Genomic DNA, 227,348 nt, shown 5'->3' on the forward strand with positions numbered 1-227,348 from the left:
GTCCAGCCGGGCGGCACACCTCTGTCCACCGGCCCCCGCTCGACGGCGACCGCCGCGCGGACGGCAGCCGGGGGCGATGCCGCGTGGCGGGCCGACGGCGCGGCGGGTGACCTCGGTCGCCCCGTGCCTGCCGGTGCCGCCCCGGCAGCCCCCGGCGGCACCCCCGCCGCGCGGACGGGAGTCCCCGCCGGCCTCCCGCGCCCCGCCTACCAGACCCCGGCCCAGCGGCTCGACGGGGGGCTCCGGCTGCTGAGCGGTATCGATCTGGCTCCGGCCGTCGAGGCGCACCCCGGCCCCCTGCTGCACATCGTCGGAGGGCGTTCGCAGCTCGTCACACGGCGGCACACCGCCGCCGGCCCGCACCACAGGGTGCATGCCGTAGCCGAGGCCGGCATGCGCCCCCACTTCGATCAGCCCGCTGAAGTGTCCGCCCTTGTCGGCGCCTTCCTGCGGGAGAAGGGACTGACATGAAGCCGACCCCGAAGAAGAGCGTCGCCGTCCTCCCGGGCGACGGCATCGGCCCGGAGGTCGTCTCCGCCGCGCTCGACGCCGTCGAAAAGCTGGACCTGCCCCTGGAGTTCCGGTTCGGAGACATCGGCTGGGACTGCTGGCGCGAGGAGGGCGACCCCGTCCCGCAGCGCACCTGGAAGCTGCTCGAGGAGACCGACACCTGCCTCCTGGGTGCCATCACCAGCAAGCCCGTGCGGGAGACGGAGGCCGAACTCGCCCCGTCCCTGCGCGGCACCGGCCTCCGGTACGTCTCACCGGTCCTCCAACTCCGCCAGCGCCTCGGTCTGTACGCCAACATCCGTCCGGTCACCGACCTGGACGGCGGCCGGTTCGACTTCACCGTGATCCGCGAGAACACGGAGGGCCTGTACGCCGGCATCGACGTCCACGGCCTCGACGAGCCGCTCTGGAACGCCGTACGACACCACCCGAACGCGGCGGCATCGGGCCCGGAGGACACCAGCCTCACCCTGCGCCTGCAGACCCGCCACGGCATCGACCGGCTGCTCCGCTTCGGCTTCGCCCACGCCGAGGCGCACGGCAAGCGCCTGCTCACGGTCGCGGACAAGCCGATGGTCCTGCGCAACAGCGGCAACCTGCTGCGCGAGCGCCTCGAACTGATCGCCCGGGAGCACCCGGACGTCGAGACGGAGATCCTCAACGTCGACGCCGTCGCCCTGTGGCTGGTCCGCAGGCCGGAACGGTTCGGCGTCCTGGTCGCCGAGAACATGTTCGGCGACATCCTCTCCGACCTCGGTGCCGGTGTCATGGGCGGACTCGGTCTCGCCCCGAGCGGCAACATCGGCGACCACGGCAGCTACTTCGAGCCGGTGCACGGCAGCGCCCCCGGCATGGTCGGCAAGGACCGGGCCAACCCGATGGCGATGCTCCTCACGATCGGTCAGATGCTCGGCCACCTCGGCCTCGACGTGCCGGGCGAGGAACTGCGCAACGCCGTACGCACCGTCGCCCGCGCCCGCAAGACCGTCACGTACGACCTGGGCGGCACGTCGGGGACCAGGGAGGTGGCGCGGGCCGTCGCCGGCCGGCTGGCGGAGGGAGCAGCTGCCTCGGCGGAGAGCACCCTCGTCCCCCAGGAAGTCGTCGACCGGCTCGCCCGTCTCGACACCGCCTCCGTCTCCGACGCCCTGGACAGCCTCGGCATCGGCGGTGTGCTCGCGGGCCTGAGCGCCCGGGTGCCCGGAGCCCGTACGGCCGGCCTGGCGTACACCGTCACCTACCGGCCGGTGGACGGCGACGGCCAGGGCTTCCGGAACGCGGCGAACTATCTGGACGACGTACCCGAGGGCGCGTTCGTCGTCGTCGACAACGCCGGCAGCACGGACTGCACCAACTGGGGGTCGCTGCTCACCTCCGTGGCCCGCGGCCGCGGCGTGCGCGGCACCGCGGTGCACGGCTCTGCCCGTGACATCGCCGAGATCCGGGCCGCCGGATACCCCCTGTTCAGCACCGGCGCCACGATGGTCAGCGGCAAGAACCGCGTCGAACTCGCCGCGACCGGACGGGAGATCACCGTCGGCGGCGTGACCGTGCGTCCCGGCGACGTCGTGGTCGCCGACGACAACGGCGTACTCGTCGTGCCCGCGGCGCACGCCGCCGAGGTCGCCGGCCGGGCCGAACGCGTCGAGCGGACCGAGACGGCGATCGCCGAGGCGGTGGGCACCGGCCTGCGGCTGGACGAGGCCCGCAAGAGGTTCGGCTACGCGAGGCCGTGGGAGGGCCCGGCGCGGCGGACCGCCGATGCGTGACCTCGCGCGGCGGGTGGTGGACGTCCACTACCACGCGGGCCCCGACCTGTACCGGCGCCGTCTCACCACCGGCGGCGCCGGCCGGGCCTACGCCGGGATCGACGGCTGGGTGGTCATCAAGAGCCACCTGGGCTGCACCGCGGCGAGCGCGTGGGAGGCCCGTCAGGAGGGGCTGCCCGTCTCAGGCACCGTCGTCCTCAACGATCTCGCCGGAGGCGTGCACCCCCGGGTGGTGGAACAGGCCGTCTACACCCACGGCCAGGACAGTCCAGCCCGGCTGGTCGTGCACCTGCCCACCCTCGTCGGCCCGGCCCATCCCTCCCGGCTGCACCGGCAGGCCTTCCACCCGCTGCTGGACACCGAACGATGGCGCGGCGAGCGGGTCCTGGACGGCACCGGACAGCTCCGGCGTCCTGTGCGCGAGGTGCTCCGGGCGGCCCGGGACCTCCCGGTCGTCCTGGCGACGGGCCACTGCGACCGGGAGGAGACCCTGCGCGTGGTCGACGAGGCGGCCCGGCTGGACCTGCCCCGGGTGCTGCTGACCCACGCCACGCATCCGATGACCGGCCTCACCCCCGCCGACCTCACCCGGCTCGCCGACGTGCCGGGGGTGTACGTCGAGATCACCGCCCTGACGCTGCTCCTGGGGCACCGTGACGCCGGGCATCTGGGAGACGTCGTACGGGCCCACCCCCGGGTGGTGTTCAGCTCCGACCTCGGGCAGCCGGACCAGCCGGACCCCGCCACATGGCTGTCGCTCGGCGAAAGCTGGTTCGAGCAGGCGCAGCTGACGCCCCGCCAGGTACGTGCCGTCACCGCACTCAACCCGGCAGCGTTGCTGGCGCCCTGACCGCCGTAACAGGAAAGGCTCATGACCGACCCTCGTCCCCCCGGTATCTCCCGTCGCGCGCTCCTGCGCGGCACGGCGGTCGCGGCTGCGTGCGCCGCGTCCTCGGAAAGCGTCCACGCAGCTACGGGCCACCCCGTCTCCAGCAGCCCCGGTGCGCTGAACGACCAGTCGGCGGTCCGTACCCTCACCGTCGGAGACACCCGGCTCACCTATGTCGTCGACGGCGCGATGGAGCTGGACCCCACGGGCTTCCTCCCGGCCGTCCCTGCCGCCTACTGGCGGGACCACCCCGAGGCGCTGACCCGGTCCGGCCGGATCGCTGCCTCCGCGGGCGGGCTGCTCGTCGAACGGGGCGGGCGGCGGCTGCTGATCGACACGGGACTCGGCGCCAACGTGCTCTCCCCGTCCCTCGGCGTCTCCCGAGCGGGCGCGTTGCCGCACACCCTGCGCCGGCTCCGGGTGCCCCCGGAGTCCGTCGACACCGTGGCCTTCACCCACCTGCACACCGACCACACCGGCCTGGGCTTCCGCACGGACGGCGAGCGGGCACCGCGCAAGGCCTTCCCGTGCGCCGACTACCTGGTGGCCGCCGCCGAATGGGAGCCCTTCTGGCGGCGCGAGATCGAGACCGGTGCCCCCTCCTGGGACGGATTCATGGTGCCGATGTCGAGGGTGCTGCGGACGTTCGGCGACGGCGCGGAGATCTGGCCCGGCGTCATCGCGCTGGTCACTCCGGGCCACAGCCCCGGACACACCACCTACGTGATCGCCGCCTCCGGCGGACGGCAGGTCCTGGTCTTCGGCGACGCGTTCCACACTCCCGCCCAGCTGGCCCACCCGCAGTGGCCCTCAGGCCCCGACACGGACACCGGCGCGGTCCTGAAGGCCCGCCGGACCCTCCTGGCCCGCCTCCTGCTGCCGCACACCCACGCGTTCGCCTTCCACTTCGGCGACCAGGCCTTCGGGCGCGTCCTGCGGGACGGCACGGGTGCGGCCCGGTGGCATCCGGCTCCCGCCCGGAAACTCCTGCCGCCACCGGTCAGGATCTCCGAATCCCCCGGGTGACGAGGGCGGCGAGATCCGGTGGTCACAGCGGTTAGGGTGAATCCCGTGGAGCTCCTGCACCTGCGCTATTTCCTCGCTGTCGCCCAAGAGCTGAACTTCTCCACCGCCGCCCGCAAACTGCACATGGCGGCCTCCCCGTTGAGCCGGCGGATCAAGGATCTCGAGAACGAGGTCGGGCACCGGCTGTTCGACCGGGACACCCACCACGTACGGCTCACCGCGGCCGGCAGCGCGCTGCTGCCGATCGCCCGTGGGGTGCTGGAGCAGGTCGACTCCATCAAATGGCGGCTGGACGAGACGGCCCGGCCGCAGCGCACCACCGTGCTGCTCGGCGTGCCCACCGGCGTCCATCCCGACCTGCGGGAACGGATGGACGCCCTGGCCGAGCGGGTCGGGGACCGGTTCGAGATCAAACGCTGGCCCGGCGGCACCGACCGGCTCGTCGACGCCGTGTGCGACGGCAGGCTGGCGCTGACCCTGGCCCGGCTCCCGGCCGGGGGCGACCCGGCGCTGGAGCAGATGCCGGTGATGTCCGAGCGGCTCGGCGCGGTCGTGCCCCGGGACCGGTTCGCCGGGCGCGAGTCCGTCGCCCTCGCGGAACTGGCGGAACTCGCCTACGCGGGCTCCCCGACGGCGGTGACGAACGCCTACTTCCGCGGCCTCGACCAGCAGCTCGCCGAACTCGGCATCAAGAAGCGCATCGAACTGGGCAGCGCCACCTTCGAGGGGATCTCCGAAATAGTCTCCAGCGGTCTGGCGTTCTCCATTTCCATGCTGGATTCCAGAAGTCCCGTGCAGAATTACCGTCTCGACAATGTCACTGTCCTTCCCTTCTCTGATTTCCATCCTCGTCTGGAGACCGGGCTGATCTGGCGCAAGGACCGGGCGAACGGCGGTGAACTGCAAGAAGTCGTGGCGGCGGCCCGCGAGGTCTTCGCCGAGCCGCTCCACTCATAATCGCCATAAAATCTCCACGCAAAGCGGTATGACCACTGCGGTCATACCGCTTTGCGTTATTCAGTCACACCATTCGTTTCCATTCGGAGAATCTCCGCGCTAACTTAGTTTCCAGATACACACATATGGCGAGCGAAGGAGTGAAGAAACCGATGACGGACAGCACCGACACCGTCGCCGGCCCGCTGGAGGGCGTCCGCGTGATCGACCTCTCGACCGTGGTGATGGGCCCCTACGCCGCCCAGATCCTCGGCGACCTGGGCGCGGACGTGATCAAGATCGAGTCGCCGTCCGACACCGTGCGCAACGGCCACTACCGCACGACCCCGGGCATGACCCCGCTGAACCTCAACGTCAACCGCAACAAGCGCAGCGTCGCCCTCAACCTCAAGGACGACACCGACCGCGAGCGCGCACTGCGGCTGATCGACACCGCGGACGTCCTGATCACCAACATGCGCCCCGGCGCCCTGCACCGCCTCGGCCTGTCCTACGACGACATCGCCGCCCGCAACCCCGGCCTCGTCTACGCGCACGCCCAGGGCTTTCGCAGCGACTCGGACCGGGCCGGGAACGCCGCGTACGACGAGACCGTGCAGGCCGCCTCCGGCCTGGTCGACATCGCCGACCGGGCCCTCGGCGAGCCCGTCTACCTGCCGACGATCATCGGCGACAAGGTCTCCTCGCTGACCATCGCCTACAGCGTGCTGGCCGCCCTGCTGCACCGGAACAACACCGGCCAGGGCCAGCTCATCGAGATCCCGATGACGGACACCCTGATCGCGTTCAACCTGGTCGAGCACCTCGCGGGCCACACCCACGTGCCCGAGACCGGCCCCACCGGCTTCTCGCTGTCGATGCTGAAGGGCCACAAGGCCGTGCGCACCAAGGACGGCCTGGCGTGTGTCATGCCGTACAACCCGCACAACTACCGGGACTTCTTCACCGCCGCCGGACGCCCGGACCTCGCCGAGGACCCACGTGTGAACGGCGACGCCATCGACAGCGCCGACCACGAGGACCTGGCCGCGCTCCTGGAGACCTGCGCCCCGGCGCTGACCACCGAGGAGTGGGCGGAGGTATGCGCCAAGCACAGCATCCCGATGGCCCCGGTGCTGGAACTCGACCGCGCCCACGACGACCCCTACGTCCGGGACGGCCGCCTGCTCGACACCGCCGAGCACCCCACCGAGGGCACGGTCCGCACCATCGGCATCCCGCTGCGCTTCTCCGCCACCCCAGGCTCGATCCGCCGTCTCGCGCCGATCGCCGGCCAGGACACCGAGGACGTCCTCGCCGAACTCGACGCCACCACCCGCTGATCACCACAGGAGGACCGTCATGAGCAACCCCACCCCTCCCGTCGTACGCACCGAACGCATCGGCTCCACCCTGCTGATCACCCTGGACCGTCCCGAGGCCCGCAACGCCGTGAACGCGGCGACCGCCACCGCGCTGGCCGCCGCCCTCGACGAGCTGGAGGCCGACCCCGCCCTGCGGGCCGGCGTCCTGACCGGCGAGGGCGGCACGTTCAGCGCCGGCATGGACCTCAAGGCCGCCCTGCGCGGCGAGTCGCCCGAGATCGAGGGCCGCGGCTTCGGCGGCCTGACCGAGTCCCGGCCGGACAAGCCCCTCATCGCCGCCGTGGAGGGCTTCGCCATGGGCGGCGGCTTCGAACTGGCCCTGGCCTGCGACCTGATCGTCGCCGCCGAGGACGCCCGGTTCGGCCTGCCCGAGGTCAAGCGCGGCCTGATCGCCGCGGGCGGCGGCGTGATCCGGCTGCCCGGACGCATCCCGCACCACCTCGCGATGGAGTTCCTGCTGACCGGCGAGCCCGTCGACGGCCGCCGGGCCGGCGAACTGGGCCTGGCCAACCGGGTCAGCGCGAAGGGGCAGGCCGTCGCCGAGGCGCTCCGGCTGGCCGAACGGGTCGCGGAGAACGCCCCGTTGGCCCTCGCGGCCGTCAAGCACGTCGTCCGCGCCGCCGAAGGAGCGTCCGACCAGGAGGCCTTCGCGTTCCAGCGCAGCGAGATGAAGACCCTGATGGCCTCGGACGACGTCCGCGAGGGCATGACCGCCTTCGCCGAGCGCCGCCCCGCGCGCTGGACCGGGCGGTGAGCCGGACATGAAGGCCGCGGACGTACGGCAGCACGTCACCACCCCCCTCACCGGCCCGGCGTACCCGCCGATGGTGCCGCGGTTCACCGACCGCGAGTACCTCAACGTCGTCTACCGCACCGACCCGGACGCCCTGCGGGCCGTCGTCCCCGAACCCCTGAGGATCGACGAGCCGCTGGTCCGGTTCGAGGTCATGAAGATGGGCGACGTCAGCGGATACGGCCCCTACACCGAGGCCGGCCAGGCGATCCCCGTCGGCTTCGAGGGCGAGCGGGGCGAGTACCTGCACACGATGCACCTGGACAACTTCCCGGCGACCGCCTCCGGGCGCGAGGTCTCCGCCTACCCGAAGGTCATCGGCTCCCCGGCGCTGTACGTCGACTCCGGCGCGCTCGTCGGCACCCTCGACCACGGCAGCCTGCGGGTCGCCACCGCGACCATGGGCTACAAGCAGCACGAGCTGGACCGGACCGAGGCCGAGGCACAGATCACCGTGCCGACCTTCATGCTCAAGACGATCCCCGGCTACGACGGGCTGCCGCGCGTGCAGGAACTCGTCCGCACCCGCATCACCGACGTCACCGTCAAGGAGGCCTGGACCGGCCCCGCCCGGCTCCAGCTGTTCCAGCACGTGCTCGCCCCGCTGGCCGACCTGCCGGTGCTGGAGGTCGTCTCCGCCAGCCACATCCTCACCGACCTGACGCTGGCAGGCGTCGAGCCGGTCCACGACTACCTGAAGGGAGCCGCGTCATGACCCGCGCCTTCCGCACCGCCGCGGTGATCGGCGCCGGGACCATCGGACTGTCCTGGGCGACGCTGTTCGCCACGCACGGTCTGACCGTCCGGGTGACCGACCCGCGCCCCGACCTCGCCGAGGCCGTGGACGAGGCCCTGGCGACGTACGCCCCGCATCTGGCCGCCCGCGGCCTGGACGTGACCGGCCTCGCCGACCGCGTGCACCTCGCCGCCGACGTCACCGAGGCCGTCCGGGACGCCGACGTCGTCCAGGAGAACGGCCCCGAGCGGGTGGAGTTCAAGAAGGACCTGTTCGCCACCCTCGCCCGCGAGGCCCCGGACCACACCCTGCTGCTCAGCTCCTCCTCCGCGATCCCGTCGAGCGCCTTCACCGGGGAGCTGTCCGACGAGGACGCCGCCCGGGTGCTGATCGGCCACCCCTTCAACCCGCCGCACCTGGTCCCGCTCGTCGAGGTCGTCCCCGGGATACGCACCGGCGAGGACGCCGTGCTGAACGCGGTGGACTTCTACACCTCGGTCGGCCGCACCCCGGTCGTCGAGCGCAAGGAGATCCCCGGCTTCGTCGGCAACCGCCTGCAGAACGCCCTCAGCCGCGAAGCCGCGTACCTCGTCCAGGAGGGTGTGGTCACTCCTGAGGACCTCGACAAGGTCGTGATCAACTCGCTGGGCCTGCGCTGGGCCACCGTCGGGCCGTTCCTCGGCGCGCACCTGGGCGGCGGCCCCGGCGGCTACCGGCACCTGGTCGAGCACATCGGCACGTCGATGCGGCGGACGGACGCGGGCCTCGGCACCCCGTCGCAGAACGAGGAAGAAGAGCAAGCACAGGAACGGCTCATCGAAGCCGTGGAAAAGGCCTACGGCTCCTCCACGTACTCGGAACTCACCGGGACGCGCGACCGCAGGCAACTCGCTGTCCTGGCCGCCCTGGACAGCGCGGACAAGGAGGAGAACTGAGATGACCACCACCATGGAACCGCTTCAGGACCAGCTGACCGCCGACTTCTACGCCTACGAGGCCCTGCTGCCGGACGACGAGCGGGGGCTCCTCCTCAAGGCCCGCGCCTTCATGCGCGACGAGGTCAAGCCGCTGGTCAACGACAACTGGGCCAAGGGCGAGTTCCCGACGGAGCTCATCGGCCTGTTCCGCGAGAGCGGCCTCGCCGGCCTGCCCTACGAGGGCTACGGCGAGCACCGGCCCGCCGTCAGCAACCTGCTCAGCGGCACGATGGCCATGGAGATGGCCCGCACCGACGCATCGGTGTCCACCTTCTTCGGCGTCCACAACGGCCTGGCGATGTACTCCGTCGAGTCCGGCGGCGACCAGGAGCAGCGCGACCGCTGGCTCCCGGCGATGGCCGCGATGGACAAGATCGGCGCGTTCGCCATGACCGAGCCGCTCGGCGGCTCCGACGTAGCGGGCGGCATGCGCACCACCGCCCGGCGGGAGGGCGACACGTGGGTTCTGAACGGCGCCAAGAAGTGGATCGGCAACGCCACCTTCGCCGACTACGTCGTGGTGTGGGCGCGGGACGTCGACGACAACCACGTCAAGGGCTTCGTCGTCGAGAAGGGCACGCCCGGCTTCGACCCCGTGAAGATCGAGAACAAGATCGCCTTCCGGGTCGTGGAGAACGCCGAGATCACCCTGACCGACGTCCGGGTGCCGGAGGCCGACCGGCTGCAGAACATCAACTCCTTCCGCGATGTCGCCGAGATCCTGCGCGCCACCCGTGCGGGTGTGGCCTGGCAGGCGCTCGGTGTCATGATCGGCGCCTACGAACTGGCCCTGGACTACGCCCGGGAGCGCCGCCAGTTCGGCCGCCCGATCGGCGGCTTTCAGCTGGTGCAGGACCTGCTGGTCAAGAGCCTCGGCAACATCACCGCCTCCTGGGGGATGCTGGTGCAGCTCGCCCGGCTCCAGGACGCCGGCATCTTCCGCGACGAACACTCCTCCCTGGCCAAGGCGTTCGTCACCTCCCGGATGCGGGAGGTCGTGGCCTGGAGCCGCGAGATCTTCGGCGGCAACGGCATCCTGCTGGACCACGACATCGCCCGCTTCTTCGCCGACGCCGAGGCGATCTACTCCTTCGAGGGCACCCGCGAGATGAACACCCTGATCGTCGGCAAGTCGATCACCGGTGAGAGCGCCTTCGTCTGATCACCGGCACACGGCGGAACGAACCAACCGTTCCTGAGGACTGAGCGGGAGTGAGTCCTGTTTCCAGGACTCATGCTCAGCCGGACGTCCCGAACGGTGTTGGGTGTCCTGGTTGCCCGCTTTCACTCCGCGTCCGGCGTGCACGGATCGTGTCGTGGCTGCGCGACCTGAAGGCCACCGCCGAAGCGCACTCCGGCGGCCGTCCTCACTGAGACACGAGCTTCTCGAAGAAGAACTCGTGCTTGAGGAACGACGTCGCGTGCTCCGCCCCCGGATACGGCGGCACGAGCTGCGCCGCCTGGAAGAGCCGCCAGCCGTCCTCCAGGGCGCCGACCCCCGTCTCGTACGGGGGTTCGTCGCTGTCGCCGGTCGTCGGACGGGTCGAGGCCGTGCCGTCGTAGCGGGCCCATCCGACGACCTTGGAGTCGAGGGCGGAGGTGTCGAGGTAGAGGACGAGGACCTGCTGCCGGGTGGTGGTCATGCGGTGCTCCTCGGTGCGGCGTGCGCGGCGGGCCGGTTGGAGATGCGGGTCGCCCAGTGGTCGATGTCGAAGCCGGGGTCGGCGGTCAGGGAGCGCCACAGCAGGATCCGGTTGTGGATCTCCAGCCGGGCGGTGGCCTGCTCGTACCAGGGGAAGGTGCGCCGCAACTCCTCGCGGACGGCTGGGAAGTCCACGTCCCGCGTGTCCCACAGCCGCACCTGCGGCACGGTCGGATTGAAGCGGATCTTGTACATGTGGCGGACGGTGTCGCTGTCGTTGCGCCGTCCGCCGTGCCAGATGCCGTGGTGCAGCAGCAGCACGGTGCCGGCCGGGCAGGTCAGCCGGGTCTGGCCGCGCAGGTTCTGGTAGCGGCCGGTGTCGGACTCGTTGGTGCGGCGCAGATGGCTGCCCGGGACGACGAGCGTGCCGCCCATGCCGGCGGTGACCTCCTGCGGGTAGTACATGAGCTGCACGTCGAAGGCGTCGGCCCGCACATCGATGAGGGCGTCGGCGTGCAACGGCTGCGCGCTGCCCTCATGGGGCGGGCGGGTGTGGACGAAGTGGTGGTCGACGGCCGGGTCCGGACCCACCAGGCTCTCCAACGCGCCTGCCACGGCAGGCAGTTCGAGGAGCCGTCGGGTGAAGGAACCCTCCGGGAAGGCCGCCGGCACCGGAGTTCCGTACGGCACGGCGGGCAGCGCCCCGGCGGTGAAGACACCGAGCGCCTCCTCGTTCATCTCCCGGGGCACGACGCCGTCGAGGCGCAGGAAACCGTGGGCGGTGAACCGCGCCACCTCGACGGAGCTCAACAGCTGTTTCGTGGTTGGCATGACGCAACCGTAGGAGCGCGGAGGCTTGCTGTCGTGGGGTGTAATCGGCAACCACTGGTAATTTTCCACCATGCCGACCCTCGTGGAACTGCCCCTCGACCTGCCGCCGGACCTGGTCCACGCGGGCGTGGGCGTGCACGGCTCCGCCGGCCCGCACGAGGTCTTCCGCCTCCCGCACCTGTGGCAGCTCCACCTCTACGGCTACTCCGGCACCCTGGAGTTCGGCGGCGCGCGGCACCCGATCCGCCCCGGCCACCTCAGCCTCGTGCCGCCCGGCACGGAGGTGCATTTCCACTACGACGCCCCGCGCTGCGAGCACCTGTACGCACACTTCCGGCTGCCGGGTGACGGGGAGCGGCGCCGGCTCCCGGCGATGCAGGACGCCGGCGCGGAGGCGGCGGCGCTGAGCGCGCTGCTGCGCCAGACGATCGCGGCGTGCGCGCAGTCCCCGGCCCGGGCCTCCGCGGAACTGTGGACGGCGCTGTGGCGCACGACCGGTCTGGCCGAGGCCGCCGAGACGCCCTCCGGGTCCCGGCACCCGGCGCTGCGGGCGGCCATGGCCCATATCGAGGAGCACCTGGCCGACTCGCTGAGCGTCCCCGGGATCGCCCGGGCCGCCGGGGTGTCGCACACGCACCTGACCCGGCTGTTCCGCGAGGACACCGGGCACACGGTCGTCGGCTGGGTCCGGCGCCGCCGCATGGAGCGCGCCCGCCACCTGCTCATCGCCTCGACGCTGGCGATCCCGGCCGTCGCGGCGACGGTCGGGATCCCCGACCTCCAGGCGTTCAACAAGACCTGCCGCAAGGAACTCGGCGCGTCCCCGCGCGCCGTGCGGCAGGCAGCGGGCGCGCAGCCCTTCTGAACTCCCCTGCGATCACGCACGGTTGACGTGCGCTACGATCCTTTACCGAGCTCTTACGCTCGGTTGAGCGGTGCCGCGCACAGGCGCGTCGGCCGCTCGGTTCGTCGACAGGGGCCGCCCGGCTTTCCGGGCCGGCGTGAGGGGGGCGTGACATGGGGCGAGTAGTGCCTGTCCGCGTCCACAACGCCGCCCGTGACGGCGTCCCTGATATCGACCGCTCCGCGTGAGCGGTCTCCTCTCTTTCTGACGCGCGACGCGTGCTGCCTGAGGCGTGCTGCCTGAGGCGTGACGGCCGATGCCCGGCGCCTCCCGCCTGTCTCCTCACGCTTGTCTCCTCACGCCTGTCTCCTGATGTGCGGGGGCGGAGGCGCGTCCCGCGTGTGGACACACGAGCTCACGCACCGTTCCACCGCTCACCGAGCCGCACCCAGGGCGTTCACGCCCGCCGGCACAGACGCCGCAGACCCGATCAACGGAGGTCAGACGCCCGTGCACGACACCACCGCCATGCTCATCGAACTCGGGGCGATCATCCTCGCCCTGGGGCTCCTGGGACGCTTCGCCGGACGCGTGGGCTTCTCGCCCATACCCCTGTACCTGCTGGCCGGACTCGCCTTCGGCCAGGGCGGCATCCTGCCGCTGCGGGCCAGCGAGGAGTTCGTCGCCACCGGCGCCGAGATAGGCGTCATACTCCTGCTGCTCCTGCTCGGCCTGGAGTACAGCGCCTCCGAACTCGTCACCACACTGAAGACCCAATACCCCTCCGGAGCAGTGGACTTCGTCCTCAACGCAGCCCCCGGAGCCGCCATGGCGCTCCTGCTGGGCTGGGGGCCGGTCGCCGCCGTCGCCCTGGCCGGGGTCACCTGGATCTCCTCGTCCGGGGTCATCGCGAAGGTGCTCGGTGATCTGCGCCGGCTCGGCAACCGCGAGACGCCGGTCATCCTCGGCGTGCTGGTCCTGGAGGACCTGGCCATGGCGGTCTACCTGCCGATCCTCACCGCCCTGCTGGCCGGGGCGGGGCTCGCGGGCGGCGCGGTCACGCTGCTGATCTCCCTCGGCACCGTGGGGGCCGTCCTCTACGTGGCGCTGCGGCACGGCCGCCTGGTCAGCCGGGCCGTGTCCTCGGACAACGCCGAGATGCTCCTGCTGGCCGTCCTCGGTCTGACCCTGCTCGTCGCCGGGCTCGCGCAGCAGCTGCACGTCTCCGCGGCCGTCGGCGCGTTCCTCGTCGGCATCGCCCTGTCCGGCGAGGTCGCCGAGGGGGCCAGCAGCCTCCTCACCCCGCTGCGGGACCTGTTCGCCGCGGTGTTCTTCGTCTTCTTCGGGCTGCACACCGACCCGGCCGCCATCCCGCCCGTACTGCTGCCCGCGCTCGCCCTGGCCGCCGTCACCACCCTGACGAAGATCGCCACCGGCTACTGGGCGTCCCGCCGGGCCGGGATCTCGCCCCGGGGCCGCTGGCGCGCGGGCGGCACGCTGGTCGCACGCGGCGAGTTCTCCATCGTCATCGCCGGTCTCGCGGTCGGCGCCGAACCCCGCATCGGACCGCTGGCCACCGCCTACGTCCTGATCCTGGTCATCCTCGGCCCCCTGGCGGCCCGCTGGACCGAACCCCTGGCCCGCCGCGCCACCCACCGCCGCCCCCGCCCGGCCCCGGTGCCCGCCAAGTGCGGCAGTCCGGTCAGCCGAACGGGGTGATCGTCTCGGTAACCTCGTCGACCGCGGCTGTCCGGATCGGCTGTTTCCCGAAGGGGGCCGTGGTGGGACCCTGACGAGCACCCCGGGGACCGGCGGGGGAGACCGGGGGAGAATTCCGTCCAGGTGGACCGGAAGGAAGCGCCAGCATGATCGAGTGGAAGCCCTTGGGCACCGGAGCCAGGCCCGTCCCCCAGCCCGTGGCCACGCCGCTGGTCTGGGCGGGGGCCGGCGTCGGGGCACTGGTGCTGGTGGCGCTCCTCAACACCGTCGTCGGGCCGGACCGGACCGAACTGGCCCTGCCCGCACTGTCCTTGCTGGCCGCCCTGCTGGGCCTGTGCGCCCGCTTCACAGCCGCCCCCGGCACGGCCCTGCTGTGCTGGCTGTTCCTCAACGGCTTCGCCATACCGCCCGCCGGCGTCCTCACCTGGGCAGGCCACCGCGACACCACCTGGCTGGCCTGCCTCCTCACCGCCACCCTCATCGGCACGGCCCTGGCCCGTCTCGTCCACGCCCGGGCCGCCTACCGCCGCCTGGCCCCCGGCCACGTCCGGCCCGACGCCGCGACCGGCGACGGACCGTACGACTCCTGACGGGGCACTGCGAGAGGTGGTCAGCCGGCCACGGCCGTGACGGTGACCGGGATGTCACCGCGCGTGGCCTGGAGTAGGGGATCGGGATCGGTGGCGCCACCGGCACCGCCCAGCTTCTTCGGACTGCTCTCCCTTGTCGTGCGTCACCTGTTCAAGCGGTGGCTGACCGTGCCGCAGGGCACGTCCCCCGCGGCCCCCGCGGCGGCCGTACCCGCCGCCCCCGCTACCGTCACCGCCCCCGGCGCAGCCGCCCCGTTCCCGCCGGTCAAGCAGATCAGGGCCGGGGTCCTGGATGTCGGCTACGCCGAACTCGGCCCCGCCTGGTAGCAGTACTACTTCGCCACCGAGCGGGGCCGGCTCGCCATGGAGGACAAGACCCTGCGCCACGACCTGACCCGGCTCGTCCGGGACACCGTCTCCCGACCTGGGACTTCGACGACGCGACGTTCGAGCGCACCGCCGAGGCCTTCGACAACCCCGACTACGCGGCCATCGTGGTCCACAACTACCGCTGACGGCTGAGCCTCGCGCACCGCACTCTGCCCGGCATCGGCCACAACGTGCCCCAGGAGGCCCCGGCGGCCTTCGCGCAGGCCGTCGTCGACGCCGGTCACCTCTGAGGCTTGCCGAGGGTGTGGTCACCGGTCAGAATGGTGACGTGAACCTCGACCACGTCTTCGTCTGCGGAAACCCGGCGCTCGACTTCGCCGCCACGCTCCGGGCCCGCCGTTCGGTGCGCTTCGAGATGTTCGTGACGCCGGACCGGCTGAACGCCTGGTACGTGGAGTCCGGCCTGGTCGACGCTGTCTCCCCGGGCCAGGAGGCCGACGTCGAGCGGGCGAGGGCCGTGCGGGAGGCGGTCTACCTGCTGGTCACCGCCCGCCGGCTCGGTGAGGGGTACGACGGGGCGGCGCTGACCGTCGTGAACAACGCCGCCCGCACGCCGCCCGCCGTGCCCCAGCTCACCCCGTCCGGGCGCTGGACGCAGGCGACTCCGGACGAGGCCCTCTCCCTGGTGGCGCGGCACGCCGTCGAGCTCCTGAGCGGCCCGGACGTGCCTCTGCTCAAGGAGTGCGAGAACCCGGAGTGCACCCGCACCTACATCGACCGCTCGCGGGGCATGCGGCGCCAGTGGTGCGGGATGGACTCCTGCGGCAACAAGATCAAGGCCGCCGCCTACCGCGCCCGCAAGAGGACCGCGACGGACGCTAGCCGCCGACGTACCAGCTGAAGCCGCCGTTGCTGCTGGCTATGGCCAGGAGCACGAGCCACAGGACCACGTCGACGACGCCGAGGATGATGCCGGCCTTCGCCATTCCGGCACCGTTCTTGACCGACGCCTGCCGGCGGGCGACGGCACCGAAGACGATGGCCAGCGGGCCCAGGATGATGTTCAGGAAGAACAGGCCGATGATGCCGCAGCACAGGCTCGCGATCGCCAGGCCGTTGGTGCGCGAACCGGAGGACGCGGCAGAGGAACCGCCGTAACTCGCCATGGAAAACTCCCAGTTGTCGATGGCACGGACCGAACGGGCCGCACTCTCCTCACTTTCGACTTGTTTTGTTCGAATGCCCCTCAGGGCCGTTCCCATGACAACGAATTCGGGGGAGGATCCCGTCAGTTCTCCTGCACCAGCCCGGCGACGTGCGCGGTGACCGTGTCGAGGACGGCCGTCCAGGCCGCGTCGTCGCCGAGCACGAGGTAGTTGAGCGTCAGCCCGTCGGTCATGGCCGCCAGGTAACGGGCCAGCACGGGGACGGGCACGCGCAGCCGCAGCCCCATGGTCCCGCGCAGCTGGTCGATGAGCTCGGTGTACGTCTCGGCGTACAGCTCGTACTGACGGCGTGCCAGGTGTTCGAAACCGGGGCTGCGCAGTGCGTACTGCGTGAGCTCGTAGGTGAGCATGTGCTCGTCGGGGTGGGTGCGGACGTGGTCCCAGTACGCCTGGAAGCCGGCCCGGACGGTCTCCTCCAGGGTGGCCCGGGGCCGGATGGCCTCCTTCACCACCGCCACGTAGTGCCCGGTGATGGTGGTGATGACGGACTCGACCAGCTGCTGCTTGGAGTCGAAGCAGTAGTGGAAGACGCTCAGCGAGACGCCCGCTTCCGCGGCGATGGACCGGGTCGTCGTCCTGGGGACGCCGTCCCGGGCCATCGCCCGGATCGCCGCTTCGGTGAGCTGTCGCCGCCGCTCGGCGGACGGCAACCGTGCCATGGAGCCCCTCTCGTGGGTGTCAGCGGCTGTGGACGCCGACCTCGTGGAGGGAGTAGCCCCAGTCGGTGCCGCGTTCCAGGCCGTGGACGCGGACGTACCTGGCCGGGGTGCCGGCGAAGCGCGCGGTGTCCAGGCCGCCGTCTCCGGCGGTCGTGGACCATGCGGTCCGCCAGGTCGTGCCGTCGCCGGAGAGCTCGATCCGGTACGCCTTCGCGTACGCGCGCTCCCAGTCGAGGGTGACCCGCCCCACGGTCCGGGCGGAGCCGAGGTCGACCTGGAGCCACTGGTCGTCGCTCCAGTCGCTGGCCCAGCGGGTGCCGCGGTCGCCGTCGACGGCCCGGTGCGGCTTGTAGCTCGTGAACAGGCTCCACTCCGAGGAACTGGCCGACGCGGCGGAACCGGCCGCCAGGTTGACCCCCGCCTCGTGGTTCTCTGACGCCGCCCAGGTGTCGAGGTAGGACTCCGCGCCCCGGAACAGGTCGTCGACCGTGTCCTGCCCGCCGACGCGGCGGATGTCCTCGATCCAGTCCGGGACGAGGCCGTAGTGGGCGGCGCCGTCGGTGTTCAGGTCCCAGGTGCGCTCGCCGGTGGTCTGCCGGTCGATGACCGAGCCGCCGTCGACGCTCTTGAACGGGTAGGTGACCTTGTTCGGCGCGTCCGCCCCGCGCGGTCCCGGCCAGCCGCCGACGCCGTTCATGTCGGTGCCGTAGCCGTAGCCCACGCCGTACTTGTCGCGCAGCGCCTCGGTGCGCTCCGCCTCCGCGATGAACCCCTCGGAGCCGTGCATGTACTGGGCGATGAAGCCGCCGAGGCCGTAGACCCGCTCGGTCCAGTCCATGTCCATCCAGCTGTGCGAGGACAGCACGCCGGGGTAGGACTCGGCCTCGAAGATGTCGAGCACCCGGCCGGTGGCCTTGACGCTCATGTGGTCGATCTCCAGCATCATGCCGCGCTTCATCATGCCGCGCACGGCGTACTCGCCGAGATCGGTGAGCCCCCGCACGTTGCACTGCGCGTCGGCGCTGTACGTGGGGACCTCCTCACCCGCCGGGAGCTTCTTCTCGGCCGCCGGCGCCGCCGCGTTGCCGATGGGGTTGTCGTGCTGCGGGCCCTTGCACGTCTCGGTCTTCCAGTAGGTGCCGGTCGACAGGAACTGTCCGACGTTGATGGCCGTGCCGAGCGTGCCCGAGTCGAACCGCACCCCGCACAGGGCGTTGTCGAACTTGTGGCACAGGAACATGCTGCGCACGCCCAGCGCGTGGAGCTCGTCGAGCCCCTTGTCGATGTCCGCCTTGCTGCACTGCGCGATGTCGAGGACCTGCTTGCAGCCGAACGGCTCGGAGGTCTCGACGCCCATGACGACGGCCAGCTTGCCCTGCTCGATGACCTCGCGGGCCTGCGCGCTGTCGGTGACGACCCGGAACCAGCCCTTGCCGGGCCCGCCGTACATCTTGTCGACGTAGGCCTGCATGTCGTACGTCAGCCTGGCCTGGAGCCGGATGGACGTCATCTCGTCGCAGGAGCGGTCCTTGAAGAAGTAGACGGAGCAGATCACGCCGTTGGTGACGAGGTCGTTGACGAGCACCCGCTGGCCGCCGCGCCAGGCCCGCTCGATCCAGGCGTAGTAGTTCTGCTGGTGGGTCAGCGAGTCGTGCGCGGGCCAGTCCTTGAAGGTGGGCCAGCCGTTCGGGTCGTGCTTGCCGTCGCCGCCGTTGGTGATGAAGTCGAAGATCGCGAGCGAGCCGTCGGGGTAGTGCTCCGGGCAGTCCTTGAGCGCGTCGGCCACGCCCTGCTCGGAGAACGGCTTCCCGCAGATCAGACGGCCGCCGAAGGCCTCGTTGGAGAAGATGTGGTCGTGTGCGTCGACGAAGCCGCGCACCTCGCCCTGCGCGTTCGTGCCGGTGAAGGGCTCGCCCGTGACGTTGATCCGGGAGTCCGGCGCAGGCCGTGCGGTCGGCTCCCACCAGTCGCTTCCGGCCGCCGCGCTCGGGGTGGGGCCGAGCGTGATCGACAGCACGAGCAGGAGGAGCGACACAACGGTGAGGTTCTTGCGTCGGCGGTACGGGCGTCCGGAACTGGTCACAGCCCACGTCCCTCGGTCGGCGGGTCGCTCGGTCGTGTTGTCATGACCTCGCAAAGTGTGCGACGAGAATCGCCACTACCGCTTGATGAGTCAAGGGTCCGGGACGGTTGACCTGGTCAACGGGGGCCGGTCCCCCCCGTATGGGCCCCGGACCGGCCCGGGCCCGGTCGCTCGGCCGGGGCAGCAGCAAACCCCAGGTCGCCGACCTGGGGTCTCATGGCGCGGGTCACGGACCCGCCGGCGTTCAGCCGTTCAGCTCGGTCCGCGATCCGTCACGCCGGACGCCTCCTGCGCGGCGCGGCGGTACTCCGCGTTGATGCGCTGGGCCTCCTCCAGCTGGTCCTCCAGGATGACGATGCGGCAGGCGGCCTCGATCGGGGTTCCCCGGTCGACGAGCTCGCGGGCGCGCGCCGCGATCCGCAGCTGATAGCGGGAATACCGGCGGTGTCCGCCCTCCGAGCGCAGCGGAGTGATCAGACGGGCCTCCCCGATGGCACGCAGGAAGCCGGGGGTCGTGCCGAGCATCTCGGCGGCCCGGCCCATGGTGTAGGCGGGGTAGTCGTCGTCGTCCAGACGATCGCTGAGCGGAGTATCAGCTGGCATGTCACCTCGTAGTGCAACGCGTCGAGGGGCCCTGGTGCCGTACGGCACCAGGGCCCCGAAGGAAATTCAACACCATCTGTCGGCCCTCATGCTGCGCCGACCTTCTGTTTCCGCTACCCGGCCCGCTTGCGGGAGGGGTGCGGGGATCGCGGCTGCGTGACCGGGGACCACCATCCAATCCGGGGTCTTGCGGTACCCGGACCGAGAGCTTCCCGGCCGGGCGATCCTGATGGCGTCTGCTCCTCCGTCCTTCCTCGGTTCTCCTCTGACCATGTCTACGAGAAGAAGGCTAACCCCAGCAAGGATCGAATGTCTACTCTGACAAAGACAGATTTTGCAGTCCGTCGGTAGCAGGCATCCTGCTGCCTCCGGCCACGGGCCACCCTGCCCCGGATGCAGCAGTGAGGGCCCTGCCGACGCGCGTCGGCAGGGCCCTCACTGGGCTTCGGTGGCGGTCGCCCGCCTGTGGGTCAGCTCTCCGGGACGTCCCGGAGGCGGACCTGGTCCGTGTAGGTGGGGGCGTCCCGGAGCACGGTGAGCCGGGCCAGCGTGACCACGCCCGTGCTCTGGTCGTCCCCGTCGCAGAGGACGAGGTGATCCACCCTGGCACCGGCCATGAGGGACAGCGCCACCTCGACCGTCATGTCGTCACGGATGTGCGGCGCGTGGGGCGTGGCGGGGTGCTGCGTCAGGACCGGTGTCATGGGTGTCTCCTGCCGAGAGGTGGGGGGCGGGTGGGCGCCGGGTGCTACGCGGCGGAGCCGGAGCCGGTCCGCCGCTGCGCCCTCGGGCGTGCCGCCTCGCCGGCGGGACGGCCCTGACCGGTGGGGCGGCGGCCCCGTCGGCCCCGGGACGGGGCGGACGCGCCGCGGGGGCGTTCCGGGCGCGGGGCGGTGACGACGACCGGGACGCCGGAAGGGGCCTGGGCACCGGTGATGCGGCTCAGCTCCGCCTCGCCGGACCGCACCTGGGCGATCTGCGGCGTGATGCCCGCCGACGACATCAGCCGGCTCATGCCGCGACGCTGGCCCGGGGTCACCAGCGTGACCACGCTGCCGGACTCACCGGCGCGTGCGGTACGGCCGCCGCGGTGCAGGTAGTCCTTGTGATCACTGGGCGGGTCCACGTTGACGACGAGGTCGAGGTTGTCGACGTGGATGCCGCGCGCCGCGACGTTGGTCGCCACCAGGACCGTCACGTGGCCGCTCTTGAACTGGGCCAGCGTCCGGGTCCGCTGGGGCTGCGACTTGCCGCCGTGCAGGGCCGCGGCGCGGACACCGCTCCTCAGCAGGTGCGTCGTCAGTGCGTCCACCGCGTGCTTGGTGTCGAGGAACATGATCACCCGGCCGTCCCGCGCCGCGATCTCGGTGGTGGTCCGGTGCTTGTCCGCGTCGTGCACATGGAGGACGTGGTGCTCCATCGTGGTGACGGCGCCCGCGGACGGGTCGACGGAGTGGACCACCGGGTCGTGCAGGTAGGTGCGGACCAGCCGGTCGACGTTGCGGTCCGGCCTGCCTGCCGATGGACATCCCGCCGACGACCGTGGCGAGCCGCAGGCTCACGGAACGGGCGTAGGGGGTGAGCGCGTCGGTGACCTGCTGGGCGAGCTCGCGGGTGGGGACGAGGACGAGCGCGAGCGGCTGCCGCGGCTCGGCGCGCCGCCCGGCGGTCCGGGCCAGAACGGCGAGACCGAAGGCGAGGGTCTTGCCCGAGCCGGTGCGGCCACGGCCGAGGACGTCCCGGCCGGCCAGGGTGTTCGGCAGGGTGGCCGCCTGGATCGGGAACGGCGCGGTCACCCCTTCATGGCCGAGCGTGGCCAACAGCCGGGCGGGCAGGGCGAGATCGGCGAACGACTCGACGGCGGGCAGCGGGGGTGTGATCGTTTTCGGCGGTGCGAACTCGCCCTGGGGAGCGGGGCGGTTTCGGTAGCCCGTGGAGCGGCGCGGACCGCCGGAGCGGCGGCCGGTGCCGTCGCCTCCTCCGAAGCGGTCGTAGGTGCGGGACGTGCGGGCACGCTTCATGCGGGACCTTCCTCGATGGGCGCGTGGCAAGGAAAATCCGCAGCAGGAGAGCGGCGCAGAGAATCTCGAGACGAGCCGAAGTCGTTGCGGCCGGGCCAGGTCGGGCCGGGCCGGCGGGAAAAACAAGCGAGCTGGGGCCCGCACCCTTCAGGTGCGGGCCCCAGCTGCGAAATATGCGCGAGCGCCGTTGTCAGGCGGGCACGATGTTCTCGGCCGTCGGGCCCTTCTGGCCCTGAGCGATGTCGAACGACACCTTCTGGCCTTCCAGCAGCTCGCGGAAGCCCTGGGCGGCGATGTTCGAGTAGTGGGCGAAGACGTCGGCGCCGCCGCCGTCCTGCTCGATGAAGCCGAAGCCCTTTTCAGAGTTGAACCACTTCACAGTGCCAGTAGCCATTTTGTTTCTCCTTCGGAGGCGGTTTCAGGAATTCACCGTCTGTGAATTCCGTGTCGCCGTGATGATTACCCCGTAGGAAATGAACCTTCTGGCAACCACACCTGCAACTGAGATCGACAGTAGCACGGTGGGTTCGGCGCCGTGCGGTTCAAAAAGTCTGTCCCGGCGGGCGATCGGGGAATATTCGGCGGGCCCCGCTTCTATTTCTCATTTTGCGGGCACAGATATTGCCCTCCGCGGGCGCGGATCTTCCTGTCGCCCCCTCCCGCACCGGCCCCGTGACCTCCGCCGATGCACGGCACGGCGGCGATGGCACCGGAACGCCGCTGCCGCGACGAAGGTCACATCACCCGTTCGGCCCCGCCGGGCCGCGACCGCGTGCACATGTCACCGATCGGTGACAGCGCTGTGCGGGAACGGCGACGACGGGATCCCCCCGGCTTCCGGCGCCCTCCTAGTGACCGAGAAACACCGGGAGGCCGAACCGACCACGGTCTCAACCAGCCGATGAACAAGGGGATTTCATGTCCGGCAACCGTCGCAAGGCCTTCCTCGTCTCCGTAGCCCTCGTGAGCGGCACCCTGCTGATGACCGCGTGCCAGGACTCGGACAAGGCCGCGGACACCGGCGCCGCGCGGGGTTCTTCGTCCGCCACCACGTCCGGCGACGCGGCCACCCCGTCCGGCGCGTCGGCCGCGGGCACCGGCAAGGGCACCGGCGCGGCGGGCAAGACCTCCGGTGCGGCGGGCCGGGGAAGCGAGGACGGGGCCGGCTCGGGCGCCGACACCGGCAACGGCAAGCGGGAGCCGGTCGGGCAGAGCTGCGGCGCCAACGACCTCTCCTGGAACGCCCGGTCCGAGACCCAGGCAGGCGGCTACATCCTCATCTCCGCGAAGGCGAAGCCGGGAATCACCTGTGTCCTGCCTGCCGCGCTGCCGACCGTGGCGTTCGGATCCGACGGCACCGAGGCGGGCCCCGCGGAGCAGGCCGTGGGCGAGCAGATCACCCTGAGCGGCAGCACCACCGCCTACGCCGGGGTCAACCCCAAGAGCACCCAGGGTGACGGCGGCAAGGAGCTGGACAGCATCATCGTCGCCGTCGGTGACGACGACCCGAACCCGGTCTCCCTGAAGGTCGGCACCGTCACCGTCGACCAGCCGGTCGTCACCAACTGGCACACCTCCGCGACGGACGCCGTCCCCTTCGGCTGAACCGGCCCGCGGCCCCCGGCGGGGCTACCACGGCACCTCGCCCTCGTCGTCGAAGAAGCCGCCGCTCGGGCCGCCGTCGGGCAGCGTCGCGAGCCGGATCGCGACCGCCGCGCCCTGCTCCGGGGTGCGGACCCCGCGGAACCCGTTGAGGTCGGTCGCGCAGTAGCCGGGGCACGCGGCGTTGATGAGGATGCCGGTGTCCCGCAGCTCCTTGGCGTACTGGACGGTGACGGCGTTGAGGAAGGTCTTGGACGGTGAGTAGGCGGCGGCGATGGGGCCCGTGTCGCTGCCCGGAGTGGTCTGCCGGGTCAGTGAGCCCACGCCGCTGGACATGTTCACGATCCGGGGCGACGGCGAGCGGCGCAGCAGCGGCAGCATCGCGTTGGTGACGCGGATGACGCCGATCACGTTGGTCTCCACGACCGTCCGTACCGTCGCCGGGTCCACCTCGGTGGGCAGCTGCGGCGCGCTGCCGGTGATCCCGGCGTTGTTGACCAGCACGTCGAGACGCCCGGCGCTCTCCTCGACCAGTCCGGCGGCCCCGGCCACGCTCGCGTCGTCGGTCACGTCGAGCGGTACGCCGAACGCGTCGGCACCGCCCGCCCGCAGTTTCGCCACGGCGCTCTCGCGCCGCTCCCGGTCCCGGGCGCCGACCCCGACCCTCCAGCCGAGGGCGCCCAGGCCCGCCGCGATCTCGTATCCGATGCCCTTGTTCGCGCCGGTCACCAGCGCGATCGTCTGTTCGCTCATGCCGCGATCCTGTCCGCGCCCGGTCGCCGCGGGCCAACACCGATCGGGTGGGCGGCGATACCGCACGGGTATCGGCCCAGCTCGGAGCGGATCGGCCCAGCCCGGAGCAGGTGGGAGCAGTACCATCACGGCGTGGAGACAAGGGAGTTGCGGTACTTCGTCGCCGTCGCCGAGGAGCTTCACTTCGGCAGGGCCGCCCAGCGGCTCGGGATCGCGCAACCCCCGCTGTCACGGGCGATCGGCCGGCTCGAACGGCGCCTGAAGGCGGTCCTGCTGGAACGCAGCAGCCGCGCGGTCACCCTGACGGAGGCCGGAGCCGTGCTCCTGAGAGAGGCCCGGGCGGCGCTCGAAGCGGTCGAGGCCGCCGAACGCCGCACCCGCCGCGCGGCGCACGCCCCGGCCGGCCAGGCCGGCGTGGTGCTCGTCACGAAGGCCGGCGCGTCCAGTGAGCTGCTGGCGAAACTGCTCGACGCCCACGCCGCCGAGCCCGACGCCGCCGGCGTCGACCTGCTCCTGTGCGGCATGGGCGAGCAGGGACCGATGCTGCGCGACGGCCGGGCCGACGTGGCGCTGCTGCACCTGCCGTTCGACACCACGGCCGGCCTCGACACCGAAGAGCTCTGCACGGAGGGCCAGGTCGCGATCCTCCCGGCCGGGCACCCCCTCGCCGGCCGGCCCCACCTCCGTACGGCCGACGTCACCGGCCTCCCCGGCCTGCCGATGCCCCGCTGGCCCGGTCCCGACGGCACCTACCCGGCCGGCCCCGGCCCCCGGGCCCGCGACCACGCCCAGCTCCTCCAGCTGATCGCCCTCGGCCGCGCCTGCTGGATCGCGCCGGAGTCCTGCCGGACCCAACTGCGCGCCGGGCTGGCCGCCGTGCCGGTGCCGGACGCGCCGACAGTCACCACGGTGATCGCCTGGCCACCCCACAGCCGGTCCCGGGCGGTCGCGGACCTGGTGCGGACGGCGATACGGGTGACTTCGTGAGAGGGCGGAGCCGCCTCCGCCGGTCAGGACCGGCACCCTCCGATAGCATGTTCGAGCTCGCGATGGTCCCTCCATCGCTCTCCATCTGCCCAGCCATTCGGAAGAATCGGCCAAAAGATTGAAAGCCAGATCATCGCGGGTGTTTTCGCGAATAGGCGACATGAGTTCGTGGGGTGCGGAGCACCGCCGGCGCGTGCTGCTGTGGGGCGCGGCGGGTGTGGTCACGCTCGGATTCCTCATCGCGCTGGAGATCGCCGCACGCCGCTACGGCGAACCGGGGCCGATCACCAACCAGGTGAAGGGCCTGGTCCTCGCCCCCAAGCCGGGGCCGCTGTACGGCGGTCTGGGGCTGATGATGGTCGTACTCACCTGGCGGCAGCGGTTCATCGCGGCCGGCGCCGCGCTCGGCATCGACGCCGTTCTCCTGCCGGTGCGGTGGGCGGCGGACGCCGACATGACGGGCGGCCACGTCTTCGGCACGGGCGCGTTGTGGGTGATGCTGGGCACCGCGGTCATCGCCGTCACCCGCCGCACCGGCCCGGACCGCGTCCTGCTGCTGAAAGGCGTCGGGCTGGGACTGCTGCTGGTCGCCGCCCGCAAGGTCGGCGACACGTGGCTGTTCATCACGGCGAAGACCCGCCCGACGGTGCTCGACCAGTACGTGGCGACCGCCGACCATGCGCTGGGCAACCCCTCCTGGCTGGCCGGCCGGATCGTCGAGGCCACCGACCCCTACAGCAGCCATCTGCTCCAACTGGTCTACGGCCAGCTCGCGGTGGCCGCGGTCGTCGTCGCCTTCTACCAGCTGCGCAACGTCACGGTCGAGCGCCGCTTCCCCAGCCACCACCTGGTGCGCACGTTCCTGGTGATCGGCCTCCTCGGACCGGCCTTCTACATGATCTTCCCGGTGGTCGGCCCGGTCTTCGCCTACGGTCCGGGCGCCTCCGGTACCGGCGGCGTTGAGTGGGCGGCGGCCAACCTGTGGCCGCACACGCCACTGCCGGTGACCACCCCGCATCCGATGACGTACGACGGGATCACCCCCCGCAACTGCATGCCCAGCCTGCACACCGCGTGGGCTGTCGCGATCTTCGTCCACACCCGCAGGGCGCCGCGGGCGCTGCGGTTCGCCGGTACGTTCTGGCTGGTCGTCACCCTCGCCGCGACCCTGGGATTCGGCTACCACTACGGCGTGGACCTCATCGCCGGTGTGGTGTTCGCCCTCACCATCGAGGCGGCCCTGCGCTCCCTCGACCGCGGCTGGGACCGGCCGGGCGTCCTGCTGGTCGCCTACGGCACCGCGGTCTTCACCGCGCTCCTGGTGTCGTACCGCTATCTGCCGACGGAGATGGCCGCACGTCCCCAGGTGTCCGGACCTCTGCTCATCCTGGCCATGACCTCGGTGATCTACGGCTACGTACGCACCACCCCGAGGCCCGGACCGCGGTTGCCGGCACCCAGGACCCCGGTGGCGGAGGCCGCGCGGGACGACGCCATGACCGCGGCGCACGAGGGCACCGCTCCCGCGCCCGCCCGCTCCCCGGAGCCGCGCTGACCCCGACGTGCGAGGGAGAACCACGGCTGCCGTGTCTGTTCTGCCCGGCGTGTCCGGGCGGTAACTTGGTGGAGAAAGCCCCAAAAGAAGGGCGAATCGATGCCGTGGTTCCTGTGGCTGCTCGCTGCCGCGGCGCTGGGTGCCGCGGAGTTCTTCACTCTGACCCTGGTCTTCGGGCTGCTGGCGGGCGCCGCGCTGGTCGCGGCCGTCGTCGCCGGTGTCGGCATCGGCCTGCTCGGCCAGCTCCTGGCCCTGGGGGCAGCGGCTGCGGCCGGCCTCGTCCTCGTCCGTCCCGTCGCCCTGCGGCACATGCAGCAGCAGCCCCTCATCCGCGACGGCAGCGACGCGCTGATCGGCAAGCGGGCCGAGGTCATGCAGGAGGTCACCGCGACCCGCGGCCTGATCAAACTCTCCGGCGAGGAATGGTCCGCGCGCGCCCTCGACGAGAGCCATGTGATCCCGGTGGGAGCGCTGGTCGACGTCATGGAGATCGAGGGGGCCACCGCCATCGTCTACCCCCGAGAGCTCCTTCCCTGAACGGCTGAACACACGGCTACGGAGGCACTGTGGATCCAGTTGTCATCCCCATTCTCGTGGCGGCCCTCGTCATCGTCTTCCTCGTGGCCTCCACCGTGCGGATCGTCCCGCAGGCCCGCCGCTACAACATCGAGCGGTTCGGCCGGTACCGCCGGACGCTCCAGCCCGGCCTGAACCTGGTCCTGCCGGTGGCCGACCGCATCAACACCAAACTCGACGTGCGCGAGCAGGTCTATTCGTCCGACCCCAGGCCGGTGATCACCGAGGACAACCTCGTGGTGAACATCGACACGGTGCTCTACTACCAGATCACGGACCCGCGGGCGGCGGCGTACGAGGTCGCCGACTACCTCCAGGCGATCGACCAGCTCACCGTGACCACGCTGCGCAACGTCATCGGCAGCATGGACCTGGAGGAGACGCTCACCTCGCGCGAGGAGATCAACTCCCGGCTGCGCGCCGTCCTCGACGACGCCACCGGCAAGTGGGGCATCCGCGTCAACCGCGTCGAGATCAAGGCCATCGATCCACCGCACACCATCAAGGAGGCCATGGAGAAGCAGATGCGGGCGGAGCGGGACAAGCGGGCGGCCATCCTGCACGCCGAGGGGGAGCGGCAAGCCAAGATCCTCACCGCGGAAGGCACCAAGCAGAAGGACATCCTGGAGGCGCAGGGCACCCAGCAGGCCATGATCCTGCGGGCGGACGGCGAGGCCAAGGCGGTGGAGCTCGTCTTCCAGGCCGTCCACCGCAACAACGCCGACCCCAAGATCCTGGCCTACAAATACCTGGAGACCCTCCCGCACCTGGCCAGGAGCGACAACAACACCTTCTGGGTCATCCCCGGGGAGCTGACCGAGGCGGTCCGGACCGTCACCCGCGCCTTCGGCGACGAGGCGGCGGCAGGCGCTCCCCGCCCCGCGCACCCCGAGCAACCGGCCACGGCCGGCGACGAGGCCGCGCCCGAGCCCTCCGTCCCGCAGCTCGACGCGCCCTCGACGGTCTCCCTCGACGCCGCCGCGGCCGCCGACGAGGCCGGAAAGCAGGCCGCCGCCGCGGTGAGCGACGCCAAGGCGGAGGCGGAGGCGGCGAAGTCCCCGCAGGTGCCGCGCCTGGGGCGGACGTCCGACGACTGAATCCTTCATCGGCTGGGGCCGGGGGAGGACCAAGTCCTCCCCACAGACACGGGCACGCACCCGGCACGGTCCGGCACACGCTGCCCAGGGGGGCCTCGCGGACGCCGGGTGACGTCTGAGCACGCGGATGCGCTGGACAACTGCGGCAGGGACGCCATTGCCCACTCCGCACCGCCCGCCCGGCGGTTCCCACTCACCACTCCGTGAAGGAGACACATGCGCAAGCGCGCTGCCCTTGCCGTACTCACCGCCGTCGCCGCAGCGGCAGGGCTCGCCGTTCCCGGTGCCTACGCCGACGACAACGTGGGGGACGTCCAGGTCGACGGCGTCGTCGTCAACGGCGGCAAGAACATAGTGATCGACACGGCCGACAAGACGATCACGGTCTCGGTGACCGCCACCGACCCGTCGGGCATCTGGGACGCCGACTTCAGCCTGTGGCGGGGCCCGGACGGCAGCGACCCCTACTACAGCGCCGAGGGCCGCATCGATCCCGACGAGAACACCACGCCGGCGGACTGCGTCGCCTCCAGCAGTACGACGTCGACCTGCTCGAAGACCTTCACCTTCGAGCCGGACTGGTGGCTCACGAACGCCGATGCCGGCACCTGGAAGGTCCAGGCCCAGGTGTCGGCCAACGACGGCAGCTCCACCGACCGGTGGGCCTCCACCACCACCCGCCTCCAGCGGCACTCCAAGCTGACCGTCAACGCGAGTCCCGAGCCGATCGCCAAGGGCAAGACCCTCACCATCACCGGCAAGCTCAGCCGCGCCAACTGGGACACGCTCGACTACCGGGGCTACACCAACCAGCCGGTCAAGCTCCAGTTCCGCAAGGCCGGCACCACGACCTACACCACGGTCAAGACCGTGTACACCAACAGCACCGGCAACCTGACGACCACGGCCCCCGCGTCCGAAGACGGCTACTGGCGCTGGAACTTCGCAGGCAACACGACGACCCCGGCCGCCGTGGCGACCGGCGACTTCGTGGACGTGCAGTAGCCCGAACGGCACACCTGGGGGCGGTTGACCGTACTGGTCGGCAACAGGTTCGCCCGTCCGGGTCGGCCGAGAGGTCGACCCGGACGTCGTGGCGGACGTCCCGGTAATTCTCGCGCCGTAACTTGCTCGCATGACCTCATCGATCCACGCGGAAACAAGAATTCAGCCCGCGGGTTCGCCGTCGATTGCATCGGATGCATCGAAGACCGGTCGTCTCGACGGGGTGGATCTGGCGCGGGCACTGGCTGTTCTGGGAATGTTCGTCTCGCACACCGGTCCGGCCCTGGTCCTGTCCGAACTCGGACGGAAAGCAGGCGCCCCTGCCCACTTCCTGGAAGCCGTCAGCGACGGGCACGCGTCGATCCTGTTCGCCACGCTGGCCGGGGTGTCACTGGCCCTGCTGACCGGGGGCAGCCGGCCGCACAACGGAGTGGCACGGCGAAGGGACCGAGCCCGGATCGCCGTGCGCGCGGCGATCCTTTTCGTCCTCGGCATGGCACTGGCTCAGATCAGCACCGAAGTCATCGTCATCCTTTCCTTCTACGCCCTCTATTTCCTGCTGGCGCTGCCGCTCCTCCGCGTGCCGCCCCGCATTCTCGCGGTGCTCGCCGCTGCCTGGGCGGTGGCCGGGCCGGTGGTGTCGTTCTTCCTGCGGCGCGAGGTGGAAGGGAGCGAGGGCACCGGCGGGGGCGCACTGATGTTCAGGGACCTCACCTCGTTGTCGGACGCCGGACCGGGGCTCCTCCGTCTCCTGCTGGACGGCACCTATCCGGTCATGACCTGGATGCCGTTCGTGCTCGCAGGGCTCGCCGTCGGACGTCTCGACCTCCGGTCGACCACGATCCGTCTTCGGCTGCTCGCCGCAGGTGTCGCTCTCACCGTCGTCGGCAGCGGCGGCTCCTGGCTTGCGCTGCACGCCTTCGGAGGCCTGGAGGCCCTTCAGCCGAAGCTGGACTTCATGCGTCCGGTGGCCGCCGGACTCGCCATGGAGCCGCTGGACCTGATGCAGAGGTCGAACCTCGGGACCGTCCCCACCGATACCCCGGCGAACCTGCTGCTCGACGGCCCGCACTGCGGAACCCCGTTCGAGATCGTCGGCTCGGGCGGCTGTGCCCTGGCGGTTCTCGCGCTCTGCCTGCTCGTCGGCGACCGCTTCCGCACGCTGCTCGCGCCGCTCACGGCGGTCGGGGCGCTGTCCCTGACCGCGTACGCGGCCCAGGTCGTGGCGTTGAGGTTCCTGCCCCCCGAGGAGGCCATGGCCGCGCACCCGTGGGTGCCGCTGCTCGGCTTCGTCCTCGGTGCCGTGGTGTTCTGCGGCCTGTGGCGCCGCTTCCTGGGCCGCGGGCCGCTGGAGCGCCTGATGCACTGGGCCTCCACGCGGGCGTCCGCCGCCCTCGCCGGATCCGGCGCCGCAACCCCGACCACGCCCGACCCGGCTCCGGACCGGTCGTGACGGCGGGCTCCCTGCGCCGGAGGCGAGATCGGTGGTCCTGACTTGGGCGCCGTCGTCCCGGGCTGTGCGCCGATCACGGGCAGTTCGATGCCCAGCACATCGCACAGCCGCGTCCGGAGCATCGTCGCCTCCTACGTCCGGCCTCCGGCGAGCGCCCAGACCAGGCTCAGTCGGGGAGCGTCCGGGACCGGGGGCGGAGCCTGTGAGGTCGGCTCGGGGAGTCCCCGTCCACGGGGACATGGGGACCTGCACGGATACATCAATCCGGTACATGGACTACCCTTGGTACATGTCCATGAAGCGCACCAACGTCTACGCCGACCCCGAGGACCTGGCGATCATCAAGGAGGCCGCCAAGCGCCGGGGGATAAGCGAGGCCGAGATCATCCGCCAGGGCATCCACCTCGCGGCCATGGCGAACAGGGTCTGGGACGAGCCGCTGTTCTCGCGCACGTTCGAAGGGTCGGGGCGCACGCTGTCCAAGGCGGAGGTCCGTGACACGGTCGCCGAGGCCGTCCGGCGTGAGACCGGCTCGGGTTCCGGATCCGCTGCGTGATCATTGTCATCGCCGATACGTCCGGACTTCTGGCGGCCCTGGACGAGACGCATCAGGACCACGCGGCGGCCAACGAGGCGATCATGGCGGCCGGTCTGTTGGTCATGTCCCCGCTTCTGCTGGCCGAACTGGATCACGTGGCGACGCGTGAGCTCGGCAGGGAGGCCGCCCTCAGCGCGGTCGACGACCTGCGGCGCTGGATGGGCCGGGGTCGTGTCGTCATGCCGGAGATCACGGAGAGCCACCTGGGCGCCGCCCAGTCCGTCCGTGTCCGCTACCGTGCGTTGGATCTCGACCTCGCCGACGCGGTGAACGTGGCGCTTGCCGCCGACTACGACACGGACGCGATTCTCACCCTCGACCGACGAGACTTCCGAGCTGTACGTCCGCTGGGCCGCTACAAGGCGTTCCGGGTACTTCCCGATGACCTCCCGCTCTGACACAGGACCCTCGGCGGTCAAGTGCCCACTGCGCAACGGGCTTGTGCACCGCACACGACGAAGCCCGCGCAGGACGGGTACCGTCATCGCCCGGGAACGGCGGGCTGAGGGCTGCCCTCCGGCTCATCTGCGTGGGAGTGCAGGTCAGTACCACGGCTCTCCGTCTCCCCAAGCGCCGTCGCTTCCCAAGCTGAGAAGGAACCGTCACTGCCGGCTCCATGTGTGTGGAGTAGCCGGCTGCGAACGTCTCCGCCACTGAGGACGAGGAAGGCCCCGACCACAACCGGTCGGGGCCTTCCTCGTCCTCTCACGACGCGGATCAGAAGAGTGCCTTGTAGCCCTGCCATCCGGTGGCGATCTTCACCCGGCCGGAGAACGAGCCGCTGCCGTTGCCGCTGTTGCGCCACAGGTTGCCGGAGGTGTCCCGGGAGACGAGGTCCGCCTTCCCGTCACGGGTGATGTCCCCGACGCCGACGACGACGTTGTACGCCGCACCCCAGTCGTCGAACACCTTCGTCCGGGATGCGAACTTCCCTGTGCCCGTGCCGTTGTAGCGCCACAGCTCGTTCGAGGCATCCTGCGCCACCAGATCCCCGTGGCCGTCGCCGTTCAGATCCCCGACCCCGACGATCTTCTTGTAGCTCCGCCAGCCGTCGTACAGCTTCACCCGCGTCGCCAGCTTCCCGTCGCTGGTGCCCTTGTGCAGGTACACCGCCCCGGTCGAGGAGTTACGGGTGATCAGATCCGTCCGCCCGTCACCGGTGATGTCCCCCGGCGAGGTCAGCACGCTGTACTGGTTCCAGCCCGTGCCCAGCGACACGTACGACGTCGACGGCGTGACCGCCTTCCCGCAGCCCGGCCGGTACGCCCGCAGGGAGCCGTCGGCCATCCGCACCAGCACGTCGTTGCACCGGTCGCCGTTCACGTCCCCGAACGGGACCGCCCTGACCGATGTCGACCAGCGCGAGCCGCTGGTCTTGCCCGAGAAGACACCCGCACCGGAACCATGCTGGAAGGTGAGCGAGCCGCTGGAGTTCAGCGTCAGCAGATCCCCGACGCCGTCCGGCACCGAACCGGTACCCGCGTGGTCCCTGGGCGCCGCCGTGATGACGCGTGCGGAGGACTCGGCAGTCGTGCTCTCCCAGCCGCTCTTGCGTGCGGTGACGGCCACGGTCACCTTCTTGCCGCGCAGCGAGGCGGGTACCAGGTACGTGGAGGCGGTGGCCCCCGAGATCACCTGGCCGTCGGCCTTCCACTGGTAGGTGTACGAGTCCGGGGCCGGCGTCCAGGAACCGGGCGCGGCAGTGAGCTTGGAGCCGACCCGGGCGGTGCCGGTGACGGCCGGGGCCGTGGTGTTCTTCAGCGGCGCCGGGCTGACCGTGAAGGAGCCACGCGGGTACTCCCAGCCGTTGTGGGTGATGACGCCGAGGTTCCAGTCGCCCGGGGTGAGTCCGGTCAGGTCCAGAACGGCCGTCAGGGACTTCCGGTCGGCGGCCACCGAAGTGGTGGTGGACTCGACCGTCTTGCCGGACTTGCCGATCCGTACCTTGTCGTCCTTGTGCAGGGCGGTGCCCGTCACGGTCACCGTGGTCTTGGTGCCGCTGACGCCGCTGGCCGGAGTGACCGTGCCGACGGTGATCTTCTCGGTGCCGCAGAGCGAGGACGTACAGACGAGTTCCGCCTTGTAGGCGGTCTGCGAGGCCTTCTCGGGCAGCCCGACGACCAGGATGCTCGGGGTGACCTTCGTCGTGTACGGCTCATTCACCGAGCACTTGTAGCCGGTCGGGATGTACAGCGTGCAGGTGTTGTCCAGACTGGCGTCGTACAGCGCGGGTACGGCCGTCTGGGTGCGGCCCGCGGTGTCGCCGACCACGAAGTCGAAGCGGTCGCTGTACGCGGTGGGCAGCGCCGCACAGACCGCGGTGTGCTGCTCGTCCAGGGTGCCGGTGACCGGCCCGTACCCGTAGCTGACGTTCGGAACCTTGGCGCACTCGGTGGCCGGTCCGGCGGGGGTCGCGATGCGCAGCGCGTCGAACCGGTAGGACTCGGCGGCCTTCAGGTTCGCCGGGACGGTGACGAGGACCTGGTAGCTGGTGGAGCCGGTGACCGCGCACGCCTTGTTGCGGTACGAGCAGACGGCGTCGCCCTTCGCGTCGTACACCAGGATGTTGGCGGTGCCCAGCGGGTCGCGGACATCGAGGTGCAGGGTGTCGCCGACGTCGGCGGTGGTCACCTGACGGCAGAGCAGCAGGCCGGGTGCGGCCGGAGTGCCGCCCGTGGACGGGCCGTCCACCGCGGTCGCCGGGTTTGCCGCGCAGCCCTTGGCGGTGGCGGTGACGTCACGCCGGGCGAGGGTGTACTCGGCGGCGGTGTCGCGGCCGGTGACCAGCACCGTGTGCGCGACGCCCGGGGCGAGGGCACAGGTGGTCCAGGTGGACAGGGAGGGCCAGACGTCACAGACCCGCTTGCCGTCGGCGTCCAGCACCGAGAACTCGGCGGTGGAGCCACCGGAGACGGCCCGCAGCTGGAGGTTCTCCATCGCGCTGTGGTCGTCCGCCGGGATGGACAGGCAGTGTGAGAAGACGCCGCCGCCGGTGCCGAACCGGGCCGCGGCGCCGTCGGCGGTGAAGTCGCCCGCCGGGATGGCCGGGCAGCCGTTCGCCGCGTCGGTGCGGTGCAGGGCGAGGCGGTACGAGCCGGTCGCCGTGTTGTCGTCGTCGGTGGACACCAGGGCGCGGAACGGGGCGGAGCCGGTCAGCGCGCAGGTGCCCGTGCCGAGGGACTCCCCGTTGCATCGCTGGACGCCGTCGGCGTCGACGACCACGACCTCCGGCTGGGGAGCAGGACCGCTCAGGGGCGTCAGCGCGGCCATCCGGGCGCCCTCGGGCAGTGGCAGTGTCAGGCAGTCGGTCTCGCCCGCCGTGGCGAAGGTGCCCTGGTGGGTGCCGAGTTCGACGGGCTCGCAGCCGGCGGTGCCGACGCGGTCGAGGATGAGGGTGGGGTGGTCGGTGAGGACGGTGTAGTCACCGGCCGGGATGCCGCAGCCGGCGCACACGGTCTTCCCCCCACGGTCGTACACGGGGAGGGAGGAACGGGCCCCGTCCGTCACCTCGTACACGCTGTACCGTCCCGCCGCCGTGGTGGTGAAGACCTTGCAGCCGGTGGCCGGATCCGCCGTGGTGGGCGCGGAGTTGTACGCGTTCACCGGGACACGCGCACAACCCGCGGGGTCGGACAACCGGCGGATCTTCAGGGTGTACGGGGCGGGGAAACCACGCTCGGCCTGGCTGACGTGCCCCAGCACCCGGTAGGGCCCGTCGCCGGGCAGCACACACCCGTCGCTGTCGTCCTCGTTGAAGTGCGGGCAGATATGGGCACCGGTCTCATCGGTGATCCAGTTGACGCTCTCGCCGTACGTGTCGGTGCCGAAGTCGACCGTGATCCGCTCGCCGGGCTTTCCCGTGAACGGATGGCACACGAGGCCGTACGGAGAGACTGCGGAGCCGGTGACCGGGGGCAGGTCCCACGAGGTGCCGGTCTCCTGCGCACAGCCCGCGGTGGCCGCCAGCGGGGTGACGGTCACGGGGATCTCGCGGCTCCCGGTCCCCCAGCTGGTGTTGGTCAGCTTCAGGGTGAAGGCGCCGGCGCGCGGCAGCGCGCACCAGCCGCTGCCCCACGTGACGTCGTAGCAGTCCAGCTGGGTCTCACCGTCGAAGACCTCGGCGGTCGTCGCGCTCCTCTGTGTCAACACGCGGTGCAGGCCGGGCTGTTCGGCGGTGAAGGTGAAGCAGGCGCTGCCGTCGGCGGCGACCGTCGCCTTGCCCACCGCGGAACCCGGGTCGCCGAAGGGAGCGAGCGGAAGGGTGGCGCAGTCGTCGGCGGCGGTGGCGGCCGGGGCGGACGACGCGGTACTGCCGGCCATGGTGGCGGATGTGGTGGCATCGGACGCGGCCGTGGTCATGGTGCCGTCGGACGCCTGTGCCGCGCCGACCGGGAGAAGGGCCGTCAGCAGGACCGACAGCGTGAGTGTGAACAGGAGCGCGGTGTACGCCGCGGGTCTCTCGCGGACACACAGGCGGTAGGGCATTGCGTTCCCCCCAGGACGGCGTCGAGCGACGCAGGTGATGCCGGGGCCCAGGTGACCGCGGGTCGAGGGCGGCGCACGGCGAAATCAGCGAATGATCGCACAGGTGTGCCTCTTGCGGCATCCGTTGTCGGGTGTCTCGGAGCGACCCGCCGAACGGGGAACACGACACCGCCGCGAAGAAGAATGCCGACGAACCTTGCGGCACGAATCTGGCACACGGCGAGCGATCGCTGAGCTGGACGCGGCGCTCCGCCGAGACGGGGCCGCGTCCGCTTGCCAAGCGACGGTGCTCGGGCGGCCGGATGGCCACTGAGCTGCAGGGATTCGTCTTGCTGACCGGCATGCGTCCGACCTGACCGAGCACAACGTCCACGCTCCTTTCACTTCTGGCCGTGGGTGAGGGGCTGGCCCGATCCGAGGACTGCGCCCGGCTGCCCGCTCTGCGCACGCACCTCCGCTCGGCCCGAGCGACCGGCATGTGAACCGGCACCGAAGACCAGAGTGTCGTCGAAGCGTTGCTGGGTGGTGCAGCCGGAGAGGGCGGCGATCATCACCTTCGACCGACGGGGGACGGGACTTCCGGGCCGTACGCCGACAAGCCGCGTCGACCGCCCGCACTTGGGCCACGCCACCGCACTGGACTGGAAAATGAACAAACCCCAGGCCACTGACCTGGGGCTTCATCGTGGAGTGGGCTTATGGGCACGCTATGGGCACGGTGTCGTGGATCGGCTGGATAGGGGTGAGCACGATGTCGATGCCTCGGGTTCGGCCTGCTCTGCTGTCTGCTCCAGCAGGCGCGTCGTGAGAGCACGCACCGGATGCGTGAGGGGTTCACGCTAAGTGGCTCCGGAAGTCGATTCGAGAGGCGGACGGTCGAGTGCGTGCCGCTGAGTTCCTGGTCCCTTGCCTGCGTGAAGACCGGCGGCTGTCCCGCAATGGTGGTCATGATCATCGGAGCCGGTGGGCCCGACAGGGCGACGTCGACAGCGTGATCGTCGTCATCGCGGATACGTCCGGTCTCCTGGCTCTCTCGACTCGACGCATCCGGAGCACGGGGCGGCGAATGAGGCGATCAGGGCGGCCGGTCTCCTGGTCATGTCCCCGCTCCTGCTGGCGGAACTCGATCACGTGGCCACGCGCGAGCTGGGACGCGAGGCCGCCGTCGGCGCGGTCGACAACCTGCGGCGCTGGATGAGCCGGGGCCGGGTCGTCATGCCCGAGATCACGGAGGACCACTTGGGCGCCGCCCAGCCGGTCCGAGTCCGCTACGGCGCGCTGGACCTGGATCTCGCCGACGTGGTGAACGTGGCGCTCGCGGCCGACTACGACACCGACGCTATTCTCACCCTCGACCGACGGGACTTCCGTGCCGTGCCGCCCTTGGGCCGCCACAAGGCGTTCCGGGTAGTGCCCGACGACCTCCCGCTTTGACATGAGGTCCTTTGTGGTCAAGTGCCCGGAGCTGCAGGCGACTTGATCGGACTCGCGGGTGCAAGTGAGCAGGTCGCTCCTGGCCCGGGACTGACCCGATGGGGCCCGGGGTTCGCGGAGGTCGACGGTTGCCTCACGCCCGACACCGTCCCGGAGTGGCTCTGCGACGCGGTCGGGAAACCCGACCTCAGTCCCAAAATGGGTCTAGACAACAAACAAACCCCAGGTCAATGACCTGGGGTTTCATCATGGAGCGGGTGACGAGAATCGAACTCGCGCTCTCAGCTTGGGAAGCGACGGCGCTTGGGCGGGCTCTAGGTCTCTGACCTGGGCAGATGTCCTCTCCTCGGCGTGTCGTGAGGGTCGGTTCGCACCGCTGTTGACCGTGGTTGTCCGCTCTTATGGGCACGCTATGGGCACGGCGTCGTGGATCGGCCGGATACTGCGCGAGCACGATGGTCGATACGTCGGGTCCGGCCTGCTCTGCTGACTGCTCCAGCAGTTTCGTCGCGAGTGCACACACCGGACGGGTGAGGGGTTCTCGCTGAGGCAGGCGTGGCCCGGCTCCGCCAGTAGGGTCAGGACAGCGGCCGCTTGCACCGGGTAGTCCTCGGCCCCGTCCAGCATCGGGCCGGATGACGGCAACGTCATTCGGCAACCAGCACGTCTGCAAGTTCCCGCAGGTTCTGCGCGCTGTACCTGGGCGGGGTCATCGCCCGCGGGTACACCGACGCTCCGCGTTGCAGCCACGCACCGTCCAGTCCGGCTCGCCGTGCTCCGTCGATGTCCCAAGGATGCACGGCGACCATCATCGCCTGGTCGGGCCGGACGCCCACCCGCTCGACGGCGTAGTGGTAGGCGGCCGGCGCTGGTTTCCAGCAGCGCGGGCCACGTACGTCCGACAGGACCTCGAAGCGGTCCAGCACTCCGGCCTTGTCCAACAGTCGCTCGGTCATTGCGACGCTGCCGTTGGTCATCGCCGTCAGGCGATACCCTGCCTCACCCAACCTCCGTACGCCGTCCGGCACATCGGGGTGTACGTCCAGGTGGGCGAAGCCGTCGAGAATGTGCTGGGCTGCCGCTTCACCGTCTCCCGTCCAGCCCTCCAGCCCGGACAGCAGTGCCCGAACTCCATCGTGGGCGATGGACGCGAAGTCCGCATACGCGCCGACGGCTGTCAGCGCGAAGCCGTCCCGCAGCACCCCGGCGAACCAGGTGGGCAGCAGCTCCCTGGGGGCGCCTATGTCCTCGAAGCGGGCGCTCAGCGGTGTGAGGTCGCTGAGTGTCTCGTTGACGTCGAAGACGAGGACCTGGGGCCGGTCGGCGGGCATGCTCTCCTCCTCTTGGCGTCCGAACGTCCGAACGTCCGATGTCGGATGGAAGGCCCATCAGGCTGCGAGTACCCGCCCTGCGCGCAAGCGCTGCGGCAGCCTGGTCTCTCCGCCGGCTTCGGAGTGCTGCCGAGGCATGGGCAGCCGGAATCCGCGGATGGTCCGAGTCTCCAGTCGTACGGCGGCATTGCGACTGCGGCCGTGTTCCAGCAGGCGACCCAGGGCCTCGCGGATACGGCTCGCCGGTTCGTCGATGCAGATACGTTCCTCCGCGTAGGCGTGGACGAGGGGGTGGAGTCGGAAGCGGCCGAGGGCGGTGCGCTCGATAAGGTGTGCTGCCGTCAGGGCGGCGAGGTGATGCTCGGCCGCGGCGGGCGGTTCGCCCAGGAGTGCGGCGGCCGTGGCGGCGTCGGTCTCCTGCAGCGGCTGGAGGGCCAGCAGGCGCAGTAGCCGTCGCGAGCCCGTCGGCAGGCTCGCGTCGGAAGCGAACAGTGCACTCCGTACGCCGTCCTCCAGGGCCAAGGTGATCAGGGGCTCGCGGTAATAGTCGCTGAGCGCCCAGGTGGGGTGGTTCCGCATATGGCGGCCGATAACCGACAGCGCCAGCGGGAGGTGGCCCAGCATGTCCGCGATCTGCTGGACGGCCGTGATGTCCGGGGCGATGCGGTCGGCTCCCGCCGTTGCCCGCAGCAGTTCGACGCAGTCGTCCGACGCCAGGAGCGGCACCGGCAGACGGGTGGCTCCGCCGAGGCCGGTGAGTGCGCGCCGACTGGTGATCACAGTGCGGCATCCTGGAGCCCCGGGCACCAGGGGACGCAGCTGTTCCGCATCTGCCGCATCGTCCAGGACGACCAGCGCGCCGGTTCCCGCCAGCCGTTGGCGGTAGAGAGCCGCGCGTGCGTCGAGGTCGTACGGGATGCGGTCGCCGGTGGCGCCGAGCAGGCGAAGGAAGGTTTCGAGTACGGCTGCCGGGTCGGCGGGCGGGTCCTGCGGGGCGGAGCCGCGCAGGTTTGCGAACAGGACGGGCGCGCCGGTGCGTTCCTTGGCGAGCAGCTGGTGTGCGATGTGCACGGCCACTGACGTCTTGCCCACCCCGGGCATGCCCTCCAGCGCCAGCGTCGTGACGTCCTGGTCGCAGGCGAGTAAGACTTCCGCCCGGGCCAACAGGTCGGTCCTGCCGACGAACACGGAGAGCCCTGCGGGCAGCCGGTCGTAGGCGCTGACCCGTGTGGCGGCCTCGGCCTCGCCGAGCACGGCTCGAAGCGACTGCCGCCACACGGAGAGGATGGCTTCGTCGGCGCCGACGAGAGCCTGCACCACAGCCAGTAGCAGGTCGGAGTTGGGGCGGCGGCGGCCCATCTGGAAGCAGTTGCCGACGGTCGAGCGGGCCGGCCATTCGCCGCGCGGGCGTCCAGCCCGCTGCCAGTCCCGGTGGATGCGCCGCGTGATCTCGGTGATCGACGGGTTGCCCGCCCACGCTTTCAGCAGTCTCAGTTCCGCGATGAATTCGTCCATTGTTCGGGCTTTTCCCGGATCCAGTACCTGCGGCACGAACATCCTCCCCCATGGGACACCTGGGCCACGATTAACTTGGAACGGACGTTTCAAGTTAGCTGTCATGGGGCTGTACCTGTCAACTGGTTTCCATCTGTTGAGCTCCGGCCACGGAGCGCATCCAGGATCATCCACGATCCGTCCGGAAGCCCGTATTCCGTCCTGATGCTGAGGCCCGTTCCCGCTCACCGGCGCCCCCGGGAATCCCGCCCAGTCCCGCGTGCCCCGTTCCAGGACAGGAGTCCGTGCATCGCCATGCCCGAAATCGGTGTGTCCCTACGTCCCGCCGGCGGCAGCGTCGTCGTGGGTCAGGCCAGAGACCACACGGTCACCATCGACCGGCCCAAGGAGAAGGAGGGTACCGACGCCGGCCCCATGGGCGGTGAGCTGCTGCTTCTGGCTCTCGGCGGTTGCTTTGTGAGCACCTTCCTCGCGGCGCTGAAGGCCGAGGCCCCGGAGGCCGATGCCTCCGAGATCAGCTTCCAGGTCGACGGAACCCTCGTGAGCGCGCCGACCCCGCTTCTCCGAGATCACCGTGCAGGTGTCGGCGCCGGCCGCCATCCAGGACCTGATCTCCAAGCCACTGCTCAAGGCCGAGCGGGGCTGCATCGTCCACAACTCGATCCGTGACGCCGTGACAGTCCGCTTCACCCACGAGTGGCGCTGACTCTTCCCCCACTGAAGGAGACAAGACCGTGGAAACGCAGCACAGCACGATCCAGGACAGCCACAGCCAGGACCGCGGCATGGCGGACATGGCGATGCACGCGAGCAGCATGCAGCACGACCCCATGGGCAGTGCGGCTCCCGGCATCCGGCGCGTCACGATCGTCGGCGCCGGGTTCTCCGGCACGCTCACCGCCATCCGGCTGCTCCACTTCGCCGATTCACCCCTGGAGATATGCCTGATTGAGCGGGAGGAGGGCTACCGCTACGGCGGTATCGCCTTCGGCTGGGCGTCCACCAACTGGGAGCACATGCTCAACATCCAGGCCGGCCGTATCACCCTGCGCCGCGAGCGCCCGGAGGACTTCCTGGAGTGGGCCAACGAGGAGGCAGACCGCTCCGAGTGGCCGCAGAAGTGGCAGTACCACAACTTCGGCGTGGCCTGCGTCGTACCGCGGCGGATCTTCCGGCAGTACCTGGCCGAGCGGCTGCGCGGCGCGGCCGCCGACGCCCACGCCGAGGTGACACTGCGGGAGCTGACCGGTGAGGTCATCGACGTACGCGGCCAGGGCGGCGGCTACGTCCTCAAGTACGCCGACGCCTCAGAGCAGGGCGGCGTGCACGACCTGCCGTCGGACCAGGTGATCCTCGCGACCGGTCACCTCTCGCCGGTCCAGGCGCCCTTCTACCACCGCATCAAGGACTCCGGGCGTTTCATCGCCGACCCTTACGCCCCCGGAGCTCAGGAGCGCTTCAAGGAGGTCGGCCCCGAGGAGACCGTCCTCGTCACGGGCTCCGCGCTGTCGTCCTTCGACACGGTGATCTCCCTCGTGCACGCCGGCCACCGGGGACAGATCGTGATCTGCTCGCGCGGCGGGCACATGCACGGCACCTACCCGGTCGACCACGAGCACGACATCTGGCAGGCCCGCCGACCGCCGTTCCTCGACGCCGAGGAGCTCACCCCCGAGTCGGTGGTCGAGGGGGTCAAGGCGGAGTACGCGCACTTGCGCGACGAGCAGGGCGTGGAGCCGGGCAGCGCGCTCGACGCCGTCTTCCCCGAGCGCGTCATGAAGGCGTGGGAGCCGTACGTCATCGAGCTGATCTCCCGCATGGACGCCCGCGACGTGCGGATGCTGCTCGACCGGTACAAGAGCCTGATCGTCACCAACCGCACCAGCACCGTGCGGGAGATCGGGGGCGTCGTGCGGAGCCGGATGCGTGGATTCAACGGCGCACCGAGGACCGTCGAGGTCCTGTCCGCCGGCATCCAGGACATGCGCCTTGTCGAGGGCGGCACGAAGATCCGCGTGGTCTTCGCCGACCAACCGGACATCGTCGTCGACCGAGTCGTCAACTGCCTGGGCAACAAGACCGACTACGAGCACACCGGCCACCCTCTGTGGAACGGCCTGGTCAACGGACACGGTTTCGCGCAGCCGCAGACCAAGACCCACCGGGGCATCGAGGTCGGCGCGCACGGACAACTCATCGCCGCAGACGGCGACGTGGCACCGGGCCTGTTCGGCGTCGGCCCCATGCGCCAGGGCGACGAGACCACCCGCCGCGGCCGGCTCGGCGCGTTCGTGTTCAGCATCGGCACCCTGCGCAACCAGTGCTTCGACACGGCGATGGAGGTGCTGCGCCGCCTGAAGTCCGCGAGCGACGAGGAGCAGATGGACATCCCCGACGGCGTCCACCACTGCCTGATCCGCAGCAGCGACTGGATCGCCGCCGACCTCACCGTCGAGGAGCCGCAGGCCACCCGTCTGCGGGAGCGCCTGCAGAGCTACGCCCGCGAGAGCGCCTACCCCAACGCCGTCAACTACCTGCAGGCCCAGGACCGCACCGAGCGCCGCAAGTACCGCGGCATCCTCGACGACGACCTGGCGGACTTCGGCGCCGCCCTGGCCCGCGAGTTCGACCTCACCGCGCAGCAGGCCCGGCGGACCGTGTCCCTGCTGGCCACCCTGGTGGAAAAGCACGCCGTCCACAACCTGTGCGACATCACCAAGCTGGCGGGCTGGGACTCCCAGTACGGCAACCAGGTCAAGCACGCCCCGAAGAAGGCCATGTGATGGCAGGCCACGACGAGCAGGAGCTGCTCAGCCGCCTGTTCATGGTCCGGCACGGCGAATCGACCTGCAATTCCGTCCACCGCATCGCCGGTCAGCGCGACGCACCCCTGACCTTCCTCGGCCGGATCCAGGCCGAGAAGGTCGCCATGGGCCACCGCGGCCGGCACTTCGACCGCGTCTACGTCTCCCCGCTGACCCGCGCCTACGAGACCGCCGACACCATCTTCGGCATCGACGCCCCCGACGCGGACGCCCCCGAGGTCGTGGTCGACGAGCGCCTGATGGAACGCGACTTCGGCAGCTACACGCTGGAGAGCAAGTCCATCCTCCAGCGCCGCCACGGCATCGCCGAGTACGAGCGGGCCATGAACGCCGACAGCCCGACCATGCACGGCGGCGAGACCTTCCAGCAGTTCAACGACCGCGTGCACGCCTTCTACGAGGAGGAGCTGCTGCCGGCGCTGCGCCGCGGCGAAGTGGTCTGCGTGGTCTCCCACAAGTACGTCGTCGAGCTGATCTGCCGGTTCATCCTGGCCCGCCCGGCCGACGAGTCGTACGACCTGCGCCTGCCCAACTCCCAGATGCTGCAGGGCGACCGGATCCACAGCTATGTGAAGAACGAGAACAAGACCATGAACATGGTCTACGACTGGATCGTCGTCAACCATCCCGTTGTCTTCTGCGGGGGACTGGCGGCGGGTCTCCTCGCGAACGTCGCGGGGCTGCGGCTCTCGACCTCGCCGTACGTGCTGCTCCTGCTCCTGGTGCTGGCCAGCGTCATCACCATGTGCCGCATCGAGCTGGAGAACGCGCGAGCGTTCGTGACCGACCGCGGCACCCTTCGGTCCGTTGCCCTGCGCTACCTCGCCCTGCCGATCGCTTTCGCGGTCCTGGTGCACTGGTGGGACGTGGGTAGTTCGAGTACGGCGGCGATCGCCGCGGTGTTCCTCGCGACCCCAAGCTCCGTGGTTGCGATGACCGTCAGCCGCTGCCTCGGCGGCATGATCATGCCGACGTTCGCGCAGGTCCTGCTCTCCTCACTGGCCGCGACCGTGTCGTTCTCGGCCGTCCTCGCCCTGACCCTGCACGAGGACGTCGCCCCGGCCGTCGCCATCAGCGTCGCCACCTCGACCGGCGTCGTCACGGCGGCCTACGTCCTGGTCAAACGCCTCCGGGAGCGCTCTCCCATCCGTACGGCCAAGTACGGCGAGCGCAAGGGATACGTGGCCGTGCTGCTGCTGACCGCGTTCATCGTGCTGGTCTGCCTCAAACTCGACCTGGACGGCTTCACCACCTACGCGCCGACCGCGGCAGGCATCGCCGTCGGCCTGCGACTGGTCGCCGCCCTGCTCAAGCGCCGCCGTCACGTCCAGACGCTCGACGACTACACCGCCATGACCTACCCGAACGTCTTCGTGGTGGTCATCATCGCCGCCCTCACCGGCAACGGGCCGCTGGAGCAGGTGGCGATCTGGACTCTGCTGCCGATGTTCGTCCTGTCGTTCTTCGACAGCTTCTACGCCCGCTTCCTCGTCGTCGCCCCCGACGACGCGCGCTGGCCGGCCGTCCTCGGACTGCCCACGCACCGTCCCGTGCGCGGCCGTCCGGCCACCGAGGACCCGCGCGAGCCCTCCGTCCCCGCCCATTCCTGATGACCACGGGAGTCGTCGTGCACCCCACGCACCCTGCGCATCCCACGGCCTATCTGGCCGCCACCACCGACAAGAACCTCGAACTCGTCCTCCATGTCCTGCCCGCGATCGTGGTCATCCTTGCCGCCTCGGCCCTCTGCGGACGCCTCGCCCTGCTGGTCAAGCAGCCGCGGGTGCTGGGAGAGATGGTCGCCGGCGTCCTTCTGGGCCCCACCCTGTTCGGCGCGCTGTTCCCCGAGGTGCAGAAGGCGATCTTCACCCCTGACGTGAAGCCGATCCTCTACGTCCTGAGCACCATCGGCCTGACGGTCTTCATGTTCCTGGTCGGCGCCGGCCTCGACCACGGCGGCGGCAACGGCAAGAAGGACACCAAGAACGCCGCCGTCCTCGCCGTGTCCGGCATCCTCCCGTCCCTCCTGCTCGGCGCCGCAGCCGCGTATCTCCTCTACGACCGGCTCTCCCGTCCCGACGTCACCCCGTTCGAGTTCGCGCTCTTCATCGGCGGCGCCCTGTCGATCACGGCGTTCCCGATGCTCGCCCGCATCCTCTACGAGCGGCGGCTGCAGAACTCGCCGCTTGGCCGGATGACCCTGCTGGGCGCCTCGATCGACGACGCTGCCGCATGGTGCTTCCTGGCGGTGCTCTCGGCCATGCACACCGGCGCCGGCGCCATGCACGTCGTGCGCACCATCGGTTTCACGGCCCTGTTCGCCCTCGGCATGCTCACCGTGGTCGCCCGAATGCTCCGGCCCATGGGCTCGCGGATCGAGCGCACCGGCCACTTCGGCTTCGACCAGATGTACATCGTCATCGCCATCGTCCTGCTGTCCGGACTCTTCACCGATTACATCGGCATCTACTCCGTCTTCGGCGGCTTCATCGCCGGACTCGCGATGCCACGGAACCCCGCCTTCCGTGAGGCTCTGCACAGCCGCATGATGGACATCGTCTGCGTCCTGCTCCTGCCGATCTTCTTCGCCTTCTCCGGCCTCAACACCGAACTCGGCGGAATCGCCGGATGGGCCATGATCGGCCCGTTCCTGCTGATCCTGGCGGCGGGCTTCGTCGGCAAATACGCGGGCTGCGCCCTCGCCATGCGCGGCGTCGGCTTCTCCTGGCGCGAATCCTGGGCGGTCGGCGGCCTGATGAACGCCCGCGGCCTGATGATCCTCATCTTCATCAACATCGGCCTCGCCCAGGGAATGATCACCAAGGACGTCTTCTCCATGCTGGTCCTGGTCGCGGTCATCACCACCGCCGGCGCCATGCCGCTGTACCGCTGGGCGCTGCCCGAGCGGCTTGAACAGCGCATGTCCCCGCCCACACCACAGTCCAAGGCGGCTTCCGGATCGACCCCGGCCGAGGCAGAGCCCGTTCACGCCTGACCCACCGGCCGGCCGGACGCGTAAGCGCCCGGCCGGCCCTCACGTCGTCACCCGCTTGAAATCCTTCGTCCCCGCACGGGAGCAGCCATGCCCAACGGCGTGAACGGCGTCGCACTCGCCGTCTTCATCTTCTTCTTCCTGGCCGTCACGGTCATGGGCTTCCTCGCCTCGCGCTGGCGCAAGGCCGACAACGAGCACAGCCTCGACGAATGGGGCTTGGGCGGCCGGTCGTTCGGGACCTGGATCACCTGGTTCCTGCTCGGCGGTGACGTCTACACGGCCTATACGTTCGTGGCGGTCCCGGCGGCGATCTACGCGGCGGGCGCGGCGGGCTTCTTCGCGGTGCCGTACACGATCCTCGTCTATCCTCTGATCTTCACGTTCCTGCCCCGCCTGTGGTCGGTGTGCCACCGCCACGGGTACGTCACCACAGCGGACTTCGTCCGCGGCCGGTTCGGCTCGAAGGGCCTGTCGCTTGCCGTGGCCTTCACAGGCATCTTGGCGACGATGCCGTACATCGCGCTCCAACTCGTAGGCATCCAGGCAGTGCTGGACGTGATGGGCGTCGGCGGAGGCGAGAACACCAACTGGATCATTAAAGACCTCCCCCTCCTGCTCGCCTTCGGCGTGCTGGCCGCGTACACCTACTCCTCGGGCCTGCGTGCCCCCGCCATGATCGCCTTCGTGAAGGACACGCTGATCTACGTCGTCATCGTCGTCGCGATCATCTGCATCCCGATCAAGCTGGGTGGGTTCGACGAGATCTTCGCCGCGGCGGACAAGAAGTACACAGAGGCCGGGGCGGGCGGACTGCTCCCGGCTTCGACGGGCCAATGGACGTACGCCACACTGGCGTTGGGATCCGCCATGGCCATGTTCATGTATCCGCACTCGATCACCGCGACCTTGTCGTCCCGCAGCCGCGAGGTGATCCGGCGGAGTACGACGGTGATGCCCCTCTACACCCTCATGCTGGGCCTGCTCGCCCTCCTGGGCTTCATGGCGATCGCGGCCGGCATCAAGGTCACCAACGGGCAGCTGGCAATCCCGCAGCTGTTCGAGGACATGTTCCCGGACTGGTTCGCGGGCGTGGCCTTCGCGGCGATCGGCATCGGTGCCCTTGTACCCGCGGCCATCATGTCCATCGCGGCGGCGAACCTCTTCACCCGCAACATCTACAAGGACTTCATCAAGCCGGACGCCACGCCCGCGCAGGAGACCAAGGTCTCCAAGCTGGTCTCCCTGCTGGTGAAGGTCGGTGCACTGGTCTTCGTCCTGACGATGGACAAGACGGTGGCGATCAACTTCCAGCTCCTGGGCGGCATCTGGATCCTGCAGACCTTCCCGGCCCTGGTCGGCGGCCTGTTCACCCGCTGGTTCCACCGCTGGGCCCTGCTGGCCGGCTGGGCGGTCGGCATGCTCTATGGCACGTTCGCCGCGTACGGCGTCGCCTCCCCGACGCAGAAGCACTTCGGCGGTTCGGCGAAGGAGATTCCCGGCATCGGTGAGATCGGCTACATCGGCCTGACGGCGTTCGTCCTGAACATGGCGGTGACCGTGATCCTGACCTTCGTCCTGAAGGCCGCGAAGGCCCCCGAAGGCATCGACGTCACGTCCCCCGGCGACTACAGGGCGGATGCGGCAGAAGGGGAAGAAAAGGCGGCCCCCACGCTCCGCCCCGGCACTTCACCCGCAATCAACCCCAGTTGAGCCGGATCCACGCACCTCTATGCCGCCGCCCGGACGCCGATCGAGTCCAGGGCGGCGGTCACCGTCTTGCCCAGCGTCGCGGCATCCGCACCGGCACGGGAGCGCAGGTTGACGCCATAGGCGAGCAGCGCCAGCAGATCCGCGGAAGCTCCGGGATCGGCGCCGGCGGCGAGCTGCCCCTCGCGGTCGGCGGTGACGAGGGCGGCGTACATTGCCTCGCGCAGCCCTCGGTGGTGCTGGTCCAGGACAGCGCGTATCTCAGGATCGCTGTTCTCAGCCCCGGCGTGCGCGTTGGAGACCATGCAGCCCCAGCGGGCGTACTCACCCGAGCAACGCGCCTCGATCAGGCCGCCGAAGAACTCGGAGATCGCGGGCAGGCCCCGCTCGTCCTCGGCCAGGCGCCGAAACATCGGCTGGGACCGCTGCTCCAGGTAACGGCGCAGCGCGGCGAGGTAGAGCTCCTGCTTGCCGCCGAACGTGGCGTACAGGCTGGAACGGTTGAGCCCGGTCGCCGTCACCACGTCCTGGATCCCGGTCGAGGCCACGCCCTGCCGCCAGAACAGTCGCACCACGGTCTCCAAGGTGGCATCCGGATCGAAGTGCTTGATGTCCGGCATGTTTCACCCCGCCATCTTGAAATAGGGATTCCAAGATACTCCCCGTTCAGCACGCCGCAAAGGTGCTGACAGATACAGAGCGGGGCAGGTCGCCCACCAGCGTGAAGGCGTCCAGCTTCGTCCACGATCCGCCCGGTGGGCGCCCGCGCGCCGCGACCATGCCCCCATGAATCGCATACCAGCCCTCTGGGCGGCCGCGTACGGGTCGCAATCACCCCGCCTCCGTCGCCTCGTCGCCCGCCGTGTAGTCCACCTCGGCGCCTTCATCCGGGCTCTCGCCCTGACCGACCATCGCCCCTTCACCAGCCTCTGACACATCGACACCTCCGCACGGCTGGCGCGGGACTACGCATACCCTTATCTTGGAACGGACGTTTCAAGATTCGCTCGCGGGTACCGCTCGGACGCTTCGTCGCGGCCGGTCCCGCCCCAGTCGCCAACCGGAGGAACGAGGACCATGACTACTCTCAGCACCGAACTTCGCACCTTCTACGCAGCACGTCAGCAGCAGATCCCCGCCGAGATCCGGGAAATCATGCAGCGGGCCGGCCAGGAACTCGCCGACTCCGGCCAGGCCGACCGCGCCCTGACCGTGGGCGACAAGGCCCCGCACTTCAGCCTCCCGTCCGCGAACGGACAGACCCTCTTCCTGGACGCCCTGCTCGCCGAGGGCCCGGTGGTCCTGACCTTCTACCGCGGCGCCTGGTGCCCGTACTGCAACATCGCCCTGCGCTCCCTCCAGCAGCACCACGAGGCAATCACCGCACGCGGCGCCCGCCTGGTGGCCGTCTCCCCGCAGATCCCCGACGAGTCCCTCACTCTGACCGAGAAGCACGACCTTGCCTTCGACGTCCTCAGCGACATCGGCTCCGACACCGCCAAGCAGTACGGCCTCGCGTTCGACCTCCCCGACGACCTGGCCGCCGTCTACGACAAGCTCGGCTTCGACCTCCAGCGCGTCAACGACGGCCACCCGCGCACGCTCCCGCTCCCCGCCACCTACGTCATCGACCGCGACGGCGTGATCCGCTGGGCCTTCGTCAACACCGACTACGCCACCCGCGCCGAACCGGCCGACATCCTCGCCGCGCTCGACGCACTGGCCTGAAGCAGGCAGCCTGACCAGCACCAGTGCTGCCAGGGCCTGTCAGGCACGGGCGAGTTCGGCAGCACCGAAGGAGACGTCGAACCGGTCGCACCAGATGCTGGCACTGCTGAACCGGGCCGGATCGACGTCTTCGGGAACGACGTAGTTCTGGCTGCCCTAGTTGCCCTTCAGCTTGCCGAGGCTGACGTACTCGCCGTCGTCGAAGACCCCCCCAGCCGGCCCGGCCGTCCTTCACCGGCGCGTCCGTCAATCACAGGCGCAGATCCGGACCGCTGCTGGTGTCGAGGCCCTTCAACCGCACGACTTGGGGGCCGTCGACCCAGCCGCACGAGCCTGCTGGAACCAATACAGCCCGAAGCCGGCTCGCGCGACAGCCAGCACCGGCACCCCGATTTCCTCCGCCGGGAGCTCCGCTGGCATCTGGAGTCGTACACCGAACCGGGCCCGAACGGGCTGCTCCTCGTCGGTGAGAAGGAGGCTCCCTTCCAGCGCAGCACTTTCGGGCGGAAGTGGCGGAAGGCTCGGGAGATCGTCGGCATGCCCGAGGGGTTTCGGTTCTACGACCTGCGGCACACCGGGCACACCCTCTCCATCCGGTCGGGCGCCACCCTGAAGGACACGATGGTCCGAGCCGGGCAGTCCTCGGAGAAGGCCGCGCTGATCTACCAGCACTCCGACGAGGAGCGCGAGGAGGAGGTCGCCGCCGCCCTCGATGCCACGGTTCGAAGGCTCGGGAGGAGGCTTGTCCGGAAGGCCACTGAGGTGCCTTCTGGCACGGATCTGGTGCGCGGCCAGTGATCACCCCGGACAGCAAAACGGCCCAGGTCTCTGACCTGGGCCTTCTTCGTGGAGCGGGTGACGAGAATCGAACTCGCGCTCTCAGCTTGGGAAGCTGATGTTCTACCATTAAACTACACCCGCGTAAGACGCCGACCGAGTCGGTGTCCGAGCGATCGCCACTTTACCTCATGTCAGGCCCCCGGTGTTGATGCCGTGGGGCCTGAGGCCGTTTCAGGGATGGGATGCGGCTGCGGGGGAACGGAGTTGAGGCGTACGGTGGTGGGGCGTAAGAGGGCCCGGGCGGGACCGGAGTGCCGCTTGGAGGGCCGTCCCTTTGATCCCGTACTGTGGCTTTTGTCGTCAGGCAAGCAGCAGCCAGACGCGGCTCTTGGGGAAGGGACTCTTGGACTTGATGGAGCGCACCGTCGTCCGTTGTGCCGATGGGCACGTGTTCACCACCGCTTCGTTCCCGATGCAGCAGGCCGAGCGGCTCGGCCCCGGCCGGCTGCTCCGGTGCCCGCGGTGTGCGCGGCTCCGGAGCGTGGTGCCCGTCAGCTATCAGAAGCGGTAGCGGCAGCGGTAGCGATAACGGACAAAGCACAAGGCAACAGGCACAAGGCGCGCGGAGACGTCCGGTTGCGGTCGCTCCGCGCGTCTTGCGTATCCTCGGGGCGTGCTTCTCTCAGACAAGGACATCCGGGCCGAGATCGACGCCGGGCGGGTACGGATCGATCCCTATGACGAATCGATGGTGCAGCCGTCGAGCATCGACGTGCGCCTCGACCGCTACTTCCGGGTGTTCGAGAATCACCGGTACCCGCACATCGACCCCGCCATCGAGCAGTCCGACCTGACCCGGCTCGTGGAGCCGGAGGGGGACGAGCCGTTCATCCTGCACCCCGGGGAGTTCGTCCTCGCCAGCACCTACGAGGTCATCACCCTGCCCGACGACCTCGCCTCCCGGCTGGAGGGCAAGAGTTCGCTGGGGCGGCTGGGGCTGGTGACGCATTCGACGGCCGGCTTCATCGACCCCGGGTTCAGCGGGCACGTCACCCTGGAGCTGTCCAACCTCGCCACCCTGCCCATCAAGCTCTGGCCGGGCATGAAGATCGGGCAGCTGTGCATGTTCAAGCTGAGCTCGCCCGCCGACTTCCCGTACGGCAGCGAGCGGTACGGGTCCCGGTACCAGGGGCAGCGCGGGCCGACCGCCTCCCGGTCCTTCCTCAACTTCCACCGGACCCAGGTGTGAGCGACATGAGCACGAATGCCGTACGGGAGAACCTGACCTACGAGAAGTTCGGCGTCGCCGTGCGCGAGCTCGCGCAGACCATCGCCGACGACGGCTACGAGCCCGACATAGTCCTCAGCATCGCCCGCGGTGGCGTCTTCGTGGCCGGCGGCCTCGCCTACGCCCTCGACTGCAAGAACATCCACCTGGTGAACGTGGAGTTCTACACCGGCGTCGGGACCACCCTCGAGATGCCCGTCATGCTCGCGCCCGTCCCCAACGTGATCGACTTCTCGCGGAAGAAGGTGCTGATCACCGACGACGTCGCCGACACCGGCAAGACGCTCAAGCTGGTGCGCGACTTCTGCCTCGACACCGTCGCCGAGGTGCGCAGCGCCGTCGTCTACGAGAAGTCCCAGTCGCTCGTGAAGTGCGAGTACGTGTGGAAGCGCACCGACGACTGGATCAACTTCCCGTGGAGTGTGTTGCCTCCAGTACATAGGTCGGGCGAAGCCGCTAAGCCCAACAGGGAGGCCCTCTAGGTGACTTCGATGTTGGTGCTGCCCCGGAGACCCCCGGAGTGTCAGTGCCGACAGATATGCTTAGTGCCGTCCACTTCCGGTCCATCCCGAGCTTCGGACCTAAGAGCCGAAGACCCCAGTACGCCAGGGGTTAGCACGACCGGACTGGAAGTGTGACATGGCAGATCTGCGAAAGCCGGAGCAGCCGGAACGTGATCATTCTCGGGCCCTCATGTGGGCCCAGATCTTGATTGCGGTCCTCGGGGCGATCACGGCAGTCGCAGGCTGTGTGGAGCAGCTCGCGCGGTAATACCGCGCAGCGAAGTGGTGCCGGACGACAGGACCCAACGAAACGGGTCCGACCGTCTCAAACTCGGCCGGACCCGCTTCACTAACTCCACGCACGAGCCCGGTCCTGGCTGCAACCAGGGCCGGGCCTCCGTGCGGGAGGCCTTCGGCAGTCGGGGGCTTTAGCCAAACCCGCCGGGATAACCAACTTAACCTGGTCGACTTGGCCAACTGGCGTTGGGCTATCCCACTGCTCCGCCACTATAACCGCTGTACTGCGTAGTAGCGCGTAGTAGCTTGCTGATATATGTGGGTGACTTAAGGGGCTGTGGACGGCGTTTCTCCTGTTCACAGCCCTATTGATCGGTGGCCGTAGCGCCTTGTGGGCAGCAGGACCTACGCGCTGCCTCAGCCAAAGCCCTACCCAGCTCCCATCCCGTACGCCGTCGACCCACACACCGTGGAGCAGGCGTGGTTCATGGCGTCCAGGTGGAGCGCGCCACTGTACGAACGACCTGGACGCCATGGGCCGCGTCTGCTCGGCTCTGCCTGGGTCGATGGCGTACGGGATGGGAGCCTCCCGCGCACGCCACTACGGACCCGCAGTCGGGGACGGTGCCCCCTCCATCCCGGTGCCGGCCGATCCCCCGCCGGAGGCACTGTTCTAACCCGCGGGCATTGTGTGCGGTGATCGACTCATGGCTACCGGCCCTATCCACGCGCGGGCGCGCGTCGGCGCAGCCCGCCGGAGCGGGCCGAAGGCAGGAGCGGCGGCGGAGCGGAGCCGGGAAGCGCGCCCGGCGGAGCGGAGCGCAGCCGGGTGCCTTGATGAGGTAGAGAAACCTGTAACAGCTCAGGCCCGGAGGGGTTCCGGACTCGGGGTCTCATCGGCAAAGCCGTGATCGGCCAGCCGGGCGGGGCGCTGGGCCAGCCACCCTGAGACACGTGGGCCTCCGTTGACAGCAGTGCCTTCGAGGACGGTTCTCACGTGCTGAAAGCCCTGGTCAAGGTAGTACCGCTGAAGCTGCTGGTTGGTGGTCCAAGCGTCGAGTCGCAGCCACTTGGCCTCTGATCGGTAGGCTCGGTCGCCAGCCCAATCTAGGAGCCTCCCCCCAAGGTCCCGCCCTGCGTAGTCGCGGGAGACCGTCAACTTGTTCACGAACATCGACGGCTCGGCAAGTTCCGCCTCCGACCACAATCCCTCCTCAGCCTCCGAGGTAAGCGTGATCGTGCCGACTGTGTCTCCCCCTTCCCTCAGCATGAAGACGGTGTCGGCCTCGATCGTGGCCAACAGACGGTCTGCCGGGTACGGGCGGCTCCACTGATCGCTGCCTAGCGCGCTGATCCATGACGCTGCCTCCTCACGGAAGGCGAGCAACTGATGCAGGTCGGCCGGGGTTGCGAGGGTGATTTTCACTGGGCGTCGTTCTCGTTCCGGGCGGACAGGTCGCCGATCTCGTAGTTCATCCGGTTCAGGTCGCCTCGGAACGTGGTGATCGTGCAGCGCACTGGGCGCTCTGCGGTGTACCCCGTGCGGGTCCACAGCAGGACGGGTACCCCAGGCCCGATCTCCAGCAGACGGGCCTCGTCTGGCGTGGGCATTCGGGTAGCGATCTCGTCTGCGTACCCAATCTGCTCGATGCCGTGGCTGGCGAGGTATCGGGTGGTCCCCTCCGCGACATCGCCGGGCTCGGCGAGGCGTGGTGCCTCCCTGACGAGCCAATCGGGGTAGTGCGTCGCCTGCGTCGACCACGGCACGTCGTCAACGAAGCGATGGCAGAACCGCAGTACCGCCCGTGATCCCGTCTCTACCCGCAACCGCTGGGCGATGTCCTCCGGCATCGTGGTCACCTCGACGCGGAAGGTCTGGTGTGGTCGGCGCCCAGCGTTCGTGACGTCGGTCGAGTAGGCATCGCCATTTTGGGGGAAGTTCAGGTTCTCGAACCGCGAAGCGTTCAGCTCGAAGATCTCATGCTTCCGCACCTCGTAGCCGAGACCTTGGCTCGACGTGATCAGTCCTTGGCTTACGAGCAGGCCCAGCCCGGATCGGACAGTGTTGCGCGAAGCCTCGAAGCGAGCCGCAAGCTCAGCCTCCGATGGCAGCCGTGAGCCGGGCCCGTAGGTGCCCTTGTCAATCTCGCGCCGCAGCGCATCGGCCACTTGCTGATACTTCGGCTGCTTGCTCATAGACCCCATCATGACGCACTCGCTCAACTTGTTGGTACATGTTCGCGTGAAGTGCTTGACGTCTCACACCCCGTGCTGCAATCTCTAGGTATCAGCTTGTACCAACAAGTTGAGCAAGAGGTCCAAGGGGCCTAACTCTCACCTGTGTAAGGGGTAACTATGCCGTCGTTCAAGATCGACACTTCGTCCGCTGTGGTGTTCGTGGCGACCGCGCCGGAACCGAAGATGGTCAACAAGAAGACCGGTGAGCGGGCTGTTGACCGGGAGACCAACGCGAGCCTTTCGACCGTGGGTCTGCTGGTCTCGGACGAGGGGGAGGGCAACCTGTACCAGGTGACCGTCCCGGAGACCGGCCTCCCGGAGGGCCTCCAGCCGGGCATGCCGGTCAAGGTCATCGGCCTGAAGGCGCGTGACTGGGAGAACGAGTTCAACGGCCAGAGCGGCACGGCATCTCGTTCCGTGCGGTCGCGATCACCCCGGCGGCCTGACCATGAGTGACCTGACAATGTGGCTGGAGGCCACGGGAGCCTTAGCCGGTGCCGGTGGTCTCGGTTACGCGAAGGTTCGCGCGCCGCGGGTGTACTGGTCGCTGGTCGGGATGCCGGTCACCTGGGGCCGCTTCATCTTCTCGTACCGCTCGACGATGGACGTGTGTGGGCTGACGGTGCAGCCGTCGGGTCTGCGGGCGTTCATGACCCGGAGCGTTGCTCGCCGTGAGGTTCAGCCGGTCCCGCCGAAGATCCGCCGGGTACGCGGCACCTCGACCGGGCTGCGGGTGACCCTGCGGCTTCCCGCCGGTCTGGAGCCCGCGGACGTGATGGCTTCCTCGGAACGGCTCCGCCACGCCTGGGGAGTGCACTCGGTGACCGTGGTCGAGACGAAGCCCGGCTTCGTGGAACTGCGGATGACCGGCTATGACGTGCTGCGCCGTGTGCGGATGCCCCGCAATGCCCGCCCGCACGACATGGCCGTGCCGGTCGCGGTGCGCGAGGACGGGACCGCGTTCGAGCGGGACTACCGCAAGGCGCCCATGGCGCTCACCCTGGGTGCGAACCACTCCGGCAAGTCCATGTATCAGCGCAACCTGATCAAAGGGCTGGCGCAACTGCCGGTGGCCCTGGTCGGCATCGACTGCAAGCGCGGGGTGGAACAGTCCGCCTTCGCGCCCCGCCTGTCGGCGCTGGTCACCACCCCCGACGACGCTGCCTCCCTGCTCGGCGCGCTGGTCGCTGAGATGGAAGAGCGCTTCGACCTGCTGAGCCGCCACGGCGTCTCGGACCTGTGGGAGCTGCCCGACGAAGTGCGGCCGGTGCCCGTGGTCGTCCTGGTCGACGAGGTGGCGGAACTGTTCCTGATCTCCTCCAAGAAGGATGAGGAGCGCCGGGAACGGATCGTCACCGCGCTGATCCGGCTCGCACAGATGGCCCGCGCGATCGGCATCTACCTGGAGATCTGCGGGCAGCGCTTCGGCTCCGACCTGGGCAAGGGCGCCACCATGCTCCGTGCCCAGCTCACCGGCCGCGTGGTGCACCGCGTCAACGACAAGCAGACCGCCGACATGGGCCTGGCGGACGTGGCCCCGGACGCCGTCCCGGCCGCAAGCCTGATCCAGATGAACCGCCCCGGGACCGCGGTCGCGGCGGATGCTTCTGGCGGCTGGTCGAAGATCCGCACCCCGGACACCCCTCGCGAAGAAGTGGTCGCCGTCTGCCGGGAGTTCGCCCACCTGGTCCCGGCCCTGCCGTTCCTCGACCCGTTCCGCCCCTACGTGCCTGCTCCCGCTTCGGCGGCCGGTCCGTCGCTGGTCAAGCCTCGCCCGGTCACCGAGTAACCCACGTCTCCGCCACGGTCGGCGCGACCGCTTCGCGCCAGGTCCCTACCCGAGCCATGCCGAAAACCGGAAGGAGTGATCCTCGTGAGCGTCGTTCTCCCGGAGCCCGATGACCGGAGCCCGGAGCCGTATGACCCGCTGGAGTCCGCCCTGTTGTCCGCGTGGAACAACGCGCCGGAAGCCATGGACGCCTACCGCGACGAGCCCGCCGAGAACCCCGACTCCGACTCTCCCTGGGCCTGGTGATCTGCCGTGGCCACTCGGAAGACCCCCACGCCCGTCGTCGCCGAACCGGAGCCCGCGAAGTGCCCGACCTGCAAGGGCACAGGAGAGGTCTCCCGCACCGTCCGCGTCGGCCGCAAGCGCCGCACCGTCGGCCGGCAGACCGGCCTGTGCCTGACCTGCCTCGGGTCCGGCGAAGCCCCCACCGACTGAACCTCCGCCGGGGCCGGGCGGTCGGACACCGCTCCCCGCCCGCCCCTGGCCCGACCTCTGAAGGGAGGTGCCCCCGTGTCCCGCTCGATCCGCTTCGACGCCGTACTCGTCCAGGCCGTCATTGCTGGCGCACTGTCCTTCGCCCACCTTCACGACCTGGCCGAAGCTGCCGGACAGACCGGCTGGAAGGCCTGGGCCTACCCGGTTTCGGTTGACCTGCTGCTGGTCGCCGCTTGGCGCAGGCTGCGAACGGCACGCCGTGACCGCTCCGCCTGGACCTGGTTCGTCATCGCTCTGACTGCCTCGCTCGGCGCGAACATCGCCACCGCGGGCCTGCTCGACCTGACTCACGTGCCCGCCTGGCTGCGCATCCTCGTCGCCGGTTGGCCCGCTCTGGCCTTCCTCGGCGGAACCCTCCTGGTCCACATGCCGACCGAGCCGCCCGCTCCTCCTGCACAGCCTGTGGACGAACCGGCGGCGCCGGAAGTCGAGATGCACCGCACCGACGAACCCGCCCCCGACCCGGCCGCTCCGGAGCTGGCACCCGCCCCACCAAAGCCCGCGCCCCTTCCCGCCGTTCCGGCCGCGCTGCTCGACCACGCCCGAAAGATCGCCGACGCCCACCGGGCCTCCACCGGGTCCCCGATGGCCGCCGATGCCCTGTCCGCCCGGCTCCAACTGCCCGCCCCGATGGCCGACGCCATCGCCGCCGAACTCCAGCTCGCCTGATCCGAAGGGGGAAACCGCCTGTGCCTGCTTACCGCCGCTTCCGCAACGTGATCCGCATCGGTCCCGTGCAGGTCGCCACCGCCTATGACGGCCGTGGCCGCGACAAGCACACCGCCGCCTGCACCGCCCCCGGCTGCGGCTTCGCCGCCGACTACGACACCCGCGCCGGTGCCGAACTCGCTGCCCGCACCCACCGCTGCAAGGCCTGAGGGGAGATCGCGCCATGGACGTACCGCTCTGGCTCGCCCTGCTCGTCGTCGGATGGCTCGGCGTCAAGCTCGCCCGCCCGCCGTGGTGGCTGGTCGCCGTGCTCTTGGTCGGCGGCTACCTCGTCGCCGGAAGTTTCCTCGCCCCCGCCCTCGGAACCGTCCTCAAGTAGAGAAGGGAACCGCCTCGTGTTCACGCCGAAGTACCCGCCCCGCGACACCGCGCCCCCGGTCACGGCCACCCCGTACGTCATCCCGACGGCCGTCCAGCCGTCGGCCCCGGCCTCGATCGCTCCCGCCGCCTCGAACCGGCCGACGGTCCAGCTCACCCCGGGCAGCGCGCTCGCCCTCGCCGCTGGCGGTGGCGCCGTGGTCCTCGTCGTCGGCGCGGTCCTGGTCTCGCTGATGCTCGCGGTCGCCATCACCGGCGTCTCTGTCGCCCTGGTCGCGGTCGTCCTGCGCCTGCTGATCAAGGACCTGCACAACCACCGCTGAACGGCCCCCGGAGCGGCCTCGGTCGCCAAACTTCCGCCGCTCCGGGCGCCTGCACCCATTCCAGATCCAACGGACCCGAAAGGGAGACCTCATCATGCCCCAGCACGCCCAGGACACGCGCGTCTGCCGCGCCTGCGACGGCTTCCCCACCGTGGCCATCACCACCGGCGGACGCTACAACGACGGCTCTCGGATCCTCCTCCGTGTCGAGTGCCGCACCTGCCAGGGCACCGGCCGCACCGCCCCCGCCGCCGTCGCGCAGTCCGGGAGGTGACCGTCGTGGCTCTCCTCGACTGGCGCTCACCCGAGCACTTCGACCACAGCGGCGACAAGCCCTGCGTGATCTGCACCAAGCCCACCCCGCTTCGCTCGGACCGCGGCAAGCCCGTCCACAAGGTCTGCGCAGAGGAGTGGATCGACCGCCACAGCGTCCAGGAGGACGACGCGTGACCGACACCGCCACCGCGGCGGGCCTGGACCCGGCCACCCTCGCTGACGTGCTGAGGGTGGCCGGGTCCACCGGCTTCGACCGCATCCAAGACCAGATCCGCCGCACCGGCGGCTGCTCCGATCCCATCCACCTGCAGGGCACCACCGTCACCCGCGACGCTGCCACCGGGCAGGTGCTGCACTCCTACTCGACCGACACCGAACCCGGCGGACGACTCCGCATCGCCTGCGGCAACCGCAGGGCCTCGCGCTGCCCGGCCTGCGCCTGGACCTACGCAGGCGACACCTACCACCTCATCCGCGCTGGACTCGTCGGCGACCCCGGCAAGGGCACCCCGCACACCATCCGCGATCACCCTCGGGTCTTTGCCACCCTCACCGCACCGTCCTTCGGCCCGGTCCACAACCGCCCCGGAAATCGGCCCTGCCGCTGCGGCCAGCACCACGGCGAGGACGCACCCGAACTCGGCACCCCGCTCGACCCCGCCATGTACGACTACGCGGGCGCCGTGCTCTGGAACAACCACGCCTCCGAGCTGTGGCGCTACTTCACGATCTACCTGCGCCGCGAGATCGCCAAGCGGGCCGGGCTCACACAGAAGGCTGCCAAGGAACAGTCCCGCGTCTCCTTCGGCAAGGTCGCCGAGTACCAAAAGCGCGGGGCCGTCCACTTCCATGCCGTGATCCGCTTCGACGGACCCGACGGGCCAGACGACCCGCCGCCGGCATGGGCCACCCTCGATCTGCTCACCGACTCCATCCATGCCGCGGCCGCCCGCGTCACCGTCGACGTGCCCGCCGCAGGGGACCAGCCCGCCCGGACACTGCGCTGGGGCACGCAGCTCGACGTGCAGCCGATCGGCGCCTTCGGCCACGGCGAGGAGATCACCGAACAGGCCGTCGCCTCCTACGTCGCCAAGTACGCCACCAAGGCAGCCGAGACCACCGGAACCGTGGACCGCCGCATCGGCAACAAGGAAGCCCTGGTCCTGCTCGGCGTGCCCGACCACCCCGCCCGGCTCATTGAGGCCTGCCTCGACCTTCACGCTCTCTATCCGGATCGCAAGCTCCGGGACTGGGCTCACATGCTCGGCTTCCGCGGCCACTTCTCCACCAAGTCCCGCCGCTACTCCACCACCCTCGGCGCCCTCCGCCAGACCCGAGCCGACTACCGCGCCACCCAGCAACGCGAAGCCCTCGGCCTGCCCGACCCCGACGACGAGGAAGCAACCACCCTGACCCTCGCCCACTGGTCGTACGCCGGCCACGGCCACACCCCCGGCGAATCCTGGCTCGCCGCCAACATCCGCCGCGACATACAGCACAACCGGGAGATCGCCCGTGAAGAACTGGCAGGAGGTGCCCTTGATGAGTCAGACCGATAGCCCGCAGGCCCGTAAGGCCACGTCCAAGCGTGAGGTGATGACCACGGACGAGTGGCTTCGGATGCACCTTCGCCGTGCTCCCGAGCGGGACGAGGAGTGGGTTCGCCGCGCACTCGTTTTACACGGGCGGGCCTGATCATCAGTGCCAAACAGGTTCGATCAGACTGGGGTCGAACTTCCGTCGACCACGCCCCGCAGGATGGATGATCACTGCTGAGAGGCTGTGCAACACGATCTCCTGTTGGCGCTCGACAGGAAGCGCGAAGAACTCCTCGACGGACAGCTCGGCCGCATCGTTCTTGGCCTCGGCCTGCTTCTGCTCCTTGTAGAAGCGGGCCCGCTCCAGCTTCAGCTCGTCGCGCAGTCGTTCCTTGGCCGGCAGGAGCTGCAAGAGAGTGGCCACCGTGATCTGCTTGGAGCGCTCAGCCTCGACTAGTTGAGCGATGTCCTGGGTGACCTGCTCCAACTCGGTCTCCTTGGGCCAACGTTGTTCGCCCTGGATCGCCGTGACCGAAGCTCGTGCACGCTGTTCTTCCAGCACAAGCTGAGCGATCAGGGTGTCGACGGGTGGGCCCGTCCGGCCAACCTTGCCGCAACCGCCGTTCACTACCGAGCACTGATAGCTGAACTTCGCGGCCTTCGAGCCCGGTTCCCATCGCTGGTTGATCTGCCCTCGGATCTTGGTCTTGCATAGCCCACAGCGAGCGATGCCAGAGAGCAGGTACTTGCGCGCCAGAGATTTGCCAGGGTGCTTTTGCTTTCGCTCAGCGATCGCGGCGCAAACGGCTTCCCACTCTTCAAGGGTGTTGATCGGCTCCCAATCGCCCTTGATCGGTTGGCCATCGTCGCCGTGCAGGATCTCGCCGTGGTATGTCCGGTAGCCCACCAGTCTTGGGCTGGTCAGGATGTGTTCGACGCGGTGGTGCGCCATACGCTGCGTGCCCGCGCGGGGGTGGCCCAAGCCTTGTTCCTGCCATCGCCTTCGGATGGTTCCGAGGCGGACGCCCGCCAGGATTTCGCGCTGAGCCTCGCGGATGGCCTCGGCCGCCTTGGGATCGACCTTTGTGCGGTCCTCCCTTCGCCAGCCGTATGGCGCTGGCCCACCGCTGTCCTTGCCCTGTTGAGCCAGCTCCAGGTGTTTGCGCTTGATCCGGCGTGAGGCGTCGTGCGACGACTTGTTGGCGAACGCCACCATGATGCGGGCCATGGTCCGGCCGTCCGGCGTGCCGAGGTTGATGTCGTTCGTGACGGTGGCGAACTCCAGGCGGGGGCGCTCGTCGAAGATCTCGATGAGTCGTTCCAGGTCCCGCGGCTGCCGTGCAAGGCGGTCCAGGTCGTAGGCCACGATGCCGTCGATCAGGCCGGCACGGAGGTCCTTCAGCATGAGTTCGAACTCGTCGCGGACGACGTTGCGCTTGAAGGCGGATACGTCGTTGTCCTCGTAGGCCTTGACGACCTGCCACGACCGCAGGTCCGCGAGACGTTCACAGTCCCGCTGCTGACGGGCGACTCCTAACGCTTCGCCCTCGTCATCCCGCGAGATCCGGGTGTAGACCCCCACCTTGCGTGCCACGATCAGCCCCCTGCCTCTGAGCAGGTCAGACTACTACTGTCATTGAGTCAAGTCAGCCTGGAGTGTCGAACCGCCCGTGGTGCGGCGGGCCGGCCAGGTGCTCGACGCCTGACCAGCGGGAGAAAACAAAAGGAGGGGCTCCCCCCGGGAGCCCCTCTCTCGTGCCCGCAGACGATCAGACCGTGCCCAGCTTCACGATCGACAGCAGCGCGATCAGCTGGATCGCCGACGCGCCCAGCGCCTTCGGCCAGGGCAGGTCGTGGGAGCGGCTGACCATGAGGGTCAGCAGGGCGCCGCCCGCGATCCACGTGGCCCAGCCGAGCAGCTGGACGAACATCGCGTCGCCGCCCGCGAACATCGCGAAGACCAGGCGGGGCGCGTCCGTGAGGGACATGATCAGCATGGACAGGCCGACCGTGGGCTGCCAGGCGCCGTCACCGCCGAGCTGGCGGGCCAGGGTGTGGGTGACCACGCCCAGGATGAACGCGCTGAGCACCATCGCGACGGCCGTCGTCAGGACGATCGGGACCGCGTTCGACAGTGTGGCGTTTATCGCATCCTTGCGGGCGCCGTCGAAGCCGAAGACCGCGAGCAGGCCGTAGAGGAACGTGACGATCAGGGCCGGGCCCCACATCGTGTAGTCCCGCATCTGGAGGAACGTCTGGTTCGGGGCGAGGACGATCCCCCTCAGCAGGTCCTTCCAGTGCAGACGCGGGCCGACCGGGCCGGGTGCCGGGGCCGCCGAGCCGGCGCGGTAGGTGTCGCCCTGGGTGTAGGGGTCCTCGCCGACCGAGAAGGCCTGGGTGTGGCCCGGGTTGTTCGCCGCGTACGGGTCGGGCGGGCCCTGCGGGCCGGGCGGGTACGCGCCGTCGCCGAAGTACTCCGGCTCGCCCTGGCCGCCGTAGCCGCCGCCGTGCGCGGCGTTCGGCTGCGGCCATGCCGGGCCGCCGCCGTTGCCGTACGGCGGCTGCTGCCGCGGGTAGGACTGCGGCGCCGGCGGGGAGCCGTACGACGGCCCCTGCGGCGTCTGCTGCCCGTACGGGGGGTTGTGCGGTCGCGTCTGAGGAGCGCCGTTGTTCCGGCCGCGTCCGATCCTGAATCCAGCCACGTCTTCGAACGTACCTGGTCCCCGGCGGTGGCGTGCCGGGCCCGGGCTTCCGGGCCCGGCTTTGCGGCCGAGCTGTGACATCCCTTAAGGGGCCGGGACTTGGGGTGTCGGTGGGGCGTCAGGGTTCGGCCTTACGGGCCGGGCCCGGAGTCCGTTGGGCTGCGCCCGGAGGCCGGCAGGCTGCGCCCGGAGTCCGTTGGGCTGCGCCCGGAGGCCGGCAGGCCCTCGGGCTGCGCCCGGAGTCCGTCGGCCCGCGTCCGGAGCCGTCAGGCCGCGCCCAGAGCCCGTCGGCCCGTGCCCGGACTCCGTGGGGCCCCACGGCCCGCCCCCCCCAGGCCTGACCTTAGGCCGTACGGGGCACGCCCCGCCTCAGTCGGGCAGTCCGCCCCCGAGCTCCGGCAGGACGATCGCGCCGGTCTTCGTCGGGACCGTGCCCGTGCCGGGCATCAGCAGCGCGTTGCTCGCCGCGCCGACGGCCAGGTCCGCCTTGCCGTCGGCGGTCAGGTCGCGCAGGCGGAGGGTGTAGCCGAAGGCGGTGTGGGAGTCGGCCGGGCCGAGCACCGTCTGGGCGATCCAGGAGGAGCGGGCGCCGTTGAGGCCGCCGGAGCCGCCGCGGAACACCTGGACGCCGCCCTGGTCCGCCTTGCCGTCGACGTCCTCGTGCGGGACGCCGACCGCGAGGTCCGCGTAGCCGTCGCCGTTGGTGTCGGCGGCGGAGATCGCGTAGCCGAAGTTGTCGTCGGCTTCGGGGCTGCCGGAGACGCCGGAGGTGGCCTGGGTGAGGGTGACGGACGTGCCCGGGCCCGACGACGTGCCGCGCCAGACGGTGACCGCGCCCTTGCCGTTGTCCTTGTCGGGCACGCCGAGGGTGATGTCGCCGTAGCCGTTCTTGTCGAAGTCGCCGATCACGGGGCTCGGGTAGAGGCCCTCCTGCCGGTCGCTGAGGGTCTTGGACGCGCCCGAGGCGAGGCCGGAGGAGGTGCCCTTCAGGTACCAGGCGCGCTCTCGGATGTCGCTGCCGGTGATCTCCGTGCCGATGACCACCAGGTCCGTTCTGGCGTCCCCGTCGACCTTTCCGGCCCCGAGCGCGGAGGAGTACCAGCCGCCCGACCCCTTGTCGATCTTGCTGACCTTGCCGGTTGTGCCGGACTTGGTGAAGGGGCCGCGGTACAGCCACGCCTCCTCGCCGCCGATCAGGGCCAGGTCGGGGGAGCCGTCGCCGGTGAAGTCGCCGGTGGCCAGGTCGCGGCCGAAGTGGCCGGCCGCGCCGCCGAGCGGGGTGATGTTGGTGCCGCCGGACAGGCCGGTCTTCGAGCCCCACAGGACGGTGACCGTGCCGCGGTAGTCCTCGCTGCCCACGTGCTCGGTGGGGTTGCCGACGACGAGGTCCGCGTAGCCGTCCTTGTTGAGGTCGGCGCTCGCGAGGGACGCCCCGAACTGGTCGTCCTCCTCGCCGGAGCCGGGCACGCCGGCGCTGTCCTGGTGGAGGAACTTCGGGTGGGCGGTGTCGAGGCCGGTGGCGGTGCCGTACACGACGGTGATCGTGCCGCCCTCACGGTCGACGTCGTTGTAGCCGCCGTAGGCGAGGTCGCGGCGGCCGTCGCCGTTGAAGTCGTCGTAATGCTTGGCCGGTGCCGCGGCGGCGGGGCCGGTGAGGAGCATGGGGGTGACGGCGGTCGCCAGCAGGGCGGCGACCAGGGCGGTCGTCGTGGATCTGCGCATGGTGTCTCCCTGGCCGGTCAGCCGATGAGGTTGGCGCCGAACGCGCCGTACGAGCGGGTCTGGCCGAGGCTGCCCGGGCCGAAGGTGCGGGCGCCGTCGGTGACCGGGCCGGTGGCCGAGCCGCGCAGGGCCGTGATGGCGCCGATGCCCTCGTCCTCGAAACCGGCGGTGATCGTGAACTCGGCGTGGCCGTCGCCGGTGACGTCGGCCAGCAGGGTCTCGGAGCCGAAGTAGTCCGTGGCCTCGGCGGTGCCCGGCACGCCGGCGGTGTTCTGGGTGACGGTGCGGGCGCCGGTGCGCGAGACGCCCGAGGCCGAGCCGTTCATGAGGATCGCGGCACCGGCGTCCTCGGTGGTGCCGATGTCCTCGAAGCCGACGCCGATGGCGAGGTCGCCGTAGCCGTCGCCGTTGGTGTCGGCGATGGAGACGGAGCCGCCGAAGTTGTCGCGCTCCTCGTCGGCGCCGGGGACGCCCGGGGAGTCCTGGGTGAGCTCGGCCATGGGCGCGTCGCCGTTGACGGGGCCGCCCTCGGAGCCACGGATGACGACGACCTTGCCGCCGAGGCTGCCGGTGTGGTCGCTGCCCTTGCTGAAGACGTTGCCGAGGGCGATCTCGTCGTGGCCGTCGCCGTTGATGTCGCCGAGGGCCAGTGAGGTGCCGCCGTTCAGGGGCCGGGGGACGGTGGTGTCCGGGCCGGTGGGGGAGCCGAGGTAGGCGACGCCCTTGGACCAGCTGGTCGTCTCGCCCCCGTTCATTTCGACCCGGTAGGTGAGGACCAGGTCCGACCTGCCGTCGGCGTTGGTGTCGCCCGCCTTCATGGCGTCGACGATCCACGCCGGCTCGGGGGTGGAGATCTTCTGCGTGGCGCCCGTGGTGCCGCTGGTGGTGAACGGGCCGCGGACGACGTGGACGTCGTCGGTGTCGGTGGCGACGGCCAGGTCCTGCGCGCCGTCACCGTCGAAGTCGCCGGCGGTCAGCTGGTTGCCCCAGTTGTTGTGGGCGGAGACGGCCGGGTCCTTGACCGTCGTGCCGTTCCGCAGGCCGTTCGCCGAGCCCCACAGGACGGTGACGGTGCCGCCGTCGCCGTCGGTGCCGTCGCGGTCGCCGGGAGCGCCGACCGCGAGGTCGGTGTAGCCGTCGCCGTTGAGGTCGGCCTGGGCGAGTGCGCCGCCGAAGGTGTCCTCGTTGCCGGCGTCACCGGGTACACCGGCGGTGTTCTGGCTGACGACGGTGCGCTTGGCCGGGTCGAGGCCGGTGGAGCCGCCGTAGACGACGGCGACGTAGCCGGCCATGCCCTTGCCGTCGACCGTGGCGTAGGGGGCGGCGAAGGCCACGTCGCCGTAGCCGTCGCCGTTGAAGTCGGTGGTCGGGCCGGTGGCGGGTGCGGCGGTGGCCGCCGTGGCGGGCAGGGCCGTGAGCAGGCCGGTGGTGAGGGCCGTGGCCAGGAGGAGGGTGCGCTTGCGCATCGGGATCCCCGTCGGTTCGGAAAAGGGTGGTGGTCAGTGCTGATCAGGAGTTGAGCGCGGTGCCGTAGCCCGGGGCGCCGGCCGTCGAAATGCCGGTGGTGCCCGGGCCGAAGCTCGTCGAGCCGGTGGTCGTCGGGCCGGTGGCCGTGGCGCGCAGGGACCAGATCGCGCCGTCGCCGGCGTTCTCGCCCGGCGCGGAGACGGTCAGGTCGGCGCGTCGGTCGCCGGTGTGGTCGGTGAGCGTGACGCGTTCGCCGAAGCGGTCGCCCTGCTCGGAGGCGCCGGGCACCCCGGTGGTGTTCTGGCTGTAGGAGGTGGCGCCCTTGGTGGTGAGGCCGGACGCCGAGCCGTACAGCACGGTGACGGCGCCGGCGGAGCCGTTCTCGCCCGCGGTGCCGATCGCCAGATCGGCGTAGCCGTCGCCGTTGACGTCGCCGAGACAGACGCCGCTGCCGAAGCGGTCGCCCTTCTCGGCGGCGCCGGGGACCCCGGCGGTGTCCTGGGTGAGCACGAGTGGGGCGCGGCCGCCGTCGAGACCGTCGGATCCGCCGTAGACGACGGTGACCTTGCCGCCGAGGGCGCCCCCCGGGTCGGCGGAGGCCTCCCGGTCGTTCCCCACGGCGATGTCGTCGTGGCCGTCGCCGTCGATGTCGCCGACGGCGGAGACGAACCCGGCGGGCAGCTTCTGCAGCCAGTGGGTGTAGTTGCTGATCCTCATGTCGGCGAGGGAGGTGGTGGCGGCGCCGTTGTGCGCGGCGCGGCCGTGCAGGACGACGCGGGGGTGGCCGTCGCCGGTGCCGTCGCCGGAGGAGAGGTGGGTGATGCCGTGGGAGGCCGCCCCCCAGCCGCTGCCCGAGCCGCCGTTGAGAGCGCTGGTCTTGGTGATCGGGCCGTTCATGAGGGAGAGGGTGACCGGGCCGGTGGAGCCGACCGCGACGTCCGCGTCCCCGTCGCCGTCGAAGTCGCCCGCGGCCAGTGCCTGGCCGTAGCGGTCGTAGTCGGTGCTGAAGAAGCCGGCCAGCGAACGGGCACCGGACAGGCCGGACCCCGATCCCCAGACGATGGTGACCGTGCCGTCGTTGGTGTCGCTGCCGTCCTCGCCGGGTGTGCCGATCAGCAGGTCGGCGTAGCCGTCGGTGTTCAGGTCGGCGGAGGTCAGGGCGGAGCCGAACGCGTCGTCGGCCTCGGCGGCACCGGGCATGCCGGCGGTGTTCTGGGTCAGCAGGGTGCGCGTGGAGGTCTTCGGCCCGCTGGTGCTGCCGTAGACCACCGAGACGGCACCGGCCTTCGCCTGCCCGGCGACGGTGGCGCCCGGCGCGCCGATCGCGAGGTCGGCGCGGCCGTCGCCGTTGAAGTCGTAGGGGGCGGCGGCCGGCGCCGCGTGCGCGGCGGGGGCGGAGAGGGTGAGGGCGAGCGGGGTCAGGGCCGCGGCGAGGGCGGCGGCGGTGATGCGGGTGCGCATGGGTGCGGGTGCCTCACGGGGGAGTCGGCGGGGGAGTCTGCGGGGTGTCACTGGGCCACGGCCGAACCGAGGTTGACGCTGCCCTTGAGGGAGAGGGCGGTGGTCGTGATGCCTTGGGCGCCGCTCGTGGTCAGGCCGGAGGCGGAGCCGCGCAGGGTCCACAGGCCGCCCGTGGAGTTCTCGCCGTGGACGCCGACGACCAGGTCCGCCTTGCCGTCCTTGGTCACGTCGGTCAGGCCCACGGCGGAACCGAAGCGGTCGCCCTTCTCGGCGGAGCCGGGCACCCCGGCGGTGTCCTGGGTGTACGACTTCACTCCGCTGCCGGTCTTCAGGCCGGAGGCGGAGCCGAACAGCACGGTCACCGAGCCCGCGTCCGCCGCCGAGCCGATGTCCTCGCCCGGGGCGGAGACCACGACGTCGGCGTATCCGTCGCCGTTGATGTCGCCGGTGCTCACCGCGCTGCCGAAGCCGTCCTCGGCCTCGCCCGCGCCGGGCACGCCCGCGGTGTCCTGGTGGACGACGGTCGGCTGCTGCGCGGGGTCGGGGCCGTTCGGGCCGCCGTACCAGACGGTGATCTGGCCGCCCTTGTGGCCGCCGGGCTTGAGGTCGTACGGGTCCGCGGAGTCGCCGAGGACGAGGTCGCCGTAGCCGTCGCGGTTGATGTCGCCGATGGAACCGGGGTAGCCGTCGGCGTTCGGCAGATCGGCCATCTTGTACGTCATGCCGGTCCAGCGGAAGTAGTCGATCTGGCCGCCGGTGTCGCCGTCCACGTTGAACGGGTAGACGCGCTCGGCCGCGCCGTCGCCGGTGAGGTCGCCCGCGAACACCTCGAACGTGGTGCCGACCTCGCCGACACGGACGTGGCTCACCGGGCCGCTCGTGCGGGTGAAGGGGCCGTTGTAGATGCGGGTGTGGCTCTGGCCGGTGAGCGTGACGTCCGTGTCGCCGTCGCCGTCGAAGTCGCCGGTGGCGATGCCCCGGGAGAAGTTGCCGTACTCGGAGAGCGTCGACGGCTGCGGCAGGCCCTTGCCGCCGGACAGGCCGGACTTGCCGCCCCACAGGACGGTGCCGGAGCCGATGCCGTCCCGGTCGCCGACGCTCTCGTTGGAGGCGCCGACGACGAGGTCGGAGTAGCCGTCCCGGTCGAGGTCGCCGGCGGCCAGGGCGGAGCCGAACAGGTCGCCCGCCTCGGCGGTGCCGGGCACACCCGCGGAGTTCTGGGTGATGACGGCCTTGCGGGCGGCCGAGACGCCGGACGCCGAGCCGTACAGCACGACGACCGCGCCGGCGCAGGCGGCCGAGCCGACGTCGGCACAGGCGGCGCCGGCCGCGAGGTCGCGGTATCCGTCGCCGTTGAAGTCCCCGGCGAGGCCGGAGGGGGCGGCGGTGGCCGGGGTGGCGGAGAGCAGGCCGGTGGTGAGGGCGGCGGCCAGCAGGAGGGTGCGCTTGCGCAAGGCGGGGCTCCGGATGGGGAGGGGGCCGGACCGGGAGGGCCCGGCCCCGGGACGTGCGGGGGTGGTTCAGTCGGCGAAGTTGGCGCCGAAGTTCGGGTAGCCCGTCGTCGAGACGCCCGAGGCGCTGGGGGAGACGGTGCGCGAACCGGTGGCGGTGATCTTCGTGCCGTCGGACGGCAGGTAGAGGACCGCGCCGTTGCCGGTGTTCTCGTACGAGCCGGCCACCAGGTCGGCGCGGCCGTCGCCGGTGACGTCGTCGAGCTTCACGTCGGCGCCGAGCATGTCGTCCTTCTCGTCCGAGCCGGGGACGCCCGCGGTGCTCTGCGCGAACGCCTGGGTGCCGGAGGAGGTGTTGATGCCGGAGGGCGAGCCGTACAGCACGACGAGCTGTCCGGCGTCGGTGACGGAGCCGATGTCCTCGCCCGCGACGCCGACCACGATGTCCTGGTGGCCGTCGCCGTTGACGTCGCCCAGGTCCAGCTCGTAGCCGAAGTAGTCGTCCTTCTCCGAGCTGCCGGGCACGTTGCCGGTGTTCTGGGAGATGCCGGTGGTGGAGCCGATGCCGTCCGGGGCGCCGTAGGTGATCCACACCTTGCCGCCGTCGGAGGCCTCCGGGAAGGTCACGCCGTTGTCGGCCTTGTTCCAGTACATGCCGGTGACGATGTCGCCGTAACCGTCGCCGTTGACGTCGCCGATGCCGGTGATGACACCGGCCTTCAGCTGCCGGGCGCCGGTGGCGGACAGGCCGGAGGCCGTGCCGGGGAGGAGGTAGTTGGCGTTCCAGTACCGGCCGGTGGCCGTCTCGAAGCCGTCGACCACCAGGTCGGTGCGGCGGTCGCCGTTGACGTCGCCCGCGGTGATGTTGAGCGGCCCGGAGCCGTCGCCGGACGCCTGGACCGGCGCCTTGACGCTGTAGCGCCCCTTGACCGCCGTACCGGAGGCGCTGATGCCGCCCTTGAGCACGTGGATGACGTTGGAGGTGGTGCCGACGGCCAGGTCCGCCTTGCCGTCGCCGTCGAAGTCGCCGGCGGCGAGGTTCCTGCCCCAGCGGTCGTGCTTCGTGGGAGCCGCGTCGGCGATGGTGACGCCCTTGCCGGTGATGCCCTGCGCCGAGCCCCACAGGACCGCGACGCCGCCGCCGTCCTTGTCGCTGCCGACGTCCTCCAAGGGGGAGGAGACGGCGAGATCGTCGTAACCGTCGCCGTTGAAGTCGGCGTAGGCGCTGTCGGCGCCGAACGCGTCGCCGGTCTCGGCCGTGCCCGGGTTGCCCGCGGTGTTCTGGCTGATCGCGGAGCGCTGCGCGGAGGACACGCCGGTCTTCGTGCCGTACAGGACGACGAGCTGCCCGGCGTCCTTCTTGCCGCTGACGTACGCGCCGGAGGCGGAGAACGCCACGTCGCCGATGCCGTCGCCGTTGAAGTCGGCCCGCGGGGCGTGCGTGCCGTCCGCGGCCGTCGCCGTGCCGGCCGTGGCCGAGAGCAGCGTGCCCGTCAGGGCGGCCGCGGCGGCGGTCGCCAGGGCGAGCCGCACGCGGGGACGCCGGAACGGGTGAGCGGGTGCGTGCCGGCGCCCGGAGGGGCGCTCGTGCTGCTGCATGCGGGTCTCCTGCTGCATGCGGGGGATGCCTGGCGGACATCCACAGTCGATGGAGGGCCGGACTGTCCGTGTTCGCCGGGAGTTGTCCGGGCGTTCACGGCTGGTCGGCGATCAAGAGACCTGCGGTGGGACGTAAGGGTTGTACGTGAGTTCGGTTAATTTCCGGGGCTGCTCGGAGTGTGTCCGGGGTTGCTCGGGGCGTGTGGTGACCGGCCTGCGGTCCGGCCCGCTGAGCAGCTCCAGCCGGACGGGCGCGCCGCCGGGGGTTGTCGAACAGCCAGCCGGATTCCGCCGCCGAGCAGCACGGGCGCGATGTGCAGGTCGATGACGTCGATCAGCCCGCGCTCCAGGAGCTGTCGGCCGATGGTCGGTGAGAAGACCTCCACGTTCTTGTCCCCGGCGGTCTCCCGCGCGATCCGGAGCTCCTCGGCGACGTCGCAGTCCAGGGAGGTCACGCCGGGGATGGGCGGCGCGTCCTCCGGGTGGTGGGTGAGCAGGAAGAGGGGGGCCTTGCCAGGCACCACCGTAGATGCCGGAGGGGTCGGGTTGGGCCTGCAAGTCGGCCCGGCCGCCCGGCACCGCGCCGGTCGTCCCGGCGTACTCCTCGACGAGGCTGCCTTGCGTATACATGCCTGCTGCCGCGTCGGAAACTAATCGGCCGGTGCTCCCCCTCTCCGCCACCGCCGAGCGAGCCGTGTAGCCGCGAGTGACCGGCTGCCGCAGACGTTTTTCCTATACTTGCGCCATGGACCACGAGCTGGAGCGAGCCGCCCTCGTCGCATTGCTGCGGCGTGGCGACCGGCCCTGGCCCGAGCTGACCGACCAGATCGAGTCGGTCGGAAGCGCGCGCGATGTTCTCGAGCATGCCGTTGACGCCTCGGGGCAGAGCGCTCTGTTCGACACCGGTCCTGCCGTGGATCTGGACTCCGTAGCCGCAGAGATCTCGGCCTGGGAGCACGAGGGCATGCGGCTGGTGACGATCCTGGACGACGATTACCCGCTGTATCTGAGGCTGGTCCACCAGCGTCCGCCGTTTCTGTTCCTTCGGGGAACGCCCGTGGAGGACGACCTCCGGGTCGCCGTCGTCGGTACTCGTGCCCCCAGCCCGGAAGGCATCGCGCATGCCCGCGCCATCGCCGGCGGGCTGGCCGAGCGCGGCGTCACCGTCGTCAGCGGCCTGGCCGCCGGAATCGACACCGCCGCACACGGTACGGCCCTCGCTGTCGGCGGACGCACAGTAGCCGTCGTCGGTACCGGCCTTCGGCGGACCTACCCGGCGCAGAACGCCGACCTGCAGAGAGAAATCGCCGAACGAGGGCTTGTAGTCTCCCAGTTCTGGCCTGACGCACCGCCCTCGAAAACGTCATTCCCCATGCGCAACGCTGTGATGAGCGGCTACAGCCTCGCCACCGTCGTCGTGGAGGCGGCGTACCGCAGCGGCGCTCGCATGCAGGCACGCCTGGCCCTTGAACATGGACGCCGCGTATTCCTCATGCGCTCCCTCATGACACATGAATGGGCCCGGGAGTACGCGAGTCGACCCAACACCACCGTCATTGACGGTCCTGACGACGTCTTCAGCCAACTCGACTCGCTCGTCCCCACGACGGGCGAGCTCACCTGGGCATAGACGGGCGTACCGCGTGGCAACCGTTTCCGAGCTGTCCGCTCGCTACGCGAACTTTCTCGTACACCCGTTGCTGCCGGGACCAGGCGTCTGCCAGGTCTGCCGCGGCACGGCCAAGCCTGGCTACCCCACCTGCTGGCAGTGCCAAGAGGCCAGGAAGATCTTAGGCGCGGGGGTCGGGGATGCCGTGGTTCCGGTGAGCCTGGCGCTGAAGAACGAGCAGTACGCCAACGAACTGTGGCGCTACAAGAACACCAGTGGTGCGCAGCAGCACTACTTCCGCACGGGCCTGGCAGCCGTCCTGTGGCGCTTTCTCGCCCTCCATGAATCCTGCATCGCGGCCCACTGCGCCGTGCCGGGCTTCAGTGTCGTCACTACGGTGCCCAGCACCTGTGGCCGGACGTCTCACCCTCTGCGCACCATGGTCGCGGACATGGTCGGCGCCACACGTGGGCGCTATCGGGACATGCTCACGGCGACGCCAGAGGCGGCAGCCCTCGGCCGTAGGAGTTCTTCGTCGCGCTACACCTGTTCGGCGCTCTGGGGCGAGAACGTGCTTCTCATCGACGACACCTGGACCACGGGCCACCACGCCCAGTCCGCGGCTGCGGCCCTGAAGGCGGCAGGCGCAGGCGCCGTAGCCATCGTCGTACTCGGCCGTCACCTCAACCTCACCTACGGCGACACAGCCACTCTCGTCGAACAGGCCCGACTGCGCAGCTTCTCCTGGGCCGCCTGCGCGCTACGGCCATGGGGGCACGACTGAGCCGGGTGACGAACCGGCCGTTGAAAACATCCAGGCAAACAGCGCCCAGGGTTGTTGCTTCCGGCCAAGGACACGCTGCTCGCGCCGGCACCGTGGACGGCCGGTCCTAGCGCAGGGCGGCGGCGACTATGCCCTCGAAGGGCTCGCGCGGCACCTCGCCGCCGCTCACCAGCCGTTCGAAGATCAACCCGTCAATGCAGGTCAGCACGGTGTGGGTACGGTTCTCGGCATCCGTCACGCCCTGACCTGCGAGGAACAGCCGGACGACCTCGTGGCCGGCGTTCTCGCGAGGGACGAGAACAACGTGCTGATCCACCTGCTCGCGCTCACGATGCCCTCCGGGGTAATCAACGATCCAGGCAGGCCCGTTCGCGATCCATGCAAGAGGCCCGAGGCCAACAAGACCTCCGTTTACGCCCCCTCGCCCGCGGGCCTCTCGGAACGCTCCGCGACGAACGACCCCAGACCGACCTCGGCCCGGACGAGCCCTTCCGTCTTGAGGTGAGTCAACGCCTTCTGCGCGGTCGAGGCGGCGATGCCGAACTCGGTCGAGAGTTCGACGACGGACGGCACCCGGCTGCCCACGGGATACGACCCGTCAGCGATGCGATCGGCGATGACTGCGGCCACCTGCCGCCAGACAGGGCGGGTGCGGTCAAGCTCGGGACTCATGCAGTGGACGCTAGAACTCTGCGGTAGACCGCGCGACCGCGGTAGACTGCGGTAGACCGCGAAGGATGCAGGAGCACAGAAGCCCCCGCGACGGGTGGAGCCGTCCGGGGGCATGGCCACCAGCGAAGCCGAACGGAGCTGATGACGTGCTCGACCTTATCCGCCGTCTCCTGGTGTGGGTGGGCCTCTTGGCTCCGCTCTCCCGTAGGCGCAGTGCTACGACTACTTCACCGCGGGATGTGTCCGCCCCACCCTTCCCGCCGTGGGCGCCGCTCCCCGCACACCGCAGTCCGTACGGGCTGGGCACCCCCCTCGACGGTGCTTCCACTGCTGCCGTGCGCCCCTACCTCGTCGCCCATGAACAGCAGCAGTGGCGCCAACAGGGCGACACCACACCGGCATGGCCGGGGACAGGCCTGTATCCGGCCGCCGGTATCGAGGCCGCCTGATGAGCGCCGGCCCGCGTCGTACGCTGCGGCTCCTGCCGTGGACCGGTCCCGACGCCAAGCCCTGCTTCCTGATCACGGACGACGACGGCGGACGCCTGTCCCGTCTGGCCGACCTCACCGAAGCGACCCGGCTGGACATGGGTGCCCGGCTCCTCGCCCACGCCGAGGACCTGCTCCCCGACGCCACCGAGGCGCAGCTCCGCTTCCTCGCCGAGCGCCTCACCGAGGCCCTGCGGGACGTCCTCCGTGTTGCCGAGAGCCGGGAGCCCAGGACCCGCGGGTGAACGCCGACGCCCCCCGCCCGATGACTCGGGCAGGGGGCGCAGGAAAGGAACAGCTGGGACCGGCTACTTCACCGGCTCCGGCTCCGGCGCGCTCGTAGAGTCCGCTGTGCCCGCCGGCGGCTCGCCGTCGTCGCCGTCGCCGTCGGTCTCGGCCTCCGCCGGGACCGGCGTCTTCACCGAGTCCAGCAGGAGCTGGGCGACGTCCACCACCTGGATGGACTCCTTTGCCTTGCCGTCGTTCTTCTTGCCGTTGACCGAGTCCGTGAGCATGACCAGGCAGAACGGGCAGGCCGTCGAGACGATGTCGGGGTTGACGGAGAGGGCCTCGTCGACGCGCTCGTTGTTGATGCGCTTGCCGATCCGCTCCTCCATCCACATCCGCGCACCACCGGCGCCGCAGCAGAAGCCGCGCTCCTTGTGGCGGTGCATCTCCTCGTTGCGGATGCCGGGGACGCTCGCGATGATCTCGCGCGGCGGCGTGTAGATCTTGTTGTGGCGGCCCAGGTAGCAGGGGTCGTGGTACGTGATGATGCCCTCGACCGGCGTGACAGGGATCAGCTTGCCCTCGTCCACCAGGTGCTGGAGCAGCTGTGTGTGGTGGATGACCTCGTAGTCGCCGCCGAGCTGCGGGTACTCGTTGCCGAGCGTGTTGAGGCAGTGCGGGCACGTCGCGACGATCTTCTTCGACGACTTCGGCTTCGCCGACTCGGGCGTCACCTTGCCCTCGTCGTCCATCTCCTCGCCGAACGCCATGTTCAGCGCCATGACGTTCTCCATGCCGAGCTCCTGGAACAGGGGCTCGTTGCCCAGGCGGCGGGCGGAGTCACCGGTGCACTTCTCGTCGCCGCCCATGATCGCGAACTTGACGCCCGCCATGTGCAGCAGCTCCGCGAAGGCCTTCGTGGTCTTCTTGGCGCGGTCCTCCAGGGCGCCGGCGCAGCCGACCCAGTACAGGTACTCGACCTCGGACAGGTCCTCGATGTCCTTGCCGACGACCGGGACCTCGAACTCGACCTCCTTGAGCCACTCCAGGCGCTGCTTCTTCGCCAGGCCCCAGGGGTTGCCCTTCTTCTCCAGGTTCTTGAGCATCGTGCCCGCCTCGGACGGGAACGAGGACTCGATCATCACCTGGTAGCGGCGCATGTCGACGATGTGGTCGACGTGCTCGATGTCCACCGGGCACTGCTCGACGCAGGCGCCGCAGGTGGTGCAGGACCACAGGACGTCGGGGTCGATGACGCCGTTCTCCTCGGCCGTGCCGACCAGCGGGCGCTCGGCCTCCGCGAGGGCCGCGGCCGGGACGTCCTTCAGGGCCTCCTCCGAAGCCTTCTCCTCGCCCTCCATCGTCTTGCCGCCGCCGGCCAGCAGGTACGGCGCCTTGGCGTGCGCGTGGTCCCGCAGGGACATGATCAGCAGCTTGGGGGAGAGGGGCTTGCCCGTGTTCCAGGCGGGGCACTGCGACTGGCAGCGGCCGCACTCGGTGCAGGTGGAGAAGTCCAGCAGGCCCTTCCAGGAGTACTGCTCGACCTGGGAGACACCGAAGACGTCGTCGTCGCCCGGGTCGGTGAAGTCGATCGGCTTCCCGCCCGACGTCATCGGCTGGAGCGCGCCGAGGGCCGTGCCGCCGTTCGCCTCGCGCTTGAACCAGATGTTCGGGAACGCGAGGAACCGGTGCCAGGCGACACCCATGTTGGTGTTGAGCGACACCACGATCATCCAGATGAACGAGGTGCTGATCTTGATCATCGCGACCAGGTAGACCAGGTTCTGCAGCGCCGTCACCGACAGGCCCTTGAAGGCCAGGACCAGGGGGTACGACGCGAAGTACGACGCCTCGTAGTGGTCGACGTGGTGGAGCGCGCCCTCCAGGCCCCGCAGCACGTAGATCGCCAGGCCGATGGTGAGGATGACGTACTCGACGAAGTAGGCCTGCCCGGCCTTGGAGCCGGCGAAGCGGGACTTGCGGCCCGGGCGGCTCGGCAGGTTCAGCAGGCGGATCGCGATGAGCACCGCGATGCCCAGGATCGTCATCACGCCGATGAACTCGATGTACAGCTCGAACGGCAGGAACGTACCGATGACCGGCAGCACCCAGTCGGCCTGGAACAGCTGGCCGAAGGCCTGGGCGAGAGTCGGCGGGAGCGTCAGGAAGCCGACGGCGACGAACCAGTGGGCGACACCGACGATGCCCCACCGGTTCATGCGCGTGTGGCCGAGGAACTCCTTCACCAGGGTCACGCTGCGCTGGTAGGGGTTGTCGGTCCGGGTACCGGCGGGGACCGGCTGGCCCAGCTTGAAGTACCGGACGAACTGGCCGATCGCGCGTGCGAGCAGCGCGACGCCGACCACGGTCAGAACCAGCGACACGATGATCGCGGCGAGTTGCATGGGGGCTCCTCGGGCCTGCGAGGGGTTTCGTCGGGTGACCTGTCGTTTTCCAGGGTTCCCCGAAATTACTAAGCGGTAACTTATGCAGTCCGTCTGAGACTACCCTCATCCTCCGCCGCACTGTAGCCGGGTGGGCAGTGATCTGAATCGCTGAGGGTTGCCTCAGAAACCGACTGGATCCGGTCGCCGTCCCGTCGCGATCCCGGTGCCATCTCCTCGTGTTATTCATACCGAATTGTCATAATCGCGCCTACCTTATATCCGTGCTCTACGGGATCACCGCCGCCGCCACCGCCCTCCTCCTCACCGCACTGGTCTCGGCCGCCCTGCGGGCCCCCGCCCTGCGGCTGCGGCTGGTCGAGCGGCGGCGGCAGCGGGACGTGCCGTTGTCCGGCGGCCTCGCCGTCGTGCTCGTCACGGGGCTGGTCGTGTGGGGCGGGGAATGGCTGGAGGTCGCGCCGCCCGCCGACGGGGCGCCGGGAGTGCTCGTCGCCGCGGGTGCCGTCGCCCTGCTCGGGCTCGTCGACGACGTGTGGCGGCTGCGGCGCCGGGTGCTGGCCGCCGGCACCGGCGTGGCCGCCGCGTGTGTCGTGCCCTACTCGGAGACGGGGGTGGGCACCGGGCTGCTGGCCGTCGTGTGGGTCGTGGCGGTGGTGTTCGGGCTGCGGGGGCTCGATCACGCCGACGGGCTGGCGGGCACGGCCGGGGTCGTCGCCGCCTTCGGGGTGGCGGCCTGTGCGGCCATCGAGGTGATGGACGGGATCGCGGGACTGATGAGCGTCCTGGCCGCCGCCCTGACCGGGTTCCTGCTGCACAACTGGCACCCCGCGCGCGTGGCGCTGGGCAGTTGCGGGTCCATGTCCGCCGGGTTCGTGATCGCCGTGGGAGCCGTGTACGCCCGGGCCGGGTTCGGGGTGGGGGAGAGTGCGGGGGTGCTGTTCGCGCTGACCGCCCTGGTCGGTGCCGATGCCGTACTCGTGCTCGGGACGCGGCGGCTGGGCGGACGGGGAGTGCTGCGCAGCGGGCCCGATCATCTCGCGCACCGGCTGCGGCGGCTCGGGCTGACCCCGCCGGGGGCGAGTCTGCTGCTGGGAACCGGGGCGTTGTCCGGGATGCTCGTCGGGGTACTCGCGCATGCCGGCCGGATCGGGACCGGTGCCCTGTGGTGGGTGGCGGGAGGGGCACTCGTGGTGGTGCTCGCCCTCTTCCGTGTTCCTGTGTACGGACCTCGACGCAGCGTATCGCCGCAGGTCAGCGGCCCATTGCGTGTAAGGAGCGGATAAGAGTTGAGCCTGCCCGACTCAGCTCTGTTGACCGGTTGGGGGCCGTCGTGCACACTTGAGTCCGTTCCACTCAAGTCAGCTGGAGGAATCAACCATGGCACGTGCGGTCGGCATCGACCTGGGCACGACTAACTCCGTCGTCAGCGTTCTGGAGGGCGGCGAGCCCACCGTCATCACCAACGCCGAGGGCGCCAGGACCACGCCGTCCGTCGTCGCCTTCGCCAAGAACGGTGAGGTGCTCGTCGGAGAGGTGGCCAAGCGCCAGGCGGTCACGAACGTGGACCGGACCATCCGCTCCGTGAAGCGTCACATGGGCACCGACTGGAAGATCGAGCTCGACGGGAAGCCCTTCAACCCGCAGCAGATCAGCGCCTTCGTGCTCCAGAAGCTCAAGCGGGACGCCGAGTCCTACCTGGGCGAGAAGGTGACCGACGCGGTCATCACCGTCCCGGCGTACTTCAACGACTCCGAGCGCCAGGCCACGAAGGAGGCCGGCGAGATCGCCGGTCTGAACGTCCTGCGCATCGTCAACGAGCCGACCGCGGCCGCGCTGGCGTACGGCCTCGACAAGGACGACCAGACCATCCTGGTCTTCGACCTCGGTGGCGGCACGTTCGACGTCTCGCTGCTGGAGATCGGCGACGGCGTCGTCGAGGTGAAGGCCACCAACGGTGACAACCACCTCGGTGGTGACGACTGGGACCAGCGCGTCGTCGACTACCTCGTCCAGCAGTTCCAGTCCGGCCACGGCGTGGACCTGGGCAAGGACAAGATGGCCCTGCAGCGTCTGCGCGAGGCCGCCGAGAAGGCGAAGATCGAGCTGTCCTCGTCCACCGAGACCTCGATCAACCTGCCCTACATCACCGCCTCCGCCGAGGGCCCCCTGCACCTCGACGAGAAGCTCACCCGCGCCCAGTTCCAGCAGCTGACCGCGGACCTCCTGGAGCGCTGCAAGACGCCGTTCCACAACGTCATCAAGGACGCCGGCATCTCCATCAGCGAGATCGACCACGTCGTCCTCGTCGGCGGCTCGACCCGTATGCCCGCCGTCGCCGAGCTCGTCAAGGAGCTGACCGGCGGCAAGGACGCCAACAAGGGCGTCAACCCGGACGAGGTCGTCGCCATCGGCGCCGCCCTGCAGGCCGGTGTCCTCAAGGGCGAGGTCAAGGACGTCCTGCTTCTCGACGTCACCCCGCTGTCCCTCGGCATCGAGACCAAGGGCGGCATCATGACCAAGCTCATCGAGCGGAACACGACGATCCCGACCAAGCGCTCCGAGATCTTCACCACCGCCGAGGACAACCAGCCCTCCGTGCAGATCCAGGTCTACCAGGGCGAGCGCGAGATCGCGGCGTACAACAAGAAGCTCGGGATGTTCGAGCTGACCGGTCTGCCCCCGGCGCCCCGCGGCGTCCCGCAGATCGAGGTGTCCTTCGACATCGACGCCAACGGCATCATGCACGTCACGGCGAAGGACCTCGGCACCGGCAAGGAGCAGAAGATGACCGTCACCGGCGGCTCCTCGCTGCCGAAGGACGAGGTCGACCGCATGCGCCAGGAGGCCGAGCAGTACGCGGAGGAGGACCACAAGCGCCGCGAGGCCGCCGAGTCCCGCAACCAGGGCGAGCAGCTGGTCTACCAGACCGAGAAGTTCCTCAAGGACAACGAGGACAAGGTCCCGGGCGACATCAAGACCGAGGTCGAGGAGGCCGTCGCCGAGCTGAAGGAGAAGCTCAAGGGCGAGGACTCCGCCGAGATCCGCACCGCCACCGAGAAGGTCGCGGCCGTCTCGCAGAAGCTCGGCCAGGCCATGTACGCGGACGCCAACGCCGCCCAGGCGGCCGGTGGTCCCGCCGGTGACGCCGGTGCCGCCGGTGGCGCCAAGGCCGACGACGACGTCGTCGACGCCGAGATCGTCGACGAGGACCGGAAGGACGGTGCCGCGTGACGGAGGAGACCCCGGGCTTCGACGAGCAGCAGCCCGACGTCCCTTCCGGCGCCACCTCCGAAGACGCCGAGCCGAAGGCCGCCTCCCCCTCCGCGGAGGAGGGGGCGGCCCCGGCCGGGGACACGGGCCAGGACGCGGCCCTGGTGGCCCAGCTGGACCAGGCCCGCACGGCGCTCAGCGAGCGCACGGCGGACCTCCAGCGCCTCCAGGCCGAGTTCCAGAACTACCGCCGCCGGGTCGAGCGTGACCGGATCGCGGTCAAGGAGATCGCCATCGCGAACCTCCTGACCGAGCTCCTGCCCGTGCTCGACGACATCGGCCGCGCGCGCGAACACGGCGAACTGGTCGGCGGCTTCAAGTCCGTCGCCGAGTCGCTGGAGAGCACCGCGGCGAAGATGGGCCTGCAGCAGTTCGGCAAGGAGGGCGAGCCCTTCGACCCGACGATCCACGAAGCCCTGATGCACAGCTACGCACCGGACGTCACCGAGACGACGTGCGTCGCGATCCTGCAGCCCGGGTACCGGATCGGCGAGCGCACCATCCGCCCCGCGCGGGTGGCCGTGGCCGAACCCCAGCCGGGGGCGCAGACGGTCAAGGCGGACGAGTCCGCCGACGCCGACGACAAGGAGAGCGGTGGCCCGGACGAGGGCTGACGTCATCAACGAAGGGAAGGAGGGACGTCGGGGATGAGCACCAAGGACTTCATCGAGAAGGACTACTACAAGGTCCTCGGCGTCCCCAAGGACGCCACCGAGGCCGAGATCAAGAAGGCCTACCGGAAGCTCGCCCGCGAGAACCACCCGGACGCCAACAAGGGCAACGCCAAGGCGGAGGAGCGCTTCAAGGAGATCTCCGAGGCCAACGACATCCTCGGCGACCCCAAGAAGCGCAAGGAGTACGACGACGCGCGCGCCCTCTTCGGCAACGGCGGCTTCCGCCCGGGGCCGGGCGGCGCGGGCGGCTCCTTCAACTTCGACCTGGGCGACCTCTTCGGAGGCGGCGCCCAGGGGGGCGGCCAGGGAGCCGGCGGCTTCGGGGGCGGACTCGGTGACGTTTTCGGGGGCCTGTTCAACCGCGGCGGCGCGGGCGGGCCGGGGACGCGTACGCACCCCCGGCGCGGCCAGGACATCGAGTCCGAGGTCACGCTCAGCTTCACCGAGGCGATCGAGGGAGCGACCGTCCCGCTGCGGATGTCGTCGCAGTCTCCCTGCAAGGCCTGTTCGGGCACCGGCGACAAGAACGGCACGCCCCGCGTGTGCCCGACCTGCGTCGGCACCGGGCAGGTCGCCCGGGGCAGCGGCGGCGGCTTCTCCCTCACCGACCCCTGCCCGGACTGCAAGGGCCGCGGCCTGATCGCGGAGCACGCCTGCGAGGTCTGCAAGGGCAGCGGCCGGGCCAAGTCCTCCCGGACCATGCAGGTGCGCATCCCCGCGGGCGTCAGCGACGGCCAGCGGATCCGGCTGCGCGGCAAGGGCGCGCCGGGCGAGCGCGGCGGCCCGGCGGGCGATCTGTACGTCGTCGTGCACGTCGACACCCACCCGGTGTTCGGCCGCAAGGACGACAACCTCACCGTCACCGTCCCGGTCACGTTCACCGAGGCGGCCCTCGGCGGCGAGGTGCGGGTGCCGACGCTCGGCGGCCCGCCCGTCACGCTGAAGCTGCCCCCCGGCACGCCCAACGGACGCACCATGCGCGCCCGGGGCAAGGGCGCGGTCCGCAAGGACGGCACCCGCGGCGACCTTCTGGTCACCGTCGAGGTGAGTGTTCCGCAGGACCTGACGGGGAAGGCTCGTGACGCACTCGAGGCGTATCGCGAGGCGACCGCGGGTGAGGACCCGCGGGCGGATCTGTTCCAGGCCGCGAAGGGAGCATGAGTCAGATGGACGGTCGTCGACGCAACCCGTATGAACTGACCGAGGAGACCCCGGTCTATGTCATCTCGGTGGCGGCCCAGCTGTCCGGCCTGCACCCGCAGACCCTGCGCCAGTACGACCGCCTGGGGCTGGTCTCCCCGGACCGCACCGCGGGCCGGGGCCGGCGCTACTCGGCCCGTGACATCGAACTGCTGCGCACCGTCCAGCAGTTGTCGCAGGACGAGGGCATCAACCTGGCCGGAATCAAGCGCATCATCGAACTGGAGAACCAGGTCGCCGCGCTCCAGGCCCGGGTGGCCGAGATGCAGGACGCGCTCGACGGCGCGGCGGCGGCCATGCGCCAGCGCGAGGCGGCGGTGCACGCGTCGTACCGCCGCGACCTGGTGCCGTACCAGGAGGTGCAGCAGACCAGCGCGCTGGTGGTGTGGCGGCCGAAGCGGCAGCAGCAGTCCGACTGACGCGCGTACGCACGGGAGAGGGCCGGGAGTTGACTCCCGGCCCTTTCGTCTGTTTGGTGCACCTTGCCCCGGTTTCTTGTGGCCTCCCGTGGATGACCGCGTGGTGCACGCCACTTGAAGGAGATTCCGCAGAGTCTTCACAACTGCTGCGGAGCGTGGTGTTGTCATCTCGTTAAGTGGTTCCGCTTGACGCTGGGGGCGCGTCCGCGTTGGCTTTTCAGTCACATGGGCACCAAAGATGCGCCCACGTCCGAAACACACGCGAAGTGAGCCCCCGCATGCGTCGTATCGCCATATCCGTGGCAGCCGCCACGATCTCCGTCACGCTCGCAGGCTGCGGCGTGCTCAACGCGACGGGGAGCAGCGACGCCGCGAGTCCGGCCAAGGGCAACGACATCACCGTCGGCCTGCTGCTGCCGGAGAAGGCCAACACGCGCTACGAGAACTTCGACTACCCGATCATCAAGACGAAGGTCGAGTCGCTCACCAACGACAAGGGCCGCGTCGAGTACGCCAACGCCGATGCGAGCGCGGACAAGCAGGCGAGCCAGATGCAGCAGATGATCGACGACCGGGTCGACGTGATCCTGCTGGACGCCGTCGACTCCAAGGCCATCGCGAGCGGCGTGAAGAAGGCGAAGGAGGCCGGCATCCCGGTCATCGCCTACGACCGGCTGGCCGAGGGCCCGATCGACGCGTACATCTCCTTCGACAACGAGCTGGTCGGCGAGGTCCAGGGCCGCTCCCTGCTGGAGGCCATCGGCGAGAAGGCGAGCCTCTCCGACAAGATCGTCATGATGAACGGCTCGTCGACGGACCCCAACGCCAAGCAGTTCAAGGCGGGGGCCATGTCCGAACTGAACGGCAAGGTGACGATCGCCCAGTCCTTCGACACCAAGGACTGGAAGCCCGAGAACGCCGAGGCCAACATGGCCCGGGCGATCGAGAAGATCGGCAAGGGCAACATCGCAGCGGTGTACTCCGCCAACGACGGCATGGCGGGCGGCATCGTCAAGGCGCTCCAGGCCGCGGGCGTGACCGACCTGCCGCCCATCACCGGCCAGGACGCGGAGCTTCCGGCGGTGCAGCGGATCATCAGCGGCGAGCAGTACATGAGCGTGTACAAGTCCTACCCGCAGGAGGCGGAGAACGCCGCTGAGATGGCGGTCGCCAAGGTCCAGGGCCGCGACATCCAGTTCGCCGCCCTCACCCGCGACAAGGTCGACAGCCCCACCCACAAGGGCATCCCGGCCCAGCTCGTGCCCGTGGTCGCGCTCACCAAGGAGAACATCAAGGACACGGTGGTCGCGGACGACATCTACAAGCTGTCGGACATCTGCACGGCCGAGTACAAGGCGGCGTGCCGGGCCATCGGTCTGAAGTAGCCGCGCCTCGGCGCGCGTCGAGCCGGGCTCACCCACCCCCTGACAGGCTGCCGCGACAGGACCGTCCGAGGCCCGGAGATACCGGTGCGTACCGGTGGTTTCCGGTGGTTGCCGCGCGGGGAGCCGTGTTGCGGAGCACGTCCTGTCCGCGCATAGTTGCGCTGCGGAAAGACGGCGGAACCGGGGGTGGGATGGGCGATGACCGGGCACGGGGCGGAGCAGCATCCACACGGTGCCGACCGACTGTGCGAGGCCGGGGATCGCGTGTATTCCCGGGCCGTACGGCGTGGCCGGGTGCCGCGCCGGGACGCGGATCCGGTGCCCTGCCTGCTGGAACTCGCCCTGCTGCACCCGGATCCCGACGACATGGACTGGCTGGTGCCGACCTCCCCGCAGGAGGTCATGACCCGGCTGCTGCGCGGGATGCACGACGAGGTCAGCGCGAGCCAGCGGCGGGTGGGCTCGGCCGTCGCGGCCGTCGAGTGGTACGCCGGGCTGGGCGGCCAGGTGCGGCCGGCCGCACCCGCCGCTGAGGGCCCCGCGATCCGGGTCCTGGACGGACTCGCCCGGATCCAGGCCGCGATGGACGAGGCGACCCAGGCGTGCACGGCCGAGGTGCTCACGGTCCAGCCCGGCGGCATCCGCCGCGAGGCGGAGCTCTCCGAGGGCCTGCACCGGGCGCTGGCCCTGCGGGGGCGCGGGGTGCGGATGCGGGACCTGTACACCCATGTCGCCCGGCACGGGCAGGGTCTGCTGAACTATCTGGAGCTGATGGGCGACGCGGTGGAGGCGCGCACGCTGGACGAGGTGATCGACCGGCTGATCCTCTTCGACCGGACGGTGGCGTTCATCCCCGCCAACTCCGACCGCACGATGGCCCTTGAGCTACGCCATCCGGCGATCGTCGAGTACCTCGTCACGGTCTTCGACCGGCTGTGGCGCCTCGCCATCCCCCTCAAGGCCCCGCTCCCCGACACCGGCATCGAGGGCATCTCCCACCGGGAGCAGTCGATCGCCGCGCTGCTGGCGGAAGGGCATCAGGACGCCGTCATCGCGGAACGGCTGGGCATAAGCGTCCGGACCTGCCGGGCGCACATCGCGCGCCTCTCGGAGACACTGGGGGCGGCCAGCCGTACGCAACTCGGCGTACGCATCGCCCAGGCCGGACTGGACGGTCCGCCGCGGGCCGCTGCCTCCACGCCCTTCAGTGTTCCCGGTCAAGAATCCCGGACCGCCCGATGAGATACCCGAGCTGCGCCCTGCTCTGACTGCCCAGCGTCGCCGCGAGCTTGGCGATGTGGACGCGGGCGGTACGGATGTTCATCCCCAGCCGGTCGGCGATGACGGCGTCGGTGTGCCCTTCGACGAGGAGGGAGGCTATGGCGTGCTGGCGGGGGGTGATGCCGTCGTGGGAGGGCTGGGGGGCGGCTTCGGGGTGCATGGGGGTGGCCAGGCGCCAGAGGCGGTCGAAGGTGACGGCCAAGTGGTCCACGATGGCCGGATGCCGGATCTCCAGAGCGAGTTTTCCGTCCTCGCCGGCCGGGACGAAGGCCACCGTGCGGTCGATGAGGACAAGGCGGTCCGGGACTTCGTCCAGCGTGCGGATCTGAACGTCCCCCTTCAGGCGCTCGCAACGGGCGATGATCACCGGAAAGTGGCGCAAGGTGTGCGGGTACAGGGTGCGTATGCGGCAACCGCGGTCCAGCGCTGCCTGGTCACGGCCGAGCGACGCCGCGTCGGCGACCTGACCGCGTTCGCCGGTGAGGCCGGTGCGGGGCTGGACGGTGATCAATTCCTCGGAGGCGTCGGCCATCGCGTCGGTGATGGCACGATTGATCCGCTCCGTGCCGGTGAGGAGCTGGATCGTGGGAGTGTCACCGGCCGTGGTGTGAGGCTCGTCGATCCGCATGAGGTGGTTGAACGTTTCGGCCAACCGCGCTTCGCGCCGCCGTTCGCTCGCGATCCGCTCCTCGGAGCTCCGTAACAGCCGGTGCAGCGCGACGACCGGGGCGACGGGCTCCAGTCTGGTGGGGTCGTCGAGGGCCGGGTGCAGCAGACCCAGATCCACGAGGCAGGGGGCCGCCCGGACCTCCTCGGCCGGCAGTTGTCCCTGACGCAGCGCCCGTTCGTACAGGTCCGTGCCCGCGGAGCACAGGTCGTTCTTGCCGTGCTCGCGGTGCGGTGCGCTCACTGTGCGGCACCCGCGCGTTCCAGGATTCCGGACTGAGCGATGAGGAAGCCGAGTTGGGCGCGGCTGCCGCTGCCGAGGGTGGCGGCGAGTTTGGCGATGTGGGCCCGGCACGTGCGGACGTTCATGCCGAGGCGGCGGGCGATGGCCTCGTCGACATGTCCCTCCACGAGGAGCTTGGCGATGGAGTACTGGATGTCCGTGATGCCGTCCGCGGCCGGGCCGTAGGGGGCGCCGGCGCTCAGCGGAACGGAACGGCTCCACATGAACTCGAAGACCTTGACCAGGTACCGGACGAGTCCGGGGTGGCGGAGTTCGAGGGCGACCTGCTGGTCGTCACGGGCCGGAATGAACGCGACGGTCTCGTCACAGACGATGAGTCGTTCCACCACCTCGTCGATCGTGCGGTACTCCGCTTTGCTGTTCGCGAGTTGTGCCACATAGGCGAGTTTTTGGGGGCTGTAACGAGCCGTGTGCTGGTAGAGGGTCCGGATCCTGACGCCCCGCTCGATCAGGGGTCTGTCCCTTTCGAGTCCCTGGGTGAGGCTGCGCTCGGAGAAGCGGTCGTCACTGGGCTGGATGGTGAGCATCTCCGCATGGCACTGGGCCGTGGCCAGATTGAGGGCCGCGTTGATCCGGTCGCCGCCCTCCAGCACCGTGATCGAGTGGTCGGTCGTTGTCAGCTGGGCGCCCAGGGCCATGAACGGCTCGAACGCGTCCGCGATCTTGATCGACAACTGACGGCGTTCCGCGATGTCGCGCTCGATCGGGTTCAGACGCTCGGCGAGCGCTACTGTCGGCGGCACCGGCCGCAGCCAGTCCTCGTCGTCCGGGTCCGGGTGAAGAAGGGCGAACTCGACCAGACAAGGCGCTGACATCACGTCCGTGCGCGCGATCCGCCCTGCACGCAGGGCGTTCGCATAAAGTCGGTTCCCTTCCTCGCACAGCTCGGTGACCGCATGGGGATGCGTCGCCTTAGTCTGATTTGCCACGAAATCTCCACCCCCCAGGGTCCTGAACATGCAGGAACATGATGCACCGATTGTGTGGCCATGACGTGTTCGAATGAGCCATCGTCTTACCTGACGGGGGAAGAGGAGACTCACAAGTGAGGACGAAGCCGACTATGCGCAAGAGACTGCTTCGCTCGGTGCTTGCTGCCGCTCTCTCTGCCGTCGCTGTCATCGGAGTGATGGGTTACTCCGGCGCGAAGGGTGATACCCGGGCGGACAGTCACTGGCCGGCGAGCGTCATGGGCGATGTCAAGAGTGATGTCCTGGCGGACAGTCATTGGCCGGCGATCGTCGTGGACTCGGAGCGTTGATGTGACCACTCCACCCGACGACCGCTCCTTCCGCCGCGAGATGGCCACTGCCTACCGCTCCGGCTGGCACTTCATCGACCTGGTCACCGCCATCCCCCACAGCGGCGACTCGTTGATGGTGACCGTGTTCGGCGAGCCGGTGGTCGTCACGCGGGACGAGGACGAGGACGTACGGGCTTACCGGTGTCTGCGGCGGCCTCGGGGGGCGCCGCAGCCGGTGCGGTGCGCCGTACGGTACGGAATGATCTTTGTGAACCTGGACCAACGGGACCACCAGCAGGTGGAGGCCGACTCCCCTGCCCCGAGGACCATCTCTGCCACCCCCCGCAGTGCCTGACGCGATTCCCCCGTCGTAACAGATCGCTCAGGTGCTTCCCCCCGCAGCGGCGTCACCGTGACCTGAACACGGTGACGCCGCTGCAGTTTTCAGGGATATTTCCGGGTATCGACCGCATGCGGTGGTGGCCGGATCCCATCGATCACCGGCGTGGATTTTCACTTCGCTCAACCCCGCCCCATCGCCCGCGTCAGGTGGATCTCGATCACCACGCGCGCCGGGTTCGGCGACGGCGTCCTGCCGTAGCGCTCCGCGTAGCGCCGCTCCGCCTCGGCCACCCGGTGCGGCTCGTCGCGGACGAAGGCCCGGCCCTCCAGCGTCGCCCAGCGGCGGCCCTCCAGCTGGCAGACGGCGACGGCCGCCCCCTGGTCCCCGGCCGCCCGCACGTACCGCACCTTCGCGCTCGCCCGGTTGGTGATCACCCGAGCCAGCCGGGCCTCGGGATCGTATGTGACGCCGACGGGTACCAGATGCGGAGTGCCGTCCGGGCGGGGAGTCGTCAGGGTGCACAGGTGCCGCTCCCGCCAGAAGCTGAGATACGACGGGTCCGGAGCGCCGGGGTCGACGGAGTACTTGGTCGCCATGCCCCGGAACTTAGACCCCCGAACCTCCCGGAACCGTCCTTGAGTGCACTAGACTCAACTTTGTGCAAGCCGTTCGGGTCAGTGCAAGGAGGAGAACGCGAACGTGGACGCCGAGCTGACCAACCGGAGCCGGGATGCGATCAACGCTGCCAGCAACCGGGCCGTGACCGAGGGGCACCCCGACCTCACCCCGGCCCATCTGCTGCTCGCGCTGCTCCAGGGACAGGACAACGAGAACATCACCGACCTGCTCGCCGCGGTCGACGCCGACCAGGCCGCCGTGCGCGCCGGGGCCGAGCGCGTGCTCGCCGGGCTGCCGAGCGTGACCGGGTCGACCGTCGCGCCGCCCCAGCCCAACCGCGAGATGCTGGCCGTCGTCGCCGACGCGCAGGCCCGCGCCAAGGACCTGGGGGACGAGTACCTCTCCACCGAGCACCTCCTGATCGCACTCGCCGCGAAGGGCGGCGCGGCCGGAGAGGTGCTGTCCCAGCAAGGGGCCGACGCCAAGAAGCTCCAGGCCGCCTTCCAGAAGACGCGGGGACAGCGCCGGGTGACCACGGCCGACCCCGAGGGGCAGTACAAGGCCCTGGAGAAGTTCGGGACGGACTTCACCGCCGCCGCGCGGGAGGGCAGGCTCGACCCGGTCATCGGCCGGGACCAGGAGATCCGCCGCGTCGTGCAGGTCCTGTCCCGCCGTACGAAGAACAACCCCGTCCTCATCGGCGAGCCCGGCGTCGGCAAGACCGCCGTCGTCGAGGGGCTCGCCCAGCGGATCGTCAAGGGCGACGTGCCCGAGTCGCTGAAGGACAAGCGGCTCGTCGCGCTCGACCTCGGCGCCATGGTCGCGGGCGCGAAGTACCGGGGCGAGTTCGAGGAGCGGCTGAAGACCGTCCTCGCCGAGATCAAGGACTCCGACGGACAGATCATCACCTTCATCGACGAGCTGCACACGGTCGTCGGGGCCGGCGCGGGCGGCGACTCCGCCATGGACGCCGGCAACATGCTGAAGCCGATGCTGGCCCGCGGCGAGCTGCGCATGGTCGGTGCCACGACCCTCGACGAGTACCGCGAGCGGATCGAGAAGGACCCCGCCCTGGAGCGGCGCTTCCAGCAGGTGCTGGTCGCCGAGCCGACCGTCGAGGACTCCATCGCGATCCTGCGCGGGCTCAAGGGCCGCTACGAGGCCCACCACAAGGTGCAGATCGCCGACAGCGCGCTCGTCGCCGCCGCGTCGCTCTCCGACCGGTACATCACCTCCCGCTTCCTGCCCGACAAGGCCATCGACCTCGTCGACGAGGCGGCCTCACGTCTGCGCATGGAGATCGACTCCTCGCCCGTCGAGATCGACGAACTCCAGCGCGCCGTCGACCGGCTGAAGATGGAGGAGCTGGCGATCGGCAAGGAGACCGACGCGGCCTCCCGCGAGCGCCTGGAGAAGCTGCGCCGCGACCTCGCCGACAAGGAGGAGGAGCTGCGCGGCCTCACCGCCCGCTGGGAGAAGGAGAAGCAGTCCCTCAACCGCGTCGGTGAGCTGAAGGAACGCCTCGACGAGATCCGCGGCCAGGCCGAACGCGCCCAGCGCGACGGCGACTTCGACACCGCCTCCAAGCTGCTCTACGGCGAGATCCCCGCCCTGGAGAAGGAGCTGGAGGCCGCCTCCGAGGCCGAGGAGGAGGTTGCCAAGGACACCATGGTCAAGGAGGAGGTCGGCGCCGACGACATCGCCGACGTCGTCGCCTCCTGGACCGGCATCCCCGCCGGGCGGCTGATGGAGGGCGAGACGCAGAAGCTGCTGCGCATGGAGGACGAGATCGGCAAGCGGCTCATCGGCCAGACCGAGGCCGTACGGGCGGTGAGCGACGCCGTGCGGCGCTCCCGTGCCGGGATCGCCGATCCCGACCGGCCCACCGGCTCGTTCCTCTTCCTGGGCCCCACCGGCGTCGGCAAGACCGAACTGGCAAAGGCCCTCGCCGACTTCCTCTTCGACGACGAGCGGGCGATGGTCCGCATCGACATGTCGGAGTACAGCGAGAAGCACAGCGTGGCCCGGCTGGTCGGCGCCCCGCCCGGCTACGTCGGCTACGAGGAGGGCGGCCAGCTCACCGAGGCCGTGCGCAGGCGGCCCTACTCGGTCGTCCTGCTGGACGAGGTGGAGAAGGCCCACCCCGAGGTCTTCGACATCCTGCTCCAGGTGCTGGACGACGGCCGTCTGACGGACGGCCAGGGCCGCACGGTCGACTTCCGCAACACGATCCTGGTGCTGACCTCCAACCTCGGCAGCCAGTTCCTGGTGGACCCGATCACCAGCGAGGCCGAGAAGAAGGAGCAGGTGCTGGAGGTGGTGCGCAGCTCCTTCAAGCCGGAGTTCCTCAACCGCCTCGACGACCTGGTCGTCTTCGCCGCGCTGACCAAGCCCGAACTGGAGCGGATCGCCAAGCTCCAGCTGGAGCGGCTGGCCAAGCGGCTCGCCGAGCGGCGCCTCACCCTGGACATCACGCCCGAGGCCCTGGCGTGGCTCGCGGAGGAGGGCATGGACCCGGCGTACGGCGCCCGGCCGCTGCGGCGGCTCGTCCAGTCCGCCATCGGCGACCGGCTCGCCAAGGAGATCCTGTCCGGGGAGATCAAGGACGGCGACACGGTCCGGGTCGACCGCTTCGAGGACGGTCTCCTGGTCGGCCCTGTCACGGGCAAGACGCTGTAGGACCGTCCCCGGTCACATCGTGAACGCCGAGAAGCGCACCAGCGCGGTCTCGGTGTTCTCGTACTCGACCCTCACCTGCACGACATGTGCCTCCGCCGTGCCGGGGAGGCCGTTCTCGTGGGTCACGTCGAGGCAGAGCGCCCCGCAGGCGCCGCCGCCCGTGCGGGGCTCCGGGGCGTTCGGGTACGTCTCGCGCAGCCAGTCGCGGACGTCCTCGCGCGGCATCCGCAGCACCGCCGCGTACGACGTGTCGATGCCCCGCTGCACGGTGCAGTCGTGGGCGCGGGCGGGCGCGGGTCGCTCGGCGGCGCCGAAGGCCAGGGCCTCGGTGCAGGGGACCGTCGCCGCCGCTCCCGTACGGGTGCCGTCGTCGTCCGACCAGGCCCACAGAAACAGGCCGGTGATCAGGACGCCGAGGACGACGACCGGCAGTGCCAGGAACGGCAGGACGATGCCCCACCGGGTATGGCCTCGGCCCCCTGCCTGCATGACTGCGCTCCCTTTGTCGGCTGCTCAGGAGGACGATCCGGGGTACCCGGAGGTTGCAGTTGACCGGATCGTGTCAGCCCAGGGCTGACAGGGTCTGTCGGGGCTTGCCACCCCCCTCCCCGCATGGGGGAGGATGGCGGAATCCGTACGAAGGGAAATTCACGGTGACCATCGACCCGTCCTCGATTCCGAACTTCGGGGGCCAGCCCGAGCCGCAGCCCGGCGGCCCGGCCGGCCCCGTCGTCCCGGATCAGGACCTCGTGAAGCAGCTCCTCGACCAGATGGAGCTCAAGTACGTCGTCGACGACGAGGGTGACCTCGCGGCGCCGTGGGAGCAGTTCCGCACCTACTTCATGTTCCGGGGAGAGGGAGACCAGCAGGTCTTCTCCGTGCGGACGTTCTACGACCGGCCCCACGAGATCGAGGCCAAGCCGCAGATCCTCGAGTCCATCGACGACTGGAACCGCCGCACCCTGTGGCCCAAGGTCTACAGCCACACCCACGACGACGGCACGGTCCGCCTGATCGGCGAGGCTCAGATGCTGATCGGCATGGGCGTGAGCCTGGAGCACTTCGTCTCCTCGACGGTCAGCTGGGTGCGCGCGGCGATCGAGTTCGACAAGTGGCTCATCGAGCAGCTCGGTCTCGAAGAGGAGATCAACGAGGCGGAGAAGCCCGAGGACGACGAGTAGGTCCCCCGCCGGGGCCACGGCGCGTCGGCGCGTATGAACGGGTACGCGCTGCACGCGCCGTCTGTCTTCTCGGATCCACCGGGCCCTTGTCGGCGAGGGTCCGGTCGGCCGCTGACCTCCTGAAAGAACCGGGGACAGAACTACCCGCCCACCCACCCTCCCCGCGCCGGAAGGCGGGCGTCACCCGTCCGAGTGACCAGCTTGCGGGGGTGGGACACGGACCGTTACGTTCGCCGCGACAACCGCAAACAGATACGGCCCCCGGCCGGGACGGCAATCCCGAACGAGGGCCTGACCGATCAGGAAGTGAACGCCTTCCCGATGGCTGACCCGCAGTCTAACGCGCGCCTGCGCGCCGGCGCCGGAGCTCCGACTACCGGCGTGATCCACGTACGCACCCGGCTGACGGCCGACTTCACGGTGATCTCCAACGCCCTCGCCCAGCGGCGCGGCAGCGCGGTCACGATCGGCGTCGCGGCGTACATCGCCTCCCTCCCCGACGGCTCCCCCGTGACCATCACCGCCTTGTGCGAGCACTTCAGCGAGGGCGAGATCCTCATCTCGCGGGCGCTCAGGGACCTCGAAGCGGCCGGATACCTGGAGCGCCGCCGCGAACGGACGCCCACCGGGCAGGTGCGTACCCGGACGTACTTCTACGCCGTACCGCGCGGTGAAGGCCCTGAGGACCCGCCCGAGCCGCCGGAGCCCCGGCCACGGAAGCGGTCCACCGTCCCGGAAACCCGACGGGAAGCGGCGTCCGCCCCGGCTCCGGAGGAACCCGGGAGCCCGGCACCCGCCCTCGCCGACGCCGACCCCGAGGCGGTCGCCGTACTGACCGCCCTGCGCCGGGTCGACCCCCGCTTGGTCCTGTCCGCGCAGGAGGCCGCCCGACTGGCACCGGCCGTCACCGAGTGGCTGGCGGCCGGGGTCGGGCCGCGGGAGATCACCGAGCTGCTGACCGTGAGGCTCCCCGACCGCTTCCGGGTTCGCCCGGCAAGCGTCCTGGCCTTCCGCCTCCGGGAAACCCCGTTGCCCATGCCACTCCCCGCGCCGCTCCCTCTGGATGTCGAGCGCCCGGTCGTCCTGCCCTTCCAGACCTGCGACGGCTGCGAGCGCGCCTTCCGCGCCGCGGAGCCCGGACACTGCCGGAGCTGCCGGGACCGGCTCGGTGAGGAACACCTGCGCACGGCCGGCTGAGCGGGTGTGCGAGCTGTCCTACGACTCGGGCGGCAGAGGGCCCCGGTCACCGCGTACTGCAACGGCCCCCGCCGGGGCCGGTGACACGCGCTGTCCGCCGTATCCTGACCACACACGGGAAGGAGCCGTCCATGAGCGTCGACGCGATCATGAACACCGAGTTCCCCAAGGGATACACGGTCCTGTTCGGAGCTGACGGAAAGGTGATCATGACTCCGCAGAGCTTCGAGCACTCCAGCACGATCAAGTCGATGCAGTACGACACGATCGTGTCCCTCGGACGCCATGCGAAGACCGCCTCCGACGTGTACATCGACTTCCCCGCCGACGAGAACTCCGCTCCCGATCTTGCGATTCTCCGCGAAGACGCCCGCCGGGAGGGCAAGCGCTACAGCTTCGAGGACGTCCTGCTGATCTCCGAGGTCGTCTCGACCTCTTCCGCGCGCAAGGACTACGACGACTGCACCGCGAAGTACGGCCGCTACGGCATCCCTGTCTACCTGGTGGTGGACCCCTACACCCAGGAAGTCGTCCTCCACACCCAGCCGACCGGCAGCGGCTACATCGCGGCGCACACCCATAAGTACGGCACGGGCAAGCTCCCCATCCCCCTGGCCGACGGCCGCACCTTCACCCTCGACCTCGACGAGCTCCCGCGCCCGGAGCCCGAGGGGGAGACCGGCTGACGCCGCACGTCGGCGCGGAAGCCGGTGAAGTGCCACTCGGGCAGCGAGTGCGGCCGGCCCGGCAATTTCCGGAGGTGGGAATTCCGGAGGCGTGTTGATATCAACGGCGCTGGAATCGTGCAGGGCCTCGCTGAGGAGAATCGTTGAGCGCGCGCATCCTGGTCGCTGAAGATGACGAAAAACAATCTCGTCTCATCCGGATTTATCTGGAACGGGAAGGCAACACCGTGCAGGTCGTGGCCGACGGCCGGGCAGCGCTGGAACGGGCGCGTTCGACGGGGCCGGATCTCATCGTGCTCGATGTGATGCTGCCGCTCGTCGACGGGCTCGACGTATGCCGCATTCTGCGTGCCGAGGCCCACGAGGTACCGATTCTGCTGCTGACCGCGCGCAGCACCGAGGAGGACATGCTCCTCGGCCTCGATCTGGGGGCCGACGACTATCTCACCAAGCCGTACAGTCCCCGGGAACTCACCGCGCGCGTACGGGCGCTGTTGCGGCGCTCCAGGAAAGGTGGCCCGGCCGGAAGCGAGGTGCTGCGGGTCGGCGCGGTCGAACTGGACACCGCCCGCTTCGAGGTCCGGGTGGCAGGCCGTCCGGTGGCGCTGACCTCCAAGGAGTTCTCGATACTGGAGGCTCTGGCCCGCGAGCCGGGGCGGGTGTTCACCCGGGCCCAGATCATCGAGCGCGCCTTCGGTTTCGACAGCGACGTACTCGAACGCACGGTGGACGCCCATGTGCGCAACCTGCGCCGGAAGCTGGGGGACGACCCCGCCAGGCCGCGCCATCTGGAGACCGTGTACGGCCGGGGATACCGCATGGTGGACGGCTAGGTCTGCCGTCCGGATCACGCGAGCGGGCGGGTTGTCGACCGGGTCGATCAGCCGGCGTCGGCCGACGGCCCGGTCGTGGCGAGAGTGACGGTGAAGGTCGTGCCGACGCCGACGGTGCTCTCCACGGCGATCGTCCCCTGGTGGTCGGTCACGATCTGGCGGGCGATGGACAGCCCCAGGCCACTTCCTCCGGTGTCGCGGCCCCGTGCCGCGTCCGCCCGCCAGAAGCGGTCGAAGAGATGCGGCAGGTCCTCGGCGGGTATTCCCTTTCCGGTGTCCCGCACCTGGAGGAAGGCGAGATCGCCGTGCCGGGCCAGGGCCAGTGTCACCGTGCCGCCCGGTGCCGTGGCCCTCAGCGCGTTGCCGACCAGGTTGCCGACGACCTGCCGCAGTCGGTCGGCGTCGGCGACGACGTCCACCGGCCGCGGCGCCTCCAGCCGTAGCGCGACACCTGCCGCGTCGGCCTGGGCACGGTGAGCCGTGCCGGCGGCTTCGAGGAGCTCGCGCAGGTCGACGCGCACCCGGTGGTAGGTGAGCGCTCCGGCCTCCGCCAGCGCGAGATCCTGTAGGTCGTCGACGATTCGCTGCTGGAGCAGTGCCTCCTCGTGGAGGGAATCGAGGAGCTCCGGGGTCGGCTCGACGACCCCGTCCCGCAAAGCCTCCAGATAGCCGCGCAGATTGGCCAGCGGAGTGCGCAGCTCGTGGGCGATGTCACCGGTGAGGCGGCGCTGGCGTTCCTCGCCGGCCTGTATGGACTCCGCCATCCGGTTGAAGGCACGGCCGAGTTGGGCGATCTCGTCCCGGCCGGAGACGGGCACCCGCCGCCCCAGGTCTCCCTCGCCCAGCCCCCCGGCAGCCAGGGTCATGGCACGGACCGGGCGCAGCACCGCCCGGCTCAGGAGCAGCGCGGCGAGCACGGCGGCGAGGGCGACGCCGCCTGCGACGGCCATCGTGGGTGCCGCGGCCAGGGCGGGCGGGGACTCGTCCCGGACGCCGATACGGATCACCAGGCGTGGCGGGGCGGCTGAGCCCACGCGCTCGTTGAACACGCGCCGCAGGCAGGTGGTGAACTGCTGCTCCGACTCGCAGGTCCGGATCGCCTCCAGGTCCTGCGGAGTTCGCGGGTCCGGTTCGCCTTCCGGCTCCTCGCACTGTTCCGGCCGGCGCTCTGCGCTGATCCGCGGCACGCCGGTGTCGTCCGGCCGGGCCGTCACCTCGGCCCCCGCCCGGGTCAGACAGGCCGCGTACACCGCTTCGGCGCGGTACTGGGCGATCGCGGTCGCCGTCAGCTTCATCGAGGTCCGCGGCAGCTGTCGCGCGGGGATCCGCAGGAGGGGACGCGGGTCGACCAGCACGGGCGGCTGGTTGCTCACCGGGCGGGGGGGACGGCCCTCGAGCGCGTCGGAGTCGGCGAGCAGGACGTCGTTCTCGGTGGCGACCCGGATGCGCTGGCCGGTGTCCTTGGCCAGGCGGCTCACCGTCGGCGAGAGGCCTTCCCAGGTGCCGTGCGCGAACCCGTACGCGCGGAGGTCGCCGGTGATCCGGGAGACCTCCTGCCGTCCCGCGGTGACACTCTCCTGGACCTGGCGGTTCGCCTGACGCAGGGTCAACCAGCCGGTGGCGGCGGTGGCGGCCATCGCGACCAGCATCAGCAGGCCGAGCACCCGAAGCCGGAAGCTCATCGCGTGCCACCACTGGGAGCTGTGAGGTGCGGGCGCCGGATGCTCGTCAAGGGGGCGCTTCCGGTCGAATGGACAGTGGAATGGCGCATTTCCTCTTCCGGTGTTTTCGGTCTCTCATGGGCAGTAATTGGACGCTTGCGGGTGGAATGATTTCTTCAGTGTCTTTTCGGCTGTGATCGTACGGACGCCACTTGCACACCGATCGGTGCAGTGGTCGCTGTTTCACTCAGGTGTCATTCAACGGCCTGGGGAAGCAGTGCCGCCAGAGAACGCATTCATGGGGGTTCAGAAATGAAGCGTCGAATCGCGGCTGTCGTACCCGCCCTGGCGGCGGTGGCCATGGCCGTCCCGCTCGCCCTCTCCACCCCGGCGACCGCGGCCGCGTCCTGCGGCAGGACCGCCTCCGACATGGACAGCAGCGCCTGGAACAGGACGGCCAACGGAGCCAACGAGAGAAGCGGATCCAGCACCAGCTGTGCCAGCAACGGCATCGCCTACAACACCCACCGCCTCGACTACCACTGCTACACGCGCATCGGCAACACCAGTGAGACGTGGACGTACCTCCGGAACGACACCACCGGTACGTCCGGCTGGGTCCGCGACGACCTGCTGAGCGACGGCGGCAGCCTCGTCTACTGCGGCTTCTAGTACGCTCGCCGGCCCTCCCTGAGGAGTGGTGGGCCGGCAGGACTGATGGTTCGTCAGGGGCGGTCTCGCCGAGGCCGCCCCTGACGCGTGCGAGGGACGGGCCGCTCAGGAGCCGGACAGGGCCTCCGTCGGTGACAGCCGGCTCGCCCGTACCGCCGGATACAGTCCGGCGATCATGCCGATGACCAGGGTGCAGCCGATCCCCGCCGCACTCGCCCACGCCGGGACGACCGTCGGCCAGTCGCGGCTGAGGGCGTAGACCGCCGTGATCGCCGTCCCCAGCACCGTCCCGCCGAGGCCGCCGATGAGCGACAGCAGCAGCGACTCCGTCACGAACTGGGTCCGGATCTGGCCGCGGGTCGCCCCCAGCGCCCGGCGCAGGCCGATCTCGGGGCGCCGCTCCAGGACCGAGATGACCATCGTGTTTCCGACCCCGACGCCACCGACGAGCAGCGCCACGCCACCGAGGCCGAGCAGCAGCCCGGTCAGGGCCGACTCGGTGGCCTCGCGGGCGGCGAGCGCGTCGGAGGGCCGGGAGATCCGGACCTGCCCCGGCTTCTCGGGGTACGCCGTGGCCGGCAGCACGGCCCGCACCTCCGTGATCTGGCTGTCCTCGGCGCGGACGTAGACCGTCGACGGATGGCCGTCGAAGCGCAGGTACGTCCGGGCCGCCGGCCAGCCGACCAGCGCCGCGCTGTCGAGCTCCGGCGCGAGCGGTACGGGATCGAGGACGCCGACGAGGGAGAACCAGCGGCCGCCGAGCCAGACCCGGGTTCCCGGTGTGTACACATCGAGCCGGCCCGCGGCCGTGGAGCCGAGCACGACCGCCGGGTAATTTTCGGTCGCCGAATCCAGCCAGCGGCCCCGGCGGACGTGGCCGCCGACTGCCGGCAGCAGGTCCGTGCCGGCCGCGAGGACCTCGAGGGAGCCGGTGCGGCCGATGGCGATGTGCTCGTTGCGGTAGATGTGCGCGTCGGTCGCGCCGGTGGCGGCGACCTGCTGCACGGGCGGGACGCGGCCGATCATCGGGACTGCCTCGTGGGGCAGCTTCGCCTCTGTGCCGTCGAGTGTGTCGCCGGGGGCGACCCGCAGCAGATTGGTGCCGAGCGCGTCGAGTCGGCGGTCCACCTCCGCCCGGCCGGAGCCGGAGATTCCGACCACCGCGATCATGGCGGCGACGCCGATGGCGATCCCGAGCGCGGAGAGGAAGACCCGCAGGGGACGAGTCCGCAGCCCGGTCCCGCCGAGCCGCACGACGTCCTGGGGACCGAGGCGGGCGGCCCGCAGCCGGCCGTCCGTGCCACCGACGGCACCGCTCGCTCGTCCGCGGCCCCGTCCGGCGTCCCCGCGGGTGCCGGACGGCAGGGTGGGTGGGGCGTCGTCACGGGGGAGGCCGTTCGTCGTACCGTCGGTCATCGGACCGCCTCCCTCGGCACGTCCGAGTCCGCGGTGTCCGCTACCACGCGGCCGTCGCGCATCTCGATACGGCGGGGCAGGCCGGCCGCGATCTCCCGGTCGTGGGTGATGATCACGACCGTGGTCCCGGCGGCGTGCAGCTCGCGCAGCAGACCGAGGACCGCCTCCCCGGAAGCGGAGTCCAGGTTCCCGGTCGGCTCGTCCGCCAGCAGGACCGCCGGTTCGCCGATCACCGCCCGGGCCACCGCCACCCGCTGGCGCTCGCCGCCGGACAGCTGGTGCGGGAGGTGGTGGACGCGGTGGCTGAGGCCGACCCGTTCCAGTGCCACCGCCGCCCTGGCCCGGCGGCGGCGCAGCGGGACCCCGGCGTACAGCAGCCCGTCGGCCACCGAGTCCAGGACGGGAACCCCCACCGCCAGATGGAACTGCTGGAAGACGAAGCCGATCCGGGTGGCCCGCAGCGCCGACACCTCACGGTCCGTCAGCTTCGCCACGTCGTGGCCGTCGACCAGCACCCGCCCGGCGGAGGGCCGGTCGAGGCTGCCCATGAGGTTCAGCATGCTGGACTTGCCCGAGCCCGACGGGCCGACGACCGCGACGAGTTCGCCGCGCCCGATGCGTAAGGTCACGTCCCGTACCGCCGCCACACCTCCGGGGTACGTCTTGGAGACCGCGTCGAACTCCACGACCGCCGACGCTCCGCTCACTCGGGGATCCTCACCTTCATGCCCTCGCGAACCGCGCTTCCGCTCACTTCGACCCGGCCGTCGGCGAAGAGCCCGGTCTTCACCGCGACGAACCGGCCGTCCGCGGTCTCCAGTCCGTGGCCGCCCTCGGCGAGGGCGACCAGCGCGGCGACCGGGACGGTGAGGACGTCCGCCCGCTCTCGCCCCACGTACTCGACGGTGACCGGCGCGCTCTCCAGCCTTCCCACGGCCTTCTGGTCCTTGATGGTGATGGTCACCGGTACCGTCGGTGCCCCGGAGCCACCGTCCCCGCCGCCCTCCTCGGGGGCGGTCGCCTTCTTCCCCACCGAGGCCACCTCGCCCTTCACCGACTTCCCGTCGGGCAGCCCGACCGTGACGGCGGCGCCGCGCACGGCCCAGGAGTCCTCCGCCGCCGACGCGTTGACGACGACCTTCCGCGACGTGCCGGTGTACGTGAGGACGTCCTCGGTGACCGCCGAGCCGAGCCGGACGCCCGCGTGACCGATCCGCACCTTGCCGGCGGAGTAGACGACGTCCCCGACGCCGACCGTGCCGGTCTGGGGAAGCCCGAGGGATGCCTGCCAGCGCTTGACCGCCCGGGCGGTGAGGTCGGTGAACTTCTCGTCGACGGTGAAGCCGGTGTAGCCGAGAGCGGCGAGATTGCTCTCGAACTGCAGGACGTCCATCCCGCGCAGGGTGCCCCCTGTCTCTCCGGCCCCGGCCCCGGCGCCACCCGGCGTCGGCGATCCGGAGGGAGCGGGGGCGCCGGAGGTGTCGTCCGTGCGGCCCTGGTCGCCCTTGTCCTGGGCGTCCCCCTCGGTCCCGGCGTCCTGGCGGGTGCCCGCGGTCGGGCCCAGGTCCCGGTACATCGGCAGTGTCCCGTACAGCAGCACCACCGGCCGGTCGTCGACGCGCAGCAGAGTGCCACCGCGCTCCACCGTCCTGCCCTCCGCGGGCAGCCACGTCACGGTGCCCGTCGACTTGACGGGCAACGGTATCTCAGTGCCGTAGCCCAACTGGCCGTCCACCGTGGTGCGTTCCGTCAGCGTTGCCCGGGTGACCGGGACGGTGGAGCCCGAGCGGGGCGGGGCGGAGGAGCCGTCCTCCGCGCCGTCTCCGCCGAGGCCCAGCGCACCGACCACGGCGACCGCCGCCACGACGACCAGAGCCGAGGCCACCAGGACCGTACGCCGGCCGCGCCGACCGCGCGGCGGCGGCGCGGGGGCCGCCCCGCGCTCGTGCTCGGTCTGCATGACCGTCTCCGTCATCGTCAGCCCTGGCCCTCGGGCCGGTCCACCGGGTCACCGATGATCGGAGCGCAGACGCGGGTGGCACGCTTGGCTCCCGCCGACGTCTGGTCCCACTCGGAGCCCTGCGCGGTCCCGTCGGGACCGGGATCGGGGAAGTCGGGGGCGCCGTTCTTCTGCATGCAGGCGGCGTAGTCGCGCTTGACCTTGATCTGCTCGGGGGTGAGCTTGGGCTGGTTGGCGTTCTCCAGGCCCTCGGGGACGGCCGCCTTGAGCGAGGCGCATTTCTCGGAGGCGTTCAGGAACTTCGTGTCCTTCTTCAGCGCCGCGTTGTTGCCGAAGTCGACCTGCCCCTTGGCGTCCGGGTCGGGGGCGTCGACCCCGTTCTCCCGTAAACACTTCACCCACTCGCGCTGGGCGCTCACATACGCGGTCACCTCGTCGCCGGCGCCCGGCGCGGCCGTCTTGCCGGACGCCTTGTCGCCGCCGGCCGTAGGGACCTTCGGGGTGTCGCCCTCGTCGCCGCAGCCGACCAGGGTGATCGCCATGACCGACGCCGTCACCACGGCCATCAGCACCCGGTTCGTCCTCATGGGTTCTCCCGCCTCCATCCGGACCCGACCGCGGGCGCGGCGGGCACCCCGAACGTAGGCCGGAGGTGATGAAGAACCTTTGAAGAACCTGTCATCCGATCATGCGGGCGCGCTTCGACGAGGCGCCCTGCCATGCGGCCCGAGCTACGCCTTCAGGCGCTTCACGGCCTCCTGAAGTACCTCAGTCCGCTTGCAGAACGCGAACCGCACGAAGGGGGCGCCCTCCTCGCGGTGGTCGTAGAAGACGGCGTTGGGGATGGCGACGACCCCGGCGCGTTCCGGCAGGCCGCGGCAGAAGGTGAAGCCGTCCGTTTCGCCGAGGGGGCGGATGTCGGTGGTGATGAAGTAGGTGCCCGAGGTGCGGAAGACCCGGAAGCCCGCCTCCGCCAGGCCCGCCGCCAGCAGGTCCCGCTTGGACAGCATGTCGGCGCGGAAGCCGGTGAAGTACGCCTCGGGCAGCGAGAGGGCCTCGGCCACCGCGTACTGGAACGGGCCCGCCGAGACGTACGTCAGGTACTGCTTCGCCGAGCGCACGGCCGTGACCAGCTCCGGGTCCCCCGTCACCCAGCCGACCTTCCAGCCGGTGAACGAGAACGTCTTCCCGCTGCTCGAAATGGTGAGGGTGCGCTCGCGCATCCCCGGGAACGTCGCCAGGGGCACGTGCTCGGCGTCGTCGAAGACCAGGTGCTCGTACACCTCGTCCGTCACCACCAGCAGATCGCGCTCCACGGCCAGTTCGGCGATCGCGGCCAGCTCCTCGCGGGTGAGGACCGTGCCGGTCGGGTTGTGCGGGGTGTTGATCAGCAGCAGCCGGGTGCGGTCCGTGACGGCGTCGCGCAGTTCGTCGAGGTCGAGCCGGAACCGGCCCTCGTCCTCGTGCGCCCGCAGGGTGACCGGCACCCGGCGCCCGCCGGCCATCGCGATGCACGCCGCGTAGGAGTCGTAGTACGGCTCGAAGGCGATCACCTCGTCCCCGGGCTCCACCAGGGCCAGCAGAGCGGCGGCGATGGCCTCCGTGGCGCCCGCGGTGACCAGGACCTCCGTGTCGGGGTCGTAGGACAGCCCGTAGCGGCGCTGCTGATGGGCGGTGACAGCGGTCCGCAGCTCGGGGACGCCGGGCCCCGGTGGGTACTGGTTGCCGCGGCCGTCCCGCAGAGCCCGTACGGCGGCCTCCCGGATCTCCTCGGGGCCGTCGGTGTCGGGGAAGCCCTGCCCGAGGTTGATGGCGCCGGTACTCAGGGCCAGGGCCGACATCTCGGCGAAGATCGTCGTCCCGAACTCGGCGAGCCGGCGGTTCAGGAGGGGGCGCGCGCTGGAGGTCATGCCGGTCATCCTGCGCCGAAGCTCTGGAGTTCCTCAACTTTGTGTTGGCCCGATCCGGGGCCGGGCATCACCGCCTCACGCAAGAGCGAGGCGCCCACGGGGGGCCGCTTCGGGGGAATGAAAGGAGGGTGACGCCATGATCGTCGGCATCATCCTGGCGGTGGTCGGAGTCGTACTGATCGGGGCGCTGGTCTCCCAGGCCCGCAGGGGCGGTACCCGGCGGACGACGCGTCGCGGGGCGTGGGCGTCCACCGGTTCGGGCAGCGGCAGCCGCAGCAGTGACAGCGACAGCGGCAGCTGGTGGGCCGGCGGGGGAGACTCCGGCTCCTCCGCCGGCGACGGACACCGCGGGGGGCACTCCTGCGGCGGCGGCTCGTCCTGCGGAGGCGGGTCGTCCTGCGGGGGTGGTGGCGGTGGCTGCGGCGGCGGAGGCAGCTGACTGACGTCGGCCGTCCTCACCACGGGGGAGCCGCCTCCACCGAGACGCGGGGTCCGCACCTGGGCGGGCCCCGCGTCGTCCTGTCCGGCGCTCCCGGACGGACGGTCACTCGAACTGCTGTCGGGCGGCTTCGGGTGCATCCGGGCAACCTTCCCTGCCTGTAGGACAACTTGTTTCCCGTAGGGCGGGGGTCGGAGGGTCGGCCCCGCAACTGGGGCCGGTAAGGCGACCATTCAGGGCCGGCGGCCGGAAACACGGGCTCCCGTGCGTCCCGGCTCCCGGACGTGTGGCACGGCGCACCGGCGCACGCCTCTCCGGCACCGGCGCACGCCGTAGTTGAACAGCTGAGCTGTGGAGCCCTCTGAGGGATGGAAACCCTACGAACTTGGGTAAAAACGCTGTGGCGGCGCCATCGTTCATGATTCCCTAAGTCACCGACGCAGCCCCTCGGACGTTCTGCGGACCTTCTGAAACCGGCCGACCGGTTTGACCCGGGCCGACATCCCCCGGTGCGCCCGGGGCGCAGCGGACCCACCTCCCTTTCCTTGTGTGCTTGCGGAGCCGATCCATGCTCACGACCCTGAACACCTCCTACACCGACACGCGCGCGGCCGATCTCGCGTGGGCCCTGGGGCGCGAGCCGCTTCCCGCACTGGCCGCGCTCGACCTCGAACTGGCGGACACCAAACTGCAGTTGCGACTCCTCGGCGCGTCCCACCAGGTTCTGCTGGAGGAGGAGCGGGGCATCTGCTCGGAGACGGTGGCGTGCATCGCGGGCAGCAGCACCCCGCTGCCGCTCGGTGTCGCCAAGCGCGTGGACGACTGGGAGTACGAGTTCGCGGCCCGGGTCGAGGTCCTCTCGCCCGGCTCCTTCGCAGGCCGCGCCCAGGAGTTGCTGGCCCTCGTCTCCGACCATCCGCACGGCCTCGCCGGCGTCTTCCCCGGCAGCCCGTACGCCTTCACGGCCCTGCTTGCCCAGCACCACGAAGGGCAGGTGCACTGGCGCACCTGGCACGCCTACCCGCAGGACGGGCAGTTGGTGGCGACCCGCACGAAGGTGGGGGTGCGTGTGCCGGCGGGGGTTCTCGCCAACTGACCGTGGCCGGCAGGCCGGCGGGTCGGCAGGCCGGCCCGCCACGGTCCGGCCCGTCGAAACGAACCCCTCACACCACACGAGGCAAACCCGATCTCGTACCGATATCCGGCCTCTGTAAACCAGCACCACACGTGTGGGTGACGAACCGCAGTCGAGGCGTGACGTAACGTCGCAGCGTGATCGAGCCGCACGCGCCCGCCCTGCCCGGTTGCCCGCCGCCCCGGAGCGCCCCGGGCGACCCCACCGGCCCGGCGCGACTGCCCGTCCGGCCCGGCACCGGGCGGTTCCTGGTCCTCGCGGGCGTGTTCGTCTGTGCGGCCTGCGGACTCGTGTACGAGCTCGAACTCGTCGCGCTCGCCTCGTACTTGATGGGCGACTCCGTCACCCAGGCGTCCGTCGTGCTGTCCGTCATGGTCTTCGCGATGGGCATCGGATCCCTCGGCGCGAAGCGGCTGCGCCCGCTCGCCGCGGCCGGCTTCGGCGCCGTCGAGGCCACCCTCGCCCTCGTCGGCGGGTGCAGCGCGATGGCCCTGTACGCGGTGTTCGCCTGGACCGGCGACTGGGGTGGGGTGTGGGCCAACGGGCCGCGCTGCCTGCTGGTCGCCTTCTCCCTCGCCACCGGGCTGCTCATCGGCGCCGAAGTCCCGCTGCTGATGGAGCTGATCCAGCGCATCCGCCGTCAGGACGCGGGCGGCGCGGTGGCCGACCTGTCCGCCGCCGACTACGTCGGTGCCCTCGTCGGCGGCCTCGCCTTTCCCTTCCTCCTGCTGCCGTTCCTCGGGCAGTTGACCGGGGCCCTGCTCACCGGCGCGGTCAACGCGGTCGTCGGCGGCGCGCTGGTGCTCGGGCTGTTCCGCCGCGACCTGACCCGGCGCGCCCGGTGGCTGCTGCTGCTCGGCAACGCCCTCGTCCTCACGATCCTCGCCACGGCCGCCGTCCTCGTCGACGACTTCGAACGGGCCGCGCGGCAGGCGGTGTACGGCGGGGACGTCCGCGTGGCGCTCCGGACCGGGGTGAAGGAGGTGGTCCTCGTCGGCGGCACGGACGGACGGCCCCTCGACATGTATTTCGACGGCCGGCTGCGGGTCAGCGGACGCGACGAACTGCGCTACCACGAGGCCCTCGTCCACCCGGCCATGAGCGGCCCGCACGCGCGCGTGCTGATCCTCGGTGGCGGGGACGGCCTCGCGGCACGTGAGGTGCTGCGGTACCCGGGCGTGGCTCGGGTGGACGTCGTCGAACTCGACGCCGAGGTCGTCCGGCTGGCCCGCACCGATCCGGCCCTGTCCGCTCTCAACCGGCACGCGTTCGGTGACCGGCGCGTGCACGTGACGACCGAGGACGCCTTCGGCTGGCTGCGCGGGGCGACCCCGGCTACGTACGACGTGGTTGTCTCGGACCTGCCGGACCCGGGCATCACGGCGAGTACGAAGCTCTACTCGCAGGAGTTCTACGGTCTCGCGCGGCGCGTGCTGGCCCCCGGCGGCCGGCTCGTGGTGCACGCCGGGCCGGTGACGGCGGGTCCGAGGACGTACTGGACGGTCGAGGCGACCGTGCGCGCGGCCGGCCTGCGCACCGCCCCGTACGGCATGGGGGGCCGCCACACGGCTTCCGCCGCAGGGCCCGACCGCACCCCCGCCGACCGTTCCCGGGCGCCCCGGGACTGGGGTTTCGTCCTGGCCGCCCGCACGGAACCGCGCCCGGCGCTCGACCCGGCCGGGCCGCGGCCCAGCGTCCTGACGGAGGCGTCCCTCGCCGCGGGCGAGCGGGCGGCGCGCGGCACGCGGATCGCGGGGCTGCCGGCGTCGACGCTGGTGCATCCGAGGTACTGAGGGGTCCGAACCGCCGGGCGGGGCGCGAGGATACGCCTGGCGGGGGTGGATCGGGGGTGAATCCCTCAGGCGGGGGTGCGTTTCGGGCTGTGCTGGGTAGAGTCCGTCGACATGGAGCACGAGGTGTTCGTTCCGGTTCCGGCGGAGCGGCTGAGAGAGGTGCTGGACGACCCCGCGCGGGTCGCCCGGGCTGTTCCCGGGCTCCAGCAGGACGCCGGCGCCGAGCCGGTCGCCGGGCGGCTGAAGATCCGGGTCGGCAGCCACTCCGTCACCTACCGCGGTGCCGTCCGGGTCTCCCGGCGGGACGACGGCAGCTACGCCGTCGAGGGCGAGGCGGAGGAGTCGCGCGGCAGCGGCTCGGTCGAGCTCACCCTGCGGATCGCCCTGCGCGATGCGGAGGACGGCTGCACCGTCACGTACGACGGCACGGCGTCCGCCGACGGACGGATCACCGACCTTCCCACGGAGGCGGTGGAGGGTGCCGTCACCCGGCTGCTGAACCGTTTCGCGGAGCACCTGGCCACGGCGGCCACCCAAGACGCGAACGGCACGGACGGCACGGACCGCACGCACGACGAGCGTGCCGGGGCCGGAGCCGGAGCCGAGGAGCAGACCCCCGCCGACCTCGGGCTCACCGAGGAACCCCCGGCCCCCGAGCGCCCCTCCGCCTTCGGTGCCGACCGCCCGGCCCCCTCCCACGGACCCGAGGACGAGGAGGACGAGGAGGAGGACGACGAGGACATCGCCGAGGCGGCGCACGCCCGGAGGACCATGATCGGACGCAGCGCCGAGGAGGTGGACCACGCCCCGCCGCGCGGGCGGTACGCGCCGGTGCCCGCACCGCAGACCGTGTCGCCTCCCGCCCCGCTGCGCTGGGCTGCGCCCGCGGCGGCGCTCGCGGTGGCGTCGGCCATCGTGGCGGTCCGGGCCCTGCGCCGGCGCCGCTGAAACGCCCCGCTGCACGCGAGGCCCTCTTGATCACCCCAGTAGGGTCGTCCCGTGAGTGACGAAGACATCACGCTGACCGCGGGCGACGCGGAGGTGACCGTGCAGCCGGGCAACGGCGGCCGGGTCGGAGGGCTGCGGATCGGCGGAGTGGAGCTGCTCCGGCAGGGGGAGCGCTTCGGGTGCTTCCCGATGGTGCCCTGGTGCGGCCGGATCCGGGACGGCCGGTTCCTCGACGGCGCCGAGGTGCGGCAGCTGCCGCTGAACGCCCCGCCGCACGCCATCCACGGCACCGTCCGCGACCACGCCTGGCGCACCGCCCGCACGAGCACGGACGAGGCGGTCCTCACATACGAGCTCGTCGACCCCTGGCCCCACCCGGGCCGCGTCACCCAGATCATCGCGCTCACCGAGGACGCCCTGACGCTGAGCATGTCCGTCGAGACGTACGAGTCGTCCTTCCCGGCGCAGATCGGCTGGCACCCCTGGTTCAACCGGAACCTCGGCGGCGAGGACGTGCGGCTCGGCTTCGACCCCGCCTGGCAGGAGGAGCGCGGCGACGACCACCTGCCCACCGGCAACCGGATCGACCCGAAGCCCGGCCCCTGGGACGACTGCTTCGGGATGCCCGGCGGCGTCGAGGCCACGCTCACCTGGCCCGGTCAGCTGGAACTGAAGGTGACCAGCCGCGAGGAGTGGGTCGTCGTCTACGACGAGCAGCGCGAAGCCGTGTGCGTGGAGCCGCAGACCGGGCCGCCCAACGGGCTCAACACCCTGCCGCACCTGGTCACGCCCCTGGAGCCGCTGGAGGCCTCGACGACCTGGAGCTGGCGCCGCCTCTAAGCTGGGCGGCATGACGGACACTCGCGGCGCGCTGCTGCAGCAGATCAAGGACAAGGCCGTGGTGCACGGCAAGGTGACCCTGTCGTCGGGGCTGGAAGCCGACTACTACGTCGACCTGAGGCGCGTCACGCTCGACGGCGAGGCCGCGCCGCTGGTCGGGCAGGTGCTGCTCGACCTGACCGCCGAGCTGGACTTCGACGCGGTCGGCGGCCTGACCATGGGAGCCGACCCGGTCGCCGCCGCCATGCTGCACGCGGCCGCCGCGCGCGGGAAGCGCCTGGACGCCTTCGTCGTACGCAAGGCCGCCAAGGCGCACGGCCTCCAGCGGCGCGTCGAGGGCCCGGACATCGCGGGCCGCCGCGTGCTGGTCGTCGAGGACACCTCCACCACCGGCGGCTCCCCGCTGACCGCCGTCGAGGCCGTGCGCGAGGCCGGGGCCGAGGTCGTCGCCGTCGCGACCATCGTCGACCGGGCGACCGGCGCCGCGGAGAAGATCCAGGAGGGCGCCGGGGTGCCGTACCTCTTCGCCTTCTCCAAGGACGAGCTGGGCCTCGACTGACCGGGTACTGACCAGGGCGTGGACGGTGGCCTGGACCTTCCGGCCAAGTCTGGAAAGATGGGGCCGACGATGACGTCGCACCCCAAGGTCTAGGTCAGGGCCGTTAGACACAGCAGTACGTCAACCCGCAGATACAAGGAGCGGACGCATGCCCATCGCAACTCCCGAGGTCTACAACGAGATGCTGGACCGGGCGAAGGCAGGAAAGTTCGCCTACCCGGCCATCAACGTGACCTCCACCCAGACCCTGCACGCGGCCCTGCGCGGTTTCGCTGAGGCGGAGAGCGACGGCATCGTCCAGATCTCCACGGGTGGAGCCGAGTTCCTGGGCGGTCAGTACAGCAAGGACATGGTCACCGGCGCCGTCGCCCTGGCCGAGTTCGCGCACATCGTCGCCGAGAAGTACCCGGTGAACATCGCGCTGCACACCGACCACTGCCCCAAGGACAAGCTCGACGGGTACGTACGTCCGCTGCTGGCGCTCTCCCAGAAGCGCGTCGAGGCCGGTCTGAACCCGCTGTTCCAGTCGCACATGTGGGACGGCTCCGCCGAGACCCTCGCCGACAACCTCTCCATCGCGCAGGAGCTGCTGGAGCAGGCCCGCGCCGCGAAGATCATCCTTGAGGTGGAGATCACGCCGACCGGTGGCGAGGAGGACGGCGTCTCGCACGAGATCAACGACTCCCTCTACACCACGGTCGACGACGCGATCCGCACCGCCGAGGCCCTCGGCCTGGGCGAGAAGGGCCGCTACCTGCTCGCCGCGTCCTTCGGCAACGTGCACGGCGTGTACAAGCCGGGCAACGTCGTCCTGCGTCCCGAGCTGCTGAAGGAGCTGAACGAGGGCGTCGCCGCCAAGTTCGGCAAGGGCTCCCCGTTCGACTTCGTCTTCCACGGCGGCTCCGGCTCCACGGAGGAGGAGATCCGCACCGCGCTGGAGAACGGCGTCGTGAAGATGAACATCGACACCGACACCCAGTACGCGTTCACGCGCCCGGTCGCGGACCACATGTTCCGCAACTACGACGGTGTCCTGAAGGTCGACGGCGAGGTCGGCAACAAGAAGACCTACGACCCGCGCACCTGGGGCAAGCTGGCCGAGGCCTCCATGTCCGCGCGTGTCGTCGAGGCCTGCGGCAACCTGCGCTCGACCGGCACGAAGATCAAGTAAGTCCCGGTTCCGCTCGCGTAGAGCCCGGCACCTTCTGAGGTGCCGGGCTCTTCCGTATGCTCCTATGCTCCCTGCATGCCCGATGTCCGGCTGGCCTCACCGCAGGGCAAGTGGGTCCTGCTCACCACCGTCCTCGGCTCCAGCATGGCGATGCTGGACTCGACCGTCGTCAATGTCGCCCTGCCGCGCATCGGCCGCGACCTCGACGCGAGCCTGTCCGCCCTGCAGTGGACGGTCAACGCGTACATGGTCACACTCGCCGGGCTGATCCTGCTGGGCGGGGCGCTCGGGGACCGGTTCGGACGGCGGAGGGTGTTCGTCGTCGGCGTGGTGTGGTTCGCGGTGGCGTCGCTGCTGTGCGGGATCGCGCCGAACGCGGGCGTGCTGATCGCCGCGCGGGCCCTGCAAGGGGTGGGCGGTGCGCTGCTGACGCCCGGGTCACTGGCGCTGATCCAGGCGTCCTTCCACCCCGACGACCGGGGGCGGGCGGTGGGCCTGTGGTCCGGCTTCGGCGGGATCGGGGCGGCGGTCGGGCCGTTCGTCGGCGGCTGGCTGGTGGACGGGCCGGGCTGGCGGTGGGTATTCCTGCTGAACGTGCCGGTGGCCCTGGTGTGCGTGCCCATCGCGCTGCGGCACGTGCCCGAGTCGGGGGACGGTTCGGCCCACGGCCGGTTCGACGTGCTCGGGGCGGTGCTGGGGGCGCTGGCGCTCGCGCTGGTGACGTACGCGCTGATCGAGGCCGGTGAGGGCGGTCTCGTGGTGGTGGTCTCGGCGGTGGCCGGGCTGGCCGCGGCCGTCGCGTTCGTGCTCGTGGAGCGGCGCCGGCCGGATCCGATGATGCCGCCGGACATCTTCGCGTCGCGGCTGTTCACGGCCGTCAACCTCGTCACGCTGTGCGTGTACGCGGCCCTCGGCGGGTTCTTCTTCCTCGCCGCGCTCCAGCTCCAGGTGGTCGTGGGCTACTCCGCCCTCGGCGCCGGTACGGCACTGCTGCCGACGACCGTGCTGATGCTGCTGCTGTCCGCGCGGTCCGGGGAGCTGGCCGACCGGATCGGGCCGCGGATCCCGCTGACCGTGGGGCCGCTGCTGTGCGCGGTCGGGATGCTGCTCATGCTGCGTGTGGGGCCGGGGGCGTCGTACGTGGCCGATGTGCTGCCGGCGCTGCTGGTTCTCGGTCTCGGCATGGTCACCTTGGTGGCGCCGCTGACGGCGACGGTGCTGGGCTCGGTCAGCGTGGTGCGGGCCGGCCTGGCCAGCGGCATCAACAACGCGGCGGCCCGGGCGGCGGGCCTGCTGGCGGTGGCGGCGCTGCCGCTGCTGGCCGGCATGGGCGAGGAGGCGTACCGGGAGCCGGCCGCCTTCGACACGGCGTTCGACAAGGCGATGGTGTGGTGCGCGGGGGCGCTGGTGGCGGGGGCGGTGATCGCGGCGGCGGTGGTGCGCAGGCCGCCGCCGGACTGCAAGCGGCCGGAGTGCCTGCGGCACGGCGGTGTGACGGCGCCGCCGCTGGAGGGGGAGCCGGTACGGAGGCGGTTGGGGTAGGGCGGAAGTGCCGGTGCGGAAGTGGCTGGGTAGGCGGGGGTGCCGGTGGGGAGGTGCTTGGGGCGGGCCTGGGGTGCGGTGCGGAAGTGGCTGGGGTGGGTCCGGGGTGCGGTGCGGAAGCGCTGGGGTGGCTGGGGTGCGGTGCGAAGTGGCTTGGGTGGGCTGCGGTGCTGGTGGGGGAGTGGTTGGGGTGGGCCCGGGGTGCGGTGCGGAAGTGGCTGGGCGGGGTGGCCGGTTCGGAAGCGCGGGGTAGGCGGGGGTGCCGGTGCGGCAGTGGCTGGGGTAGGCCGGGGTGCCGGTGCCCGGGCTGGTCCTCGGTGGGACCGGTGCCCGCGGCCGAGCGGTATGGCGCAGACTTGGGGCATGTCCATTCACGAGAACCTTCTCGGGGGCCCGCCCCCGACCCACCTCCCCGACGACCCCGGGCCGCGGGAAATGCTCGCGTCGGGTGCCGCGCCCGCCGAGGTCGCCGGTGCTCACCCCACCTCCTCGCTCGCCTGGGCGCAGCTCGCCGACGAGGCGTTCGAGCGGGGCGCGGCCGTGGAGTCCTATGCGTACGCCCGCACGGGCTACCACCGCGGCCTGGACGCGCTGCGCCGCAACGGCTGGAAGGGCCACGGCCCGGTGCCGTGGGAGCACGAGCCGAACCGCGGCTTCCTGCGCGCCCTGCACGCCCTCGCCCGCGCCGCCCAGGCGATCGGCGAGCAGGAGGAGTACGAGCGCTGCTCCCAGTTCCTGAAGGACTCCTCGCCGACGGCGGCGCAGGTCCTGGGCTGACGCACGGTCCGTGCACGCGAGGCCCGTCCCCGAAAGGCGGGCCTTGCGGTTTCGGGGGACGATTGCGCAAGATGCCCTCGGGGACCGGGGCCCCCGTGTCGGATTCGGCAGGGGCGGACCGCTACCCGGAGTTATACGCAGGAGACAGCGATGTCCCACGAGGCTCACGAGCCCGAGACCCCGCATCTCGACTTCCACGGCACGACGCCGTACGAGGACTACGTCAAGGCAGACGTACTCACCCACCTCCAGCACACCCTCTCCGACGATCCCGGAGAGATGGTCTTCCTGGTCACGACCCAGGTGATGGAGCTGTGGTTCACCGTCATCGTCCACGAGTGGGAGACGGCCGCGGGCGCGCTCCGGGGTGACGACATCCCGACCGCCATCCACGCGCTCAAGAGGTCCGTCCGCGAGCTGGAGGCGCTCAACCACTCCTGGAAGCCCCTCGCCCAGCTCACGCCGGCCCAGTTCAACTCGTACCGCAGCGCCCTCGGCGAGGGCTCCGGCTTCCAGTCGGCGATGTACCGCCGCATGGAGTTCCTGCTCGGCGACAAGTCCGCGTCGATGCTCGTCCCGCACCGGGGCGCACCGCGCGTGCACGCCGAGCTGGAGAAGGCGCTGCACGAGCCGAGTCTGTACGACGAGGTCGTGCGGCTGCTGGCGCGGCGCGGGCACGACATCCCGGAGGCCGTGCTGCGGCGCGACGTCTCGAAGCGCTACGAGCCCTCGCCGGAGGTGGAGGCGGCCTGGACGGCCGTCTACTCGGGCGACGAGAGCGACGAGGTCGCCCGGCTGGGCGAGGCGCTGAGCGACGTCGCCGAGCTGGTGTGGCGCTGGCGCAACGACCACCTGGTCGCCACCCGCCGCGCGATGGGCGCCAAGACCGGCACGGGCGGCTCCGCCGGCGTGGCCTGGCTGGAGAAGCGCGCGCAGAAGAACGTGTTCCCCGAGCTGTGGACGGCGCGGTCCTATGTCTGAGCCGGCGGAACGCGCGCGGAAGCTGGATGCCGTCGACGAACTCGCCGGCAAGCGCGCCGAGTTCGTCCTCGACGACGTGGTCTACCTCGACGGCAACTCGCTCGGCGCCCTGCCGGCCGTCGTCCCGGGGCGGGTCGAGGACGTCGTACGCCGCCAGTGGGGCGAGCTGCGCATCCGGTCCTGGGAGGAGAGCGGCTGGTGGACGGCGCCCGAGCGGATCGGTGACCGGATCGCCCCGCTGGTCGGGGCGGCGCCCGGGCAGATCGTCGTGGGCGACTCCACAAGTGTCAATGTCTTCAAGGCAGTTGTGGGAGCGGTGCGGATGGCCGGGGAGGGCCGGGACGAACTGCTCGTCGACGCGACGACCTTCCCCACCGACGGGTACATCGCCGAGTCCGCCGCCCGCATGACCGGCTGCACCCTGCGGCCCGTGGCACCGGCGGACGTCCCGGGCGCACTGGGTGACCGCACCGCCGCGGTCCTCCTCAACCACGTCGACTACCGCACCGGCCGGCTGCACGACCTGCCCGGTCTGACGGCCGCCGTGCGCGCGGCGGGCGCGGTCGCCGTCTGGGACCTGTGCCACAGCGCGGGCGCCCTGCCGGTCGGGCTGGACGAGCACGGCGTGGACCTCGCGGTCGGCTGCACCTACAAGTACCTGAACGGCGGGCCCGGTTCACCGGCGTACCTGTATGTGCGGCGCGAGGTGCAGGACCGCTTCGACTCGCCGCTGCCCGGCTGGAACTCGCACGCCGAGCCGTTCGGGATGCGGAGCGACTTCGAGGCGGCTCCCGGCGCGCTGCGCGGCCGGGTCGGCACGCCCGACATCCTCTCCATGCTCGCCCTGGAGGCGGCCCTCGACGTGTGGGACGGGGTGTCGGTCGAGGCGGTGCGGGCCAAGTCCCTCGCGCTGACGGACTTCTTCCTGGAGTGCGTGGCGGCGTACGTGCCCGAGGGCCGGGTCGAGTGCCTGACGCCGGTGGCGCACGGGGAGCGGGGCAGCCAGATCGCGCTGCGCTGTGACGACGCCGGTGACGTGATGAAGCGGCTGATCGAGCGGGGTGTGGTCGGTGACTTCCGGGCCCCGGACGTGCTGCGCTTCGGCTTCACCCCGCTGTACGTCGGGTTCGCCGACGTGGAGCGGGCGGCGCGGGTGCTGGCGCAGACGCTGGCCTGAGCGGCGGCGGGCCGGGACGCCCCTGTGGTGTCCCGGCCCCGCGGCGTCCGTCCGCTCTTCACCGAGCGTGACAACCGCATGTCCGCGCATGTCACGCGCCTGGTACCGTCCCGGCCAACGGCTGACCCCCTCAACTGGTCCGCCCCGTACGGTTCATCGCTGGAAGGTTGGAGCATGACGGACGACGTCGCAGCAGCACGGGCCGCTGCCGAGGAGAAGTCGGCCTTCTCCCACGCGCCCGTCGACCCCGACGCCACCGCGGCCTACGGCGACCACCCGGACCAGGTCATCGACTTCTTCGCACCGCGCCGGGCCGGCGGCCCCGGCCCGGCCCCGGTCGTCGTCGTCCTGCACGGCGGCGCCTGGCGGGCGCCCTACGACCGGCTTCACATCAGCCCGTTCGCGGACTTCCTCGCCCGCCGCGGGTTCGCCGTGGCCAGCGTCGAGTACCGGCGCGGCGGGGACGGCGACTCCCTCGCGGGCCGGTGGCCCGACACCTTCGACGACGTCGCGGCGGCGCTGGACGCCCTGCCCGCGCTGGTACGGGAGTTGCTGCCGCAGGCCGACCCACGCCGCACGGTCCTCACGGGCCACTCGGCGGGCGGGCACCTCGCGCTGTGGGGTGCCGCCCGGCACGTCCTGCCGGCGGACTCGCCCTGGCGCAGCGGCAGTCCGGTGACGCTTCGCGGCGTCGTCGCCCTCGCCCCGATCGCGGACCTGGCGATCGCCGACAAGCTGGACGTGTGCGGGGGCGCCGCGCGTCAACTCCTGGGCGGGGACGAGCACTTCGCCGAGCGGCAGCCGTACGCCGACCCGGCGCTGCTGCTGCCCACGGGCATCGCCACCACCCTCGTGCAGGGCCGTGCGGACCTCGACGTGCCGCAGGCGGTCGCCGAGTCGTACGCGGAGGCGGCGGCGAAGGCCGGGGAGATGGTGGGGGTGACGCTGCTGGAGGACGTGGGCCACTTCCCGCTCATCGACCCGGCGGCCGACGCGTGCGCGGTGGCGGTGGAGGAGATCGCGCAGCTGGCCTGGTGAGGGGCAGCCGTCCCTGGAGAGCCGCCCCTTAAGAGCGCCCCGGGTCATACCCGTAGTACCTGAGAGCTACGCCGCAGGTGAGTTCCCCGGTGTGACGCGGACGAGGTGCCCCGCTCCGTAACTTCCCTTCCACGCAGACCCGATGGCCGGGTGCGCTGGAGGGGGACGACCATGGGGTCCGCACCGCAGTACCGCCGTGGCGGCGGCAGGCGCCGCGCCGGCCGATGGCGCCGAGCCGCGCTCGCCGTCCTCATCACCGGTGCGGTGGTCGTCCCCCTGTCCGGGGCCGTACGACCGCAGACCCCCGCACCGGCCCCCGCCTCCCTCGCCCCCCTCAGCGCGTCGACGCTCGACGCGGCGTACGCGGCCAACCGGGCCAACGCCGCCGAGGCGGCCCGCATGGCCGCCGCCCACCACGACCGCGACCGCGCCGCGACGGACCGCCGCCTGGCCGCCCCGGCCCGGCACCTCCTGCGGTTCGACGGCCGCGGCTCCGGCCGGGTGACGGAGGTCCTCGGCGACCTCGCCCGGGCCGACCGCATCGCCGTGCTGGTCCCCGGATCCGACACGAGCCTCGACACCTACGGCCGGTTCCACGCGGCGGCCGCCGCCCTGCACCGGCAACTCGGCCGGCAGGCCCCGGCGGGCACGCGCACCGCGGTCGTGGCCTGGATGGGCTACGAGACGCCGGGCACGGTCAGCACGACGGTCACGACGACCGGCAGGGCGGAGCAGGCGGCCCCGCACCTGCGTGCGCTCGTCGCCGACCTGCGTGCCATAGCGGGCGCAGGACCGCGCATCGCGCTGCTGTGCCACTCGTACGGCTCGGTGGTCTGCGGCCGTGCCGCCACAGGGCTCGTCGTCGACGACATCGCGCTCGTCGGCAGCCCGGGCACCGGTGCCGACACCGCCGGCGGCCTGCACACCCGCGCCCGCGTCTGGGCGGCCCGGGGCGGCGACGACTGGGTGGAGAACGTCCCGCACGTCGACCTCGACCTGTTCGGCACCACCGTCGGCTTCGGCACCGACCCCGTCTCCCCGGCTTTCGGCGCCCGGGTCTTCACGGCGGGCGACGGCGGCCACAGCGACTACTTCAGGCCCGGCTCGGCCTCCCTGACCAACCTGGCCCGGATCGTCCTGGGCGATACCAAGGCGGTGACTCATGACTGACATCGGCGTACGCGCCCTGCGGCAGACAGTGCGCCGGGGCGCCGGCCGCATCGGCGCGGCCATCCCGCCCGGCCGCGACCGGGCCGTGGACGCCCTGCGGGCCGCCGCCGTCCTCGGCGTCGTCCTCGGGCACTGGCTGGTCACGGCCCTCGTCTCCGACGGCCGCGCCCTGCGCACGGCGAGCCCGCTGCACAACATGCCCTGGCTGACGCCCGTCTCCTGGATATTCCAGACACTCGCCGTGTTCTTCCTGGTCGGGGGCCATGTCGCCACCCGCGGTCATGCCTCGGCGCGGGCCCGGGGCATCCCGTACCACCAGTGGCTGACGGCCCGGCTGTCCCGGCTGTTCAAGCCGGTCGCCGCCGTCCTCACCCTGTGGACGGTCGCCGCCGTCGCGCTGCTGCTGTCGGGCACCGAGTACGGCACGGTGCGCACGCTGGTGAAGCTGGCCCTGTCCCCCCTGTGGTTCCTCGTGGTGTTCGCGGGCCTGACGGCGGCGACCCCGCTGCTCGCCCGGCTCAACCCGCTCTGGCCGCTGGCCGTCGTCCTGCACGTGGACCTGCTGCGCTTCGGCCTCGGCGGTCCCGCCTGGCTGGGCTGGGTGAACGTGGCGGCCGCCTGGGCGGTGCCCTACACGCTGGGCGCGGCCTGGACCCGCGGCGAACTGGAGCGGCGCCGTGCGGGCTGGGTCCTGCTGGGTGCCGGGGCGGCGGCGACCGCGGCGCTGGTGGCGTGGGCGGGCTACCCGGCGTCCATGGTCGGCGTCCCGGGCGAGGGCGTGTCCAACCTGGATCCGCCGACACTGGCCGTCGTCACCTTCGGCCTGGCCCAGTGCGGTCTCGCCCTGCTGCTGCGCGAGCGGCTGCGGCGGGCGATGCGCCGGCCCGTGGCGTGGGCGGCCGTGGCGCTCGTCAACCTCTCCGTGATGACCGTTTTCCTCTGGCACCAGACGGCCCTGATGGCCACGACCGCCACCGGCCTGCTCGCCGGCAGGCTCCCGGGCCTGCACACGCCGCCCGACGGTCTCGGCTGGGTCGGGTTCCGGCTGCTGTGGCTGCCCGTGTTCGCGCTGGCCCTCGCGGCCTGCTGGGCCGCCTTCCGTTCTTTCGAGCGAGGCGGAGGCGGCCGGGGACGCAGGTCGCGGGTGGTGCGGGCGCACCGTCCGTCCGGCCGGGGCGCAGCGGCGAAGGCGCGCCATGTCTAGGCTGGGCCGTGTGATGGACACGGGGGCGGGCCGCGCGCTGCGGGCGCGCGTCGGGGGCTGGCTGCGGAAGCTGGGCCAGGACCTGTGGACCGTCCGGGTGGATCCCTTGCCGCCTTCCACGTGGCTGCGCTGGCTGCCGCACGGAATCGTGTGCCTGGCGGCGTTCGGAGTCACGGTCGGCGGCGCCGGAGACATGACCGACAACGGCCATCTCCCTGCCGGCTTGGCCCTGCTGGTCGCGGGCGCGCAGGGCGGCGCCATGGTCCTGGGGCTCTGGCGGCCGGTGCCGGCGTGGTGGCTGTCCCTGGGCGCCTTCCTCGTGGCCGCCGTGACGGTGCGCGGCCGTCTCGGCTTCGACCCGGACACCTACACGTGGCCCTGGACCCCGGCCGGTTTGATCGCCGAGATGTTCGTGCTGCTGCTGCTCGCGCTGCGGGTCCCCACCCGTGCGGCGACGGCTGCCCTGGCCGTGACCGCGCTCTTCACCTATGTCCTGGAGAGCCTGCAGGGCGCCGAGCGCTACGACGCCACCGGCGTGCTCGCATTTTCCCTGTTCACCGTCGTGGTGATAGTCGGCACCGCCCTGCGCGGCCGCCGCGAGGCCCGGGCCCAGCTCGTGGAGCAGACCACGCTGACCGCCGAAGAACGCACCCGCCGCACTCTGCTGGAGGAGCGCAGCCGCATCGCGCGGGAACTGCACGACGTGGTGGCCCACCACATGTCGGTCATCTCCATCCAGGCGCAGGTCGCCCCGCACCTCGTGGAGAACCCGCCCGAGGAGCTCAGGGAGAACCTCGCGGGCATACGGCAGAACGCGCTGGAGGCACTGACCGAACTGCGCCGCGTGCTGGGCGTGCTGCGCTCGGAGCACTCCGGGCCGGGGGAGCCGTTCGCCGACGCGGGCGACGAGACCACACCGCATGCCCCGCAGCCCACGCTCGACCGGCTCGACGCGCTCGTGGAGAACACCCGGGCGGCCGGACGCGAGGTCGTCACCGACATCCAGGGAGAGCGGCGTCCGCTGCCGCCCGGGGTGGAGCTGTCGGCGTACCGGATCGTGCAGGAGGCGCTGAGCAACGCCCTGCGGCACGCGCCCGGCGCGCGGATCACGGTCCGTCTCACCTACGAGCCGGACGGCCTGGAGGTGGAGATCGTCAACGGCCGCCCGACCGGGCCGCCACCGCCGTCGACGGGGGCCGGTCACGGGCTGCTCGGCATGCGGGAGCGGGTCGCGATGCTCGGCGGCACCATGACGGCGCACCCCTGGCACTGGGACGGCTTCAAGGTCACCGCCTTCCTCCCGGACACCCCGCCCGAGGACTCCCCGGGCACCGACCACCCCACGGCCCGCAGGAAAGGGACCTCATGACGAGCGGCACCGGCAACCCCATCCGGGTTCTCATCGTCGACGACCAGGCGATGGTCCGGCAGGGCTTCACCGTGCTGCTCGGCATACAGCCCGACATAGAGGTCGTCGGCGACGCGAAGACCGGGGAGAGCGGCATCGCCCTGGCCGCGGAGCTCGCCCCGGACGTCGTCCTGATGGACATCCGCATGCCCGGGATCGGCGGCATCGAGGCCACCCGGCACCTCACCGCCGCACACCCGGACATGCGGGTGCTGGTGCTCACCACCTTCGACCTCGACGAGTACGTGTACGACGCGCTGCGCGCCGGAGCCTCCGGGTTCCTGCTGAAGGACGCGTCGTCGGAGCAGCTCGCCGAGGCGGTCCGGGTGGTCGCGGCCGGGGAGGCGCTGCTCGCCCCGGTCATCACCCGCAAGCTGATCGCCGAGTTCTCCCGGCTCGACGGCAAGCCCCGCACCCCGCTCAAGGAGCGCGTCGGCGACCTGACCGAGCGGGAGACGGAGGTGCTCGCGCTGATCGCGCAGGGCCTGTCGAACGCGGAGATCGCCCGGCACCTGTTCGTGGCCGAGCAGACGGTGAAGACCCACGTGGGCCGGATCCTGGTGAAGCTGGGCCTCAGGGACCGCACGCAGGCCGCGGTGTTCGCCTACGAGTCGGGGCTGGTCCGGCCCTCGGGGTACTGAGGGGTGGGCGACGGGGCCCCGTAGTACCTGAGAGGGACGCCGAGGAACCCCTCTCCAAGGGGACGACCGGGGCCGGGGGGCCGCATACCGTTCTGTACGTGACCGAGACGACTCACATGCAGACCAGGCCGCCGGGGGACGGGGCGGCATCGCGCAGCCCGGAGTACCGGCTGGCGGTGGACGCCCTGCGCGGGCTGCGGCAGGACCTGATCCACGACGCGTTCGCCTACCGGCCGCTGCCGGGGCGGCACACGGACGGGCGGATCGTCCGGCGGCTGCCGGGCCGGCTGCGGGAGTACGCGCAGTGGCTTCCGCACGCCGTGATCACCGCGACGGCCCTGATCACCCTGGCCTTCTCCACGGTCGACACCGGAGGCCCGGCCCTGCTGGTCGGTCTGCTCTGCGCGATTCCCGTACTGCTGACCATGGTGCGGCCGGTCGGCGCCTTCTGGGCGTCCATGGTCTCCACCCCGATCGCCTCCGTGCTCGGCAGCCGCTGGGGCGAATGGCCCTGGACACCCGGCAGCTTCGCCTGTCACCTGACCGTGCTGACGGTCGTGGCGATACGCACCCGGCCGCGCACGGCCGCGTGGATGTGGGCGCTGACCGCGATGTACGCCCTCCTCGCGGACACCGGCATCGGCCCGACCTACTACGAGTACGGCAGCAACTCCGGTGCCATGCTGGTCATATCGGCCCTGGTCCTGCTCTGCGTCACCGTCTGGCACATCCGCCGCCACGCCGAGCAGGAGGTCAACGCCCAGCAGACGGTCACCGCGCACGAACGCTCCCGCCGCACCCTGCTGGAGGAGCGCACCACAATCGCCCGCGAGCTGCACGACGTGGTCGCCCACCACATGTCGGTCGTCGCCATCCAGGCGGAGGCCGCGCCCTACCGGGTGGAGAACCCGCCGCCGGAGCTGGAGAAGGCGTTCGCCACGATCCGGGAGAACGCGGTGGCGGCCTTGACCGAACTGCGCCGCGTGCTGGGCGTCGTCCGCGCCGAGGACTACGAGGCTCCGGACGCCCCGCAGCCCACCCTCGCCGACCTGGAGGGGCTGCTGGCCAATGTCCGGGAGGCCGGGCTGGGTGTCGAGAAGGTGGTGACCGGCGCGGTGCGGGAGCTGCCGCAGGGCGTGGAGCTGTCGGCGTACCGCATCGTGCAGGAGGCCCTGAGCAACACCCTGCGGCACGCGCCGGGCGCGACGGCCCGCGTCGAGATCGGGTACGTTCTCGGCGGCCTGGGCCTGCGCATCGTCAACGGCCCGCCGCCGAACCCGAGCCTGATCAAGCCCTCGCCGGGCGCCGGGCACGGCATCACGGGCATGCGGGAGCGGGTGTCGATGCTGAACGGCGAGATGACGGCGGGCGGCACGGACGACGGAGGTTACGAGGTGGCGGTGTTCCTGCCGGTCGCCCTGCCGGACGAGGGTGACGTATGACCATCCGCGTCCTGATCGCGGACGACCAGATGATGGTGCGCGAGGGGTTCTCGGTTCTGCTGAACGCGATGCCGGACATCGAGGTCGTCGGCGAGGCGGTGAACGGCCGGGAGGCCGTCACCAAGGTCCGCGAGCTCGCCCCGGACGTGGTGCTGATGGACATCCGCATGCCCGAGCTGAACGGCATCGAGGCGACCCGCGAGATCGTGGCGGCCGACGGCGCGGCGAAGGTGCTGGTGCTCACCACCTTCGACCTCGACGAGTACGTGTACCAGGCGCTGCGCGCGGGTGCCTCCGGCTTCCTCCTCAAGGATGCCTCGGCCCGCCAGCTGGCCGACGGGGTGAAGGTGGTGGCCTCCGGGGAGGCGCTCCTGGCCCCCTCGGTGACCAGACGCCTGATCACGGAGTTCTCCAAGCTCTCCGAGAAGCCGCATCTCATGCCCTCCGCCCACGCGGCCTACGGTGACCTCACCGAGCGGGAGACGGAGGTGCTGGTCCTCATCGCGCAGGGCCTGTCGAACTCGGAGATCGCGGGTCGGCTGGTCGTCGCCGAGTCCACGATCAAGACGCATGTCAGCCGGATCCTGGTGAAGCTGGGCCTGAGGGACCGGACGCAGGCGGCGGTGTTCGCGTACGAGGCGCGGCTGGTGACGCCGGGGTGACAGGTGGGCGCCGCCCCTGGTCAGGGTGGGGGTCGCCGGGCTAGCGTCCGTTCATGGCAGCTGTTTTCGACCTCGGGTTCGACCCGTGGGGCCCGGCGTTCCTCACCGACCCGTACCCCGTCTACGCCGAGCTGCGTGCCCGGGGCCGGGTGCACTGGTTCGAGCCCACGAACCAGTGGCTCGTCCCGCACCACGCGGACGTCTCGGCACTGCTGCGCGACCGGCGCCTCGGCCGGACGTACCAGCACCGCTTCTCGCACGAGGAGTTCGGCCGCACGGCGCCCCCGCCGGAGCACGAGCCGTTCCACACGCTCAACGACCACGGGATGCTCGACCTGGAGCCGCCGGACCACACCCGGATCCGCCGCCTGGTGTCGAAGGCGTTCACGCCCCGCACGGTGGAGCGGCTGAAGCCGTACGTGCGGGGACTGGCCGACGAGCTGGTGTCCGCGCTGGTCGCGAAGGGCGGCGGCGACCTGCTGAAGGACGTCGCCGAACCCCTCCCCGTCGCGGTGATCGCCGAGATGCTCGGCATCCCGGAGTCCGACCGGGCCCCGCTGCGCCCCTGGTCGGCGGACATCTGCGGGATGTACGAGCTGAAGCCGTCCGAGGACACGGCGGCGAAGGCGGTCCGGGCGTCGGTCGAGTTCTCCGACTACTTGCGCGAGCTGATCGCGGCCCGCCGCAAGGAGCCCGGCGAGGACCTCATCTCGGGTCTCATCGCAGCCCACGACGAGGGCGACCGGCTCACCGAGCAGGAGATGATCTCCACCTGTGTCCTGCTGCTCAACGCCGGCCACGAAGCCACGGTGAACGCCACGGTCAACGGGTGGTACGCGCTGTTCCGCAACCCGTCCCAGCTGGCGGCGCTGCGCGCGGACCACACGCTCGTCCCCTCCGCGATCGAGGAGCTGATGCGGTACGACACCCCGTTGCAGCTGTTCGAACGCTGGGTTCTGGACGAGATCGAGATCGACGGCACGACGATCCCGCGCGGCGCGGAGATCGCCATGCTCTTCGGCTCCGCCAACCACGACCCGGCGGTGTTCCGGAACCCGTCCGACCTCGACCTCACCCGCGCGGACAACCCCCACATCTCCTTCAGCGCCGGCATCCACTACTGCATCGGCGCACCCCTGGCCCGTATCGAGCTGGCCGCCTCGATGGGGGCGCTGCTGGAGCGGGCCCCGACGCTGCGGCTCGCCGCCGAGCCTGTTCGGAAGCCGAACTTTGTGATCAGAGGCTTGGAGTGTCTGACTGTCGAGGTGGGGTGATCACCCGTTCGGATGATCAGGAAGGCGTATCGACCCGCTGTCGTCCGGGCCTCGCCACACTGGCCACAACCTGAAAGGCGGTGCACCATGACGGTTATGGCAGAGCGCGGCTTGCAGACGCCCCAGATGTCGGTCGAGGAGTTCGAGAGGATCGCCGCCTTCGCGGCCAAGGAGACCGACGATGCCGTCAGGTTGGAGTTCATCAACGGACGGATCGGGGCCAAGAGGGTGGCCGACGGGGACCACAACACCATCGTCACGTGGCTGCTGCGGCGCTGCATGCAATACAGGCCCGACCTCGACCTCTACCAAGGGCAGGGCCTGCGCGTGGAGAAGTACCGTGATGGCCGGGCCCGCCCCGACGCCGTGCTCGTGCCCGAGGAACACTTCGCGGGGCACGGGGAATGGGCTGACCCGAGCGGGGTGCTCCTGGTTCTCGAAGTCACGTCGTACGACTCCGACACCGACCGGCGCGACCGCCAGGAGAAGCCCGTCGCCTACGGCGCCGCCGGCATTCCCTTCTATCTGCTGGTCGATCGGGATGCCTGCGCCGTCAAGCTCTACAGCGATCCGGACCCGGGCGTCGGATACGGCAACTGCCGCACGGCACCTTTCGGGGTCGCCCTGCTGATCCCTGAGCCCCTCGGCATCGAACTGGACACCGAGAAGCTCAAGCAGTACGTCGACTGATCACGTAAGCATGTCCCGCCTCCGCAACCCTGCGAGCCCCCCGGCCACCAGCAGCACCGCGACCCCCGTCAGCACCGCCACCGGCCCCCACTCCATGGAGCCGCCCGGCAGCTTCGGCAGATGCCCGAACGGCGAGACGTCCAGCACCGCCCGCGGCACATCCAGCGCGGGCCCGATCCAGCCGATCAGCAGTACCGCCCCGGCGACACCCCAGGCCGCGACGGCCGCCCGGGGCAGGACGCCGTGCAGCAGCACCGCCACGCCGCCGACCACCCACACCGCCGGGAGCTGCACCAGGCAGGCGGCCAGGACCGGCCCCATCTGCCTGCCGTAACCGACGGCGAAGCCCAGTCCGGCCAGCAGCATGATCCAGGCGGCACCGCCGAAGGCGATCACCAGGTGCCCGGCGGCCCACCGCAGCCGCCCCACCGCGTTCGCCAGCACCGGTTCCGCCCGGCCCGAGGTCTCCTCGCCGTGCAGGCGCAGCACCGACGCCACGATCCAGAGCGCCGCGACCAGGCCCAGCATGCCGATCATGGACGCCAGGAACGCGTCCGTCAGGCCGGACTGCCCGCCCATCCGCTCGATGATCCGCCGGGCGTTGGCGTTGTCGCCGACCAGGTCGGCCGCGCCCTCGGTCATGCCGCCGTAGACGACCCCGGCGAGGAAGAAGCCGATGCTCCAGCCGAGCACGCCGCCCCGCTGCAACCGCCAGGCCAGGGCGCTCGCGGTGCCCAGCCTGCCCGACGCGGGGCCCGGCCGGGTCGGCAGGAAGCTCATGCCCAGGTCCCGGCGGCCGGCCAAGGCGTAGGCAACTGCCCCCTGGAGGACGACCGCTCCGGCCAGGAGGGCGAGCACCCACCAGCGTTCGCCGGCGTAGGGCCGCAGGTTCTCCAGCCAGCCCAGTGGTGAGAGCCAGGTCAGAACCGACGAGCCGTCGTCCGTCCCCGAGTCGCCCGCCGCGCGCAGGACGAAGGCGGTCCCGAGCACCGCCGCCGTCAGGCCGCGGGCCAGCCGTGCGCTCTCCGTCAGCTGCGCGACGACCGCCGCCATCGTGGCGAAGACCATCCCGGCCCCGGCGATCCCGAGCCCGAGGGCCAGGGCCCCGGCCGCGCCCTGTCCGGCCAGGCCCGCCGTCACCAGCAGCGCCAGCACCGCGTTCGCCACGGCCGCCGCCAGCAGGGCCGCCGTCAGCGAGGCCCGGCGCCCCACCGTGCCGGACGCGACCAGTTCCTGTCGGCCGCTCTCCTCCTCGTCCCGGGTGTGCCGTACGACGACCAGCAGGCTCATCACGGCCGCCAGGGCACCGGCGTAGATGCCGACGCGCCAGGCCGTGAGGGCGCCCAGTGAGTCGCCGAAGACCGGGCCGACCATCGCGCGCAGTGAGGAGTTGGTCTCCATCTGCCGGACCAGGTCGGCGCGTTCGGCCGGCGTGCCGTACAGGCCCTCCAGCGTGCCCGGCATGGAGAGGACCATCAGCGCGTCGACCGCGATCCAGAGGGGGATCATCAGCCGGTCGCGGCGCAGGGCGAAGCGCAGCAGCGTGCCGGTGCCGGCGAGTTGGCGTGTGCCGCCGTGCCGTACCGCGAAGGCCGTCATCGGTCCGCCGCCTCGTCCTGGTAGTGCCGCAGGAAGAGTTCCTCCAGCGTGGGCGGTGTCGACGTCAGCGACCGCACGCCCGACTCGCTCAGCGACCGCAGGACGCCGTCCAGCCGTTCGGTGTCGACCTGGAGGCGGACGCGGCGCCCCCGCACGTCGAGGTCGTGCACGCCGGGCAGCGCCGACAACCCGTCGGGCGGCCCGGCGAGTTCGGCGACGACGCTGGTGCGGGTCAGATGGCGCAGGTCGGCGAGCGAACCGCTCTCGACCGTACGGCCGCCCCGGATGATGCTCACCCGGTCGCACAGCTCCTCGACCTCGCTGAGGATGTGGGAGGAGAGCAGGACCGTGCGGCCCCGGTCGCGCTCCTCCTCCACGCAGCGCCGGAAGACTTCCTCCATCAGCGGGTCCAGCCCGGAGGTCGGCTCGTCCAGGATCAGCAGGTCGACGTCCGAGGCGAACGCGGCGACCAGGGCGACCTTCTGCCGGTTGCCCTTGGAGTAGGTGCGGCCCTTCTTGGTGGTGTCGAGCTCGAAGCGCTCGGTCAGCTCCGCGCGGCGCCCCGCGTCGAGCCCGCCGCGCAGCCGGCCGTAGAGGTCGATGACCTCGCCGCCGGAGAGGTTGCGCCACAGCGTCACGTCCCCGGGGACGTAGGCAATCCGGCGGTGCACCTCCACCGCGTCCGCCCAGGGGTCGCGGCCGAGCACCTGCGCGGCGCCCGAGTCGGCGCGCAGCAGACCGAGCAGAACTCGGATGGTGGTGGACTTCCCGGCGCCGTTGGGGCCGAGGAAGCCGTGGACCTCACCGGCGGCGACCTCCAGGTCGAGCCCGTCGAGAGCGCGCGTCCGCCCGAAGGACTTGTGCAGTCCGGAGACGGTGATGGCCTTCGTCATGGTTCAGAACGTACGCTTCCTTTAGAAATTTGTGAAGTTAAAGAACCGTGTGAAGCCTGGATAGGATGGGCCTCATGACGGAATCAGCCGGGACCGGCCGGGACGCGGAGGCCGTGTCGAGGTTCGTGGAGTCCTTCGCCGCGCAGCTCGTCGAGGCGGGGATGGCGCGGATGCCCGCCCGCGTCTTCGCCGCGCTGCTCTCCTCCGACGAGGGCTCGATGACCTCCGCCGAGCTCGGGGAGCAGCTGCGGATCAGCCCCGCGGCGGTGTCCGGGGCGGTGCGCTACCTGGCCCAGACGCACATGGTCTCGCGCGAACGGGAGCCGGGATCGCGCCGGGAGCGCTACCGGGTGCACGGCAACCAGTGGTACGAGGCGCTGACCAACCGCGAGGCCGTCATCAAGCGCTGGGAAGGCGCCCTGCGCGAGGGCGTCACCAGCCTCGGCGCCGGCACCCCGGCCGGGCGCCGCATGGCCGAGACGCTGGCCTTCTTCGAGTTCGTCGAGGGCGAGATCGCGGAGATGATGGAGCGCTGGCGCGTGCACCGGGAGAAGACGTTCGGGCCGGAATGACCAGCGGCCGGCTCACTGCCCCGCCGGCACCGTCAGCCCCCACGCCCCCTCCCGCACCACCCACGTCCGGGTCCGCACCGGCCCCGACACGACCGTGTCCGCGCGGTAGCGGAAGTGTGCCCCGGACACCGTCACCGTCCGGCCCTCGGCCAGCAGCGGCGAGGCCTCCGCGCCCACCGAAACGGGTCTGACCTCCACCGATGCGACGCCCGACGCGGCCGGTGACACCGACACCGCCTCCACGGGCTGATTCAGGTCGACGAGGGTCTCCCCGTCCACCTCGACCCGCAGCCGGGACGGTCCCGGCTCGGACGCCGCGGCCGGCCGGGACGCGCGGCCCGGCGGAACCAGCGTCCGGACCAGGGACTGGCAGGTCCGCAGCCACGGGCGGCCCGGCACGTCGTCCGGATCCGGCTCGGTCTCCGGGCCCGTCCCGGCCGCCGGTGAGGGCCGCAGCGGCGGTATCCGCAGCGCGCCGAGCACCACGCCGTCGCTGTCGTCGACCATCAGGTCCATGCGCCGCTCGACCCCGTCGAGCACCGCCCGCGCCGCCGCCACCGGCCCCGTCGGCACCCCCAGCGACCGGGCCAGGGACAGCGCGCCCCCGACCGGGACCACCGACAGCACGCATCCGGCCAGCTCCCGGTGCCGGTGCAGCAGCGCCACCGCCCGGATCAGCGCCCGGTCGTCGCCCACCACCACCGGCCGCCGCGAGCCCCGCCGGGCCAGCGCCCTGGCGAACTCCTCCGGCCCGTCCGGCAGGCACAGCTTCATGCCCGCACCCGCTCCGAGCACGTCTTTCGCGATCCTGACGGACTCGCCGTCCGACCTACGGGCGACCGGGTCGACCACCACCAGCAGCTGCTCGGACGTCGCGGAAGTCGCCACCTCGGCCATGCCTCGCTTCCTCGGGTAGCATCTTTGTGCAAGAGCCCCTTGCGCTATTGCGCCAGGGGCTTCGTCTATTCCGGGGCATCCGGTCCGACGGTTGGCGGCCAACGGCGGTCGCGGTGCACGCGGCTGCGATTATCCGCGTTCGCCCTCGACCATGGACATGCCCCGCCCGGAAGGGGTGTACGCGCGTGCCCGCACTTGTGCTGCTCGGTGCTCAGTGGGGTGACGAAGGCAAGGGAAAGGCCACCGACCTTCTCGGTGGCTCCGTGGACTATGTGGTGCGCTACCAGGGCGGCAACAACGCCGGCCACACGGTGGTCGTCGGTGACCAGAAGTACGCACTGCACCTCCTCCCTTCCGGAATCCTGTCTCCCGGCTGCACGCCGGTCATCGGTAACGGCGTCGTCGTCGACCCGTCGGTCCTGCTCTCCGAGCTGAGCGGTCTGAACGAGCGTGGCGTCGACACGTCCAAGCTCCTCCTCAGCGGAAACGCGCACATCATCACCCCGTACAACGTGACGGTGGACAAGGTGACCGAGCGCTTCCTCGGCAAGCGGAAGATCGGCACGACCGGCCGCGGCATCGGCCCGACCTACGCCGACAAGATCAACCGCGTCGGCATCCGCGTGCAGGACCTGTACGACGAGTCGATCCTCACGCAGAAGGTCGAGGCGGCCCTCGACGTCAAGAACCAGGTCCTCACCAAGCTCTACAACCGGCGCGCGATCGCCGTGGAGCAGGTGGTCGAGGAGCTGCTGGCCTACGCCGACAAGCTCGCGCCGTACGTCGCCGACACCGTCCTGGTCCTCAACCAGGCGCTGGAGGAGGACAAGGTCGTCCTGTTCGAGGGCGGCCAGGGCACGCTCCTGGACATCGACCACGGCACGTACCCCTTCGTCACCTCGTCGAACCCGACCGCGGGCGGCGCCTGCACCGGCGCCGGCGTGGGCCCGACGAAGATCAGCCGGGTCATCGGCATCCTCAAGGCGTACACGACCCGTGTCGGCGCCGGCCCGTTCCCGACGGAGCTGTTCGACGAGGACGGCGAGGCGCTGCGCCGCATCGGCGGCGAGCGCGGTGTCACCACCGGCCGTGACCGCCGCTGCGGCTGGTTCGACGCGGTCATCGCCCGCTACGCGACCCGCGTGAACGGCCTGACCGACTTCTTCCTCACCAAGCTCGACGTCCTCACCGGCTGGGAGCAGATCCCGGTCTGCGTGGCGTACGAGATCGACGGCAAGCGGGTCGAGGAGCTCCCCTACTCCCAGACCGACTTCCACCACGCCAAGCCCGTCTACGAGATGCTCCCCGGCTGGAACGAGGACATCTCCAAGGCGAAGACCTTCGCCGACCTGCCGAAGAACGCCCAGGCGTACGTGAAGGCGCTGGAGGAGATGTCCGGCGCCCCGATCTCCGCGATCGGCGTGGGCCCGGGCCGGGACGAGACGATCGAGATCAACTCGTTCATCTGAGCCGCCCCGGCATCCGCAGGCCGTCCCCCGTACGCACGGGGGGCGGCCTGCGTTCCGTCGCGAGGAGAGTTGCCGGGAACCGGCATACGCTGAAGCCATACCCCCACGTGCGTCGACCAGAGAAGGTGACCACGATGCGCGTACTGCTCAAGGCGTCCATGGACACGGAGAAGGCCAACGAGGCCATCCGGAACGGCACCCTGGGGAAGCTGATCCAGGAGTCGATGGAACAGATCAAGCCCGAAGCGGCCTACTTCACCTCCGACCACGGCAAGCGCACCGCCTACGTGGTCTTCGACATGCAGGACAGCTGGCAGATGCCGGTCATCAGCGAGCCCTACTTCCTCCAGCTGGGCGCGGAGATCACCTACACGCCGGTGATGAACCTGGAGGACGTGCAGAAGGGCCTCTCCCAGCTGGGGCGGTGAGCCGCAGGATCAGCTGAAGACGATCATCGACCCCTGGGCGAGACTGCGGGTCACGGCCGCGTGCAGCCCGAGCCAGACGTGCCGCTCACGGGCGAACGGACTCGGGTCGTACGGGGCGGGGACGGCGGGTTCCTCCAGCTCCGTCGGCGCGAGCGGCGGCTGGGGCGCGGCCGGCGGGTTGGCCGGGTCGATCCCGATGCCCGGGGCGACCGTCTCCAGTTCGCGCAGCAGGGCGTGCGAGGAGCCCAGCGGGCCGCCGCCCGCGAGGAGATCGTCGTCGGCGAGCGGACTGGGGAAGTCGACGGGGACGTAGGCGCCCGCGTGGTCGTAGTGCCAGACCAGGTGCGACTGCTGGGCCGTCGACTCGAACATCTCCAGCAACTGCTCGTAGTCACCGCCGAGTTCGTCCACGGGCGTCACCGGCAGGCCGCACACCTGGAGCAGATAGGCGCGGCGCAGGAAGTGCAGCGCGTCGTAGTCGAAGCCCGCGACCGGGGCGACCTCGCCGGACAGGCCCGGCATGTACTGGTACACCGGCACCGGCGGCAGACCGGCCTCGGCGAGCACCTTGTTGTATTGCGCGAGTTCCTCGGCGAAGGGGTTGTCCGGCGTGTGGCACAACACGTCCACGAGCGGTACCAGCCACAGGTCACAGGCCAAAGAAGGCTCCTCGCTCAGCGCGGTCGGGTAGCACGGTGGTCAAGAAGGGTAGCGGTGCGGCACGGTCACGGCTCCCGCCGTGCATGTCCCATACCCACACACGCAGCGGCGACGCGGGTCATCCGCGGGCGAGCCGCTCGATCAGGGTGAGCGAGTGCGTGTTGTACGCGGCGATGATCGCCCGGGCGGCCTCGTTGTCGCGGACGATCAGGGCGTCGACCAGCTGGGTGTGACCGGCCCACAGCTCGCCGCGCAGATCGGTGAGCCGGCGCAGGTGCTGCACCGCGCAGACCCAGGTCTGGACGCGCAGCCGGTGCAGGAAGTCGGCGAGGTAGGGGTTGCCGAAGCAGGCGCCGAGCTCGCGCCAGAAGCGCAGGTCGTAGCCGATGAGCACGGTGAGGTCACCGGCAGCGGCGGCCCGCTGGGCCTCCTCGCCGCGCCTGCGGACCCCGGCGACGACGGCGGCGGCCCGGGGGTCATCGGGCCGCACCGCATTGGGCCGCCCCTCGTTCAGCGCGAGGAACATGCCTTCGATGACCAGCCCGCGGGCCTCGATCATGCCGCGGAAGTCGTCGACCGAGTACTCGCGGACCCGGAAGCCGCGGTGCTGGTCGGCTTCGAGGAGCCCCTGCGCGGACAGGTCGACGAGCGCCTCGCGCACCGGCGTCGCCGACACCCCGTACTGCTCGGCGATCTCCTTGACCGTGAACTCCTGCCCCGGCTGGAGCCGCCCGGCCAGCACCTCGTCACGGAGCGCGTCGGCGATCTGCTGCCGCAGGGTGCTGCGCGTCACGGCGCCGTTGCCGGTGCTGGCGGGCATGGTCAGGGCGTCTCCCTCGTCGCGTTCGGGTGGCGTGCGCGTATATGTATGTCTACGAGCACGCCACCTTACGCGTTCGAACGGGACGCGAGGATGTCGGTTACTGACGGGTTTACAGGTGTTTACCCGGTGTACTCGTCCGCCACCGACAGCGCCGCGTCCAGCGCGGCGAGCCCTTCCTTGAGCTCCGCCTCGCTGATGTTGCACGGCGGCACGACATGCGTCCGGTTCATGTTCACGAAGGGCCACAGCCCGCCCTTCTTCGCTGCGGCGGCGAAGGCGGCCATGGGGGCGCCTGCCTCACCGGCCGCGTTGTACGGCACCAGCGGCTCCCGCGTCCCGCGGTCGCGGACCAGCTCCAGCGCCCAGAACATGCCCACGCCGCGCACCTCGCCCACGCTCGGGTGCCGCTCGGCGAGCGCGCGCAGCTCCGGCCCGACGACGTCGGCGCCCAGCCGGGCCGCGTTCTCGACGACGCCCTCCTCCGCCATGACGTTGATCGTCGCCACCGCGGCGGCGCAGGCCAGCGGGTGCCCGGAGTACGTCAGACCGCCGGGGTAGGGGCGCTTCCCGAACGTCTCGGCGATGGCACCGGAGATCGCGACCCCGCCCAGCGGCACGTACCCGCTGTTCACGCCCTTCGCGAAGGTCAGCAGGTCGGGCGTGACGTCGAACAGGTCCGCGGCGAACCACTCACCGGTCCGGCCGAACCCGGCCATGACCTCGTCCAGGACGAAGACGATCCCGTGCTTGTCGCAGATCTCCCGCACCCCGGCGAGGTAGCCGGGCGGCGGGACCATGATCCCGGCCGTGCCCGGGATGGTCTCCAGGATGATCGCCGCGACGGTCGAGGGCCCCTCGAAGGCGATCGTCGTCTCCAGGTGCTCCAGCGCCCGCGCGCACTCCTGCTCCTCGGTCTCGGCGTAGAAGCGGGAGCGGTAGAGGTAGGGCGCCCAGAAGTGCACGACCCCGGCGGTGCCGCTGTCGGAGGCCCAGCGGCGCGGGTCGCCGGTGAGGTTCACGGCCTGCTGGGTGCCGCCGTGGTACGAGCGGTACGCCGAGAGCACCTTCGGGCGGCCCGTGTGCAGACGGGCCATCCGGATGGCGTGCTCGACGGCGTCGGCGCCGCCGTTGGTGAAGAAGATCTTGTCCAGGTCGCCCGGGGTCCGCTCGGCGATCAGCCGGGCCGCCTCCGACCGGGCCTCGACGGCGAAGGCGGGCGCGAAGGTCGTCATCCTCGCGGCCTGCTCCTGGATCGCGGCGACGACCTTGGGGTGCTGGTAGCCGATGTTCGTGTAGACGAGCCCGCTGGAGAAGTCGAGGTAGCGCCGGCCGTCGTAGTCCCAGAAGTACGACCCCTCGGCACCGGCGACGGCGAGTGGATCGATGAGCTCCTGAGCTGACCAGGAGTGGAACACGTGGTCACGGTCGGCGGCCTTGACGGCGGCACCGGCTTCGGGGTTCGGCTGAGGGGTCATGCGGGCGAGCGTAGGTGCGGGGGAGACGGCGGTGAAAGCGGCGGCCTGTCGGGCGTCGGCGGCGTTCCTCCGACAGGTTGTCCAGGCGCGACGCGATCCATGGACAGATCCATTGACAGCCTTCTGTCGTAGTGACAGGATGCTGTCATAAGCAGAGCAGGACCGAGGAGGAGTCATGAACGCCACCACCGGCCGCCCCGGCAAGCCCGTCCATCTCGCCGTCTACGACACCCTCGCCGACTGGGAGACCGGCCACGCCACGGCCCAGCTCGCCCGCACCGGCCACGAGATCCGGACCGTCGGCCCGACCGCGGCTCCGGTACGGAGCACCGGCGGCCTGCGCATCCGGCCCGACCTGGCCCTGGACGACCTGCGCCCCGAGGACAGCGCGCTGCTGATCCTCCCGGGCGCCGACCTCTGGGACACGTCGGACGACCTCGCCCCCTTCGCCCGCACGGCCCGGGCCTTCCTGGACGCGGGCGTCCCGGTCGCCGCGATCTGCGGAGCCACCGCCGGACTCGCCCGGGAGGGCCTGCTCGACGACCGCGACCACACCAGCGCCGTCTCCTTCTACCTGGCCGCGACCGGCTACGCGGGCGGCGGACGCTACGTCGAGGCCGACGCCGTCACCGACGGCCCCCTGGTCACCGCGGGCCCGACCGAGCCCGTCGCCTTCGCCCGCGAGATCCTCCGGCTGCTCGGGGTCTACGAGGGCGAGGTGCTGGACGCCTGGTACCGGCTGTTCCACGACTCCGACACGGCGGCGTACGCGGTGCTGGAGAAGGCCGGCGCGCTGTGAGCCGCGAGCGTCAGGACCTGCTCAGCCGCAGCGCCCTCGGGGTCTTCCGGCTCAACGGCCAGTTCCTCGCCGTCGCGGAGGAACTGGCCCGGCCCGCCGGACTCACCGCCGCCTGGTGGCAGGTGCTCGGCGCGGTCCTCGGCGAACCGCTGCCCGTCTCCGGCATCGCCCGCGCCATGGGCATCACCCGGCAGAGCGTCCAGCGCATCGCCGACCTGCTGGTGGAGCGGGGGCTCGCGGAGTACCGGCCGAACCCGGCGCACCGCAGGGCAAAGCTCCTCGCGCCGACCGGTGAGGGGCGTGCGGCGATCGCCCGGATCAACCCCGGGCACGCGGCGTTCGCGGACCGGCTGGCGGAGGCGTTCGGGGAGACGGAGCTGGCGGCGGCGGTGCGCGTCCTCGAACGGCTGTCGAAGGTACTCGAACAGGCTGGTCCGCCTGTTACCGAACCGTAGACGTCGCCCGGGCCACCCCGCCCCGGCCCCGCACTATTCTCGGTCCGTTGCTCGCGTGTGGGGGAAGGCGGCTGAGCGATGGAGAAGCTGGGGCCCGGGGATCCGCAGCAGATCGGTTCGTACCGGCTGCTGGCGCGGCTCGGTGCGGGGGGTATGGGGCACGTCTATCTGGCGCGCTCCGAGCGGGGCCGTACGGTCGCCGTGAAGCTGGTCCGTGAGGAACTCGCCGCGCAGGAGGAGTTCCGGGAGCGGTTCCGGCAGGAGGTGCAGGCCGCGCGGCGGGTCGGCGGGTACTGGACGGCGCCGGTGCTGGACGCGGACACCGAGGCGGCGGTGCCGTGGGTCGCCACGGGTTATGTCGCCGGGCCGAGCCTCCAGCAGGTCGTCGGGCACGACCACGGTGCCCTGCCCGAGCGCACGGTCCGCATCCTCGCGGCCGGGCTCGCGCACGCGCTCAAGGACATCCACGCCGCCGGCATCGTCCACCGCGACCTCAAGCCGTCCAACGTGCTGGTCACCATCGACGGCCCGCGCGTCATCGACTTCGGTATCGCCCGCGCCCTGGAGACCGTGACGGACGGCGGGCTCACGCGCACCGGCGCGCTCGTCGGATCGCCCGGCTTCATGGCGCCCGAGCAGGTGCGCGGCGACCGCATCACCCCGGCGTGCGACGTCTTCTGCCTCGGCTCGGTCCTCGCCTACGCCGCGACCGGCGCCCTGCCCTTCGGCACCGCCAACAGCGGCGTGCACGCCCTGATGTTCCGCATCGCCCAGGAGGAGCCGGACCTGGACGGCGTCCCCGAGGGCATCGCCGACCTCGTCCGGGACTGCCTGCGCAAGGATCCCGCCGCCCGGCCCTCCCTCGACCGCGTCCTGGAACGCACGGGCGCGGACGACACCGTCGCGGACGGCCGCGCCCTCGATCCGTGGCTGCCGAGCGCGCTGGTGGCGCAACTGGGGCGGCACGCGGTGCGGCTGCTGGAGACGGAGGATCCGGAGGGAGCGGGCCCCGCCGAGGGAGCCGACCCTCCCGGGCCGCCCGCCGGCCCGCAGGGCTCCGGCCCCGGCGAGAACCCCGGCCCCACCCCTGAACACGCGCCCGCCGGCGACGAGTCGTCACCGCGCCCCGCGCTGCCCCCGGCCCCCGCGGCGGCGCCCGCCGCGGCCCCGGGCCCGCCCCCGCCCGGCCTGCCCGGCGAAGGCGGGCCGGTCAACCACCTGCCCACCATGGTGGCGGGCCAGAGCACACCCCCGGCGCCACAGCACCTCCCGGCCGCGGGCCCCCCGCCCCACCCGCAGGTGCAGACCCCCCCGCCGCACCCGCAGCCGCAGACACCTCAGCCCCCGTACCCCGCGTACGGCTACCCCCAGCAGCACCCCCAGTCCCACCCCGCCTACGGCGGCCTCGGCTCCACCCCGCCCTACGGCCCGCCGCCCTACGGCACGACCCCGCCGTACGGCCCCCCGCAGCCGCAGCGTGGGAGGGACGGCCGTTCCACCGCGCTGCTCGTCGTGATCGCCCTGGTCGTCGCGCTCGCCGCGGGCGGGTCGGTGTACGCGCTGATGCAGGGCGGCGGCGAAGACCGGGCCGACGACCGTCCCGGCCCGACGCAGAGCACGGGCACGTCCCCGACCACTCCGGGTCCGTCCCCGACGACCTCGCAGCAGGGCACCTCCCCCTCCCCGGCGGGCGGCGCGATCCCGGCCGGGTACCTCGGCACCTGGAGCACGACCATCGACAACGCCGACGGCGAGCACAGCCGTTCGCTCACCCTCCAGCAGGGCGGACCGGGCGACACGGTCCTGTCCCTCGTGGCCGACGGCCCGACCAAGGACGGCGGCACCTACCACTGCGTGTTCGAGGGGCGGCTCACCGCCGAACCCGGCACCGGCGGCGCGTTGAGCATCGGCCCGTCCACCGTGAAGGTCGGACAGCCCCGCACCGCCTGCACCCCGGGCGCGGCCACCGAGGTGACCCTCCTGTCGGACGGCACACTGGAGCGCGTGAACACCAGCAGCGGGGAGCGGCTGACGTACACCAGGCAGTGACCAACTGCTCTCGGCCACCTGGCGGTTGAACGTCCGGCGAATTCCGGCTGACGACCACCGGCTCTGCGCTCGCACGGCCGTACGGTGACCGGACGATCGAATGGTCCGGGCGGCGGCGGGGGCACCCACGGTGGAGTGGTTGAGCGCGGAGAACCTCGTGGCCGTGGCGACGGCCCTCCTCGGCATCATCGCCTCGGCCGTGATGGTCTGGTACGAACGCCGGGTGCCGCGCCGCAAACAGGTCGGCTACCGGGTGCAGATGGACAGCCCCATCGGCGACGACGTGCGCTCGGGCCGCGCCAACCGCCGCCTCGGCCTGTTCGACGAAGATCCCGGAATGTCGGACGCGACCCTGGTCCTGCTGCGCATCGAGAACGACGGCTCACAGGGCATCGACCGCGACGACTACACCGGCCCCGAAGTCCACGGCCTGACCGCGGTGTTCGCCGGCCGTACCGTCCGCGGTGTCTCGGTCACCCAGCCGTCGGAAACCGACCACCTCATGGACCACTTCACCGCGGCACGCGGGTTCGCCTACGACGGCAACACGCTGCGCATCCCGCGCGTCCCGCTCAACCGCGGCGACCACTTCAAGCTGCTCGTCCTCCTCTCCGGCGGTGACGTCGGCGACGAGATCCGGCTGGTCGGCGGATTGCGCGACGGCGAGGTGCACCCCAACCGCAGTGCCACACCGGACGAGAAGCCGCCCTTGTTCAGCCGGGCCGCGCGGCTGATCACCATCGCGCTCACGGCGAGCGTGGTCACCCTGGCGGCGATCGTCGTCGCCCAGGACGACACCCCGCCCCCGATCGGCTGCGCGAGCGGCACCCTCACCCTCACCGGCTCCACCGCGTTCGCGCCGGTCCTGCGCGAGGTGGCCGCCACGTACGAGCGGGACTGCGGCGGCGACCCCGTCATCGACGTGGACGCCCACGGCTCGACGGCGGGGATCCGCGAGCTCACGGCCGCCGGTGACCGGGCGAAACGGGACTCCGCGAGCTCCCCGCCGGTCGTGGCACTCTCGGACGGCCCCAAGCCGGCCGGTCTGCCCGACCTGCGCGAGAACCGGGTGGCGGTGTCCGTCTTCGCGCTCGTGGTCAACGACGACGTGAGACTGACGAACCTGTCCACCGACGACGTCCGGCGCCTGTACCGGGGCGAGATCCGCAACTGGCGGCAGCTCGGCGGCCCCGACCTGCCCGTGCGCCTCGTCAGCCGGGACGCCAACTCCGGGACGAGACAGGTCTTCCAGCGCCGGGTGCTGGGCCGGGGCGAGATCGCCAACTCCTCCGTCGACTGCGTCCACAAGGACGACCCCACGGCGACCGTCCTGCGCTGCGAACTCGACTCGACCGAGCAGGTCCTGGCGACGGTCGCCGGTCTCCCCGGCGCCGTCGGCTACAGCGAACTGAACCTCGCCGCCCGGGCGAAGGGCCTGCACGCGCTGCGCCTGGACGGCGACCCGCCCTCCGTCGACGCCATCGAACACGGCACGAGCGCCTACCCCTACCGCGAGATCGAGTACGCCTACACCTACGGCCGCCCCCCGGCCGACTCCCTGGCCTCCAGCTTCCTCACGTACCTGGCCCGCGGCAACGGCCAGGACGTCATCCGCACCCACGGCCACCTGCCGTGCTGGACCCCGGAAGGGCTCACCCTGTGCGCGCAGGACGGCGGGGGCTGAGGCCCCTCACCGCGGCTCCGGCGGGCGCTGGCGCGGCATGTTCGGCCGGGTCCCGCCGTGCGGCGGCACCGGGAACCGCCCGTTCACCCCGGTCTCGGGCCCGCGGCCCGGACCCGGGAAGACGACCGTCTGGAGCCCCGCCGGCGCGGCACACCCCGACCGGAACTCGCCCATCCAGTCGGCCGTCTCCACCCGCACCAGTTCCGTCATGTCCTCCGAGAACCTCCGCAGCACCCCGAGGCACCGCTCGGCGGCCTCGCCGGCCGTGCCCTCCGCCGGGCCGAGCACCTCCCGCACGCTCTCCGCCGCCCAGTCGAACTGCAACGCCTGAAGTCGCCGCTGCACGGCCTGCGCGGTGGCCACGTCCCGCATCCACCCCGACGTCACCCCGAAGTACCGGTCGACGGCCACGCATGCCGCCCCCACCAGCAGCGCCAGACACCCCCACGGGGCGACTCCGCCCGCGACCCCGGTCAGGTCCAGCAGGGGCAGCGCCACCCCGGTGACGGCCCCGGCCGCGGTCCCGCAGCGCAGCACCCGCGCGCACCGCCGCTTCCACACCCGGTCCGCGAGGTACCAGGCCGCAGTCCGCAGCGCCCCGCGCTCCACCCACCGGTACAGCTCGTCCAGCCGGACCGCCGGCTCGCCCCAGTCCCCGAGCGGGAAGACCCGCCCCGTCAGATCGCCCGGCCGCAGCCCGGCCGCCGCCTGCTCGCCCCGCCCGTCCTGAGGCGGCCCCTCGGGCTGCATCTCCGGCTGACCCACCCGGCACTCCTCACTGACCACGAATGACCACGTACGGTTCACTCACCGATCACGCTGCGCGATGGACGAAAATCCGCATCCGGAACGCGCCCGACCCTTCCTACCTCCCAATGGGTGGCGAAGACGTAGCTTTCGCCTCTTTTCCGCCCGGAAGTATTCCTTGATCGGGTATAGGGCGCGAGGGGGACTCACTCGAAAGAGTGCTGGGGCGACGGCAGCCCCGACCACGTAGGCTCGTGCCGAACGGGAAAACCCGTACCGAGCAAGGAGCTGATCGTGATCCCCGGTGGTGGCCAGCCCAATATGCAGCAGCTGCTCCAGCAGGCCCAGAAGATGCAACAGGACCTGGCACAGGCGCAGGAGGAACTGGCGCAGACGGAGGTCGACGGGCAGGCGGGCGGCGGTCTGGTGACGGCCACCGTCACCGGCGCCGGCGAACTGCGCGCCCTGAAGATCGACCCGAAGGCGGTGGATCCCGAGGACACCGAGACCCTCGCCGACCTGGTCGTGGCGGCCGTCCAGGCGGCCAACGAGAACGCGCAGACGCTCCAGCAGCAGAAGCTGGGCCCGCTCGCCCAGGGCCTGGGCGGCGGCGGCATCCCCGGCCTGCCGTTCTGACCCGGCGCACCGCCTTCCTCGGACAGGCGGCAGACAACTACGGTACGTACGGGACGGTGCGTACCGACCCCGAAGACCCAGGAAGGGCAGTCCGTTGTACGAAGGCGTGGTCCAGGACCTGATCGACGAGCTGGGGCGGCTGCCCGGCGTCGGTCCGAAGAGCGCCCAGCGGATCGCCTTCCACATCCTCCAGGCGGAGCCGACGGACGTACGGCGCCTCGCGCAGGCCCTGATGGAGGTCAAGGCGAAGGTCCGCTTCTGCGCGACCTGCGGCAACGTCGCGCAGGAGGAGCTGTGCAACATCTGCCGCGACACCCGCCGCGACCCGGCCGTCATCTGCGTGGTCGAGGAGCCGAAGGACGTCGTGGCGATCGAGCGCACGCGTGAGTTCCGGGGCCGCTACCACGTCCTGGGCGGCGCGATCAGCCCGATCGACGGGGTGGGCCCCGACGACCTGCGCATCAGGGAGCTCCTGGCCCGCCTGGCGGACGGGACGGTCACCGAGCTGATCCTGGCCACGGACCCGAACCTGGAGGGCGAGGCGACGGCGACGTACCTCGCCCGCATGATCAAGCCCATGGGCCTGAAGGTCACCCGCCTGGCCAGCGGCCTCCCGGTGGGTGGGGACCTGGAATACGCGGACGAGGTCACCCTCGGACGCGCCTTCGAGGGGAGACGACTCCTAGATGTCTGACGCCACGCTGCACGCGACCGACCAGAACCCGGACGATTTCGCGGTCCAGATCGCGGACCAGATCGAGAGCTTCCTGGTCGCCGTCACGGAGGTCGCGAAGGGCGACGAGCCGGAATCGGCCGTGCCCTTCCTCCTCCTGGAGGTCTCCCAACTCCTCCTGGCCGGCGGCCGGCTCGGCGCGCACGAGGACATCGTGCCCGACGAACGCTACGAACCCGACTCGGGCCCCGAGGCGGATGTCGACGAGCTCCGCGAGAACCTGGCCCGCCTGCTGGACCCGATCGACGTCTACTCCGAGGTCTTCGACCCCTACGAGCCCCGCAAGGCCCCGGTCCCGGCCCGCATCTCCGACGACCTCACGGACGTCATCACGGACCTGCGCCACGGCATGTCCCACTACCGGGCCGGCCGCACCACGGAGGCCCTGTGGTGGTGGCAGTTCTCCTACTTCTCCAACTGGGGCTCCACCGCCTCGGCGAGCCTGCGGGCCCTCCAGTCGGTCCTCGCCCACGTCCGCCTCAACCAGCCCCTGGCCGAACTCGACGGCCTGGACACGGACCAGGGCATGGGCGACGACACGCTGGAGATCGAGGCGGGCCGCGTGATGGCCGAGGAGATCGCGGGACCCCTGGGGCTGCGCCCGGCGAAGTAGCCGGTCAGATCCGGACGGCCGTGCCGGTGACGCCGATTCCGCTGTCCGCCGGCACCGTCACCGTGATCGTGCTCGGGCGGCCCATGTCCGCGCCCTGGTGGATCGTCAGGTGGCCGGTACCGGGGTGAGTTCGAGTTCCCTGAGTTGACATCCTCACCTGCGTAATCGCAAGTGATTCCGGTCGGCGCCTCCCCCAGTTCTCGACTGCGCTCGAACCGGGGGGACCCCATCGCGGTGCCCCCTTGGGTTCCTGCTTCATCGGCCTCTGCCGCCCGGTGAGGGGTGGTCTTACGTGGTCTCCACAGGCTTGACGTCCCGCCAGTGACACCCCCTCGATCCCACGGAGATGTCATGAACCGTCGCCCCGCCCGCCGGCGCATAGCCGTAGCCGCCACCGCCACCGCAGTCCTGGCCACCGGCACCTTCGTCCTCGGTGCCGGGGTCGCCGGAGCCGACGCCGGGAGCAAGGGCGGCAAGCACGCCAAGCCGGTGACCAAGGCCGAGGTGCTCGGGCTGTTCGACCGGTGGAACGCCGCGCTGCAGACCGGGGACCCGGAGAAGGTCGCCGACCTGTACGCGAAGGACGCGGTCCTGCTGCCGACGGTCTCCAACCAGGTCCGCACGGACAGAGCCGCCATCGTCGACTACTTCGAGCACTTCCTGCAGAACAAGCCGAAGGGCACGAAGATCGAGTCCGTCGTCAACGTCCTCGACCGCGACACCGTCATCGACACCGGTGTGTACGAGTTCGCGCTCACCGACCACGACACGGGCGCGAAGAGCACCGTCAAGGCCCGCTACACCTACGCCTACGAGAAGCAGCCGAACGGGAAGTGGCTGATCGTGAACCACCACTCCTCGAAGATGCCGCAGGGCTGAGCCTCAGCCGCCCCGGTGCTGCGACGCCCGTAGCGTGATCGTCACGCACAGGCCGCCACCCGGAGCGTCCGTCAGCGCCACGGTCCCGCCGTCGTCCGTCGCCAGTTGCCTGACGACGGCGAGACCGAGGCCGGAGCCGGACTTCCCGGTCAGGCCCTGGCCGCGCCAGAAGCGGTCGAAGGCCCGGGACTTCTCGGCGTCCGACATGCCGGGTCCCTCGTCCAGGACCGACACCCCCACCACATCGCCCCGGGGCTCCACCCGCACGGTGATCGTCCCGCCGTCGGGCGAGACCTCCAGGGCGTTGGAGAGCACGTTGTCCAGCATCTGGTCCAGATGACCGGAGCTGGCCAGCACAGACGGCCGGCCGTCGGTACTCCCCCTGAGCGCGATGGTGACTCCGCGCTCGTCGGCGGCCGGCCTCCACACGGCGAGCCGCTCCCGCACGATGTCCATCAGCGGGAGCGGCTCGGCCGCCGTCACCTTCGCCTCGGCCCGGGCCAGCACCAGCAGCCCGCTGACCAGCCGGCTCATCCGCACGACCTCCGCCGTGGCCTGCTCCACGTCCTCCCGGACGAACTCGTCGTCCACGCCGTCCGCGATGTTGTCCAGGGACAGCCGCAACGCCGTGAGCGGGGTGCGCAGTTGGTGGGAGGCGTCCGCGACGAAGATGCGCTGGGCCGCGATCAGGGTGTCCAGGCGTTCGGCGCCCTGGTTGAGGGTGCGCGCCAGGGTCTGGGTCTCGGGCGGGCCCGTCACGGGGGAGCGGGCCGTCAGATCGCCGTCGCTGAACTTGCTGGCCATGTCGTTGAGCTGGCGCAGCGGCCGGGTGAGGCGCCGGGCCACCGCGACGCCGAGCAGGGCGGCCACTCCGAGGACGAGCACGGCGAGGACCGCCCGGAAGCCCCAGATCTGCCACAGCCGCCTGGTCATCTCGTCGGTCGAGTACAGGATGCGCACGGCGCCCACGACCCGGTCCGTGCCGGCCGCGCGGGCCGGCACCGTGATCTCCAGCTCGGGCCCCCAGATGAAGGAGGAGCCCCAGTCGGTTGTGGAAGCGCCCTCCTTGAGGGCCTTGGCCAGGGCGGCGTCCGCCGTCGGCCGCGGCAGGTCCGCCGGGCAGCTCGTGGTGCGGGTCACCTGGATCTCGTCGTCGTAGGCCTTGGCCATCTCCTCCAGCGCCCGGCAGGAGGCGGCCCGGCCGTCGCCCAGCAGCAGGGCCATGGCGTCGGCCTCGCGCAGGACCGACGACCTGGTGTCGTCCCGCAGCTGGTCCGTGAGCGTGAACGCCACCGGCACGGTGAACAGCGCGATGGCGACCGCGACGAGCAGGACGTAGCTGCGGACGAGCTGGCGGATCATGAGGCGGTGCCGTCCCCGCCGGTGTCCTTCGCGATCTCCAGCCGGAAGCCGACCCCGCGCACCGCCTCGATGGTGATCGCACCCGCGAGCTTGCGCCGCAGCGCCGCCACGTGCACGTCGAGCGTCTTGGTCGGCCCGAACCAGTTCGCGTCCCAGACCGCTTCCATGATCTGCTCGCGCGACATCAGCGCCCCGGGCTCCTCGGTGAGGAAGGCCAGCAGGTCGTACTCCTTGGGCGCGAGGGCGACCTCCTCGCCGTCCAGACGCACCCGGGCCGCCTTGCGGTCGATCGTCAGGCGGGTGCCGTAGCGGTCGGGGCCGGCGTCGGGTGTGCCCGCGGGGGTCTGCGCGCGCGTGCGGCGCATGACGGCCCTTATCCGGGCGATGACCTCCCGGACGCCGAACGGCTTGGAGACGTAGTCGTCCGCGCCGAGCTCCAGGCCGACCACCCGGTCCGTCTCGTCGCTGCGGGCGCTGATCACGATGATCGGGACGTCGCCGCGCTCGCGCAGCGCCTTGCAGACGTCGAGTCCGTCGGTGTCGGGCAGGCCGAGGTCGAGCAGGACGACGTCGTGGGGACCCTCGTGCTCGAGAGCCGCCCCGCCCGTGGTGACCCACTCGACCTCGAAGCCGTAGCGCTGGAGGCCACGGCGCAGGGACTCTGCGACCGGTTCATCGTCTTCCACCAGGAGTACGCGCACAGCCGAACCCTAGTGCTTGAAAGTTGTGTGACCGGGACGGTGGCTCGTGCGATTGTGACGCCGGGCACTTTCCCGAGTGGCCGGTGCCCAGATGGGCATGAGCGACTCTGGACGGGCGGGCCGAGATCTCATCATGCGATATCGCGGAAGGGATTTTCGGACGCTCGTTAGACTGAGCCGACCGCGGTACGAATGCGTATGAGCGGACAGAGACGGATTGAGCGAGGAGCGCACGTGGGCCTTGTCGTGCAGAAGTACGGAGGCTCCTCCGTAGCCGATGCCGAGGGCATCAAGCGCGTCGCCAAGCGGATCGTGGAAGCGAAGCAGAACGGCAACCAGGTGGTTGCCGTGGTTTCCGCGATGGGCGACACGACGGACGAGCTGATCGATCTCGCCGAGCAGGTTTCCCCGATGCCTGCCGGGCGCGAGCTCGACATGCTGCTGACCGCCGGAGAGCGGATCTCCATGGCCCTGCTGGCCATGGCGATCAAAAAGCTGGGCCACGAGGCCCAGTCGTTCACCGGCAGCCAGGCGGGTGTCATCACCGACTCGGTCCACAACAAGGCCCGGATCATCGACGTCACGCCGGGCCGGATCAAGACCTCGGTGGACGAGGGCAACATCGCGATCGTGGCCGGCTTCCAGGGTGTCTCGCAGGACACCAAGGACATCACCACCCTCGGCCGCGGCGGCTCCGACACCACGGCGGTGGCCCTCGCCGCCGCCCTCGACGCCGACGTCTGCGAGATCTACACCGACGTCGACGGCGTGTTCACCGCCGACCCGCGCGTGGTGAAGAAGGCCCGGAAGATCGACTGGATCTCCTTCGAGGACATGCTCGAACTGGCGGCGTCCGGGTCGAAGGTGCTGCTCCACCGCTGCGTGGAGTACGCCCGCCGGTACAACATCCCGATCCACGTCCGGTCCAGCTTCAGCGGACTCCAGGGGACCTGGGTCAGCAGCGAGCCGATCAAGCAAGGGGACAAGCAGGTGGAGCAGGCTCTCATCTCCGGTGTCGCGCACGACACCTCCGAGGCCAAGGTCACGGTCGTCGGCGTGCCGGACAAGCCGGGCGAGGCGGCCTCGATCTTCCGCACGATCGCCGACGCCGAGATCAACATCGACATGGTCGTGCAGAACGTGTCCGCCGCCTCCACGGGCCTGACGGACATCTCCTTCACGCTGCCGAAGACCGAGGGCCGCAAGGCCATCGACGCGCTGGAGAAGAACAAGGCCGGCATCGGCTTCGACTCGCTGCGCTACGACGACCAGATCGGCAAGATCTCCCTCGTCGGCGCCGGCATGAAGACCAACCCGGGTGTCACGGCCGACTTCTTCACGGCCCTGTCCGACGCGGGCGTGAACATCGAGCTGATCTCGACCTCCGAGATCCGCATCTCGGTCGTCACCCGCGCCGACGACGTGCCCGAGGCCGTCCGCGCGGTGCACTCCGCGTTCGGGCTCGACTCCGACAGCGACGAGGCCGTCGTCTACGGGGGCACCGGCCGCTGATGGCCGATCTCCGACAGGACGCCCGGACCGTACGGTCCGGGCGTCCGACGCTTGCCGTGGTGGGCGCGACCGGAGCCGTCGGCACGGTCATGCTCCGGATCCTGTCCCAGCGGGCGGACGTCTGGGGCGAGATCCGGCTGATCGCCTCCCCGCGCTCGGCCGGCCGCAAGCTGACCGTGCGCGGCGAGGAGACCGAGGTCCTCGCGCTCACGGAGGAGGCCTTCGACGGGGTCGACGTCGCCATGTTCGACGTCCCCGACGAGGTCGCCGGGCGGTGGGCGCCCGTCGCCGCGGCCAAGGGCGCGGTGGTGGTCGACAACTCGGGCGTGTTCCGGATGGACCCGGACGTGCCGCTCGTCGTGCCCGAGGTCAACCCGCACGCCGTGCGGATGCGCCCCCGCGGGATCATCGCCAACCCCAGCTGCACGACGCTCTCCATGATCGTGGCCCTGGGCGCGCTGCACGCCGAGTTCGGCCTGCGCGAGCTGGTCGCCTCCTCGTACCAGGCCGTCAGCGGCGCCGGGCGCGAGGGCGTGGCGACGCTGCGGCAGCAGCTGTCCCTGGTCGCCGGCACGGAGCTGGGGACCAACCCCGGCGACGTACGGCGGGCCGTCGGGGACCGTACCGGGCCGTTCCCGGAGCCGGTCGCTCTGAACGTCGTGCCCTGGACCGGTACGGCGTGCGAGGACGGCTGGTCCTCGGAGGAGCTGAAGGTGCGGGACGAGTCCCGCAAGATCCTCGGCCTGCCGGGTCTCCCCGTGGCCGTCACGTGTGTCCGGGTGCCGGTGATCACCACGCACTCCCTGACCGTGCACGCCCGCTTCGAGGGCGAGGTCACCGTCGACAAGGCCCGCGAGATCCTCGCCACGGCGCCCGGTGTCGTGCTGTTCGACAATCCGGCCGCGGGAGAGTTCCCGACCCCGGCCGACGTGGTCGGCACCGACCCGACCTGGGTCGGGCGGGTGCGGCGGGCGCTGGACGACCCGACGGCGCTCGAACTGTTCGTGTGCGGGGACAATCTCCGCAAGGGCTCCGCGCTCAACACCGCGCAGATCGCCGAGCTGGTAGCCGCCGAGCTGCCCTGACGGGTCACCGACCGGTTTTCGTGAAGTTTCGCCGCAGCAAAACCCCCCGGCCGATGTCATAGGCGGTTTGTAGGATCTGTGCACGACATGTGAGCCGGTCGATGGTCCGGACCACTTGTCCATGGCGCTTCGGCATCAGAGGATTTACCTCCCCGTCCTCCGCAACCGTGCGGAGGGCGGGGAGCGTCTTTGCGGTCGCCCTTCGGCCGCGGGAGCGCTTCATCAGGCGTGGGGACGCCTGGAACCGGGCGTGGGGACGTCCGTTCACATTTGGACATAGGGGAAGAGCGGGACGCATGAGGGCATTTGATGCACTATCGGTTGTGCTGCCTGACGCGGGTAGACCGTCGGCGACGGTCGGCGTGAAAGTGATGCCCGGCACGTACAACCCTGACAGGGGTCAGCGTGTCCAACAGGCGTGGCAGAGGTACTCGACTTCAGCGCGGCACGCGGCACGGTCCTTCGACCGCCCCGTCCGGCGGCTCTACGACCCCGCATGGCCGGTACGCCCGGTGGCATGCCGGTGATCGCGCCCGTGCCCGCAGCGCGGCCGGCCCGCATACCCAATCAGCGTGACAGCGCAGAGGACGGCGTCGCGGCCGGAACCTCCGTCGACCACCTCACCGAGACCTACCGCGCGCACTACCGCTCGCTGCTGGGTCTCGCCGCCCTCCTCCTCGACGACACCGCCTCCTGCGAGGATGTCGTCCAGGAGGCGTTCATCCGTGTCCACTCCGCACGCAAGCGGGTCCGCGACCCGGAGAAGACGCTGGCGTACCTGCGCCAGACCGTCGTCAACCTCTCGCGTTCCGCGCTGCGCCGCCGCATACTCGGCCTGAAGCTGCTGTCGAAGCCCATGCCCGACATGGCCAGCGCCGAGGAAGGCGCCTACGACCAGCTGGAGCGCGACTCCCTCATCAAGGCGATGAAGGGGCTGCAGCGCCGCCAGCGCGAGGTGCTGGTGCTGCGCTACTTCGCGGACATGACCGAGGCGCAGGTCGCCGAGACCCTCGGCATATCGCTGGGCTCGGTCAAGGCGTACGGCTCGCGCGGCATCGCGGCGCTCCGGGTGGCCATGGAGGCGCCGGCATGAGTGACCGCAACGGCGCGGGCGGCAACGGGCGCGAGGGCCCCGAGCCCGCCGAGCGCCCCGAGGAGTGGCAGGCGCCGACAAGGCGGCACGGGCAAGATCCGAAGCAATCGCACGCTGGGAACGGAACTGTGAACCACGGCCCCGACGACCAGAGCCCCGACGGGTTCGACTCGGACGAGCTGGACCTGCGCACGATGCTGCACCAGGTGGTGCAGGAGGTGGAGCCGCGCGACGGCACCCTGGAGTACCTGCGCAAGGCGGTGCCCCAGCGGCGGACCCGCAAGCGGCAGGCCGTCGTCGGCATGGCCGCCGCCGCGCTCTTCATCGGCACCGCCATCCCCGCCCTGGTGCACGTCTCCAACGCCACCGGCTCCGACGCCAACCCCTCCGCCATCGGCCACGCCTCCGAGACGCAAGGAGGCTCGGGCGAGGGGAAGGGCCCGGACGGCGGAGAGAGCACCGCGGGCGGCTCCTCCGGCAAGGCCGAGGGCAAGGAGAAGGGCGAGAAGAAGGAGAAGGACAAGGGTAAGGGATCCGGCGGCGCGTCCACCGGCGCGTCCCAGGGCGGAACCGGCCCCTCCTCCACCGCCGCCGCCGGCATCCCGGCGTGCACCGCCGCCCAGCTCGGCCCCGCCTCCGGAAGCGCAGGCGCCCCCGACTCCACGGGAGCGGTCTCCGGCTCCTTCCGCGTCGTCAACGTCTCCGGCGCGGCCTGCACGGTCACCGGCCCCGGCTCGGTGAGCGCGCTGCCGCAGGGCGCCGCCGACATGAGCAAGGTCGGCTCGGCCCGGCATGCCGCGGGCGACGCGGCGGCCGGTCTGCTGCCCGACCCGTCCCTGGAGGCCGCCCAGCTGGTGCTCCAGCCGGGCATCGGCTACGACGTGAAGTTCGCCTGGGTCCCCTCCGAGCCCTGCCCCACCCCCGGCGGCAGCGTCGGCGGTCCCGACCCCAGCCCCGACCCGACCCCGTCGGAGGACCCGGCGACCACGGCCGGCACCTCCACCGGCGGCGACACGGGCGCGGCCCCGCAGCTGGCCAGGGAGGACGGCACGGTCGACGGCAGCGTGGCGGTGACGTACACCCCGGGCACGGGTTCGGGTGCCACCTCGGTGACGGTGCCCAACGCGTGCGCGGGCACGGTGTACTGGACGGGCGTGCTGGCGGGGGCGTAGACCGGGCGCGGCCCTTCTGGGGCTGTGGGCCACCCGGCCCGGCGTGGACGTCTGTCACTCCGGCCCGGCGTGGACGCCCCTCACTTCGCGGCGGCGTCCACGGCGACAGGCTCCTCACCCGTCACCAGCCCCAGCTCCGCATCCCGCACGGACTCCACCTCGCGCCGCAGCAGCCGGAACCACATGAAGATCACGAACCCCACGAAGGCGAACCACTCGGCGGTGTAGCCCAGGTTCTGGAAGGCCTTCAGGTCCAGCCCCGAGTCCGGCGGCGCGGCGGCCGGCACCGCCTTCATCCCCGCGTCACCCCTCGACAGGGTGACCCACGCGTCGTACACGTCGTACGGCACCAGGTTCACCAGGGACGCCGCGCTGATCGCCGCGGTCTGCCCGGCCGGCAGCCCGCCCTGGGCGCTGACCCCGTTGTCCCCCGGTGTCTCCGACGCCTGCAACGCCCCGGTGACGGTGACCTCACCGGCCGGCGGGGCGGGGACCCGTGCCGTCCCGGCGGTCCCGGGCAGCCATCCCCGCACCACCGGCAGCGCCTCGCCCGAGGCGGTCCGCAGCAGGGCCAGCACGTAGAAGCCCTGCCTGCCGTCGAGCTCCCGCCCGGGCACCAGGAGCTGCTTGCCGTACCGGCCGCTCGCGGTGACCAGCTTCCCGGACGTGGCCTTGGTCACCGGCAGCATGTCCCTGAGGGGACGGGGCGCCTCGCTCGCGGCGTCGGCGACCTGCTCGGTCGCGGTGCGATGGTCCTGCACCCGGTCCTCGAACCGGCCCAGCTGCCAGGACCCCATGAAGATGCAGAAGGGGATGGACAGCAGCACGAAGACGTTGATCCCCCACCACCGGGGCGTCAGCAGAAACCGGTACACACCCCCACGGTACGGGGCTGTCGGGCAGGCCCGGCCCGCGGGGTCGAAATCAGGAGGGCTCGCCGCGGGTTCCGGCCGACTGGCACCGCGGGGCGGTGGAGAGCGGTTGCCGGCCTTCCCGGCCCGCCCGGAAGGGGAACCGGTGGAGGTTGTCCACAGGGTGGGGACCTCGCCAGCGCATTGTCGGCCCGGGCGGGCAGTATGGGGCCATGACTGAGAGCAACGGGTCCGACGCGCGGGATCGGCGGGACCAGCACGAGCAAGCGGTACAGGCGGGACAGCAGGAGCGGATGCCGGACTGGGAAAAGCGCTTTCGGGCGCCCCGGGTCTCCCTGCCCGACTGGGCGGAGGACGCCCCGGACCGCTCCCTGTTCGTCTCCAACGCGACCGGTACGTACGAGCTGTACGCCTGGGACCGGTCGACGGGCGAGCAGCGCCAGGTGACGGACCGGCCGAACGGCACGACGGACGGCGTGCTGTCCCCGGACGGCGCGTGGATCTGGTGGTTCGACGACAAGGACGGCGACGAGTTCGGCGTGTGGCGCCGCCAGCCCTTCGCGGGCGGCGCGGACGAACCGGCCGCCGAGGGCCTGGAGGCCTCCTACCCGGCGGGCCTCGCCCTCGGCCGTGACGGGCGTACGGCGGTCGTGGGCCGCTCCACGGACGAGGACGGCACGACGATCCACCTGGTGCGCACCGGCGAGGAACCGGTGGAGATCTACCGCCACCGCGAATCGGCCGGTGTCGGCGACCTCTCCCACGACGGCTCGCTCATCGCCATCGAGCACACCGAGCACGGCGACGCGATGCACTCCGCGCTGCGGGTCCTGCGCCCCGACGGCACGGCGGTCGCCGACCTCGACGACACCGAGGGCGGCACCCGGGAGCTGGGCCTTGAGGTCCTCGGCTTCGCCCCCGTCGACGGTGACACGCGTCTGCTCATCGGCCACCAGCGCCGCGGCCGCTGGGAGCCGCTGGTGTGGGACGTGGCCACCGGCGAGCAGACGGACCTCGCGCTGGAGCTGCCGGGCGACGTCAGCGCCGAGTGGTACCCGGACGGCAGCGGCCTGCTCATCGCGCACAGCTTCGAGGCCCGCAGCGAGCTGTTCCGCTACGACCTGGCCGGCCGCGCCCTCACGGAGATCCCGACGCCGCCGGGCACCGTGTCCGGTGCGACGGCCCGGCCCGACGGGAGCGTGGAGTTCCTGTGGTCCTCGGCGGCCGAGCCGTCCGCGGTCCGCTCCACGGCGGGCGGTGTCGTGCTCGACCCGCCCGGCATGAAGTCGCCCGGCTCGGTGCCGGTGGAGGACGTGTGGGTGGAGGGGCCGGGCGGCCGCATCCACGCCCTCGTCCAGAAGCCGCAGGGCACCACCGGGCCGCTCCCCACGGTCTTCGACATCCACGGCGGGCCCACCTGGCACGACAGCGACTCCTTCGCGGCGGGCCCCGCGGCCTGGGTCGACCACGGCTACGCGGTGATCCGTGTCAACTACCGCGGCTCCACGGGCTACGGCCGTGCCTGGACGGACGCCCTGAAGCACCGCGTCGGCCTCATCGAGCTGGAGGACATCGCCGCGGTCCGGGAATGGGCCGTCACCTCCGGCCTCGCCGACCCCGAGCGCCTGATCCTCACCGGCGGCTCCTGGGGCGGCTACCTCACGCTGCTCGGCCTCGGCGTCCAGCCCGACGCGTGGACCCTCGGCATCGCGGCGGTGCCCGTCGCGGACTACGTCACGGCGTACCACGACGAGATGGAAGCGCTGAAGGCGATGGACCGCACGCTCCTGGGCGGCACGCCCGAGGAGGTCCCCGACCGCTTCGAGGCCTCCTCCCCGCTCACGTACGTCGACCGGGTCAAGGCGCCGGTCTACATCTCGGCCGGCGTCAACGACCCCCGTTGCCCGATCCGGCAGATCGAGAACTACGTCAAGCGGTTGGAGGCGCGGGGCGCCGTGCACGAGGTGTACCGCTACGACGCCGGGCACGGGTCGCTGGTGGTGGACGAGCGGATCAAGCAGGTGCGGCTGGAGCTGGAGTTCGCGGAGCGGCACCTCAAGGGGGTGCCGGGCGCCCAGTAGCCCGGGAGGCGGGGGCGGTGTGGCGGCTGCGGCCGGGATGTGGCCGGTCGCGCAGTTCACCGCGCCCCTCAGGGACGTCCACCCGCGGACAGTAGTGCCGCCGGGGCGGCACGGGTGGGCGCTGGGGGTATCCCCTGCTCGAAGAGCTTGGGGGAGGCACCCCGTAGCGCCGGGTCGCGCGACGCCCCGGCCTCAGCATCGACGCCGGGCACCTTGTGACGCCGAGCCGTGAAGCGACACCGCTCGGCGTCACGCCCCAGACCGCTCCCGCCGCCTCCGCCCCAGCAGTTCCGCGAGCCCCCGTCGGGTCGCCGCCAGCACCACCCGGTCCCCGGCGCCCAGCACATACGTAGGAGGCAGATCCCATACCAGCCCCGAAGCCGGCACCCGTTCCTCGCCCGCGGGCTCCCCTTCGCCCCGCCGCCCCCCGGGAGGCGAGGTGTTGAGCGCCAGGACCCGCCAGGCCCCGGCCCGGAACGCCTCCCCGACCGTCCGCCCCTCCAGCTGCGGATGCCCGGCCACGTCCACCTCCGCGAACAGCAGCACCCGCCGCTCCACCGGGATCGCCCCGAGGATCTGCCGCCCCATCATCGCCCCGGCGAACGCGGGCGCGGCCAGATGCGACACGCTCCGGCTCCGGGTGAGGGCGGACGGATGCGCGGCCCGCAGCGTGCGGTACACGGCCGTCGCGAAGTCGTCGTCGTACAGCCGCAGCACGACCCGCAGGTCGGGCCGCACGGAGCGTGCGTACAGCGCCGCCTCCAGGTTCGTCGTGTCCGCACTGGTCAGCGCCAGCAGTGCGTGCGCCCGGTAAATCTTCGCGGCCTCCAGCACCCCCTCCTGCGTGACGTCCCCGAGCACCACCGGCACCCGCAGCCGCCGCGCCGTGGCCATCCCCCGCGCGTCCGGGTCGGACTCCACGCACACCACGGGGATGTGCAGCTCCCGCAGCCGCGTCAGCACCCGCGTCCCGATCTTGCCGAGCCCGAGCAGCACCACGTGCCCGCCGAGCCCCCGCGGTGGCTTGCGCAGCGCCGAGGCGCTGCGGAACGTGCCCAGTGCTTCCAGCACCGCGGCCAGCAGCACCGGCAGCAGCAGCAACCCGACCAGCCCGGAGAGCAGTTGCAGCACCTGCTCACCGGTCGACTCGTGGAACGCGGGATCGTTGATGCCGAAGAGGTCGAGCAGGGTGACGTACGTCGCGTACAGCGGGTGCTCACCGGTCACGAACGTCAACGCGACGGCGAGCGCGAGCACACACCCCACGAGGCCCGCCAATGACCACCGCAGCCGCCGCGAGAACAGCGAGGCGAACGGCGGCACACCGCCCCGCCCGGCGGGCAGGGGCGGCCCGGAGTACGACACCTGCTCCAGGACGACGGTGCCGCGCCCGGTCGCCGACGCCACCGCCGCCTCGTCCGGCAGGAGTCGCGGCCCGTGCTCCCCGCTGCCCTCCGAACCGTCCGCGCCGGCCGGGTCGTTGCTCGTCGCGGACAGCAGCGCCAGGGTGCACAGCCCCGGGTCGGCGACCTCGCCCGGCCGCGGCGGCTGCCGTTCCACCGCACGCAGCACGAGTCCTTCCGTCTGGACGACCTTGCTGGTGCCGACGAGGGCGGTGGCGGCCAGCGCCGGCGCGGCCGTGTCGGCGTCGGACAGCACCGTCGTCGACGCGTCGAGCCCCGCGCCCTGCCCGTCCCCGGAGGCCACGGCCGCGGTCTGGTCCAGCAGTTCCTCGATGTGCTGCCCCAACCGCCGGTTGTACAGCCGGAGTACGAGGCGGAGGGAGGGGTTGAAGCGGCGGGCGGTGAGCGCGGCGCGGATGTTGGTCTCGTCGTCGTCGTAGACGAGGGCGAGCGCCGCCGCCCGGTCGGCGCCCACCTCGGTGAGCACGGCCTCGGTGACCTCGGCGGCCTCGACGACCTGGTCGTTCGGGGCCGGTTCGGCACCGCCCGACCCCGCCCGGCCGGCGGCCGCGCTCACCACCCGGTCGAGCAGCGCCGCCGAAGCGGCCCGGGCCCGCCCCGCCACGGGCCGGCGCACCCGCCTCCCGGAGGGCGGTACGACGAGCGTGACCTGCTCGGCGTAGACACCTCGGAGTTCGGCGGCCAGCCGGTGCGCGAGCCCGTCGTCACCGCACACGATCATGTGCGTGGCCGGATCACTCGGCTGACCTTGGTTCGGAACGCTCCCCACGGGGAGAAGACTGCCTCACCGGGACGGCGGGTTCCAGAAGGGGACGGTGTCGCGTGAACGCCCGGCCGTCGGCGTCCGTACGCAAGGGGAGGGAATGGGGAATGCCCTCGCGCACCACCGGAGGTACCGGGCCCGTGGCCATCACGAAGACCGTCCCGCCAGGCAGCGCCGAGCGCGGGGACCCCGAGACGGACGGCGGCGGGGAGGCGGGCTCCGGGGAAGAGGGCCGGTACCTCAACTCCCCCCTCCTGCTGACGCTTGTGCTGCTCACGGCGGTGATGTTCCAGGACCCGATCCGCGGCGCCCTGGCCGCTCCGGTGATGCAGAGCTGGATGACGGTGTTCGTCGCGGTCATGGTCCAGGCGCTGCCGTTCCTGGTGCTCGGGGTGCTGCTGTCGGCGGCGATCGCGGTGTTCGTGCCGCCGTCGTTCTTCGCCCGGGCCCTGCCGAAGCGCCCGGCCCTCGCCGTCCCGGTCGCGGGTGCGGCGGGCGCCGTCCTGCCGGGCTGCGAGTGCGCGTCCGTGCCGGTGGCCGGAGCCCTGGTCCGCCGCGGGGTCACGCCCGCCGCGGCGCTGGCCTTCCTGCTGTCGGCACCCGCCATCAACCCGATCGTGCTGACGGCGACGGCCGTGGCGTTCCCCGGCAACCCGGAGATGGTCCTGGCCCGTTTCGTCGCGAGCCTGCTGGTGGCCTGCTCGATGGGCTGGCTGTGGCACCGCCTCGGCCGCACGGACTGGCTCCGGCCCCCGGCCCGGGCGTCGTACGAGGGCCGGGGCAGGGGAGCGGCCTTCTGGGGCTCGGTCCGCCACGACGTGACGCACGCGGGCGGGTTCCTGGTGATCGGCGCGATGGCCGCTGCGACCCTCAAGGCCGTGGTCCCGGCGCAGTGGCTGAGCGTCGCGGCGGGCAACCCGGTGCTGTCGGTCCTGGTCCTCGCGGTCCTGGCCGTCCTGCTCTCCATCTGCTCGGAGGCGGACGCGTTCGTGGCGGCGTCCCTGACCCAGTTCTCCCTGACGGCCCGTCTGACGTTCCTGGTCGTCGGCCCGATGATCGACCTGAAGCTCTTCGCGATGCAGGCGGGCACCTTCGGCCGCGCCTTCGCCCTGCGCTTCGCCCCCGCGACCTTCGCCCTGGCCGTCGTCGTATCGGCCCTGACCGGATCGGTCCTGCTGTGAACCGCCTGGCCCAGACGGCCCTCCTCTTCCTGCTCGGCGCGACCCTCCTGCACGCCGGCACGACCGACCTCTACCTGCGCTACGTCAAGGAGGGCCTGCGCCCGATGGTCCTGCTGGCGGGCGCGGTCCTCATCGCCACGGCGGCCGCCACCCTCTGGTACGACCGCCGCACCCCCGCCGACGACCACCACCGGCACCGCGAACCCCGCGTCTCCTGGCTCCTCGCGCTCCCGGTCCTCGCCCTGATCCTGGTCGCCCCGCCGGCCCTGGGCTCCTACAGCGCCGCGCACACCGGCACGGCCCTGACGAAACCCTTCGGCTTCCCGGCCCTCCCCACCGGTGACGCGCCCCTGCGCCTCGCCGTGGCCGACTACGCGGGCCGCGCGGTCTACGACGGAGGCCGCTCCCTCCGCGACCGCCGGCTGAAGATCACCGGCTTCGTCACCCTGGACCGTGAGGGCACCCCCTACCTGGTCCGCATGGGCCTCAACTGCTGTGCGGCCGACGCCCAGCCGGTCAAGATCGCGCTGACGGGCGCGATCCCCCCGGTCCTGCGGCCGGACACCTGGCTGGAGGTCACGGGCACCTACACCCCGCGCCGCATGAAGGACCCGGTCAACGGCGGCCCGATCCCGTACCTGAGGGTGACGACCGCCAGACCGGTCCCCACCCCGCACGATCCGTACGACGAGACGTGGAACACCTGAATCCCGGTGTGCCGCCCGCCCTTTGGGGTACCCGGGGGAAACCGCTGATCAGCGAGGAGTACGCATGACCACACTCCACGGCGAGCACACGGCGGAACTCGACCCGCCGCTCCTGCCCGAGGCGGTCCGCGCGGAACTGGCCAGGGCCGACCACCGGGCCGGCCTGACCCTGGCCACCCTCGGCGCGGCCCTGACCGCCCTCCTGGCCGCGATCACCGCCGGCGTCGTCACCCCCACCCAGTACGCCACGATCCCCCAGCTCCTCCTCTGGACCGGCTGCGCGGCCTGCGCCCCGTCCCTGGTCCTCCTGAGCCTGGCCACCGGGCCCCGGCCCGCCGACATCCCGTCCCGGCACCGCCGTGTACGGCAGGCGATGGTCTGGGGTGCGCTGTTCCTGACTCTCACCGTGGCGGGGACGCTGACCGGGGTGCTGTCCTAGGTGTATGGGCCGAGCTCGACTGAGTGGATCAGCGCAGTCCTGCGAAGAGATCGTTCTCGGGTACGGCCGCGCCGGTGGCGTCCTGGACCCGTACGAAGGTCTCCATGCCCATCTTGAGGAAGAAGATGTTCTCGCCCTGGCTGGCGTGCGCGGCCGGCGCGTCGAACTTCTGACCGCTGAACGCGGTGGTGTCCACCCACGTGGTGATTTCATCGTCGAGGAGGCCGATCTCGGCCATCGCAGCGGCCTCGGCAGGACCGGCTCCGGCATGTCCGGCTGAAACTCGCGCATGATCTCGCCGAACCGCTTCATCATCGAGCGGGGCATCGTAGTCCAGTACACCTTCGGTGCCAGCGCGGTCATCTCCAGCGCCGCCATCGTGATGCGGTGGGCCTGGATGTGGGCGGGGTGGCCGCCTGCGTCGGCGACCGGTGTGCCCCCCCACACCACCCTCTCACCGGCAGAGGCAAGCCTTCGGCTGCCCAGCGGCACGTCAGCGGGACGGCGGTCGGTTCGAACTGGGGCATTCTGGTGATGCAGGAGTCTCAAGATCCGGGTAGCAGGGCTGTGACCGTGGACTGGACGAGCTGGGCTGCGGCCAGGACGCCGGGGATGCCTCCGCATCGTTCGACGAGGTTCTGGAGAATGTAGCGCAGGGTGCCGGCGTCGCGTTCTGGTTCGTCGAGCCGCGGGGCGATCATGTCGAGGTCGCGCAGGGCGCTGTCCACCTCGGGGTACCGGCCGCGAAGTTCTTCCAGGCGCCGTCGCAGGTCGTCGATGCTTTCGCGGGCCTTGTCGACGGCCTCGTTGGTGATGTTGTTGGTCTGGGAGGCGTTCTGGGAGAAAGGCGCGGCCTGGGCGGGGCCGGTCATGTGGCCGGTGTTGATGATGCCGAAGTTGGGGCTGTTCGGGATCGGGTCGGGCTGGCGGCGGATGGGCATGCGGGGCTCCTGGCGGGTTTGAGGGGTCAGTTCGTCATGGAGGGGTTGACGGAGAAAGGCGTGGCCTGGACTGCGCCGGTCATGGTGCCGCCGTTCATGACGCCGAAGTTGTAAATGGCGGTGGACTGTTGGCGGTAGGCGGCGATGTCGACGTTGTGGTCGCGCAGGAAGATCTCGGTGGAGTCGAAGACCCGGCGTTGCATCATCTGCACGTAGTAGCGGGCGTCGTCGTGCATGTGCATGTCCTCCAGCCAGCGGAGGCTGTAGACCTCGCGGAGGCTGACCGGTCCGCTGCCCGGGTCGAGCTCGGGTCGCGGGCGGGCCTTGCGGCGTATGAGCCGGTCGAATCCGACGCAGACGTCGCCGAGGGCGTTGAACGCGGTGCGGCCCAGCCATTTCAGGCTGCGCGGATCTGCGGGCGCGAGACCGGCGACCTTCGGGTTGAGCGGGCCCATGATGTGCGGGCGGACGGTGACGCGCAGGAAGCCGCCCTGGTAGGCGAAGTGGACGAGTATGGCGGCGACAAGGTCGCCGTTCCAGGCGGTGACCCGCGCCCAGATGTAGCGGCGGGCGACCTCCTCGGCGGGCTTGTCGCCGAAGTTGTCCACGGCGAGGGTGTGCAGGCTGCGCCAGGCGTCGTCGTCGATCTGCTCCCAGCGCTTGCGGTGGATGCCGGCGATCCCGATGACCTCCACGCGCAGTTTCGGATGATCGCGATGATGGGAGGGGGCCGGATCGTCCAGGCGGCGCGCGATGTGGGCGTGGAGCTGGGCGGCGGTGTTCCCGGTATTGGAACACGAGTTGGTGGCCGGGCCAGTAGACGTCGACCGGCAGTTCGGCAAGCCGGCCGACCGTCCCGGGGGCGCCCTGTAGCTCGTCGAACCTGTGCTGGGTCAGTGCGGTCTCGCCGAGCACCTGGCTGCACAAGCCGACTACGTACGCCTCGTCACTGTCATCTCACGTTCTCATGAGCGCGCATCATGCCAGCGTTCGCAGTCATCAAGGCGGGTCTTTCGAGGCGGCTGTCACTCCGGCCCGTACGGATTTCAGAGGTCGTCCTCATCGACGGGTTCGGGCTCGCGGGTGTAGGCGAGGTCGAGGACGTAGCGTTCGGTGACGGGGCAGTTGTTCCAGGCTTCGGTGAGCTGGTCTTCGGGGGAGTCGTCGGTGAGTTGGTCGAGGGTGGTGTTGTAGTAGTCGGCTGCTGCTTGGCGGTTCTGCCACCAGGCGTGGCCTTCATAGACGCCGGGACGGGGCAGGGTGATCTCGTCGGCGGGTCCGCGGTCGAGCTGGCCGACGACCAGGACGCCTGTCTCGGATTCGAGGCTGACGTCGGTGTGGCCTTCGGCCTCAGCGGGCGGGGTGGGTGGGGTGTCCCAGATGCGGATCGCCATCTGGACTTTCATGTCCGGTTGCAGGCTGAGGAGATACAGGTGGTAGCCGTTGCCGGCCACCACCTGTGTCTCCGCGGCATCCATGGCTGCTTCGTCGCCGAGGTAGGCGTCCGCGTCGTAGACCTCCAGCATGCGGCGGCCGGGGGTGGCGGTGACGTTGTGTTCGGAGAGAAGCGCCATGGTCAGTGGTGTCTTCCTGCTAGTTGGTGATCTTCACGTAGAAGGGGTCGCCGTCCAGGACGCGGTTGAGGGTGTACATCTCGTTGAGGCGCTCTCCGCCCTTGCGGTTGTCCTTACCGTCGATCAGCCGGACGGAAAAGCGGTTGTCGCCCTTGGTGGACCCCTCCTTGGTCGAGGCGAAGGGGTACTCGTCGCACTCCAGGCCGCTGCCGGCGTAGTCGCCCCAGACCTTCTTGCATTCCTTGATGGACTTCTTGCGATTGTCTTCGATCTTCTTCGGATCGACGACTCGGCGCAGGGGTTCCTTCGATCCCGGAACGCTCTTCCCGGGCCAGGAGGGGAAGGTGCGCTCGGGGCGGTTCAGGGCGTCGTAGATGTGCACGGCGCTTTCGTTGACCGCCGAGTCCTTCTGACTCATCACGAGTTCCACACGCGCCTTCGTGAAAACGGTGCCCTTGTACTTGCCCGCGACCTTACCGGCGTAGTCATAGCGGACGCCCGAGTTGTAGACGTTGCTGCCTTCCAAGTACGGGGCGGAGTTGGGGGAGCTAGCGCTCAGGTCCATCGTGACGGTCGAAAGGACGCGTTGCTGGTTGCCCTGGTCGAACAAGGCGCCTTTGTCCGGGGAGCTGTAGGTGAGGTTCCAGTGGGGCTTGGTGTCCCACACGCCGAGCAGTTCATCGCGGTTCACGGTCTGCGGCGCGGTCACCTTGGGATCCGGATCGCTCTTGGATGCGTTGATGCTGTGGTGAAAGTGCTGGCCGATCCGCCACTTCGTGGCATCTTCGGTGGGTATCGGATCGACCCATATGTTCTCGATGCTGGCCACATAGTCGACGCGCCGACTGCCGTCGTAGGCGAAGCCGAGAACCCATTGGTCGAACGTGAGGCGGCCGAGCGTGGTCGTACCCCTGATGTCACGCAGCACCAGGTCAAATGGACGTTTCTGGCAGCTCTCGAAGCGGGATTTGATCCACCCGGTGACGGTCTTCGCCTGTGCCGCGTGGTTGGCACACTGCTGTCGCAGGTCCTGCTGGTCGCCGGGAGCCGGGTTGGCCGCTGCCTGCCACGCCACGGACTTCGATCCGTGGGATCGGGCGTATTCGGCGTACGGGATGGGCTGGTCGAGGCCGCGCAGTTCCTCGGCGGGGAGAGAGGCGGCGTCGACGAACATCGTGCCCTCGGGGGCCGGGTCGTTCGGGGGCGCCGCGGCGTGGGCGGCTGTGCTGGTGGCCGCGGTGAGCAGTGTCAAGGCCGCCGTGGTGGCGGTGACGCGGGCGAGACGTACGAGTGCGGTGCGTATCTTCACCAAGGGACTCCTTGCTGGCGTGCGGAAGCGGCGGGGTGTCTGCGGCACGTGGCGATCACGAGGCATCGCAGAGCTCGCCCCAGCACGCCTCCAGCAGTGCGCCGGTGTGTGCGGAGTAGCGGGCGGTGAAGCCGTCGAAGCGGCGGTCGGTGCGCTGCAGTCCGGGAGTGGAGCTGGTGGAGGTCACCGTCCAGGCGGCGTCGCCACTGCTGCTGTCGGCCGCGTGCGGGTGAGCCTTCAGCGCGGAGGGTGAGGTGGGTGGCTTGACGGCGAGGGCGTCACTGGGGACGCCGAAGGCGGCTGCAGCTCGGGCCCGGATGTCAGAAGCCGATGTGTCCGCAGCTGTGGCCTCCTCCGATGGCCCACCGGACGGCACGGCGGCGGCGTTGCAGACCCGTACGGTGACCACGCACTCGGATAGGCCAGGCACGCTGGCCAGGCAGCTGTCGGGGTCGTTCTCCAGGCAGGCCTGCAGAGCCTGCTGGTCCACGCCGTTGAACGTGGCGGGCAAGCCGGCCGCAGCAACATCCCGGCTGTGCGTCGGGGCAGCCGGGGAGGCAGTGGCGGCGGCCTGCCGGCGCGGCTTGCTCACGGTCCACTGGGTGAACTTGCTGTTGTCGGTCAGCTTGGTGGTGAAGCAGTTCGGCGGCTTGTGGGTCGTGCTGCACACGGGGAGCGTGACGGACTTGGCCACGTTGGGCGTCGCCACCTGCTGCCACACCTTGTTCCCGGTCATGAACTGCATACGGTTCGCGATCGAGGGGACGTTGATGTACTTGGGTCCCATCACCTCGAGGCCGACGTCGATGCGGTTGGTGTTACCGCCCAGCACCTTGAGCTGTTTGGTGGTGGAGCCGACCTTGTTGAAGTCGTAGAGCACATCCCACTGGTTGCCGCTGTCCTGGCGGACGGTCATGTAGGTGTGGTTGCGCTTGTCCGGCTTGGTCGGGTTGACCCCGGCCTTGATGGCTGTCGTGCGACCACCGCTGGTAGTCAGCTCCGACCAGCGCGGCCCGTAGGTGTGGGTGGTCTTCCCCGTCTTCTCCGCGTACAGGCCGATCTCGATGTTGGGAGCCAGCGGACCGCTCGACGTGTTCGGGCTGACGCGCATGTAGTTGGCCACCTGCACGGTCGTAGACCCGGTGTCGACCTGATCGAAGGTGATCGGTATGTTGCGCCAGGTGGCGAAGCCGCCGATCATCGGCTCGCCCGGCTGACTGCACGTCATCGCCCAGAAGGTGATCCGGGCGTTGTAGAGGCCGGTGCAGGCTTCCTTGGGCGCGGCGGCACTCGCGGACGGGGCGGTGCCGAGGATGGTGAGTGCGGTGACCCCGGCGCATGCCGAGGCCAAGAATCTCGCGCGCGAACGCGACAAGGTTCCCCCTAGGAGCGATCAAGAGTGGTCACAGGGGAACCTACATGTGCTCTTTTTCTGGCACATCTGCTTATAAGGCAAGTTGGCTGAGTCGCTACAGGTGATCACGGCCACATCTGTCGTCGGCTCACCGGTACCTGCACCGGGGTAAGGACGTTGCCTTGGAGTGAATCCACACGGTCCGCAGCCAGCGGCCGAGGATTGTCTCGCGCCGACCACGACGGGCAAGGTCGAGCGGTTCCATCAGACGCTGCGGCGTTGACTCCTGGACGACTGCGGTGCGTTCGAGAGCATCGGGGCGGCTCAGGCGGCGCTGGATGCGTGGGTGGAGGAATACAACTCCGTCCGGCCGCATCAGGCCCTGGACATGCAGTCTCCGGCCGAGAGGTTCGCCCCGGTTCCCGAGCAGGAGCGGGATGTGCTGGGCCTGCGGGTGCCCGGAGTGCTCGGGCTGGTGCCTCAGCAGAGGCATGCTCCCGCCGAGCCAGAACCGGCTGAGGCGATGCCTGTTTCCGTCCATGCGCTTGAGGAGAGCGCGCCATCGGCGCAGGTGCAGGACGGCGGACCGGTGGAGTTCGAGCGGGTGGTGCCGGCGAGTGGGAATCTGCAGGTTGCGGGCAAGCAGTTCTGGCTCGGCCCGGCCCGCTCGGGGCTGACGGTGACGTTCTGGGCCGACACACAGGTGATCCACTTGCTGATCGCCGGGTCGCGGATCAAGTCGGTGCGGTCGCACCTGTCGGTGGCGGACCTGGCTCAGCTGGCGGCCCGGGGTGGGCGTGCGGCGGGGCCGTCGCCGCTGCCGACGGGTGACGGTGCTGCGTTCGAGGTGGACCGGACGGTGAACAAGCACGGGCTGGTGGGTCTGGGCGGGCGCCAGGTGCTGGCGGCGGAGATCCTGGGCGGGCGCCGGGTGAGCGTCCGCATCGACGAGGCGACGCTGTCGTTCTTCGATCCGTCCTCGCGGGAGCTGCTGCGTGTGCGGCCCAACCCGCTCACCAGCGAGGAGGTGCAGCGGTTGCACGGTCTGCGGCCCGCGGGCCCGCCGCCCCGGCCCCGGATGGAGCCGGTGCGGGTCCAGCGGCGGGTTAGCGCGGTCCTCGGTCAAGCGAGCCATGGCGCGGGACAAGGTGAAGCGCAACGTCGTCGAGCTGTGCTCAGTGCCTCAGGGCCAGGCTGGGCGGCCGTCCAAGGCGCTCAGCTTCGCTCAAGTTGAGACGGTACTCAAGGCGGCCGAGGGGACCTCGATGCACGCGTACATCGTCGTCGCCCTGCTCACCGGTGCCCGCACTGAGGAGTTGCGGGCGCTGACCTGGGACCACGTCTTCCTCAAGGGCAGGCTGGACGCCGATCCGCCGCAGCCCCCGCACATCGCCGTGTGGCGTTCGGTCTGGCGCGGCGGGGACACCAAGACACGGAAGTCCCGGCGAACGCTCGCTCTGCCGGCGCGTTGCGTCGAGGTCCTGTGGCAGCAGTTCGAGGACCAGGGTTGGGAGCGGCTCGCCGCTGGCGACAGCTGGGAGGAACACGGACTGGTCTTCTCCTCGGCCGTCGGCAAGCCGCTCGACGCGACCAACGTCCGGCGGGCCTTCCGCCAGGCGCTCAAGGACGCAGAGGGGATCAACGCCGACGAGTGGACACCGCGGGAGCTCCGCCACAGCTTCGTGTCCCTGCTCTCCGACCGGGGCGTCCCGCTGGAGGAGATCTCCCGGCTCGTCGGCCGCTCCGGCACGGACGTGACCGAGGAGGTCTACCGGAAGCAGATCCGGCCCGTGATCCAGACCGGCGCCGTGGACGGCATCTTCAAGCGGGATCCGGAGCGGTAGTCACGCAGATAGACACGTACAACGAATCAGACCCACCTACAAAAGTTCGTAAGTGGGTCCGACCTTGTATTTCTCTGTCGGGGTGGCGGGATTTGAACCCACGACCTCTTCGTCCCGAACGAAGCGCGCTGCCAAGCTGCGCTACACCCCGATGTCGCTGCTGTCGCGGCGACGACGTTTACTTTAGCCCACCGGTGGCTAGAGACGAAATCCGGTTTTACCGCGGTGGCGGATGGGGTTCGGGCGGGCGTGGTCGACGGCCACGAGGAGCACCGCCAGCGCGTAGAAGGAGAGGCCCAGGAGGAGGGCGTTGCCGAGGACGCTCTTGAAGCCGTCCTGGCCGACGTCCAGGAACGGGTAGAGGTAGCGGTCGGGCGTGCCCGGGAGGAGCAGCTCGCCCCGGGTGAGGCAGAAGGCCAGGTAGGCCATGGGGTACAGGAGCCAGGTGCTGGCCTGGCGGAGGTGCATGCGGCCGGGGGACGTGAGCAGGAGCCAGTCCAGTACCGCCGCGATCGGCGTCACGGTGTGCAGCACGGCGTGGGAGAGGGCCTGCCCGCCCGCCGGGGCGGCGGCCTCGCCCGTGAGGGAGAAGGGGCTCGCCGCGTTCATCAGGAGCAGGTGGTGCACCAGGGCCGCGATGACGACGTAGAGCAGCGTCGCTCCCAGGACGGCGCCCGGCAGGGGCCGGCCGGTCGTCCATGCGCGGCGGGCCGAGAGGACCATGACCAGCGCCAGCAGCATGTTGCTCTGGATCGTGAAGTGACTCAGGACCCGGGTCGGGTCGCCGAGGAGCAGTTCGAGTGTCACGCCCCCGGCCGCCGCGAGGGCGATCAGCAGGCGGAAGGCCGCGGCCGCGGGGCGGCGGACCGGGGTGACGACGGCCGTGGCGGGCACGGGGGAGGGCTTCAGTGCCGGCGGAAACGGGATCGCGGGGAGGTCCGGGATGTCCCGGGGTATCGGGGCGGTCATGCCCCCACGCTGGCAGAAACGGACATAGGGGGCGATGTGGGCGGGGCTGTGTGGGTTACCCGGCCCCAGCCGACCTCAGGCCCCGGTCCCGACGGGCTCCAGCCTCAGTCCCGACCAGCCCAGCCGCCAGCCCTGGTTCCGTCCGGTTCCGGTCGCGGTTCGCGGTCCCGGCCAGCCGCCAGCCCTGGCTCAGTCCGGTTCCGGCCGCTAACCCGACCGGCTCGGCGGCCCCAGTCCCGTCCGGCTCTGGCCCAGTCCCGCCCGGCCCCTCCGCGTTACCCCCGCGGGTCCTCGTCGCGCCCGACCAACGTCAGCAACGTGGCCTCAGGCGGGCACCCGAACCGTACCGGCGTGTAGCGGTTCGTGCCGCAGCCCGCCGACACGTGCAGGTACGACGTGTTGCCCTCCGCCCTGTGCCGGGACAGGCCCTTCACCCGGTCCGTGTCCAGGTCGCAGTTGGTGACCAGGGCGCCGTAGAAGGGGATGCACAGCTGGCCGCCGTGGGTGTGGCCGGCCAGGATCAGGGGGTAGGCGTCGGCCGTGAAGGCGTCCAGGGTGCGCAGGTAGGGGGCGTGCACGACGCCCATGGAGAAGTCCGCCGCCTCGGACGGGCCGCCGGCCACCTGCGCGTAGCGGTCCCGTTTGATGTGCGGGTCGTCCAGGCCCGTGAGCTCCACCGAGGCGCCCTCCAGCTTGAGCTCGCCCCGCGAGTTGGTCAGGTTGAGCCAGCCCGCCGCGTCGAAGCCGTCCCGCAGGTCCTCCCACGGGTTGTGCACGACGCCCTCGGCCGGCGCGTTGCCGTTGAGCCCGTGGCGGCCCTGGGCCTTCTCCAGCAGGTAGCGGGCGGGGTTGCGCAGCTTGGGGCCGTAGTAGTCGTTGGAGCCGAAGACGTACGCGCCCGGGAACTCCATCAGGGGGCCGAGCGCGTCCAGGACCTCGGGGACGCCCTCCGGGTCGGACAGGTTGTCGCCCGTGTTGATCACGAAGTCGGGGCGCAGGCCCGCCAGCGACCGCAGCCAGCGCTGCTTCTTGCGCTGGCCCCCGACCATGTGGATGTCGGAGACCTGGAGCACACGCAGCGGGCGCATTCCCGGGGGCAGGACCGGGACGGTGACCCGGCGCAGGCGGAAGGAGCGGGCCTCGAAGCCCGCCGCGTACAACAGACCGGCGGCGCCAGCCGCCGCGATTCCCAGGGGGACTCCGTATCGCGCGCGCATACGACCATCGTGTCAGACCCCGGCCCTTGCCCGTGCCCCTGCGGTGCCCGTGCGGTGCCCGAAATCCCGTGACACCACCGGCCCTTCGGCCGCGGTCTCCTAAATGAAGGGGCGCTCCTCCTCCCGCACCTGCGACAATCGACCCCATGACCACGCTCAAGTCGAAGCTGCAGGACGACCTCAACGTTGCGATCAAGGAGCGCGACGAGCTGCGCTCCTCGACGCTCCGGCTGACGCTCGCCGCGATCACCAAGGAGGAGGTCGCGGGCAAGGAGAAGCGCGTGCTCTCCGACGACGAGGTGCAGAAGGTGATCGCCCGGGAGGCGAAGAAGCGGCGTGAGGCGGCCGACGCCTTCGCGCAGGGTGGCCGGGCCGAGCAGGCCGAGCGGGAGAAGGCGGAGGGCGAGGTCCTCGCCACGTACCTGCCGCAGCAGCTGTCGGACGAGCAGCTCCAGGAGATCGTCGCCCAGGCCGTCGAGGAGGCGAAGGCGGCCGGTGCCGAGGGGCCGCGGGCCATGGGCGCGGTCATGAAGATCGTGAACCCGAAGGTGGCCGGGCAGGCGGAGGGCGGCCGCGTCGCCGCCGTCGTGAAGAAGATCCTCGCGGGCTAGCGAGCCCGGTCCTGTCCCTCCTCCGTTCGAGGGTGGGACAGGACGCCGTCTTGCTCGCGGTCGTGCGGTCGCTTGGTCGTGAGGACGCGAAAGTGTGATTTCTGAGACACCGGCCCAGTGGCGCGTGTTAGCGTCGGCCAGTTCTGAACGCTCGTTCGAATCGAGGGTGGAATGACTGGGTCGAGACGTGTTCTCAAGGCCTCCATGACCGCGGCGGCCGTGGTCGCCGCGACATTGGGCTTTTCGGGGACGGCGGAGGCGGCGGGCAGCTGTTCGGGAAGCCTCATCGATACGTACAACGTCACGGGGGACTACAGCCCCTACACCGGGCAGTACGTCGGCCAGGTCCGGCTCTACTGGGACGGCACGAACAACTGCGCGATCTTCACCAAGTCCGGAGGACCGCTCTACGGCGTGACCACCTCGATGAGCATCAAGCTCATGGCCAACACGTCTCCGGAACGGAGCGACACCGACTCAGGGAACTTCGCGCAGTACGCGGGCCCGGTGAAGGTCGCCGCCGCCGGAAAGTGCGTGAGGTGGGAAGGATCGATCGTGTACAACGGCCGGACCGTCGCGTACGACTCGAGCGGCTGGCAGCACTGCGGCTGACACCGGAAACACCTGACTGGCAGAAGCACCCGGCCCCTTCCTTCACGAGGATCCTCTGAAGGAAGGGGCCGGGTGCTTCGGGTGCGTTCCGTCACGCCGGTCGATCAGCCGAACCGGCCGCCGTTGCCGTTGCCGCCGCCGTTGCTCTGGCCGCGGAAGAAGCCCTCCGGGATGGAGAACGAGGGGGTCGGGAAGGGCTCGCCGCCGCCTCCGCCGTTGTTGTTGCCGCCGACCAGTCCGCCGATGAAGCCGTCGTCGTCGCCGTTACCGCCGTCGTCACGGCCGCCGCCACCGTCGCCGTCCCCGTCACCGCGGTCCCGCGGCTTGCTGTCGGGGATGTGGACGGTGTTGAAGTCCTCGACGGGCTTGCCCTCCAGAGCACCGGACATCATGTCGCCCCAGATCGGGCCGGGGACCTCACCACCGAAGACCTTGCCGTACGACCGGCCGCCGATGGTGATGCCGACCATCTTCCGCTTGTGCGCGGGGTCGCCGACCCAGACCGCGCCCGCCATGTTCGGCGTGTAGCCCACGAACCAGGCCGCGTAGCGCTCGTCCGTCGTGCCGGTCTTACCGGCGCTGGGGCGGCTGCCGAGACCGGCCTTCTTGCCCGTACCGTCCTCGACCACGCCCTTCAGCAGCGCGTTGATCGTGTCGGCGGTGTTCTCCGACATCGCGCGCGAGCAGGTCGACTTCGGCACCTCCAGCGACGAGGTCTTGTCACCGACGCGCCGGCTGACCGACTCGATGGCGACCGGTGTGCAGTACATGCCGCGCGCGGCGAAGGTCGCGTACGCGTTCGCCATGGTCAGCGGGGACATCTCCTGGGTGCCGAGGGCGATGGAGGGCACCTGGGGCATCTTGTCGCCGTCGGCCCGCACGACGCCCATCTTCTTCGCCATCGTCGTCACCGGGCAGATGCCGATGTCGCTGATCATCTGCACGTAGTAGGTGTTGACCGACTTGGCGGTCGCCTCCCGCATGTCGTACGGGCCGACCTCGGAGGAGTTCTCGTTCTCCAGCTTGGCCGGGCTGTTGGGGTCGTTCACCCAGCGCTTGCCGTCACAGGCCGAGACCGGGCTCGGGTACGCCATCTGGTACGGCGACGAGTACACCTTGTTCGCCGGCATGCCGTCTTCGAGAGCAGCGGCGGCCACGATCGGCTTGAACGTCGAACCGGGCTGGTAGCCCATGCCGCCGCCCATGTCGTCGTCGACGGACAGGTTGAGGGTCGTCTCGCCCTCCTTGATGTCGACGCCGTACGGACGCGACTGGCCCATGGCGAGGACCTTGCCGGTGCCCGGCTGGACGAGGGAGACGGCCGTGGCGACCTCGTCGCTCTTGTAGACGTGCTCCTTGATGGACCGCTGCGCCGCCCTCTGGGCCTGCGGGTCCATGGTCGTGCGGATGGTGAGGCCGCCCTGGTTCCAGATCTTCGCGCGCTTCTCCCTGGTCTTGCCGAAGACCGGGTCGGTCAGGAAGACCTCGCGCACGTAGTCGCAGAAGAATCCCGCGCCCTTGACCGCCGTGATGCAGCCGTTCTTGGGCTTGCTGACCTTCAGGCCGAGCGGTGCCTTCATCGCGTCGGCGGCCTGCGCCCGGGAGATGTCGCCGACGGCCGCCATGCGCTGCAACACGGTGTTGCGGCGTTTGGTGGCCTCCGTCTCGTCGTTGACCGGGTCGTACCGGCTGGGCGACTGGACGATGCCGGCGAGCAGGGCCGCCTGCTCCAGGTCGAGGTCCTTGGCGGACGTGGAGAAGTAGCGCTGGGCCGCGGCCTCGACGCCGTAGGCCTGCTGGCCGAAGAACGTGATGTTCAGGTAGTTCTCGAGGATCTTCTTCTTGCCCAGCTCCTCCTCGACCTGGATCGCGTACTTGAGCTCGCGGATCTTGCGGCCGATGGTCTGCTGGGTGGCCTGGGCGACCTTGGTCGGGTCGTTGCCCGCCTCCTCGACGAAGACGTTCTTCACGTACTGCTGCGTCAGGGTGGAGGCGCCCTCCGAGACCCCGCCGGTCTGCGCGTTCTTGTTGAGGGCGCGCAGGACGCCCTTCAGGTCGACCGCGCCGTGCTGGTAGAAGCGCGAGTCCTCGATCGCGACGATCGCCTTCTGCATGTACGGCGAGATGTCCTTGAGGGGGACCACCGTGCGGTCGCGCGAGTAGACCGTGGCGATCTGGCCGCCGTCGGCGTCGAGGATCGTGGTGCGCTGACTCAGCGGCGGGGTCTTCATGGTGGCCGGGAGCTCGTCGAAGCTCTCGACCGATCCCTTGGCCGCAAGTCCCAGCGCGCCCACCGCCGGGAGCGCGATGCCGGCCAGCACGGCTCCCGCGAGGACACTGACACCGAGGAACTTGGCGGCCTGCTGCGTGGGAGACAGACCACCGCCCGAGCGCTTGTTTGGCATGAGGGCAGCCTACGTTCTCATTCGCCGGACAGGCGTATAGGCCTTGGCCTAAGCTGCTCTCAACTGTCACAGCAGTGAGGTCACGTATCAATACGTCCGACGACCCCGAATCGTTCTGGGTGTTCCCCAACTTTTTTGGTGGGGCCGTGTCCGAATCCGCCTTGTGTGTCATACGGCGTCCGTTGTGACGCAGCTGAACTGTCCCGGTTTGCCGGGAAAGTTACGTATGCCGCCAGCTCACTCCCCCGGGTGATCTGCCGCTTACCCATAGTCCGTTCGGGCCATTCAAGATTGGGCCCGAAGGGGGTGTTGCGCTGTGCCCACCTTCCGTAACGTCCTCAACTGGCGGCGGTGAATATGCCGCTGCCGCCGTGGGGGAGCCTCGATTCGGGAGAGGACGGCGCCGGTATGGGCTGGGTAGTCGACTGGAGTGCGCAGGCGGCCTGCCGCACTACCGATCCGGATGAACTGTTCGTTCAAGGAGCAGCGCAGAACAGGGCCAAGGCGGTGTGCACCGGTTGCCCGGTGCGCACGGAGTGCCTGGCCGACGCGCTCGACAACCGCGTCGAGTTCGGTGTGTGGGGAGGCATGACGGAGCGGGAGCGCCGCGCACTGCTGCGCAGGCGTCCCACGGTGACCTCCTGGCGCCGGCTGCTGGAGACGGCGCGCACGGAGTACGAGCGGGGGTGCGGTGTGCTGCCCCTCGACGACGACGAGATCTACGAGAACTACGCGGCGGTGAGCTGAGGAGTCCCCTCGGGAACTCCCCAGGTCCAGGTCTGAGGGCCCTTCCGGGCCCTTCGCCCATCACCTGCGAGTCCTTGGGCCGTGTGCCTTGGTCCTTGGCCGCAGCTCAGGCGCCCTGCGCCCTCGCCGGGTTGCCCTCAGGCAGTCGCCTCGGGCGGTTCCGGCCGGTCGGCGGGGTCGGGCAGCTCGCGCTCGTCGGCCGCGAGCCGGTCGCCGATGGTGCGCAGTCCCGTGAGGTCGTGCACGTCGCCGGGCAGTGCGGCCACTTCCGTCACGGCCACCTCGGGGTGCAGCGCGGTGAAGCGGTCACGCGTGCGCTGCTCACGGGAGAGCAGCTGCATGCGATCGGCGTGCAACCTCAGCAGGCCTGCCGTGAGCTGGTCGACGGACCGCTCGGGGTCCTCGGCGTGCCCGGTGTTCTCGGAGCTCTCGGCGTCTTCGGTGGGGGAGCCACCCTCGGGAGCCGATGCCGGAGCCCCGGCTGGGGTTCCGGGCGTGGGAGAGTCTGAACTGTCCTGTGCGTCGGGGGAGTTACGAAGTACTGCTTTCCCGCCCTCCTGATCCACAATGCGGGGCTCTTCAAGATTTTCCGCGGCGGCGAGCGCCCGCTCGGCCGACAGCCGGTCGGCGCCGCTGCCGTGCACTCGGTTGAGCACCAGACCGGCGAGCGGCATGTCCTCCGCCGCCAGGCGTTCCACGAAGTACGCGGCCTCGCGCAGCGCGTCCCGCTCCGGCGCCGCGACCACGAGGAACGCCGTACCGGGCGCCTGGAGCAGCTTGTACGTCGCGTCGGCGCGGGTGCGGAAGCCGCCGAAGGTCGTGTCCATCGCGGAGACGAACGTCTGGACGTCCTTGAGGAGCTGACCGCCGAGCAGCTTGCCGAGGGTGCCGGTCATCATCGACATCCCGACGTTCAGGAACTTCATCCCGGCCCGGCCGCCCAGCTTCGCCGGTGCCGTCAGCAGCCGGATCAGCCGGCCGTCCAGGAACGAGCCCAGCCGCTTGGGCGCGTCCAGGAAGTCCAGCGCCGAGCGGGACGGCGGGGTGTCCACGACGATCAGGTCCCACTCGTCCCGGGCGCGCAGCTGCCCGAGCTTCTCCATCGCCATGTACTCCTGCGTGCCCGCGAAGCCCGCCGAGAGCGACTGGTAGAAGGGGTTGCCCAGGATGGCGGCCGCCCGCTCGCGGTCCGCGTGCGCCTCGACGATCTCGTCGAAGGTGCGCTTCATGTCGAGCATCATCGCGTGCAGCTCGCCGCCCGCGGAGTCGTCGATGCCCTTCACCCGGCGCGGGGTGTTGTCCAGCGAGTCGATACCCATGGACTGGGCGAGCCGGCGAGCCGGGTCGATGGTCAGGACGACCACCTTGCGGCCCCGCTCGGCGGCGCGCAGGCCCAGGGCGGCCGCGGTCGTCGTCTTGCCGACCCCGCCGGAGCCGCAGCAGACGATGATCCTGGTCCTCGGATCCTCCAGCAGCGGATCGACATCGAGCAGACGCGCCGGCGACAGACGGTGTTGGGCCGGGTCCGGACGACTCATGACATCCCCTGCTTCCGACTCATCATGACGGGCCTTGCGGGCCTTGCCTGTCCGTCCTGGCTCATGACACGCCCTGCTCGCGCAGCTCACGGGCCAGCTCGTACAGCCCCGCCAGGTCCATGCCCTCGGCGAACAGCGGCAGTTCGTGCAGCGGCAGGCCCAGCTCGGCCAGGACCGCGCGCTGCTCGTGCTCCAGCGTGTACCGCTCGGCGTACTCCTCGGCCTGCGCGAGCAGCGGGTCCACCAGCCGCTCGGCGTGCCCGCCGCGCCGCGCCCCGCCGAGCCCCGCGGACGACAGAGACCGCGCGACAGTGGAACGCGGGACCGTCCGCAGGAGTTCCAGGTCGGTCTCGTCCAACACCTCCGGCCGGACCATGTTCACGATGATCCGCCCCACCGGCAGCCGGGCCGACCGCAGCTCGGCGATGCCGTCCACGGTCTCCTGGACGGGCATCTCCTCCAGCAGCGTCACCAGGTGCACGGCCGTCTCGGGCGACTTCAGCACCCGCATCACGGCCTGCGCCTGATTGTGTATCGGGCCGATCTTGGCGAGGCCCGCGACCTCGTCGTTCACGTTCAGAAAGCGCGTGATCCGCCCCGTCGGCGGGGCGTCCATCACGACGTAGTCGTAGGCGAACCGACCGCTGCGCTCCTTGCGGCGCACAGCCTCGCACGCCTTGCCGGTCAGGAGGACGTCCCTGAGGCCGGGCGCGATGGTGGTGGCGAAGTCGATGGCGCCGAGCTTCTTCAGGGCCCGTCCTGCGCTGCCCAGCTTGTAGAACATCTGGAGGTAGTCCAGAAGGGCCAGTTCGGGGTCGATGGCGAGGGCGTACACCTCCCCGCCCCCGGGTGCTACCGCGATTTTCCGTTCCTCGTAAGGCAGCGCTTCCGTTTCGAAGAGCTGCGCGATGCCCTGACGGCCCTCGACCTCGACGAGAAGCGTCCGCTTCCCCTCCGTGGCCAGGGCCAGCGCTAGGGCCGCGGCCACCGTGGTCTTGCCGGTACCGCCCTTGCCGCTGACGACCTGGAGCCTGCTCACGTATTCGAGCCTAACCAGTTCGTGCCCGGGCTACGCGGGAGGCTGTGGACAACGTGGGCCGCGCCCTGTGGACGAACGGGGCGCGACCGGCCGCGTGACCCCCCTCCGCCAGCGGCTAGAGTCGGCCGCATGACCAAGTGGGAATACGCAACCGTGCCGCTGCTCGTCCACGCCACGAAGCAGATTCTGGACACCTGGGGCGAGGACGGCTGGGAGCTCGTCCAGGTCGTGCCCGGGCCGAACAACCCCGAGCAGCTCGTCGCCTACCTGAAGCGGGAGAAGCAGTAGTGGGCGCCGTCGAGGCGAAGCTGGCCGAGCTCGGCCTGAGCCTGCCCGACGTGGTCCCGCCGCTCGCCGCGTACCAGCCGGCCGTGCAGTCCGGGCCGTACGTCTACACCGCCGGGCAGCTCCCGATGGTGGACGGCAAGCTTCCGGTCACCGGCAAGGTCGGCGCCGAGGTCACCCCGGAGGAGGCCAAGGAGCTGGCCCGCACGTGTGCGCTGAACGCCCTGGCCGCCGTGAAGTCCGTCGCCGGTGACCTGGACCGCATCGCGCGCGTGGTGAAGGTCGTCGGCTTCGTGGCGTCGGCCTCGGACTTCACGGGCCAGCCCGCGGTGCTGAACGGCGCGAGCGAGCTGCTCGGCGAGGTCCTCGGCGACAAGGGCGTGCACGCGCGCAGCGCGGTGGGCGTGGCGGTGCTGCCGCTGGACGCGCCGGTCGAGGTCGAGATCCAGGTGGAGCTCGCGTAGCACCCTCTTCGGTGGCCCCAGCTGCGGAATCCGTCCCCGGGGGCCACTCGAACATCCGCCCGTCACGGGATAGCCTCGCGCCCATGGCGAACGGTCAGTGGTACCCCCCGGAGTGGCCGGACCGCATCCGCGCACTCGCGGCCGGCACCCTCACCCCGGTGACCCCGAAGCGCGCGGCCACCGTCATGCTCCTGAAGGACACCGGCAGCGGCACGGCCGTCCACATGCTGCGCAGACGCGCCTCCATGGCCTTCGCCGGAGGCGCGTACGCGTATCCGGGCGGCGGTGTCGATCCGCGCGACGACGACCACCACGTCCGCTGGGCGGGCCCCACGCGCGCGTGGTGGGCTGACCGGCTCGGCGTCGACGAGACGGCGGCCCAGGCGATCGTCTGCGCGGCCGTACGCGAGACGTACGAGGAGGCGGGCGTGCTGCTCGCCGGGCCGGCCGCCGACGCGGTCGTCGGCGACACCACGGGCGCCGACTGGGAGGCCGACCGGGCCGCCCTGGTCGCCCGGGACGTGTCCTTCGCGGAGTTCCTGGACCGCCGCGGCCTGGTCCTGCGCTCCGACCTGCTCGGTGCCTGGACCCGCTGGATCACCCCCGAGTTCGAGGCCCGCCGCTACGACACCTGGTTCTTCGTGGCCGCGCTCCCCGAGGGGCAGCGCACCCGGAACGCCTCCACGGAGGCCGACCGCACGGTGTGGATCGCCCCGAGCGAGGCGGCGGCCGGGTACGACAAGGGCGAGCTGCTGATGATGCCGCCGACGATCGCGACCCTGCGCCAGCTGACGGCATACAGGACGGCCGCCGGGGCACTCGAAGCCGCCCCGGGGCGTGACCTCACGCCCGTCCTGGCCACCGCCCGCCTGGTGGACGGGGAGATCGTGCTCTCCTGGCCGGGCCACGACGAGTTCACCAAGCACATCGCGACCGGTGGAGCCACCGCATGACGGACGCAGCCGCCCTTCCCGGCCAGCCCCGCGGCGGGGTCCTCTCGGGACCCGCCACCGCGCGGGCCGTGAACGTCCTGGCCCCCAATGCCTCGGCGATGACCCTGGACGGCACGAACACCTGGATCCTTTCCGAGCCCGGCTCGGACCTGGCCGTGGTGGTCGACCCGGGTCCGCTGGACGACGGGCACCTGCGCCGGGTCGTCGCCACGGCCGAGCAGGCCGGCCGGCGTGTCGCGCTGACGCTGCTGACCCACGGCCACCCCGACCACGCGGAGGGCGCCGCCCGGTTCGCCGAACTGACCGGCACGCGCGTGCGTGCCCTCGACCCGGCCCTGCGGCTGGGCGAGGAGGGCCTGGCCGCCGGTGACGTCATCACCACCGGCGGACTGGAACTGCGCGTCGTACCCACCCCCGGCCACACCTCCGACTCCCTCTGCTTCCACCTCCCGGCCGACCGGGCGGTCCTCACCGGCGACACGGTCCTCGGCCGCGGCACGACGGTCGTGGCCCACCCCGACGGACGTCTGGGCGACTACCTGGACTCCCTGCGCCGCCTGCGCTCCCTCACGGTCGACGACGGCGTCCACACGGTCCTGCCGGGCCACGGCCCCGTCCTGGACGACGCCCAGGGCGTCGTCGAGTACTACCTCGCCCACCGCGCCACCCGCCTCGCCCAGGTGGAGACGGCCGTCGAGGACGGCTACCGCACTCCGCCCGCAGTCGTGGCGCACGTCTACGCGGACGTGGACCGCTCCCTGTGGCCGGCCGCGGAACTGTCGGTGCGGGCGCAGATGGACTACCTGGAGGAACACGGGCTCATCTAGGCTCCTCGGGGACGCGGCCAGAGCCTCACGGGCGTGGCCAGGGCCAGCGGGCACGGACACGTGCAGAAACGTGGCCAGGGCCTCAGGGACGCGGTGCTTTGACGCCGTGCACGCGCGCGTACTCCCCGGCGAGCCAGGGGCCGAGATCGCCGACGTACGCCGCGAGCACGGCGGCGTCCCCGGCCGGCTCCCGCCCCAGGACGGCCGCGGCCCGCAGCTGCTCACCACGCTCGGGGTAGAACCCGACGAACGCCTCGGCCATCTCGTGCAGGTCGCTGGTCCAGCCGTGCCAGCGGGGCATGACGAGAGTGAAGCCCGTACGGACCAGGTGCCGGGACATGAAGCGCACCAGGGGCCGGCGGGCCTCCTCCGTGTCGTCCGCCTCGGCGATCCGCCGGCGCCAGTGCGGAAGCAGCCGGGCCAGATCGCCGTTGGTCTCGCGGGCCAGCAGCGAATCGGGGCGGTAGCGCGGCAGGTACGCGGCCAGGTCCTCGCCCAGCAGCGGTGTGCACAGGCAGGCGACGAACCACCCCAGGTCGTACCTCTCCACGTCGCTCAGCAGCCGCGCCCGGCTGAACAGCAGGGTGCCGTGCCCGTCGATCTGCCCGAACTCCTCGTCCAGGGCCGCGCCGAGCGCCCGGGCTGCGTCCCGGTCCGCCCCGGTCGGCTGATGGTGCAGGGCGAGCAGCAGGTCGAGGTCGCTGCGGCCCACGCGCGCGGTGCCGCGCGGTATCGACCCGTAGAGGTAGGCGCTGTGCAGCCGGTGCCCGAACACGTCGGTCAGCCGGTCGCGTGTCGCGGTGACGACCGGACGGAAGGCCGGGGGCACGCGTGCGAGGGAGCCCTCCCGGGTGAGGAAGCCCCGCGCGTCGAGTCCAGGGCGGCGGACGGTGTCGCCTGTCATGCGCTCACCGTGTCGCGCACAGGGCCGCCGCGGGGCGCGTTTTCCGCTTTCTGTCTTCCTTGCCTTCCTTGCCTCCCTGACGACGTCGGCCCCGTCTCGTGAGGAGACGGGGCCCGATGACGTACGGCAGGTGGGCGGTCGGGGTGTGGTCAGCGCGAGCGCTTGGCGAGGCGTTCCACGTCCAGGAGGATCACCGCGCGGGCCTCCAGGCGCAGCCAGCCGCGCTGGGCGAAGTCAGCGAGGGCCTTGTTGACCGTCTCGCGGGACGCGCCGACCAGCTGGGCCAGCTCTTCCTGCGTGAGGTCGTGCACGACGTGGATGCCCTCCTCGGACTGCACGCCGAACCGGCGCGACAGGTCGAGCAGGGCGCGGGCGACGCGGCCCGGGACGTCCGAGAAGACGAGGTCGGACATGGCGTCGTTGGTCTTGCGCAGCCGGCGCGCGACGGCGCGCAGGAGCGCCGTGGCCACCTCGGGCCGGGCGTTCAGCCAGGGCTGGAGGTCGCCGTGGCCGAGGCCGAGCAGCTTGACCTCGGTCAGTGCCGTGGCGGTCGCGGTGCGCGGGCCCGGGTCGAACAGCGACAGCTCGCCGATGAGCTCGCTGGGGCCGACCACGGCCAGCATGTTCTCGCGGCCGTCGGGGGACGTGCGGTGGAGCTTCACCTTGCCCTCCGTGACCACGTACAGGCGGTCTCCGGGGTCGCCCTCATGGAACAGCGAGTCACCGCGGGCGAGGGTCACCTCACTCATGGAGGCGCGGAGCTCCGCGGCCTGCTCGTCATCGAGCGCCGCGAAGAGCGGATTGCGCCGCAGAACGTCGTCCACGAGTTCTCTCCTTGTCGACCTGCTCAGGGGATCTTGCTCCCCCGTGTACCGAGGGACCGTGGTGCCCATTTTGTCGGGCGGTCCAAACAGTGTGATCTGTCACAAGGATGCCGCACACGTGTCCCGGGGTACGCGGCAGGGGTCCAATTGGGCGCCGATCTTCAAGGGCCGGGGCGGATGTCTGTGCCGGGCCTTAGGCTGGCCGGGTGTCCAAATCGCCGGTGAGAGCACAGGCCGAGGGGGCTGCGCGGGTGGTTGTACGTCGCAATTCCGCTGTGGGCGAACAGGGCCCCGATGGCGGTAAGAAAACGGCGAAACAGAACAAGACGGAGCCGGTGAAGAAGACGGCGTCCGCGAAGAAGACGGCGTCCGCGAAGAAGACGGCGTCCGCGAAAAAGGCCGCGCCCGCGAAGAAGTCTGCCTCCAAGGCGGGTGCTTCGAAGGCGAGTGGCACGAAGGCGGCTGCTTCGAAGGTGAGTGGCTCGAAGACGTCCGCCTCAAAGACGAGCGGCTCGAAGACGTCCGCCGCCGAGAAGGCCGCCAAGGGCGGCGGCGCTGCCGTGAAGAAGGCGCCAGCGGCCAAGAAGGTCACGGTCGCGCCCAAGAAGGCCACCGCCCGCCTCAAGGGCACCGCCCCTGCCAAGGCCGTCGTCCACCCGCCGGGCGACGAGTCGCCCACCGCCCTGGTCCGCCGGGCCCGCCGTATCAACCGCGAGCTCGCCGAGGTCTTTCCGTACGCGCACCCCGAGCTGGACTTCGAGAACCCGTTCCAACTCGTCGTCGCCACGGTCCTGTCCGCCCAGACGACCGACCTGCGCGTCAACCAGACGACACCGTCCCTCTTCGCGAAGTACCCGACCCCGGAGGACCTGGCCGCCGCCAACCCCGAGGAGGTGGAGGAGATCCTCCGCCCCTGCGGCTTCTTCCGGGCCAAGACGAAGTCCGTCATAGGGCTGTCGAAGGCCCTGGTCGAGGACTTCGGCGGTGAGGTGCCCGGCCGGCTGGACGATCTGGTCAAGCTGCCCGGCGTCGGCCGCAAGACCGCGTTCGTCGTGCTGGGCAACGCCTTCGGCCGTCCCGGCATCACCGTGGACACGCACTTCCAGCGCCTGGTGCGCCGCTGGCGGTGGACCGGCGAGAGCGACCCGGACAAGATCGAGGCCGCCGTCGGCGCGCTCTTCCCGAAGAGCGACTGGACGGACCTCTCGCACCACGTGATCTGGCACGGCCGCCGCATCTGCCACGCCCGCAAGCCCGCGTGCGGCGCCTGCCCGATCGCCCCGCTCTGCCCGGCGTACGGCGAGGGCGAGACCGACCCGGAGAAGGCGAAGAAGCTCCTCAAGTACGAGAAGGGCGGCTTCCCCGGCCAGCGTCTGAAGCCGCCGCAGGCCTACCTGGACGCGGGCGGCACACCGGCGCCGCCGCTGGGGGCCGGATGAGCCGCCCGGACCATGCGGACCGCCGCCCGAGCGGTCCGACGCGCCCCCCTGAGAGCCTGACGCGCCGCCCGTTCAGGGGATCCCGGGCACCCGCGGAACGATCTCGGGGCCGCCGCGCGTTGGATGCGGCAGGACGACGGGGGTGGCGATGACGCGCGCGAGCGACACACAGGACGGCCCGGTGGTGCTGAGCAAGGACGGGCTGCCCGGCTGGCTGGACCCGGTGGTGCACGCCGTGGAGACCGTGCGGCCGAGGCAGCTGAGCCGCTTCCTGCCGCCGGAGGACGGCGCCGGGCGGCAGTCCGCCGTGCTGGTCCTGTTCGGCGAGGGCCCGCACGGGCCGGAGCTGCTGCTCATGGAGCGTGCGAGCTCCCTGCGCTCGCACGCCGGCCAGCCCTCCTTCCCGGGCGGCGCCCTCGACCCGGAGGACGGCGACCCGTCCGGTGACGGCCCGCTGCGGGCCGCCCTGCGCGAGGCGGAGGAGGAGACCGGCCTCGATCCCTCCGGCGTCCAGCTCTTCGGCGTCCTGCCCCGGCTCTACATCCCGGTCAGCGGTTTCGTCGTCACTCCGGTTCTGGGCTGGTGGCGGGAGCCGAGCCCGGTCGGGGTGGTCGATCCGAACGAGACCGCCAGGGTCTTCACCGTCCCCGTGGCGGATCTCACGGATCCCGCGAACCGGGCGACCACCGTCCACCCCAGCGGCCACCGGGGTCCGGCATTTCTGGTCGAATCGGCCCTTGTCTGGGGTTTCACGGCCGGAATCATCGACCGGCTGCTGCACTTCGCAGGCTGGGAGCGGCCCTGGGACCGCGAGAAGCAGGTCCCGCTCGACTGGCGCGCATGACAGGGTGGCCTCCGTGAACGTGCTGGACATCTTGTTGCTGGTCGCCGCCGTGTGGTTCGCGGTCGTGGGGTACCGCCAGGGGTTCGTCGTCGGCATCCTGTCGGTGATCGGCTTCCTGGGCGGCGGCCTCGTCGCGGTGTACGTGCTGCCCGTCGTCTGGGACGCGCTGACGGACAACGCGGAGGTGAGCACGACCGCCGCCGTCGTCGCGGTCGTCGTCGTCATCGTCTGCGCCTCCGTCGGCCAGGCCCTCACCACCCACCTCGGCAACAAGCTGCGCCGGCACATCACCTGGTCCCCGGCCCGGGCCCTGGACGCCACCGGCGGCGCCCTCGTCAATGTCGTGGCGATGCTCCTGGTCGCCTGGCTGATCGGCTCGGCCCTCGCGGGCACGACACTGCCCACGCTCGGCAAGGAGGTCCGCAACTCCAAGGTGCTGCTGGGCGTCTCGCAGGCACTGCCCGACCAAGCGGCCACCTGGTTCGCGGACTTCTCCTCCGTCCTCGCGCAGAACGGCTTCCCACAGGTCTTCAGCCCGTTCTCGAACGAGCCGATCACGGACGTCCGGCCACCCGACCCGGCGCTGGCGAACAGCCCCGTGGCGACCCGCGCCCAGCGTTCCATCGTCAAGGTCATGGGCACGGCCCCGAGCTGCGGCAAGGTCCTGGAGGGCACCGGCTTCGTCTTCTCCGACCGCCGCGTCATGACCAACGCGCACGTGGTGGGCGGAGTCGACGAGCCGACCGTGCAGATAGGCGGCGAGGGCAGGAAGTACGACGCCACGGTCGTGCTCTACGACTGGCGGCGCGACATCGCCGTCCTCGACGTGCCGAATCTCAAGGCGCCCGTGCTGCGGTTCACCGACAAGGACGCGAGCAGCGGCGACGGCGCGATCGTCGCGGGCTTCCCGGAGAACGGGGCGTACGACGTGCGGGCCGCACGCGTACGGGGCCGCATCTCGGCCAACGGCCCGGACATCTACCACCGCGGCACGGTCCGCCGCGACGTCTACTCCCTCTTCGCCACCGTCCGCCAGGGCAACTCCGGCGGCCCGCTGCTCACCCCCGACGGCAAGGTCTACGGCGTGGTGTTCGCCAAGTCCCTCGACGACGCCGAGACCGGATACGCGCTGACCGTGGACGAGATCCAGGAGGACATTACCAAGGGGCGCACCGCCAACCAGCAGGTGGGAAGCGACAGCTGCGCGCTCTAGGCGCGGTGCCGAGGCAACAGGTGCCGGGGCGACAGGTGTCGGGGCGTCACTCGCGCGGGTGACGCCTCAGTCGCGTGTGTGGCGCAGACGTACGGAGACCCAGCGGGCCCGGCGGCGGAGGATGCGCGGGATCCCCACCCTGGGATTCGCGGTCACCATCTGCGGTGCGCCGCTTCGCTGGTGGGGGTTCGTACCGCTCGCCGAGCGGCGATTGCGGGTTGCGTCACTGTAGTCGTGCGTCCAGCCCATACCCCGACGTGTGCCCCCGCCCCATGGTCGATAACCGCGCCAGGAGCGTCCAATTGGCCTATGCGCCGGGCAAGTGGCCGTTCGTAGGACAAGCGTTCACGTGACGAGGTGCCGGTGCGGGGGCCGGGCGGGCAAGGCCGGTCACCGGTCGGGTTCGGGGTCCCGCAGCCAGTTGATGAGCTCCGAGGAGAACGCGACCGGGTCCTCCTCGTGCGGGAAGTGCCCGAGGCCGTCGAACAGACGCCAGCGGTAGGGGGCTTCGACGTACTCGCCGGACCCGGCCGCGCTGCGCGTGCGCATCACGGGGTCGAGCGAGCCGTGCAGATGGAGGGTCGGCACGCGCACCGGCCGCTTCATCCGCCGGTTGAACTGGATGCCGTCCGGGCGGGCCAGGGAGCGCACCATCCAGCGGTACGGCTCGACCGCGCAGTGCGCCGTGGAGGGGATGCACATGGCGCGGCGGTACGTCTGAAGCGCCTCGTCCTCGGGCGGGCGCGGCCCGGACCACTCCTGGATCAGCTCCGCCACGAGCGCCCCGTCGTCGGCGGTGAGCTGCCGCTCCGGGATCCAGGGCCGCTGGAACCCCCAGATGTGTGAACCGGCGCGGCTCTGCTTGACGTCTCTCAGCATGGCCGAGCGCCAGCGCCGCGGGTGTGGCATGGACGAGACCGCCAGCCGCCGCACCAGCTTGGGGCGCATCGCCGCCGCCGTCCACGCGAGGTACCCGCCCAGGTCGTGGCCGACCAGCGCGGCATCCGGCTCGCCGAGGGAGCGGATGACGCCGGTGACGTCGAGCGCGAGGTTGGCGGGGTCGTAGCCGCGCGGCGTGCGGTCGCTGCCGCCGACACCCCGCAGGTCCATGGCGACGGCCCGGAATCCCGCGTCGGCGAGCGCCACCAGCTGGTGCCGCCACGTCCACCAGAACTGCGGGAAGCCGTGCAGCAGCAGCACCAGCGGCCCGTCGCCCAGCTCCGCGATGTGGAAGCGGGCGCCGTTGGCGGCGACGTCGCGGTGGCTCACCTTCCTCCCGCCGGGGACGTCGAGCAGGACGGCCGGAGCCGGTGGTGCCGGGGGTGTGTCGGGGTCCGTCATGAGGACGAGCGTGCCACAGCCTCGATGGCCTCGGGGACCCGGTCCTGCGGGAGCTCCGGGCGCGGGTGCGGCTTGGCCTTCTGCAGCACGACCGCGCTCTCCTTCATCGAGGCGGCGACCTTCTGAGGGCCCTTGCTCTTCTTGGCCTTCTTCGCGAAGGTCACGCCGATCAGCGCGAGCACTCCGGCGACCAGCACGTTCGCCGCGAACGACAGCAGGAAGCAGACCGCGAGGTTCCAGTCGCTCCAGGTGCGGATGCCGTACGCCAGCGCGAAGTTCAGCATCGGCAGGGAGAAGATCAGCACCGCGCCGGCCGCCGAGAAGGCGCCGCCGCTGGTCGCGCCCCGCTTCACGTCCTGCCTGAGCTGCGCCTTGGCCAGCGCGATCTCGTCGTGCACCAGCGCCGACATTTCCGCTGTCGCCGAGGCGAACAGCTGGCCGATGCTGCGTTCGGCGCCGACCGGGCTGCCGTCGGGTGCGCTCATCGCGGTCTCCCTCTTCTGCGTACGGTCCGTTGTCCGCGTCTTGTTCCTGACCCGCCCCAGTCGTCCGGCCGGGCACGGTCCGACTGCGTACGGTCCCGTCTTTTGTACCGTCTCGTCAGATCATGCCGGACGGTGGTGGTCCTCGCCTGCCCCGCCCGGTACTTCGGCAAGCCCGTGGCGCGCGGCTGCCTTCTCCCGGGCGATCCGGCGGTGCTCGGCGGCCTTGCGCTCGTAGAGGGTGGCGAGCCGCAAGTGGTAGGCGGGATCGTCCTCCTCGTAGACGTCCGGGACGCCGTCGGCGTCCTCGTCGCGCTCCTCGTCCGCCCACAGTCGGCGGTACTTGGCGTTCCGCATCTTCAGCAGAACGGTCGCGAGTGTCGCGGCGATCAGCGAGCCCAGCAGGACGGCGGCCTTGACCTCGTTCGTCATCGCCTGATCGCCCTCGAAGGCGAGTTCACCGATGAGCAGCGACACGGTGAAGCCGATGCCGGCGAGACTGGCCACCGCGAACACGTCCGCCCAGGCCAGGTCGTCGCTGAGCGAGGCACGGGTGAAACGGGCCGCCAGCCACGTCCCGCCGAAGATGCCGACCGCCTTGCCGACCACGAGGCCGAGGACGACACCGAGGGTCTCGGGCGTGCTGAACACCTCGGCGAGCGCCCCGCCGGACACCACGACCCCCGCGCTGAACAACGCGAACAACGGCACCGCCAGTCCCGCCGACAGCGGCCGCACGAGGTGCTCGATGCGCTCGCCGGGGGAGCGGTCCTCCCCCTCGCGGCGGTGGCAGCGCAGCATCAGGCCCATGGCGACACCGGCGACGGTGGCGTGGATGCCGCTGTTGTACATCAGCGCCCAGATGACGAGGGCGAGCGGCACGTACACGTACCAGCCGCGGACACCCGCGCGCAGCAGCACCCAGAAGAGCAGCAGCCCGGCGACGGAGCCGCCGAGCGCGGCGAAGTTCAGGTCGGCGGTGAAGAAGACGGCGATGATCAGGATCGCGAAGAGGTCGTCGACGACGGCGAGCGTGAGCAGGAAGGCCCGCAGCGCGCTCGGCAGGGAGGTGCCGATGACGGCGAGTACGGCGAGCGCGAAGGCGATGTCGGTGGCGGTCGGCACGGCCCAGCCGTCCAGGGAGCCGCCGCCGCCGACCGCGGTGAGGGTGTAGACGAGCGCCGGTACCGCCATGCCGCACAGGGCGGCGACGACCGGCAGCGCTGCGGCCTTCGGGTCGCGCAGATCGCCCGCGACGAGTTCGCGCTTGAGCTCGATGCCGGCGACGAAGAAGAAGATCGCCAGCAGTCCGTCGGCGGCCCAGTGCGCGACGGACAGGTCCAGGCCGAGGGCGGCGGGGCCGATGTGGAAGTGGGAGACGCTCTCGTAGCTGTCGTGCAGCGCGGGGATGTTCGCCCAGAGCAGCGCGGTGACCGCGGCGGCGAGGAGCAGCACCCCGCCGACGGTCTCGGTGCGCAGCGCGTCCGCCACGTACGTCCGCTCGGGCAGCGACAGCCGGCCGAGGACCTTGCGGGGGGTGGTGGGGCGGGGCGCTGTCACGGGGGAGACCTCCGGTGGACGGGCAGGGCGGAATCACCTGCCGACCAGACTTCCCGGCGCACCTTGGAACACTTGTTTTGCTTAGTTTAGGTAAACGTACAGCAGCGCGCATCCGGTGGTCTTCGCCGCCGCCGGGGCGCGCTCACGGAGGGCACCCGATGATCGGGTGCCCGCCGTCGGTTCCGTCATGCCGGTGCCGCGATCAGTCCTCGCTGGGCGCGGCGGGCAGCTTGGACTGGATGAGGTCCATGACCGTGGAGTCGGTCAGCGTCGTGACGTCACCCAGCTGCCGGTTCTCGGCCACGTCGCGCAGCAGACGGCGCATGATCTTGCCGGAGCGGGTCTTGGGCAGCTCGGCCACCGGCAGGACCCGCTTGGGCTTGGCGATCGGGCCGAGGGTGTTGCCGACGTGCGTGCGCAGTTCGGCGACCAGGTCCTCGGTCTCCGAGGCCGTACCGCGCAGGATCACGAACGCGACGATCGCCTGCCCGGTCGTCTCGTCCGCCGCGCCGACCACGGCCGCCTCGGCGACCGACGGGTGCGAGACGAGGGCCGACTCGACCTCGGTGGTGGAGATGTTGTGCCCGGAGACGAGCATGACGTCGTCGACCCGGCCGAGCAGCCAGATGTCGCCGTCGTCGTCCTTCTTGGCGCCGTCACCGGCGAAGTACTTGCCCTCGAAGCGCGACCAGTACGTGTCGATGAAGCGCTGGTCGTCGCCCCAGATGGTGCGCAGCATCGACGGCCACGGCTCGGTCAGCACGAGGTAGCCGCCACCGCCGTTGGGCACCTCGCCCGCCTCGTCGTCGACGACCGTCGCGGAGATGCCGGGCAGCGGCGTCTGTGCCGAGCCGGGCTTGGTCGCGGTCACGCCCGGCAGCGGGGTGATCATCATCGAGCCGGTCTCGGTCTGCCACCAGGTGTCGACGACCGGGGTGCGGTCGCCGCCGATGTTCTTGCGGTACCAGATCCACGCCTCGGGGTTGATCGGCTCGCCCACCGAGCCCAGCACGCGCAGGCTGGACAGGTCGAACTTGGCCGGGATGTCGTCGCCCCACTTCATGAACGTACGGATCGCGGTGGGCGCGGTGTAGAGGATCGTCACGCCGTACTTCTGGACGATCTCCCAGAAGCGGCCCTGGTGCGGGGTGTCGGGCGTGCCCTCGTACATGACCTGCGTCGCGCCGTTGGCGAGCGGGCCGTAGACGATGTACGAATGGCCGGTGACCCAGCCGACGTCGGCCGTGCACCAGTAGACGTCCGTCTCCGGCTTGAGGTCGAAGACCGCGTGGTGCGTGTAGGCGGTCTGTGTGAGGTAGCCGCCGGAGGTGTGCAGGATGCCCTTCGGCTTACCCGTGGTGCCCGAGGTGTAGAGGATGAACAGCGGGTGCTCGGCGTTGAACGCCTGCGGGGTGTGCTCGGTGCTCTGCCGTCCGACCAGGTCGTGCCACCACACGTCGCGGCCTTCGGTGAAGGCGACTTCCTGGCCCGTGCGGCGCACGACCAGGACGTGCTCGACGATGCCCGCCTTCTCGACGGCCTCGTCGACGGCCGGCTTGAGCGCGGACGGCTTGCCGCGCCGGTAGCCGCCGTCGGAAGTGATGATCACGCGCGCGTCGGCGTCCTGGATGCGGGTGGCGAGCGCGTCCGAGGAGAAGCCGCCGAAGACGACGGAGTGCGCGGCGCCGATCCGGGCGCAGGCCAGCATCGCGATCGCCGTCTCGGGGATCATCGGCATATAGACGGCGACCCGGTCCCCGGCCTGAACTCCCAGCTCCAGCAGTGCGTTGGCCGCTTTGGAGACCTCGTCCTTGAGCTCGGCGTAGGTGATGGCGCGGCTGTCGCCGGGCTCGCCCTCGAAGTGGATGGCGACCCGGTCGCCCTGCCCGGCCTCGACGTGCCGGTCGACGCAGTTGTAGGCGACGTTGAGCTCGCCGTCCTTGAACCACTTGGCGAACGGTGGGTTCGACCAGTCGAGCGTCTCGGTGGGCTCCTTGGCCCAGGTCAGCCGACGGGCCTGCTCGGCCCAGAAGCCCAGCCTGTCAGCCTTGGCCTGTTCATACGCCTCCGCCGTGACGTTGGCGTTCGCGGCCAGGTCGGCGGGGGGTGCGAACCTGCGCTCTTCCTTGAGCAGGTTGGCCAGGCTTTCGTTGCTCACGGCATCTGCCTTTCCCAGGGTGTCCGTTGTGTCCCAGGCCACAGCTCATCAGACCCGGGGGTGCGATGACAAGGGCCGACCGCCGATTGGTTTAGACCTGTCGGACGGTGCTGTCGGGGACCGGGGTCATCCGTACCCACGGACGCCGACCAGGGAAAGTTCACTGCGTGTGCTGCCGGTCACCTGGAACTCGGCTGAGCGGAGGGGGCGTGGCGCCTTCGCATGGTGCCGTCGGGTGAGGCGGGCGGTCGGCATTCGGCCGGGGCGCGCTGAGGTAGGGCGGGAGGCCGGCAACCTGCCGGTGGTGGTGGTCCGCTGAAGCGGCGAGCAGGTGCCGGAGACCTTCAGCCCGGGGATCTCCAGGATCTTGTCAGCAGCTGGCCCGGACCGTCCGCTGCGGCGGGCCACTGAGTGAGCCCCCGGGCTCGACCGGGAGCACACCCCAACCGGTGCCGAGCCGGAGCACACCCCAACCGGTGCCGAGCCGGAGCACACCCCGGCCCGGCGTCGGCTCACGCCGTCAGGTCCGACTCCCGTACGCGGTCGAAGACTCCACCGGCCTCCGTCTCGGTGAGCAGATACGCCTCTGCCTCGCCCACGTGGAAGTACATGCCGTGCAGCTCCAAAGCGCCCTTGTCGAGGGCCCGGGCGACCGAGTCGTGGGCGCGCAGGTGCTCCAGCTGCTGGACGACGTTCGTCAGGCAGAGCTGTTCGACCGCGTCCTCGGGGGAGCGCCCGGCCAGCCGGCCCCACGGCAGACTCGCGTCGGCCATGCGCTCCAGGCTCGGCAGCCCGTGCCGCAGCCACCGCTTCAGCGGGGTTTGGGCGCCGCCGGGCTCGGAGTCGAGCAGCGCCTGCATGGCGCCGCAGCCCGAGTGCCCGCACACCGTGATGGACCGCACCCGGAGCACGTCCACGGCGTACTCGATGGCGGCGGCCACCGAGTCGTCGCCGCTCTCCTCGCCCGGGCGGGGCACGAGGTTCCCCACATTGCGCACGACGAACAGGTCGCCTGGACCACTGGAAGTGATCATCGACGTGACCAGCCGGGAGTCGGCGCAGGTCAGGAAGAGCTGCGAAGGCCGCTGCCCCTCACGCGCCAGCCGGGCCAGCTCGCTGCGGACCAGGGGCGCGGTGTTCCGCTGGAACGCGCTGATGCCTCGCGCCAGTTCGTGCCCGCTGGCTCCACCGGGGCCCGTCGGGTCCGGCTCGGAGCGGTCCGACCCGTCCGGGTTCTTCTCGGCGGGGGGTGTGGACTGAGGACCGTCGCACTGGTGGTTGCGCCAGGGCGTCCAGGGCCGGCAACGGCAGTCGCTGCCGGACTGGGGCTCGGAGATGCGGGTGCCGGGATGCCGGCCGGTGATCTCGACCGAGCCGCCCTGCGCGGTGTGCGTCTTCTGCCAGTCCTGCAGCGTCTCGTACGCCGCGTGGTCCATGAACGACCCGTCCAGCTCGACGATGGTGTCGGCACCGTGGGGCACGAGATGCAGGGTCCGGCTGAGCCTCGGCACCGCAAGGAACGTCAACTGCCCTCTGACGTGTACGTGATGGACTCCTTCCTTCTCCTCGTGCGTGATGCGGGTGCGGGTGAGGCGGTGCAGGGCGACGCCGACGGCCATGGCGATGCCGAGCGCCACGCCCTCCAGGACGCCCAGGGAGACCACGCCGAGGGTGGTGACGGCGTAGACCCAGACTTCCCGGTGGCGGGTCACCGTGCGGATGTGGTTCAGGGAAACCATCTGGATGCCGACGGCCATCACCAGGGCGGCGAGCGAGGCGAGCGGGATGAACTCCAGGATCGGGACCATCAGCAGCGCGGCGATCACTACGAGAACGCCGTGCAGCATCGTGGAGTTCCGGCTGACGGCACCCGCGTGCACATTCGCCGAACTCCGCACGGCCACACCGGCGATGGGCAATCCGCCGAGCGAGCCGGAGACGATGTTGGCGGCGCCCTGCCCGAGCAGTTCACGGTCGAGGCGGGAGCGCCCGACCCGTGCGGACAGGTTGCCCGGGCGGGCGGCCACCAGCTTGTCCACGGCGACGGCACCGAGCAGCGACTGCACGCTGCACACCAGCGTGGTGGTGAGCACGGCGGCGACCAGGCCGAGCACGGGGCCCTCGGGCAGTCCGGCCAGGGCGTGGTTGCTCCAGGACGGCAGGTCGACCTTGGGCAGACGGAGCCCGGCGAGGGCGGCGGCCGCGGTGGCTCCGGCGACGGCGACGAGCGCGGCCGGCACCTTGCGCAGAAGCTGTCCGGCCCGGCCGGGCAGTCTCGGCCAGAGCAGCAGCAGCGCCAGGGTCAGCACGCTCACGGACACCGACGCGGGCCGCATGCCCGCCAGCTGTGCGGGCAGCGCGCGGAGGTTGTCCGGGACGGAGCTCTGCGGTGTGCCGCCGAGCACGATGTGCAGCTGGGCGACGGCGATGGTGACGCCGATCCCGGCGAGCATGCCGTGCACGATGGCGGGGCTGACGGCGAGCGCGCCACGGGCCACGCGCAGGCAGCCCAGGCCCAGTTGGGCGAGGCCGGCGAGGACGGTGATGGCGCAGGTCGTCCGCCAGCCGTAGCGCTGGATGAGGTCGGCGGTGACAACCGTGAGGCCGGCGGCCGGTCCGCTCACCTGGAGCGGGGAGCCGCCGAGCCGCCCGGCGACCAGTCCGCCCACGGCCGCGGCGACGAGGCCGGCCTGGAGGGGGGCGCCGGTGGCGAGGGCGATGCCCAGGGACAGGGGCAGGGCGATCAGGAAGACCGCGATCGAGGCCGACACATCGGCACCCGCGATCCGGAACCGGCGGGGCCCGGGTGGCGGCGGACTGTGGGGCGGATGGGTGCGTTCGGTTCGGTTGGGGTCGGTGGCGCGTGTGGGGACGCAGGCTGACATGGCTTCCCGTCTCCTCCGGGGCTGCGCGGTCGCGTAACTGTGGGGCCCCGCTCGGGGCGGGGTTCGGTCGCGGCGGTCACGGTGTAAATCGGCGGGATGAATCAACGCTCGGTAAACGGATCGTAATGCAGAGTAAAGGACGAGCATAGACTTTACGGGCAAATGGGTGAATAGATCACCCTGAAGAGTGAAGTGGCTATTTGATCGGCTTGTCGTACTAATTCCTTCTCTGTCTCGTGCGAATTTGGCGGCGCTGTCCGCACCCGAGAGAAGGAAGAAGGTGGACGGAACATGGCCGCCACCCACAGGATCGCCGCGAGTTCCGTGATCGCCGCGGTCTGCGCCGCATCGCTCGCCGGCTGCGCGACCGGCACCCCCCGGCAGAAGACTCCCGACCCGCAGAAGGCGACGCCGGCGCAGGCGCCCAAGAGCGCGGTCCGGCTGATCGGGGACGGCTCCACCGCCTACACCGGCGCCCAGCCGCACCTGCCCCGCCCCGAACGCCTGCGGCCCGGCCAGAAGCCCCCGCAGTTCGTCGTCTTCTCCTGGGACGGCGCGGGCGAGGACAGCCAGAAGCTGTTCTCCCACTTCCGCAAGGTCGCCAAGGACAACAACGCGACCATGACGTACTTCCTGAGCGGCGTGTACATGCTGCCCGAGGACAAGCGCGACCGGTACCGGCCGCCGCAGCACTCCCCGGGGCGCTCCGACATCGGCTTCAACGACCGCCGCGGCATCGCCGCCACCGCGAAACAGCTGCGCCTGGCGTGGCTGGAGGGCAACGAGATCGGCACCCACTTCAACGGCCACTTCTGCGGCAGCGGCGGCGGTGTGGGCGAGTGGTCGGTCGAGGACTGGAAGGACGAGATCTCCCAGGCCAAGCAGTTCGTGAAGACCTGGAAGACCAACGCCGGCCTGAAGGACGCGTCCCCGCTGCCCTTCGACTACGACAAGGAGCTCATCGGCGCCCGCACACCCTGCCTCGAAGGCCAACGCAACTTCATGAGGGCGGCCCGCGAACTGGGCTTCCGCTATGACACCAGCGGCGTGAACGACCAGGTCTGGCCGAAGAAGAAGCAGGGTCTGTGGGATGTGTCCATGCAGCTCGTGCCCTTCCCCGGCCACTCCTTCGAGCAGCTCACCATGGACTACAACTTCATGGTCAACCAGTCGGGCACCAAGACCCAGGGCAACCCCGCCCTGCACGACTTCTGGGGCGACCAGATGCGCGACGGCCTGCTCAAGGGCTTCGCACGGGCCTACCAGGGCAACCGCGCGCCCCTGATCATCGGCAACCACTTCGAGTCCTGGAACGGCGGCACCTACATGCGGGCCGTCGAGGAGGTCATCGAGACGGTGTGCACGAAGGAGGAGGTGCGCTGCGTCTCGTTCCGGCAGCTCGTGGACTGGCTGGACGCGCAGGACCCGAAGACCTTGGAGAAGCTGCGCACCCTCCAGGTCGGCCAAGCGCCCAAGGAGGGCTGGGCGGCTTTCCTGGCGGGCCGGCCCGCCCCCGCTCCCAAGGGCGTCCCGGGGCCTCCGGCGGCCAAGGGGTAACCCCGGGAGTGACGCCGTCAGGCGCACGCGCGCGTGAAGAAGGCCACTCCGCCGTGGGTCCGGGCCCAGGGATGCGTAGGGTCGTACTCATGAGTACAGCAGGCGCGACCGCCGACCCCCTCGCGGCCCTGGGGGCGCTGCCCGGAGTGGCCGATTCCGTGGAGTCCGTACGCAAGGCCGTGGACCGGGTCTACGGGCACCGGGTCATGCGGCGGCGCAGCAACGCGATCACCTCGGAGGCGGCCCTGCGCGGCGCCCGCGGCTCGGCCGCGCTGTCCGGCGCCGACTGGGCCCTGGAGGAGGTGCGCCGTCGTACGGACTTCAGCGGCGACGACGAGGCCCGCGTCGTGGGCGCCGCCCTGCGGCTCACCGCGGAGGCGGGCCAGCTGCTGTCGATCTGGCGGCAGTCGCCCCTGCGGGTGCTGGCCCGGCTGCACCTGGTGGCGGCCGCGGACCAGGGTGACCAGGTGGGGCGGCCCCGCAAGGAGGGCGAACAGGTCGACGAACCGCTCGTCGGACTGCCGCTGCCGAGCGCCGCCGAGACACACGGCCGGCTGGACGGACTGGCCGGCCTGATCATCGCGGGCGGCACCGCGCCGGCGCTGGTGACGGCCGCCGTCGTGCACGGCGAACTTCTGGCGCTGCGCCCCTTCACCTCCCACAACGGCCTGGTCGCCCGCACGGCCGAACGCATCGTCCTGGTCGGCAGCGGCCTGGACCCGAAGTCGGTCTGTGCGGCCGAGGTCGGCCACGCCGAGCTGGGACGCGACGCATACCTGGAAGCGCTCGGCGGATACGTCTCCGGTACCCCGGACGGTGTCGCCGCCTGGATCGCCCACTGCGGCAGGGCGGTCGAACTGGGAGCCCGCGAGTCGATGGCCGTGTGCGAGGCGCTGCAGCGCGGAGCGGCGTGACATCACCCGGCCGGAAAAATGATGCGGCGGCACGATTTCTCGTACCGCCGCTGGCATGAGCATCGGGTTACCAAGCGTCCTCGATATATGCCCATCAGGCCGGGAGCTTTGCCCGTGACCTGGTGCGGCTGGCCCGTATTCGACGGGTCGACGTCGCGTGGGTGCCCGGTGTTCATGCTCGGTCCGTGGGGCCAAATGCGTTAAAAGGTGATCCTCTCGGATGTCCTTGGTCTCGCGGGCCGTTGAGTCCTTTGTACTCCTGCCCCGGAGCAAGCGGAAGTCCAGGCTGCACTTCTTTACTTTTGGGTTCAAATAGGGCGGCCGGCCGCCGCAGGTCAAGCCACCGTCGCCCGGCGCCTGTTCGCGTACCAGACGAGTCCCGCGGTGGCCGCAGCGGCGCCAATTGCGGCGACCGCGACGAGCGCCGGGCGCGGCGGCACGGAGAACGCGGGGATGCGCTGCTTGAGCCGGACCGGGCGGTGGAAGTCCAGGATCGGCCACCCGCGCGCGAGGGCCTCGCGACGCAGCGCCCTGTCCGGGTTCACGGCATGCGGGTTCCCGACGGACTCCAGCATCGGCACATCGGTCGCCGAGTCGCTGTAGGCGTAGCAGCGGCTGAGGTCGTAGCCCTCGGACTCGGCTAGTTCCCGCACGGCCTCGGCCTTGGTGGGGCCGTACGCGTAGTACTCCACCTCACCGGTGAAGCAGCCGTCGTCGCCCACGACCATGCGGGTGGCGACCACACGGTCCGCTCCCAGCAGCTCGCCGATCGGCTCGACCACCTCCGCGCCGGATGTGGAGACGATCACGACGTCGCGGCCGGCGGTGTGGTGCTCCTCGATGAGGGAGGCGGCCTCGTCGTAGATGATCGGGTCGATCAGGTCGTGCAGTGTCTCGGCGACGATCTCCTTGACCTGTTCCACGTTCCAGCCGCGGCACAGGGCGGACAGATAGGCGCGCATGCGCTCCATCTGGTCGTGGTCGGCGCCGCCGGCCAGGAAGACGAACTGGGCATATGCGGTACGCAAGACAGCCCTGCGGTTGATCAGACCGCCTTGGTAGAACGACTTGCTGAACGTGAGCGTGCTCGACTTCGCAATGACCGTCTTGTCCAGGTCAAAGAAGGCGGCTGTGCGGGGCAACGAGTGGTTTTCCACGCCCCAGAGCATAGGGGCAGCCCATTCGGCGTAAGGTGGGGCGCGTGGGTTTGCCTGAGAAGGCTCTCGGGTACACCATGGAAGTCACGGATCGTTCGCGACCGTGCTAACCCGGCCCGACTCCTCCCCCCCCGAGTCGGCCGTGGGGACGACCCCCGCTCTCCCCCCCGGCGGGGGTCGTCGCATGTCCGGGTGGGTTTTCTCCCTCATCTCGCAGCCTGAATGGCGCTCCGGTGCGACTTCGGAGCGAGTCTTGGCATGCCCATGATTCATTACTCTGGGTAGCTGTCGCGCTGCTCTGTGGGAGCCGCACAGAGGGGCGGAGCGGCTCACCGGTATGGGTGACGGCGATATTCACAACCCCCCGGGCGTCCACAGTTATCCACCAAGATCCACACGATTTCCGGGATCGCTGCACCGTGATTCCAGCGCGCCCCGCTCGCGGCGAGTTCATGGCCGGTTCCGAGTACCCGGGGGCGTTTGGCCGGTTTCTGCCGGCCGTTCACAGGGAGGCCGCTTGCCGGTTCTTCCCACGTTTGGGAATCGCGGGGCCGCAAGGGCCGCGCGAGCCATGCAGCGAAGGGGGATGGAAACCGTGGCCGGAACCGTCACACACGACCCGCCGCCGGGCGCCGGAGGGCGGCAGGGCGGACCGCTGATCGTCACCGAGGACACCGAACTCCTCGACGACCTGCTGCGCCTGTGCGCGGCGGCGGGCGCCACACCCGAGGTGCACCACGGGGTGCCGGAGCGCAGGGGCACTTGGGAGGCCGCACCGCTCGTCCTGGTCGGCGACGACGCCGCGCGGCGGGTGCGCGGGGCCGTGCGCAGAAGGGGCGTGGTGCTCGTCGGCCGGGACCAGGACGACTCCGGGGTGTGGCGGCGGGCCGTCGAGATCGGCGCCGAGCACGTCCTGATGCTGCCCGACGGCGAGCAGTGGCTGGTCGACCGGATCGCCGACGTGGCCGAGGGCGTCGGCCGGCCCGCCCTCACCGTGGGCGTCATCGGCGGCCGGGGCGGGGCCGGAGCGTCCACGCTCGCGTGTGCCCTCGCCGTCACCTCCGCGCGGGAGGGACTGCGCACCCTCCTCGTGGACGCCGATCCGCTGGGTGGCGGACTCGACGTACTCCTCGGCGGTGAGACGGCCGAAGGGCTGCGCTGGCCCGCGTTCGCCTCCTCACGCGGCCGGGTCGGCGGGGGCGCCCTGGAGGAGTCGCTGCCCGAACTGCATGCGCTGCGCGTGCTCAGCTGGGACCGCGGCGACCGGATCGCGGTGCCGCCGCAGGCGGTGCGGGCGGTGCTCGCGGCGGCCCGGCGCCGGGGCGGCACGGTCGTGGTCGACCTGCCGCGCCGGATCGACGACGGCGTCGCCGAGGTCCTCACCCAGCTGGACGTGGGCGTGCTGGTCGTGCCCGCCGAGCTGCGGGCCGTCGCTGCGGCCGGCCGGGTGGCCTCCGCGGTCGGCATGGTCCTGCGGGACCTGCGGGTGGCCGTCCGCGGGCCCTACCCACCGGGGCTCGACGACCGTGAGGTGGCCCGGCTGCTCGGACTGCCCCTGGTCGGCGAGGTACCGGCAGAGCCGGGTCTGTCGCGCCCGGACGACGCCACGGCACCACCGGGCGCCGCTCCCCGCGGACCGCTCGCCCGGTTCTGCAAGCAGTTCTGGGAACGGGCGCTCGTCGAGGCGGGTACGGCATGAGCACCCTGGCCGGAGTCGACGGCGCGGCGCTGCTCGACGGAGTGCGGAGGTGGCTGGCCGAGAGCGGGGCCGATCCGACCCCCGCGCGCGTGGCGCAGGCTCTGCGGGAGCAGGGGCGGGTCCTCGGGGACGCCGAAGTCCTCGGAGCCGCCGCGCAGTTGCGGTCCGAGCTGGTCGGCAGCGGGCCGCTGGAGCCGCTCCTCGCCGATCCGTCGGTGACGGACGTGCTCGTGTCGGCTCCCGACCGGGTCTGGGTGGACCGGGGCGGGGGACTGGAGCTGACGCCGGTGCGCTTCGCCGACGCGGCGGCAGTGCGACGGCTCGCCCAGCGCCTCGCAGCGGTGGCCGGGCGCCGCCTGGACGACGCCCGGCCCTGGGCCGACGCCCGGCTGCCCGACGGCACCCGGCTGCACGCGGTGCTGCCACCGGTGGCGGTGGGCTGCGCCTGCCTGTCACTGCGGGTCGTACGGCCGCGTGCCTTCACGCTCGCCGAGCTGGTCGCGGCGGGCACGGTGCCGCCGGGCGGGGACCGCATGCTGCGCGCCCTGCTCGACGCCCGGCTGTCCTTCCTCGTCAGCGGAGGCACCGGCACCGGCAAGACCACGCTGCTCAGTGCCCTGCTGGGGCTGGTGGGACCGGACGAGCGGATCGTCCTCGCCGAGGACTCGGCGGAACTGCGGCCCGACCATCCGCACGTCGTGCGGCTGGAGACCAGACCTGCCAACCAGGAGGGAGCGGGCCTCGTGACCCTGGAGGACCTGGTGCGCCAGGCCCTGCGGATGCGGCCGGACCGGCTGGTCGTGGGCGAGGTGCGCGGGCCCGAAGTGGTGCATCTGCTGGCCGCGTTGAACACCGGCCATGAGGGCGGCTGCGGAACCGTGCACGCCAACGCCGCCGCCGATGTACCGGCCCGGCTGGAGGCGCTGGGCACGGCCGCCGGGCTCGACCGGGCCGCGCTGCACAGCCAGTTGGCGGCCGCCCTCTCCGTGGTGCTGCACCTGGTGCGCGACCGTGCCGGGCGGCGGCGGATCGCCGAGGTGCACGTGCTGGAACGGGACGCGTCGGGCCTGGTGCGGACGGTGCCGGCGCTGCGGTGGGGAGCGGAGGCGTTCGTGCGTGAGCGGGGGTGGGAGCGGCTGCGGGGGCTGCTCCGGGGCGGGGCGAAAGGGACCGGACCGGGCGAGGCCGGGGTGGAGGGGGCGGGTCATGACGGGGATGCCTGAGATGTCGATGGGTGCGGCTGTTGCATGCGTGGGGGCGGCGGTCTGGCTGCTGGGTGAGCGCCAGGAGGCGGCGCGACGGGCACGGCTGCTGCTCACGAGCGGCGAAGCCTCGGGGAGCGGGCCTCTCGGATGGCGGCGGGTGGCCGTTGAACTGCGGCACGTCCGTGGGCGGCTGCGGCCCGAGTGGTGGTCACCGGTGGCCGGGCTGGTCCTGGCGGTGCTCGGGGCGTCGGTGCTGCCGGCCGTCCTGAGTGCGGCCGGGGTGCCGTTGCTGCGGCGGGTCCGGCTGGCCGGCCGGGCGCGGCGGGACCGGGAGCGACGGGCCGAGGCGGTGGTCGCGTTGTGCGCAGCGCTCGCCGGGGAGGTACGGGCCGGACGCCAGCCGGGAGAGGCGCTGTTGCGGGCCGCGCGGGACTGCGGCGGGCTCGCGGACGCGCAGGCGACGGTGCTGGCGGCGGCACGGTTCGGCGGTGACGTGCCGGACGCGCTCGCCACGGCGGCCCGGCAACCGGGTGCCGAGGGCCTGCGGGGACTGGCGGCGTGCTGGCGGGTCGCCGTGGACCAGGGCGCCGGGCTCGCCGCCGGACTCGACCGGCTGGCCACCGCCCTGCGCGCCGAACGGGATCAGCGGTCCGATCTGCGGGCCCAGCTGGCGGGCGCCCGGGCCACGGCGGTGATGCTCGCCGGGCTGCCGGCCCTGGGGCTTCTCATCGGCACCGCCCTGGGGGCCGATCCCCTGCACGTCCTGCTGCACACCGGTGCGGGGCTGGGCTGCCTGGTGGCCGGCGGGGTGCTGGAGGGCCTGGGGCTGCGGTGGGTGCAGCGGATCGTGCGGGGCGCGGAGGCGGCGACATGAGCGGCGCAGAAGTTGTCCACAGGCTGGGGGTGGCCGTGGGAATCGTGCTGGCCTGCGCCTGGCCGGCGCGATGGGTGGTGGAGGCTCGACGCCGCCGGAGGATGCGCCGGCGGTTGGCCGGGCTGCCGGGAGTCCGGGAAGCGGCTGTTGCCGTCTCACGGCGGGCATGGTGTGGGGCCGCGCGGACGTGGCTGGCCCCTGTGGGCGTGGCGTGCGCCGGATGGGTGCTTGCCGGGGGCCTCACCGGCGCAGCGGTGGGACTGGTGGGCGCGGTGGGGTTGTGGCGGTGGCGGCTCAGACAGGAGACGCCCGGCGCGGACCCTGGGGCGCCCGACCTCGCCGAGGCCGCGCGTCAGCTGCCGCTGGCCGCCGACCTGCTGGCAGCCTGCATCACCGCGGGCGCCGGCCCGGTGATCGCCGCGCAGGCGGTGGGTGAGGCCCTGGGCGGCCCGGTCGGCGATGCCCTCGCCCGGGGTTCGGCTGAGGTACGGCTGGGCGGCGAACCGGGCTCCGCCTGGCGGACGTTGGGTGCTGTCCCGGGCGCCGGAGGTCTGGCCCGGCTGCTGGAACGGGCCGATGTGTCCGGACTGCCCGCCGCGGTACCGGTCGCGCGGCTCGCGGCGGAGGCCCGGGCCGACTGGGGCCGAGCCGCGACGGCCCGGGCCCGGCGGGCGGGCGTGATGGTCAGTGCGCCGGTCGGGCTGTGCTTCCTGCCCGCGTTCATCACGGTCGGCGTGCTGCCCGTGGTGATCGGGCTCGCGGACGGAGTGCTCGGAGGGGGTGGTTAATGACGCGGCGAACGGCCGGAAGCAGTGAGCAGTGAGCTGTCAGCAACAGGAGTTCGGACTTTCCCACGGGGGTTCAGATGTATCAGGCGGTACGGGCAGGGCTGCGTGCCCTGGTGTGCGGGATGCGTGCGGCGCGGAGGGACGCGGGGATGGTGACGTCCGAGTACGCGATGGGAATCGTCGCGGCGGTGGCGTTCGCGGTGGTGCTCTACAAGGTCGTCACGAGCGGCCCGGTCAGCGCGGAGCTGCAGAACATCGTGAAGGAAGCCCTCAATGCGCGGATGTGAGCGGGGCGCGGACCGGGGGTTCGTGACGGCGGAGTCGGCCGTGGTGCTGCCCGTTCTGGTGATGTTCGCGATGGCGCTGGTGTGGGGGCTGCTGGTCGTGGCCGCGCAGATCCAGTGCGTGGACGCGGCGCGGACGGGCGCGCGTGCGGCGGCCCGGCAGGACCCGCCCGGGACGGTCGTGAAGCTGACCCGCGAGGCGGCGCCGCCGGGCGCGAAGGTGACCGTCAGCCGGGACGCCCAGCACGTGCGGGTGGTCGTCGTGGCGGAGCCGCCGGTGCTGCGGGGGCTGTCCTTCACCGTGCGCGAGGAGGCCGTGGCCTCGGCGGAGGAGGCGGTGGGCCGGTGAGACGGCGCCGAAGGAATCCCGAGCGGGACCGGGCATCGGCCGCCGTCCGGGGTGCCGGCTCGGGCCGGGGGCCGGTCGACGCCGAGCAGGGCGCTCGGGGTGTCGGATCGGGCCGGGGGTCCACCGACGTCCGGAGGGTCGGCCCGGGCCGTGGGGGCACGGACGTCCGGAGTGGCGGCGCGGGACGGGGGCCGGTCGGCCTCCGGGGTGCCGGATCGGGCCGGCGGTCCGCCGACGTCCAGGGTGTCGGCTCGGGCCGGAGATCCACCGGCGTCCGGAGAGGCGGCCCGGACCGGGGGTCTGCCAGCGTCTGGAGTGTCGGGGCGATCGCCGTTCTGTGCGTGGTGTTCGGTGTCGTTCTCGCGCTCGGACAGGCCGTCGTCATCCGCCATCGTGCGGCGGGCGGTGCGGATCTCGCGGCGCTCGCCGCGGCGGACCACTGGGCCGACGGGGGCACGGCTGCCTGTGCCCGGGCCGGCCGGGTGGCCCGGGCGCAGGGCGTGCGGCTCGTGCGGTGCGAGGTCGCCGGGGAGATCTCGGACGTGACGGCGGCGTCGGGCCGCGGACCCTTCACCGCGGAGGTCAGGGCCCGGGCGGGGCCTGCGACGGGTCTGCTGGATCTCCCGGAGGCTGCCCAGGTGCCTCGTCCGCCGTCTCCTTCTCCTCGGGAGCCCCCTCCAGCAGCACCGTGAGGAGCCGCACGGCCCCCCTCTTGTGCAGCGGGTCGTTGCCGTTGCCGCACTTGGGGGACTGGATGCAGGACGGGCAGCCGGCGTCGCACTCGCAGGAGGCGATGGCCTGGCGGGTGGCGGTCAGCCAGGTGCGGGCCGTGTGGAAGGCACGCTCCGCGAAGCCCGCGCCACCCGGATGGCCGTCGTAGACGAAGACCGTGGGCAGGAGCGTATCGGGGTGGAGCGGGATCGACACGCCGCCGATGTCCCAGCGGTCGCACGTCGCGAAGAGGGGCAGCAGGCCGATCGACGCGTGTTCGGCGGCGTGCAGGGAGCCGCCGAGGATCTCGGGGTTGATCCGGGCCCGGTCCAGCTGGTCCTCGGTGACGGTCCACCACACGGCGCGGGTGCGCAGCGTACGGGGAGGGAGGTCGAGTTTGGTCTCACCGAGCACTTCACCGGTGATGAGCCGTCGGCGGAGGAAGGAGACGACCTGGTTGGTGACCTCGACGGAGCCGTAGCAGAGGCGGCCGTCGCCCCAGGGGATCTCGACGTCCGTCTCCAGGACGGAGATCGACGTCGTGTCGCGGGCGACCGTGGAGTAGGGCGGGGCGGCCTCCTCGACGAGGGCGACGGAGTCCTCCAGGTCCAGCGACCTGACCAGGTACGTGCGGCCCTGATGGAGGTGGACCGCCCCCTCGTGCACCGTCGAATGCGCGGCGCCCGCGTCGACCGTGCCGAGCAGCCGGCCCGTGCCGGTCTCGACGACCTGGACCGGGCGTCCGCCCTCACCGCGGATGTCGGTCAGGTCGGCGGCGCGCTCGCGGCGGGTCCAGTGCCAGGCCCGGGTGCGGCGGCGCAGCAGCTTCGCGGCCTCCAGTTGCGGCAGGAGTGCTTCGCCGGCCGGGCCGAACAGGTCGAGGTCCTCGTCCGTCAGCGGCAGCTCCGCGGCGGCCGCGCACAGGTGGGGGGCCAGCACGTAGGGGTTGTCGGGATCGAGGACGGTCGATTCGACGGGCTGGTCGAACAGGGCCTCGGGGTGGTGGACGAGGAAGGTGTCCAGCGGGTCGTCGCGGGCCACCAGGACGGCCAGTGCGCCCTGCCCGGACCGTCCGGCGCGGCCCGCCTGCTGCCAGAGGGAGGCGCGCGTGCCCGGGTAGCCGGCGATGACGACCGCGTCGAGGCCGGAGATGTCGATGCCGAGTTCGAGGGCGTTCGTCGCTGCGAGGCCCAGGAGTTCACCCGAATGGAGGGCTTGTTCGAGAGCGCGGCGTTCCTCGGGGAGATAACCGCCCCGGTACGCCGCGACACGCCCGGCCAGCGACCGGTCGACCTCGGCCAGACGCTCCTGGGAGATGACCGAGATCAGCTCGGCGCCGCGCCGGGAGCGGACGAAGGCGACCGAGCGCACGCCCTGCACGGTGAGGTCGGTCAGCAGGTCGGCGGCCTCGGCGGTGGCCGTGCGGCGGACGGGGGCGCCCTTCTCGCCGTGCAGCTCGGTCAGCGGCGGCTCCCAGAGGGCGAAGACCAGTTCACCGCGCGGGGAGGCGTCGTCGGCCACCTCCAGCACCGGCACACCGGTCAGGCGGCGGGCTGCCACCGCGGGCTCGGCGGCGGTGGCGGAGGCCAGCAGGAACACGGGCGACGCGCCGTAGCGGGCGCACAGCCGGCGCAGCCTGCGCAGCACCTGGGCGACGTGCGAGCCGAAGACACCCCGGTAGGTGTGGCACTCGTCGATGACGACGTACTTCAGCGACTTCAGGAAGGAGGACCAGCGGGGGTGGGACGGCAGGATGCCGCGGTGCAGCATGTCCGGGTTCGTCAGGACGTAGTTGCCGTACTGGCGGATCCACTCGCGTTCCTCGAACGGAGTATCGCCGTCGTACACGGCCGCGCGAACGGAATGGCCCAGGGGATGTGAAAGTTCCTTCACGGAACGGCACTGGTCCGCCGCGAGTGCCTTGGTGGGAGCCAGGTAGAGGGTGGTCGCGCCGCGGCCGTTCGGAGCCTGTGCGCCCTCCACGAGGGCGGACAGGACCGGCACGAGGTAGGCCAGGGACTTGCCGGAGGCCGTGCCGGTGGCGACGACGACGGAATCGCCGTCCAGGGCGTGCTCCGCCGCGCGCGCCTGGTGGGCCCAGGGATGCTCGATGCCCGCGGCTCGCACGGCCGCGACCACCTCGGCGCGGATCCGGTCCGGCCAGACGGCATGCCGACCCTCACGTGGGGGCAAGTGCTCCGTATGAGTAATGCGCGCAGCCCTGCCCGGACCGGACGCGAGCCGGTCCAGGACCGCGTCCGGCGCGGGTCGGGAGGCAGGGTCCGTCCGGGTTCGATCGGATCGGTGATTCTTGGCCATCGGCACCGAGTGTGTCACTGGCGTGACGGACAATGGAGCCAAGGCGTCGTGCACGCCTGCCGGTAAGTGATTGAATGCCAACGCGGCTGGCGAAGCGTCCAGGGGCTGAAGCCGAATGCCCCTAGGGCGACCGCTCGATAGCAAGGTGCTGGAGGATCCGTGGACCTGTCCCTGTCGACCGAAACCATGGGCGATCGCACGATCGTCAGGGTCGGTGGCGAAATCGACGTATATACCGCGCCCAAGCTGCGCGAGCAGTTGGTCGAGCTGGTGAACGACGGCAGTTTCCACCTTGTCGTCGACATGGAGGGCGTGGACTTCCTCGACTCCACCGGGCTCGGCGTACTGGTCGGCGGCCTGAAGCGCGTGCGTGCCCATGAGGGCTCCCTGCGCCTGGTCTGCAACCAGGAGCGCATTCTGAAGATTTTCCGTATCACCGGCCTCACCAAGGTGTTCCCGATTCACACCTCGGTCGAGGAAGCGGTTGCGGCCACCGACTGACACCGGACCCGGGCCACACGCCCGGGCCGGCCGTCGTTCGGCAGAAGTCAAGACCGAGGGGGCCCGGGCTTTCGGCGGCCCGGAGCCTCCCGACAGCACGCCCGTAGTTGCGAGGGGGATGCATGGCCACCGTTGAGCTCCGCTTCAGCGCGCTGCCCGAGCACGTCAGGACCGCCCGGCTGGTGGCGGCAGCGGTGGCGCGCAGGGCCGGAGTGGACGAGGCCGTCCTCGACGAGGTCAGGCTCGCCGTCGGCGAGGCGTGCAGCCGGGCCGTCGGGCTGCACCAGATCGGCGGCATCTCGGCACCGGTGAAGGTGATGCTGATCGAGGAGGAGAAGCAGTTCTCCATCGAGGTCGGCGACGAGGCCCGGCACGCGGTGGCCGGCGAGGGTGCCGGCGCCGGTCCCGGCGACCCCGACGGTGAGGCCGACGAGGACGAAATGGGCCTCGCGGTCATCAGCGGGCTCGTCGACGACGTCGAGGTCAGCGCGGGAGAGCACGGCGGGCTGATCAAGATGACCTGGCCGACCACGCCACCGCCGACGATCCTGGTCTGACCCCGCCACCGCACACCGTTCGTCCGAAGGGCCCCACCCGTGGGGCCCTTCGTCATGTGCGGGTGTCAGTGCTCGCCTTTACAGTAGTTCCTGTGCCGTTCATCGCGTGAATTCGTTCACGATCATTCGCGCGCTCTCCGGCAGCCTCGGAATGCTTTCAGGGCATTACCTCGGACGTCCAATTCCGTTTATCGCGCTCTGTTTTGATCAGGTTCCGGTACCTACAATCCCGTCCACATCTTGAGCTCAGCCCAAGCGTCAAGGAGGACGAATGGCGGGGCTTTCCCTCTCACAACAGTCGGGCCATCCCACCGACCTCGCGGCCGCCGTGCTGACCGATGGCAACCGCGTCCTCATCGTGGTCATCGCGGTCGTCGCGCTGGCGGCACTGGCGGTCGCGGGCGTCCTGGTGCGCCAGGTACTCGCGGCCGGCGAGGGCACCGACAGCATGAAGAAGATCGCGGCGGCGGTCCAGGAAGGCGCGAACGCCTATCTGGCACGTCAGCTGCGCACGCTCGGCGTATTCGCCGTGGTCGTGTTCTTCCTGCTCATGCTGCTGCCCGCGGACGACTGGAGTCAGCGTGCCGGACGTTCGGTGTTCTTTCTGATCGGAGCGGCGTTCTCGGCGGCCACCGGCTATATCGGCATGTGGCTCGCCGTGCGCAGCAATGTGCGTGTCGCCGCGGCGGCGCGTGAAGCCACCCCGGCGGAAGGCGAGCCGGAAAAGGATCTGACCGCCGTTTCGCACAAGGCGATGAAGATCGCCTTTCGCACGGGCGGCGTGGTCGGCATGTTCACGGTCGGCCTCGGCCTGCTCGGCGCCTCCTGCGTGGTGCTGGTCTACGCGGCCGACGCGCCGAAGGTGCTCGAAGGTTTCGGCCTCGGGGCCGCGCTGATCGCGATGTTCATGCGTGTCGGCGGTGGCATCTTCACCAAGGCGGCCGACGTCGGCGCCGACCTGGTCGGCAAGGTCGAACAGGGCATTCCGGAGGACGACCCGCGCAATGCCGCGACCATCGCCGACAACGTGGGCGACAACGTCGGAGACTGCGCGGGCATGGCGGCCGACCTCTTCGAGTCGTACGCAGTCACCCTGGTCGCCGCGCTGATCCTCGGCTCGGCTGCCTTCGGCGACGCCGGGCTCGGCTTCCCGCTGCTCGTGCCGGCGATCGGTGTGATCACCGCCATGATCGGCATCTTCGCGGTCGCGCCCCGGCGCGCCGACCGCAGCGGCATGAGCGCCATCAATCGCGGGTTCTTCATCTCCGCGGTGATCTCGCTGGTGCTGGTGGCGGTGGCCGTCTTCGTCTACCTGCCGGGGAAGTACTCCGAGCTCGACGGGGTCACCGACGCCGCGATCCTGGGCAAGGACGGCGACCCGCGGGTCCTCGCGCTCGTCGCGGTGGCCATCGGCATCCTGCTCGCCGCCGTGATCCAGCAACTGACCGGCTACTTCACCGAGACCACCCGCCGGCCTGTGCGGGACATCGGCAAGAGCTCGCTCACCGGCCCGGCCACCGTCGTCCTCGCCGGTATCTCCGTCGGTCTCGAATCCGCCGTCTACACCGCCCTGTTGATCGGCCTCGGTGTGTACGGGGCGTTCCTGCTCGGTGGTACGTCGATCATGCTGGCGCTGTTCGCGGTGGCCCTGGCCGGCACCGGCCTGCTCACCACGGTCGGTGTGATCGTCGCGATGGACACCTTCGGGCCGGTCTCCGACAACGCGCAGGGCATCGCGGAGATGTCCGGCGACGTCGAGGGTGCGGGCGCGCAGGTGCTCACCAACCTGGATGCGGTCGGCAACACCACCAAGGCGATCACCAAGGGCATCGCGATCGCCACGGCCGTGCTCGCGGCGGCGGCGCTGTTCGGGTCGTACCGCGACGCGATCATCACCGGCGCGCGGGACGTGGGCGAGAAACTCAGCGGGGAGGGCGCCCCGATGAGCCTGATGATGGACATCTCCCAGCCCAACAACCTCGTGGGCCTCGTCGCGGGCGCGGCGGTCGTCTTCCTCTTCTCGGGGCTGGCGATCAACGCCGTGTCACGGTCGGCGGGTTCCGTGGTCTACGAGGTGCGGCGGCAGTTCCGCGAGAAGCCCGGGATCATGGACTACAGCGAGAAGCCGGAGTACGGCAAGGTCGTCGACATCTGCACCAAGGACGCCCTGCGCGAGCTCGCCACCCCCGGTCTGCTGGCGGTGATGGCGCCCATCTTCATCGGGTTCACGCTCGGCGTCGGGGCGCTCGGCGCGTTCCTGGCGGGCGCGATCGGCGCGGGCACGCTGATGGCGGTGTTCCTCGCCAACTCCGGTGGCGCCTGGGACAACGCCAAGAAACTCGTCGAGGACGGCCACCACGGCGGCAAGGGCGGCGAGGCCCACGCGGCGACCGTGATCGGAGACACGGTCGGCGACCCCTTCAAGGACACCGCGGGTCCGGCGATCAACCCGCTGCTGAAGGTCATGAACCTGGTGTCGCTGCTCATCGCACCGGCGGTGATCAAGTTCTCCTACGGCCCCGACAAGAGCGTCGGAGTGCGGATTCTGATCGCCGTCCTCGCGTTCCTCGTGATCGCGGGGGCGGTGTACGTGTCAAAGCGGCGCGGTATCGCCATGGGTGACGAGGACAACGCCGGTTCGGCACCCAAGTCGGCCGATCCGGCGGTGGTTTCGTAGGAAGGTTTCCGGGCCCTGGCTCAAGGTGCGGGCGGGCGGCGCGTGTTGACGCGTCGCCCGCCCGCGCTGTGTGGGTACACGCTCACGCGTGAGCCTTATCTCGCTTGGTGCAAAAGGTTACAAAACGGTCTTAATAGACGTCCGGCGTGCGGTTGCCGTGCATCTGGCGTGTATGTTCCGGGGCCGAGAGCCATGGAAGGGACCAAACCGGTGAACAAGAAGCTCGCGGCCGCACTGTCCGGCGGTGCGGTACTGGTACTGGCGCTGTCGGGCTGCGGCGGCGACGACAGCAACGAGAAGCTGGACTCCTGGGCCAAGCAGGTCTGTGACGCCGTACAGCCGCAGGCCAAGAAGATCGAGTCGGCCAATGCCGCGATCCAGAAGGAGACCTCCGACAACAGCACGCCGGAGGACGTCCAGAAGACCGACGCCCAGGCCTTCCAGGACATGTCCGACGCCTACAAGGCGATCGGGACCGCCGTGAACAAGGCCGGGGCCCCGGACGTCGAGAACGGCGAGAAGAAGCAGCAGGACGCGGTCAAGGAGCTCAACTCCATCTCCGCCTCGTACGCCTCGCTGAAGAAGCAGGTCGACGGGCTCGACACCAAGGACCAGGGCAAGTTCGCCGACGGTCTGAAGGACATCGCCACGGAGCTGGACAAGCTGAGCCAGAGCGGGAACGACGCCCTCAGGAACCTGGAGGAGGGCGAGGTCGGCCAGGCGATGGCCAAGCAGTCCAGCTGCAAGGCGGCCACGGCGTCGGCAGGGGCCACGCAGAGCTGAGGCCCCGAGCGGCGGGCCGTGCAGGCACGCGGGCGCGACGGCTGAGCCGTAGGTGACCGCCGGTGTCCGATGTGCCGTACGGCGCGAACGCGTGCGCATCGCCGTACGTGGCGAACGCGTGCGCATCGCCGCACGGGCACGTGCGGCGCCCGCACCGGCGGCCACAATGGGGGCGTGAGTAACGCCAGCCAGTCACCCCTGCCCCCGCTGCCCGCCTCCGACCGTCCCGAAGCCGCCGCCCGGCTCCGGGACGCCCTGCTCGCGGCCTCCTTCACCGCCGACGGGCTGCTCGAACTGCTCGGCGCCCCCGCCTACGCGGCACTGGCCCGCAGCGAAACCGTGCCCGCGCTCCGGGCGACCCGCGGGGACACCCCCCTGGAGATGCTCGTCCGGCTGTTCCTGCTGCAGCAGCCCGTGCCGCACGCGCGCGTCGCGGAGGTCCTGCCCGTGGACGCCTGCCTGGAGAGCGGCTGGCTGGCCCGGGCCGACGGGGACGAACTCGCCGCGACGGTGGACGTCCGGCCCTACGGCGGGCCCGGCGGCGAGGACTGGTTCATCGTGTCGGACCTCGGCTGCGCGGTCGGCGGCGCCGGCGGGATCGGCCGGCGCGAGGAGGGCGTCGTCCTCGGAGTCGGCGGCGCCTCGATGACCCTCGCCGGAATCACCGTCCGCAAGCCCGTCGCCGCCGCGCTCGACCTCGGCACCGGCTCCGGCATCCAGGCCCTGCACGCCGCGCAGCACGCCACGCGCGTGGTGGCCACCGACCTCAACCCGCGCGCCCTGCACATCACCGCCCTCACGCTGGCGCTGTCCGGCACCGCGTCCGCCGACCTGCGCGAGGGCTCCCTCTTCGAGCCCGTGCGCGGCGACGAGACGTACGACCTGATCGTCTCCAACCCGCCCTTCGTGATCTCGCCCGGCGCCCGGCTCACCTACCGCGACGGCGGGATGGGCGGGGACGATCTGTGCCGCACGCTCGTTCAACAGGCGGGCGACCGTCTGAACGAGGGCGGGTTCGCCCAGTTCCTGGCGAACTGGCAGCACGTGGAAGGGGAGGACTGGCAGGACAGGCTCAGGTCATGGGTACCCCGGGGCTGCGACGCGTGGATCGTGCAGCGCGAGGTGCAGGACGTCAACCAGTACGCCGAGCTGTGGCTGCGTGACGCGGGCGATCACCAGGGCGACGCGGCGGAGTACCAGGCGCGGTACGACGCATGGCTCGACGAGTTCGAGGCGCGCAAGGTGAAGGCCGTCGGCTTCGGCTGGATCACCCTGCGCAGGACGGGTGCCGCCGTGCCCTCGCTCACGGTGGAGGAGTGGCCGCACCCGGTCGAGCAGCCGCTCGGCGACACGATCCGGGCCCACTTCGACCGGCTCGACCACCTGCGCGACCACGACGACGCCGCGCTGCTCGAAGGGCGTTTCCGGCTCGCCGCGGAAATCGTGCAGGAGCAGGTCGGGCTGCCCGGCGCGGAGGACCCCGAGCACGTCGTGCTGCGCCAGAACCGCGGCATGCGCCGGGCGACCCGGGTGGACACGGTCGGTGCGGGCTTCGCGGGCGTGTGCGACGGCACGATGAGCGCGGGCCGCATCCTCGACGCCATCGCCCAGCTGATCGGGGAGGACCCGGTGCTGCTGCGCGACCGCACACCGGCCCAGATCCGGCTGCTGGTCGAACAGGGGTTCCTGGAGCCGGTCCGCTGAGCGGACCGCCGAGGGGCGGCCTCGGGGGGCTTCGAGGCGGCTCGCCAACAAATTCGAGTCGATTTGAACACCTCGTCCGAGACGGTTCGTGAGGAACCGGACGACCTTGATCCGCCCCTGTGTCGCCCCGGCGTTCACCTCGGGTTCGTCTGCCCGCCGCCTGCGCGTGTCAGCCTCCCGTGGCTGGGAATGCGCGGACAGGGGAAAAGGGGCGCGGCGGGTCATGGAGAGTGCACCGGCGATCTTCGCGGGAGCGGTGTTCTCCCTGTTCGGAGGCGGGCTGCTGGCGTGGACGGCGACGCGCGTGCGTCAGGACCGGCCCGTCGCCGAGGGTGTGCGGCCGGTCGCGTCGGCGGCCTTCGCAGCCCTCGTCGCGGTGCTCGCCCTGGCGGCCGGAACCTGGTGCTTCACCCGCCTCTGAGACCCCCTCCGGCGACGTGCCCGTGGGTGACCGGGACGTCGCACTGCGTACGGGGCCGGGCCGGCTCCCGCTACGCCGGGCGGCAGGATTGGTGGTAGTCGGGTTACCGTTCGAGTGGCCGTTGCGGGCTTTTCCCGTTTGACACGGGGGCGGGATGTACCGTCACACTCCGCAGCGTCACCACGTACCCAGCCCCGGTAAGCGACTCCGGGGAGGCCCCAGCGTCGACCGGAGAGAAGAGCGAAGTTGTCCCCGACCAGCGAGACCGCGAAGGGCGGCCGCCGACTCGTCATCGTCGAGTCGCCTGCCAAGGCGAAGACGATCAAGGGCTATCTCGGCCCCGGCTACATCGTCGAGGCGAGCGTCGGGCACATCCGCGACCTTCCCAACGGCGCCGCCGAGGTGCCCGAGAAGTACACCGGCGAGGTCCGCCGCCTCGGTGTGGACGTCGAACACGACTTCGCGCCGATCTATGTGGTCAACGCCGACAAGAAGGCGCAGGTCAAGAAGCTCAAGGACCTGCTGAAGGAGTCCGACGAACTCTTCCTCGCCACCGATGAGGACCGCGAGGGCGAGGCCATCGCCTGGCACCTCCAGGAAGTGCTGAAGCCCAAGGTCCCGGTCAAGCGGATGGTCTTCCACGAGATCACCAAGGCCGCGATCCAGGCCGCCGTGGCCAACCCGCGCCAGCTCAACCAGAAGCTCGTCGACGCCCAGGAGACCCGCCGCATCCTCGACCGCCTCTACGGCTACGAGGTCTCGCCGGTCCTGTGGAAGAAGGTCATGCCGCGCCTGTCGGCCGGCCGTGTCCAGTCGGTCGCCACACGTCTCGTGGTGGAGCGGGAACGCGAGCGCATCGCCTTTCGTTCGGCTGAGTACTGGGACCTGACGGGCACCTTCGCGACCGGCCGCGCGGGAGACTCGTCGGACCCGTCGTCGCTGGTCGCGCGTCTGCAGACCGTCGACGGCAGGCGGGTCGCGCAGGGCCGCGACTTCGACTCCCTGGGACAACTGAAGAGCGCGAACACCCTCCACCTCGACGAGGCGAACGCCCGCGCCCTGGCCGTCGCCCTGGAGCAGACGCGGTTCGCCGTCCGCTCCGTCGAGTCCAAGCCGTACCGCCGCTCGCCGTACGCCCCGTTCCGTACGACGACGATGCAGCAGGAGGCCAGCCGCAAGCTCGGCTTCGGTGCGAAGGCCACGATGCAGGTCGCGCAGAAGCTGTACGAGAACGGCTACATCACCTACATGCGTACGGACTCCACGACCCTGAGCGACACGGCGGTCGCCGCCGCCCGTGCCCAGGTCACGCAGCTGTACGGCGCCGACTACCTGCCGCCGCAGCCGAGGACGTACGCCGGGAAGGTCAAGAACGCGCAGGAGGCCCACGAGGCGATCCGCCCCTCGGGTGATCGTTTCCGCACTCCCGCCGAGACCGGGCTGACCGGTGACCAGTTCAAGCTCTACGAGCTGATCTGGAAGCGGACCGTCGCCTCCCAGATGAAGGACGCGACCGGCAACAGCGTCACGGTGAAGATCGGCGGCACGGCGGCCGACGGCCGGGACGTCGAGTTCAGCGCGTCCGGCAAGACGATCACCTTCCACGGCTTCCTGAAGGCCTACGTCGAGGGCGCCGACGACCCGAACGCGGAGCTCGACGACCGCGAGCGCCGGCTGCCGCAGGTCTCCGAGGGCGACGCCCTGAGCGCCCAGGAGATCACGGTCGACGGGCACGCCACCAAGCCCCCGGCCCGCTACACCGAGGCCTCCCTGGTCAAGGAGCTGGAAGAGCGCGAGATCGGCCGCCCGTCGACGTACGCGTCGATCATCGGCACGATCCTCGACCGCGGCTACGTGTTCAAGAAGGGCACGGCCCTGGTGCCGTCCTTCTTGTCCTTCGCCGTGGTCAACCTCCTGGAGAAGCACTTCGGGCGGCTCGTCGACTACGACTTCACCGCCAAGATGGAGGATGACCTCGACCGCATCGCCCGCGGTGAGGCCCAGTCCGTGCCGTGGCTGAAGCGGTTCTACTTCGGCGAGGGCACGGTCAGCGGCGGCGCGGCCGACGCCGGCAACGGCGACGGGGACCACCTCGGCGGCCTCAAGGAACTGGTCACCGACCTGGGCGCGATCGACGCCCGCGAGGTGTCCTCGTTCCCCGTGGGCAACGACATCGTGCTGCGCGTCGGGCGCTACGGCCCCTACATCGAGCGCGGCGAGAAGGACACCGAGCAGCACCAGCGCGCCGACATCCCCGACGACCTGGCGCCCGACGAGCTGACCGTCGACCTCGCGGAGGAGCTGCTCGCCAAGCCGAGCGGCGACTACGAGCTGGGCACGGACCCGGCCACCGGCCACACGATCGTCGCCAAGGACGGCCGCTACGGCCCGTACGTGACGGAGGTCCTCCCCGAGGGCACCCCGAAGACGGGCAAGAACGCGGTCAAGCCGCGCACGGCGTCCCTGTTCAAGACGATGTCCCTCGACACGGTGACCCTCGACGACGCCCTCAAACTGATGTCGCTGCCGCGTGTCGTCGGCGCCGACGCCGAGGGCCAGGAGATCACCGCGCAGAACGGCCGCTACGGCCCGTACCTGAAGAAGGGCACGGACTCGCGCTCGCTCCAGGCCGAGGAGCAGCTCTTCACGATCACGCTGGAGGAGGCGCTGGCGATCTACGCCCAGCCCAAGCAGCGTGGCCGGGCCGCGGCCAAGCCGCCGCTGAAGGAGCTGGGCACCGACCCGGTCAGCGAGAAGCCGGTCGTGGTCAAGGACGGCCGCTTCGGCCCGTACGTCACCGACGGGGAGACCAACGCGACCCTGCGCTCGGGCGACAGCGTCGAGGACATCACCCCGGAGCGCGGTTACGAGCTGCTCGCCGAGAAGCGCGCCAAGGGGCCGGCGAAGAAGACCGCGAAGAAGGCGGCTAAGAAGGCGCCGGCGAAGAAGACGACGACGGCCAAGAAGACCGCGGCGAAGAAGACCACGACCGCGAAGAAGACGACGGCGAAGAAGACCACCGCGAAGAAGACGGCCGCCAAGACGGCGACGGCCAAGACGGCGACCGCTGCCAAGTCCGCGGAGGACTGAGGCCGTTCGAGCCCTGTGCGAACCCGGACCACGGCGTCCGGGACTTCGCCCGGGGTTCGGAAAGCGAACGCCCCGGCAACACTTCGGTGTCGGGGCGTGCGCATGCCAGGCCGCGCCCTCCAGGGTGTCGGTGGCTCCCGATAGGCTGAACGCATGACGCGAGCCGACCACCCAACGGCCCCTCAGCCCGCCCCCGACGACGCCCTGGTCGCGGACTCCCGCGAGCGTGCCGTCCGCGCCCTGCTGCGACGACCGCAGCTGAAGCGGTTGTGGAGCGCACAGCTCGTGGGCGGCGTGGGCGACACCCTCGCCCTTCTCGTACTGGTCCTCCTGGCACTTCAGGCGGCCATCGCCGAGGGCTCGTTCGGGGGCGGCTACCGGGGCGTGGCGTTCGCAGTGGCGACCGTTTTCGGGGTGCGCATCCTCGCGACGCTGCTGTTCGGCGCCGTTCTGCTCGGCCCGCTCACCGCGCTCACCTCGCAGGACGGCCCGCTCGACCGCCGCTGGACCATGGTGGGCGCCGACGGCCTGCGCGCCGCGCTGCTCATCGTCGCGCCCCTGTGGATCGACTGGACGCCCGAGAACGCACTGGCCGTCCTGCTCGTCACGGCCTTCGTGATGGGGGTCGCCGAGCGGTTCTGGACGGTGTGCCGCGAGAGCGCGGCCCCCGCGCTGCTCCCCGCACCGCCGCCGGAGGGCGCTACGGTCCGGCCGCTGCCCGACCACATGGATGCGCTGCGCCGCCTGTCGCTGCGCACCGGCTTCGTGGCCATCCCCCTCGCGGCCGTCGCCCTGGTCGTCGCGGCCCTGTTCAACAACCTGCTGGGCGCCGGCATCGACTGGTTCGGCCAGCACCAGGCGGCCCTCGCCTCCTACGTGGCCGCGGGCCTGTTCGCCGCGTCCCTGTCCGTGCTGACCTTCCTCGAGCTGCCCGGTACGCGCACCCCGCGCGCGCGGTCGCCGCTGGAGGGGCTGCGCCGCCCGAAGACCGGCACCGGCTCCGACAAGGGCCGCACCGGCGCGATGCCGCTGCTGGTCCTGTCCTGCGCGGCCGTCACCGCCGCGGTGTCGGCCGCCGTCGCCGTCGCCGTGCTGCACGCCAAGGACCTGGGCGGCGGCCCGGTCCTCTACGGCCTGTTCGTGGCCGCGCTGACCGGCGGTGTGGTCGTCGGCATCCGTACGGCGCCCGCCCTCGTGCCCGCCCTGTCGCGCCGCCGGCTGCTCGCGCTGACGATCGCCCTCACCGGCGTCGCCCTGCTGGCCGCCGGGCTGGTCCCGGACGTCACCACCGTGCTGCTGATCCTCGCGCTGGCCGGTGTCGGCGCGGGCCTGTCCGCCAACATCGGGCACACCCTGCTCGACCAGGAGACCGAGGAGTACCGGCGCTCCCGCACGACGGAGCACCTGCACGCGGTCGTCCGGGTCTGCGTGGCGCTCGGCGCGGTGATCGCCCCGCTGGTGGCGGCGGCGATCGGGCCGCACCGGCTGGAGAGCGGCAAGTTCGTCTTCGCGCACGGTGGCGCGGCCTTCACGCTCATGCTGACCGGCGCCCTGCTGCTGCCCGTCGCCGCGCTGGTGCTGGCCAAGGTCGACGACCGCTCCGGTGTGCCACTGCGGCAGGACCTGAAGGACGCGCTGCTCGGCGGCGACGACCCTCAGCAGGGGGCCGCGGCCTCCGGCTTCTTCATCGCCCTGGAGGGTGGCGACGGGGCCGGCAAGTCGACGCAGGCCGAGGCGCTCGCCGAGTGGATCCGCGCCAAGGGTCACGAGGTCGTGCTGACGCGCGAGCCGGGGGCGACGCCGGTGGGCAAGCGGCTGCGGTCGATCCTGCTGGACGTGTCGAGCGCGGGGCTGTCGCACCGCGCTGAGGCGCTGCTGTACGCAGCCGACCGGGCCGAGCACATCGACACCGTCGTACGGCCCGCCCTGGAGCGTGGTGCGGTCGTCATCTCCGACCGGTACATCGACTCGTCCGTCGCCTACCAGGGCGCCGGCCGTGATCTCTCGCCGACCGAGATCGCCCGGATCAACCGCTGGGCGACGAACGGGCTGGTGCCGCATCTGACCGTGCTGCTGGACGTCGCCCCGGAGACCGCGCGTGAGCGGTTCACCGAGGCGCCGGACCGGCTGGAGTCGGAGCCTGCGGAGTTCCACGCGCGCGTGCGGGCCGGTTTCCTCACCCTGGCCGCCGCCGACGCCGGGCGCTACCTGGTGGTGGACGCCGGCCAGGAGCCCGAGGCCGTCACGACGGTCATCCGGCACCGGCTCGACCAGGTGCTGCCGCTGTCCGAGGCCGAGATCAAGGCCCAGGAGGAGGCGCGGAAGAAGGCCGAGGAGGAGGCCCGCCGCAAGGCCGAGGAAGAGGCTGCCCGCAAGGCCGAGGAGGAGCGCCTGGAGCGCGAGCGCCAGGAGCAGCTGGCCAAGCTGCGCGCTGAGGAGGAGGAGCGCAAGCGCCGCGAGCTGGAGGAGGCGCAGCGCCGCGAGGCCGAACGGCAGGCGGAGGAGGCCCGTCGCCGGGCCGAGGAAGCGCAGCGGAAGGCCGAGGAGGAGCGGGCCCGGCTCCTCGCGGAGGAGAAGGCCCGCGCCGAGGAAGAGGCCCGCCGCAAGGCCGAGGAGGAGCGGCGCCGCAAGCAGGCCGAGGAGGAGGCGCGACTGCGTGCCGAGGCCGAGGCGCTCCGCCTGGAGAAGCAGCGCAAGGCCGAGGCGGCGCTGCTGCGGGCCGAGGAGGCACGCCGGCTCGCGGAGGCGGCTGCCGCCGCGGCCGAGGCCGGGCCGAAGAGCTCCGCCCCGAAGAGCTCACCCATGCAGGGCGCGCCCGCAGCGACCGCTCAGGACGCGGTGACCGTGCCCACCCCGGTGGTGACACCGGGCGGTGCGGGGGACGACACGACCGTGCTGCGCCCGGTGCGGGACGACGAGCGGAGTGCGGGCCGGTCCTCCGGGGAGTCCGAGGCCGAGGTGACGGCGGAGCTGCCGATGCCACCGGCTGCCGGGGACCAGACGGAGGTCCTTCCGCCGGTCCCGCCTCGCGCCGGGGACGAGACCGAGGTCCTGCCGCCGGTGCGCGACCGGGACGCCTCCGGAGCGGCCGACGAGACGGCGGTACTGCCTCCGGTCCGCCCGGAGGACGCCGAGGAGACGGCCGTCCTGCCGCCGGTGCGCGGGGACGAACCGGCGGACCGGGTCCCGCCCGGGTACTTCCGGAAGGACGCCCCGGACACCCGGCCCGACGGCACCGAGGACCGTACGCGGGAGATGCCCCAGGTCGACGCCGACGGGACGCCGCGCCGCCGCCGGTCCGACTGGGCCGAGGAGACGCCGCTGGACGACCTGCCCTCGCTGGCGGACGAGCTGCTCGGACCGCACGACGACGAGCCGGACGACCGGCGCGGACGCCGGGGCAGGGGCGGCCGGGGGCGCTGACACCTCCGGGGACCCCGCGGCAGCCCCGGCTTCCCGCAGGGGCGGCCGGGCCGCTGACGCCTCCGGCGGACCGCCGCGGGAAACCGGCTTCCGCGCTGCGAGCCGGGTGAGGGCGGCAGGCGATGTCAGTGGCCGCCCCCACAATGGATCTCGCAAGGCAGTACGTGACGGAAGGGCGGCGTGACCCATGACCGTGTGGGACGACCTCGTCGGGCAGGAGAGGGTGAGCGAGCAGCTGGCCGCCGCCGCCCGGGACGCCGACGCCCTGGTCACCGCGGCCACCACCGGCACCCCGCCGCCCGAGGCGTCGAAGATGACCCACGCGTGGCTGTTCACGGGCCCGCCCGGCGCCGGGCGGAACCAGGCGGCGCGCGCGTTTGCGGCGGCCCTGCAGTGCGTCAGCCCCGACCGCGCCCTCGGCGGCTCCCCGGGCTGCGGCTTCTGCGACGGCTGCCACACGGCACTGATCGGCACCCACGCCGACGTCACCACCGTCGCCGCGGTCGGCACGCAGATCCTCGCCGACGACATGCGCGACACCGTCCGCAAATCGTTCACGTCGCCGGCCAACGGCCGCTGGCAGATCATCCTCGTCGAGGACGCCGAGCGGCTGAACGAGAAGTCGGCCAACGCTGTCCTGAAGGCGGTGGAGGAGCCCGCCCCGCGCACGGTGTGGCTGCTGTGCGCCCCCTCCATCGAGGACGTCCTGCCGACCATCCGCTCCCGCTGCCGCCACCTGAACCTGAGCACCCCCAGGGTCGACGCCGTCGCCGACATGCTCGTCCGCCGCGAGGGCATCGAGCCGGACGTCGCCGCCGCGGCGGCCCGGGCGACCCAGGGCCACGTCGACCGGGCGCGCCGCCTGGCCACCGACCCGGCCGCGCGCGCCCGCCGTGCCGCCGTGCTCAGGCTGCCGCTGCGCGTCGAGGACATCGGCGGCGCGCTCAAGGCCGCCCAGGAGCTCGTCGACGCGGCCGCCGAGGACGCCAAGCAGCTCGCGGAGGAGACGGACTCCAAGGAGACCGAGGAGCTGAAGGCCGCGCTCGGCGCCGCCCAGGGCGGCCGCATGCCCCGGGGCACCGCGGGCGTGATGAAAGACCTGGAGGACAAGCAGAAGCGCCGCAGAACGCGCACGCAGCGTGACAGCCTCGACCTCGCCCTGACCGATCTCACGGCCTTCTACCGCGACGTCCTCGCCCTCCAGCTCGGCTCGCGCGTGGCCATCGCCAACGCGGACGCCGAGGACGCCCTGGAGCGCCTCGCCCGGGGCAGCTCCCCGGAGTCCACCCTCCGCCGCATCGAGGCGATCGCCGCCTGCCGCGACGCCCTCGACCGCAACGTGGCGCCGCTGCTCGCGGTGGAGGCGATGACGATGGCACTCAGAGCGGGCTGAGGGACCGGCCGGACACCTGGGCCGGACGTGCGGTTGACGCCGTAACTCGTACGAGGCACGCCACGCACGCACGGCACTCATTCGGTCGCCCAGAGTTACGCTCGCTGGATGTACACACGGCGCACCCCCCGCTCCGCCTCCGGCTCCGGCGGTCTCCACCGCAGGACACGAAACCGGGCCAAGACCGCCGCAGGTCTCCTCGCCACGGCCGCGTTGCTCGTCTCCGCCTGCTCCTCCGGCAGCGCGACGACGTCCGCCGCCTCCGCGGCGGCGGAGGCGGCACTGGTCGCGCTGCCGCAGGCCACGCCCGCGGCGCTCTCGTCGTACTACGGGCAGAAGCCGGCCTGGCGCGGCTGTGGTGTGCCCGGCTTCGAGTGCGCCACCCTCAAGGCACCGCTCGACTACGCCGAGCCGTCCGCCGGCGACATCCGGCTGGCCCTCACCCGCAAGAAGGCCACGGGACCCGGCAAGCGGCTGGGCTCGCTGCTCGTGAACCCCGGCGGGCCGGGCGGCTCGGCGATCGGCTACGTCCAGGCGTACGCGGGCATCGGCTACCCGGCCGAGGTGCGGGCCCGCTACGACATGGTGGCGGTCGACCCGCGCGGCGTGGCCCGCAGCGAACCCGTCGAGTGTCTGGACGGACCGGGCATGGACCGGTACACGCAGACGGACGCCACGCCCGACGACGGCAAGGAGACGGACGGGCTGGTCGCGGCGTACCGGACGTTCGCCGAGGGCTGCGGCGCGGACGCGCCCCGGCTGCTGCGCCACGTGTCCACCGTGGAGGCGGCCCGGGACATGGACATCGTGCGGGCGGTGCTCGGCGACGAGAAGCTGAACTTCGTCGGGGCCTCCTACGGCACCTTCCTCGGGGCGACGTACGCCGGGCTCTTCCCGGACCGGGCGGGCCGGCTGGTGCTGGACGGCGCGATGGACCCGTCGCTGCCGGCCCGGCGGCTGAACCTGGAGCAGACGGCGGGCTTCGAGACGGCGTTCCGGTCCTTCGCGAAGGACTGCGTACGGCAGGCCGACTGCCCGCTGGGCGGCAAGGGCACTTCGCCCGAGCGGGTCGGCGCGAACCTCAAGGCGTTCTTCGAGAAGCTCGACACACGGCCTGTCCCCACCACCGACGGTCGCAAGCTCACCGAGTCCCTCGCCACGACCGGTGTGATCGCGGCCATGTACGACGAGGGCTCCTGGGAGCAGCTGCGCGAGGCCCTGACGTCCGCGATGAAGAAGAACGACGGCTCCGGACTCCTGGTCCTCTCCGACGGCTACTACGAGCGGGACGCCGACGGCGCCTACAGCAACCTGATGTTCGCCAACGCGGCGGTGAACTGCCTGGACCTTCCGGTCTCCTTCGACACCCCCGAGGAGGTGCGCGGAGCGCTGTCCGAGTTCCAGAAGGCGTCGCCGGTCTTCGGCGAGGGCCTGGCGTGGGCGGCCCTGAACTGCGCGTACTGGCCGGTGCACGCCACGGGCGAGCCGCACCGCATCGAGGCGAAGGGCGCGGCGCCCATCGTCGTGGTCGGCACGACCCGGGACCCGGCGACCCCGTACCGCTGGGCGCAGGCCCTGGCCGGCCAGCTCTCCTCGGCCCGCCTCCTCACCTACGAGGGCGACGGCCACACGGCCTACGGCCGCGGCAGCTCCTGCATCGACCGGACGATCAACGCCTACCTTCTGCGCGGCACCCCGCCCACGGACGGAAAGCGCTGCTCATAGCCTTGTCCCCAGCCCCGGAGGGCCCGCCTCCGGGGCTGGTGCGGAGCACCCTTGGAAACTGTGTAGACTTACCGTCGTTGCTGATCGCACCATAGTGCGGACAGCGCGCCGCCTTAGCTCAGATGGCCAGAGCAACGCACTCGTAATGCGTAGGTCTCGGGTTCGAATCCCGAAGGCGGCTCACCTGAAACCCCAGGTCGGATGGACTCCGACCTGGGGTTTTGTCGTTCAGCGCACGTGGTAGCGGCGTCGCGCGCGGGCCGCCCGGGTGTCGGGGGGTCTCAGTTCTCGCTCGCCCTGCGCCGCACGGCTTCCTCGGGCAGCGTGCTCCTCTGGATCGGCCGGCGCGTCCGGCAGGACTACTCGCGCATGCCCGCCAGCTCCACCGGCCGGGTGCGCAGGGCGAACGATGCGGGCAGCGTGGCCGCGAGGACCGCGAGGAAGGCGCTCGCGGCGATCACCGCACCCACCGTAGGCCAGGGCACCACGATCGCGGAGCGTACGTCGAGCAGGCCGAGGGCGGTGCGGACGCCGAGCAGGTTCACCGCCGAGACGGCCGCGCCGAGCACCGCGCCGACCACCACGACCATCACCGACTCGACGGCGACCAGGCGCAGCACCTGGGTCTTCGTCGCGCCCGTCAGGCGCAGCGCGGCGAGGTCGCGGACCCGGTCCGTGGTGGCCATGACCAGCGTGTTGGCCAGTGCGATGCCCGTGTAGACCAGGGCGATGGCCAGGATCATCAGCAGGCCGAGCCGGGTGGACTCGCTGGAGCGCGGGTAGTGCTCGTCGATCCACTGCCCGGCGCCGAGCACCTCGATGCCGCTCGCCTCGCCCGCCGCGTGCAGCCGCCGGTGGACGGCGGCCCGGTCCGCGCCGGCGGCGACCTTGATGTCGACGCGGTCGACGCCCGCGCCGGCGGCGTTGCGCGCCGTGAGGTACACGCCGTTGTTGCCGGTGCCGATCCCGAGGACCGCGGCGATCCTGAGGTTCACCTTGCGGCCGTCGCCCAGCCAGACGGGCACCCGGTCGCCGATGCGGGTGGTCAGCCATTCCTCGTTGACGACGATGCTGTCGTCGTCGAGGTCTACCAACTTCCCTGCCACGACGGGGACTTGAGACACCGCAGACAGCTCCGTGCCGCTGTCGACGGCGCGGGCCTCGGAGCGGACGAGGGCGGTGCCCTCCTCCAGGACGGTCACCCCGGTCGAGCGGGACGTGCTGACCGTGACGCCGGGGACGTCACGGGCCGCCCGGACGAACCCGTCGGGCAGGGCCCGGTCCCCGTCGCCGGACGAGACCACGTAGTCGGCCCGCGTCTGGGTGCGGGCCTCGGAGGCCTTTGCCTCGTTGACGGTGGCGGTCGTACCCATCAGGGAGCAGGCGAGCGCCACGGTGATGATGACCGGCGCGGCCACGGCCGCCGTCCGGCGCACCCCCGCCGCCGCGTTCTCCCGCGCCAGCATGCCCACGGCGCCCGGCAGCCGGGCGGGCAGCCAGGTCAGCAGCCGGGTCAGCGGCCGCACCAGCAGCGGCGCGAGCAGGGCCGTCGCCACGATGAGCAGCATCGGCTGGGTGATGTACGTCTTGCGCTTCAGCACGTCACCGGGGTTGTCCACCAGCGCCATGACGAGCAGGCCGAGGCCGGTGAGCAGCACGGCGGCGGCCACCAGGAGGCGGCTCCACGGCATGGTGCCGCTGTCGACGGCGGACTCCCGCAGCGCCGCCGTCGGGCCGGTCCGGCCCGCGCGGAAGGACGCCACGACGACACCGCACAGGGCCACCGTCAGGCCGGTCCAGAAGGCGACATGGAGCGGCCAGGCCTGCTCACCGATCCGGAACCAGGTCGGGGCCAGGCCCTCTCCCGCCATCCACGAGGCGAGCCACGGCGCGGCCCACCGGCCCAGCCAGCACCCCGCGCCCGATGCGAGCACCCCGATCACCAGGGCCTCCGCGCAGACCATGCGCCGCACCTGGCCGGGTGTCGCGCCCGCCATCCGCAGCAGTCCGAACTCCCGCCTGCGCTGCGCCACCGCGAAGGTGAACGTCGAGGCGACCACGAACACCGAGACGAACGCGGTGATGCCGGCCGCCGTGCCGAGCAGGGCGTTCACGGAGACCAGGGCCTCCTTGTCGCGGTCCGGGTCGGGGTCGGCGCGCCGCCGGTCGTCGCCGGCGAGGACGGTCATGCCCGAGCCGGTGCCGAGCGCCGCGCGGACGGCGGCCGGGTCGGCGTCCACCGTCACCCGGTCGATGCGCGGGGACAGGCGTGCGGCCTCGGCGGCGGTGAAGAACACCGCCGACTCGAAGCCCGCCGCAGGCACCGTGCCGACCACGGTGCGGGTACCGGCGCCCTCGGGCGTGACGACCTGGATCCGGTCCCCGGCGCGCACCTGCGCGCCGGGCCCGGTCGTGACGACGACTTCGCCGGGCGACGTGGGGGCGCGTCCGGAGGTGAGACGGTACGGCGTGGCCGCCGCGACGGCCCAGGAGTGGCCCACGAGCGCGGTGTCCGCACCGATCCGCCGGTCCGCGTCCGGCACCGAGACGGGGAACGTACGGTCCTCGGTCACGGGACCCACCGTGGCCAGCTCGGCCGCCAGCTTCTCCGGAACCGCACGGGGGTTGGTCAGCGTCGACGTCCGCACCCCGATCGGGGTGTCGGCCTTCACCTCGTCCGTGCCCTGCACCACGACCCGCGCCGCGGCGAACCGCTCGGCGCCCCGCTCCGGCGCGTCGAACGTGGCCGCGAGTGCGAGGCCCGTGGTGGCGATGAGGCCGACCCCGAGCGCGAGCGCGACGAACGAACCGACGAACGTGACCCAGCGGGTGCGCATTCCGCGCAGCGCGAGACTCAGCACGACGCCACCGCCGAGACCTTCGACGCGATGGCGCTCAGGGCGGTCATCCGCTGGGCGACCTGCTCCGCCGTCGGCGTGTACAGCTCGCCCTGGACCGTGCCGTCGGCGAGGAAGAGCACCCGGTCCGCGTAGGAAGCGGCGACCGGGTCGTGCGTCACCATGATCACCGTCTGGCCGTGGTCGACCATCGTCCGCAGCAGCGTCAGCACCTCGCGGCTCGTGGTGGAGTCCAGGGCGCCCGTCGGCTCGTCGCCGAACAGCACCTCCGGCTTGGTGACCAGGGCGCGGGCGAGCGCCACGCGCTGCTGCTGGCCGCCCGACATCTCGCTGGGCCGGTGCCCGGCGCGCTCGCGCAGGCCGACCTGCTCCAGGACGTTCAGGACCTCGGACCGCCTGGGGCGGCGGCCCGCGAGCCGCAGCGGCAGCCCGACGTTCTGCTCGGCGGTCAGCGCGGGCAGCAGGTTGAAGGCCTGGAAGACGAACCCGATGCGCCGCCGGCGCAGCAGCGTCAGCTTCTTCTCGCTCAGCCGGGTCAGATCGGTCTCGCCGAGGAAGACCTGGCCCCCGGTCGGCCGGTCGAGCCCCGCCGTGCACTGCAACAGGGTCGACTTGCCGGAGCCCGAGGGGCCCATCACGGCGGTGAAGGTGCCCCGCGGGATGTCGAGGCTGACCTGGTCGAGGGCGGTGACCGCGTTGTCGCCTGTCCCGTAGGACCGGGTCACGGAGCGGAGCCGGACGGCTGCTTGATTCATGGTGTCCACTCAATCGGGCCCGTTCGACGGTGACATCGCAGCGGGACGGAGTCTTGGGGGTGGAGGTAGCTCCACCCTCCTGTGTGGCCCGTCAGGGGACGTGTCATAAGCGGGCGAGGGCGGATTCGTATGGGCGTCACTGGAGCAGGGAGTGTTGGGGTGTTGGGGCGTTGGAGGCCTCAACCGGCGGTGGCGAGCAGGGGCGTTCGCCTGGGCCTTCCTGCTGCTGAGGTACGACAGCAGCATCGGCAGGGAGCTGGTCAGCAGCAGCACGGCGCGGCCGGCGGCGAGCACCCCCGAGCCGCCCCATTTCTGCCAGGAGCCGCCCGCGACCATCCCGACCGCCACAGAACTGGGCGCCCACAACAGGCTGCCGAGCAGGGACAGGCCGACGAAGCGGGCCCAGGGCACGCCGACGGCACCGCACATCACCGGCACCAGCGTGCGCAGCAGCGCGTTGAAGCGGCCGAGCAGCACCGCCCGGGCGCTGTAGGCGCCGACGGTGTGCAGCGCCGCGCGGCAGCCGGGCGAGCCGGTCACCCGGTCCGGCAGGTTCGCGACGAGCCGGGGACCCCACCGGCGCCCCACCAGATGACCGATCACATGGCCCGCCGGCGCGCCGAGCACCGCCATCGCGACCGCGGCGGGAAGCGGAAGCGCGCCGTGATGCGCGAGCACGCCGCTCGCCATCAGGGCGGTCTGCGAAGGGAACAGCATGCCGAGCAGAGGGAGCGCCGGCTCCGCCATGGGAAGCAGGAAGACGATCAGCAGCGTCAGCACACGGGCACAGCCGCCAACTGTTCCTGGGTCCAGCCCATTTCGGTCCTCTCGCAGTGCCGTCGCCCCGTCCGGGGCCCTTGCAGCAGACCGCGCGGGGGCGTCCCGGCACATCGCAGCCAGGCCCAGTCCTGGCCGGTAGCCCGTGCCCACCTCGATGGTGGAGCTAGCCGGGTGGTCCGGGCCGGAAAGGTCTCATAACGTGCGGCGCATGCACCCCCCGACGATCTGGACCCGGCTCCACCTGCGCCGCTACGTACGCAGCGGCTGGCCCTGGCGCGCCGCGCTGTACCTGCTCAGCAGTGCGGTCCTCGGCCTGATCACCCTGCTCACGCTCGTGCTGCTCGCCGTCGCGGGCAGCGTGCTCACCGTGGTCGTCGTCGGCCTTCCGCTGCTGCTCGTCCTCGTCCTCACCGGGGTGCCGCTGGCCTCGGTCGAGCGCAGCCGGCTGCGTCTGATCGACAGCGAGCCGCTCGCCGATCCGCACCGCGAACCCGACCGCACCGGCCTCACCGCCTGGCTGCGCACCCGGCTCCAGGAACGTGCCACCTGGCGCGAGCTGGGCTACGCGGTGCTCTTCGGCTTCCTGCTGTGGCCCCTCGAAGCACTGGTCGTGGGCTCCGTCCTCCTCGTGTGCGGCGGGCTGCTCGCGACGCCGGTGATGCTGGCGGTCGACGGCGAGGAGGCACGGGTCCTCAAGATGTGGATCGTGGACAGCTGGCCCGGGGCGCTCGCGGCGGCGCTCGCCGGGCTGCTGCTGATGCCCGTCTTCGCCTATCCGCTCGGCGCGATCGCCGCGGGCCGGGCCGCCCTGACCCGCTTCCTGCTGGCCTCGCCGACCGGCGAACTGAACTCGAAAATCAAGGAGTTGGGCCGCTCCCGGGTCCGTCTCGTGGACGCCTTCGAGGCGGAACGGCGCCGCATCGAACGCGATCTGCACGACGGGGCGCAGCAGCGGCTCGTCGCCCTGTCCATGACGCTCGGTCTGGCCCGCCTCGACGCGGCGGACGGCCCGCTCGGCCCGCTGCTCGCCAAGGCGCAGGACGAGGCGGCCACCGCCCTGGTCGAAATCAGGGAGCTGATCCGGGGCATCCACCCCCAGGTCCTCACCGACCGGGGCCTGGTGGCGGCCGTGGAGGATCTCGCGGACCGGTCGACGATTCCGGTCGACGTAGAGCTCGACCTGCCGGTCCGGCCGCCGGAGGCCATTGAGACGGCCGTGTACTTCGCGGTCAGCGAGGCCCTCGCCAACGTCGCCAAGCACAGCGGCGCGAGCTGGGCCGTGGTGCGGGGCGGCCTGGAGAACGGGCAGCTGGCCGTGGAGGTCGAGGACGACGGTCACGGAGGCGCGGACACCGGGCGGGGGACGGGCCTGCAGGGCGTTGCCGATCGCGTCTCGGTCCTCGACGGCCGCCTGCTGGTGTCCAGTCCGGCCGGCGGGCCCACCGTGTTCCGCCTGCTGGTACCCTGCTCAACCCCCTGATACGACCGCATGATTGAGGAACTGATGCTGCGCATCGTGCTGGCCGAGGACAGTGTCCTGCTCCGCGAAGGACTCGTCGGCCTCATGGAGCGCTTCGGGCACCAGGTGGTCGCAGCGGTGGGTTCCGCGGACGAGCTCACCGACGCGGTCGCCGCGCACGAACCCGACATCGTGGTGACCGACGTACGGATGCCGCCCGGCTTCTCCGACGAGGGCCTGCGTGCCGCGATCGCCCTGCGCCGCCGCCGGCCCGGACTGCCGATCCTGGTCCTCAGCCAGTACATCCAGCGGTCCTACGCCGAGGACCTGCTCGACTCCTCCGACGGCACCGGGGTGGGCTATCTCCTGAAGGAACGGATCGGCCACGTCGAGGAGTTCGTCGACGCGATGCACCGGGTCGCGGAGGGCGGCACGGTCGTCGACCCCGAGGTGGTGCGCCAGCTGATCAGGCACCGGCGCGACCCGCTGGCCCGGCTCACCGCGCGCGAGCAGGAGGTGCTCGCGCTGATGGCGGAGGGCAAGTCCAACGCGTCGATCGCCGCGGCCATGGTGGTGAGCGAGGGCACCGTCAGCAAGCACTTCGGCTCCATCCTCACCAAGCTCGACCTCTCCCTCGACGACACGACCAACCGCAGGGTCCTCGCAGTCCTCGCATACCTGCGCGGCCGGCCAGGAGTGGAACCCGCCTAGCCGGCCGGGGCCGCGCGGATCAACGGTACGGCCGGCGCGGACGACCTGCCCCGGACGGACCGCGGCTCAGCTGTGCGGCCGGCCCGCGACTGAGCCGGTTGCCCCGCAGTGCCGCCCGGGTCCGCCTGCACTGATCGGCGTAGGCGAACCGCCGTCCGGCAGGCGTCCGCGAAGGGTCCGTACCGTGAACGGCTAGCATCGCCGGTCAGTCCGTCAGCTGCCGACCGGGACGAGGTGAGGACATGGGGGCGCCCCGCATCGCCGTCGCCGTGGTGACGATGGGCAACCGGCCCGCGGAGGTCGACGCCCTGCTGGAGTCCGTGGCCAAGCAGGACGTGCCGCCCGAGCGGATCGTCGTCGTCGGCAACGGCTGCCCGCTGCCCGACTTCGCCCGGCGGCTGTCGCTGCCCGGCGAGGTCACCGCCGTCGAGCTCGACGAGAACCTGGGCTGCCCCGGCGGGCGCAACGCGGCCCTGGCCCGGCTGCGGGAGTTCGGCGACATCGACGTCGTGGTGGACCTGGACGACGACGGTCTGCTCGTCGACGCCGATGTGCTGCGCCGCGTACGGGATCTGTACGCCGCCGACGAGCGGCTCGGCATCGTCGGCTTCCGCATCGCCGACGAGCTCGGTGAGACGCAGCAGCGGCACGTGCCCCGGGTCGGCAACTCGGACCCCCTCCGGGGCGGTTACGTCACCGGCTTCCTCGGTGGCGGGCACGCCCTGCGGATGGCGATGCTCGACGAGGTCGGCGACTGGCCCGCCGAGTTCTTCTTCGCGCACGAGGAGACCGACCTCGCATGGCGCGCGGCGGACGCCGGCTGGCGGATCCTGTACGCCCCGGAGCTGCTGCTCCGGCATCCGAAGACCTCGCCCGCCCGGCACGCCATCTACTACCGGGTGAACGCCCGCAACCGGGTCTGGCTGGCCCGCCGCCGGCTGCCGCTCGCGCTCGTCCCCGTCCACCTGGGTGTGTGGGTGCTGCTCACCCTCGCCCGGAACCGGTCCGGCGCCGGGCTGCGCGCGTGGTTCGGCGGATTCGTGGAAGGGGTACGGGAGCCGGCGGGGGAGCGGCGGCCGATGCGGTGGCGGACGGTGTGGCGGCTCACCCGGCTGGGGCGGCCGCCCGTCATCTGACGCCGGCCGGCAAGGCCGGCAGGGCGTCGGAGAGATTGAGTGGGCCCCGGCCGTTCACCTCCGCCGACCGGGACCCGGACCCGGCCGCGGCGGCGACACTCCCCCGAGTTGCGCGTCCAGACGCGCGCACCGCCGGGCCAGATCCGATGTAGTGATCACATCAGGCTTTGCCAACGGATCGCTAACATATGGCCAACGGTTCGCCGTTGCGTCGTCTGCTGGCCGGCCGGAAGTCGCCGGACCGAGACCGACGACGGCCGGGGCGGCGGCGGATTGCGGCGGAGCAGGCGAGGATCAAGGTGGCGGAAACCAGCCGCCCGGGGATGGGAGATCGTCAGGGCGGGGTGCACGGGGGGTAAGGGCGTGACGATGCGGTTCGGGCTGTTGGGGCCGCCGGTGCTGTTCTACGACGCCCAGGGCGTCGCCCGGAACACGGCCCGGGCGATCTCAGGCCCCAAGTCCCGCGTGCTGCTGACCGCGTTGCTCCTCGACGCCGGGCGGGCCGTCTCCGTCGAGTCGCTCAAGGACGCGCTGTGGGGCGAGGCGGCGCCCGTGTCCGCCCAGGCCTCCCTGCACAACCACATCGCCCGGTTGCGACGGCTGCTCGACGATCCGGAACGGCTGCGCACCGTGCCGTCCGGGTACGCGCTGCGGATCGACGAGGGCGAGCTGGACGTCCACCTCTTCGACGCCCACGTCGCCGAGGCGCGTGCCGCGCACACCGGCCGGGACTGGGAGCGGGTCGTGCGCGTGTGCACGGACGCGCTCGCACTGTGGCGGGGTGCCCCGCTCGCCGGACTGCCTCCCGAGGTGGGCGGGTACGCCTTCGCGCAGCGGCTGTGCGAGGCCCGGCTGCTGCTCCTGGAGTGGCGCGGTGACGCCCAGTTGGCGCTGGGCGGCCCACGGCTCCACGAACTGGTGCCGGAGTTGGCCGTGCTGACCGGTGAGTATCCGCTGCGGGAGGCGTTCTACCGGCAGTTGATGCTCGCCCTGCACCGCACCGGCCGTCAGGCCGAGGCCCTGGCCGTCCACCGCGACCTGCGCACCCGCCTCGTCGGCCAGCTCGGCATCGAGCCGGGGCCGGGAGTGCGGGAGGCGCATGTCGAGGTGCTGCGGGGGGTCACGGGGGGCGGTGGCAGGGGAGGGCCGGGTGAACCGGACCGGCCGGTACCCTCCCCGGCCCAACTGCCGCCCGCACCCACCCATTTCATCGGCCGCACCTCCCTGCGCGAGTCCCTGCGCCGGGCGCTCACGGCACCCGGCCCGCACCCCACCGCCGTCATCAGCGGCATGGCCGGCGTCGGCAAGAGCGCGCTCGCCCTGCACGTCGCCCATCAGCTGGCGGAACGTTTCCCCGATGGACAGATACACCTCGACCTGCACGGCGTCACCCCGGGCATGCCCCCGCTCACCGCTGCTCAGGCGGTCAACGCCCTGCTGCGCGACCTCGGTACGGAACCCTGCCGTATCCCGGAAGAGCCGGACTCCGCTGCCGCGTTGCTGCGCTCGCTGCTCGCGCCGACGCGCACGCTCCTGGTGCTGGACGACGCCGCGAGTGCCGCGCAGGTACGGCCGCTCCTGCCGGGGGGTGCCGGGTGCGGGGCGATCGTCACCAGCCGTTCGCCGCTGACCGCCCTCGACGGCGCGGCCAGGTTCCCGCTCGCCCCGCTGTCTGACGAGGAGAGCGCCGAACTGCTGCGCAGGGCCTCGGGCCGCGACGGCCTGGACGGTACGGACGCCGCCCGGCTCCTCGTCGAGCTCACGGGCAGGCTCCCGCTGGCCCTGCGGATCGTCGCCGCCCGGCTCGCCGCCCGTTTGGCCCTGACCCCCGACGCCCTGGCCGGGCAACTCGCCGCCGCAGACAGCCGCTTGCACCACCTGGAGTACGACGACCTGAGCGTCCGCCGCTCCCTGGCCGTCGCGCACGACGCCCTCGCCGCCTCCGAGCGGGAGACCGACCGGGACGCGGCCCGCATTTTGTGCCGTATCGGCGCGCTCGGCCTGCCCACGTACGGCGCCCCGCTGCTCGCCCGCCTCACCGGCACCGGCGAACCCCGCACCGAGGCCGCCCTGGAACGCCTCCTCGACGTGGCCCTGCTGGAGGAGTCGGCGTACGGCCGCTACGCACCGCACGACCTGGTGCGCGACTTCGCCCGTGAACGGGCCGGGGAGCGGGAAACCGCCCATGCCGAGACGGATACCGACGCTGAGGCCGACACAGACACCGACGCCGACACCGACACCGTCGGCACGGCGCTGCACTGGTACGCGGCCGTCGCCGAACGCGTCCTCGCCGCGATCGTGCCCTCCGGCCTCGACCTGGACGACCGCCGCCGGCCCACCCCGTCCCAGCCGAGCGGCCACCCGGCCCACGTCGGCGCCGTCGCCCCCTTCGCAGGACCCGGGGCGGCCTTCGCCTGGGGGGACAGGGAGCTGGAGAACGTCGTCACCCTGGTCGAGCGGTACGCGGACGACCCGTCCGGGCAGCGCGCCGGTCTGGTCTGCACGCTCGTCCGGCTGATCTTTCCCTACGCGCATCGCCGCGGGCGCGTCGCCGAGATGGAGGTGCTCGGACAGGCCGGCCTCCGGGTGGCCCGGCGGCTCGGAGACGCGGAAGCGGAGGCCTACGCGCTGGCCGATCTCGCCGGGTTGCACTTCCTGACCGGCCGGCACAACGACGCCCTCGCGCTCAACGACCGGGCACTCGCCCTCTGGCGGCGGCTGGACCGCTCTTCCTGGATCCGCCGCTGCCTCAACAACCGCGGCCTGCTGCTGGACGGGCTCGGCCGACGCGGCGAGGCGGGTGAGGCACTGGCGCGGAGCCTGCAGTACGCACGGCAGCTGAACGACCCGTACGGCGAGGCCGTCACCCGCAGCCACCTCGGCAAGCTCGTCGAGCACACCGACCCGCGGGCCGCCATCGAGGAGCACCGGCGTACGCTCGCCCTCGGGGACGAGATCGGAGCCGTGATCGTGCGGCACTCCGCGCACTGCAACATCGGGTACGCGCATCTGCGGCTCGGCCGGCCGGCCGCCGCCCTGCCGCACTTCGAGGAGAGCCTGCGCATCCTCGGCGGTCACGGCGACTGGCACGGTGAGTCCCAGACCCGGCTCGGTCTGGTCCGTGCCCTGCGTCTGCTGGGCCGCAGCGGGCGGGCCGCCCGCGAGTGCGCCGAGCTGCTGGGCCGGGCCGACGCCCGCGCCGACCGCTACACCGGCGGTCTCGCCCGCCACCAGCACGGGCTGCTGCTGCAGGAGCTGGGGTACATCGGCGCTGCGCGCGAGGAGTGGAGCTCGGCTCTCGCGGCCCTGGAGGGAACGGACGAGCAGACGGTCGTCGCAGAGCTACGCGCGTTGCTCGCCCCGGCCGACCGGTCACCCGGCGGCCTCGACGACACCCCGGCCGATCCGGCTACTTGGCGTCCGCGTAGCACTCCACCACCGCCGTCGTGAACGGGAACCGCACGGGCGTCTCCCCGAAGGTCAGCCGTCCGGCCAGGGCCGCAGCCTCCCGGATCGCCGCCACGACCGTCTCCGTCTCCTCCTCGGGGCAGTGCACGATCACCTCGTCGTGCTGGAAGAAGACCAGCTCGGCCGCCAGCCCCGCGCAGGCCTTGCGCAGCGCGGCGAGCAGCAGCAGTGCCCAGTCGGCGGCGCTGCCCTGGACGACGAAGTTGCGGGCGAAGCGGCCGCGGGCGCGGGCGTTCGTGGACGCGTAGCCGGGCACCCACTGCCCGCCGTCCGGCTGGTCGTCCTCCCCGGAGCCGGAGCCGGAGCCGGAGCCCGAGCCGAAGCCGAAGCCGGTGCCGACGGCGGCCGTGGGGATGCCGGCCTCCTCCGTCGCGTCGTCCGTGCCCCGGGCCGCGGGTGGGCAGGTCCGGCCGAGCCAGGTCCGCACGAGCCGGCCCTCCTCACCGGCCCGGGCCGCGTCGTCGACGTAGGCCACCGCCCTGGGGAAGCGGCGTCTGAGCGCGGCGAGGTTCTTCAGGCCGTCCCCGGAGGTCTGGCCGTAGACCGCTCCGAGCACGGCGAGTTTGGCCTGGGAGCGGTCGCCGGAGAAGGCGCGGTCGGAGACGGACTGGTACAGGTCGGTCTCCCGGCCGGCCACCTCCATCAGGCCCGGGTCGCGGGAGATCGCGGCGAGGACGCGCGGCTCCATCTGGTCGGCGTCGGCGACGACGAGCCGCCAGCCGGGGTCGGCGACCACGGCCCGCCGGATCACCTTGGGGATCTGGAGCCCGCCTCCGCCGTTGGTCACCCAGCGCCCCGTGACCGTCCCGCCCGCGAGGAACTCGGGTCTGAACCGCCCCTCGCGCACCCAGTCCTGGAGCCAGGACCAGCCGTGGGCCACCCAGATGCGGTACAGCTTCTTGTACTCGATGAGGGGCTTCACGGCGGGGTGGTCGACGGTCTCGATCTCCCAGCGGCGGGTCGAGGAGATCTTGATTCCGGCCTGGGCGAAGGCCTTGACCACGTCGGCGGGCAGGTCGGGACGGACCCGGCGGCCGAACGCGGCGGACACCTCGTCGGCCAGCTCGGCCAGCCGGCGCGGCTCGCCGCCGCCCGCGTA

At 71.2% G+C, this 227,348-nt stretch carries 203 protein-coding genes, 3 tRNA genes and 10 pseudogenes (2 of these 216 cut by a window edge); 139 read left to right on the forward strand and 77 right to left on the reverse strand.

Annotated elements, in window-relative coordinates:
* From OO68_RS42375 to OO68_RS21575, 10 genes are all read left to right on the forward strand, one after another.
* Positions 1-471, forward strand: partial view of an alpha/beta fold hydrolase gene (locus OO68_RS42375; protein WP_043458421.1) — the 3' portion only. The gene continues 447 nt to the left of window position 1, outside the view; the window shows 471 of its 918 coding nt (coding positions 448-918); its start codon lies beyond the left edge, outside the window; it ends in the stop codon at positions 469-471.
* Entirely contained in the window at positions 468-2,279 is a 1,812-nt protein-coding gene (locus OO68_RS47180; RefSeq protein ID WP_033310048.1) for an isocitrate/isopropylmalate family dehydrogenase, read from the forward strand. The genes OO68_RS42375 and OO68_RS47180 overlap by 4 nt, the downstream gene beginning before the upstream one ends.
* Positions 2,272-3,129 carry a DUF6282 family protein gene (locus OO68_RS21540; RefSeq protein WP_033310049.1) on the forward strand — a complete coding sequence of 286 codons (858 nt, stop codon included), beginning with the start codon at positions 2,272-2,274 and terminating at the stop codon, positions 3,127-3,129. The genes OO68_RS47180 and OO68_RS21540 overlap by 8 nt, the downstream gene beginning before the upstream one ends.
* Positions 3,130-3,150: 21 nt before the next feature.
* Positions 3,151-4,194 (forward strand): MBL fold metallo-hydrolase, encoded by a 1,044-nt coding sequence (locus tag OO68_RS21545; RefSeq protein WP_078625397.1) that lies wholly within the window; start codon positions 3,151-3,153, stop codon positions 4,192-4,194.
* Between the two features lie 45 nt (positions 4,195-4,239).
* On the forward strand, positions 4,240-5,151 hold the full coding sequence (locus OO68_RS21550) for a LysR family transcriptional regulator (protein ID WP_033310050.1): 912 nt from the start codon (positions 4,240-4,242) through the stop codon (positions 5,149-5,151).
* A gap of 152 nt (positions 5,152-5,303) precedes the next feature.
* Positions 5,304-6,473 (forward strand): CaiB/BaiF CoA transferase family protein, encoded by a 1,170-nt coding sequence (locus OO68_RS21555; protein ID WP_033310051.1) that lies wholly within the window; start codon positions 5,304-5,306, stop codon positions 6,471-6,473.
* A 19-nt stretch (positions 6,474-6,492) separates the two neighbouring features.
* Positions 6,493-7,269 carry a crotonase/enoyl-CoA hydratase family protein gene (locus OO68_RS21560; protein WP_033310052.1) on the forward strand — a complete coding sequence of 259 codons (777 nt, stop codon included), beginning with the start codon at positions 6,493-6,495 and terminating at the stop codon, positions 7,267-7,269.
* Between the two features lie 7 nt (positions 7,270-7,276).
* The gene (locus OO68_RS21565; RefSeq protein WP_033310053.1) at positions 7,277-8,023 is read left to right on the forward strand and encodes an acetoacetate decarboxylase; all 747 of its coding nucleotides are present in this window, start codon (positions 7,277-7,279) and stop codon (positions 8,021-8,023) included.
* On the forward strand, positions 8,020-8,979 hold the full coding sequence (locus tag OO68_RS21570) for a 3-hydroxyacyl-CoA dehydrogenase NAD-binding domain-containing protein (protein WP_033310054.1): 960 nt from the start codon (positions 8,020-8,022) through the stop codon (positions 8,977-8,979). Before OO68_RS21565 ends, OO68_RS21570 begins: the two co-directional genes overlap by 4 nt.
* Position 8,980: 1 nt before the next feature.
* On the forward strand, positions 8,981-10,183 hold the full coding sequence (locus tag OO68_RS21575; RefSeq protein WP_033310055.1) for an acyl-CoA dehydrogenase family protein: 1,203 nt from the start codon (positions 8,981-8,983) through the stop codon (positions 10,181-10,183).
* A gap of 205 nt (positions 10,184-10,388) precedes the next feature.
* Here OO68_RS21575 and OO68_RS21580 read toward each other — a convergent pair whose 3' ends face one another.
* A complete protein-coding gene (locus OO68_RS21580) occupies positions 10,389-10,664 on the reverse strand; it encodes a hypothetical protein (RefSeq protein ID WP_033310056.1) in 276 nt (91 codons plus the stop codon).
* A complete protein-coding gene (locus OO68_RS21585) occupies positions 10,661-11,494 on the reverse strand; it encodes a phytanoyl-CoA dioxygenase family protein (protein WP_209442605.1) in 834 nt (277 codons plus the stop codon). Before OO68_RS21585 ends, OO68_RS21580 begins: the two co-directional genes overlap by 4 nt.
* Before the next feature lie 70 nt (positions 11,495-11,564).
* Between OO68_RS21585 and OO68_RS21590 the strand changes: the two genes are divergently transcribed.
* From OO68_RS21590 to OO68_RS21615, 6 genes and pseudogenes are all read left to right on the forward strand, one after another.
* Positions 11,565-12,359 carry an AraC family transcriptional regulator gene (locus OO68_RS21590; RefSeq protein WP_033310057.1) on the forward strand — a complete coding sequence of 265 codons (795 nt, stop codon included), beginning with the start codon at positions 11,565-11,567 and terminating at the stop codon, positions 12,357-12,359.
* A 489-nt stretch (positions 12,360-12,848) separates the two neighbouring features.
* Positions 12,849-14,057, forward strand: coding sequence for a cation:proton antiporter (locus OO68_RS21595; RefSeq protein WP_033310058.1), 1,209 nt, complete (start codon positions 12,849-12,851; stop codon positions 14,055-14,057).
* Positions 14,058-14,203: 146 nt separating this feature from the next.
* On the forward strand, positions 14,204-14,647 hold the full coding sequence (locus tag OO68_RS21600) for a hypothetical protein (RefSeq protein WP_033310059.1): 444 nt from the start codon (positions 14,204-14,206) through the stop codon (positions 14,645-14,647).
* Between the two features lie 90 nt (positions 14,648-14,737).
* Entirely contained in the window at positions 14,738-14,974 is a 237-nt protein-coding gene (locus tag OO68_RS47185; protein WP_033310060.1) for a hypothetical protein, read from the forward strand.
* Positions 14,975-15,267, forward strand: a pseudogene (locus OO68_RS44255) (alpha/beta hydrolase); the annotation flags it as partial. It lies immediately after the preceding gene.
* 38 nt (positions 15,268-15,305) lie between these two features.
* Positions 15,306-15,878, forward strand: a complete 573-nt coding sequence (locus tag OO68_RS21615) for a CGNR zinc finger domain-containing protein (protein ID WP_033310440.1) — start codon at positions 15,306-15,308, stop codon at positions 15,876-15,878.
* On the opposite strand, the gene OO68_RS21620 is transcribed toward OO68_RS21615, so the two are convergent.
* The 7 genes and pseudogenes from OO68_RS21620 to OO68_RS21650 form a co-directional block, all read right to left on the reverse strand.
* On the reverse strand, positions 15,856-16,143 hold the full coding sequence (locus OO68_RS21620; protein WP_033310062.1) for a DUF4190 domain-containing protein: 288 nt from the start codon (positions 16,141-16,143) through the stop codon (positions 15,856-15,858). The genes OO68_RS21615 and OO68_RS21620 overlap by 23 nt on opposite strands.
* Before the next feature lie 122 nt (positions 16,144-16,265).
* Positions 16,266-16,862 (reverse strand): TetR/AcrR family transcriptional regulator, encoded by a 597-nt coding sequence (locus tag OO68_RS21625; RefSeq protein WP_033310063.1) that lies wholly within the window; start codon positions 16,860-16,862, stop codon positions 16,266-16,268.
* Positions 16,863-16,881: 19 nt separating this feature from the next.
* Complete coding sequence (locus OO68_RS21630) at positions 16,882-18,945, reverse strand: galactose-binding domain-containing protein (protein WP_033310064.1); 2,064 nt, start codon at positions 18,943-18,945, stop codon at positions 16,882-16,884.
* A gap of 252 nt (positions 18,946-19,197) precedes the next feature.
* The gene (locus OO68_RS21635; protein ID WP_033310065.1) at positions 19,198-19,548 is read right to left on the reverse strand and encodes a MerR family transcriptional regulator; all 351 of its coding nucleotides are present in this window, start codon (positions 19,546-19,548) and stop codon (positions 19,198-19,200) included.
* A 470-nt stretch (positions 19,549-20,018) separates the two neighbouring features.
* Positions 20,019-20,252, reverse strand: a complete 234-nt coding sequence (locus OO68_RS21640) for a CBS domain-containing protein (protein WP_051814757.1) — start codon at positions 20,250-20,252, stop codon at positions 20,019-20,021.
* Positions 20,253-20,296: 44 nt separating this feature from the next.
* Positions 20,297-21,569, reverse strand: a pseudogene (locus tag OO68_RS42380) (DEAD/DEAH box helicase).
* Positions 21,570-21,759: 190 nt separating this feature from the next.
* Positions 21,760-21,963 (reverse strand): cold-shock protein, encoded by a 204-nt coding sequence (locus tag OO68_RS21650; protein WP_020119326.1) that lies wholly within the window; start codon positions 21,961-21,963, stop codon positions 21,760-21,762.
* A gap of 524 nt (positions 21,964-22,487) precedes the next feature.
* Here OO68_RS21650 and OO68_RS21655 point away from each other — a divergent pair.
* Entirely contained in the window at positions 22,488-23,174 is a 687-nt protein-coding gene (locus OO68_RS21655) for a DUF4232 domain-containing protein (RefSeq protein ID WP_033310066.1), read from the forward strand.
* A gap of 24 nt (positions 23,175-23,198) precedes the next feature.
* On the opposite strand, the gene OO68_RS21660 is transcribed toward OO68_RS21655, so the two are convergent.
* Positions 23,199-23,924 carry an SDR family oxidoreductase gene (locus OO68_RS21660; RefSeq protein WP_033310067.1) on the reverse strand — a complete coding sequence of 242 codons (726 nt, stop codon included), beginning with the start codon at positions 23,922-23,924 and terminating at the stop codon, positions 23,199-23,201.
* Between the two features lie 132 nt (positions 23,925-24,056).
* On the opposite strand from OO68_RS21660, the gene OO68_RS21665 reads away from it, so the two are divergent.
* From OO68_RS21665 to OO68_RS21700, 8 genes are all read left to right on the forward strand, one after another.
* Positions 24,057-24,911 (forward strand): LysR family transcriptional regulator, encoded by an 855-nt coding sequence (locus OO68_RS21665; RefSeq protein WP_033310068.1) that lies wholly within the window; start codon positions 24,057-24,059, stop codon positions 24,909-24,911.
* Between the two features lie 160 nt (positions 24,912-25,071).
* Positions 25,072-26,466 (forward strand): phosphatase PAP2 family protein, encoded by a 1,395-nt coding sequence (locus OO68_RS21670; protein WP_106974386.1) that lies wholly within the window; start codon positions 25,072-25,074, stop codon positions 26,464-26,466.
* 99 nt (positions 26,467-26,565) lie between these two features.
* Positions 26,566-27,003 (forward strand): NfeD family protein, encoded by a 438-nt coding sequence (locus OO68_RS21675; RefSeq protein WP_033310069.1) that lies wholly within the window; start codon positions 26,566-26,568, stop codon positions 27,001-27,003.
* Between the two features lie 29 nt (positions 27,004-27,032).
* Positions 27,033-28,139, forward strand: a complete 1,107-nt coding sequence (locus OO68_RS21680) for an SPFH domain-containing protein (RefSeq protein WP_033310070.1) — start codon at positions 27,033-27,035, stop codon at positions 28,137-28,139.
* 216 nt (positions 28,140-28,355) lie between these two features.
* On the forward strand, positions 28,356-29,144 hold the full coding sequence (locus tag OO68_RS21685; RefSeq protein ID WP_033310071.1) for a hypothetical protein: 789 nt from the start codon (positions 28,356-28,358) through the stop codon (positions 29,142-29,144).
* Between the two features lie 130 nt (positions 29,145-29,274).
* On the forward strand, positions 29,275-30,597 hold the full coding sequence (locus OO68_RS21690; protein WP_078625399.1) for a heparan-alpha-glucosaminide N-acetyltransferase domain-containing protein: 1,323 nt from the start codon (positions 29,275-29,277) through the stop codon (positions 30,595-30,597).
* A gap of 289 nt (positions 30,598-30,886) precedes the next feature.
* Positions 30,887-31,153 (forward strand): ribbon-helix-helix domain-containing protein, encoded by a 267-nt coding sequence (locus OO68_RS21695; protein ID WP_033310072.1) that lies wholly within the window; start codon positions 30,887-30,889, stop codon positions 31,151-31,153.
* Positions 31,150-31,593, forward strand: a complete 444-nt coding sequence (locus OO68_RS21700; RefSeq protein WP_033310073.1) for a PIN domain-containing protein — start codon at positions 31,150-31,152, stop codon at positions 31,591-31,593. Before OO68_RS21695 ends, OO68_RS21700 begins: the two co-directional genes overlap by 4 nt.
* A 319-nt stretch (positions 31,594-31,912) precedes the next feature.
* Here the strand turns inward: OO68_RS21700 and OO68_RS47755 are convergent, their stop codons facing one another.
* Positions 31,913-35,680 (reverse strand): FG-GAP-like repeat-containing protein, encoded by a 3,768-nt coding sequence (locus tag OO68_RS47755; RefSeq protein ID WP_051814759.1) that lies wholly within the window; start codon positions 35,678-35,680, stop codon positions 31,913-31,915.
* Between the two features lie 991 nt (positions 35,681-36,671).
* Between OO68_RS47755 and OO68_RS21710 the strand changes: the two are divergent.
* Positions 36,672-37,114, forward strand: a pseudogene (locus OO68_RS21710) (PIN domain-containing protein).
* A 647-nt stretch (positions 37,115-37,761) separates the two neighbouring features.
* Here OO68_RS21710 and OO68_RS21715 read toward each other — a convergent pair.
* Both OO68_RS21715 and OO68_RS21720 read right to left on the reverse strand, forming a co-directional pair.
* Positions 37,762-38,445 carry a haloacid dehalogenase type II gene (locus OO68_RS21715; protein WP_033310075.1) on the reverse strand — a complete coding sequence of 228 codons (684 nt, stop codon included), beginning with the start codon at positions 38,443-38,445 and terminating at the stop codon, positions 37,762-37,764.
* A gap of 57 nt (positions 38,446-38,502) precedes the next feature.
* Positions 38,503-39,960 carry an NB-ARC domain-containing protein gene (locus OO68_RS21720; protein ID WP_051814760.1) on the reverse strand — a complete coding sequence of 486 codons (1,458 nt, stop codon included), beginning with the start codon at positions 39,958-39,960 and terminating at the stop codon, positions 38,503-38,505.
* 294 nt (positions 39,961-40,254) lie between these two features.
* On the opposite strand from OO68_RS21720, the gene OO68_RS44260 reads away from it, so the two are divergent.
* The 5 genes from OO68_RS44260 (at position 40,255) to mctP (ending at position 47,490) form a co-directional block, all read left to right on the forward strand.
* Positions 40,255-40,629 (forward strand): hypothetical protein, encoded by a 375-nt coding sequence (locus tag OO68_RS44260; RefSeq protein ID WP_209442606.1) that lies wholly within the window; start codon positions 40,255-40,257, stop codon positions 40,627-40,629.
* 65 nt (positions 40,630-40,694) lie between these two features.
* Positions 40,695-42,743, forward strand: a complete 2,049-nt coding sequence (locus tag OO68_RS21730; RefSeq protein ID WP_033310077.1) for an FAD/NAD(P)-binding protein — start codon at positions 40,695-40,697, stop codon at positions 42,741-42,743.
* Positions 42,743-44,395, forward strand: a complete 1,653-nt coding sequence (locus OO68_RS43165; RefSeq protein WP_051814761.1) for a histidine phosphatase family protein — start codon at positions 42,743-42,745, stop codon at positions 44,393-44,395. Before OO68_RS21730 ends, OO68_RS43165 begins: the two co-directional genes overlap by 1 nt.
* Positions 44,395-45,780, forward strand: coding sequence for a cation:proton antiporter (locus OO68_RS21740; RefSeq protein WP_051814762.1), 1,386 nt, complete (start codon positions 44,395-44,397; stop codon positions 45,778-45,780). Before OO68_RS43165 ends, OO68_RS21740 begins: the two co-directional genes overlap by 1 nt.
* Positions 45,781-45,867: 87 nt before the next feature.
* Entirely contained in the window at positions 45,868-47,490 is a 1,623-nt protein-coding gene (gene mctP, locus OO68_RS21745) for a monocarboxylate uptake permease MctP (protein WP_033310078.1), read from the forward strand.
* Between the two features lie 17 nt (positions 47,491-47,507).
* Here the strand turns inward: mctP and OO68_RS21750 are convergent, their stop codons facing one another.
* Complete coding sequence (locus OO68_RS21750) at positions 47,508-48,107, reverse strand: TetR/AcrR family transcriptional regulator (RefSeq protein ID WP_033310079.1); 600 nt, start codon at positions 48,105-48,107, stop codon at positions 47,508-47,510.
* A gap of 166 nt (positions 48,108-48,273) precedes the next feature.
* On the opposite strand from OO68_RS21750, the gene OO68_RS46880 reads away from it, so the two are divergent.
* Together OO68_RS46880 and OO68_RS21755 are read left to right on the forward strand one after the other, a co-directional pair.
* A complete protein-coding gene (locus tag OO68_RS46880; protein WP_167345911.1) occupies positions 48,274-48,420 on the forward strand; it encodes a hypothetical protein in 147 nt (48 codons plus the stop codon).
* A 144-nt stretch (positions 48,421-48,564) separates the two neighbouring features.
* The gene (locus tag OO68_RS21755) at positions 48,565-49,215 is read left to right on the forward strand and encodes a peroxiredoxin-like family protein (protein ID WP_033310080.1); all 651 of its coding nucleotides are present in this window, start codon (positions 48,565-48,567) and stop codon (positions 49,213-49,215) included.
* A 39-nt stretch (positions 49,216-49,254) separates the two neighbouring features.
* Here the strand turns inward: OO68_RS21755 and OO68_RS44265 are convergent.
* Positions 49,255-49,531 (reverse strand): annotated as a pseudogene (locus OO68_RS44265) (DM13 domain-containing protein); the annotation flags it as partial.
* Positions 49,532-49,602: 71 nt separating this feature from the next.
* Between OO68_RS44265 and OO68_RS43485 the strand changes: the two are divergent.
* A pseudogene (locus OO68_RS43485) lies at positions 49,603-50,013 on the forward strand (tyrosine-type recombinase/integrase); the annotation flags it as partial.
* 49 nt (positions 50,014-50,062) lie between these two features.
* On the opposite strand, the gene OO68_RS21765 reads toward OO68_RS43485, so the two are convergent.
* Positions 50,063-50,136, reverse strand: a tRNA-Gly gene (locus OO68_RS21765).
* A gap of 532 nt (positions 50,137-50,668) precedes the next feature.
* Here OO68_RS21765 and dcd point away from each other — a divergent pair.
* The gene (gene dcd / locus OO68_RS21770) at positions 50,669-51,244 is read left to right on the forward strand and encodes a dCTP deaminase (RefSeq protein WP_033310082.1); all 576 of its coding nucleotides are present in this window, start codon (positions 50,669-50,671) and stop codon (positions 51,242-51,244) included.
* Positions 51,245-51,249: 5 nt separating this feature from the next.
* Positions 51,250-51,765, forward strand: a complete 516-nt coding sequence (locus tag OO68_RS21775) for a phosphoribosyltransferase (protein ID WP_033310083.1) — start codon at positions 51,250-51,252, stop codon at positions 51,763-51,765.
* A 1,120-nt stretch (positions 51,766-52,885) separates the two neighbouring features.
* Here the strand turns inward: OO68_RS21775 and OO68_RS21780 are convergent.
* Both OO68_RS21780 and OO68_RS21785 read right to left on the reverse strand, forming a co-directional pair.
* Positions 52,886-53,449, reverse strand: coding sequence for a GNAT family N-acetyltransferase (locus OO68_RS21780; protein WP_033310084.1), 564 nt, complete (start codon positions 53,447-53,449; stop codon positions 52,886-52,888).
* A complete protein-coding gene (locus OO68_RS21785) occupies positions 53,446-54,219 on the reverse strand; it encodes a GntR family transcriptional regulator (RefSeq protein WP_033310450.1) in 774 nt (257 codons plus the stop codon). The genes OO68_RS21780 and OO68_RS21785 overlap by 4 nt, the downstream gene beginning before the upstream one ends.
* Positions 54,220-54,378: 159 nt before the next feature.
* Here OO68_RS21785 and OO68_RS42385 point away from each other — a divergent pair.
* The 11 genes and pseudogenes from OO68_RS42385 (at position 54,379) to repSA (ending at position 59,750) form a co-directional block, all read left to right on the forward strand.
* A pseudogene (locus OO68_RS42385) lies at positions 54,379-54,707 on the forward strand (SCO3933 family regulatory protein).
* 2 nt (positions 54,708-54,709) lie between these two features.
* Positions 54,710-56,050 carry an FtsK/SpoIIIE domain-containing protein gene (locus tag OO68_RS21795; RefSeq protein ID WP_033310085.1) on the forward strand — a complete coding sequence of 447 codons (1,341 nt, stop codon included), beginning with the start codon at positions 54,710-54,712 and terminating at the stop codon, positions 56,048-56,050.
* A gap of 84 nt (positions 56,051-56,134) precedes the next feature.
* On the forward strand, positions 56,135-56,296 hold the full coding sequence (locus OO68_RS46315; protein ID WP_157852743.1) for a hypothetical protein: 162 nt from the start codon (positions 56,135-56,137) through the stop codon (positions 56,294-56,296).
* A gap of 6 nt (positions 56,297-56,302) precedes the next feature.
* Positions 56,303-56,485 carry a hypothetical protein gene (locus OO68_RS21800; protein WP_033310086.1) on the forward strand — a complete coding sequence of 61 codons (183 nt, stop codon included), beginning with the start codon at positions 56,303-56,305 and terminating at the stop codon, positions 56,483-56,485.
* A 75-nt stretch (positions 56,486-56,560) separates the two neighbouring features.
* Positions 56,561-57,214 (forward strand): DUF2637 domain-containing protein, encoded by a 654-nt coding sequence (locus OO68_RS21805; RefSeq protein WP_033310087.1) that lies wholly within the window; start codon positions 56,561-56,563, stop codon positions 57,212-57,214.
* Between the two features lie 20 nt (positions 57,215-57,234).
* Positions 57,235-57,423, forward strand: coding sequence for a mobile element transfer protein (locus tag OO68_RS21810; protein ID WP_033310088.1), 189 nt, complete (start codon positions 57,235-57,237; stop codon positions 57,421-57,423).
* 14 nt (positions 57,424-57,437) lie between these two features.
* Entirely contained in the window at positions 57,438-57,593 is a 156-nt protein-coding gene (locus tag OO68_RS45585) for a hypothetical protein (protein ID WP_086083352.1), read from the forward strand.
* Between the two features lie 16 nt (positions 57,594-57,609).
* Complete coding sequence (locus tag OO68_RS21815; protein WP_033310089.1) at positions 57,610-57,915, forward strand: hypothetical protein; 306 nt, start codon at positions 57,610-57,612, stop codon at positions 57,913-57,915.
* Positions 57,916-58,009: 94 nt separating this feature from the next.
* Positions 58,010-58,189 (forward strand): hypothetical protein, encoded by a 180-nt coding sequence (locus tag OO68_RS21820; protein WP_033310090.1) that lies wholly within the window; start codon positions 58,010-58,012, stop codon positions 58,187-58,189.
* A gap of 5 nt (positions 58,190-58,194) precedes the next feature.
* Positions 58,195-58,365, forward strand: a complete 171-nt coding sequence (locus OO68_RS46885) for a hypothetical protein (protein ID WP_167345912.1) — start codon at positions 58,195-58,197, stop codon at positions 58,363-58,365.
* Positions 58,362-59,750 carry a replication initiator protein RepSA gene (repSA, locus tag OO68_RS21830; protein WP_033310092.1) on the forward strand — a complete coding sequence of 463 codons (1,389 nt, stop codon included), beginning with the start codon at positions 58,362-58,364 and terminating at the stop codon, positions 59,748-59,750. The genes OO68_RS46885 and repSA overlap by 4 nt, the downstream gene beginning before the upstream one ends.
* Before the next feature lie 139 nt (positions 59,751-59,889).
* Here the strand turns inward: repSA and OO68_RS21835 are convergent, their stop codons facing one another.
* From OO68_RS21835 to OO68_RS42390, 8 genes are all read right to left on the reverse strand, one after another.
* Positions 59,890-61,323 carry a recombinase family protein gene (locus tag OO68_RS21835; protein ID WP_033310093.1) on the reverse strand — a complete coding sequence of 478 codons (1,434 nt, stop codon included), beginning with the start codon at positions 61,321-61,323 and terminating at the stop codon, positions 59,890-59,892.
* A 175-nt stretch (positions 61,324-61,498) separates the two neighbouring features.
* The gene (locus tag OO68_RS21840; protein ID WP_033310094.1) at positions 61,499-62,512 is read right to left on the reverse strand and encodes a Yip1 family protein; all 1,014 of its coding nucleotides are present in this window, start codon (positions 62,510-62,512) and stop codon (positions 61,499-61,501) included.
* 288 nt (positions 62,513-62,800) lie between these two features.
* The gene (locus OO68_RS21845) at positions 62,801-64,153 is read right to left on the reverse strand and encodes an FG-GAP and VCBS repeat-containing protein (protein WP_033310095.1); all 1,353 of its coding nucleotides are present in this window, start codon (positions 64,151-64,153) and stop codon (positions 62,801-62,803) included.
* 17 nt (positions 64,154-64,170) lie between these two features.
* Positions 64,171-65,619 carry an FG-GAP-like repeat-containing protein gene (locus tag OO68_RS21850; protein ID WP_033310096.1) on the reverse strand — a complete coding sequence of 483 codons (1,449 nt, stop codon included), beginning with the start codon at positions 65,617-65,619 and terminating at the stop codon, positions 64,171-64,173.
* A gap of 43 nt (positions 65,620-65,662) precedes the next feature.
* Positions 65,663-67,081: an FG-GAP repeat protein gene (locus OO68_RS21855; RefSeq protein WP_033310097.1), complete on the reverse strand. Its 1,419-nt coding sequence runs from the start codon at positions 67,079-67,081 to the stop codon at positions 65,663-65,665.
* 47 nt (positions 67,082-67,128) lie between these two features.
* The gene (locus tag OO68_RS21860; RefSeq protein WP_033310098.1) at positions 67,129-68,535 is read right to left on the reverse strand and encodes an FG-GAP repeat protein; all 1,407 of its coding nucleotides are present in this window, start codon (positions 68,533-68,535) and stop codon (positions 67,129-67,131) included.
* 66 nt (positions 68,536-68,601) lie between these two features.
* The gene (locus OO68_RS21865; protein ID WP_078625401.1) at positions 68,602-70,131 is read right to left on the reverse strand and encodes a VCBS repeat-containing protein; all 1,530 of its coding nucleotides are present in this window, start codon (positions 70,129-70,131) and stop codon (positions 68,602-68,604) included.
* Positions 70,132-70,286: 155 nt separating this feature from the next.
* The gene (locus OO68_RS42390) at positions 70,287-70,652 is read right to left on the reverse strand and encodes a dihydrofolate reductase family protein (protein ID WP_245237099.1); all 366 of its coding nucleotides are present in this window, start codon (positions 70,650-70,652) and stop codon (positions 70,287-70,289) included.
* 224 nt (positions 70,653-70,876) lie between these two features.
* Between OO68_RS42390 and OO68_RS21875 the strand changes: the two genes are divergently transcribed.
* Positions 70,877-71,761 (forward strand): DNA-processing protein DprA, encoded by an 885-nt coding sequence (locus OO68_RS21875; protein WP_033310099.1) that lies wholly within the window; start codon positions 70,877-70,879, stop codon positions 71,759-71,761.
* A 193-nt stretch (positions 71,762-71,954) separates the two neighbouring features.
* Positions 71,955-72,524 carry a hypothetical protein gene (locus tag OO68_RS21880; RefSeq protein ID WP_245237101.1) on the forward strand — a complete coding sequence of 190 codons (570 nt, stop codon included), beginning with the start codon at positions 71,955-71,957 and terminating at the stop codon, positions 72,522-72,524.
* Between the two features lie 106 nt (positions 72,525-72,630).
* Here OO68_RS21880 and OO68_RS21885 read toward each other — a convergent pair.
* A pseudogene (locus tag OO68_RS21885) lies at positions 72,631-72,825 on the reverse strand (TetR family transcriptional regulator); the annotation flags it as partial.
* A gap of 110 nt (positions 72,826-72,935) precedes the next feature.
* Positions 72,936-73,196 (reverse strand): GntR family transcriptional regulator, encoded by a 261-nt coding sequence (locus OO68_RS21890; protein WP_033310101.1) that lies wholly within the window; start codon positions 73,194-73,196, stop codon positions 72,936-72,938.
* A gap of 448 nt (positions 73,197-73,644) precedes the next feature.
* Between OO68_RS21890 and OO68_RS21895 the strand changes: the two genes are divergently transcribed.
* Positions 73,645-73,929 (forward strand): hypothetical protein, encoded by a 285-nt coding sequence (locus OO68_RS21895; protein ID WP_033310102.1) that lies wholly within the window; start codon positions 73,645-73,647, stop codon positions 73,927-73,929.
* Between the two features lie 63 nt (positions 73,930-73,992).
* Here the strand turns inward: OO68_RS21895 and OO68_RS21900 are convergent, their stop codons facing one another.
* Positions 73,993-76,317 carry a (Fe-S)-binding protein gene (locus OO68_RS21900; RefSeq protein WP_033310103.1) on the reverse strand — a complete coding sequence of 775 codons (2,325 nt, stop codon included), beginning with the start codon at positions 76,315-76,317 and terminating at the stop codon, positions 73,993-73,995.
* Between the two features lie 263 nt (positions 76,318-76,580).
* On the opposite strand from OO68_RS21900, the gene OO68_RS21905 reads away from it, so the two are divergent.
* The 7 genes from OO68_RS21905 (at position 76,581) to OO68_RS21935 (ending at position 84,507) form a co-directional block, all read left to right on the forward strand.
* On the forward strand, positions 76,581-77,600 hold the full coding sequence (locus OO68_RS21905; RefSeq protein ID WP_033310104.1) for an MraY family glycosyltransferase: 1,020 nt from the start codon (positions 76,581-76,583) through the stop codon (positions 77,598-77,600).
* A 94-nt stretch (positions 77,601-77,694) separates the two neighbouring features.
* Complete coding sequence (gene dnaK, locus OO68_RS21910; protein ID WP_033310105.1) at positions 77,695-79,548, forward strand: molecular chaperone DnaK; 1,854 nt, start codon at positions 77,695-77,697, stop codon at positions 79,546-79,548.
* Positions 79,545-80,201 (forward strand): nucleotide exchange factor GrpE, encoded by a 657-nt coding sequence (grpE, locus tag OO68_RS21915; protein WP_033310106.1) that lies wholly within the window; start codon positions 79,545-79,547, stop codon positions 80,199-80,201. The genes dnaK and grpE overlap by 4 nt, the downstream gene beginning before the upstream one ends.
* 33 nt (positions 80,202-80,234) lie before the next feature.
* Positions 80,235-81,422: a molecular chaperone DnaJ gene (dnaJ, locus tag OO68_RS21920; RefSeq protein WP_033310107.1), complete on the forward strand. Its 1,188-nt coding sequence runs from the start codon at positions 80,235-80,237 to the stop codon at positions 81,420-81,422.
* A gap of 5 nt (positions 81,423-81,427) precedes the next feature.
* Entirely contained in the window at positions 81,428-81,880 is a 453-nt protein-coding gene (locus tag OO68_RS21925; protein ID WP_033310108.1) for a heat shock protein transcriptional repressor HspR, read from the forward strand.
* Positions 81,881-82,146: 266 nt separating this feature from the next.
* Positions 82,147-83,265 carry a sugar ABC transporter substrate-binding protein gene (locus OO68_RS21930; RefSeq protein WP_033310109.1) on the forward strand — a complete coding sequence of 373 codons (1,119 nt, stop codon included), beginning with the start codon at positions 82,147-82,149 and terminating at the stop codon, positions 83,263-83,265.
* Positions 83,266-83,463: 198 nt separating this feature from the next.
* Positions 83,464-84,507, forward strand: a complete 1,044-nt coding sequence (locus tag OO68_RS21935; protein ID WP_033310110.1) for a helix-turn-helix transcriptional regulator — start codon at positions 83,464-83,466, stop codon at positions 84,505-84,507.
* On the opposite strand, the gene OO68_RS21940 is transcribed toward OO68_RS21935, so the two are convergent.
* Both OO68_RS21940 and OO68_RS21945 read right to left on the reverse strand, forming a co-directional pair.
* On the reverse strand, positions 84,470-85,456 hold the full coding sequence (locus OO68_RS21940; RefSeq protein WP_033310111.1) for a helix-turn-helix transcriptional regulator: 987 nt from the start codon (positions 85,454-85,456) through the stop codon (positions 84,470-84,472). The genes OO68_RS21935 and OO68_RS21940 overlap by 38 nt on opposite strands.
* Positions 85,453-86,475 carry a helix-turn-helix domain-containing protein gene (locus OO68_RS21945; protein WP_033310112.1) on the reverse strand — a complete coding sequence of 341 codons (1,023 nt, stop codon included), beginning with the start codon at positions 86,473-86,475 and terminating at the stop codon, positions 85,453-85,455. Before OO68_RS21945 ends, OO68_RS21940 begins: the two co-directional genes overlap by 4 nt.
* A 303-nt stretch (positions 86,476-86,778) precedes the next feature.
* Between OO68_RS21945 and OO68_RS21955 the strand changes: the two genes are divergently transcribed.
* Positions 86,779-87,114, forward strand: a complete 336-nt coding sequence (locus tag OO68_RS21955; protein WP_031142435.1) for a Rieske (2Fe-2S) protein — start codon at positions 86,779-86,781, stop codon at positions 87,112-87,114.
* A 167-nt stretch (positions 87,115-87,281) separates the two neighbouring features.
* Here the strand turns inward: OO68_RS21955 and OO68_RS21960 are convergent, their stop codons facing one another.
* Positions 87,282-87,698, reverse strand: a complete 417-nt coding sequence (locus OO68_RS21960; RefSeq protein WP_033310114.1) for a pyridoxamine 5'-phosphate oxidase family protein — start codon at positions 87,696-87,698, stop codon at positions 87,282-87,284.
* Between the two features lie 103 nt (positions 87,699-87,801).
* On the opposite strand from OO68_RS21960, the gene clpB reads away from it, so the two are divergent.
* Positions 87,802-90,399, forward strand: a complete 2,598-nt coding sequence (gene clpB, locus OO68_RS21965; protein ID WP_033310115.1) for an ATP-dependent chaperone ClpB — start codon at positions 87,802-87,804, stop codon at positions 90,397-90,399.
* Between the two features lie 12 nt (positions 90,400-90,411).
* On the opposite strand, the gene OO68_RS21970 is transcribed toward clpB, so the two are convergent.
* Positions 90,412-90,888 carry a hypothetical protein gene (locus tag OO68_RS21970; RefSeq protein ID WP_033310116.1) on the reverse strand — a complete coding sequence of 159 codons (477 nt, stop codon included), beginning with the start codon at positions 90,886-90,888 and terminating at the stop codon, positions 90,412-90,414.
* A gap of 164 nt (positions 90,889-91,052) precedes the next feature.
* Between OO68_RS21970 and OO68_RS21975 the strand changes: the two genes are divergently transcribed.
* The 4 genes from OO68_RS21975 (at position 91,053) to OO68_RS21990 (ending at position 94,296) form a co-directional block, all read left to right on the forward strand.
* Positions 91,053-91,580, forward strand: a complete 528-nt coding sequence (locus OO68_RS21975; RefSeq protein ID WP_033310117.1) for a YbjN domain-containing protein — start codon at positions 91,053-91,055, stop codon at positions 91,578-91,580.
* A 321-nt stretch (positions 91,581-91,901) separates the two neighbouring features.
* Positions 91,902-92,777 carry a hypothetical protein gene (locus tag OO68_RS21980; protein ID WP_078625416.1) on the forward strand — a complete coding sequence of 292 codons (876 nt, stop codon included), beginning with the start codon at positions 91,902-91,904 and terminating at the stop codon, positions 92,775-92,777.
* A gap of 131 nt (positions 92,778-92,908) precedes the next feature.
* The gene (locus OO68_RS21985) at positions 92,909-93,463 is read left to right on the forward strand and encodes a Uma2 family endonuclease (RefSeq protein ID WP_033310119.1); all 555 of its coding nucleotides are present in this window, start codon (positions 92,909-92,911) and stop codon (positions 93,461-93,463) included.
* 143 nt (positions 93,464-93,606) lie between these two features.
* Positions 93,607-94,296, forward strand: coding sequence for a response regulator transcription factor (locus tag OO68_RS21990; protein WP_033310120.1), 690 nt, complete (start codon positions 93,607-93,609; stop codon positions 94,294-94,296).
* Between the two features lie 47 nt (positions 94,297-94,343).
* Here the strand turns inward: OO68_RS21990 and OO68_RS21995 are convergent, their stop codons facing one another.
* Positions 94,344-95,978 carry an ATP-binding protein gene (locus OO68_RS21995; protein WP_033310121.1) on the reverse strand — a complete coding sequence of 545 codons (1,635 nt, stop codon included), beginning with the start codon at positions 95,976-95,978 and terminating at the stop codon, positions 94,344-94,346.
* A 291-nt stretch (positions 95,979-96,269) separates the two neighbouring features.
* Here OO68_RS21995 and OO68_RS22000 point away from each other — a divergent pair, with 291 nt between their 5' ends.
* Positions 96,270-96,629 (forward strand): hypothetical protein, encoded by a 360-nt coding sequence (locus tag OO68_RS22000; protein WP_033310122.1) that lies wholly within the window; start codon positions 96,270-96,272, stop codon positions 96,627-96,629.
* Positions 96,630-96,734: 105 nt separating this feature from the next.
* Here OO68_RS22000 and OO68_RS22005 read toward each other — a convergent pair whose 3' ends face one another.
* From OO68_RS22005 to OO68_RS22025, 5 genes are all read right to left on the reverse strand, one after another.
* Positions 96,735-98,045: an ABC transporter permease gene (locus OO68_RS22005; protein WP_245237105.1), complete on the reverse strand. Its 1,311-nt coding sequence runs from the start codon at positions 98,043-98,045 to the stop codon at positions 96,735-96,737.
* Positions 98,042-98,752, reverse strand: a complete 711-nt coding sequence (locus OO68_RS22010) for an ABC transporter ATP-binding protein (RefSeq protein ID WP_033310123.1) — start codon at positions 98,750-98,752, stop codon at positions 98,042-98,044. Before OO68_RS22010 ends, OO68_RS22005 begins: the two co-directional genes overlap by 4 nt.
* Positions 98,749-100,005 carry a peptidoglycan-binding protein gene (locus tag OO68_RS22015; RefSeq protein WP_245237107.1) on the reverse strand — a complete coding sequence of 419 codons (1,257 nt, stop codon included), beginning with the start codon at positions 100,003-100,005 and terminating at the stop codon, positions 98,749-98,751. Before OO68_RS22015 ends, OO68_RS22010 begins: the two co-directional genes overlap by 4 nt.
* 17 nt (positions 100,006-100,022) lie before the next feature.
* On the reverse strand, positions 100,023-100,592 hold the full coding sequence (locus OO68_RS22020) for a hypothetical protein (protein WP_033310125.1): 570 nt from the start codon (positions 100,590-100,592) through the stop codon (positions 100,023-100,025).
* Between the two features lie 144 nt (positions 100,593-100,736).
* Entirely contained in the window at positions 100,737-101,924 is a 1,188-nt protein-coding gene (locus OO68_RS22025; protein ID WP_033310126.1) for a pyridoxal phosphate-dependent aminotransferase, read from the reverse strand.
* 127 nt (positions 101,925-102,051) lie between these two features.
* Between OO68_RS22025 and OO68_RS46890 the strand changes: the two genes are divergently transcribed.
* The 20 genes from OO68_RS46890 to OO68_RS22125 all read left to right on the forward strand — a co-directional run bounded on the left by OO68_RS46890 (position 102,052) and on the right by OO68_RS22125 (position 122,806).
* Positions 102,052-102,354 (forward strand): hypothetical protein, encoded by a 303-nt coding sequence (locus OO68_RS46890; protein WP_033310127.1) that lies wholly within the window; start codon positions 102,052-102,054, stop codon positions 102,352-102,354.
* Positions 102,355-102,922: 568 nt separating this feature from the next.
* Positions 102,923-103,450 carry a DUF2617 family protein gene (locus tag OO68_RS22035; RefSeq protein ID WP_033310128.1) on the forward strand — a complete coding sequence of 176 codons (528 nt, stop codon included), beginning with the start codon at positions 102,923-102,925 and terminating at the stop codon, positions 103,448-103,450.
* A gap of 176 nt (positions 103,451-103,626) precedes the next feature.
* Complete coding sequence (locus tag OO68_RS22040) at positions 103,627-105,282, forward strand: polyamine aminopropyltransferase (RefSeq protein WP_033310129.1); 1,656 nt, start codon at positions 103,627-103,629, stop codon at positions 105,280-105,282.
* A gap of 111 nt (positions 105,283-105,393) precedes the next feature.
* Complete coding sequence (locus tag OO68_RS22045; protein ID WP_078625417.1) at positions 105,394-106,230, forward strand: SRPBCC domain-containing protein; 837 nt, start codon at positions 105,394-105,396, stop codon at positions 106,228-106,230.
* 51 nt (positions 106,231-106,281) lie between these two features.
* A complete protein-coding gene (locus tag OO68_RS22050) occupies positions 106,282-107,070 on the forward strand; it encodes an aldose epimerase family protein (protein WP_033310131.1) in 789 nt (262 codons plus the stop codon).
* 10 nt (positions 107,071-107,080) lie between these two features.
* Positions 107,081-107,629 (forward strand): orotate phosphoribosyltransferase, encoded by a 549-nt coding sequence (gene pyrE, locus OO68_RS22055; protein WP_030245666.1) that lies wholly within the window; start codon positions 107,081-107,083, stop codon positions 107,627-107,629.
* A 148-nt stretch (positions 107,630-107,777) separates the two neighbouring features.
* Complete coding sequence (fbaA, locus tag OO68_RS22060) at positions 107,778-108,800, forward strand: class II fructose-bisphosphate aldolase (RefSeq protein WP_033310132.1); 1,023 nt, start codon at positions 107,778-107,780, stop codon at positions 108,798-108,800.
* A gap of 75 nt (positions 108,801-108,875) precedes the next feature.
* A complete protein-coding gene (locus OO68_RS22065; protein WP_033310133.1) occupies positions 108,876-110,342 on the forward strand; it encodes an MFS transporter in 1,467 nt (488 codons plus the stop codon).
* Positions 110,343-110,705: 363 nt separating this feature from the next.
* Entirely contained in the window at positions 110,706-111,119 is a 414-nt protein-coding gene (locus tag OO68_RS22070; protein ID WP_033310134.1) for a DUF3151 domain-containing protein, read from the forward strand.
* A gap of 150 nt (positions 111,120-111,269) precedes the next feature.
* Positions 111,270-112,100, forward strand: a complete 831-nt coding sequence (locus OO68_RS22075; RefSeq protein WP_033310135.1) for a tryptophan 2,3-dioxygenase family protein — start codon at positions 111,270-111,272, stop codon at positions 112,098-112,100.
* On the forward strand, positions 112,093-113,277 hold the full coding sequence (gene kynU, locus OO68_RS22080; protein WP_033310136.1) for a kynureninase: 1,185 nt from the start codon (positions 112,093-112,095) through the stop codon (positions 113,275-113,277). Before OO68_RS22075 ends, kynU begins: the two co-directional genes overlap by 8 nt.
* Positions 113,278-113,451: 174 nt before the next feature.
* On the forward strand, positions 113,452-114,315 hold the full coding sequence (locus tag OO68_RS22085) for an alpha/beta hydrolase (protein ID WP_033310455.1): 864 nt from the start codon (positions 113,452-113,454) through the stop codon (positions 114,313-114,315).
* Between the two features lie 171 nt (positions 114,316-114,486).
* The gene (locus OO68_RS22090) at positions 114,487-115,485 is read left to right on the forward strand and encodes an alpha/beta hydrolase (RefSeq protein ID WP_033310137.1); all 999 of its coding nucleotides are present in this window, start codon (positions 114,487-114,489) and stop codon (positions 115,483-115,485) included.
* Complete coding sequence (locus OO68_RS22095) at positions 115,478-116,689, forward strand: acyltransferase family protein (protein ID WP_033310138.1); 1,212 nt, start codon at positions 115,478-115,480, stop codon at positions 116,687-116,689. The genes OO68_RS22090 and OO68_RS22095 overlap by 8 nt, the downstream gene beginning before the upstream one ends.
* The gene (locus OO68_RS22100; RefSeq protein ID WP_033310139.1) at positions 116,682-118,058 is read left to right on the forward strand and encodes a sensor histidine kinase; all 1,377 of its coding nucleotides are present in this window, start codon (positions 116,682-116,684) and stop codon (positions 118,056-118,058) included. Before OO68_RS22095 ends, OO68_RS22100 begins: the two co-directional genes overlap by 8 nt.
* Positions 118,055-118,738 carry a response regulator gene (locus OO68_RS22105; RefSeq protein ID WP_033310140.1) on the forward strand — a complete coding sequence of 228 codons (684 nt, stop codon included), beginning with the start codon at positions 118,055-118,057 and terminating at the stop codon, positions 118,736-118,738. The genes OO68_RS22100 and OO68_RS22105 overlap by 4 nt, the downstream gene beginning before the upstream one ends.
* A gap of 116 nt (positions 118,739-118,854) precedes the next feature.
* Positions 118,855-120,180, forward strand: coding sequence for a sensor histidine kinase (locus OO68_RS22110; protein WP_078625402.1), 1,326 nt, complete (start codon positions 118,855-118,857; stop codon positions 120,178-120,180).
* The gene (locus OO68_RS22115) at positions 120,177-120,842 is read left to right on the forward strand and encodes a response regulator (RefSeq protein WP_033310142.1); all 666 of its coding nucleotides are present in this window, start codon (positions 120,177-120,179) and stop codon (positions 120,840-120,842) included. The genes OO68_RS22110 and OO68_RS22115 overlap by 4 nt, the downstream gene beginning before the upstream one ends.
* 53 nt (positions 120,843-120,895) lie before the next feature.
* Positions 120,896-122,116 carry a cytochrome P450 gene (locus OO68_RS22120; protein ID WP_033310143.1) on the forward strand — a complete coding sequence of 407 codons (1,221 nt, stop codon included), beginning with the start codon at positions 120,896-120,898 and terminating at the stop codon, positions 122,114-122,116.
* An 87-nt stretch (positions 122,117-122,203) separates the two neighbouring features.
* The gene (locus OO68_RS22125) at positions 122,204-122,806 is read left to right on the forward strand and encodes a Uma2 family endonuclease (protein ID WP_033310144.1); all 603 of its coding nucleotides are present in this window, start codon (positions 122,204-122,206) and stop codon (positions 122,804-122,806) included.
* On the opposite strand, the gene OO68_RS22130 is transcribed toward OO68_RS22125, so the two are convergent.
* Positions 122,807-124,405, reverse strand: a complete 1,599-nt coding sequence (locus OO68_RS22130; protein ID WP_033310145.1) for an ABC transporter permease — start codon at positions 124,403-124,405, stop codon at positions 122,807-122,809.
* Entirely contained in the window at positions 124,402-125,298 is an 897-nt protein-coding gene (locus OO68_RS22135; protein ID WP_033310146.1) for an ABC transporter ATP-binding protein, read from the reverse strand. Before OO68_RS22135 ends, OO68_RS22130 begins: the two co-directional genes overlap by 4 nt.
* A gap of 74 nt (positions 125,299-125,372) precedes the next feature.
* Between OO68_RS22135 and OO68_RS22140 the strand changes: the two genes are divergently transcribed.
* On the forward strand, positions 125,373-125,870 hold the full coding sequence (locus OO68_RS22140; RefSeq protein WP_033310147.1) for a GbsR/MarR family transcriptional regulator: 498 nt from the start codon (positions 125,373-125,375) through the stop codon (positions 125,868-125,870).
* A gap of 12 nt (positions 125,871-125,882) precedes the next feature.
* Here OO68_RS22140 and OO68_RS22145 read toward each other — a convergent pair whose 3' ends face one another.
* Positions 125,883-126,767 carry a diacylglycerol kinase family protein gene (locus tag OO68_RS22145; protein WP_033310148.1) on the reverse strand — a complete coding sequence of 295 codons (885 nt, stop codon included), beginning with the start codon at positions 126,765-126,767 and terminating at the stop codon, positions 125,883-125,885.
* 185 nt (positions 126,768-126,952) lie between these two features.
* On the opposite strand from OO68_RS22145, the gene OO68_RS22150 reads away from it, so the two are divergent.
* Together OO68_RS22150 and OO68_RS22155 are read left to right on the forward strand one after the other, a co-directional pair.
* Entirely contained in the window at positions 126,953-128,236 is a 1,284-nt protein-coding gene (locus OO68_RS22150) for an adenylosuccinate synthase (protein ID WP_033310149.1), read from the forward strand.
* A gap of 134 nt (positions 128,237-128,370) precedes the next feature.
* Entirely contained in the window at positions 128,371-128,664 is a 294-nt protein-coding gene (locus tag OO68_RS22155; protein ID WP_033310150.1) for a hypothetical protein, read from the forward strand.
* Positions 128,665-128,673: 9 nt separating this feature from the next.
* Here OO68_RS22155 and OO68_RS22160 read toward each other — a convergent pair whose 3' ends face one another.
* From OO68_RS22160 to OO68_RS22170, 3 genes are all read right to left on the reverse strand, one after another.
* Positions 128,674-129,324 carry a putative DNA-mimic protein gene (locus OO68_RS22160; RefSeq protein WP_033310151.1) on the reverse strand — a complete coding sequence of 217 codons (651 nt, stop codon included), beginning with the start codon at positions 129,322-129,324 and terminating at the stop codon, positions 128,674-128,676.
* A 118-nt stretch (positions 129,325-129,442) separates the two neighbouring features.
* Positions 129,443-130,144, reverse strand: coding sequence for a GntR family transcriptional regulator (locus OO68_RS22165; protein WP_033310152.1), 702 nt, complete (start codon positions 130,142-130,144; stop codon positions 129,443-129,445).
* A 122-nt stretch (positions 130,145-130,266) separates the two neighbouring features.
* Positions 130,267-131,622 carry an aspartate aminotransferase family protein gene (locus tag OO68_RS22170; protein WP_033310153.1) on the reverse strand — a complete coding sequence of 452 codons (1,356 nt, stop codon included), beginning with the start codon at positions 131,620-131,622 and terminating at the stop codon, positions 130,267-130,269.
* Positions 131,623-131,797: 175 nt separating this feature from the next.
* On the opposite strand from OO68_RS22170, the gene OO68_RS22175 reads away from it, so the two are divergent.
* From OO68_RS22175 to OO68_RS22190, 4 genes are all read left to right on the forward strand, one after another.
* Positions 131,798-132,421: a type 1 glutamine amidotransferase family protein gene (locus OO68_RS22175; protein ID WP_033310154.1), complete on the forward strand. Its 624-nt coding sequence runs from the start codon at positions 131,798-131,800 to the stop codon at positions 132,419-132,421.
* Positions 132,418-132,876: a MarR family winged helix-turn-helix transcriptional regulator gene (locus OO68_RS22180; protein ID WP_033310155.1), complete on the forward strand. Its 459-nt coding sequence runs from the start codon at positions 132,418-132,420 to the stop codon at positions 132,874-132,876. The genes OO68_RS22175 and OO68_RS22180 overlap by 4 nt, the downstream gene beginning before the upstream one ends.
* 78 nt (positions 132,877-132,954) lie before the next feature.
* Positions 132,955-134,925, forward strand: a complete 1,971-nt coding sequence (locus tag OO68_RS22185) for a serine/threonine-protein kinase (RefSeq protein WP_033310156.1) — start codon at positions 132,955-132,957, stop codon at positions 134,923-134,925.
* Between the two features lie 130 nt (positions 134,926-135,055).
* Positions 135,056-136,609, forward strand: coding sequence for a substrate-binding domain-containing protein (locus OO68_RS22190; RefSeq protein WP_033310456.1), 1,554 nt, complete (start codon positions 135,056-135,058; stop codon positions 136,607-136,609).
* A 6-nt stretch (positions 136,610-136,615) separates the two neighbouring features.
* On the opposite strand, the gene OO68_RS22195 is transcribed toward OO68_RS22190, so the two are convergent.
* Positions 136,616-137,374 (reverse strand): SLATT domain-containing protein, encoded by a 759-nt coding sequence (locus OO68_RS22195; RefSeq protein WP_033310157.1) that lies wholly within the window; start codon positions 137,372-137,374, stop codon positions 136,616-136,618.
* A 276-nt stretch (positions 137,375-137,650) separates the two neighbouring features.
* On the opposite strand from OO68_RS22195, the gene OO68_RS22200 reads away from it, so the two are divergent.
* The 3 genes from OO68_RS22200 (at position 137,651) to OO68_RS22210 (ending at position 139,338) form a co-directional block, all read left to right on the forward strand.
* Positions 137,651-137,992: a YbaB/EbfC family nucleoid-associated protein gene (locus OO68_RS22200; protein ID WP_078615225.1), complete on the forward strand. Its 342-nt coding sequence runs from the start codon at positions 137,651-137,653 to the stop codon at positions 137,990-137,992.
* Positions 137,993-138,086: 94 nt separating this feature from the next.
* Positions 138,087-138,686 (forward strand): recombination mediator RecR, encoded by a 600-nt coding sequence (gene recR, locus OO68_RS22205; RefSeq protein WP_003991835.1) that lies wholly within the window; start codon positions 138,087-138,089, stop codon positions 138,684-138,686.
* Positions 138,679-139,338 (forward strand): DUF5063 domain-containing protein, encoded by a 660-nt coding sequence (locus OO68_RS22210; protein ID WP_033310158.1) that lies wholly within the window; start codon positions 138,679-138,681, stop codon positions 139,336-139,338. The genes recR and OO68_RS22210 overlap by 8 nt, the downstream gene beginning before the upstream one ends.
* 4 nt (positions 139,339-139,342) lie before the next feature.
* On the opposite strand, the gene OO68_RS45590 is transcribed toward OO68_RS22210, so the two are convergent.
* On the reverse strand, positions 139,343-139,489 hold the full coding sequence (locus OO68_RS45590; protein WP_403549965.1) for a hypothetical protein: 147 nt from the start codon (positions 139,487-139,489) through the stop codon (positions 139,343-139,345).
* A gap of 200 nt (positions 139,490-139,689) precedes the next feature.
* Between OO68_RS45590 and OO68_RS22215 the strand changes: the two genes are divergently transcribed.
* Positions 139,690-140,217, forward strand: a complete 528-nt coding sequence (locus OO68_RS22215) for an SgcJ/EcaC family oxidoreductase (RefSeq protein ID WP_033310159.1) — start codon at positions 139,690-139,692, stop codon at positions 140,215-140,217.
* Between the two features lie 3 nt (positions 140,218-140,220).
* Here OO68_RS22215 and OO68_RS22220 read toward each other — a convergent pair whose 3' ends face one another.
* A complete protein-coding gene (locus tag OO68_RS22220) occupies positions 140,221-141,579 on the reverse strand; it encodes a sensor histidine kinase (protein WP_033310160.1) in 1,359 nt (452 codons plus the stop codon).
* A complete protein-coding gene (locus OO68_RS22225; protein WP_033310161.1) occupies positions 141,576-142,280 on the reverse strand; it encodes a response regulator transcription factor in 705 nt (234 codons plus the stop codon). Before OO68_RS22225 ends, OO68_RS22220 begins: the two co-directional genes overlap by 4 nt.
* A gap of 234 nt (positions 142,281-142,514) precedes the next feature.
* Here OO68_RS22225 and OO68_RS22230 point away from each other — a divergent pair, with 234 nt between their 5' ends.
* The 4 genes from OO68_RS22230 to OO68_RS22245 all read left to right on the forward strand — a co-directional run bounded on the left by OO68_RS22230 (position 142,515) and on the right by OO68_RS22245 (position 147,142).
* Complete coding sequence (locus OO68_RS22230) at positions 142,515-143,792, forward strand: aspartate kinase (RefSeq protein ID WP_030846224.1); 1,278 nt, start codon at positions 142,515-142,517, stop codon at positions 143,790-143,792.
* Positions 143,792-144,877 (forward strand): aspartate-semialdehyde dehydrogenase, encoded by a 1,086-nt coding sequence (locus OO68_RS22235; RefSeq protein WP_033310162.1) that lies wholly within the window; start codon positions 143,792-143,794, stop codon positions 144,875-144,877. Before OO68_RS22230 ends, OO68_RS22235 begins: the two co-directional genes overlap by 1 nt.
* 517 nt (positions 144,878-145,394) lie before the next feature.
* Complete coding sequence (locus OO68_RS22240) at positions 145,395-145,970, forward strand: SigE family RNA polymerase sigma factor (RefSeq protein WP_033310457.1); 576 nt, start codon at positions 145,395-145,397, stop codon at positions 145,968-145,970.
* Positions 145,971-146,098: 128 nt separating this feature from the next.
* Complete coding sequence (locus OO68_RS22245; RefSeq protein ID WP_033310163.1) at positions 146,099-147,142, forward strand: hypothetical protein; 1,044 nt, start codon at positions 146,099-146,101, stop codon at positions 147,140-147,142.
* A gap of 80 nt (positions 147,143-147,222) precedes the next feature.
* On the opposite strand, the gene OO68_RS22250 is transcribed toward OO68_RS22245, so the two are convergent.
* Positions 147,223-148,017, reverse strand: coding sequence for an SURF1 family protein (locus tag OO68_RS22250; RefSeq protein WP_033310164.1), 795 nt, complete (start codon positions 148,015-148,017; stop codon positions 147,223-147,225).
* Between the two features lie 209 nt (positions 148,018-148,226).
* On the opposite strand from OO68_RS22250, the gene OO68_RS22255 reads away from it, so the two are divergent.
* Positions 148,227-150,095 (forward strand): S9 family peptidase, encoded by a 1,869-nt coding sequence (locus tag OO68_RS22255; RefSeq protein WP_033310165.1) that lies wholly within the window; start codon positions 148,227-148,229, stop codon positions 150,093-150,095.
* A gap of 249 nt (positions 150,096-150,344) precedes the next feature.
* Here OO68_RS22255 and OO68_RS22260 read toward each other — a convergent pair whose 3' ends face one another.
* Positions 150,345-152,240: an NAD-binding protein gene (locus tag OO68_RS22260; RefSeq protein WP_033310166.1), complete on the reverse strand. Its 1,896-nt coding sequence runs from the start codon at positions 152,238-152,240 to the stop codon at positions 150,345-150,347.
* A gap of 182 nt (positions 152,241-152,422) precedes the next feature.
* Between OO68_RS22260 and OO68_RS22265 the strand changes: the two genes are divergently transcribed.
* The 3 genes from OO68_RS22265 (at position 152,423) to OO68_RS22275 (ending at position 154,609) form a co-directional block, all read left to right on the forward strand.
* The gene (locus tag OO68_RS22265) at positions 152,423-153,463 is read left to right on the forward strand and encodes a permease (RefSeq protein ID WP_033310458.1); all 1,041 of its coding nucleotides are present in this window, start codon (positions 152,423-152,425) and stop codon (positions 153,461-153,463) included.
* Positions 153,460-154,170 (forward strand): TIGR03943 family putative permease subunit, encoded by a 711-nt coding sequence (locus OO68_RS22270; RefSeq protein ID WP_033310167.1) that lies wholly within the window; start codon positions 153,460-153,462, stop codon positions 154,168-154,170. Before OO68_RS22265 ends, OO68_RS22270 begins: the two co-directional genes overlap by 4 nt.
* A 64-nt stretch (positions 154,171-154,234) precedes the next feature.
* A complete protein-coding gene (locus OO68_RS22275; protein WP_051814764.1) occupies positions 154,235-154,609 on the forward strand; it encodes a Pycsar system effector family protein in 375 nt (124 codons plus the stop codon).
* Between the two features lie 28 nt (positions 154,610-154,637).
* Here the strand turns inward: OO68_RS22275 and OO68_RS42395 are convergent.
* The 6 genes and pseudogenes from OO68_RS42395 to OO68_RS22305 all read right to left on the reverse strand — a co-directional run.
* Positions 154,638-155,023: pseudogene (locus OO68_RS42395) on the reverse strand (PIG-L family deacetylase); the annotation flags it as partial.
* Between the two features lie 131 nt (positions 155,024-155,154).
* Positions 155,155-155,550, reverse strand: coding sequence for a hypothetical protein (locus OO68_RS22285; RefSeq protein WP_033310169.1), 396 nt, complete (start codon positions 155,548-155,550; stop codon positions 155,155-155,157).
* A 26-nt stretch (positions 155,551-155,576) separates the two neighbouring features.
* Positions 155,577-156,392, reverse strand: a complete 816-nt coding sequence (locus tag OO68_RS22290; RefSeq protein ID WP_500691364.1) for an AbeC-like domain-containing protein — start codon at positions 156,390-156,392, stop codon at positions 155,577-155,579.
* Between the two features lie 204 nt (positions 156,393-156,596).
* Positions 156,597-157,124, reverse strand: coding sequence for a hypothetical protein (locus OO68_RS22295; protein ID WP_033310170.1), 528 nt, complete (start codon positions 157,122-157,124; stop codon positions 156,597-156,599).
* A 19-nt stretch (positions 157,125-157,143) separates the two neighbouring features.
* Positions 157,144-158,433: a NucA/NucB deoxyribonuclease domain-containing protein gene (locus OO68_RS22300; RefSeq protein ID WP_033310171.1), complete on the reverse strand. Its 1,290-nt coding sequence runs from the start codon at positions 158,431-158,433 to the stop codon at positions 157,144-157,146.
* A 55-nt stretch (positions 158,434-158,488) separates the two neighbouring features.
* Entirely contained in the window at positions 158,489-159,784 is a 1,296-nt protein-coding gene (locus tag OO68_RS22305) for a hypothetical protein (protein ID WP_245237113.1), read from the reverse strand.
* A gap of 232 nt (positions 159,785-160,016) precedes the next feature.
* Between OO68_RS22305 and OO68_RS42400 the strand changes: the two are divergent.
* Positions 160,017-160,904 (forward strand): annotated as a pseudogene (locus OO68_RS42400) (integrase core domain-containing protein); the annotation flags it as partial.
* A gap of 1 nt (position 160,905) precedes the next feature.
* A pseudogene (locus OO68_RS22315) lies at positions 160,906-161,631 on the forward strand (site-specific integrase); the annotation flags it as partial.
* A 77-nt stretch (positions 161,632-161,708) separates the two neighbouring features.
* Here OO68_RS22315 and OO68_RS22320 read toward each other — a convergent pair.
* The 3 genes from OO68_RS22320 to OO68_RS22330 form a co-directional block, all read right to left on the reverse strand.
* Positions 161,709-161,782, reverse strand: a tRNA-Pro gene (locus tag OO68_RS22320).
* 47 nt (positions 161,783-161,829) lie between these two features.
* Positions 161,830-162,600, reverse strand: coding sequence for a Pr6Pr family membrane protein (locus OO68_RS22325; protein WP_033310173.1), 771 nt, complete (start codon positions 162,598-162,600; stop codon positions 161,830-161,832).
* A gap of 275 nt (positions 162,601-162,875) precedes the next feature.
* Positions 162,876-163,817, reverse strand: a complete 942-nt coding sequence (locus tag OO68_RS22330; protein ID WP_033310174.1) for a metallophosphoesterase — start codon at positions 163,815-163,817, stop codon at positions 162,876-162,878.
* A gap of 146 nt (positions 163,818-163,963) precedes the next feature.
* Between OO68_RS22330 and OO68_RS22335 the strand changes: the two genes are divergently transcribed.
* Positions 163,964-164,428 (forward strand): GatB/YqeY domain-containing protein, encoded by a 465-nt coding sequence (locus tag OO68_RS22335; RefSeq protein ID WP_033310175.1) that lies wholly within the window; start codon positions 163,964-163,966, stop codon positions 164,426-164,428.
* Positions 164,429-164,632: 204 nt separating this feature from the next.
* The gene (locus tag OO68_RS22340; protein ID WP_051814765.1) at positions 164,633-165,040 is read left to right on the forward strand and encodes a hypothetical protein; all 408 of its coding nucleotides are present in this window, start codon (positions 164,633-164,635) and stop codon (positions 165,038-165,040) included.
* Between the two features lie 104 nt (positions 165,041-165,144).
* On the opposite strand, the gene OO68_RS22345 is transcribed toward OO68_RS22340, so the two are convergent.
* Positions 165,145-167,445: a transglycosylase domain-containing protein gene (locus OO68_RS22345; protein ID WP_033310176.1), complete on the reverse strand. Its 2,301-nt coding sequence runs from the start codon at positions 167,443-167,445 to the stop codon at positions 165,145-165,147.
* 408 nt (positions 167,446-167,853) lie between these two features.
* On the opposite strand from OO68_RS22345, the gene wblA reads away from it, so the two are divergent.
* Entirely contained in the window at positions 167,854-168,192 is a 339-nt protein-coding gene (wblA, locus tag OO68_RS46895) for a transcriptional regulator WblA (RefSeq protein WP_030846174.1), read from the forward strand.
* A 137-nt stretch (positions 168,193-168,329) separates the two neighbouring features.
* Here the strand turns inward: wblA and bagB are convergent, their stop codons facing one another.
* Both bagB and bagA read right to left on the reverse strand, forming a co-directional pair.
* Positions 168,330-169,730 carry an ATPase BagB gene (bagB, locus tag OO68_RS22355; RefSeq protein WP_033310177.1) on the reverse strand — a complete coding sequence of 467 codons (1,401 nt, stop codon included), beginning with the start codon at positions 169,728-169,730 and terminating at the stop codon, positions 168,330-168,332.
* A 61-nt stretch (positions 169,731-169,791) separates the two neighbouring features.
* A complete protein-coding gene (gene bagA / locus OO68_RS22360) occupies positions 169,792-170,769 on the reverse strand; it encodes an ATPase BagA (RefSeq protein WP_033310178.1) in 978 nt (325 codons plus the stop codon).
* Between the two features lie 129 nt (positions 170,770-170,898).
* On the opposite strand from bagA, the gene sp36 reads away from it, so the two are divergent.
* The 4 genes from sp36 (at position 170,899) to OO68_RS22375 (ending at position 173,298) form a co-directional block, all read left to right on the forward strand.
* Positions 170,899-171,057: a Sp36 family protein gene (gene sp36, locus OO68_RS45595; RefSeq protein ID WP_003991873.1), complete on the forward strand. Its 159-nt coding sequence runs from the start codon at positions 170,899-170,901 to the stop codon at positions 171,055-171,057.
* A complete protein-coding gene (locus tag OO68_RS22365) occupies positions 171,057-171,518 on the forward strand; it encodes a RidA family protein (protein ID WP_031115991.1) in 462 nt (153 codons plus the stop codon). Before sp36 ends, OO68_RS22365 begins: the two co-directional genes overlap by 1 nt.
* A gap of 83 nt (positions 171,519-171,601) precedes the next feature.
* On the forward strand, positions 171,602-172,471 hold the full coding sequence (locus tag OO68_RS22370) for an NUDIX hydrolase (RefSeq protein WP_033310180.1): 870 nt from the start codon (positions 171,602-171,604) through the stop codon (positions 172,469-172,471).
* Positions 172,468-173,298 carry an MBL fold metallo-hydrolase gene (locus tag OO68_RS22375; protein ID WP_033310181.1) on the forward strand — a complete coding sequence of 277 codons (831 nt, stop codon included), beginning with the start codon at positions 172,468-172,470 and terminating at the stop codon, positions 173,296-173,298. Before OO68_RS22370 ends, OO68_RS22375 begins: the two co-directional genes overlap by 4 nt.
* A gap of 82 nt (positions 173,299-173,380) precedes the next feature.
* Here the strand turns inward: OO68_RS22375 and OO68_RS22380 are convergent, their stop codons facing one another.
* A complete protein-coding gene (locus OO68_RS22380) occupies positions 173,381-174,202 on the reverse strand; it encodes a hypothetical protein (RefSeq protein WP_033310183.1) in 822 nt (273 codons plus the stop codon).
* A gap of 149 nt (positions 174,203-174,351) precedes the next feature.
* Positions 174,352-175,026, reverse strand: coding sequence for a Crp/Fnr family transcriptional regulator (locus OO68_RS22385; protein ID WP_020129286.1), 675 nt, complete (start codon positions 175,024-175,026; stop codon positions 174,352-174,354).
* 335 nt (positions 175,027-175,361) lie between these two features.
* Here OO68_RS22385 and nth point away from each other — a divergent pair, with 335 nt between their 5' ends.
* The 3 genes from nth (at position 175,362) to OO68_RS22405 (ending at position 178,522) form a co-directional block, all read left to right on the forward strand.
* The gene (gene nth, locus OO68_RS22395) at positions 175,362-176,465 is read left to right on the forward strand and encodes an endonuclease III (protein WP_078625405.1); all 1,104 of its coding nucleotides are present in this window, start codon (positions 175,362-175,364) and stop codon (positions 176,463-176,465) included.
* A 148-nt stretch (positions 176,466-176,613) separates the two neighbouring features.
* On the forward strand, positions 176,614-177,309 hold the full coding sequence (locus OO68_RS22400) for an NUDIX hydrolase (RefSeq protein WP_033310465.1): 696 nt from the start codon (positions 176,614-176,616) through the stop codon (positions 177,307-177,309).
* A gap of 13 nt (positions 177,310-177,322) precedes the next feature.
* A complete protein-coding gene (locus OO68_RS22405; protein WP_033310467.1) occupies positions 177,323-178,522 on the forward strand; it encodes a MarP family serine protease in 1,200 nt (399 codons plus the stop codon).
* Positions 178,523-178,588: 66 nt separating this feature from the next.
* Here the strand turns inward: OO68_RS22405 and OO68_RS47760 are convergent, their stop codons facing one another.
* From OO68_RS47760 to OO68_RS22430, 6 genes are all read right to left on the reverse strand, one after another.
* Positions 178,589-178,771 carry a hypothetical protein gene (locus OO68_RS47760; protein WP_078625406.1) on the reverse strand — a complete coding sequence of 61 codons (183 nt, stop codon included), beginning with the start codon at positions 178,769-178,771 and terminating at the stop codon, positions 178,589-178,591.
* 141 nt (positions 178,772-178,912) lie between these two features.
* Entirely contained in the window at positions 178,913-179,863 is a 951-nt protein-coding gene (locus OO68_RS22410) for an alpha/beta fold hydrolase (protein WP_033310186.1), read from the reverse strand.
* On the reverse strand, positions 179,860-180,348 hold the full coding sequence (locus tag OO68_RS22415) for a phage holin family protein (protein WP_033310187.1): 489 nt from the start codon (positions 180,346-180,348) through the stop codon (positions 179,860-179,862). The genes OO68_RS22410 and OO68_RS22415 overlap by 4 nt, the downstream gene beginning before the upstream one ends.
* 120 nt (positions 180,349-180,468) lie before the next feature.
* A complete protein-coding gene (gene nhaA, locus OO68_RS22420) occupies positions 180,469-181,905 on the reverse strand; it encodes a Na+/H+ antiporter NhaA (RefSeq protein WP_033310188.1) in 1,437 nt (478 codons plus the stop codon).
* A 202-nt stretch (positions 181,906-182,107) separates the two neighbouring features.
* On the reverse strand, positions 182,108-184,063 hold the full coding sequence (gene acs, locus OO68_RS22425) for an acetate--CoA ligase (protein ID WP_033310469.1): 1,956 nt from the start codon (positions 184,061-184,063) through the stop codon (positions 182,108-182,110).
* Between the two features lie 512 nt (positions 184,064-184,575).
* Positions 184,576-186,948: a bifunctional SulP family inorganic anion transporter/carbonic anhydrase gene (locus tag OO68_RS22430; protein WP_033310190.1), complete on the reverse strand. Its 2,373-nt coding sequence runs from the start codon at positions 186,946-186,948 to the stop codon at positions 184,576-184,578.
* A 291-nt stretch (positions 186,949-187,239) separates the two neighbouring features.
* Here OO68_RS22430 and OO68_RS22435 point away from each other — a divergent pair, with 291 nt between their 5' ends.
* Both OO68_RS22435 and OO68_RS22440 read left to right on the forward strand, forming a co-directional pair.
* A complete protein-coding gene (locus OO68_RS22435; protein WP_033310191.1) occupies positions 187,240-188,505 on the forward strand; it encodes a polysaccharide deacetylase family protein in 1,266 nt (421 codons plus the stop codon).
* Positions 188,506-188,594: 89 nt separating this feature from the next.
* The gene (locus OO68_RS22440; RefSeq protein ID WP_033310193.1) at positions 188,595-189,419 is read left to right on the forward strand and encodes a Fic family protein; all 825 of its coding nucleotides are present in this window, start codon (positions 188,595-188,597) and stop codon (positions 189,417-189,419) included.
* A gap of 335 nt (positions 189,420-189,754) precedes the next feature.
* Here the strand turns inward: OO68_RS22440 and OO68_RS22445 are convergent, their stop codons facing one another.
* Complete coding sequence (locus OO68_RS22445; RefSeq protein ID WP_033310194.1) at positions 189,755-190,588, reverse strand: HAD family hydrolase; 834 nt, start codon at positions 190,586-190,588, stop codon at positions 189,755-189,757.
* A gap of 574 nt (positions 190,589-191,162) precedes the next feature.
* Between OO68_RS22445 and ssd the strand changes: the two genes are divergently transcribed.
* The 7 genes from ssd (at position 191,163) to OO68_RS44285 (ending at position 196,467) form a co-directional block, all read left to right on the forward strand.
* A complete protein-coding gene (ssd, locus tag OO68_RS22450) occupies positions 191,163-192,275 on the forward strand; it encodes a septum site-determining protein Ssd (protein WP_033310195.1) in 1,113 nt (370 codons plus the stop codon).
* Positions 192,272-193,498, forward strand: a complete 1,227-nt coding sequence (locus tag OO68_RS22455; protein ID WP_033310196.1) for a TadA family conjugal transfer-associated ATPase — start codon at positions 192,272-192,274, stop codon at positions 193,496-193,498. Before ssd ends, OO68_RS22455 begins: the two co-directional genes overlap by 4 nt.
* Entirely contained in the window at positions 193,482-194,354 is an 873-nt protein-coding gene (locus OO68_RS22460; RefSeq protein WP_033310198.1) for a type II secretion system F family protein, read from the forward strand. The genes OO68_RS22455 and OO68_RS22460 overlap by 17 nt, the downstream gene beginning before the upstream one ends.
* Entirely contained in the window at positions 194,351-195,142 is a 792-nt protein-coding gene (locus OO68_RS22465) for a type II secretion system F family protein (RefSeq protein WP_033310200.1), read from the forward strand. The genes OO68_RS22460 and OO68_RS22465 overlap by 4 nt, the downstream gene beginning before the upstream one ends.
* A gap of 77 nt (positions 195,143-195,219) precedes the next feature.
* Positions 195,220-195,429: a DUF4244 domain-containing protein gene (locus OO68_RS44280; protein ID WP_078625407.1), complete on the forward strand. Its 210-nt coding sequence runs from the start codon at positions 195,220-195,222 to the stop codon at positions 195,427-195,429.
* Entirely contained in the window at positions 195,416-195,775 is a 360-nt protein-coding gene (locus OO68_RS22475; RefSeq protein ID WP_033310201.1) for a TadE family type IV pilus minor pilin, read from the forward strand. The genes OO68_RS44280 and OO68_RS22475 overlap by 14 nt, the downstream gene beginning before the upstream one ends.
* Before the next feature lie 326 nt (positions 195,776-196,101).
* A complete protein-coding gene (locus OO68_RS44285) occupies positions 196,102-196,467 on the forward strand; it encodes an Rv3654c family TadE-like protein (RefSeq protein ID WP_078625419.1) in 366 nt (121 codons plus the stop codon).
* On the opposite strand, the gene OO68_RS22480 is transcribed toward OO68_RS44285, so the two are convergent.
* Positions 196,358-198,886, reverse strand: coding sequence for a DEAD/DEAH box helicase (locus OO68_RS22480; RefSeq protein WP_078625408.1), 2,529 nt, complete (start codon positions 198,884-198,886; stop codon positions 196,358-196,360). The genes OO68_RS44285 and OO68_RS22480 overlap by 110 nt on opposite strands.
* 78 nt (positions 198,887-198,964) lie before the next feature.
* On the opposite strand from OO68_RS22480, the gene bldG reads away from it, so the two are divergent.
* From bldG to OO68_RS22535, 11 genes are all read left to right on the forward strand, one after another.
* A complete protein-coding gene (gene bldG, locus OO68_RS22485; protein ID WP_003991900.1) occupies positions 198,965-199,306 on the forward strand; it encodes an anti-sigma factor antagonist BldG in 342 nt (113 codons plus the stop codon).
* Positions 199,307-199,428: 122 nt separating this feature from the next.
* Entirely contained in the window at positions 199,429-199,863 is a 435-nt protein-coding gene (locus OO68_RS22490) for an ATP-binding protein (protein ID WP_033310205.1), read from the forward strand.
* Between the two features lie 271 nt (positions 199,864-200,134).
* On the forward strand, positions 200,135-202,540 hold the full coding sequence (locus OO68_RS22495) for a sodium-translocating pyrophosphatase (RefSeq protein ID WP_033310207.1): 2,406 nt from the start codon (positions 200,135-200,137) through the stop codon (positions 202,538-202,540).
* A 192-nt stretch (positions 202,541-202,732) separates the two neighbouring features.
* Positions 202,733-203,323: a small secreted protein gene (locus OO68_RS22500; protein ID WP_174569450.1), complete on the forward strand. Its 591-nt coding sequence runs from the start codon at positions 202,733-202,735 to the stop codon at positions 203,321-203,323.
* A 174-nt stretch (positions 203,324-203,497) separates the two neighbouring features.
* The gene (locus OO68_RS22505) at positions 203,498-205,027 is read left to right on the forward strand and encodes a DUF7059 domain-containing protein (protein WP_033310211.1); all 1,530 of its coding nucleotides are present in this window, start codon (positions 203,498-203,500) and stop codon (positions 205,025-205,027) included.
* A 223-nt stretch (positions 205,028-205,250) separates the two neighbouring features.
* Positions 205,251-205,448, forward strand: coding sequence for a hypothetical protein (locus OO68_RS22510; protein ID WP_033310214.1), 198 nt, complete (start codon positions 205,251-205,253; stop codon positions 205,446-205,448).
* Between the two features lie 246 nt (positions 205,449-205,694).
* Entirely contained in the window at positions 205,695-208,538 is a 2,844-nt protein-coding gene (topA, locus tag OO68_RS22515; RefSeq protein WP_033310216.1) for a type I DNA topoisomerase, read from the forward strand.
* 153 nt (positions 208,539-208,691) lie between these two features.
* Positions 208,692-211,961 carry a dTMP kinase gene (tmk, locus tag OO68_RS22520; RefSeq protein ID WP_033310218.1) on the forward strand — a complete coding sequence of 1,090 codons (3,270 nt, stop codon included), beginning with the start codon at positions 208,692-208,694 and terminating at the stop codon, positions 211,959-211,961.
* 187 nt (positions 211,962-212,148) lie between these two features.
* Positions 212,149-213,354: a DNA polymerase III subunit delta' gene (locus OO68_RS22525; RefSeq protein ID WP_033310220.1), complete on the forward strand. Its 1,206-nt coding sequence runs from the start codon at positions 212,149-212,151 to the stop codon at positions 213,352-213,354.
* Between the two features lie 108 nt (positions 213,355-213,462).
* Positions 213,463-215,079: an alpha/beta hydrolase gene (locus OO68_RS22530; RefSeq protein WP_033310222.1), complete on the forward strand. Its 1,617-nt coding sequence runs from the start codon at positions 213,463-213,465 to the stop codon at positions 215,077-215,079.
* Between the two features lie 107 nt (positions 215,080-215,186).
* Positions 215,187-215,260: transfer RNA gene (locus tag OO68_RS22535), tRNA-Thr, on the forward strand.
* A gap of 178 nt (positions 215,261-215,438) precedes the next feature.
* Here OO68_RS22535 and OO68_RS22540 read toward each other — a convergent pair.
* From OO68_RS22540 to OO68_RS22550, 3 genes are read right to left on the reverse strand one after another with little or no spacing between them, the layout of a single operon-like run.
* Complete coding sequence (locus OO68_RS22540; protein WP_033310224.1) at positions 215,439-217,940, reverse strand: FtsX-like permease family protein; 2,502 nt, start codon at positions 217,938-217,940, stop codon at positions 215,439-215,441.
* The gene (locus tag OO68_RS22545) at positions 217,934-218,692 is read right to left on the reverse strand and encodes an ABC transporter ATP-binding protein (protein WP_033310226.1); all 759 of its coding nucleotides are present in this window, start codon (positions 218,690-218,692) and stop codon (positions 217,934-217,936) included. Before OO68_RS22545 ends, OO68_RS22540 begins: the two co-directional genes overlap by 7 nt.
* A gap of 9 nt (positions 218,693-218,701) precedes the next feature.
* The gene (locus OO68_RS22550; protein ID WP_051814768.1) at positions 218,702-219,472 is read right to left on the reverse strand and encodes a DedA family protein; all 771 of its coding nucleotides are present in this window, start codon (positions 219,470-219,472) and stop codon (positions 218,702-218,704) included.
* A gap of 208 nt (positions 219,473-219,680) precedes the next feature.
* Between OO68_RS22550 and OO68_RS22555 the strand changes: the two genes are divergently transcribed.
* The 4 genes from OO68_RS22555 (at position 219,681) to OO68_RS22570 (ending at position 226,231) form a co-directional block, all read left to right on the forward strand.
* Positions 219,681-220,952, forward strand: coding sequence for a sensor histidine kinase (locus tag OO68_RS22555; RefSeq protein ID WP_033310228.1), 1,272 nt, complete (start codon positions 219,681-219,683; stop codon positions 220,950-220,952).
* 24 nt (positions 220,953-220,976) lie between these two features.
* Entirely contained in the window at positions 220,977-221,642 is a 666-nt protein-coding gene (locus OO68_RS22560; protein ID WP_033310230.1) for a response regulator transcription factor, read from the forward strand.
* A 242-nt stretch (positions 221,643-221,884) separates the two neighbouring features.
* Positions 221,885-222,778: a glycosyltransferase family 2 protein gene (locus OO68_RS22565; protein ID WP_033310236.1), complete on the forward strand. Its 894-nt coding sequence runs from the start codon at positions 221,885-221,887 to the stop codon at positions 222,776-222,778.
* 369 nt (positions 222,779-223,147) lie between these two features.
* Entirely contained in the window at positions 223,148-226,231 is a 3,084-nt protein-coding gene (locus tag OO68_RS22570; RefSeq protein ID WP_078625420.1) for an AfsR/SARP family transcriptional regulator, read from the forward strand.
* On the opposite strand, the gene OO68_RS22575 is transcribed toward OO68_RS22570, so the two are convergent.
* Positions 226,191-227,348 carry the 3' portion of a bifunctional 3'-5' exonuclease/DNA polymerase gene (locus OO68_RS22575; RefSeq protein WP_033310238.1) on the reverse strand. Its footprint extends 588 nt past the window's final position, so 1,158 of the gene's 1,746 nt are visible here — the last part of the coding sequence; the start codon falls outside the window, past its right edge — the gene reads right to left on this strand; its stop codon occupies positions 226,191-226,193. The genes OO68_RS22570 and OO68_RS22575 overlap by 41 nt on opposite strands.

It is taken from the genome of Streptomyces iakyrus (assembly GCF_000717055.1).
Taxonomy (GTDB): Bacteria; Actinomycetota; Actinomycetes; order Streptomycetales; family Streptomycetaceae; genus Streptomyces; species Streptomyces iakyrus.

Bases quoted from the DNA above. Each gene is read 5' to 3' on its own strand.
- OO68_RS22560 (WP_033310230.1), top strand. From the start codon at position 220,977: ATGCTGCGCATCGTGCTGGCCGAGGACAGTGTCCTGCTCCGCGAAGGA.
- OO68_RS22445 (WP_033310194.1), bottom strand. From the start codon at position 190,588: ATGCTCTGGGGCGTGGAAAACCACTCGTTGCCCCGCACAGCCGCCTTC.
- OO68_RS21675 (WP_033310069.1), top strand. From the start codon at position 26,566: ATGCCGTGGTTCCTGTGGCTGCTCGCTGCCGCGGCGCTGGGTGCCGCG.
- OO68_RS22170 (WP_033310153.1), bottom strand. From the start codon at position 131,622: ATGACCCCTCAGCCGAACCCCGAAGCCGGTGCCGCCGTCAAGGCCGCC.
- OO68_RS43165 (WP_051814761.1), top strand. From the start codon at position 42,743: ATGGCAGGCCACGACGAGCAGGAGCTGCTCAGCCGCCTGTTCATGGTC.
- OO68_RS21575 (WP_033310055.1), top strand. From the start codon at position 8,981: ATGACCACCACCATGGAACCGCTTCAGGACCAGCTGACCGCCGACTTC.
- OO68_RS21655 (WP_033310066.1), top strand. From the start codon at position 22,488: ATGTCCGGCAACCGTCGCAAGGCCTTCCTCGTCTCCGTAGCCCTCGTG.
- OO68_RS22255 (WP_033310165.1), top strand. From the start codon at position 148,227: ATGACTGAGAGCAACGGGTCCGACGCGCGGGATCGGCGGGACCAGCAC.
- OO68_RS22530 (WP_033310222.1), top strand. From the start codon at position 213,463: ATGTACACACGGCGCACCCCCCGCTCCGCCTCCGGCTCCGGCGGTCTC.
- OO68_RS22005 (WP_245237105.1), bottom strand. From the start codon at position 98,045: ATGACCGACGGTACGACGAACGGCCTCCCCCGTGACGACGCCCCACCC.
- OO68_RS22415 (WP_033310187.1), bottom strand. From the start codon at position 180,348: ATGAGCGCACCCGACGGCAGCCCGGTCGGCGCCGAACGCAGCATCGGC.
- tmk (WP_033310218.1), top strand. From the start codon at position 208,692: ATGACGCGAGCCGACCACCCAACGGCCCCTCAGCCCGCCCCCGACGAC.
- OO68_RS22155 (WP_033310150.1), top strand. From the start codon at position 128,371: ATGCGCGTACTGCTCAAGGCGTCCATGGACACGGAGAAGGCCAACGAG.
- sp36 (WP_003991873.1), top strand. From the start codon at position 170,899: ATGACCAAGTGGGAATACGCAACCGTGCCGCTGCTCGTCCACGCCACG.
- OO68_RS21540 (WP_033310049.1), top strand. From the start codon at position 2,272: ATGCGTGACCTCGCGCGGCGGGTGGTGGACGTCCACTACCACGCGGGC.
- OO68_RS21640 (WP_051814757.1), bottom strand. From the start codon at position 20,252: ATGACACCGGTCCTGACGCAGCACCCCGCCACGCCCCACGCGCCGCAC.
- OO68_RS22570 (WP_078625420.1), top strand. From the start codon at position 223,148: ATGCGGTTCGGGCTGTTGGGGCCGCCGGTGCTGTTCTACGACGCCCAG.
- OO68_RS22000 (WP_033310122.1), top strand. From the start codon at position 96,270: ATGAAGCGTCGAATCGCGGCTGTCGTACCCGCCCTGGCGGCGGTGGCC.
- OO68_RS21985 (WP_033310119.1), top strand. From the start codon at position 92,909: ATGAGCGTCGACGCGATCATGAACACCGAGTTCCCCAAGGGATACACG.
- OO68_RS21620 (WP_033310062.1), bottom strand. From the start codon at position 16,143: ATGGCGAGTTACGGCGGTTCCTCTGCCGCGTCCTCCGGTTCGCGCACC.
- OO68_RS46890 (WP_033310127.1), top strand. From the start codon at position 102,052: ATGATCGTCGGCATCATCCTGGCGGTGGTCGGAGTCGTACTGATCGGG.
- OO68_RS22510 (WP_033310214.1), top strand. From the start codon at position 205,251: ATGGAGAGTGCACCGGCGATCTTCGCGGGAGCGGTGTTCTCCCTGTTC.
- pyrE (WP_030245666.1), top strand. From the start codon at position 107,081: ATGACGGACACTCGCGGCGCGCTGCTGCAGCAGATCAAGGACAAGGCC.
- OO68_RS22165 (WP_033310152.1), bottom strand. From the start codon at position 130,144: ATGCCCGCCAGCACCGGCAACGGCGCCGTGACGCGCAGCACCCTGCGG.
- OO68_RS47180 (WP_033310048.1), top strand. From the start codon at position 468: ATGAAGCCGACCCCGAAGAAGAGCGTCGCCGTCCTCCCGGGCGACGGC.
- OO68_RS21590 (WP_033310057.1), top strand. From the start codon at position 11,565: ATGCCGACCCTCGTGGAACTGCCCCTCGACCTGCCGCCGGACCTGGTC.
- OO68_RS21715 (WP_033310075.1), bottom strand. From the start codon at position 38,445: ATGCCCGCCGACCGGCCCCAGGTCCTCGTCTTCGACGTCAACGAGACA.
- OO68_RS21660 (WP_033310067.1), bottom strand. From the start codon at position 23,924: ATGAGCGAACAGACGATCGCGCTGGTGACCGGCGCGAACAAGGGCATC.
- dnaJ (WP_033310107.1), top strand. From the start codon at position 80,235: ATGAGCACCAAGGACTTCATCGAGAAGGACTACTACAAGGTCCTCGGC.
- OO68_RS21795 (WP_033310085.1), top strand. From the start codon at position 54,710: ATGAGTGACCTGACAATGTGGCTGGAGGCCACGGGAGCCTTAGCCGGT.
- OO68_RS22085 (WP_033310455.1), top strand. From the start codon at position 113,452: ATGACGGACGACGTCGCAGCAGCACGGGCCGCTGCCGAGGAGAAGTCG.
- OO68_RS21840 (WP_033310094.1), bottom strand. From the start codon at position 62,512: ATGTCACAGCTCGGCCGCAAAGCCGGGCCCGGAAGCCCGGGCCCGGCA.
- OO68_RS21670 (WP_106974386.1), top strand. From the start codon at position 25,072: ATGAGTTCGTGGGGTGCGGAGCACCGCCGGCGCGTGCTGCTGTGGGGC.
- OO68_RS21755 (WP_033310080.1), top strand. From the start codon at position 48,565: ATGACTACTCTCAGCACCGAACTTCGCACCTTCTACGCAGCACGTCAG.
- OO68_RS22110 (WP_078625402.1), top strand. From the start codon at position 118,855: ATGCAGACCAGGCCGCCGGGGGACGGGGCGGCATCGCGCAGCCCGGAG.
- OO68_RS21585 (WP_209442605.1), bottom strand. From the start codon at position 11,494: ATGCCAACCACGAAACAGCTGTTGAGCTCCGTCGAGGTGGCGCGGTTC.
- OO68_RS22075 (WP_033310135.1), top strand. From the start codon at position 111,270: ATGTCCCACGAGGCTCACGAGCCCGAGACCCCGCATCTCGACTTCCAC.
- OO68_RS21785 (WP_033310450.1), bottom strand. From the start codon at position 54,219: ATGAGCAAGCAGCCGAAGTATCAGCAAGTGGCCGATGCGCTGCGGCGC.
- OO68_RS22210 (WP_033310158.1), top strand. From the start codon at position 138,679: ATGTCTGACGCCACGCTGCACGCGACCGACCAGAACCCGGACGATTTC.
- OO68_RS21690 (WP_078625399.1), top strand. From the start codon at position 29,275: ATGACCTCATCGATCCACGCGGAAACAAGAATTCAGCCCGCGGGTTCG.
- OO68_RS22240 (WP_033310457.1), top strand. From the start codon at position 145,395: ATGCCGGTGATCGCGCCCGTGCCCGCAGCGCGGCCGGCCCGCATACCC.
- OO68_RS22325 (WP_033310173.1), bottom strand. From the start codon at position 162,600: ATGACCGCCCCGATACCCCGGGACATCCCGGACCTCCCCGCGATCCCG.
- OO68_RS21560 (WP_033310052.1), top strand. From the start codon at position 6,493: ATGAGCAACCCCACCCCTCCCGTCGTACGCACCGAACGCATCGGCTCC.
- OO68_RS44260 (WP_209442606.1), top strand. From the start codon at position 40,255: ATGCCCGAAATCGGTGTGTCCCTACGTCCCGCCGGCGGCAGCGTCGTC.
- kynU (WP_033310136.1), top strand. From the start codon at position 112,093: ATGTCTGAGCCGGCGGAACGCGCGCGGAAGCTGGATGCCGTCGACGAA.
- OO68_RS22045 (WP_078625417.1), top strand. From the start codon at position 105,394: ATGGAGCACGAGGTGTTCGTTCCGGTTCCGGCGGAGCGGCTGAGAGAG.
- OO68_RS21970 (WP_033310116.1), bottom strand. From the start codon at position 90,888: ATGCAGGCAGGGGGCCGAGGCCATACCCGGTGGGGCATCGTCCTGCCG.
- OO68_RS21960 (WP_033310114.1), bottom strand. From the start codon at position 87,698: ATGGCGACCAAGTACTCCGTCGACCCCGGCGCTCCGGACCCGTCGTAT.
- OO68_RS22125 (WP_033310144.1), top strand. From the start codon at position 122,204: ATGACGGTTATGGCAGAGCGCGGCTTGCAGACGCCCCAGATGTCGGTC.
- OO68_RS22105 (WP_033310140.1), top strand. From the start codon at position 118,055: ATGACGAGCGGCACCGGCAACCCCATCCGGGTTCTCATCGTCGACGAC.
- OO68_RS22400 (WP_033310465.1), top strand. From the start codon at position 176,614: ATGACGCGCGCGAGCGACACACAGGACGGCCCGGTGGTGCTGAGCAAG.
- OO68_RS22430 (WP_033310190.1), bottom strand. From the start codon at position 186,948: ATGTCAGCCTGCGTCCCCACACGCGCCACCGACCCCAACCGAACCGAA.
- OO68_RS22145 (WP_033310148.1), bottom strand. From the start codon at position 126,767: ATGGCCGAGGTGGCGACTTCCGCGACGTCCGAGCAGCTGCTGGTGGTG.
- OO68_RS21695 (WP_033310072.1), top strand. From the start codon at position 30,887: ATGTCCATGAAGCGCACCAACGTCTACGCCGACCCCGAGGACCTGGCG.
- OO68_RS22020 (WP_033310125.1), bottom strand. From the start codon at position 100,592: ATGAGGACGAACCGGGTGCTGATGGCCGTGGTGACGGCGTCGGTCATG.
- OO68_RS22120 (WP_033310143.1), top strand. From the start codon at position 120,896: ATGGCAGCTGTTTTCGACCTCGGGTTCGACCCGTGGGGCCCGGCGTTC.
- OO68_RS22275 (WP_051814764.1), top strand. From the start codon at position 154,235: ATGACCACACTCCACGGCGAGCACACGGCGGAACTCGACCCGCCGCTC.
- OO68_RS22335 (WP_033310175.1), top strand. From the start codon at position 163,964: ATGACCACGCTCAAGTCGAAGCTGCAGGACGACCTCAACGTTGCGATC.
- OO68_RS21740 (WP_051814762.1), top strand. From the start codon at position 44,395: ATGACCACGGGAGTCGTCGTGCACCCCACGCACCCTGCGCATCCCACG.
- OO68_RS21890 (WP_033310101.1), bottom strand. From the start codon at position 73,196: ATGAGTCCCGAGCTTGACCGCACCCGCCCTGTCTGGCGGCAGGTGGCC.
- OO68_RS22140 (WP_033310147.1), top strand. From the start codon at position 125,373: ATGACGGAATCAGCCGGGACCGGCCGGGACGCGGAGGCCGTGTCGAGG.
- OO68_RS22330 (WP_033310174.1), bottom strand. From the start codon at position 163,817: ATGCGCGCGCGATACGGAGTCCCCCTGGGAATCGCGGCGGCTGGCGCC.
- OO68_RS22495 (WP_033310207.1), top strand. From the start codon at position 200,135: ATGGCGGGGCTTTCCCTCTCACAACAGTCGGGCCATCCCACCGACCTC.
- dnaK (WP_033310105.1), top strand. From the start codon at position 77,695: ATGGCACGTGCGGTCGGCATCGACCTGGGCACGACTAACTCCGTCGTC.
- OO68_RS21945 (WP_033310112.1), bottom strand. From the start codon at position 86,475: ATGTTCAGGACCCTGGGGGGTGGAGATTTCGTGGCAAATCAGACTAAG.
- OO68_RS21995 (WP_033310121.1), bottom strand. From the start codon at position 95,978: ATGAGCTTCCGGCTTCGGGTGCTCGGCCTGCTGATGCTGGTCGCGATG.
- OO68_RS22370 (WP_033310180.1), top strand. From the start codon at position 171,602: ATGGCGAACGGTCAGTGGTACCCCCCGGAGTGGCCGGACCGCATCCGC.
- OO68_RS21720 (WP_051814760.1), bottom strand. From the start codon at position 39,960: ATGGACGAATTCATCGCGGAACTGAGACTGCTGAAAGCGTGGGCGGGC.
- OO68_RS22235 (WP_033310162.1), top strand. From the start codon at position 143,792: ATGGCCGATCTCCGACAGGACGCCCGGACCGTACGGTCCGGGCGTCCG.
- OO68_RS21580 (WP_033310056.1), bottom strand. From the start codon at position 10,664: ATGACCACCACCCGGCAGCAGGTCCTCGTCCTCTACCTCGACACCTCC.
- OO68_RS21635 (WP_033310065.1), bottom strand. From the start codon at position 19,548: ATGCCAGCTGATACTCCGCTCAGCGATCGTCTGGACGACGACGACTAC.
- OO68_RS22475 (WP_033310201.1), top strand. From the start codon at position 195,416: ATGCGCGGATGTGAGCGGGGCGCGGACCGGGGGTTCGTGACGGCGGAG.
- OO68_RS21775 (WP_033310083.1), top strand. From the start codon at position 51,250: ATGAGCACGAATGCCGTACGGGAGAACCTGACCTACGAGAAGTTCGGC.
- ssd (WP_033310195.1), top strand. From the start codon at position 191,163: ATGGAAACCGTGGCCGGAACCGTCACACACGACCCGCCGCCGGGCGCC.
- OO68_RS22090 (WP_033310137.1), top strand. From the start codon at position 114,487: ATGGGGTCCGCACCGCAGTACCGCCGTGGCGGCGGCAGGCGCCGCGCC.
- OO68_RS21875 (WP_033310099.1), top strand. From the start codon at position 70,877: ATGGACCACGAGCTGGAGCGAGCCGCCCTCGTCGCATTGCTGCGGCGT.
- OO68_RS22065 (WP_033310133.1), top strand. From the start codon at position 108,876: ATGCCCGATGTCCGGCTGGCCTCACCGCAGGGCAAGTGGGTCCTGCTC.
- OO68_RS21685 (WP_033310071.1), top strand. From the start codon at position 28,356: ATGCGCAAGCGCGCTGCCCTTGCCGTACTCACCGCCGTCGCCGCAGCG.
- OO68_RS22545 (WP_033310226.1), bottom strand. From the start codon at position 218,692: ATGAATCAAGCAGCCGTCCGGCTCCGCTCCGTGACCCGGTCCTACGGG.
- OO68_RS22220 (WP_033310160.1), bottom strand. From the start codon at position 141,579: ATGATCCGCCAGCTCGTCCGCAGCTACGTCCTGCTCGTCGCGGTCGCC.
- OO68_RS21925 (WP_033310108.1), top strand. From the start codon at position 81,428: ATGGACGGTCGTCGACGCAACCCGTATGAACTGACCGAGGAGACCCCG.
- OO68_RS47755 (WP_051814759.1), bottom strand. From the start codon at position 35,680: ATGCCCTACCGCCTGTGTGTCCGCGAGAGACCCGCGGCGTACACCGCG.
- OO68_RS22135 (WP_033310146.1), bottom strand. From the start codon at position 125,298: ATGACGAAGGCCATCACCGTCTCCGGACTGCACAAGTCCTTCGGGCGG.
- OO68_RS22500 (WP_174569450.1), top strand. From the start codon at position 202,733: ATGGAAGGGACCAAACCGGTGAACAAGAAGCTCGCGGCCGCACTGTCC.
- OO68_RS21650 (WP_020119326.1), bottom strand. From the start codon at position 21,963: ATGGCTACTGGCACTGTGAAGTGGTTCAACTCTGAAAAGGGCTTCGGC.
- OO68_RS22380 (WP_033310183.1), bottom strand. From the start codon at position 174,202: ATGACAGGCGACACCGTCCGCCGCCCTGGACTCGACGCGCGGGGCTTC.
- fbaA (WP_033310132.1), top strand. From the start codon at position 107,778: ATGCCCATCGCAACTCCCGAGGTCTACAACGAGATGCTGGACCGGGCG.
- OO68_RS21900 (WP_033310103.1), bottom strand. From the start codon at position 76,317: ATGCAACTCGCCGCGATCATCGTGTCGCTGGTTCTGACCGTGGTCGGC.
- OO68_RS45590 (WP_403549965.1), bottom strand. From the start codon at position 139,489: ATGTCAACTCAGGGAACTCGAACTCACCCCGGTACCGGCCACCTGACG.
- OO68_RS21845 (WP_033310095.1), bottom strand. From the start codon at position 64,153: ATGCGCAGATCCACGACGACCGCCCTGGTCGCCGCCCTGCTGGCGACC.
- OO68_RS21565 (WP_033310053.1), top strand. From the start codon at position 7,277: ATGAAGGCCGCGGACGTACGGCAGCACGTCACCACCCCCCTCACCGGC.
- OO68_RS21555 (WP_033310051.1), top strand. From the start codon at position 5,304: ATGACGGACAGCACCGACACCGTCGCCGGCCCGCTGGAGGGCGTCCGC.
- OO68_RS22025 (WP_033310126.1), bottom strand. From the start codon at position 101,924: ATGACCGGCATGACCTCCAGCGCGCGCCCCCTCCTGAACCGCCGGCTC.
- OO68_RS22340 (WP_051814765.1), top strand. From the start codon at position 164,633: ATGACCGCGGCGGCCGTGGTCGCCGCGACATTGGGCTTTTCGGGGACG.
- OO68_RS21545 (WP_078625397.1), top strand. From the start codon at position 3,151: ATGACCGACCCTCGTCCCCCCGGTATCTCCCGTCGCGCGCTCCTGCGC.
- OO68_RS22260 (WP_033310166.1), bottom strand. From the start codon at position 152,240: ATGATCGTGTGCGGTGACGACGGGCTCGCGCACCGGCTGGCCGCCGAA.
- OO68_RS21570 (WP_033310054.1), top strand. From the start codon at position 8,020: ATGACCCGCGCCTTCCGCACCGCCGCGGTGATCGGCGCCGGGACCATC.
- OO68_RS22465 (WP_033310200.1), top strand. From the start codon at position 194,351: ATGAGCGGCGCAGAAGTTGTCCACAGGCTGGGGGTGGCCGTGGGAATC.
- OO68_RS22525 (WP_033310220.1), top strand. From the start codon at position 212,149: ATGACCGTGTGGGACGACCTCGTCGGGCAGGAGAGGGTGAGCGAGCAG.
- OO68_RS22285 (WP_033310169.1), bottom strand. From the start codon at position 155,550: ATGCCCATCCGCCGCCAGCCCGACCCGATCCCGAACAGCCCCAACTTC.
- OO68_RS22440 (WP_033310193.1), top strand. From the start codon at position 188,595: ATGAGTACAGCAGGCGCGACCGCCGACCCCCTCGCGGCCCTGGGGGCG.
- OO68_RS21820 (WP_033310090.1), top strand. From the start codon at position 58,010: ATGCCCCAGCACGCCCAGGACACGCGCGTCTGCCGCGCCTGCGACGGC.
- OO68_RS21855 (WP_033310097.1), bottom strand. From the start codon at position 67,081: ATGCGCACCCGCATCACCGCCGCCGCCCTCGCCGCGGCCCTGACCCCG.
- OO68_RS21625 (WP_033310063.1), bottom strand. From the start codon at position 16,862: ATGGCACGGTTGCCGTCCGCCGAGCGGCGGCGACAGCTCACCGAAGCG.
- OO68_RS22095 (WP_033310138.1), top strand. From the start codon at position 115,478: ATGACTGACATCGGCGTACGCGCCCTGCGGCAGACAGTGCGCCGGGGC.
- OO68_RS44280 (WP_078625407.1), top strand. From the start codon at position 195,220: ATGTATCAGGCGGTACGGGCAGGGCTGCGTGCCCTGGTGTGCGGGATG.
- wblA (WP_030846174.1), top strand. From the start codon at position 167,854: ATGGGCTGGGTAGTCGACTGGAGTGCGCAGGCGGCCTGCCGCACTACC.
- OO68_RS21980 (WP_078625416.1), top strand. From the start codon at position 91,902: ATGGCTGACCCGCAGTCTAACGCGCGCCTGCGCGCCGGCGCCGGAGCT.
- OO68_RS21935 (WP_033310110.1), top strand. From the start codon at position 83,464: ATGACCGGGCACGGGGCGGAGCAGCATCCACACGGTGCCGACCGACTG.
- OO68_RS22130 (WP_033310145.1), bottom strand. From the start codon at position 124,405: ATGACGGCCTTCGCGGTACGGCACGGCGGCACACGCCAACTCGCCGGC.
- OO68_RS22455 (WP_033310196.1), top strand. From the start codon at position 192,272: ATGAGCACCCTGGCCGGAGTCGACGGCGCGGCGCTGCTCGACGGAGTG.
- OO68_RS22295 (WP_033310170.1), bottom strand. From the start codon at position 157,124: ATGGCGCTTCTCTCCGAACACAACGTCACCGCCACCCCCGGCCGCCGC.
- OO68_RS22460 (WP_033310198.1), top strand. From the start codon at position 193,482: ATGACGGGGATGCCTGAGATGTCGATGGGTGCGGCTGTTGCATGCGTG.
- OO68_RS21895 (WP_033310102.1), top strand. From the start codon at position 73,645: ATGAGCGCCGGCCCGCGTCGTACGCTGCGGCTCCTGCCGTGGACCGGT.
- OO68_RS22175 (WP_033310154.1), top strand. From the start codon at position 131,798: ATGAACGCCACCACCGGCCGCCCCGGCAAGCCCGTCCATCTCGCCGTC.
- OO68_RS21850 (WP_033310096.1), bottom strand. From the start codon at position 65,619: ATGCGCAAGCGCACCCTCCTCCTGGCCACGGCCCTCACCACCGGCCTG.
- OO68_RS22375 (WP_033310181.1), top strand. From the start codon at position 172,468: ATGACGGACGCAGCCGCCCTTCCCGGCCAGCCCCGCGGCGGGGTCCTC.
- OO68_RS22435 (WP_033310191.1), top strand. From the start codon at position 187,240: ATGGCCGCCACCCACAGGATCGCCGCGAGTTCCGTGATCGCCGCGGTC.
- OO68_RS22035 (WP_033310128.1), top strand. From the start codon at position 102,923: ATGCTCACGACCCTGAACACCTCCTACACCGACACGCGCGCGGCCGAT.
- OO68_RS21865 (WP_078625401.1), bottom strand. From the start codon at position 70,131: ATGCAGCAGCACGAGCGCCCCTCCGGGCGCCGGCACGCACCCGCTCAC.
- OO68_RS22185 (WP_033310156.1), top strand. From the start codon at position 132,955: ATGGAGAAGCTGGGGCCCGGGGATCCGCAGCAGATCGGTTCGTACCGG.
- bagB (WP_033310177.1), bottom strand. From the start codon at position 169,730: ATGAGTCGTCCGGACCCGGCCCAACACCGTCTGTCGCCGGCGCGTCTG.
- OO68_RS21600 (WP_033310059.1), top strand. From the start codon at position 14,204: ATGATCGAGTGGAAGCCCTTGGGCACCGGAGCCAGGCCCGTCCCCCAG.
- OO68_RS22345 (WP_033310176.1), bottom strand. From the start codon at position 167,445: ATGCCAAACAAGCGCTCGGGCGGTGGTCTGTCTCCCACGCAGCAGGCC.
- OO68_RS22070 (WP_033310134.1), top strand. From the start codon at position 110,706: ATGTCCATTCACGAGAACCTTCTCGGGGGCCCGCCCCCGACCCACCTC.
- OO68_RS47760 (WP_078625406.1), bottom strand. From the start codon at position 178,771: ATGGGCTGGACGCACGACTACAGTGACGCAACCCGCAATCGCCGCTCG.
- OO68_RS45585 (WP_086083352.1), top strand. From the start codon at position 57,438: ATGGACGTACCGCTCTGGCTCGCCCTGCTCGTCGTCGGATGGCTCGGC.
- OO68_RS22565 (WP_033310236.1), top strand. From the start codon at position 221,885: ATGGGGGCGCCCCGCATCGCCGTCGCCGTGGTGACGATGGGCAACCGG.
- OO68_RS22555 (WP_033310228.1), top strand. From the start codon at position 219,681: ATGCACCCCCCGACGATCTGGACCCGGCTCCACCTGCGCCGCTACGTA.
- mctP (WP_033310078.1), top strand. From the start codon at position 45,868: ATGCCCAACGGCGTGAACGGCGTCGCACTCGCCGTCTTCATCTTCTTC.
- OO68_RS22100 (WP_033310139.1), top strand. From the start codon at position 116,682: ATGTCTAGGCTGGGCCGTGTGATGGACACGGGGGCGGGCCGCGCGCTG.
- OO68_RS22115 (WP_033310142.1), top strand. From the start codon at position 120,177: ATGACCATCCGCGTCCTGATCGCGGACGACCAGATGATGGTGCGCGAG.
- OO68_RS21750 (WP_033310079.1), bottom strand. From the start codon at position 48,107: ATGCCGGACATCAAGCACTTCGATCCGGATGCCACCTTGGAGACCGTG.
- OO68_RS22015 (WP_245237107.1), bottom strand. From the start codon at position 100,005: ATGCAGACCGAGCACGAGCGCGGGGCGGCCCCCGCGCCGCCGCCGCGC.
- OO68_RS22490 (WP_033310205.1), top strand. From the start codon at position 199,429: ATGGCCACCGTTGAGCTCCGCTTCAGCGCGCTGCCCGAGCACGTCAGG.
- OO68_RS22410 (WP_033310186.1), bottom strand. From the start codon at position 179,863: ATGACGGACCCCGACACACCCCCGGCACCACCGGCTCCGGCCGTCCTG.
- OO68_RS22215 (WP_033310159.1), top strand. From the start codon at position 139,690: ATGAACCGTCGCCCCGCCCGCCGGCGCATAGCCGTAGCCGCCACCGCC.
- OO68_RS46880 (WP_167345911.1), top strand. From the start codon at position 48,274: ATGAATCGCATACCAGCCCTCTGGGCGGCCGCGTACGGGTCGCAATCA.